Source organism: Limnohabitans parvus II-B4 (assembly GCF_003063455.1).
GTDB lineage: Bacteria > Pseudomonadota > Gammaproteobacteria > Burkholderiales > Burkholderiaceae_C > Limnohabitans_A > Limnohabitans_A parvus.
Window position 1 is genome coordinate 461374 of record NZ_NESN01000001.1, and the last position, 227387, is coordinate 688760.

The window sequence follows — 227387 nt, forward strand, 5'->3', positions numbered from 1 at the left end:
AAGTGCTCACGCAACCAAGGAATGATGGCGTCCACCACGCGGGGGTCGCAGGGGTTGGTGGCACCGTAGTCGAGGTAAATGGGGAAGTGTGGCGTGGTCATGGTCAGTACTTCTTTTTAATCAGGATTTCGCAAACACCGTGCCCAGCTCGAACACCGAGTTGGGGCCGGTCACGCGGATGGGCTTGACCACCGGCATGGGCGAAATGGCGCGCTTGATGTTGGGCTTGGATTCCACCACCAGGCCTTTGGCCAGCTGGTCGTCCACCAGCTTTTGCAGGGAAACGGAGTCAAGGAATTCAACCATTTTGGAATTGAGCGAAGCCCACAGGTCGTGCGTCATGCAGCGGCTGTCGCCGCCATGGCAGTTCTCCTTGCCTCCGCAGTGGGTGGCATCAATGGGCTCGTCGACCGACAAAATGATGTCGGCCACGGTGATGTCGGTGGATTTGCGGCCCAGTGTGTAACCGCCGCCGGGGCCACGGGTCGATTCGACCAGGTTGTGGCGGCGCAGCTTGCCAAACAGCTGCTCCAGATAGGACAGTGAAATCTGTTGGCGCTGGCTGATGGCGGCCAGGGTCACGGGGCCTGCGTCTTGACGCAAAGCCAAATCGATCATGGCGGTGACGGCAAAACGGCCTTTGGTGGTGAGACGCATGGCAGGCTCCTGAAGTGGGTGAACGCTCAGTCTTTGCCCTGCATGAGCAGGTTCCCGACTAAACGAGTCAAGTATAAACCAATCCCGATCAAATCGCTCAGGTTATAGGGGTATTCCACTCAGGTCATCCCCCACTTGATGAAATTTGTCACCCCCCACTTGATGAAATTTGTCACCCCCCACTTGATGAAATTTGTCATCCCGCACTTGATGCGGGATCCATCTGCAAATCACCGCCATGGACCCCGGATCAAGTCCGGGGTGACACAAGAAAAAAAACTGGTCCGGGGTGACACATGAAAAAAACTGGTCTGGGGTGAGACAAGAAAAAACTGGTCCGGGGTGACACAAAAAAATACAGGACGGAACGACGTGCAATTTCGCTCAAGCCCGGATCAAAGGCACGATGTTGTCGCCTCCCGTGGCACCAAACGCCTGCTCTTTCAAGATGGTCAGCTGGTCCCGTACCTGCGCGGCTTTTTCGAACTCCAGATTGCGGGCGTGTTCCATCATTTGTTTTTCGAGCTGCTTGATGGCGCGGGCGATGTCTTTCTCGCTCATGTCCTCGACCTTGGCTTTTTGCATGGCCGCTTGTTCCAGGCGCTCGGCCTCTTTGCCTGACTTTTCGCTGTACACGCCGTCGATCAGGTCCTTGACCTTTTTCACGATGCTCTTGGGCGTGATGCCCATGGCCTCGTTGTGCGCCAACTGCTTGATGCGGCGACGCTCGGTCTCGCCCATGGCTTTTTTCATCGACTCGGTGATGCGGTCAGCGTACAAAATCGCCCGGCCGTTCAGGTTTCGGGCTGCGCGACCAATGGTCTGGATCAGGCTGCGCTCGGCACGCAAGAAGCCTTCCTTGTCCGCATCCAAAATGGCGACCAGCGACACCTCGGGAATGTCCAGGCCCTCGCGCAACAGGTTGATGCCCACCAGCACATCAAAAGCACCGAGCCGCAAATCGCGCAAAATCTCGACCCGCTCCACCGTGTCCACGTCGCTGTGCAGGTAGCGCACTTTCACGCCGTTGTCGCTCAGGTAATCGGTCAGCTGCTCGGCCATGCGCTTGGTGAGCGTGGTGATCAGCACCCGCTCGTTCTTGTCCACCCGGATGCGGATTTCCTGCAGCACATCGTCCACCTGGTGGGTGGCTGGCCGCACTTCGACCTGCGGGTCGACCAGGCCCGTGGGGCGCACCACCTGTTCGACCACTTTGCCCGAATGCGTCTTTTCGTAGTCAGCGGGGGTGGCCGACACGAAGATGCACTGGCGCATGCGCTTTTCAAACTCTTCGAACTTGAGCGGTCGGTTGTCCAGCGCGCTGGGCAGGCGAAAGCCGTATTCCACCAGCGTGGTTTTGCGCGCCTTGTCGCCGTTGTACATGGCGTTGAGTTGGCCAATCATTTGGTGACTCTCGTCCAAAAACATGATGGCGTCGGGCGGCATGTAGTCGGTCAAAGTGCTGGGCGGGTCGCCCGGCGCTGCCCCCGACAAATGCCGGGTGTAGTTTTCAATGCCTTTGCAGTGGCCCACTTCGGACAGCATTTCCAGGTCAAACCGGGTGCGCTGCTCCAGGCGCTGGGCCTCCACCAGCTTGCCCATGCCCACCAGCTCTTTCAGGCGCTGGGCCAGCTCGACCTTGATGGTCTCCACCGCGGCCAGCACCTTGTCACGCGGCGTGACGTAATGGCTGGACGGATAGACCGTGAAGCGCGGGATCTTTTGGCGAATGCGACCCGTGAGCGGGTCAAAGAGCTGCAGGCTTTCGATTTCGTCGTCAAACAATTCGATGCGGATGGCCAGCTCGGAATGTTCTGCGGGGAAAACGTCGATGGTGTCGCCCCTGACCCGGAATTTGCCCCGTGAAAATTCCATGTCGTTGCGCTGGTACTGCATCCGGATCAGCTGCGCGATCACGTCGCGCTGGCCCAGCTTGTCGCCAGTGCGCAGCGTCATGATCATGCGGTGGTAGCTCTCGGGCTCGCCAATACCGTAAATGGCCGACACCGTGGCCACGATGACCACATCGCGCCGCTCCATGATGCTTTTGGTGCAAGACAAGCGCATCTGCTCGATGTGCTCATTGATGGCCGAGTCTTTCTCGATGAACAGGTCGCGCTGCGGCACATAGGCCTCGGGCTGGTAGTAGTCGTAGTAGCTGACGAAGTACTCCACCGCGTTTTTGGGGAAGAACTCGCGGAACTCGCTGTACAGCTGCGCGGCCAGCGTCTTGTTGGGCGCAAACACGATGGCTGGCCGCCCCAGCTGGGCGATCACATTGGCCATGGTGAAGGTCTTGCCCGACCCCGTCACACCCAGCAAGGTCTGGAACACCTCGCCGTCGTGCACCCCCTCGACCAACTGCTCAATGGCCACGGGCTGGTCTCCAGCAGGCGGATAGGGCTGAAACAGCTCAAACGGCGAGCCAGGGTAGCTCACGAATTGGCCTGCGGGGGGGGCGAAAGAAACTTCGGAGAGTTCGGTCATCGGGGAAGCCCGGCGGGCCGTTAAAATCAGAGACAACCCGAAAGCCTAACCGAGGAACGGGTTTCCTGCCACCACTGAACACAATCCAAGGACTTTCCATGTCTCTGTTTTCCGCCGTCGAAATGGCCCCCCGCGACCCGATCCTGGGTCTGAACGAGCAATACAACGCCGACACCAACCCCAACAAAGTGAACTTGGGCGTGGGCGTGTACTTCGACGACAACGGCAAACTGCCCCTGCTGCAATGTGTGCAAGCCGCCGAAAAAACCATGATGGCCACCCCCACTGCGCGTGGCTACCTGCCGATCGACGGCATCGTGGCCTATGACAACGCCGTCAAAGCACTGGTGTTTGGTGCTGAATCTGACGTGGTCAAGTCGGGCCGCGTCTCCACCGTGCAAGCCATCGGCGGCACGGGCGGCCTGAAGATCGGCGCCGACTTCCTGAAGAAAGTCAGCCCCAACGCCAAAGTCCTGATTTCTGACCCCAGCTGGGAAAACCACCGCGCCATTTTTGTTAACGCTGGTTTTGAAGTGAGCTCCTACGCTTATTACGACGCCGAAAAGCGCGGCGTCAACTTCGACGGCATGTTGGCCAGCCTGAACGCTGCTGCCGCAGGCACCATCGTCGTGCTGCACGCTTGCTGCCACAACCCTACGGGTTATGACATCACCGACGCCCAGTGGGACCAGGTCATTGCCGTCGTCAAGGCCAAGAGCCTCACGGCGTTCTTGGACATGGCTTACCAGGGCTTTGGCCACGGCATCGCCGAAGACGGCGCGGTGATCGGCAAGTTTGTGGCTGCAGGCCTGAACATCTTCGTGTCCACTTCTTTCTCCAAGAGCTTCAGCCTGTACGGCGAGCGCGTGGGCGCCCTGTCGGTGGTGGCTTCTGACAAAGAAGAAGCGTCCCGCGTGCTGTCGCAATTGAAGATCGCCATCCGCACCAACTACTCCAACCCGCCCATCCACGGCGGCGCGGTGGTGGCGGCTGTGCTGAACAACCCCGAGCTGCGCGCCCAGTGGGAGCAAGAACTGGCTGAAATGCGCGTGCGTATCAAGGCCATGCGCCAAAAGCTGGTGGACAGTCTCAAGGCTGCAGGCGTGAAGCAAGACATGAGCTTCATCACCACCCAGATCGGCATGTTCAGCTACTCGGGCCTCACCAAAGACCAGATGGTGCGTCTGCGCAGCGAGTTCGGCGTGTATGGCACCGACACCGGCCGCATGTGCGTGGCCGCGCTGAACAGCAAGAACATTGACTACGTTTGCGCATCGATCGCCAAAGTCATCTGAATTGACTGACGTCAAGCTTGCAACCGCCCCTGACGGGGCGGTTTCTTTTTGGGCGGTCCGGAAGGTGACTGCCGATTAGGGTTGTGCCTCCAAAAATAAACGCTTTCGTCCTGTAGTATTGCTGCACCGCACCATATTGTTGCACCCTAGGGAAACTGTCACATGCTTTACCAGATCTTCGAAACACAACGCTCGATCATGGAACCCTTTTCCGATCTGGCGCAGGCTGCGGCCAAGCTGTACAGCAACCCACTCAATCCGATGTCTCAGACGCCTCTGGCCCAACGGGCATCTGCAGGCTATGCCTTGATGCACCGTCTGGGCAAGGACTACGAAAAGCCAGAATTCGGCATCAAGACCATCAAGGTCAACAAGACCGATGTCGCCATCCATGAGCGCATCGAGATCGACAAACCCTTTTGCGAACTGCGCCGCTTCAAGCGTTTTTCAGACGACCCTGCGACCCTCACCCAGCTCAAGAGCCAACCCGTTGTGCTGATCGTGGCGCCCTTGTCAGGCCACTACGCCACCTTGCTGCGCGACACCGTGCGCACCATGCTGCAAGACCACAAGGTCTACATCACCGACTGGAAAAATGCCCGCTTGGTGCCCCTGTCTGAAGGTGAATTCCACCTGGACGACTACATCAACTACGTGCAGGAATTCATCCGTCACCTGCAATCCATCTATGGCAACTGCCACATCGTGAGCGTTTGCCAGCCCACCGTGCCGGTTTTGGCTGCCGTGTCGCTCATGGCCAGCCGTGGCGAGAAGACCCCGCTGACCATGACCATGATGGGCGGCCCGATCGATGCCCGCAAATCACCTACTTCGGTGAACAACCTGGCCACCAACAAGAGCTTTGAGTGGTTCGAGAACAACGTGATCTACCGCGTCCCGGCCAACTTCCCGGGTGCGGGTCGCCGTGTGTACCCTGGATTTTTGCAGTACACCGGCTTTGTGGCGATGAACCCCGACCGCCATGCCACCAGCCACTACGATTACTTCAAAGACTTGATCAAGGGTGACGACGCCAGCGCCGAAGCGCACCGCAAGTTTTATGACGAGTACAACGCCGTGCTCGACATGGATGCCGATTACTACCTGGAAACCATCGCCACCGTGTTCCAGGACTTCAAACTGGTCAACGGCACCTGGGACGTCAAAGGTGTGGATGGCAAAGTCGAACGCGTGCGGCCACAAGACATCAAGGGCACGGCCCTGATGACCGTTGAAGGCGAACTCGACGACATCTCCGGATCGGGCCAAACCCGCGCTGCGCAGGACATGTGCACCGGCGTGGCCGCCAATGACCGTCAGCACCTGGAAGTGCCAGGCGCAGGCCACTATGGCATTTTCAGCGGCAGCCGCTGGCGCTCTGTGGTCTACCCGCAAGTCGTCAAGTTCATCTTGAACCACACCAAATCGGCAAGCAAGCCGGCATCGGCGGCCCCCAAGGCAGCGTCTGCAGCCGTCAAGCCGGTCGCGGCCAAAACTGTCGCCAAACCTGCGGTGAAAACGCCCGCCAAAGTGACGCTCAAAGCCGTCGCCAAGCCCGCAAGCAACGTGGTCGCCAAAGCGACCAGCAAATCTACAGCGGCAGGCAAGACCAACACAGCGGTGAAAACCACTTGGGTTGACGCGAAGAAAAAAGCCTGAGGCCCATGCCCGCTTCGCACCCCACAGCGCCTGAGACCCAGGCGCTTTTTCTATGCCTGAACGATGCCCTGCCCCAAACGCAGTGCACACGTTGCGGCTTTCCGGATTGCGCCAGCTATGCACGCGCCATGGCCGAAGGGCAAGCGCTCATCAACCAATGTCCACCCGGTGGGCAAGCAGGCATTGAGCGCTTGGCCGCTCTGACAGGCCGGCCTGCGCTGCCCCTGAATCCTGAACACGGCACAGAAGGCCCCCGCCATGTGGCCATCATTGACGAGGCTTGGTGCATTGGTTGCACGCTGTGCATCAAGGCCTGCCCGACCGATGCCATTTTGGGGGCCAACAAGCTCATGCACACCGTGATCGAGCCCTGGTGCACGGGTTGCGAGCTTTGCATACCTGTGTGCCCGGTGGACTGCATTGCGCTGGAGAACGTGAGTGGCCAGCAAACCGGTTGGGCCGCTTGGTCGCCCTCACTGGCACAAACCGCCCGCCAGCGCTACGAAGCTCGCCAGACACGCCTTGTGCGCGAAGAACAGTTGCACCAAAAGCAATTACTGGCCAAAGCCGAACACAAATTGGCGGACCTTGAAATGCACACCAAGGGTAAAGAAAACGCGCCTGAAGCTGACCGCAAGCGCGCCATCATTGAAGCGGCACTGGCCAAAGCCAAAGCGCGGCAGCAAGGGGCTTGATGGGCTGCTCCGCTCAGTCAGCGCCGTCTTGCACCTCGTTACCCCCCGACATACCCCAGGCTGTCACCGCCGACTTGATCGGTGGTCCATGGCTTCGGCCACCATGGATACCCGCGTTCGCGGGTATGACAAATACTTGCCACACCCGACCCGAGCGGGAGGCCATGCCTTGAGCCCTCGACTGCCATGGATACCCGCGTTCGCGGGTATGACACCTCCTTGCGGGTATGACACCTCCTTGCGGGTATGACAACTCCTTGCGGGCATGACACATCATTGCGACACATCTTTGCAGGTCGGACCTTCAGCCCCGACACCGTTCAGTGCGCGTTGGCCGCCAAAGCCGCAAAGGCCTTGACCACTTCGGCAGGCGCCTGCACCAATTCGATCAGCACGCCCTCGCCGCCAATCGGGAACTCTTCGTTCGCCTTGGGGTGCAAAAACGTGATGTCAAAGCCAGCCGCACCCTTGCGGATGCCCCCTGGGGCAAAGCGCACGCCTTGCGAGGTGAGCCACTCCACGGCCACCGGCAAGTCGTCGATCCACAAACCAATGTGGTTGAGCGGCGTGGTGTGCACAGCGGGTTTTTTATCGGGGTCCAGCGGCTGCATCAGATCGACCTCGACCTTGAACGGGCCGGTGCCAATCGCACAGATGTCCTCGTCCACGTTCTCGCGTTCGCTTTTGAAGGTACCGGTCACCTCCAGACCGAACATGTCGACCCAGAGCTTTTGCAAGCGGCCCTTATCAGGCCCGCCGATGGCGATCTGCTGGACGCCCAGCACTTTGAAGGGGCGTGCCATTTATTCGAACTCCACGATCATCTGGTCCACCGTGAGCGATTCGCCCTTGGCGGCGACCACTTTCTTGACCACGCCGTCTTGCGCAGCAAAGAGCACGTTTTCCATCTTCATGGCTTCGATCACGGCCACGCGCTCACCGGCTTGCACTTTTTGGCCCACGGTGACGGCCACATCCACCAGCAAACCTGGCATAGGTGACAACACAAAGCGACTCAAGTCAGGCGGTGCCTTGTAGGGCATGAGCTTGTGCAGCTCGGCCATGCGGGGCGACATCACCAGCGCTTCGATGCGGGTGCCGTTGTGCTGCACTTGCAGGGCCAGCGGATTTTTCACGGTGCCGCGTTCGACTTGGGCCGTGAAGGGCTTGCCATTGCAAGTGCCTTCAATGCGGATGTCGTTCAAACGCGAGTTGCTTTCGATCGCATAGGTTTTGCCATCGACAGTGATTTGCGCCACGCCAGGTTTGCCCGTGAACTCGTCCACATGCACTTGCACGTAACGGTTTTTGCCGCCCTGCCCCAACTCCACCACGGCGTAGTCCTGGCCAATCTTGACGTCGTAGCCCGGCAACTGACCGCTGAGGTTGGCTGCGCGTTGGCGTGACTTGCGACGGACAAAGGCGGCCAGTGCGGCCAGAAAGTCGTGGTCGTCGTGCGGCACGTCTTCGGCGCGGAAACCTTGGCTGTACTGCTCGGCAATGAAGCCGGTGTTGAAGTCACCCGACACAAAGCGCGGGTGCGCCAACAAAGCGGCCTGGAATGGGATGTTGGAGCTGATGCCGCGAATCACAAAGCCGTTCAAGGCTTCGCGCATTTTGGCGATCGCGTCGTTGCGGTCTTTGCCATGCACGATGAGCTTGGCGATCATCGAGTCGTAGAACATCGGAATCTCGCCGCCGTCCTGCACGCCGGTGTCCACGCGCACGCCCAGCAGGTCGGCGGTGTTGGCTTGGAACATGGTTTGTTTAGGCGTTTGGAAACGCACCAAACGACCGGTGGATGGCAAGAAGTTGCGGAAGGGGTCTTCGGCGTTGATACGGCACTCGATGGCCCAGCCGTTGCGTTTCACATCGGCTTGGGTCAGCGTGAGTTTTTCACCCGCCGCGACGCGGATCATTTGCTCCACCAAGTCGAGGCCGGTGATCGCTTCGGTCACGGGGTGCTCCACCTGCAAGCGGTTGTTCATCTCCAGGAAGTAAAAGCTTTGGTCTTTGCCGACCACAAACTCCACCGTACCGGCCGACTGGTATTTCACCGCCTTGGCCAGTTGCACGGCTTGCTCGCCCATGGCTTTGCGCGTGGCTTCAGAGATGAAAGGCGATGGGGCCTCTTCGATCACTTTTTGGTGGCGGCGCTGGATCGAGCACTCGCGCTCGTTCAAATAAATCACGTTGCCGTGGCTGTCGCCCAGCACCTGGATTTCAATGTGGCGCGGTTCTTCGACAAACTTCTCGATGAACACGCGGTCATCGCCAAAGCTGTTGCGCGCCTCGTTGCGGCAAGACGTGAAGCCTTCCAGGGCTTCCTTGTCGTTGAAGGCCACACGCAAGCCCTTGCCACCGCCGCCAGCGGAGGCTTTGATCATGACGGGGTAGCCAATGCCCTTGGCAATCTCAACCGCTTTTTCGGCCGTTTCGATGGCGTCGTTCACACCAGGAATGCAGTTCACGCCCGCAGCGCCCGCCAGCTTTTTGGACTCGATCTTGTCGCCCATGGCGGCGATCGAGAAGTGACGTGGGCCGATGAAGGCGATGCCTTCGTCTTCGCAGCGCTTGGAGAACTCGGCGTTCTCGCTCAGGAAGCCATAACCGGGGTGAATGGCTTGTGCGCCTGTGGCTTTGGCAGCCGCGATGATTTTGTCGGCCACCAGGTACGACTCACGCGAAGCCGCAGGGCCAATCAACACGGCCTCATCGGCCAGCATCACATGACGGGCTTCTTTGTCGGCTTCGGAATAAACGGCCACGGTTTGGATGCCCATCTTTTGAGCGGTGGCGATGACGCGGCAGGCGATTTCGCCGCGGTTGGCAATCAGAATTTTCTTGAACATATGGAATCCTTTTATCTGTCATCCCGGGCTTGATCCGGGATCCATGGATGGCGGATCAAGTCCGCCATGACGGGGTACCGATCACAGTGGAATGTTCCCGTGCTTGCGCCATGGGTTTTCAATCTTCTTGTCTTTGAGCATGACCAGCGAGCGGCAAATGCGCTTGCGTGTCTCGTGCGGCTGGATCACGTCGTCGATGAAGCCGCGTGCGCCCGCCACAAACGGGTTGGCAAAACGGGCTTTGTATTCGGCTTCTTTGGCCGCCAGCTTTTCGGGGTCGCCCTTGTCTTCGCGGAAGATGATTTCCACCGCGCCTTTGGCACCCATCACCGCGATCTCGGCATTGGGCCAGGCAAAGTTCACGTCGCCGCGCAAGTGCTTGGAGGCCATCACGTCGTACGCGCCGCCGTAGGCTTTGCGGGTGATGACGGTGATTTTCGGCACCGTGCACTCGGCGTACGCGTAGAGCAGCTTGGCGCCGTGCTTGATGATGCCGCCAAACTCCTGGCTGGTGCCGGGCATGAAACCGGGCACATCCACAAAAGTGATGACGGGAATGTTGAACGCATCGCAGAAACGCACAAAACGTGCGGCCTTGATGGAGCTCTTGATGTCGAGGCATCCGGCCAGCACCAGCGGCTGGTTGGCCACGATGCCCACGGTCTGCCCTTCCATGCGGGCAAAGCCGATCAAGATGTTTTTGGCGTAGTCGGGTTGCAGCTCAAAAAAGTCGCCATCGTCCACGGTCTTGACGATGAGTTCCTTCATGTCATAGGCTTTGTTGGGGTTCTCGGGCACCAAGGTATCGAGGCTCATGTCCAAGCGGCCGGACGGGTCGCCGCTGGCACGCACAGGCGCTTTTTCGCGGTTGTTCAGCGGCAGATAGTTGTAGAGACGGCGCAGCATCAGCAACGCTTCCACATCGTTCTCAAACGCCATATCGGCCACACCGCTCTTGGTGGTGTGGGTCAACGCACCGCCCAGCTCTTCGGCCGTCACTTCTTCGTGGGTCACGGTCTTGACCACTTCGGGGCCAGTCACAAACATGTAAGACGTGTCTTTGACCATGAAAATGAAGTCGGTGAGCGCGGGCGAATAAACCGCACCACCTGCAGATGGGCCCATGATCATGCTGATCTGGGGCACAACACCGCTGGCCATGACGTTGCGCTGGAACACGTCGGCGTAACCGCCAAGCGAGGCGACGCCTTCTTGAATGCGGGCACCGCCCGAGTCGTTCAGGCCAATCACGGGCGCGCCGACCTTCATCGCCTGGTCCATGATTTTGCAAATCTTCTCGGCGTGCGTTTCAGACAGAGCGCCACCGTATACGGTGAAGTCCTGGCTGAACACAAACACCAAACGACCGTTGATCATGCCGTAGCCGGTGACCACGCCATCGCCAGGAATTTTGTTGTCTTCCATGCCGAAGTCGGTGCAACGGTGTTCGACGAACATGTCCCACTCTTCGAAGGTGCCTTCGTCGAGCAAGACTTCGATGCGCTCGCGGGCCGTGAGCTTGCCTTTGGCGTGCTGCGCGTCAATGCGCTTTTGCCCACCGCCCAAGCGGGCCGCAGCGCGCTTTTTTTCCAGTTGTTCAATGATGTCTTGCATGGTGGCTCTCTTTTCTCCAGGAAGATTTCAAATTAACCCTGCACTTGGTAAGCGCCGAGCAGTTGACGGGCAGCCGTCGACGCGGCCAATTGGCCCGTAGCGACTTGTTGGCTGAGTTGGGGCAGCAGCGTTTGCACACACGACTGAGCCCGGAAGGCTTGTTTGAGGCCTGCATCGATGCGTTCCCACATCCACGACAAGGCCTGGTGCTGGCGGCGCGAGGCCAAGCGGCCATTGCGGGTTTGCAAGCCCTTGAACTCGCTGACGGCCGTCCAGAAGGTGTCCACGCCCTGGCCCAGCAACGCGCTCAGCTGCACCACCTTGGGGTGCCACAGCGTGTCGTCAGCATGCGCGTGGCCCGAGCCGCCGTGCATGCCCAAGAGCTGCAAGGCGCTGGTGATCTGCAGCTGCGCACGGGTGGCAGCGATGGCGTCGATGTCGGCCTTGTTGATGACGACCAGATCGGCGATCTCCATCACGCCTTTTTTGATGGCCTGCAAATCGTCGCCGGCATTGGGCAACTGCATCAGCACAAACATGTCGGTCATGTTGGCCACAGCGGTCTCGGACTGCCCCACGCCCACGGTCTCGACGATCACCACGTCGTAGCCTGCGGCTTCGCACACCAGCATGGATTCGCGGGTTTTCTCGGCCACGCCACCCAAAGTGCCACTGCTGGGGCTGGGGCGAATGTAAGCGCGTTCGTGCACGCTGAGCAACTCCATGCGCGTCTTGTCGCCCAAGATGGAGCCACCCGACACGGTGCTCGACGGGTCCACCGCCAGCACCGCAACGCGGTGGCCTTGACCGATCAAGTACAAACCCAGCGCTTCAATGAAGGTGGACTTGCCCACACCCGGCACACCGCTGATGCCCAGACGGAACGCGTTGCCCGTGTGTGGCAGCATGGCCGTGAGCAGCTCGTCGGCCAGCGCGCGGTGGTCCGCACGCGTGGATTCCAGCAGCGTGATGGCTTTGGCCATGGCGCGGCGCTGCACGGCTGCGTTGCCGCGCAACAGACCTTCAAGCAACTGTGCAGGACTCACCCCACCGCCTTTTTGATGTGTTCCAGCACATCTTTGGCGCTGACAGGGATCGGGGTGCCAGGGCCGTAGATGCCCTTGACGCCCGCTTCGTACAGCATGTCGTAGTCTTGACGCGGGATCACGCCGCCCACGAACACGATGATGTCGTCGGCGCCTTGCTTTTTCAGCTCGGCAATGATGGCGGGCACCAGGGTTTTGTGCCCTGCAGCCAAAGTGGACACACCCACGGCATGCACGTCGTTTTCAATCGCCTGGCGGGCGCATTCTTCAGGCGTTTGAAACAGCGGCCCCATGTCCACGTCAAAGCCCAAGTCGGCAAAGGCGGTGGCGACCACTTTGGCGCCCCGGTCGTGTCCGTCTTGACCCAGCTTGGAAATCATCACGCGAGGACGGCGGCCTTGCGCGTCGGCAAAGGCGGCGATGTCGGCTTTGAGCTGGTTCCAGTATTCCATGGTGTCTCCCACGTTTTCACCGTCGTCGTAGGCTGCAGCGTAAACGCCCGTCACCTTTTGTGTATCGGCTCGGTGACGGCCAAACACTTTTTCGAGCGCATCGGACACCTCGCCCACGGTAGCGCGCAGGCGCACCGCCTGAATCGACAAGTCCAGCAAGTTGCCCTGGCCGGATTCGGCCGAAGCGGTCAAAGCGTCCAATGCGGCCTGCACCTTGGCGCTGTCGCGTGTGGCGCGAATGTGCTTGAGGCGCTCAATCTGACCATCGCGCACTTTGACGTTGTCAATCGACAAGCTGTCCACCGGGTCTTCTTTGGCGAGCTTGTATTTATTGACGCCGACGATCACGTCTTTGCCGGAGTCGATGCGGGCTTGCTTTTCGGCAGCAGCGGCTTCGATCTTGAGCTTGGCCCAGCCGCTGTCCACGGCTTTGGTCATGCCGCCCATGGCTTCGACTTCTTCGATGATCGCCCAGGCTTTGTCGGCCATCTCTTGCGTCAGGCTCTCCATCATGTAAGAACCGGCCCAAGGGTCGATCACGTTGGTGATGTGGGTTTCTTCCTGAATGATCAGCTGGGTGTTGCGGGCAATGCGTGAGCTGAATTCGGTGGGCAGCGCAATGGCTTCGTCCAGCGAGTTGGTGTGCAGCGACTGGGTGCCGCCAAACACGGCCGCCATCGCTTCGATGGTGGTGCGCACCACGTTGTTGTAGGGGTCTTGCTCGGTGAGCGACCAGCCAGACGTCTGGCTGTGCGTGCGCAGCATGAGGCTCTTGGGGTTCTTGGCGTCAAAGCCTTTCATGATGCGGCACCACAGCAAACGGGCGGCGCGCATCTTGGCAATTTCCAGGTAGAAGTTCATGCCCACCGCCCAGAAGAAGGACAGGCGGCCTGCAAAATCATCCACGTCCATGCCCTTGGCAATGGCGGTCTTCACATACTCTTTGCCGTCGGCCAGGGTAAAGGCCATCTCGAGCGCCTGGTTGGCACCGGCTTCTTGCATGTGGTAACCCGAGATCGAGATCGAGTTGAACTTCGGCATGTTCTTGGCCGTGTACTCGATGATGTCGCCGATGATCTTCATCGACGGCTCGGGCGGGTAGATGTAGGTGTTGCGCACCATGAACTCTTTCAGAATGTCGTTCTGAATCGTTCCGCTCAGTTTGTCTTGCGAGACGCCCTGCTCTTCGGCGGCCACCACATAGCCCGCCAGCACCGGCAGCACAGCGCCGTTCATGGTCATCGAGACCGAGACTTTGTCGAGCGGGATCTCGTTGAACAGGATCTTCATGTCCTCGACCGAGTCAATTGCGACCCCGGCCTTGCCCACATCGCCCTCGACACGGGGGTGGTCAGAGTCGTAACCGCGGTGGGTGGCCAGATCGAACGCGACCGACACGCCCTGCCCGCCTGCGGCCAGGGCCTTGCGGTAGAAGGCGTTGGACTCTTCGGCGGTGGAGAAACCGGCGTACTGGCGAATCGTCCAGGGGCGCACCGCATACATGGTGGCCTGTGGGCCGCGCAGGAAAGGCTCAAAGCCCGGCAGTGTGTTGGCGTAAGGCAAGTTGGCCGTGTCTTCGGCGGTGTAAAGGGGCTTGACGACGATGCCGTCTGGCGTCTTCCAGTTCAGGGCGTTCACATCGCCACCAGGGGCGGATTTGACCGCTGCTTTTTGCCAGGCTTCGAGGTTGGAAGCGTTGAATTCAAAGGATTTGGACGTCATGGCGCTGTGCTTTCGGGACAAAAGTGACTTGTTCGGATTTTGGCAGCTGCAGGCTGCCGACCGGCTTACAAGCACTGTGATTCATAATTATTGATGCAGAATATTTTAACCGGCTTACAATTCAGCATCTGAAACGCCCAAACAACCGCTGAGTCAGCGCCGCCCCATCACGCCATGTCTGCCTTGTCCCTCGCACCACGCGCTCTGTACGAAGAAGTTGCCGAACTCTTGCGGCAGCGGATTTTTGCGCGCGAACTCGAGCCCGGCAGCTGGATTGACGAGTTGCGCATTGCCGAGGCCCTGGGCATCAGCCGCACGCCTTTGCGTGAAGCCCTGAAGGTGCTGGCCGCCGAAGGCTTGGTGACCATGAAGGTGCGCCGGGGCGCTTATGTGACCGAGGTGAGCGAGAAAGACCTGCGCGATGTTTACCACCTGCTGGCTTTGCTCGAATCAGATGCCGCCCGCGTGGTAGCACAAAGCGCCAGCGCCGAACAAATGACCCAAATCAGCGGCCTGCACCAGGATCTGGAAAACGCCATCGCTGACCGGGACCGCTTTTTCGAGATCAACGAAGCCTTTCACATGCTGCTGCTGCAATTGGCCGACAACCGTTGGCGCGACCAGATGGTGGCCGATCTGCGCAAGGTGATGAAGCTCAACCGGCACAGCTCGCTGTTCAAAGAGGGGCGCATTGAACAATCCTTGGCCGAGCACCGGGCCATCGTTCAGGCGCTCACAGCGCGTCAACCCGAAATGGCCGCCGAGCGCATGTCGGCGCACTTCATGAACGGCTTGCAGGCGGCGCAGTAAATCAGTCCGTGATGACCGCACCTCGGGCCAGTGCCGCACGGGCCAAAGTCCAGACCTCACGCGGCGGCAAAGGCTTGAGCTTGTGGTCGCTCCAGACCTGACGCCACAAACGTCCACCGCGTTGGCCGTGGTACAGGCCCAGCATGTGACGGGCAATGGCGTACCAAGGGCAGCCGTCTTCGGCAAAGGCCCGCTCCATGTAGGCCACCATGGCCTCTTCCACCACTTCGCGGCTGGGCACTTCGTGGGCATCACCATAGAACAGTGCGTCCCAGCTGCCCAACAGCCAAGGGTTGTAATAGGCCTCACGCCCGACCATCACGCCGTCGGCGTGCTGCAGATGGCTGGCGATTTCTTCGTTGGTCTTGATGCCGCCGTTCACGGCGATGACCAAGCCCGGAAAGTCCTTTTTGAGCTGGTAGGCCAGCTCATAGCGCAACGGCGGGATTTCGCGGTTTTCTTTGGGGCTCAGGCCGTCGAGCCAGGCATTGCGGGCGTGCACGATGAAGACTTTGCAACCGGCATCGCTCACCGTGCCCACAAAGTCGCGCACAAAGTCGTAGCTTTCAATGCGGTCAATGCCAATGCGGTGCTTCACGGTCACGGGCACATCCACCACATCGAGCATGGCTTTGACACCATCGGCCACGGTGCGCGGCTCGTTCATCAAGCAGGCACCAAAGGCACCGCGCTGCACGCGGTCTGAGGGACAACCGCAATTGAGATTGATCTCGTCATAACCCCACTCTTGCCCCAGCTTGGCCGCGTGGGCCAGATCGGTCGCATCGCTGCCGCCCAGTTGCAGGGCCACGGGGTGCTCTTCGGCGTTGAAGCGCAGGTGGCGCTGCACACTGCCGTGGCGCAATGCGCCGGTGGTCACCATCTCGGTGTAAAGCAAGGTGTGCCGTGTCAGCAGGCGGTGGAAAAAACGGCAATGGCGGTCAGTCCAGTCCATCATGGGGGCCACGGACAGGCGCCAGCGTTGAATATCGGGAAATTGCATGGGCCTGATTATCCTTGCCCTGATGCGACCATCCGCGCTTGGACCTTTGACAAAAAGGTAGCATGCTGCATCGGAGCATCCAATTTGAAGGAGAACGCATGAACGACACAACGGTGTGGTGGCTGGTGACCGGGGTTCTGGTGGCCGCCGAACTGATGACCGGCACCTTTTATTTGCTGATGCTGGCCATCGGCGCTGTGGCGGCCGCGCTGGCTGCGCATTTGGGGGCAGGCCTGACCCCGCAACTGGTGAGCGCGGCCGTCGTGGGCGGTCTGGCCGTGGTGTTGTGGCGGCTAAAAAGCCTGCGCCGCGAAGCGCAAGTTCCCACTGAGCTTCACCTGGACATCGGCGAAACCGTGCAAGTGAGTTCTTGGGACGCTCAGGGCACAGCTCAGGTCAAACACCGGGGTGCCCACTGGACGGCGATTTGTCCGACTTCGCCCACGCCAGCCCCAGGCCCCCACCGCATACGCGCCATCGAGGGCAGCCGTCTGGTGCTCGAAAAAATCTGATCGTCATTTCAAAAAGGGAGTCTTCACATGGAAATCGCCATTCTTTTTCTGGTCATCGCCGTTCTGTTCGTCATCAAGACCGTCAAGGTCGTGCCACAACAGCATGCCTGGGTCGTTGAGCGGCTGGGCAAATACCACGCCAGTCTCACGCCGGGTCTGAACTTTGTGGTGCCTTTTGTGGACAACGTGATCCAGAAGCACAGCCTCAAGGAAATCCCGTTGGACGTGCCCAGCCAGATTTGCATCACGCGTGACAACACGCAGCTGCAGGTCGACGGCATCCTGTACTTTCAGGTGACCGACCCCAAGTTGGCCAGCTACGGCTCATCGAACTACATCACGGCGGTGACCCAGCTGGCGCAAACCAGCCTGCGCAGCGTGATCGGCAAGCTGGAGCTGGACAAGACCTTTGAAGAGCGCGACATCATCAACGCGCAGGTGGTGGCAGCCATCGACGAAGCGGCGCTCAACTGGGGCGTGAAGGTGCTGCGTTACGAAATCAAGGACCTGACACCACCCAACGAAATCCTGCATGCCATGCAGTCGCAGATCACGGCCGAGCGCGAAAAACGTGCCCTGATCGCCGCGTCCGAAGGTCGGCGTCAGGAACAGATCAACATCGCCACCGGTGAGCGTGAGGCCTTCATTGCACGATCCGAAGGTGAAAAACAAGCCGCCATCAACAAAGCACAAGGCGATGCAGCCGCCATCACCGAAATGGCCAACGCCACGGCGCAGGCCATCGAGCGCATTGCCGCCGCCATCCGCCAACCCGGCGGCGAGCAGGCGGTGCAACTCAAAGTGGCCGAACAAGCCGTGCAGGCCTACGGCAAGGTGGCGCAAGATGCCAAAACCACCCTCATCGTGCCGGGCAACATGACCGAGGTGTCAGGCCTGATCGCCTCGGCCATGCAGATGGTGGGCACGGGCAAGCAAGTCGGGAACTGACCGCGTTGACGCTTTGCCCGCGATCCATGCAGGCACAAAAAAACCCGCCGAGGCGGGTTTTTTTGTGGGCCATGTCCAGCAAGGTGCTGCCAAACGGCAAGGGCATCAGCCCATGTGCAAACCGCCGTTGACCGAGAAGTCAGCGCCGGTGGCATAACCGCCCTCTTCGCTGGCCAACCAGGCAATGATGGAAGCGATTTCGCTGGGCTTGCCCAGACGCTTGACGGGCACGGTGGCCACGATCTTTTCCAGCACATCAGGACGGATGGCGTTGACCATGTCGGTACCGATGTAACCAGGCGACACCGTGTTCACGGTCACACCTTTGGTGGCCATTTCCTGGGCCAAGGCCATCGAAAAACCGTGCATACCGGCCTTGGCAGCCGAGTAGTTGGTCTGGCCAGCCTGGCCTTTTTCACCGTTGACCGACGAAATGTTGATGATCCGGCCCCAGCCCTTTTCGACCATGTCGGCAACCACTTGCTTGGTCACGTTGAACATGGAGTCCAAGTTGGTGTTCATCACGGCATCCCAGTCGTCGCGGCTCATCTTCAGGAACATGCGGTCCTTGGTGATGCCGGCGTTGTTCACCAACACATCGATGCTGCCGTGCTCGGCTTTGGTTTTGCTGAAGGCTTCAACAGTGGAATCCCAGTCACCGACGTTGCCGACCGATGCGTAGAAAGTGAAGCCCAAAGCTTTTTGTTCGTCCAGCCATTTGGTGTAGTCACGGGTCGGGCCGCAACCGGCGATGACCTTGAAGCCCTCTTGGTGAAGGCGTTGGCAAATCGCGGTACCGATACCGCCCATACCACCTGTGACGTAAGCTACTTTTTGACTCATGGTTTGTCTCCTTGTTATGAGTGAAGTGAAATCAATGATGCCCGCTCAAGTGGCCATTGTTGGCTGCCCTTGTACGGTGGGCAGTGCGCCAACAAACGCTGCTTGAGCGCGCAGGTTTTTAAACGCGCTCGATGGCCAGCGACACGCCCATACCGCCGCCGATGCAAAGCGCGGCCAAGCCCTTTTGGGCATTGCTGCGCTGCATTTCGTGCAACAAAGTGACCAGAATGCGGCAACCGGACGCCCCAATCGGGTGACCGATCGCAATCGCACCGCCATTGACGTTGACTTTGGCGGGGTCGATGTCGAGTGCCTGGTTCACGGCGCAAGCTTGTGCGGCAAACGCTTCGTTGAGCTCAAACAAGTCCACGTCCTGGGCTTTCCAGCCGGCACGGGCCAGCGCTTTTTGCGACGCAGGTACGGGGCCCATGCCCATGTGGGCCGGGTCCAGACCACTGGTGCCAAAGGCGGCAATGCGCGCCAGGGGCTTGAGGCCCAAAGCAGCAGCCTTCTTGGCGCTCATGACCATCACGGCGGCTGCGCCGTCGTTGATGCCCGAAGCGTTGCCCGCCGTCACGCTGCCGGCCTTGTCAAAGGCCGGACGCAGGCCTGCCAACACTTCGGCGCTGGTTTTCTTGTTGATGAATTCGTCGGTGTTGAACACCAGCGCGTCGCCTTTGCGCTGAGGAATCAGCACGTCGACGATTTCGTCCTTGAATTTGCCTGCTTCTTGGGCAGCAGATGCCTTGCGCTGGCTGCCTGCAGCCAATGCATCTTGCATTTCACGGGTGATGCCGTGGGCTTTGGCCACGTTTTCGGCGGTGATGCCCATGTGGTACTGGTTGTAAACGTCCCACAGGCCGTCCACGATCATGGTATCGGTCATCTTCCAGTCGCCCATGCGCTGGCCATCGCGGCTGCCGTTCAGCACATGCGGGCTGGCGCTCATGTTTTCCTGCCCACCGGCGATCACGATTTCGCTGTCGCCCCAGGCCACGGCCTGCGCAGCCAACATCACGGCCTTCAGGCCCGAGCCGCAGACGGCGTTGATGGTGAGCGCTGGTGTTTCTTTGGCCACACCGGCTTTCATCATGGCTTGGCGGGCGGGGTTTTGGCCCACACCCGCGGCCAGCACTTGACCCATGATGACTTCGCCAATGGCGTCAACGGGCAAACCGCTGCGCTCCAGCAGGCCTTTGATGACGATGCTGCCCAGCTCGGTGGCGGGGGTTTTGGCAAGTGAGCCACCAAACTTGCCAACCGCAGTGCGGGCGGCTGCAACGATAACGATGTCTTCCATTTTCAAGTCTCCGTGGGATGAATAAAAATCAGGCTTTGGCCTTCACGTAGCGGCCAGGTGCCGCTTCGATGGCTTTGAATTTGCTGGCTTTGCCATAGGTTTTGGGCGCTGCAACTTGCTTGCCCGCATGGCCTTTGAGCCAATCGGACCAGTCGGTCCACCAGCTGCCGGGCATCTCTTTCGATCCGGCAATCCAGTCGTTCACATCGGCCGGAAACTTGCTGCTGTCACTCAACCAGTGGCTGCGCTTCTTGGCTGCGGGCGGGTTGATCACCCCCGCGATGTGGCCCGATGCGCCCATGACAAAACGCTTTTTGCCGGGCAGCACTTGGGTGCTGGCATAAGCGCCGCCAATGGGCACGATGTGGTCTTCACGCGAGCCGTAGATGTAGACCGGCATGTCGACCTTGCCCAGATCAATGGCCTCGCCACACACGGTGACCTTACCCGGCTTGACCAGGTTGTTTTCCAGGTAGGTGTTGCGCAGGTACCAGGCGTAAAAGGGCCCAGGCAGGTTGGTCGAATCGCTGTTCCAGTAGAGCAGGTCAAAGGGCGGTGGCGTCTCGCCCTTGAGGTAATTGCCAACCACGTAGTTCCAGACCAGATCGTTCGGGCGCAGAAAGCTGAAAGTCGATGCCAAGTCCTGCCCTTTGAGCAAACCGCCCTTGCCCATCTGCATCTCGCGGAACTTGACGAAGTTGTCGTCAATGAACACATCCAGAATACCGGTGTCGGTGAAGTTGATCAGCGTGGTCAGGAAGGTGGCACTGGCCACGGGCTTTTCGCCACGCGCCGCCAGCACGGCCAGGGCGGTCGACAAGATCGTGCCACCCACACAGAAGCCCAAAGCATTGACCTTGGGTGCGCCGGTGATGTCCTGCACGGTGTGGATGGCCTGGATGGCCGCCTGCTCGATGTAATCGTCCCAAGTCTTGTCCTTCATCGACTCATCTGGGTTGCGCCAGCTGACCACAAAAGTGCGGTGCCCCTGGCTGACCGCATAGCGGATGAGGGAGTTTTCAGGCTGCAGATCGAGGATGTAGAACTTGTTGATGCAAGGCGGGATCAACAGGAAAGGTTTTTCATAGACCTTGGCCGTCAGCGGCTTGTATTCGATGAGCTGGAAAAACTCGTTTTCGAACACCACGGCACCCTCGGTGGTGGCCACGTTTTTGCCGACCTCAAACAGGCTTTCGTCGGTCATGGAGACATGGCCTTGCTGCATGTCGTGCATCAGGTTCTGCACGCCTTTGGCAATGCTCTCACCCTTGGTTTCAACCGCTTTTTTCTGGGCTTCAGCGTTGAAGGCCAAAAAGTTGCTGGGCGCTGCTGCGGCCACCCACTGCTCAATGGCAAAACGAATGCGGGTGCGGGTTTTGTCATCGGCATCCACCGCATCGGCCAGGCCCATCAGGGTGCGGGCGTTGAGCAGGTAGGTGGCGGCATTGAAAGCGGCCACCGGGTTGGAAGCCCAGGCATCGCCCGAAAACCGGCGGTCTTTGACCTGCAAACTGTTGTGCAGGCTCTGGTTCCACAGCTCCGAGGCGTCTTTGAAGTACTGGCCTTGCAGGGTCTGGACCTTTTCAGGAGAGAATTTGAGCTGCGGAGCCGCCGAATCGGCACCGGGTTTGAGCCCACCCAGGTCGATGGTCTGAAAATGCTGCATGGCCTGTCCCCAGCTTTTGGACAGGTTCTGCTGGAACCCCTCACTCATTTGGGCCCAGAATTCTGGCGTGGAAGCGCTCATGCGTTGTCTCCTGATAAATTGTTTTTTTGATATCCGCTGCTGTCAGTATCTGTCAATTTGTTGTCACCTAAATTACAAAGACTAAAAAAATGTATTTGATCATTTTGGCTTGGCTCTACGTCACGCTGCTGATGGCCTTGGTCGAGGCCTTTAGTACGCAGGGGACGGTCATGGGCGCCATCATCACGTTCATGCTGTATGGCGCACTGCCCATGTCTTTGGTCGCATACTTGATGGGAACACCTTTGCGGCGCAAAGCCCAGCGACGGACAGAAGAAGCGTCCAGTGGTCAGCAACTGATGCCCGATTCAGTCAGCGAGCCAGATGCAGGCAGCCATGCGCCCGGATTGGCCAAGGACACGGCTGTCGCGGCGGTGCGAAAAGAACCTTGAATTCTGGGTGACAGTGCACCAAGCAGCGCCACTGTCATTGCCAAAGACACGTTGTACGCCCATGCGATGCAAGCGCAACCTGGCCAAGCCCGCCAAATCGGCCAAGCATTTTTCGTGTGCCACAGGCTTGAAAAACTGTGCGGCCTCGGCATCATCAGCACAAAAGGCCGCCATGACTTCCGGCCCCACCTCGAAAGCTTGGGGCCCGATACAAGGGCCGAGCCACACCAGAACGTCTTGACGCGCCGTGCCCGACAAAGGTGCTGAGTTCAGCAAGCTCTCCAGCACCCCTGCGCCATGGACACCTGCCAAACCGCGCCAACCTGCATGCGCAGCCGCCACCCAGTGCCCGGAGACATCGCACATCAACACGGGCAGACAATCCGCCACCATGATGGTGCAAGCAGCCTCTGTACCGGCGGTCACACACGCATCGGCCTCAGCGCCATCCTGACTGGACACATCCAGCACGATGGCGTCAACGCCGTGCACTTGCTTTAAAAAAACAGGCCGAACACCGATGGCATCCTGCAAGCGCTGTCGGTTGGTTTGAACGCTCTGCCTGCGGTCTCCCACATGGTCGCCCAAATTCATGCTGTCCCATGGGGCCAATGAGACACCGCCCACGCGGTCGGTCATGACAGCCTGCACGCGGGGTGGCGCTGGCCACTCTGGGCGCAACCAATTGTGGAAAAGAGGATTCATGGCGCGAACGCTGGCCTTTTAAAAACAAGCAAACAAGTTGGCCCGGGTGTCATGTGTTCGAGGATAAACCCAAAAAACCCACGACATGGACAGCCCGCCGCAAGTAAGGCGTACCTTTTATTGTGTAATGAAGCCATGCCACGTGCCCCCAAGATGCCTGACCTGATCTGGATTCAAGCTGACGAGCCCTTGCCCAGCACCCACTTGGCTTGGGATGCGCAATCCCCTGCGCCCGGCTTGTTGGCTGCCAGCCAAGACCTGTCTGCCGCTCGCCTCATCGAGTCCTACAGCCACGGTGTCTTTCCTTGGTTCAGTGCAGGCCAGCCTGTGTTGTGGTGGAGTCCAGACCCGCGCATGGTGTTGCATACCGCGCATTTCCGCTTTCACCGCTCTTTGCGCCAGGCCATCAAACGCTGGCTGCACCACCCTGGATTCTCACTGACCTTTGACAGGGACTTCAGCCAAGTCATGCGCCGCTGCAGTGCAGCCCCCAGAGCGGGACAAAGTGGCACCTGGATCGTGCCGGCCATGGTGACCGCTTACGAAGATCTGCACCGTGCAGGCCATGCGCACAGCGCTGAGGTTTGGCTCGATGGTGAATTGGTGGCAGGCCTTTATTTTGTGGCTCTGGGCCATGCCGTTTTTGGCGAATCCATGTTCACCACAGTGACCGATGGCTCCAAAATGGCCCTCGCCAGCTTGGTCAGTGTTTGCCTGAAGCACGGCATCACAAGCATCGATTGCCAGCAAAACACCCGCCATTTGGCTTCATTGGGGGCACAAGAAATACCCCGTGCCCAGTTTTTGACAGGTGTCCAGCAGGCACGCCTGATGCCGCCCGTACCTTGGGCTGAGCAAACTTTATACTGGGATGCATTGACGGCTTTGGACACCACGTCGTGACCCATCTTCAAGACCTTCCCATCCAAGCACTGCAGTTTTATGCCACCGCGCCCTATGAGTGCAGCTATCTGCCCAATCGCTCGGCACGCTCCCAGGTCGCCACGCCGAGCCACCTGATCCAGAACGAGGTCTACTCTGACCTGGTGGAGCAAGGATTTCGCCGCAGCGGCATGTTCACCTACCGCCCTTACTGCGACGGTTGCCACGCCTGCCAACCTCTGCGTGTCAAAGTCCAGGAGTTCAAGCCCGATCGCAGTCAACGCCGCGCCTGGCTCGCCCACAAAGACCTGGACGTCCGGGTACTTGACTTGCAATTCGACCCCGAGCATTACGCCCTGTATCTGCGTTACCAGACAACCCGCCACCCCGGCGGCGGCATGGACCATGACAGTGTGGACCAATACAACCAATTTTTGCTTCAAAGCCGAGTCAACTCCCGCATCGTCGAGTTTCGCTCGCCTGCTGCAAATGGCGATTTAGGAAAATTGAAAATGATCAGCATCGTGGATGTGCTGAACCACGGCTTGTCGGCGGTCTACACGTTTTATGAACCTGAAGACAAGGCAAGCTATGGCATTTACGGCGTGCTGTGGCAAATTCAACAAGCGGCCGACCTCCAGCTGCCTTATGTCTATTTGGGCTACTGGATCGAGAGCAGCCCCAAAATGAACTACAAATCGAAGTTCAGTCCGTGCGAAATACGGGTCCAAGGCCAGTGGCAGGCGTTGACTTGAAAAGCACAGTAGTTTTCACAGTGTAAAATTTACTGATTGCTCACGGACACCATGAAAAAAGACCCTGCACTCACGCCAACACCCACGATTCAGGTCATTGAGCGCATGTTCTCGCTGATTGACGTCCTCGCTTCTCGCGAGGAAGCAATTTCCCTCAAGGAGATCAGCGAAAAAACGGGCTTGCATCCCTCAACCGCGCACCGCATACTGAATGACTTGGCCACAGGCCGGTTTGTTGACCGCCCGGAAGCGGGCAATTACCGCTTGGGCATGCGACTGCTGGAGCTGGGCAATCTGGTCAAGGGTCGCTTGAACGTGCGCGATGCGGCCCTGACCCCCATGCGTGATTTGCACAAACTCATTCAGCAGCCTGTGAATCTGAGCATGCGACAAGGCGATGAAATCGTGTACATCGAACGCGCCTATAGCGAACGGTCAGGCATGCAAGTAGTGCGGGCCATTGGTGGAAGAGCACCTTTGCATTTGACCTCGGTGGGCAAACTTTTCTTGGCGGCAGATGATCCTCTGCGCGTTCGGTCCTATGCCACGCGCACGGGTTTGGTCGGTCAAACGCGCAACAGCATCACCCAGCTGCAGGTTCTCGAAAGAGAGCTGGCGCGCGTCAAGCAATACGGCATTGCCCGTGACAACGAAGAGCTGGAGTTGGGCGTGCGCTGCATCGCCGCTGGCATCTATGACGACCAAGGCAAATTGCTGGCCGGTTTGTCCATCTCGGCACCCGCCGACCGACTGGATGAAGGCTGGCTTCCCAAGCTGCAGGCCACGGCGCACGACATCTCCAGAACCTTGGGGCATCACGGAGATCACCAAGTCGCTTAAGACGTGAAAAAGGCCTCTGTTGAGGCCTTTTTCAATCCTGCGCAGTCTCTGCGCTCAACCAGGCAAACGATCAGGCAGTGCCAAATGCTTGTTTGCGGAGACAGCAGGCGACTTCTCGACCCAACGCCGGACGCGCTCAGCATCTGCAATGCGACTGAGTTTGCCGGCGGAGTCCAGAAAAACCATGATCAACTTGCGCCCAGCGACTTGCGCCTGCATGACCAAGCATTGACCGGCTTCAGAGATGTAACCTGTCTTTTGCAAGCCGATGTCCCACTGAGGGCTTTTCACCAGGCGGTTGGTGTTGTTGTATTGAAGAGTGCGGCTGCCCACTTCAATCTCACGACCGTGGGAAGTTGACAGCTCACGCAAAACGGGTTCTTTGTAAGCGGCCCCCACCAAAACAGCCAGATCGCTGGCACTGGACTGGTTGCGACTGGACAAGCCGGTTGGCTCGACATAGCGCGTATCGGACATGCCCAAGGCCTGGGCGCGGGCATTCATGCGGGCCACAAAGGTGTCCAAACCACCCGGGAAGGTGCGACCCAAAGCATGTGCAGCCCGGTTTTCACTGGACATCAGTGCCAGGTGCAACAAATCACCACGGCTCAGGACTGTGCCGACAGCCAAACGGGAAGAACTGCCCTTTTCGGTATCGACATCGGCCTGGGTGATGGCAATCATTTCCGACATGGGCAATTGGGCCTCGGAAATGACCAAGCCGGTCATCAATTTGGTCAAGGATGCAATGGGCAACACGGCATGGTCGTTCTTACGGAACAGGACTTCACGGGTGTCCTGATCAATGACCAGCGCCACGCTGGAGCGCAAGTCCAAAGGGTCCGAGGCGGCATGAAGACCCGCCATCTGACCGAAAGATGCACGCATCGGAACAGCCTTTTGAGCAAGCACAGACACGCGCTTGTTGGCTTTGCCTGTGCTCACTTTTGTCTTTTTAATGGACTTGGCAGCAGTGGCTACGGGTCGCTTTTTGGCAGATGACTTTGTATCCTGCGCTTGCACCGACATGGGCAGCACCAAAACAGCAGCCAATACAGCCGACGTCAAAGCACCAAGCAGCCCTTGCCCCCATAGACTGGAGGCTTGGTCTTTGAATACGGAAATGGATCGCATGAGGGGCATCTCGGGAAAAATAATATGAATATTGTGCCCGAGTGTACTCAAATAAAAAAAGTCACGCAAGAACAACAACTTGCGTGACTTTATTGAAGCCAAAAAGTATATCCAAAGGATGCTTTTTAACCTTGAGCGGCCACCCGATCGGCTTTGCTCTGCAATTTATTGAGCGCACTCAGATACGCCTTGGCTGACGCCACCACGATATCCGGGTCCGATCCGACCCCATTGACCACACGGCCACTGTTTTGCAAGCGCACGGTCACTTCACCCTGACTTTCGGTCGAGCCACTGATGGCATTGACTGAATAGAGCACCATTTCCGCACCACTTTTGACATGCGACTCAATGGCTTTCAAGGAAGCGTCGACAGGACCATTTCCGTCAGACTCCGCCCGCACCTCTTTGCCTTCGACTGTGAAGACCACCGCAGCATGAGGCCGCTCGCCTGTTTCGCTGTGTTGAGCCATGGATACAAAACCGTATTGCTCTTTTTCAACGGTGACACTCTCGTCGCCCACCAAGGCCAGAATGTCTTCATCAAAGATTTCACTCTTGCGGTCAGCCAACTCTTTGAACTTGGCAAAAGCGTTGTTGATTTCGGTTTCGCTGTCCAGTGTCACGCCCAAGTCCTGCAGGCGCTGTTTGAAGGCATTGCGGCCGCTGAGTTTGCCAAGAACGATCTTGTTGGTGGTCCAGCCCACATCTTCTGCACGCATGATCTCGTAAGTATCACGGGCCTTGAGCACACCATCTTGGTGAATGCCCGAGGCGTGTGCAAAAGCATTGGCGCCGACAACAGCCTTGTTGGGCTGAACCACAAAGCCGGTGGTCTGGCTGACCATGCGGCTGGCCGCCACGATGTGGCTCGTGTCGATGCCCACATCCAGACCAAAATAGTCACGGCGTGTTTTCACTGCCATGACCACCTCTTCCAGCGAACAATTGCCAGCACGTTCACCCAGTCCGTTGATGGTGCACTCCACCTGACGGGCACCGCCGATCTTGACGCCAGCCAAGGAGTTGGCCACCGCCATGCCCAAGTCGTTGTGGCAATGCACTGACCAGATGGCTTTGTCTGAATTGGGAATCCGCTCGCGCAAGGTCTTGATGAACTGACCATACAGCTCAGGCACCGCATAACCCACTGTGTCGGGAACGTTGATAGTTGTGGCCCCTTCTGCGATGACCGCCTCGAGAATACGGCACAAAAAGTCCATGTCACTGCGATAACCGTCTTCCGGGCTGAATTCCACATCGCCTACCAGGTTGCGGGCAAAGCGCACCGACTGCTTGGCTTGCTCAAACACCTGATCGGGTGTCATGCGCAGCTTCTTTTCCATGTGCAGTGGCGAAGTGGCAATGAAGGTGTGAATACGCCCGCTGTTGGCGCCCTTGAGAGCTTCGGCAGCGCGAGAAATGTCTCGGTCATTGGCGCGTGACAAAGAACAAATGGTGGAGTCCTTGATGGCATCCGCAATGGTTTTGACGGCCTCAAAGTCGCCGTTGGAGCTGGCGGCAAAACCGGCTTCGATCACGTCCACGCGCAGACGCTCCAGTTGACGTGCAATGCGCAACTTCTCATCGCGGGTCATGGAGGCACCGGGCGATTGCTCGCCGTCACGCAAGGTGGTGTCGAAAATAATCAGTTTGTCAGTCATGTCTACTCCTGGTCAGAAACCCGCAAGTCCAAGCAAAAATGCAAAAGGCCCGTTGCGGATGGCATACGGGCCTTTTGGGAAAATGTTTGCGTGCGCTACACATCCCGCCCGTTGGGCAGTAGCAGTAGTGCAAACAAGGAAAAATTCATAGAAACACTGTAGCACAGTTCAAAACAGGCTTTGTCGTGCGCATGACATCACTGGTGCAAGCCCCGCTCTTCGGGCTCGTCGGTGGATGTGCTGATCATGCTGGTCGGCTGACCTTTGGCCTTGCGCCAGACATAGATCACATAACCGCTCAAACCGTAGCCCACAAATATGACAAACAAAACCGTAGGCGGATCGATGTTGACCACCGCAATGCCCAAGGCCACCAGCACCAGCGTGGCAAAGGGCACGCTCTTTTTCATGTGCATGTCCTTGAAGCTGTAAAAAGGCACATTGGTCACCATGGTCAAACCAGCAAACAGGCACACGGCAAACATGCCCCAAGCCACTGTTTTGGCAGGCACGGCGTTTTCAAACATGATCCAGACAAAGCCCATCACCAAAGCCGCAGCGGCAGGCGATGGCAGGCCCTGAAAATAACGTTTATCGACCACGGCCGTGTTCACATTGAAGCGGGCCAAGCGCAAGGCTGCGCAAGCGCAATACACAAAAGCGGCAATCCAGCCCCAACGGCCCAATTCTTTCAGGGTCCAGACGTAAGCGATCAGCGCAGGTGCAGCACCAAAGGAGACCATGTCGGAGAGCGAATCCATCTGTTCGCCAAAAGCGCTCTGCGTGTTCGTCATGCGGGCCACGCGGCCGTCCAGGCTGTCCAGCACCATGGCACTGAAAATGCCCACCGTGGCCAGGTCAAAACGGCCATTGATGGCCATGACCACGGCATAAAAGCCAGCGAACAGCGCCGCCAACGTGATCATGTTGGGCAGCATGTAGATGCCCTTGGAGGGTTTGCGCACCGGTGCAGAGACTTCTGCGTCTTCTGCGGTGTCGTTGACTTTGTTCATCGTCCATTCCTGTAGCGGTTTTTCGGATCCATCCCGTGTCAGCTGAGTTTAAGCCAGACCGAGCGCCCAAGAAAAAGGCCACCGCAGTGGCCTTTTCACACTCGCCCAAAGGCAAGATCAGTTGCGGGTCTTGTCAACCAGCTTGTTTTTCGCAATCCAAGGCATCATGGCGCGCAATTGAGCGCCCACAACTTCAATGGAGTGCTCGGAAGTCAAGCGACGACGTGCGGTCATGCTTGGGTAGTTGGTCTTGCCTTCCAAGATGAACATCTTGGCGTATTCACCGGTCTGAATGCGCTTCAAGGCATTGCGCATGGCTTCACGGCTTTGGGCGTTGATGACTTCAGGACCTGTCACGTACTCGCCGTATTCGGCGTTGTTCGAGATCGAGTAGTTCATGTTGCCGATGCCACCTTCGTAGATCAGGTCAACGATCAGCTTCAACTCGTGCAAGCACTCGAAGTAAGCCATTTCAGGGGCGTAACCGGCTTCCACCAAGGTCTCGTAACCCATCTTGATCAGCTCGACCGCACCACCGCACAGAACAGCCTGCTCGCCGAACAAGTCGGTTTCGGTCTCTTCTTTGAAGTTGGTTTCGATGATGCCGGCTTTGCCGCCACCGTTGGCCATGGCGTAGCTCAGAGCCAAAGCGCGGGCCTTGCCGCTCTTGTCCTGGTGGATCGCAACCAAATGGGGCACGCCGCCGCCTTGGGTGTAGGTGTTGCGCACGGTGTGGCCAGGAGCCTTGGGGGCGACCATCCACACGTCCAGGTCTTCGCGTGGAACGACCTGGTTGTAGTGCACGTTGAAACCGTGGGCAAACGCCAGCGAAGCGCCTGCTTTGATGTTGGGGGCGACGTTGTTGTTGTACACATCGGCGATTTGCTCGTCGGGCAACAAGATCATGACCACGTCAGCGGCCTTGACGGCATCGTTGACTTCCATCACGGTCAAACCGGCTTTGCCGACTTTGTCCCACGATGCGCCGCCTTTGCGCAGACCGACCACCACTTTGACGCCGCTGTCGTTCAGGTTCTGGGCGTGTGCGTGGCCTTGCGAGCCGTAACCAATGATGGCAACGGTCTTGCCCTTGATGACGCTCAGATCACAATCTTTGTCGTAAAAAACTTTCACAGGGTTCTCCTTAGGAATAAACAGGTTCAAGAGTTAAGTTTAGACGCGCAGGATGCGCTCGCCGCGCCCGATACCGCACGCACCCGTGCGCACGGTCTCCAAGATGGCGCTGCGGTCGATCGCCTCCAAAAAGGCGTCGTTCTTGGACTGGTCACCGGTGAGCTCAATGGTGTAGCTCTTGTCGGTGACATCAATCACACGGCCGCGAAAGATGTCGGCCATGCGTTTCATTTCTTCGCGTTCCTTGCCCACGGCACGCACCTTCACCAGCATCAGCTCGCGTTCGGTGTAAGCGCCTTCGGTCAGGTCCACCACCTTGACCACCTCGATCAGGCGGTTCAGGTGCTTGGTGATCTGCTCGATCACATCGTCAGACCCGGCGGTCTGGATGGTCATGCGAGACAGGCTGGGGTCTTCGGTCGGGGCCACAGTCAAAGACTCGATGTTGTAGCCACGGGCCGAGAACAAGCCCACCACACGGGACAAAGCGCCCGCTTCGTTTTCGATCAATACAGCAATGATGTGTTTCATGATTACAGATCCTCCGAGCCCAGCAGCATCTCGGTGATGCCTTTGCCCGCCTTGACCATGGGGAACACGTTCTCCGTGGGGTCGGTGCGGATGTCCAGAAACACCGTGCGGTCCTTAAGTCTGCGTGCTTCACGCAACGCAGGCTCCACGTCCTCGGGTTTTTCAACCAGGATGCCGACGTGGCCATAGGCTTCGGCCAGCTTCACAAAATTGGGCAACGCATCCATGTAGCTGTGGCTGTAGCGACCCGAGTATTCGATCTCTTGCCACTGGCGTACCATGCCCAAATAACGGTTGTTCAGCGCCACGATCTTGATCGGGGTGTTGTATTGCAGGCAGGTGGACAGCTCTTGAATGCACATCTGCACCGAGCCTTCACCCGTCACACAAAACACTTCACTGTCGGGCTTGGCCAGCTTGATGCCCATGGCATACGGTATGCCCACGCCCATGGTGCCCAGACCGCCAGAGTTGATCCAGCGGCGAGGCTCATTGAACTTGTAATACTGGGCTGCCCACATCTGGTGCTGGCCCACATCGGAGGTGATGTACGCATCGGCGTCTTTGGTCATGTCCCACAAGGTCTCAATGACTTTTTGGGGCTTGATGACCAAGCTGTTGCTGTTGTCGTACTTCATGCAATCGCGGCTGCGCCAGCCTTCGATGGTTTCCCACCACTGGCCCAGTGCTTGGGCGTCCGGCTTGAGGCCGGACTCGCGGATCATGCCCATGAGTTCGGTCAGCACGTCTTTCACGTCGCCCACGATTGGCACATCCACCTTGACGCGCTTGGAAATGCTCGAAGGGTCGATGTCGATGTGGATGATTTTGCGGTCCACCGATGCAAAGTGTTTGGGGTTGCCGATCACGCGGTCGTCAAAACGGGCGCCGACAGCCAGCAGCACATCGCAGTTTTGCATGGCGTTGTTGGCTTCCAGCGTGCCGTGCATGCCCAGCATGCCCACAAAGCGGCGATCCGTGGCCGGAAATGCGCCCAAACCCATGAGCGTGTTGGTCACAGGGTAGTTGAGCATGTCCACCAGTTGTCGCAACTCGGCGCTGGCATTGCTCAGCAACACGCCGCCGCCTGTGTAAATGTAGGGGCGCTTGGCCGCCATCAACAACTGCAAAGCCTTGCGAATCTGCCCGCCGTGGCCTTTGCGCACGGGGTTGTAAGAGCGCATTTCAACCGACTCGGGATAGCCCGAATACAAGACTTTGTTGAAAGAAACGTCTTTCGGAATGTCCACCACCACAGGGCCAGGGCGGCCACTGCGCGCAATGTGGAATGCTTTCTTCATGACCTCGGCCATGTCTTTGGCGTCTTTGACCAGGAAGTTGTGCTTCACGATCGGGCGGGTGATGCCCACAGCATCACATTCCTGGAAAGCATCCAGCCCGATGGCCGCAGTAGGCACCTGCCCGCTGATGATGACCATGGGGATGCTGTCCATGTAGGCCGTTGCGATACCGGTCACGGCGTTGGTCAGACCTGGGCCCGAAGTGACGAGCGCCACGCCGACTTCGCCTGTAGCGCGGGCAAAACCATCTGCCGCATGCACAGCAGCTTGCTCGTGGCGCACCAAGACGTGCTGAATGGTGTTTTGCTTATAGAAAGCGTCGTAAATGTGAAGAACGGCACCGCCGGGGTATCCCCAGATGTACTGCACGTTTTCAGCTTGAAGCGCTTTGACGAGGATTTCTGCGCCGCGCAACTCTTGAGCGCCCGCAGGACCAGATGCCGATTCGGCTTTGTTCATTTCCATATTCAACCTTTGTGAATTTCTCTAACGAAAAACCTTGGGTGCCCCTGGGCTCGACTCTTGTGGAGTGGCTTTGGGACTTAAGACCACAGACATGGGCACCAAACTGTAAAAGTGCCGGACGGTGATCCGTTTGCTTTTTTTCAATTGCAATCGCGCATTATCGCATTTGTGAAAGCCCCCTTTCCAAACCCATGCAGCCGTGGTCATGTCGGTGCCATAATCCTCCCGGCCGGGCTGTTCACTGCGCGACTGGCAGATTCGCCCCTCTCTCTTTCCAAATACAGGCAAAAGCATCGCCTTCGCGAGCGCTGAAAAAAGTTGGCATCCGACTCCGAACTCTCAGAATTTCTGAAAAACGTGGAAAAAAAGGCGTTCAAACGCGCCTATTACCATGTGAGGAACGAAGATGCAGCCTTGGACATCCTGCAAGACAGCATGATCAAGCTGTGCACCAACTACGCAGACAAGCCTGTCGCCGAACTACCTCTGCTGTTCCAGCGCATCCTGTCCAACACCATGCTGGACTGGTTTCGTCGGCAAAAAACCCGAAATGCGCTGTTTGCCAACTTAAGTGACTTCAACTCCGGCGACGGAGATGGCGATTTTGACCTGCTGGAAGTCACCGCAAACACGTCAAACGAAGCCACATCGGAGAGCGCCGAGCAGTGGATTGGTCGCGTACAAACCCTTGAACACATCGAAACAGCCGTCATGGCATTGCCGGCACGTCAACGGGAAGCCTTTCTGATGCGTTACTGGGAGGAGCTGGATGTGGCAGAAACCGCTGCAGTGATGGGCTGCTCAGAAGGCAGCGTCAAAACCCATTGTTCTCGGGCCATTCAAGCCTTGAGCAAAACCTTGGGAACACAAGGAATCAGACCATGAAAACCCAAATAACACCAACCGAACAAGATGTTGACCGCTGGGGAGCGCACTTCTCGGGTCAACTCACCTTGGCGACCCCAGGCCTGCCGCATGACATCACCGAGCGCCTGCGCGTGGCGCGCCAAATGGCGCTGGCCCAGCGCAAGCCGCTCGTTCAATCACGGCTGGCCAAAAATGCACAAATGAACAACGACGGCAGTTTGACGGCGCCTGTTGACGAAGGTCTGACCCTTTGGAGCGTTCTGGCCTCTGGCCTGCCTTTGCTGGCCTTGGTGTTCGGCTTGATGGCCATTCAATGGGTGCAACAAGACAACGTCACCTCTGAAATCGCGGCCATCGACGCTGCCCTGCTCACGGATGAATTGCCTCCAGATGCCTATACCGATGCCGGTTTTGCACAGTTTTTAAAGCAAGGGCTCAGCACCAGCGCCTCGCATGACTGAAATGACAACTCACCTTCAGCAGAAACCGCAAACGGCCCTGAAAATGGGCTGGGGCTTGTTGCTGTCGGCCTGCTTGATGAGCGCGGGCGCTCAAACCAAGACACCAGAGGTGCCTAAGCCCGCCCAAACCAGCGCCAGCATCTCCGCGCAAGCGGCACCGGTATCTCAGGCTTGGCAACAACTGACGCCTCAGCAAAAACAGGCTCTGGCACCGCTGGGTGCGCAATGGGGTGCACTGACCGCGCAACAACAAAGCAAATGGATCGCCATTTCTCAAAATTTTGCTCAACTGTCCGTTACCGAGCAAATCACCATGCACGCCAGGATGACTGACTGGGTCGCCTTGAGCCCACAACAACGCACATTGGCCCGACTGAACTTCAACAAGCTGCAAAATCTGCCCAAAGAGGATAAAAAAGCCAAATGGGAAGCCTATCAAGCGCTTTCATCCGAAGAAAAACGGCTGCTGTCTGCGGGCTCAGCGACACCCATCAAGAGTGCGGCCCCTACAGCCAAACCGCTGGAAGCCCATCGCGTGGTTCAAACGCCAGCCAAAGCCGCTGGTTCTGAAAACCGTGCACCCGGCACCGAAATCAACCGAAAAACCCTGCTGCCACGGCCTCCTGCCTTGGCAGCACCAGCGACCATGACGCCTGCCCCGGCCACTGACACCACTCGACAAGCTACAGAAACCGCACCTTCATGATGCAACGCGGCGCGACCTCCTCCCTCACCCCAAACCTTTGTGCCCCGCCTTTGATTCGCCGCATGGCCTGCTGGCTGTACGAAGGCATGCTGCTGTTTGGCGTCATCGTGACCTCTGGCTTGGCCTATTTCATTGCGGCCTACTGGCTGACTGGCCTAGCCCCTGGGGAAATGAGCGCTCAACCCCAACTCAAATCGGGCCTGCAAGCCATCAGCTTTTTTGTTCTGGGCCTTTATTTCATTTGGTTTTGGCACCGTGGCCAGACTTTGGCTATGAAAACCTGGCGCATTGAAATCGTGGACGCCACGGGCGACCGATTGAGCCGCAAAACGGCATTGAAACGCTACATCGCCAGCTGGCTCTGGTTCATCCCGCCTGTTGCAGCGACGGCCCCTTTCCACTTGCCTGCCATCGAAGTCGGCCTGCTCACCGTGGGGTGGGTGCTTGTTTGGGCTTTGCTCAGCCGCTTCCACCCTGATCGACAGTTTTGGCACGATGCCTGGGCTGGAACCCGACTCATTTCAGTGGACTAAGCTGCGTCCACCCCGACCGATATGCCCCAAAACACGACATCTCCAACCCAAGAGGTCAACCCTCAAAAAGCACGCAAAGGCCTGAACCGCATCTTGCATGCGGGGGGCTATTCCATCCAGGGCCTTCGCGCTGGATGGGGCGAAACCGCCTTTCGCCAAGAAGCCATCCTGGCCATGCCCTTGGTGCCGCTGGCTTTCTGGCTGGGTCAAAGCTGGGTCGAAACCGCCCTGCTGGCCGGATCGGTTTTGCTGGTCATGATCGTGGAATTGCTCAACACCTGTGTGGAGTCGGCCATCGACCGCATCGGACCCGAATGGCATGACCTGTCCAAACGCGCCAAAGACATGGGCAGCGCCGCGGTCTTGCTCAGCTTGCTGCTGTGCGCCGGGGTGTGGCTGGGCGCACTTTGGCATCGATTCGCCTGACCCACATGACGACCATGACCACGCCTCAAACTTCTCCCGCGTTCTCGGTCTGCGTCTACTGCGGCTCCAAACCCGGCAACAAGCCTGAATTTGCGCAAATTGCGGTGCAAGTGGGCACCTGGATCGGCACGCATGGTGGTCAATTGGTCTATGGTGGCGGGCGCAACGGCCTGATGGGCTTGGTGGCCGAAGCCACGATGGCGGCTGGCGGCACGGTGGTCGGCATCATCCCGACCGCCTTGGTCGAAAAGGAATGGGCACACCACGGTTGCACCGAGCTGCATGTGGTGGACACCATGCACGAGCGCAAGCGCCTGATGGCCGACAAGGCCGATGCATTTTTGGCCCTGCCCGGCGGCATTGGCACGTTTGAAGAGTTGTTCGAAGTCTGGACCTGGCGCCAGCTGGGCTACCACGACAAACCCGTGGGCATTTTGAACAGCCTGGGCTATTACGACGGCCTGATGGGCTTCATTGGCCAGGTGGTACAAGACGGCTTCATGGCCGATTGGCAAACCGAACTGGTGACTCTGGGCACCGAGCCCGAAGCGTTGTTACAAGCATTGGTGCAAAAGGCTGGCTTTTCTCCCGGCGCCAAAGTCGAACTGCTCTGATCGACTGTGGGGGGGTGTGCCCCACAAGCCCTCGCCTCACATATTTGGTGCGGGCCCGCTTGTGGGGCCCTGCACCACTCCATTCAGATAGCTGTTTCGTCCTGCTCGCCCGTGCGGATGCGCACCACGCGCTCCACCGAGGTCACGAAAATCTTGCCATCACCAATTTTGCCGGTGCGTGCGGCCTTGACGATGGCATCGACACAAGCGTCCACATCGTCGTCCTTGACCACCACTTCCACCTTCACCTTAGGCAAAAAATCGACCACGTATTCGGCACCGCGGTACAGCTCAGTGTGGCCTTTTTGGCGGCCAAAGCCTTTGACTTCGGTCACCGTGAGACCGGTCACGCCACATTCGGCCAAGCCTTCACGGACTTCTTCCAGTTTGAATGGCTTGATGACGGCGGTGATCTGTTTCATGGGAAAAGTCCTCGAAAATGGGTGAGCCTGAACTCAGGCGCGAAACTTGTTAGTCATAGGATAACGCCAATCCTTGCCAAAACTGCGGTGCGTCACGCGAATCCCCACCGGAGATTGACGCCGTTTGTATTCGTTGAGCTTGATGAGGCGCGTGACCTTCTCCACATCGGCCCGCTCAAAGCCATCGGCAATCAGCGCTTCCACGCCCTCGTCGTTTTCCATGTAGCGCTGGATGATCGCGTCCAGCACCTCGTAAGCGGGCAGGCTGTCCTGGTCTTTCTGGTCGGGGCGCAGCTCGGCACTGGGTGGCCGGGTGATGATGCGCTCGGGGATGGGCTCGCTGCCCGTGCCATACGGGTCATTCAGGTTGCGCCAGCGGGCCAGGTCAAACACGCGGGTCTTGACCACGTCCTTGATGACCGCAAAACCGCCCGCCATGTCGCCATACAGCGTGCAGTAACCCGTGGCCATTTCGCTCTTGTTGCCGGTGGTCAGCACAATGGCCCCGGTCTTGTTGGACAAGGCCATGAGCAGCGTGCCGCGAATGCGGGCCTGGATGTTCTCTTCGGTCGTGTCTTCTTTCAGCCCTTCAAACTGCGACGACAAGGCCTGCTTGAAGCCGTCAAACAAGGGTGCAATCGAGATTTCGTCATAGCGCACATTCAGGCGCTTGACCATGTCGCGCGAGTCGATCCAGCTGATGTCGGCCGTGTAGGGCGAAGGCATCATCACCGCGTGAATCTTGTCGGCTCCGATCGCGTCCACCGCAATCGCCAGCACCAGCGCCGAATCGATGCCGCCCGACAGGCCCAAAATCGCACCCTTGAAACCGTTTTTGTCCAAATAGTCGCGCACGCCCAGCACCAGCGCGTCCCACAACTCGGCATCGGGCGTGGCCAAAGGCACCAGGGCATCGGCCCCGGCGGTCAAGTCCACACCCTGCGGGCTGCGCTCGGCTTGCACCGCCAAGTCGGACTCGCGAAAGCCTTCGGCCCGAGCCACCACTTGGCCTTGGGCATTCAGCGCAAACGAGCGCCCTTCAAAAATCACCTCGTCCTGGCCACCCACCAAATGCGCGTAAATCAAAGGCAAACCGCAATCGGCCACCCGCTCACGCATGCGCTGTTCGCGCTCGGCGCCCTTGCCCGCATGGAAAGGCGAGGCGTTCAGCACCGCCAGTACTTGCGCCCCAGCGTCACGCGCCAGGCGGGCAGGCTCGTCAAACCAAGCGTCTTCGCAAATCAGCAGGCCCACTTTGACGCCATCGACCTCGAACACCCCCACGCCTTGGCCGGGCGTGAAGTAACGGCGCTCGTCAAACACCTGGTAGTTGGGCAGCTCGCGCTTGTCGTAGTGCGCGACCACCTGGCCCTCGCACAGCACCGATGCGCGGTTGTGGCGGCGCGTCACCGCCACGCTGCGGGTGCGCAAGCCACCACCTTCGGGGTGACCCACCACCACATGCAAGCCTTTTAACCCGGCCAGTTCGCGGGCCACCGTTTTCAAGGCATCATCGCAGGCGTCAATGAAGGCCGGGCGAAGCAAGAGGTCTTCAGCGGCGTAGCCGCAAATCGACAACTCGGGCGTGACCAGCAAGCGTGCGCCATCGGCATAGGCACGATTGGCGGCGTCGATGATTTTGCGGGCATTGCCCGGCATGTCACCGACGACAAAGTTGAGCTGGGCCACACGAATTTGGAGAGTCATACAGGTGCTGGAAAATGTGAGCTTGAATTATGTCACCCGGGTGCAGGATGACTTGGGCGGCATCGAGCCCCGCGTCTGGGACGGCCTGCTCGCGAAGCAAGACGCACCAAGCCCCTTCATGCAGCATGCCTATTTGTCGGCCATGCAGACCAGTCAATCGGCCGCGCCCGAGACCGGCTGGACGCTGCAAGTCATCAGCCTGTGGCGCGGCACCCCGCAAGGCGATGTGTTGGCCGCTGCCTGCCCGCTCTACATCAAGGCCCATTCCCGCGGCGAATACGTCTTTGACCACGCCTGGGCCGATGCCTACGAACGTCACGGCCTGGCTTATTACCCCAAAGCGCTGGTCGCACCCCCCTTCACCCCCGTGCCCGGCAGCCGCTTGCTGGCCGAGTCCGACGCTGCCCGCCAAGCCCTGCTGGCGACCTTGTTGGAACTTTGCCAAACCAACGACATCCCGTCCCTGCACATTTTGTTTGCCAGCCCACAAGACCTGCAGGCCTGCGAACAGGCCGGTTTGCTGCAACGCGGCCAGGTGCAATTCCACTGGCAAAACCAGGGTTGGCGCGACTTCGATGAATTTTTGAGCAGCCTGAACCAAGAAAAGCGCAAAAAAATCCGTCAAGAGCGTCGCAAAGTGCACGAGGCGGGTGTGACGTTTCGCGCCGTGCGTGGCCCCGACATGACGGAAGGCGACTGGGCGCTGCTGCTGCGCTGCTACCAGCAAACCTATTGGGAACACGGCAACGCGCCCTATTTGACCCCGGCGTTTTTCGAAGCCATGCGCACCGACATGGCGGCAAACTGGTTGCTGTTTGTGGCCGAACACGAGGCACAAGCCATCGGCATCAGCCTGATCGGCCTGCACCTGAACGCCGAAGGCCAGCCCGAAGTGGCCTACGGGCGCTACTGGGGAGCTCTGGCGCGGGTGGACTGCCTGCACTTTGAGGCCTGCTACTACCAGCCAATCGAGTGGTGCATCGCCAATGGCGTCCAGCGTTTTGAAGGGGGCGCCCAAGGTGAGCACAAAATGGCCCGCGCCCTGCTGCCCACCCCCACCCACAGCGCCCACTGGCTGGCGCACCCGGCGTTTTCAGAGGCGGTGGCACGGTTTTTGGAGCGGGAAAAAGCGGGGGTGGAGAACTATCTGGAAGCGCTGCACCAGCACTCGCCCCTGAAAAAGCCGCTGTGAAGGAAGCCCCATGAAAACGCCTGCGCGGCGCAAACCGGGCAGGCGTTTTGGAGGGCAAGGGCTTGCAAGGCAAGCCCTTGAATCAGGCGATCAAGCCTTGTTGTAGTTGGCGATGCCGTCCATCAGTTCCTTGGCGGCAGACTCCACACCTTCCCAGCCTTTGACCTTGACCCACTTGCCTTTTTCGAGGTCTTTGTAGTGCTCAAAGAAGTGGGCGATTTGCTTGAGTTGCAGCTCATGGACATCGTCCAAGGACTTGATGTTGGCGTAAATAGGCAAGATTTTTTCAGTGGGAACGGCCAGCACTTTGCCGTCCATGCCGCCTTCGTCTTCCATCAGCAAGATGCCAATGGCGCGGCAAGGCACAACCACGCCGGGTGGCAATGGGAAAGGCGTCATCACCAAAACGTCGACCGGGTCGCCGTCACCCGCGATGGTTTGGGGCACATAACCGTAGTTGGTCGGGTAGTGCATGGCGGTGCCCATGAAGCGGTCCACAAACAAAGCGCCGGACTCTTTGTCCACTTCGTACTTGATCGGATCGGCGTTCATCGGGATTTCGATGATCACGTTGAAGGCTTCAGGCACTTTGCTGCCAGGGGTGACTTTGTTCAGTGACATGGTGTCTCGTTGGAAAAGTTGAGAAAAAACGGAAATCCTAGGGATTAACCCCGATTTTACTTTCACAGGGCTTGCGCCCAGTCCAGCTGGACCCCAGCTGACCCCTTTGAAGCTGTTTCTGGCGTGATTTCCAAATGCCGCCAGCGGATCACAATCCCCCTAGCAACTGAACTTCATCGCCAACCAATCCGCTCCAGCCCTGGCGGGGCAAACCATCGATGTGTTCGACCCGTCTGATGGGCAGGTGTTTGAGCAGATCCCGCGCAGTCAGGCGGCCGATATCGACCAGGCCGCACAAGCAGCACGCGCCGCCTTCAACGGACCGTGGGGCTTTGGCTGCTGGCAACGCCTGCGTGGTCAAACCCGCCGAAGACGCGTGCCTGAGCCCGATCCGCGTGGCGCAGGTGGCGGGGTGGAGTTGCCGTTTGGCGGCGTCAAGTCATCCGGCTACGGGCGCGAAAATGGCTTTGAGGCCCTGCTGGGCTCCACGACCCTCAAGACCGTGGCGATGGCCCACGGTTAAAAAAAGCAAAAGGCATGGATGCCCGATCAGGTCGGGCATGACACGGCCCCTTTTGATCCTGACAAACGGCCCCTTTTGCGCCTGACTCACGGCCCCTTTTGTCATACCCGCGAACGCGGGTATCCATACACGACCCCTTTTGTCATACCCGCGAACGCGGGTATCCATGGCAGTCGGAGGCCTGGCCCCCGATCAAGTCGGGCATGACAAAACCCGGGCGCGGCTGACATGGCCCTTGGCTTGACCCCTGCCCTCGCAGGGGGTGGGCAGTCGGGCACAATCAACCACCTATGTCTGAACGCGTCATTCCGCTGGTTGACCAGCGCCACCCCAGCTTGCCTTTGCCTACCGTGTCAGCGGAGCAAGACCTGAGCGATCTACCCTTGGATGGCCTGCGACGCCCCTTGACCGATTTGCGCATCAGCGTGACCGACCGCTGCAACTTCAGGTGCAGCTACTGCATGCCCAAGGAAGTCTTTGACAAGGACTACGCCTACCTACCCCACAGCCACCTGCTGAGTTTTGAGGAAATCACCCGCATTGCCAGCGTGTTTGTGGGCCGGGGCGTGCGCAAAATTCGCCTGACCGGGGGCGAGCCCCTGCTGCGCAAGAACATCGAGATCCTGATCGAACAGCTGGCTGCCTTGCGCACGCCCGACGGCCAGCCGCTGGATTTGACGTTGACCACCAACGGCTCCCTGCTGGCCCGCAAGGCGCAAAGCCTGAAAGACGCCGGGTTGCAACGCGTGACGGTGAGCCTGGACGGACTGGACGACGCCATTTTCCGAAAAATGAACGACGTGGACTTTCCGGTGGCCGATGTACTGGAAGGCATTGCGGCTGCGCAGGCAGCGGGCTTGGGGCCCATCAAGGTCAACATGGTGGTCAAGCGCGGCACCAACGAGCACGAAATCTTGCCCATGGCCCGGCATTTCCGGGGCACAGGCATTGTGCTGCGCTTCATCGAATACATGGACGTAGGCGCGACCAACGGCTGGTGCATGGACGAGGTGCTGCCCAGCGCCGACGTGGTGCGGCTGCTGCAAACCGAGCTGCCGCTGGTGCAGCTGGACCCGTCTGCCCCCGGCGAAACCGCCGAGCGCTGGGGTTACGCCAATGCCCAGGGCGAATACGACCCGGCATTGGGCGAAGTCGGCGTCATCAGCAGCGTGACGCAGGCCTTTTGCGGCGACTGCAACCGCGCCCGCCTGTCGACCGAAGGCCGCCTGTATTTGTGCCTGTTTGCCAGCCAGGGCTACGACCTGCGGCAGCTGCTGCGCGACACGGCCCAAAGCGACGCTGCGCTGGCCGCCACGGTGGACGCCATCTGGCGCGGGCGCACAGACCAATACTCGGTGCTGCGCAGCCTGCGCGGGCCAGACACCGCCAGCGGCCCCGGCCGCCGGGTGGAAATGAGCTACATCGGAGGCTGAACGCCATGAACGACAACACGCCAGGCATTACCGGCCTGATCCTCGCGGGCGGGCGCGGCTCGCGCATGGGCGGCACCGACAAAGGCCTGCAAAACTTCCACGGCCTGCCGCTGGCCTTGCAAACCCTGATGCGGCTGCAACTGCAAAGCACGCCACTGCAAGAAGTGCTGATCAACGCCAACCGCAACCTCGCCGCTTACGAATCGCTGGGCGTGCCTGTCTGGCCCGACAGCATCGACGGTTTCGCGGGGCCGCTGGCGGGCTTTCAGACGGGCTTGGAACGCTGCGAAACACCGCTCTTGCTGACCGTGCCGTGCGACACGCCCTTGTTTCCGCTCGATCTGGTCGAGCGACTGTACACGGCCATGAACGCGCAAGACGCCGACATCGCCATGGCCGCCGCGCCCGAGGCCGACGGCACGGTGCGCCCACAGCCTGTTTTTTGTCTGCTCAAAACAGACTTGCTCGAAAGTCTGGTCAAGTTCACCCAAGGCGGTGGCCGCAAGATCGACGCTTGGACGGGACAGCACCGCTGCGCCATCGTGCCCTTTGATTTGCCCGGCGACAACGCCCAAGCCTTTGCCAACGCGAACACGCTGGCCGAACTGCAGCAGCTCGAATCCCTCTGAAGCACGTTGTCCAGCAACGACCGTGCCGACCTGACCATGACCACCCCCCTTAGCCTGAACGACATTGCCGAGCGCCTGCAAGGCTACGACCCGCAAGCCCTGTCGGCCCGGCATGTGAACGACTTTTTGGCCCAACTGGTGCAACCCGTGCGCGAACAGGAGAGCGTGCCCCTGATGCAAGCACATGGTCGCATCTTGGCGCAAGACGTGGTCTCGCCCATCAGCGTGCCGCCACACGACAACTCGGCCATGGACGGTTACGCCTTTCGGGGCACGGAACTGCTGACGGACCGTCCCACCCGATTGACCGTGGTGGGCACCGCGTTTGCGGGCGCCGCCTGGCAAGGCACCGTGCAAAAAGGTGAATGCGTTCGCATCATGACCGGGGCCATCATGCCCGCAGGCTTGGACACCGTGGCCCCGCAAGAGCTGGTGAAGGTGGACGGCGACCAAGTGCAGATTCCGCCCGGCGTGCTGCAGGCGGGCGACAACCGCCGTCTGCTGGGCGAAGACCTGATGGCCGGGCAACCCGCCCTGCGAGCAGGCACGCGCCTCGCCCCCGCCGCCTGTGGGCTGCTGGCCAGTCTGGGTTTGCCCAGCGTCAGCGTGTGGCGCAGGCCCAAAGTGGCTTATTTTTCAACCGGTGACGAAATCCTGAGCCTGGGCGAAGCGCCCCGCGAAGGCGCGGTGTACGACAGCAACCGCTACACCGTGGCCGGCATGGTGCAGGCGCTGGGCTGCGAGTTGATCGACATGGGCGTGGTGCGCGACGAGCCTGCCGCGCTGGAGCAAGCTTTTGTAGATGCGGCTGCACAGGCCGACGCCATCATCACCAGCGGCGGCGTGAGCGTGGGCGAGGCCGACCACACCAAGGCCATGATGAAAAAACTGGGTGATGTGGCCTTTTGGCGCATCGCCATGCGCCCCGGCCGCCCCATGGCGGTGGGCCGCATCACGCAGGGGGAGCGCTCGGCTGTACTGTTTGGCTTGCCCGGCAACCCGGTGGCCGTCATGGTCACCTTTGCCGCTTTTGTGCGCCCCGCCTTGCAGCAGCTCATGGGCTGGCAAGCACCTGCCTTGCCCCTGCTCAAAGCCAAAAGCACCGAAGCGCTGCGCAAGAAGCCCGGCCGCACCGAATACCAGCGCGGCATCGTCAGCACCAACGCGGCGGGCGAATTGCAAGTGCGCATCACCGGCAACCAGGGCTCGGGCGTGCTCAGCTCCATGGTGCAAGCCAACGGCCTGATCGTGCTGGGCCATGCCCAAGGCAATGTGGCGGTGGGCGATGAGGTGGATGTGATGATGTTTGACGGGCACCTCTGAAGACTGCGGCGCTGCCTACATTCGGCCGCAGGGGCGGCCTCCCACAGGGTCAAAAAGCGTTCAGCCTTTGTGTGGGAAACATTCAAACCTTTTGGAAATTATTGAAACCTGGTGGGAGCGAGCCCCTGCTCGCGAATGCTCGCCCCACCCAAATTCAATGCCCGACCGAATGACCGTGCTCTGCAGGCGCGTCATGCGCCACGGCCTTGTTGGGCCCCGGCACCGTCTTGCGCGCCAGCAGCGAGTACATGGTGGGCACCACGAAGATGGCCAGCAAAGTACCCAGGCTCATACCCCCCACAATGACCCAGCCGATTTGCGTGCGGCTCTCGGCACCTGCGCCAGTGGCCAACGCCAAGGGCACCGCCCCCAGCACCATGGCACCGGTCGTCATCAAGATCGGGCGCAAACGCTGGGCAGACGCCTTGATCAGCGCCTCTTGCATGGCCATGCCCTGCTCACGCAACTGGTTGGTGAATTCCACAATCAAAATGCCGTGCTTGGTGATCAAGCCCACCAGCGTGATCAGGCCGATTTGTGAATACACGTTGAGCGAGCCGCCTGTGAACTTGAGCGCCAGCAGCGCCCCGATCATGGACAGCGGCACCGACAGCATGATCACAAACGGGTCAATGAAGCTCTCGAACTGGGCCGCCAACACCAAAAAGATGAAGAACAGCGCCAGCACAAAAACGATCACCAAGGCCCCTTGCGAATTTTTGAATTCGCGCGAAGTGCCGTTCAACTCGGTGGTGTAGCCCGGCTTCAACACCTTGGCAGCGGTTTCGTCCATGAACTTCAGGGCTTCACCCAGCGAATAGTCGGGGGCCAGGTTGGCCGTGATGGACACCGAGCGGCGTTGACCGAAGTGGTTCAGCTCGCGCGGTGACACGCTTTCGCGCACCTTGACCAAGCTTGACAGCGGGATCATGGCGTCGTTGCGGCCGCGCACCTGAATCACGTCGATGTCGTCCGGCGTGTTGCGGGCCGACGACAGGGTTTGCACGATCACATCGTATTGCTCGGCATCGCGCTTGTACCGCGTCACCACCCTGCCGCCCAGCATGGTCTCGATGGTCCGTGCCACCACGTCGATGCTCACGCCCAGCTCGGCGGCTTTGACGCGGTCCACCTCCACCCGCAACTCGGGCTTGTTCAAGCGCAAATCGACATCGGGCGACAAAATGCCCGGGTTCTTGGCCACCTCGTCCATCAGCTGGCGGGTCAGCAGGTTCAGGTTCTGGTAACTGTCCGACGTCTGGATCACAAAGTTCAAAGGCCGCTCACGGAAGCCTTGACCCAAAGAAGGTGGTGTGATCGGGAAGGCGTTCACACCCGGCAGGCTGTTGAACTTGGCCCCCAGTTCACGCGCGATTTCAAGCGTGGTGCGTTTGCGTTCATCCCAGTCCACCGCACGGTAAACCACCGAGCCCTGGCCTACGGTGGGGTTGCCCATGTTAGCAAAAATGCGGTCGAACTCGGGATAGGCTTGACCGAACTTCTCCAGCGAACGGGCATAGCGATCGGTGTACGCCAGGGTGGAGCCATCGGGCGCGTTGACGGTGGCCAAAATCGTGCCCCGGTCTTCCAGTGGCGCGAGTTCCTGCTTCATGGTCGGGTAAATCAGCGCGATGCCCACGCCCGAGCCGATCATGACCAGCACCACGGCCCAGCGGGCGCGGGTCAAAATCAGACGCAACAGGTTTTCATAGCCGTTCGACAACGCCGTGAGCCAACGCTCCATGTTGCGGTCAAACCAACTGGGATTGGGGTTGTGGCGCAGCAGCTTTGAACTGAGCATGGGGGCCAAAGTCAAGGCCACAAAGCCCGACACCACCACGGCCCCGGCCAGCGCCAGCGCAAACTCACCAAACAGCTTGCCCGTGCGCCCGGGCGTGAAGGCCAGAGGTGCAAAAACTGCCGCCAGCGTCATGGTCATGGCCACGACCGCAAAGCTGATTTCCCGCACCCCTTTGATGGCTGCAGAAAACGGGTCCAGCCCCTCTTCGATGTGCCGGTAAATGTTCTCCAGCACCACAATGGCATCGTCCACCACCAGCCCAATGGCCAGCACCAGCGCCAGCAAAGTCAGGGTGTTGATGGTGAACCCGGCCAAAGCCATCATGGCAAAGGCGCCAATCAGGCTGACCGGGATGGTGATGATGGGGATGATCGACGCACGAATGGTGCGCAAAAAGACAAAAATCACCAAAGCCACCAAAACCACCGCCTCCACGATGGTCTGGAACACGTTCTTGACCGAGCGGTCAATGAACACCGAGTTGTCGTTGGCCACATCGATCGAGATGTCGCCAGGCAAGTCGGCCTTCAAACGCGGAATCATCTCGCGCACGCCCTTGGACAATTCCAGCGGGTTGGCGGTCGCCTGACGGATCACGCCCGCAGAAATGGCCGGTTGACCATTCAAGCGCACCACACTCCGGTCGTTGGCGGCGTCTTCCTTGATCTGGGCGACATCACGCAGCTTGACCGGAAAACCATTGACGCTGCGAATCACGATGTCGCCAAACTGCCCAGGACGGACCAGATCGGTTTGGGACGACACACTGAACTCGCGGTTGGTCGACTCGATTCGGCCCGCGGGCAACTCCAGGTTGCTGCGCCGGATGGCGTCTTCGACATCTTGCGGCGTGAGCTTGAAAGACGACAGCCGGGCATGGTCCAGCGACACCAGCATGGCGTATTTGCGCTCACCGTAAATGCGCACATCGGCCACACCGGTCACCGTTTGCAACCTGGGCTTGACGATGCGGTTGACCAGATCGTTGATTTGCAAGGCATTCAACGTGTCGCTCGAAAAAGCCAGCCAGATCACCGGAAAGGCATCGGCCTCGACTTTGGCGATGACCGGCTCTTCGATGGCTTGCGGCAAACGGTTGCGCACCCGCGAAGTGCGGTCACGCACTTCAGCAGCCGCCGTGTCGGCGTCTTTTTCGAGGCGAAAGCGCACCGTGATCTGCGACTGCTCGGCACGGCTGATGGAGGTGATGACGTCCACCGCGTCAATGCCCGCAATCGAATCTTCCAGCGGCTTGGTGACCTGCGACTCGATCACCTCGGCCGAAGCACCCACATAGCGGGTCGTCACGGTCACCGTGGGTTCGTCGATCTTGGGGTACTCACGCAGTGACAGGCTTTTGAAGCTGACCGCACCAATGAGCAAGATCAGCAAAGACATCACGACGGCCAGAACTGGCCGCCGGATGGAGGTTTCAGCGAGCTGCATCGGCACCCCTCAGGCAAGGGTTGGGGCCGGTCAAAGCCACTTTGTTGGTTGGCGCTCCGGGCTTGCCCGTTGCGGCTGGTGCTACGGATGCAGAACTCTTGGTGCCTTGAGGCGCAGCACCGTTGGTCGATGCAGCTGCCGAAGCGCCCCCAGCGGGCGCACCCGCCTGCGCAGGACCGCCGGCTGGCTTGCCGCCACCGGGCTGAGACAGATCCACCACACGAACCGCTGTGCCGTCTTTTTGCAAGCGCTGGTGGCCTGCGGTGACCACCGTGTCACCCGCGGCCAGGCCTTCCACGATCTCGACCTTGCCCGGTTGACGCAAACCGACTTTGACGGCCACGCGCTCAGAAACCAGGGTATCGGGCTTCTCGCCCGCCACCACTTTGACCACAAAGGTCCGCCCACCCTGGGGGATGATGGCTTCTTCAGGAATCACCATCGCGTTTTCGCGCGAACCGAACACCGCGTTCACACGGGCAAACATGCCCGGGCGCAGTTGTTGCTGGCGGTTGTCGATGCAACCACGCACCCCCACCGAGCGGCCATTGGCCTCGATCAAGGGGTCCACGGCCTGCACGATGGCACTGAACGGACGTCCAGGCAAGGCATCGACGGTCAACTGCGCTTTTTGCCCGGCGCGGATTTTGGCCTGAAAACGCTCAGGCAAACGGAAGTCGAGCAACACGGCATCGATGTCTTCGACGTTGACCATGTCCGCGCCGTCTTTCAGATAGTCACCCACGTTGACCTGCTTGAGGCCCGTGATGCCATCAAAGGGTGCCAGCACCTTCAGGCGCTGCAAAGTGGCATCTGCCAGCGCCAGTTTGGCGCGAGAGACCTCGAGTGCCGCGCCGCTTTCGTCGAGCGAACGCTTGCTGATGAAGTTTTGCGTCACCAATTCCTGGTTGCGCTTGTGGTTCGCCTCGGCGATCGACAGCTCGGCCTTGGCCTGGGACAACTGGGCCACCTGAAGCTGGTCTTCAAACTGGACCATCACCTGGCCTTTGCGCACGCGTTGGCCGTCGTTGAAGAAGATGTGCTTGACGCGCCCACCCACCTCAGGGCGCAACATCACGCCTTGGCGAGAGCGCAAGCTGCCCACGGCCTGGGTTTCGTCCACCAAGGTCATGGTTTCCACCTTGGCCACCTCGACGGCGGGGGCTTTGGCAGGTCCTGCAGCAGCGCCTGAACCGGGTGCAGCAGAAACGGCAGGTTTGGCCGCATCGCCCGATGGTGCCGATTTGTTTTGAGCCCACCATGCCACACCCGATGCGGCGCAAACACCCACCAACGCCATGACGGCGTATTTCTTCTTGTAAGCCATTCAGAGATCTCTTTTAGGTTGAATTCACCAAGACTGCCAAAATGTAACAGCGCCACCTGATTTGCCCAATGGGACAAACCGCAATCCGCCCTGCATTTTGAAGGCGTTGCGCGCACTGACCGGCAAGACAAGCCTGGCCGGATACCCGGTCATCAACGGCCCAGTGCTTTGTCTACGCCCTGATTGGCCAGCGCATCGGCCCGTTCGTTGCCCGGGTCGCCGTTGTGGCCCTTCACCCAGCGCCAGTCAATCTGGTGTCCCGAAGTGGACACCACGGTGTCCAATTTTTGCCACAGATCGGCGTTTTTGACGGGCTGCTTGGCTGCTGTGCGCCAACCACGGGCCTTCCAGCCATGAATCCACTCGGTGATGCCTTTGCGCACGTATTCGCTGTCCAGGTACAACGTGACCTGACAGGGCCGCTTGAGGGCCAGCAGACCTTCAATGACAGCGGTCATCTCCATCCGGTTGTTGGTGGTGTTCAGCTCGCCACCAAACAGCTCTTGCACATGCTGGCCTGACTGCAAGCGAACGCCCCAGCCGCCGGGACCCGGATTGCCTTTACAGGCACCATCGGTATGGATTTCAACGTGGTTCAACAATGTCTTTCGGTGCCGCCTGGCGGCCAATGGAAGTGTCTGACCGGGCAATGGGCGCGGTCGCTGCAGCGGGCGATCGTACCGTGCGCCAGCGCCTGCCGTCGATCAAGCGTCCACCGGGCACCCTTTTTGTCGCCGTCAAGAGGTACACGCCCCCCAAAATAGGCCACCACCGCTCGCCAAGCGCATCCATCCAGTTCAGCCGTTGCATCCAGCGTTCACTGCCCAAGGCGGGGGTCCACCCACCGAACCGGCTGACCTGGACCTCAAAACCCAACAAACGCAACCAGTCACGCAAGCGCCGATAAGCGATCAATGACGGGTGCAAGTGGTCATGTGGCACCAGCCCCCGTTGACCACGCGATTGCCGCAAACCCCACCAACTCCAAGGGTTGAGCCCCGTGATCAAGACCTGCCCTTCCGGAATCAGCACCCGCTCGACCTCTCTCAAACAGGCGTGCGGGTCTGCCGAACGCTCCAGGGCATGAGGCAGCACCACCAGATCCAGACTGTCCGCAGGCCATGGCCAGGCCCGACTGTCCAGGCCAACATCCGACCAACTGCTTTGACCCGGGGCCGGCAAAGGCCCATCGGCCTCAAATTCGGCCTGGGCCATCCAGCGGTGAGGCATTCGGTTGCTGCGCAATGCCTGCAAATCGGGCCAACCCAATTGCACGGCGTGGTAGCCAAAGACATCGGCCAACAACTCATCGGCTTGCTGCTGCTCCCAGGCCAACAAGCGTGACGCTACCGGCTGACCCAAATCGGCCAACCAAGCCCCACATGAATGCTTGCTTTCTATAATCTGACTCTCCATGAAACTCATTGCACTGCCCGCCTTCTCCGACAACTACATCTGGTTGTTGCACGATGACCACCACGCGCTGGTGGTTGACCCCGGGGACAGTGCACCTGTATTGGCCTGGTTGCAGCAGCACCCAAGCTTGCAGCTGGACATGATTCTAGTCACGCACCACCATGCCGACCACACAGGCGGCCTGCCCGAGCTGGTTGCCAGCACCGGTGCGCGGGTCGTCGGTCCAGCGATGGAAAAAATGCCGGTCAATGCGCAGGGTTTGCAACAGGGGGACCATGTGGACTGGCATGGCCTTCGCTTTGAGGTCCACGAGGTGCCAGGTCACACACTGGGGCACATTGCTTTTTGGGCACACCCCACAGGACAAGCTCCGCTTCTTTTTTGTGGTGACACCTTGTTTTCTGGCGGCTGCGGTCGGCTGTTTGAGGGCACTCCGGCCCAAATGCTCGATTCACTGGACCGTTTGGCCGCCCTGCCCAATGACACCCGAATTTGCTGCGCCCACGAATACACCCTGTCGAATCTGAAATTTGCCCTGGCGGTCGACCCAGACAACCGCGAATTACACACTTATGCGCAGGCCTGCACAGCCTTGCGACAAGAAAACAAACCCACCCTGCCCGTCCCGCTGTCCACCGAGCGGGCGATCAACCCTTTTTTGCGCAGCCGCAGCAGCGCTGTGTCCAAGGCAGTCAGGCAGCACGATCCCCGTGCCCTGGACGACGTCACGACCTTTGCCGCACTTCGCACATGGAAAAACGAATTTTGATGAACACACTTGACCAGCATGGTGCGATGGACGCAGCCCCCTTTGACAGCACAGGTCGAGCCTGGACAGCCGCCATTTGTGTGGGCATGGCCTTGCTGTTGAGCGCTTGCGCCACCAGCCCGACTGCAACACCCAGCGCCCCCCTACCTGCGCGCACAACTTTGCCTGTAGCCGAGACTGCAGGCCCACAAACACCGGCCTCGGAACCCGTCGCATCCAGCACCGAAGAACGGCCTGTCACACTCAAACCGCGCAGCAACATGGGGCTCACGCCACCCACCGATGTGTGGGAGCGAATTCGGCGTGGTTTTGCCATGCCGGACCTGGACAATGACTTTGTGCGCAACCGGGAGCAATGGTATTCAAGCCGACCCGACTACATGCTGCGCATGACCGAGCGCTCACGGCCTTACCTGTTCCATGTGGTGGAGGAGCTGGAGCGCCGCAACATGCCGACCGAGTTGGCCTTGCTGCCTTTCATCGAGTCGGCCTTCAACCCTCAAGCGGTGTCCAGCGCCAAAGCGGCGGGCATGTGGCAATTCATGCCCGCCACCGGCAAGTTTTTTGACCTGAAACAAAACCTGTTCCGCGACGACCGCCGGGATGTGCTCGAATCCACCCGTGCTGCGCTGGATTACCTGCAAAAACTCTACGGCATGTTCGGTGATTGGCACCTGGCCTTGGCCGCCTACAACTGGGGCGAAGGCAGCGTGGGCCGCGCTCTGGCGCGCAACAAAGCCCAAGGCAAGCCGCTGACCTATAGCGACTTGAACATGCCCAACGAAACCCGCTACTACGTGCCCAAGCTGCAAGCGGTCAAAAACATCGTGGCGCAACCCGAGGCGTTCCGGACCCAACTGCCCTTGATTCAAAACCACCCCTATTTCAAAAGCGTGCCGATTGAGAGGGACATCGATGTGGCCGTGGCCGTCAAGTTAGCGGCCGTCAGCCTAGAGGACTTTAAGGCACTCAACCCGTCCATGAACCGCCCTGTGATCCTCGCGGCAGGCACGCCACAAATTTTGCTGCCTTGGGACAATGCCACGATTTTTGAGCGCAACTTGCAAGCCCATGCCAACCGGCCTTTGGCCACATGGACCGCCTGGCAGGCTCCCCGAACCATGAAGCCCGAAGAGGTGGCTCAACAACTGGACATGCCCGTTGAACAACTGCGCGCCGTCAACAACATCCCTCTTCGGATGATGATCACAGCAGGCTCTACTTTGCTGGTCCACCGCAAAGGACGCCTTGACAACGATGTCACCGAACACTTGGCAGACAACGGGCAACTGGGACTCGCGCCCGAGGTGGTGCTCAGAAGGATTGCAGTTCAGGCTCGTAAAAACGACTCCTTGGCCAGTTTGGCCGCAAGACACGGCGTCTCAGAAGCCAACATGGCCACTTGGAACAAGCTGAAAGCTGGTGCACGTTTGACGGCCGGTCAGACATTGACCATTTTGGTGCCCTCTCAAGGATCACACCGGGTCGCCCGGTCCACGCCGCCCAGCCACCCGGCAGCACCGAAAGTTGCGTCCACCCAGCGCAAAAAAGCCCCCAAGCCCAAACGCTGACCCGAGCGCAGCCCAGCCAACCGGAACAGGCACGATCAAGCGGCGAAACGGCTCTTGGATTTCGCGGCAAACGTGTTGGTGTAGGTTCGCTCCAATGGCAGACGTGCACTGCTCAATGAGTTGGGCAGACGGGTGTGGGCACGCCAGGCATTCAGCACAGCATCTCCTGCGATCAGGCCATCCAGCGCGTACGATTCACGCAACTTCGCGAATGCCCCGAGGTAAGTGGCCCGGTCACCCAACCAATGCTGGGCAGGCACGGTCTTCAAAATATCGGTCAACCCCGCCGTTTGCAACCACTTGAGGGCGTGCACAACGGCATCGGTTAACGCCTGTGCCACATCGGACTGCCGTTGCAAAAAATCAGTTCTTGCCAACAAACAGGCACCCGGCACCTGGCCGCCCATCAGCTTGCGGGTCGACATCAGCGTGCGCGCCTCACCCATCACCCGGATTTCATTTTTCTGTTCCAGCCAGTGCATCACAGGGTCAGGGTTGCACAAAGCATCGATCGTCCCATTGCGCAAAGCGTCCACCACGGCCGCAGACGAACCGACCTCGACAAAAACCACATCTTCGGGCAGCAGGCCGTTTTGCAAAAGCCATTGGCAGGCCATCCAATGGGTGCTGGAATCCAGCGACGTGATGCCCAACCGAGCCCCCTTGAGCCCCATCACCGAACGCAAATCCAGCCGCGACGCCACACCCAAGCTGACCTGCGGTGTTCGCCCCATTTGGACAAAGGCCTGGTAATTCAAGCCTTTGTGTTGCAAGCCAAACAAATGCTCAAACGCGCCGGCAACCACATCGGCCTGCCCCTGCAAAACACTGCCCAAGGCCTTGGCCCCCGACTCGTGGGCCAACCATTCCACAGAGATGCCGGCTTGCCGAAAATACCCCAAGTGCTCCGCCAAAGTCAGCGGCAAGTGGTAGAGGCTTTGTCTGGCCGCCAAAGCGATGGTGACGCGGGGTGCACCGCGCAAAGGGTCCACTGCAGCCAACGGCACCGACGGCTTGACCACAGCGGCCATTGCCGCCAGCAAAACTGAACGTCGCCGCCAAATGACGTGGGACACAAGCTGGCTCCAGTGCACATCGGAAATTCGATGCCTTAAGCATAGGCACAAGCAGGCCTTGGCGCATCGGGAATCATCCCGAGCGGGTTTTCACGTAATGGATTGCAGGTAGTTGACAGAACAAGGCCAGCATGAACCCTGAGTCGACAAACCCCTTGTGGTTTCAGCGTCGGTCGACCAAGGCGTGGGCGATGGTTCCCAAATCCACGTATTCCAACTCACTGCCTGCGGGCACGCCACGCGCCAAACGGGTCACTTTCAGGCCTTGCTGACGAATCATCTCCGAAATCACATGGGCCGTTGCCTCGCCCTCGGCGGTGAAGTTGGTCGCCAGAATCACTTCGGTCAACACGCCATCGGCCACCCGCTTCTTGAGTTTGGCCAACCCGATGTCGTGTGGGCCAATGCCGTCGAGCGGGCTGAGTTTGCCCATGAGCACAAAATACAGCCCCCGGTAAGTGCCTGTGCGTTCAATGGCCGACTGATCGGCCGGCGTCTCGATCACACACAGCAGCGTGCGGTCACGCGTCAAATCCAAGCAGGTGTCGCACAACTCGGCTTCGGTGAAGGTGTGGCAACACTCGCAATGCTGAATTTTCTCAACCGCATTTTGCAAAGCCGCGGCCAGCTGCCTGGCCGTGGCGCGGTCGTTTTGCAACAACTGAAACGCCATGCGTTGGGCCGACTTGATGCCCACCCCCGGCAAGCCCTTGAGGGCCTGGACCAAAGTGGCAAGTGCATGTGTGTCGGCCATGTTGGAAGATCAGTCGATCAGAAAGGCAATTTCATGCCTGGAGGCAAACCGGCGGTCAGCTTGCCCATTTTTTGTTGCGACACTTCTTCAGCCATGCGCACAGCGTCATTGAAGGCGGCCGCCACCAGGTCTTCCAGCATATCCTTGTCATCGGCCAGCAAGCTGGGGTCAATGGTGACGCGGCGCACGCTGTGCTTACAGGTCATCAATACCTTGACCATGCCCGAACCGGATTGGCCTTCCACCTCGACAAAAGCCAGTTCGTCTTGGGCTTTTTTGAGGTTGTCCTGCATGGCTTGAGCTTGTTTCATCAAGCCAGCGAGTTGTCCTTTGTTGAACATGGGGTTTCCTTTGAACGGGGATGAAATAGAAGGTAAAAATCAAATCAACTGGATGCTGCCAGGAACGATTCTGGCGCCGAAGTCTCGCACCATGGCCTGCACCAGCGGGTCGTTCTGAATCAACTCTTGGGCAGCCACCATTTTGGCTGCGGCCAGAACAGCCAAACGCTTGGCTGGGCTGTCGGTGACTTGGCCGATTTCAATGTGGAACTTGACATCGCCATGCCCTGCGGCCAGCAACGCGGCTTGCAGACGCTCACGGCTGGCTGGGTGATTCAAGGTCTCACGCTCTACGCGCAGTTGCCATTGGTCCCCATCGCGGGCCACCAATTGGGACTGCAAAGCCAGCTCTCGCACCAAGGCCGTGATGGCCTCTTGCGCCATCAAGCCTTGCACCACTTCCAGCCAGACATCGCCTTCGGGCGTTGCGTGCAAAGGTGTGCTGCTCTCTGGCTTGGGCACGTCGACCCGCACGGAGGGCTCGGAGGCCTCACGCACGGGTAAAGACCGCAATGCGGGTGCGTGAGACTCAGGGGGCCATGAAACCGAAGGCATGGGCTCTTGCTCGGCGTCATCGGTCGTGTCAGGCCAATCTTCCCATGGAGGCGGCTCCGACTGCACAGACTGAACTGAGGGCGCGGGCACCTGCACGGCTGCTGCTGACGCTGATTCAGGCGTCGGAGCCGGGGTCGGGGACAAGCTCGAAACGGCAACAGCTTGCATGGCACTTACCACCACCGCTGGCGTGGATGCAATGGCCGCTGCTGGCCCTGGGCGTGTTGCGGTCGGTCGAGGCTGCATGTCTGCAGGTGCCGGTGCGACAGCGGCAGGTGCAAGCGGTGTGCCGGCTGCCACAGAAGGGGCAGCGGTCTGCGTCAGTGGCTCAGGGCTGATTCGCGGGCTTTTTTTTTCAGCCATCCCCGCTTGGGGTTTGAAGGCCAGCAGGCGCAGCAACACCATGGTCAGCGCCGCATATTCGTCTGGGGCCAGACCCAACTCCGTGCGCCCATGCAGGCACAGGCTGTACAGCAGCTGGGTTTCTTCGGCTGGCATGGCCTGGGCCAGATCGGCCAAACCTTGGGTGTCGGGGTCATCGCCGTCTTGCGCCATGATCGGCACCATCTGCATCACGGCCATGCGCTGCAGCAACATGGCCATGTCTTCCAGCGTGGCTGCAGCCGACACGCCTTGCAAACGCAGGGCATTGACCTGGGCCACCACGGCAGCACCATCGCCGTCGGTCAGCGCACGGATCATTTGCAGCACATGGCTGCGGTCCACGCTGCCCAGCATCTGGCGCACACCGGTTTCTTGTACCAACCCATTGCCAAAGGCAATCGCCTGATCGGTCAGGCTCAGCGCATCACGCATGGAGCCACGGGCAGCCCGGGCCAGCAGGCGCAAAGCCAAGGGCTCGGCAGTGAGTTGCTCGGCCGCCAGCACCTGGGTCAGGTGTTCAAACACCGTTTCAGGGGCCATCGGGCGCAAATTGAATTGCAGGCAGCGGGACAGCACCGTCACGGGCACTTTTTGCGGGTCGGTCGTGGCCAGCACGAACTTGAGGTATTCGGGGGGTTCTTCCAGCGTCTTCAACATCGCATTGAAGGCGGTGTTGGTCAGCATGTGCACCTCGTCGATCATGAAGACCTTGAAGCGCCCTTGCACCGGCTTGTAAACCGCCTGCTCCAGCAGGCTTTGCACCTCGTCCACACCCCGGTTCGAGGCCGCGTCCAGCTCGGTGTAGTCCACAAAGCGCCCGGCATCGATGTCGCGGCAGGCCTGGCACACGCCACAGGGCTCGGCGGTGATGCCGCCCTGCCCGTCCACGCCCTGACAGTTGAGCGACTTGGCCAAAATGCGCGAAACGGTGGTTTTGCCCACCCCCCTGGTGCCGGTGAAGAGGTAGGCGTGGTGCAGGCGCTGCTGCACCAAAGCATTGGTCAGGGCCTGAACCACGTGCTCCTGCCCCACCATTTCGGTGAAATTGCGGGGGCGGTATTTGCGCGCGAGAACAAGGTAAGACATGGACCTGATTCTATCGGGCTCACGAGGCACTATTGAGGGCCTGTTGTCGCAAGTTGCATGAAGCGGTCAAGCCCACTGGCTGATCTTGTGGAAAACAGGAAAAAACAGCCCAGGACTGAAAAGCGCCATCAAGCTCGCCTACAATCGATCTTGACGGGCCTTCCCGCATGGTGAAGCGGCCAACCGGGTCAGGTGGGGAACCAAGCAGCCCTAACTGTGAATCCAGTGCCGGGGTCAAGGCTCGTCAACTTACATCAAGGCAGTGATTTCTGCGGCTTGCAGTCCCGCAAGCACCCAAAGTCACCCTGAACACCCTAAAGACAAATCAAGCCATTCGACGGCGCAGCGCTGGAAAAGGCAAGGATTTGACTTTGGTGGAACTCACCAACTGAGGCGCTGTTGGCGCGGCACGCAGCAACTCGGAGACCAGCGCATCGGCATTTTTGTGCGCCCCAGCCCGATGGGTCTCGAAGGCCAGCCGTGTTTGAGCGGCCATCTGGGCGACAAAATTTTGAGGGTAGTCACGCACGTTGAAACCACGCAAAGCCATCACTTTCATGAAGGCGTTGGCGGCCTCTTCAACGGCGCGTTGGTATTCTTGGGAAGCTTCTGGAGTCATGTCGACCTCGTTATGGATGAAGTTATTCACATGACAACAACGCAGCACATGACCCGCAGGAATACACCATTTGTAAAAAAATTGTTACAAATTTGCCAAAATACCTTTACCCGCACGCCAACCGCTGGCCAAACAAGCGGTCAGCAGATAGCCGCCCGTCGGGGCCTCCCAGTCCAGCATCTCACCAGCACAGTACACCCCGGAGCGCTTGGACAGCATCAAATCAGGGCTTAAGCCCTCCAAAGCGACGCCGCCAGCCGTGCTGATCGCCTCGTCCACAGGTCTGGGACTTTTGAGCGGTACAGACAAGTGCTTCAAGCTGGCCGCCAAGGCGTCCGGATTGGCCAGGGTGTCGGGCGAGCAAAGCTCATGCAAAAGCCCCATCTTGACGCCATCCACACCCAAACGGCTCTTCAAATGGCTGGACAAACTCCGGCTGCCCCGGGGCCAGCCCACCTCGGAACGCACCTGCTCCAGTGATTTGTCTGGCAACAAATCCAGCGTCAAGCAAGCCGCCCCTTGGGCCAAGTCATCTCGCAACCAAGCCGACGCGGCGTAAATCAGGCTGCCTTCCACCCCTGTATCGGTGATGACAAACTCACCTTTGCGATCAAAACGGACCTCACCAGCAAGCCCAGCCTGAACGCCGACACTGGCAGCCGTACCTGCAGCGACTTTCAGTGCCACCGACTTGAGCGGGTGGCCTGCATAGCGGCTGCGAAAGTGCTCGGTCCAACCTTGACCCTCTCGCCCCAGAACATCAAATCCGCAATTGGCGGGCTGGAGAGGCGCAATGCCAACCCCCTGATCGGCCAACAAGGGCACCCACGCGCCATCAGACCCCAAACGTGGCCAACTGGCCCCACCCAATGCCAGCAAGGTGGCACGAGCACGCACCCGCGTCACACCCGCATGGCCAGTGGGTTGAAAAACCAAATGGTCATCCGCCCAACCTTGCCAGCGGTGGCGCATGTGAAACTGCACCGGCACAGCTGAGGCTGGGTGCCTCAAACGGTGCAACCAAGCTCTGAGCAAAGGGGCCGCTTTCATTTCCTGAGGAAATACCCGGCCGGACGTGCCCACAAAAGTGTCGACCCCCAGGCCCTTGGCCCAATCCCGAACGGCTTGGGCATCCATCTGGTCAAGCCACTGCCCCACCTCGGTCTGCCGTTCGCCATAACGGGTACGGAACACATCGGGCGCCTCGGCATGGGTCAGGTTCAAGCCGCCCTTGCCGGCCAACAAAAATTTTCGGCCCACGGAAGGCATGGCATCGAACAAATGAACGGCGACACCGGCCTGCGACAGCACTTCTGCGGCCATCAGTCCTGCGGGGCCACCGCCCACAATGGCCACATCAACATCCAGCACAGGAGAATCGGAAAGAATTGAAGTGGGTGCAGATAAAGTCATGGATGGATGTGTTGGCAACGCAGACGCGACAGACGAGCGCGGTGGGATTCTGTCAAAATAGCCGTAACTTTAGCCGCATCTTCAATGTTCACAAGGAAAAGGCCATGGCCAGCGATCTGATCAAACACATTACCGACGCCACTTTCGAAGCCGACGTGCTCCAGTCGAGCCAACCGGTGGTGGTCGACTTCTGGGCCGAGTGGTGCGGCCCTTGCAAGATGATTGCCCCCATACTGGACGAAGTGGCTGGCACCTACGAAGGCAAGCTGCAGATCACCAAGATGAACGTGGACGACAACCGCGACATCCCTGCCAAGTTCGGCATCCGTGGCATCCCCACCTTGATGATCTTTAAGGGTGGTCAACTGGCAGCGACCAAAGTGGGTGCCATGAGCAAGTCACAACTGACCGCGTTCATCGACCAGCAGCTGGCTTGATGTCGGCTTTGGCCTGAACCACTCAGGCCACACCTCAAGAACCGGGCAGCAATGGCCCGGTTTTTTGTTTTCTGGCGCACTTCAAAACCTGTCATAATTTCCGCAAGGCAACCCGAACAGGGATCAGCGCCTTGATTGCCGGAAGCACCAGCCCCCAACCCCGGGCGGCAACCGGTTCTGAACATTTCCACCCGCTTATCTGAAAACGGTCCCTGACGGACCGATTCGCCACAGGCCAAATCCATGCATTTGAATGAACTCAAGGCACTTCATGTGTCCGAACTCCTGAAGCAAGCCGACACGCTCGAAATCGAGAACACCGGCCGCATGCGCAAACAGGAGCTGATGTTTGCCATCATCAAAAAGCGCGCCAAAGCGGGCGAACAGGTGTTTGCCGACGGCGTACTGGAAATCCTGCCTGACGGTTTTGGCTTCCTGCGCAGCCCCGACTCCAGCTACACGGCCAGCACCGACGACATCTACATCAGTCCCAGCCAGGTGCGCCGCTTCAACCTGCACACAGGCGACATGATCGAAGGCGAAGTACGCATTCCCAAAGATGGCGAGCGCTACTTTGCCCTGACCAAGCTCGACAAGGTCAACGACGACCTGCCCGAGAACAACAAACACAAGGTGATGTTCGAGAACTTGACGCCCCTGTTCCCCAAAGAGCAGATGCGTCTGGAGCGCGACATCAAGGGTGAAGAAAACATCACCGCCCGCGTGATCGACATCATTGCCCCGCTCGGCCGTGGCCAGCGCGCCCTGATCGTGGCGCAGCCCAAATCGGGCAAGACCGTGATGATGCAGCAGATTGCCCACGCCATCACCGCCAACTACCCCGATGTGCACCTGATGGTGCTGTTGGTGGACGAGCGCCCTGAAGAAGTGACCGAAATGCAGCGCAGCGTGCGCGGCGAAGTGATTTCTTCCACCTTTGACGAACCCGCTTCGCGTCACGTGCACGTGGCCGAAATGGTGATCGAGCGCGCCAAGCGCCTGGTCGAGTTGAAAAAAGACGTGGTGATCTTGCTGGACTCGATCACACGCCTGGCCCGCGCCTACAACAACGTGGTGCCTTCATCGGGCAAAGTGCTCTCGGGCGGTGTGGATGCCAACGCCCTGCAGCGCCCCAAGCGCTTCTTTGGCGCGGCCCGCAATGTGGAAGAAGGCGGCAGCCTCACCATCATCGCTACCGCCTTGGTCGACACCGGTAGCCGCATGGACGAAGTGATCTTTGAAGAATTCAAGGGCACGGGCAACTGCGAAATCCACCTGGAGCGCCGTTTGTACGAAAAGCGCGTGTTCCCGGCCATTAACCTCAACCGCAGCGGCACCCGCCGTGAAGAGTTGCTCTTGCAGCCCGAAGTGCTGCAAAAAACCCGCATCTTGCGCCAATTCATGTACAACATGGACGAAATCGAGGCGATGGAAATGGTCTTGAAGAGCATGAAAGCCACCAAGAACAACTCCGAGTTCTTCGACATGATGCGTCGCGGTGGTTGATGCTCTATAATCGTCAGGTTTTGCGGAAAGTGCACTCAGATAGGCTGAAGTGTGGCTACCGTAGCGAAAATAAAAGGATTTCCCCATGAAAGACGGCATTCACCCCAACTACCGTGAAATTTGCTTCCAAGACATGTCCAATGGTTTCAAGTTCGTGACACGCTCATGTGCTAACACCAAAGAAATGATCACCATGGAAGACGGCCGCGAGTTGCCGCTGTACAAGCTGGACACGACCAGCGAGTCGCACCCCTTCTACACCGGCACACAAAAGTCGGTCGACAACATGGGCGGCCGTGTGGAGAAATTCCGCAACCGTTTCGGCAAGACCACCACCATCGCCAAGTAATTCGCGAATTGGTGACCCCAAAAGGGCAGCCCGGGCAACCGGCCTGCCCTTTTTGCATGGGGCGGCCTCGCTGCAAGCTGCTGCACCCAACGCCCCGGAACTGATATCTTTTGAACCTGTGAACCACCCTACCCCCGCCATCGTTGCACAGAGTGCCGTGCGCAGACTGCCGCGCATGGCCCTGTTGTTGTTGTGCGCAGCCTATGTGCTGCCCGGTTTTTGGGGGCGAACCCTTTGGAAAGCGCAAGACATTGAAGCCTTCGGCTACATGTTGCAACTGGCCAAACCGGGGATGGGGGACATGGTCAGCTGGCTCAAACCCACACTGCTGGGCAGCCCAGACAGCAACTTGGCCTTGCTGCCTTATTGGCTGGGGGCCACTTTTATTCGGCTGGCCCCTTCCGGATTCGAAGACACCTTTGCCCGCTTGCCTTTCATCGCCATGCTGATCACCACGCTGGCAGCAACCTGGTACGGGGTCTATGCATTGACCCGCCACCCTGCCGCGCAGCCGGTGGCGTTTGCATTTGGTGGCGAAGCCAAACCTGCCGACTACGCACGTGCCATGGCCGATGGGGGCTTGCTGGCGCTGCTGGCCTGCCTGGGCTTGGCTCAGCTGTCACACGAAACCACGCCAGCCCTCAGCCAGTTGTGCTTCGCTGCCTTGTTGTTTTTTGGCTTGGCCACATTGACACGCCACCGCCTGCAAAGTGCAGTGGCCATCACCACAGGCATGTTGGGCCTGACCCTGTCAGGAGCCCCGACTTTGGCATTGTGGCTGGGCATCGGTGGCTCGGTCATTTGCGCCACAGCGCAAGCTGCCCCTGCGCAACGCCGCTTGAGCATGCTCGATTTGGGTCTTCTGGCACTCATCTGCCTGCTGTGCATCACCACAGCCGGCGCACTGGATTTGTGGCGCTGGCGCGTGGTGCCACACAGAATGGTCGACTTGCATGTTTTGGCCAAACTGATCGCCTGGTTCACATGGCCGGCTTGGCCATTGGCACTGTGGTCACTGTGGCGCTGGCGCGGGCAATTGTCACAAGGCTGGCGTTACCCCCACCTGGGTTTGCCGCTGTGGTTCGTGACGGTGACGGTCGGCGCAACTTGGTTCACGGGCCTGTCTGACCGTGCGCTTTTGACATCATTGCCGGCCATCGCCACTTTGGCCGCCTTGGCATTGCCCACACTCAAACGCAGCCTGGGGGCCTTGATCGACTGGTTCACCCTGCTGTTTTTCAGTGTTTGCGCACTCACCATTTGGGTGGTCTGGGTGGCCATGCAAACGGGCACACCTGCCAGGCCAGCGGCCAATGTTGCACGCCTGGCACCGGAGTTTGTACCGGCGTTTTCTGTCGGGGCTTTTGCTTTGGCACTGGCCGCCACGGTGGCATGGGCGGCACTGGTGAAGTGGCGCACGGGCTACCACCGTGCTGCCATTTGGAAAAGCCTGGTGTTGCCCGCAGGTGGCGCGGTGCTTTGCTGGCTGCTGCTGACCACCTTGTGGCTGCCATTGCTGGACTACGCCAGAAGCTATGCGCCCTTGGTCCAGAAAGTCACCCGCATCACAGGCCCCAGCGCTTGCCTTCAATACGCAGGGATCTCCAAAGCCCAAGGCGCTGCTTTGATGTACCACGCCCAAGCCAGGCTCGTGCCGATGCAGACACCGCAACCCGACTGCGCCTGGCTGCTCATGGACAACGTCAACCGGTCCTTGCTGTCAGCCAAAATCAAGTCGCTGGGCTGGGTTGAAGAAGCCGCCATCAAGCGCCCTACCGACAAATCCGAAACCCTGGTCATTTTCCGTCCAGCCACAAAGTCCGACACTTCTCCGGCTACACCTGCACGCTGAGCCATGTCCGAGCTGCGCACCATCGCCCGCCATGCCGGCACCGTTCTGGTGGGGCAGCTGGCCGTGATGTCCTTTGGCATCGCCGACACCTTGATCGCAGGCCGGTACAGCCCACAAGCGCTGGCGGTTTTGTCGCTGGCCTCTTCCATCTACATCAGTATTTATGTGGCCTTGAATGGGCTGCTGCAAGCTTTGCTGCCCGTTTGGGCGGAGCTGCACGGCGCAGGTCGTCAAGCAGAAGTTGGGCGCTCGGTCAGACAAGCGCTCTACATCGCAGCAGGCGCTGCCGTGATAGGCATCAGCGGCCTGTGGTTTCCTGACCTTTGGCTGTCCGCCACCGAAGTGCCACCGGATCTTTGGCCCGATGTGCGGGCCTATTTGCGCATCCTGGCGCTGGCCTTGGTGCCTTCGTTGTTGTTTCGGATGTACAGCACCCTGAACCAAAGTCTGGGACATCCACGCTTGGTCACCTGGTTGCAAGCTGGGGCCTTGCTGGTCAAAGTGCCTTTGTCTTTTGTCCTGACTTTTGGTGGGGCCGGTTTTGCGGGCATGGGGGTGGTGGGCTGCGCCTGGGCCACGCTCACGGTCAACACGCTCATGCTGCTGGCGGGTCTGTGGCTGTTGCGCACACAAGACATCTACCAAGCCTATCGTTTGTGGCAGCGTCCCGAAAAACCGGACTGGCCCGTGATCCGGCGTTTCCTGGCCTTGGGCGTGCCCGCCGGATTGTCCATCATGGTCGAGGTGACTTCGTTCACCTTGATGGCCTTGTTCATCGCACGGCTGGGCGCTGTGGCATTGGCCAGCCACCAAATCGCAGCCAGTCTGGCCGCCGTGCTGTACATGGTCCCTCTGGCTTTGGGCATTGCCAGCAGCGCACGCACAGGCTATTGGCTCGGCGCTGGCCAAGCACACAAGGCACGCCGCGCCGCCGGCATGGGGATTGGCTTGGCCATTGGCGCGGCATTGCTCGGCGCAATGCTCTTGTTCATGGGCCGCGAAGTCTTGGCCAACGCTTTCAGCACCGATCCCCGCGTGGTGCAAGCGGCCAGCGTGTGGCTGGCTTGGGTGGCGCTTTACCACCTGGCCGACGCCGTGCAAGCGGTTTGCGCTTACTTGCTGCGCTGCTACCGGATCACGATGCTCCCGCTGGTGGTCTACACCGCCTTGCTCTGGGGTGTCGGGCTGTATGGCGGTTATCGACTGGCATACCAAGGCCTGGATTGGGCGGGTTGGCCCATGCGCGCCAGCGTGGACACGTTCTGGATCACCAGCACAGCGGCGCTGGCACTGGTCTCGGTGCTTTTTGCTGCAATGGTCTGGCATGCCTCACGGCCCCGGCAAACCAGAGCCAGCACGGCATGAGCGATAGGGCGCAAGCTTCTTCTTCAGGCACCGAAATGCGTTAAGGTTGCGGGTCAACTCACTTTGATCTGAACCACACCATGATCCTCGAACTCGCCGACATCCGAATCCACCCCGGACAGCAAGCTGCATTTGAAAAAGCCATTGAACTCGGCTTGAACACCGTGGCTTGCAAAGCCAAGGGTTTTCAAGGCGGCAAGGTCAACCGCGGTATTGAAAGCCCCGAACGCTATGTGTTGCAAATTTTCTGGGACACCCTGGAAGACCACACCGTGGGGTTTCGCGAATCACCACTCTTCACTGAATGGCGCGCCATCGTGGGCCCGTTCTTCGCTGCACCGCCGCACGTGGAGCACTTCGAGCTGACGGCCAAATCAGCCTGAATCGGCATCCGAGCGCCACGTCAATCAACCGCCATCAAGACAGAGCGTGACCTGCCACCAACTGGTTGAGCAAGCGCATGAGCTGCGCCTGCTCTTGCGACGCCAGCGGCGACAAAATCTCCGACTGAACCGCCGCAACTGCAGACTGCATGCCCTGCAGGGCCTGCAAACCCTGAGGGGTCAGCACCAGCAACTTGCGCCGCCGATCCACTTCGTCAGCACGCCGCTCAACCCAGCCCTTGCTTTCCAATCGGCCAATCACCGAACCCGAGGTCGCCGGGTCAAAAGCCACATGTTTGGCCAGTGTGATTTGATCCACGCCCGGCGTGTCCAGCAAGGCATTCAAGATCGCGAACTGAACCGGCGTGACATCGGACGCGGACAGATGCTCGTTGAAAATCGCCACAGAAATTTGGTGCGCTCGCCGAATAAGATGTCCCGGCGCTGCGTTCAAATCAAAGCTGTGCGTCATTTCGGGGGCTCTCCATTAAAAGCAGGGTTATCACCAGTCGCTGTCCTGGTTCAGGCTCCTATAGTAAGCGCGCTTAGCAAAATTTTTAACCCACCTCTCACATCTTCCACTTTCGAAAGTGTTTCATGAGTTTTGTATTTCCACCAACGCCCACCGTCTCCGTACCCGTCCTGGGCCAGCCCGAACGCTTTCCGGTGCACCGCATTTATTGTGTAGGCCGCAACTACGAAGAACACGCCAAAGAAATGGGCTTCACAGGGCGTGAGCCTCCTTTCTTTTTCCTGAAACCGACCGACAGCTTGGTCGTGGTGGAAGCGGGACAAACCGGCCAAATGCCCTACCCCAGCCTGACTCAAAACCTGCACCACGAGATCGAACTGGTGGTGGCCATCGGCCAAGGCGGACGAAATATCAAAGCGGCAGATGCCGCCAAACACATCTACGGTTACGCCGTGGGCTTGGACATGACGCGCCGCGACCTGCAAAACGAGATGAAAAAGCAAGGCCGCCCCTGGTGCATCGGCAAAGCCTTTGACCATTCGGCACCCATCGGCCCGATCACGCCTATGGCACAAGCCGGTGATGTGAACAACGCCGAAATCAGCTTGCAAGTCAACGGTGCCGACCGGCAGCGCAGCAACGTGGCCAAGCTGATCTGGAATGTGGCAGAAACCATCGAGCACCTGTCTGCCGCTTGGGAACTCCAACCCGGCGATCTGATTTACACCGGCACACCGGAAGGGGTGGCGGCCGTGGTCGCCGGAGACACCTTGGTGGGCCAAGTGGCCGGCTTGGGCAGCCTTCAAGTCACTGTCAAATAATGAACAAAAGTGCAAGAAACACCAAACACATGGCGTTTACCCTTAGATGACCGACATTTTCTTGCAAGATAATTCACATTCATGGCCATTACCCGACCAATCGGTTGATTTATCATCCACTTTTGCATCTGTAAAGGAGACACTTTTATGACCCCATTTTTGAAACACACTGCCTTGGCCATTGGCCTGATGGCCGCAGGCTTGGGCGTACACGCCCAAACCATCACCTTGAAAGTGCACCACTTTTTAGGTCCACAAACCATCCAGCACACCACCATGCTGGGCGAGTGGTGCAAAAACATTGCACGCGATTCCAAGGACCGCCTGAAATGTGAAATTTTTCCCTCCATGCAATTGGGCGGAACACCGGTGCAACTGTATGAACAAGCCCGTGACGGCGTCGTGGACGTGGCCTGGACATTACAAGCCTACACACCCAAGCTGGCCAAGCTCGAAGTGTTCGAATTGCCGTTCATGATGACCAATGCAGAAGCCACCAGCCGCGCCGCCTGGGACTACGCTCAAAAGTTCGCCCAGGATGACTACAAAGACGTGAAGATGCTGGCCATCCACGTGCACGGCCCAGGCAACATTTACACCAAAACCAAAGCCGTGCAAACCATGGCCGACCTCAAGGGCATGAAAGTTCGTGCACCCACACGTCAGGTCAACAAAATGGTCGCGATGATGGGTGCAACCCCCGTGGCCATGCCTGTACCGCAAGTGCCTGAAGCCTTGTCCAAAGGTGTGATCGACGGTGCCGTGATTCCCTACGAGGTCGCACCTGGCCTGAAGGTCAACGAATTGACCAACTTCACAGCCGAAACCGACCGCAGCTACAACGCGCTCTACACCACCGTATTCGTGGTGCCGATGAACAAGGCCAAGTACGAGTCGCTGCCTGCGGACCTGAAAGCGGTGATCGACAAGAACTCTGGCCGTGAACTCTCGGCATTCATGGGCAAAACCCAAGCCGGCCACGACGTTCCTGGCAAAAAAGTGTTTGAAGCTTCGGCCAACCAGAAAATCAGCATCATCCCCAAAGCTGAACTGGAAAAATGGAAGAAAGCCACAGACGCGCTGGACGATGCTTGGGTTGCCGAGATGACCGGCAAGGGCATGGACGGCAAAGGCATGCTGCAAACAGCCACCGACCTGATCAAGCAGTACACCAAGTAATTGTCGCTTTGACGTTACCCAAGAGCAGGGACTTCCCTGCTCTTTTTTTGATGGACTGCGGGTGCGCGCCTCACCGTCGCAAGCACTCCATAAGATGTTTCACTTTTCCGCTCTGCGACCCCCACAATGATGTTCTCAAATCCCCTGGAGCGGATCGCCCGCTTCTGCAGCATATTGGGCGGGCTGGTCATGACCAGCCTGATGCTGATGACCTGTTACAGCCTGATCGGGCGTAACTTTTTCGACTCCGCACTGATTGGCGACTTTGAATTGACCGGCGTTGGCGCAGGTGCAGCGATTGCGCTGTTCATGCCCTTGTGCCAGCTCAAGCGTGAAAACATCATCGTTGACTTCTTCACAGCCAAATGCAGCGAAGCCACCAACTTCAAGCTCGACCGCTTGGGCGACTTGTTCATGACCTTGATCTTTTTTCTGCTGGCTTGGCGATGCGGCGCTGCGGCCATCAACGCCAAGGAAACACTGGGCGCATCCATGCTGTTGGGCTTTCCCGATTGGATCGTTTTCACCAGCATGTGCATTCCCTTTGGCATCACCGCCCTGATTGCCGCCATGCAAGCACTTTCTCAATTTGACAAAAACAACAAGGCTTCGTCATGACCCCGATCACTTTGGCTCTGCTGATTTTCGGCATCATGTTGATGCTCATGGTCGTGCGCGTCCCGATCGCGGGTGCCATGTTCCTGGCCGGTGCGGTGGGCTTCATCCTGCAGTCCGGTCTCTCGCCTTTCCTGAACTTCCTGAACAATCTGGCTTTTGCCCGACTCGCTAACTATGACCTGTCGGTCATCCCCCTGTTCATCTTGATGGGAAATTTCGCAACCCAAGGCGGTATCAGCAAAGCACTGTTCCAGTTCGCTGCTGCGGTCATGGGGCGATTCAAGGGCGGACTGGCCATGGGCGCGGTGCTGGCTTGCGGCGCATTCGGTGCCATTTGCGGCTCCTCTGTGGCCACAGCGGCCACCATCACGGGTGTCGCCTTGCCCGAGATGAAACGCCATGGCTACTCAGGCCGCCTGGCCACGGGCACCTTGGCCGCAGGTGGCACGCTGGGCATCTTGATCCCACCGTCTGTGCCGCTGGTGATTTATGCCATCCTGACCGAGCAAAACATCGCCAAGCTGTTTGCGGCAGCCATGATGCCGGGCATCATCGCCATGGTCGGCTACATGATCGCGATCGCGATTTACGTGCGCTTGGTCCCTGGCCAAGCCCCCGATCAGGAAGACCGTGAAAAGCTGACGTTCGAGTCGCTCAAAGGCATCTTACCGATTGCCTCCATCTTCGTGATTGTGTTTGGTGGTATCTACGCGGGCTTCTTCACACCAACAGAAGGTGCGGCAGTGGGGGCTGCATCCACGTTTTTGGCCGCTTTGCTCAAACGTGAATTGACCTGGGAAAAATTCCTGCACTGCTTCCACGCCACCGCCCTCAGCTCCGCCATGATTTTCATGATTTTCATGGGAGCGGACGTCATGAACGCCTCTTTGGCCCGCACCCAAGTGCCCGGCCAGCTGGCTGAACTGGTGGTGTCAATGAACCTGGCCCCGCTGATGGTGGTCTCGGGCATCTTGCTGCTGTATGTGGTACTCGGCGCGGTGATGGACGAGCTGTCCATGCTGCTGTTGACCATCCCGATCTTCTTCCCCATCATCATGAAGCTCGACTTCGGCATGACGCCTGAACACACCGCCATCTGGTTCGGCATCATGGTGCTGATGACCGTGGGCTTTGGCATGTTGGCGCCCCCGGTGGGCCTGAACGTGTATGTGGTCAACGGCATGGCCAAGGACGTGCCGTTGAGCGAAAGCTACAAAGGCATCATGCCTTTCCTGATCAGCGACACCATCCGTACCCTGCTGTTGCTGTTCTTCCCCGGCATCTCTTTGTTCCTGATCCAGTACCTCACCTGATCCGGTCCATGACCCGAAACGGCCTCCATGGTTCATGACCTTGGGGGCTTTTTTATGCGGACTGGTTAGACTTGCTGCGTTTACGCTTTTTCTGTTGATTCCTCACCTTGAGTTCCCTTCATGATGTTTGACCGCACCATTCGACACTGCCGACAATGCGGCGCACTGGTGGCGCGCCGCCTGCCGGACGATGGCGACACCCGCGAACGGGCCATTTGCACGGTTTGCCACACCGTCCATTATGAAAACCCGCTCAACGTGGTCGGCACCGTACCTGTTTGGGGCGAACAGGTGTTGCTGTGCAAACGCAACATCGAACCCCGCAAAGGAAAATGGACTTTGCCCGCAGGCTTCATGGAGTTGGGCGAATCCACCTCAGAGGGGGCTGCTCGGGAAACCACCGAGGAAGCCGGCGCGCAATTCATCATGGAAGACCTGTTCACCGTGATGAGTGTGCCCCGCGTGGGCCAAGTGCACTTGTATTACCGGGCCCGCCTGACCAGCGACGAATTTGACCCCGGCCATGAAACCATGGAAGCGCGACTGTTCAAGGAGGAAGAGATTCCTTGGGAGGAATTGGCGTTCAGAACCGTCAAGGAAACCTTGGAGCACTACTTTGCCGATCGGCGCGCAGGGCACTTTGGCACCCACGCATTTGACATTGCGTAAAAAAATCAACGGCACCGAGCCCAAAGGCGTCGACGCACTCTCATAATACGGATGCGTTTTCTTACTTTCACCAGATTTTCCAAAGGGTTAGCATGATCAAGTCCATCACAACCGTTCTGAGCAGCTTGCTCGCTGCCGCCGCCATGGCTCAAACGGCTGCACCAGCACCAGCGCCTGCCCCTGCGGCGGCCCCTGCTGTGACAGCCACCCCGGCCGTCGCCCCAGCTCCGGCTGCGGCCCCGAAAGCCGAAGCCCCGGCCAAGAAAAAGGCGGCCCACAAGGCCACCAAGAAAAGTAAAAAATCGAAGAAGAGCAAAGCCAAGTAATTGACTTGATCTCTGCATTTCTCGCCTGAAATATTTAGACCTGGAAAACAAAGGCCACCTTCGGGTGGCCTTTGTTTTGGGGCGACAGGATCACCAGGGCGCCAAGCGCGTCATCACGAATCACACATCAATGGCCTGGGCTGAGCCCGCCAATTTGCGCAACTCAAACTTCTGAATTTTGCCGGTACTGGTCTTGGGCAACTCGCCAAACACCACTGCACGCGGCACCTTGAAACCCGCCAGATGTTGCTTGCAGTGCGCCACGATCTGCTCGGGCGTGGTCTGCGCTCCGGCTTTGAGCTCCACAAAGGCGCAAGGTGTCTCACCCCAGCGCGCATCGGGCTTGGCCACCACGGCCGCCGCCAGCACATCGGGGTGGCGGTACAGCACGTCTTCAACCTCAATGGACGAGATGTTCTCGCCACCCGAGATGATGATGTCCTTGCTGCGGTCCTTGATCTTGATGTAGCCATCGGGATATTGCACGGCCAAATCACCACTGTGGAACCAGCCGCCTGCAAAGGCCTCCTGCGTCGCTTTAGGGTTCTTCAAATAGCCCTTCATCGCGATGTTCCCCTTGAACATGATTTCACCCATGGTCTCGCCGTCTTGCGGCACGGGCTGCATCGTTTCAGGGTCGAGCACACGCACATCGCGCTCCAAGTGGTAGCGCACGCCTTGGCGGGCGTTCAGGCGAGCACGCTCGCCAATATCCAATGCATTCCAGTCATCATGCTGGGCACAGACCGTGGCCGGGCCATAGACCTCCGTCAAGCCATACACATGGGTCAGATCAAATCCCATCTGCTCCATTCCTTCGATCATTGAGGCAGGCGGTGCAGCCCCCGCCACCATGGCCTTAACACCCGCGGGAACACCCGCTTTCATAGACTGCGGCGCGTTGACCAGCAAGCCATGCACGATGGGCGCTCCGCAGTAATGGGTCACACCATGTTGGCGGATCGCGTCAAAAATCGCCTGCGCATCGACCCGACGCAAACACACGTTGACGGCTGCGCGTGCGGCCAGCGTCCACGGAAAGCACCAGCCATTGCAATGAAACATGGGCAACGTCCACAAATACGCCGCGTGCTTGGGCATGTCCCACTCCAGAATGTTCGAGATCGCGTTCGTTGCAGCACCCCGGTGGTGATACACCACGCCCTTGGGGTTGCCCGTGGTGCCACTGGTGTAATTCAGTGCAATCGCATCCCACTCGTCGGCGGGCAAGCTCCAGGCAAACGCCGCATCACCACTGGCCACAAAAGCCTCATAAGTGCTTGCACCGATCTTTTCACTCGGTCCGTTGTACAGCGCGTCCTCCACATCCAACACCAATATCGGTGTGGAGGATTGACGCAAGGCCAGCGCATTTTTCATCACGCCCGAAAACTCCGGGTCCACGATCACCGCTTTGGCCTCGCCGTGGTCCAGCATGAAGGCGATGGTTTGCGGATCGAGACGGGTGTTGAGCGCATTGAGCACCGCACCGGCCATCGGGATGCCAAAGTGCGCCTCCACCATGGGCGGCGTGTTGGGCAACATCACCGCCACCGTGTCATTCTTGCCGATGCCCGCCTTGCTTAACGCGCTGGCCAGCTGACGACTGCGACGGTAGGTGGTCGCCCAGTCCTGGCGCAACTCACCGTGCACGATGGCCAAGCGCGTCGGGTAAACCTCGGCTGTGCGCTCAATGAAGCTCAATGGCGACATCGGTGCATGGTTGGCGGGTGTCTGGGGCAAATCTTGGTCAAAGATGCTGACTTTGGTATCGGTCATGAGGCATTCCGTTTCGGCTGTGGGTTCCATGTTCCACAGTTTGCCTAAGCCCCATCAAAAATCCATGCTGGTTTGCCCCGAAACAAGTCTCTCGGCCGCTGCAATGACTCGCCCTAATCGGCGAAAATAGCCCCTTATGGCCATCCCCCAGTCTTTCATCCAGGAGTTGCTGTCCCGCGTCGACGTGGTCGACATCGTGGGCAAGTACGTGCAGCTCAAGAAAGGCGGGGCCAATTTCATGGGGCTGTGCCCCTTCCACGGCGAAAAATCCCCCAGCTTCAGCGTCAGCCCCACCAAGCAGTTCTTCCACTGCTTTGGCTGCGGCAAAAACGGCAACGCCATCGGATTTTTGATGGAACACGCGGGCATGACCTTCATTGAGGCCGTGAAAGATCTGGCCCAACAAACGGGCATGGTGGTGCCCGAAGAGCAGCAGTCGCCCGAAGACCGCGCCAAAGCGGCCGCTGCAAAAGCCAAGCAAGACAGCCTGAGCGACGTGCTCGAAAAAGCCGGACAGGCCTACCGCGACGAACTCAAGACCACGCCCCGGGCCGTGGACTACCTCAAGGGCCGGGGATTGTCAGGCCAGATCGCCAAGCGCTTTGGCCTGGGCTACGCGCCCGAAGGCTGGCGCTCTCTCGCCAGCATCTTCCCCAAATACGACGATCCGCTGCTGGCCGAAAGTGGCTTGGTCATCGTGAATGAGGAAGACGACAAACGCTACGACCGCTTTCGGGACCGCATCATGTTCCCGATCCGCAACATCAAGGGCGAGTGCATCGGCTTTGGCGGACGGGTGATCGGCAGCGGCACCCCCAAATACCTCAACTCGCCCGAAACCCCAGTCTTTCACAAAGGCCGCGAGCTGTATGGCCTGTACGAAGCCCGCGAAGCCCTGCACAGCGCGGGCTTCGTGCTCGTGACCGAAGGCTATATGGACGTGGTGGCCCTGGCCCAACTGGGCTTTGCCAATTCGGTCGCCACCTTGGGCACGGCTTGCACGCCCGACCATGTGCAAAAGCTGTTCCGCTTCACCGACGCCGTGGTCTTCAGTTTTGACGGTGACGGTGCAGGCCGCCGCGCTGCCCGCAAGGCCCTCGACGGTGCCCTGCCCTACGCCACCGATGTGCGCAGCATCAAGTTTTTGTTTTTGCCCGCCGAGCACGACCCCGACAGCTACGTGCGCGAGTTTGGCCAAGACGCTTTTGCCGAGCAAATCAAACAAGCCATGCCCCTGTCGCGCTTTTTGATCGACGCGGCCAGCGCCGACTGCGACCTGCAAACCGCCGAAGGCCGCGCCCGCCTGTCCAGCCAGGCCCGCCCCTTGTGGCAGCTGCTGCCCGATGGGGCGCTTAAGCAGCAACTGCTGTCTGAGCTGGCGCAACTCATTCAGCTAGAAACGGCTGGACTCGAAAAACTGTGGGGTCAGCAAGCGGCCAGTGACCAACGCTTTGCGCCTCGCAACCCAGCCAACGCGGCAGCCCCATCCATGCAATCTGCCAACGCCGCTTTCCACCAAGCCAGCGCGGCCGCTGACGAACACCACACCTTCGAGCCGCACTACGGCGAGCCCCCCGCTTGGGCGGGTGAAAGCCCTTATGGCAGTGGCTCGAGTGCGCCCGCTTATGGCAGCGCTTACAACAACGCAGGCGGCAACGGATCGGGCAGCAACTGGCAGCGCAAAAACCCCAACTGGACGCCCAACAGCAAGTTTGGCAACAGCCGCTTCAAACGCGACCAGCCACCGGTTTTCACAGGCCCTCGCACCGTGCCCGCCAGTCGAGCCGACCACGCGGCACGCTTGCTGCTGGGCAATATGGCGCTCTGGGAAACACTGGCCGGAGAAGACCACGCCATGCTGTGCGCCCTGCCTGCACCACACGGGCCTTTGTTTGCCTGGCTTGAGTCACAGTTCCACGAACAAGGCGCTTTGGGCTGGTCAGCCCTGCAAACCGAAATGCAAGGCCAGGCTTTTGCCGAAGACGCGGTGCGCTGGATGGCTCAAGACAATCTGGGGGTCACACCCGGCAACGAAGACGCCACGCCACCCGACCCACAAGAAGCCCGCCAAGAGTTGCGTCGCCTGCTCAACATGTTGTTGATTGACCGCCTCAAGCAGCTCGAAACCGAAGCCTTGGCCCAAGCGGCCACAGGACAAGACCCCGAAGCCCAACAACGCTGGCGCAGCCTGCACGAACGCCGTAAAGAACTGATGGCCTCAGCGGCAGCAGCGTTACTGGCTTCGCAGTAATTACTGGCCAAACTTCAGGCGGCTATCACTTGTCGAGCAGCTGATTCAGCTTGTCGGCCTCGAAGGTTTCGCTGGTCGCCGCATCGCCGGGCACCTGCACCTGCTGCTGTGCACACAACTGCTCCAGCGCTTTCCAGATCATGGCGATCTGGTGTTCTTGCCCGGCGGCGTTGTCGATCAGACCGCGCAAAGCCTGACTCACCGGGTCATCGTCTTGCGTGATGCCATAAGCTGTGAATTTGCGGTCGGTACCCGACACATCGGCGCTCTCGCCCGCTTTGGAGGGAATGATGCGCGCCGGAATGCCCACCGCCGTGGCCCCGGCAGGCACCGGCTTGATCACCACCGCGTTGCTGCCGATCTTGGCGCCATCGCCGACCTCGAAGCCGCCGAGCACCTTGGCCCCGGCGCTCACCACCACGTCTTTGCCCAGCGTGGGGTGGCGTTTGGCGCCTTTGTACAGCGAGGTGCCGCCCAAAGTCACGCCTTGGTAAATCGTGCAACCATCGCCGATCTCAGCGGTTTCACCCACCACCACACCCATGGCGTGGTCAAAAAACACCCGCTCACCGATCTTGGCGCCGGGGTGGATTTCGATACCGGTCAGGCCACGCGACACATGCGAAATGAAGCGCCCCAGCCACTTGAAACCGTGGTTCCAGCACCAATGCGCACGGCGGTGCAGCACCAAAGCGTGCAAGCCCGGATAACAGGTCAGCACCTCCCAAGCGGTGCGGGCAGCGGGGTCCCGATCAAGGATGCATTGGATGTCGGAGCGAAGACGAGAAAACATAGGCGTTGAGTCTATCGCTTGCCGCTGGCGGTCTGGATCATGGCCTTGGCCACCCCGCGCAAAATGTGGATTTCCTCCGGGCTCAAATCAGCCCGGTTGAACAACTGGTTCAAGCGCGGCATCAGCTTTTTGGGCGCGGCCGGGTCCAAGAAACCGATATCGCTCAGCGCCTGCTCCCAGTGCGTGAGCATGCCCGCCACCTGCTGGGCATCGGCCTTGTCAACAGGTGCAATCGCATCCTGCACCGGAAAGCCCCCCAGCGCCTCTCGCCAATCGTAGGCAATCACTTGGATGGCCGAGCCCAGGTTGAGCGAACCGAACTTTGGATTCGTCGGAATCGACAGCGCCACATGACAGCGGTAAACGTCTTCGTTTTTCATGCCAAAGCGCTCGGAGCCAAACAAGAACGCCACGCTCTGCTCGGGTGCGCCGGGCTGGGTCAACTGCGCAAAGTGTTCGCGGGGCGACCGGGTCGGCGGCCCAAAGTCACGCGGCGTCATGGCCGTGGCACACAGGTGGGTCACGCCGTCCAGGGCCTCGTCCAGCGTCTCCACCACGCGGGCCTTGTCCAGCACATCGTTGGCACCGCTGGCACGCTGGATGGTTTCTTCCTTGCGCAGCACGTTCTGCCAGCGCGGCTTGACCAGCACCAACTCGTCAAAACCCATGACCTTCATGGCCCGGGCCGCTGCGCCCACATTGCCAGCGTGGCTGGTCTCTATCAGGATGAATCGCGTTTTCATGCCCCGATTGTCCATGCTGAAATGGCACGCAGACGACATGCAGATCCGGTTCATGACGCCAAAATGACGAATACACCCACTTTTCATGAGAAAATGCCCCCTTCGCCGCCGCGATCGTGCGTGGGCCAGACCCGTTCTTCACACAATTTATGTCGTCCAATCTCCACCCCATGCTCAACGTGGCCATCAAGGCTGCACGCGCCGCTGGCGCCATCATCAACCGTGCTGCGCTCGACGTTGAAGCGGTTCGCATCTCGCAAAAGCAAGTCAACGACTTCGTCACCGAGATCGACCATGCGAGTGAAAAAGTCATCATCGACACCCTGCTGACCGCCTATCCCGACCACGGCATCCTGGCCGAAGAGTCTGGCAGCCAGCACGGCAACCCGGCCGCTGACCACATCTGGATCATCGACCCCCTGGACGGCACCACCAACTTCATCCACGGCTTTCCTGTTTATTGCGTGAGCATTGCCCTGCAAGTGCGCGGCAAAATCGAGCAAGCCGTCATTTACGACCCCACCCGCAACGACCTGTTCACCGCCACCAAAGGCCGTGGCGCGTTCATGAACGACCGCCGCCTGCGCGTGAGCAAGCGCATCCGTTTGCAGGAATGCATCATTTCCACAGGCTTCCCTTTCCGCAAGGGCGACAACTTCAACCAGTACCTGCGCATGATGGGCGACGTGATGCAACGCACTGCCGGCCTGCGCCGCCCAGGTTCTGCCGCACTCGATCTGGCCTATGTGGCCGCAGGCTTCACCGATGGTTTCTTTGAAACTGGCCTCTCGGCCTGGGACGTCGCCGCAGGATCGCTGCTGGTCACCGAAGCCGGTGGCCTGATCGGCAACTTCACCGGCGAGTCCGACTTCCTGGAACAAAAAGAATGCCTGGCCGGTGCGCCGCGCATCTATGGCCAGCTGGTCACCATCTTGGGCAAGTACAGCAAATTTGCCAGCGCTGGCGACAAAGCGGCTGTGCGCACCGCCGTCGAAACCCTCAGCCGCGAACGCGCCTCAGACAGCGATGCATCTGACGCCGAGGTCGCGCCCGACGCTGCTGACGGCGCTGAACCCAAAGACGCCCCGTTTTAAGCCATGTCAGCGCTCGACCTGAGTGCCCACACCCCCATGATGGCCCAGTACTTGGGCATCAAGGCGGAGTTCCCTGACACGCTGGTGTTCTACCGCATGGGCGACTTTTACGAGTTGTTCTTTGCCGACGCCGAAAAAGCCGCCAGCCTGCTCGACATCACCCTGACGCGCCGTGGCCAGTCGGCCGGGCAGCCGGTGGTCATGGCGGGCGTGCCCTTCCATTCGGTTGAGACGTATCTGGCCCGGCTGATCAAGCTGGGGGAATCGGTCGCTCTGTGTGAACAGGTGGGCGACGTGGCCACGGCCAAAGGCCCGGTGGAGCGCAAAGTGGTGCGCGTGGTCACCCCCGGCACGCTCACCGACACCGAGCTGCTGCCCGACAAGAGCGAAGCCATCTTGTTGGCCGTGCACCAGGCCCCCAAAAACCGTTGCGGCCTGGCATGGCTGAGCGTCACGCAAGGTGTGGTGCACCTGGCTGAATGCGCTCAAGACGAGCTGGCCGACTGGGTCGACCGCATCAGCCCCAGCGAGTTGCTGGCCAGCGCGGGCATGACGCCCACCTTTGAACAAAAACTGCGAAGCCTCAAAACCACCGGGCGCGGCAGCTGGGCGCTGGCCCTGCGGCCCGACTTTCAGTTTGACGCAGGCTTGGGCCAACGCAAGCTGCTCGAACAACTGCAAGCCGCATCGCTTGCGGCCTGGAGCGCCGATGCGCTGGCCGACGCGCACGCCGCCGCTGCGGCGCTGTTGACTTACGCCGAACACACCCAAGGCCGCAGCCTGCCGCATGTGCAGCGGGTGCAGGTGCAGCGCTCTGACGCGCTGATTGACCTGCCCGCCAGCACCCGCCGCAACTTGGAGCTGACGCAAACCCTGCGCGGTGAAGATTCGCCCACCCTGTTTTCGCTGCTCGACACCTGCATGACCGGCATGGGCAGCCGCTTGCTCAAAAGTTGGTTGCTCAGCCCACCGCGTGACCGGCAAGCCGCCGTGGACCGCCTGCAAGCCCAAGCCGTGTTGCGCGGCGAGAGCGGCGCTGGCGCCTGGAGCGGCCTGCGTGAACAGCTCAAAGGCGCGAGCGACGTGGAGCGCATCACCGCCCGCACCGCCCTGCGCCAAGTGCGCCCACGCGAACTGGTGGCCCTGCGCCACGCGCTGGCGCGTGCGTCTTCGCTGTCCACACAACTGCAAGCCCTTCAGCCTGAGCCCGGCACCTTGCTGGCTGGCATGGCCCGCTGGCTGACTCCGCCCACGCATTGCGCCGAGCTGCTGCAAATGGCCCTGCTCGAAGAGCCGTCCGCCTTGGTGCGCGATGGTGGCGTGATCGCCGACGGGCTGGACGCCGAACTGGACGAGTTGCGCAACATCCAGACCAACTGCGATGCCTTCTTGCTCGACCTGGAAACCCGCGAAAAAGAGCGCACCGGCATTGCCAACCTGCGCGTGCAGTTCAACAAGGTGCACGGCTTCTACATCGAGGTCACGCAAGGGCAGCTCGACAAAGTGCCCGATGACTACCGCCGCCGCCAGACCCTGAAAAACGCCGAGCGTTTCATCACACCCGAGCTCAAAACCTTTGAAGACAAAGCCCTGTCGGCGCAAGAACGCGCCTTGGCCCGCGAGAAGTGGCTTTATGAAGGCCTGCTCGACCAGTTGCAGCCCTTTGTGCCCGCGCTCACCGCTTTGGCGCAAGCCATGGCCAGCCTGGACGTGCTGTGCGCACTGACCGAGCGCTCGCTCACCCTGAACTGGTGCGCCCCCGAATTCACCAAAGAGCCTTGCATCGAGATTCGACAAGGTCGGCACCCCGTGGTGGAGGCTCGACTGGCTGAAATGTCCGGTGCCAGCTTCATCGCCAACGACACGGTGCTGGGCAACAAGCAGCGCTTGCAGATCATCACCGGCCCCAACATGGGCGGTAAATCGACCTACATGCGCCAGGTGGCACTGATCGTGCTTCTGGCCAGCATCGGCAGCCATGTGCCCGCCAGCCGCTGCCGCCTCGGGCCGATTGACGCCATCCACACCCGGATCGGCGCGGCCGACGACCTGGCCAACGCCCAATCGACCTTCATGCTGGAGATGACCGAAGCCGCGCAAATCCTGCACAGCGCCACACCGCACAGCCTGGTGTTGATGGACGAGATCGGCCGTGGCACCTCGACTTTTGACGGCCTGGCGCTGGCCAGCGGCATCGCCACGCACCTGCACAACAAAACGCAGGCCTTTGCCTTGTTTGCCACGCACTACTTCGAGCTGACCGAGTTCCCGGCCACGCACACGGCGGCGGTGAATATGCATGTGAGCGCGGCCGAATCGGGCGCGTCCATCGTCTTCTTACACGAGCTGCAACCCGGCCCCGCCAGCAAGAGTTATGGCGTGCAAGTGGCCCGCTTGGCAGGCATGCCTGCGGCGGTGCTCAACCACGCACGGCACGCGCTCAGCGCATTGGAAGCCGGGGCTACTGAAAGCCGCCAGCAAGTGGACCTGTTTGCCGCGCCGCCCGAGGCCGAAGCCGCTGGCCCCAGCCCGATAGAAGCGGCGCTGGCCCAAATCAACCCCGACGCACTCAGCCCCCGCGAAGCGCTCGACGCCCTGTATGCCTTGCAGCGTTTGCTGCCCAAAAATTAACCCGAAGTTGACACATGACTTATTGCGTTGCCGTCAAAACCCGCGCCGGATTGGTGTTTTTGTCCGATTCCCGCACCAATGCGGGCCTGGACCAGATCAGCACCTTCCGCAAAATGATCGTCTACGAAAAAGCAGGCGACCGCTTCATGACGCTGTTGTCGGCGGGCAACCTGAGCATTTCGCAATCGGTGCGCGAAGTGCTGCAAATCGAAAAACTGGTGGAGCCCGGCCAGGACGAACCGCTGACCATCTGGAACGCCAAGAGCATGTTCGACGCCACCCGCGTGCTGGGTGCGGCCGTGCGCCGGGTGTACGAGCGCGATGCAGCCGCCCTCAAGGCTTCGGGCGTGGAATTCAACGTGTCCATGATTTTTGGTGGCCAAATCGGCGGCGAAGGCATGCGCCTGTTCCAGGTGTATTCGCCCGGCAACTTCATCGAAGCCACCGATGAGACGCCCTACTTCCAGATTGGCGAATCCAAATACGGCAAGCCCGTGCTCGACCGCGTCATCACCCCCGACACCCCGCTGGACGAAGCGGCCAAATGCGCCTTGGTGTCGATGGACTCCACCCTCAAATCCAACCTGTCTGTCGGCCTGCCGCTGGACATGGTGGTCTACAAAGCGGGTAGCCTGCAAACCGACCGCATCATGTGCATCGACGAGCACAACCCCTACTTCCAGATGCTGCGCTCCAGCTGGGGCGACAAACTGCGCCAGATGTTCGACAGCATCGAAGACCCCATGTGGAACGGCGGCGCGACCGACATCCCACTCATGGTGCCGCCCGTGCGCAACGCCCTGCTCAAAAAGATCACCACGCCGGATGAGAAGCTGATCTGATGACCCCTCGCATCATCTTCTCGCACGGCAACAGCTTTCCGGCCAGCACCTACAAGGTGATGCTCGACAACCTGCGCCAGCGCGGGTTCAAGGTCGACGCAGTGGAAAAGTATGGGCATGACCCGAAATACCCCGTCACCAACAACTGGCCCCATCTGGTCCAACAACTCGCTGACTTTGCCCAAGACAAACAAGGTGAGGGCGAACCCGCTTTTTTGGTGGGCCATTCGCTGGGCGGCATCCTGAGCCTGATGTGCGCCGCCCGCCACCCCGAGCTGGCGCGGGGCGTGTTGATGATCGACTCTCCTGTTTTGGGTGGCTGGCGTGCCACCACACTGGGCTTGGCTAAACGCACCTCGCTGGTGGGCAGCGTGTCACCCGGGCGCATCAGCCAAAAACGCCGCAACCACTGGCCCAGCCTGGAAGCCGCGCTCGATAACTTCAGCAACAAAAAAGCCTTTGCCAAGTGGGACCCACAAGTCCTGCGCGATTACATCGAACACGGCACACACGACGAAGACGGCCAGCGGGTTTTGAGTTTTGACCGCGATGTAGAGACCGCCATCTACAACAGCCTGCCGCACAAACTCGACAGTCTGCTCAAGCGCAAACCCCTCAAATGCCCAGTCGCCTTCATCGGTGGCACCCACTCGGCAGAGATGCGTCAAGCCGGAGCGGAGCTGACACACAAGGTGGTCAAGAGCCGCATCATGATGCTCGACGGCTCCCACCTTTTCCCCATGGAAAAGCCGCTGGCCACAGCAGCTGCCATCGAAGCCAGCTTGCGCAATCTAGGCGCTTGATTCTTGGGCCGACCTGGAACTGTCACACCCGGCTTGACCGGGTGTCCATTTGTGTGCACCAGCGGCGTCCGAAGCCAGCCGCGCCTGTCAACCACCATGGATGCCCGATCAAGTCGGGCATGACAGGAAGATACTTTCGGGTACGGTCAAAACATCCCTTGCGGTATGACAGGGCAACCTTTCGGGCATGACACAACCCGACAGTCTCAAGCCGCCCAGGTCACCTGCCCGCTGTAGCTGGTGCCCAGCACCACCACACCGAACACAATCCGGTACCAGGCAAACACCTCAAAACTGTGGGTTGAGATGAACTTGAGCAACCAGCGCACGCAGACCCAAGCGCTCAAAAACGAAAACAACAAACCCACCGCAAACATGGGCGCATCGGCCATGCTGAGCAACGCACGCTCTTTGTAGAGGCTGTAAGCCCCCGCGCCTATGAGCGTGGGAATCGCCAAATAAAACGAAAAGTCGGTCGCGGCCTTGCGCGACAACCCCAACAACATGCCACCAATGATGGTGGCACCGCTGCGGCTCGTGCCCGGGATCATGGCCAGACACTGCACCAGCCCCACCTTGAGCGCATCGCGACCACGCATGTCTTCCACCTCGTGGATGCGCACCGCACTGGCCGGACGTCGCTCGGCCCACAAAATGATGAGGCCCCCAATGATGAACGTGGTGGCCACCACCGCAGGCGTGAACAAGTTCGCCTTGATGGCTTTGCCAAACAACAAACCCAGGACGACTGCAGGCACAAAGGCAATGAAGACATTCAGCGCAAAGCGCTGGGCATCAGCACTGCGCGGCAAGGCGCGCATGGTCGAGCTGATCTTTTGCCAATACACAATGATCACGGCCAGAATCGCCCCTGTCTGGATGGCGATGTCAAACACCTTGGCTTTGTCATCGTCAAAACCCAGCAAGGCCCCGGCCAAGATCAAATGTCCGGTGGACGAAATCGGCAGAAACTCGGTCAAACCTTCCACCAGGCCCATCACAGCGGCCTTGAGCAACAAAACGGTATCCACACGCACTCCTGAAATCTGCCACCGATTATCGCCGCTGCGATGCACTGGCCTTGGCCACTCGCACGTCATCGCGGCATTTGCCATCAACGTCGCCAATCGTCGCGGTCGCCATGACCGCGACGGCCATCGCGACGCTCGTCACGGCGTTCACCCCGGCCGCCTTCATGGCGGTCATGGCCCCAGCGATGGTCATGCCCATAACCCCAACCCGGTCCCGGGCGGTACACCTGCGGCGCATAAATCACACGCGGCGGGGGCGGCGGAGCATAGATCATCCGGGGCGGCCCATAAATTACCGAGCCGGGCACACTCACCTGTGCATAAACAGGCGAATGGCCTATTTGCGATGAAAACACCACCGAAGGCTCCATCACCACCGGATGGGCGCAACCCGTTTGCACAACACCCAAGCCCAACAGGCCCAGCAGTGCCATGGCTCTTGAAAATGACGGTTTGAATGGATAACGCATGACAAAGTTCCTCTGATCACGTTGGCTTTTCTTGAAAGCAGGCTCCCTGCGCCTTTAGCGCGGCAGCCCGGCGTTTGGTGGACCGACAGCGCTTTACAGTGGTTTCCAGTCGTAACGGGGCCGGCAAGTCCGCATGCCAAACGCCCCGTCAATGGGCCCAGTGCCTTCACCATGATCATCAGAACCCCATCAATTAATTACAACTTTGTAATTCAATTGCAGGATTCCATCTTTACAATTTCCGGTTTCTACGGAACTCACTGACATGAAAAAACTCTTACTCGTTTCTTTGGCCACCCTGTCCCTGACCGCATGTGTGCAAGAAGAATCACGCACCCTGCCCATTCAGAAAGTGGAATCGGCTGCACGCCCGCACATGGGCGTTCGCGTGCCCGTGTCGGTGGGCAAATTTGACAACCGCTCGTCCTTCATGCGCGGCGTGTTCTCCAACAACGAAGACCGCATGGGCAGCCAGGCGCAAACCATCTTGGTCACGCACCTGCAACAAAGCCAGCGCTTCAACGTGCTCGACCGCACCGTGATGAGCGAGATCAAGCAAGAAGCCGAGTTCAAAAAACAAACCCAAAAGATCAAAGGTGCGGACTACGTGGTCACAGGTGACGTGACCGAGTTCGGCCGCAAAGACGTGGGTGACCGCCAACTGTTTGGCATCTTGGGCCGTGGCAAAACACAAATTGCTTACGCCAAAGTCAACCTCAACATCGTCAACACCCTCACCTCCGAGGTGGTCTACTCATCGCAGGGTGCGGGCGAATACAGCCTGTCCGAGCGCGAAGTCATTGGCTTTGGCAGCACTGCAAGCTATGACGCCACCTTGAACGGCAAGGTGCTCGACCTGGCCATCCGCGACGCCGTGAACAACCTGGTCAGCGGCATCGAAAACGGCGCATGGCGTCCAGCCCTGTGAGCCAAAGCATGAGCCACCGCACACACACCACGCCAAGCATGCCCGCTCGTATCAAAACCGTGGCCCTGCTGGCCACCGTGCTGGCCCTCGCGGGCTGCGCCAACAAGGCACCACCGCCGCTTTATGGCTGGAACGGGTACGAGAAAAACCTCGACACCTATTTCCGGGGCGACCGCGAAAGCCTGGACACCCAGGCCAAGCTGATGGAAGACGACTTGCAAAAAATGCGCGCCGCAGGCCAAGCCACACCACCGGGCTACCAAGCCCACCTGGGCTTGCTGCATGGCAAGCAAGGTGACTTGGGCCGTTTCCAGCAACACCTGCAAGCCGAAAAAGCCCAATTCCCAGAGTCTGAAACCTTTGTGAATTTCTTGCTGCGCAAATTCAAATCCAACTGAGTCCAGCCCCCGACATGAAAAACTTCCTCAAACTTGCGGCCGCTGCGTTGGCCGTACTGGTGCTCAGTGGTTGCGCCACCAAACCCCCGGTGCCCTACGACTACACCGAATACAAACTCAGCAACCCCAAGTCGATCTTGGTGCTTCCCCCTGTCAACAAAACCCCTGAAGTCCGTGCGCCCTACAGCATGCTGGCCCAGGTGACTCTCCCCTTGGCCGAATCGGGCTACTACGTGTTGCCCGTCTCGCTGGTCGATGAAACCCTGAAAGAAAACGGCGTCACCCAGGCCCAAGACGCTCACGAACTGCCCAGCGCCAAACTGCGCGAGATTTTTGGTGCCGATGCAGCGCTCTACATCACCATGACCAAATACGGCACGGTCTATCAGGTGCTGGACAGCAACACCACCGTCACGGCGCAAGCCCGTTTGGTTGACCTGAAAACCGACAAAGTACTGTGGACCGGCAGCGCCACGGCCAGCACCGCTGAGCAGCAAAACCAAAACCAAGGTGGCTTGGCGGGCATGCTGATCACGGCCATCGTCAAGCAAATCGTGGGCACCGTCACCGACCAAAGCCACCCCATGGCAGGTCTGACCAGTCGGCGCTTGCTGTCGGCTGGACGCTTCCAGGGCCTGCTTTTTGGTCCGCGCTCGCCGCACTACAACAAAGAGGCCGACAAACCTCGCTGATCCGATGACCCGAGTCGGCGCTGCGAAAGCGGTGCCGTTGCCCGGGTGGTCAGCCCCCGGTGGTGTGCAAAGCACTGCTGGGGGAAATCAGCCGACAAAACAGCCTCAACACGGCGTCTGCACCCCCTAAAATCAGACGCTATGACCTCCCCCACCGACAAAGCCTCCGATTCCGCCTCTGCTGAACACAAAGTCAGCAACTTCCTGCGCCAGATCATCGAAAAAGACCTGGAGCAAGGCACCTACGCCAGCCGCCGCTGGGCAGGCAGCCCGGGTGATGCCGCGCACCACGCTGCGGGCGAGCCCGACCCGGCCAAGATCCGCACCCGCTTTCCGCCAGAACCCAACGGCTATTTGCATGTGGGCCACGCCAAAAGCATCTGCATCAACTTCGGGCTGGCCAAGGAATACGGCGGCGTGTGCCACCTGCGCTTTGACGACACCAACCCCGAAAAAGAAGACACCGAATACGTCAACAGCATCATCGACGCCGTGAAATGGCTCGGCTTTGACTGGGCGCAACTGGGCCAAGCCGCTGGCAGCGCCGCGCCCTACCAAGCCAGCGACTACTTCGACTTCATGTACCGCGCTGCCGAGGCGCTGATTGAAGCCGGCCACGCCTATGTGGACGAACAAAGCGCCGAAGACATGCGCGCCAACCGGGGCGACTTTGGCAAGCCCGGCGTGGACAGCCCTTTCCGCAGCCGCACCGTGGCAGAAAACCTGACACGATTCCGCGAAATGAAGGGCGGCAAGTTGGCCGACGGCGCTGCCGTGCTGCGCGCCAAGATCGACATGGCCTCACCCAACATCAACATGCGCGACCCGGCCATCTACCGCATCCGCCGCGCCACCCACCACCACACGGGCGACACCTGGTGCATCTACCCGATGTACACCTTTGCCCACCCCATCGAAGACGCGCTGGAGCAGATCACCCACAGCATCTGCACGCTGGAGTTTGAAGACCAGCGCCCGTTTTACGACTGGCTGATGGAGCGCCTGTGCGAATGCAAGCTGCTGGCCGCGCCCGCGCCCAAGCAATACGAATTTGCCCGCCTGAACCTGACCTATGTGATCACCAGCAAACGCAAGCTTGCGCAACTGGTCAACGAAAGCAAAGTCAGCGGCTGGGACGACCCGCGCATGCCGACCATCGTGGGCCTGCGCCGCCGGGGCTACACGCCTGAGAGCCTGCGCCTGTTTGCCGACCGCATTGGCGTGACCAAGAGCGACAGCTGGATCGACTACAGCACGCTCGAGGGCTGCCTGCGCGAAGACCTGGAAAACAAAGCCCACCGCGGCATGGCCGTGCTTGACCCCGTCAAGCTCGTGCTGACCAACTGGGCCGAGGCTTTTGGCAGCGACGGCTACACAGAAGATTGCAGCCAACCCGCCCTGCCCCACTCGGCAATAGCCGAAGGCCAAACGCCCCCGGCCGACCGCACGTTCCTGATCGGCAAAGAAGTTTGGATCGAGCGCGAAGACTTTGAAGAAGTGCCGCCCAAGGGCTACAAGCGCTTGTTCCCGGGCAACGTGGTGCGCCTGAAAGGCGGCTACGTGATCGAGTGCACGGGCTGCGCACGCGACGCGGCGGGCAATGTGACCGAGGTGCACGCCAAAGTGATCCCCGGCACCAAAAGCGGCACGCCCGGCGCCGACAGCATCAAAGCCAAAGCCGCCATCACCTGGGTGAGCGTGGCCGACGGCGTGCCAGCCGAGGTTCGCCTGTACGACCGCCTGTTTGCCGAAGCGCACCCCGATGCGGGCGGCAAAGACTTCTTGCAGTCGCTGAACCCGGACAGCCTGAAAGTCGTCACCGCGTATATGGAGCCGTCATTGGCCGGGGCGCAGCCAGACCAGAAGTTCCAGTTTGAGCGGTTTGGGTACTTTGTGGCCGACCGCCTGGATCATGTGGCGGGAACGAAGCCGGTGTTTAACCGGGTGACGGGGTTAAAGGACAGTTGGGGTAAGTAAAGAATTTTTAATGATTTATTTTTCTAATTTATTAGAAAAATATTTCCAACCAAAAAATCAAAAATATGAATAACTACCCAGGCCGACCACCCCCGGAATGGTTCGGAATTTTGTTTGTTTTCTCTGCTATTTGCGGCGGCATTTACCTGCTTTTCACCGACTTTTGGTGGGGTGTTTGGACTGTTTTATTTATGTCAATGGGCTTATGGGGAGATGCTATCAAGTATGTCAAAAGTTTGCGCCAAAAACACTCAAAAGAGTGATTTACAAAATAAGTAATTACAAAAATTTATCTATTGCGTTGCCTATGAGGCCAATGCAACCCCACGCCATCCTCCACTTCTGGTTCACAGAGCTCACCCCCAAGGACCACTTCGCCAAAGACGCCGCCTTGGACGAAGCCATCCGCACCCGCTTCGGGGTGACGCTAGAAGCCGCGGCGCGGTGTGAGTTGTTTGCCTGGCGCGCCACGCCCGAGGGGCGCTTGGCCGAGGTCATGGTGCTCGAACAGTTCTCGCGCAACGTCTACCGCGACACGCCCCGCGCCTTTGCGCAAGACGCGCTGGCTTTGGCGCTGGCGCAAGAGCTGGTGGCCAGTGGGCAAGACAGCAGCCTGCCCTTGGCGCAGCGAAGCTTTGCCTACATGCCCTACATGCACAGCGAGTCCGCCCTGGTGCACGCCCAAGCCGTCACCCTGTTTGCGCAACCGGGCATGGAAGACACCCTGCGCTTTGAGCAACGCCACCAAACCATCATCGAGCGCTTCGGCCGATACCCTCACCGCAACGTCATCCTTGGCCGCGAGTCCACGCCCGAGGAACTGGCTTTTTTGAGTGAGCCGGGGTCGGGGTTTTAACGCTGCCGCATGGATATGGGCCGTGGCCATCCATCGCTTTAAGCCAGAATATCCATAGCTCGCCCTTACCAAATACCCAAAATGGGTATGAACCAACCTAATTTGGGTACATCGCCACACTTAAGCAACCCACCTATGGCTGCCCAACACATCACCACCCTCGAAGCCCTGCGCCAGCTCTACGGCCCCGCCAGTGAGCGTTCGCTGAAAAAAGAAATGCCGTCACTGGACTCGCATGCAATCCGCTTCATCGCGCTGTCGCCCTTTGTGGTCTTGGCCAGCAGCAATGCAGATGGGCACATGGACGCCTCACCTCGTGGGGGCGATGCGGGTTTCGTCAAGGTGCTGGACGCGCAGACGCTCTTGGTGCCCGACTCACCGGGCAACAACCGCTTGGACACGCTGGAGAACATTGTCAGCACCGGGCGCTTGGGTTTGCTCTTCATGGTGCCGGGGTTTGACGAGACTTTGCGCATCAACGGCCAAGCGGTTTTAAGCACCGACCCGGCCGACTTGGCCCTGTGTGCCGATGCGCGGCGCACGCCCGCGCTGGTGATCCGCCTGACGGTGGAGTCGGTTTACCTACATTGCGCCAAAGCCTTCATGCGTTCGCAGCTGTGGGATGCATCACGGCACCCTGAGCGCAGCCAACTGCCCACCATGGGTGAGATGCTGCGTGACCAGATTCAGGCCTTCAAGGGCGAGACGATTGAGATCGAATCGCAGGCCGAGATGGTGCAGCGTTACAAGCAGTCGTTGTGAGGTGCGGGTATGACAGTGAAAGGCAGCAATGACAAACATCTGTCACCCCGGACTTGATCCGGGGTCCATGCCTTCGGCTGCCGTGGATACCCGCATGCGCGGGTATGACAGTGAAAGGTGGGTATGACAGTGAAAGGTGGGTATGACAGTTAAAGGCGGCTATGACCTAGAACGGGGCATGACAGCGCGCGGGCTATCCAAACAGACAGGTGTGACGGGCTTATTTTTTCTGAACCGGGTTGGCCAGCAGCAAGTTGGCCGGATAGGCCCGCATGAACTCGCGGGCTTTGTCGAGCGGGGCGGTCAGCCAAGCGGACCAAGCGCCTTCGTTCAGGATGGCGGGCATGCGTTTTTCGTTGCCATTTTGGCCATAGCGGTTCATCAGCGCGTGGCTGTTGGCGTTGACCGTCAGCAAGGTGAAGCTGATGATTTCTTCGCCGTCTTGGGTCCAACGCTCCCACAGGCCCGCGACACCCATGGGTTTGCCGTCCACACGGGCAATGCGCGTAGGCACGGCTTTGCGGGTACGCCAGTCGTCTTCAAAAAAGGCTTGCATCGGGATGATGCAGCGTTGGGCTTTGAGCCAAGTCTCACGCGTGGGGGTGGCGGTGCTCATGGTTTCGTAGCGGGTGACCGCCAACTTGGTCGAGCGCAGTTTGGCGTCTGACGCCGACTTGACCCAGGTAGGCACCAGCCCGAACTGGCCTTGGGCCAGCTCCAGCACCAGTGTGCTGGCGGGGGCCGCAGGTGCTGCCGCCTCGCAAGCGGGTTCAGCGCTGGGTTCAGCACCGGGTTCAGCAAATGGCTCTGCGGCGGGCTGGCCGGGCACAAATGCTTTGCGGATGAACAAGCCTGGCTGGCGCGGCCAGACTTCTTTGCCGGGCAGTTTTTCGGGGGGGGCGACGCCAAAGGCCTCGGCATACAGGTCGGCGCTTTTCAGGCATTCATATTGGGTACTCATGCGGGGGATGCTAACCGACCTGCTACGCTCACGCCCATGCTGATCCGCTTCAACAAACCTTATGGCGTGCTGAGCCAGTTCACCCCCGAGGGGCGCTGGACTGGGCTGAAGGACCACATTGACCTGCCCGGCGTGTATGTGGCCGGGCGCCTGGACGCCGACAGCGAAGGTTTGCTGCTGCTGACCGACGATGGTCCGCTGCAAGCCCGCATTTCAGACCCCCGCTTCAAAATGGAGAAGACCTATCTGGTGCAGGTGGAGGGTATGGTGGACGACAAAGCCCTGACCGCTTTGTGCCGGGGCGTGACGCTGAACGACGGCCCCACCCTGCCCGCCCGCGCCCGCGCGGTGCAGCTGCCTGCCGACCTGTGGCCGCGCAACCCGCCGATCCGCGAGCGCAAGAATATCCCGACCTCGTGGCTGGAGCTGTCGATTCGCGAGGGGCGCAACCGCCAGGTGCGGCGCATGACCGCCGCAGTGGGTTTGCCCACGCTGCGGCTGATTCGCACCGCCGTGGGGCCTTACAACCTGAACGACTTGCCCGCAGGCACTTGGCAAGAAGTCCCCGCCTGAAGCCCTGCTTTGGCAAAGGCGACAGGCGCGTTGGCACACTTCGGCCACAATCGCCGCACACTTTCAATTAACCCCCTTTGGAATTTCACATGTCTGAATTGCTGAACAAACTCGAATGGCGCTATGCCTGCAAAAAAATGGACCCGACCAAGTCCGTGCCCCAAGACAAAGTGGACCGCATCGTCGAAGCCGCCCGTCTGGCCCCCACATCCAGCGGTTTGCAGCCTTTCGAAGTCATCGTGGTGACTAACGCCGCCGTGCGCGAGCAAATCAAGCCCAAGGCTTGGGGCCAAGCCCAAATCACCGACGGTTCGCACCTGCTGGTGTTTGCTGCTTGGGACAACTACACGGCCGACCGCATCAACATGATGTTTGACCTGACCAACGCACAACGCGGCGGCACCAACGAAGGCTGGGAAAACTACCGCCAGATGTTGCTCAAGAACTACCCTGCCCGCACCCCAGAAGTGAACTTCGAGCACGCCGCTCGCCAGGCCTACATTGGTTTGGGCGCTTCTTTGATCGCTGCGGCTTTTGAAGAAGTGGATGCCACGCCCATGGAAGGCTTTGACCCGAAAGCCGTGGACGACATCTTGGGCCTGAGCGCTCGCGGCTTGCGCAGCGTGGTGATCGTGCCCCTGGGTTACCGCGCCGCCGAAGGCGACTGGTTGGCGAACCTGAAAAAAGTGCGCCGCCCCACCGCCCAGTTCGTGACCGAAGTCAAATAACAAGCGCCAAAACCTGAGGCGCTTTCGGCGGCAGATTTTCTGCGGCCTGAGCCCCTCAGGTCACCCCACACAAAGCCGCAGATTCTGCGGCTTTGTGCTTTAACATCAAGCCTTCCCAAGTCGGGATGCAATCCAAGGAACCAACATGGCCAAAGGCGAACAACGCAGCAACAAAATGGCCAAGAAGCCAAAGAAAGACACGTCGCCCCCCAAGACGTTCACCTCAGACCGCCCGATGGCCCCGTCCACCTTTGTGGCGCCTCGCGGCAAAGTCAAAGACAAATAAAGCGCCCCAAGGCCTTGCCTGACCCAGTGCTGGGCCTCTCCTTCTTTCCATGTCCGCCCCTTTTCAGATCTTCACAGCCCGCGTGCTGCCCGCCAACTTGCAATTTGACGTGGAGGGTGACCTGACCCTGCTCGAAGCGGCCGACCTGGGCCGGGTGCAGTTGCCCAGCTCTTGCCGCAACGGCACTTGCCGCACCTGCATGTGCCAGCTGGTCAGTGGCGAGGTGACTTACACCGTGGAATGGCCCGGACTGTCCGCCGAAGAAAAAGCCGAAGGTCTGGTGCTGCCCTGTGTGGCCCGTCCCTTGACTGATGTGGTGCTGATGCAAGCCGCCGCTACCGCTGGCTGACCGATGCTGCCCCGCATGACCCCGATCTACGAAGACGAGCACCTGCTGGTGCTGGAAAAGCCCAGTGGCCTGCTGTCGGTGCCCGGACGCGGCCCCGACAAACAAGACTGCTTGGCCAGCCGCGTGCAGGCCGTTTACCCCGAAGCGCTGGTGGTGCACCGGCTCGACCAGGACACCTCGGGGCTGCTGGTCATGGCCCGTGGCATCGAGGCACAGCGCCGCATGAGCCGCCTGTTTGAAACCCGCCAGGTGCACAAGCGCTACATGGCGGTGGTGGCTGGCCAGCCCCTGCAAAGCCAACAAGCGGTGCCTGCCGACGAAGACGGCTGGCGCACGATTGACGGCCCCATCTTGCTCGATTGGGAGCGTCGCCCGATCCACATCGTGCACCCGGACGGCAAAGCCAGCCGCAGCCGCTGGCGCGCTCAGCAAAGCAGCGACACCGCCACCCTGGTGGAGCTGGAGCCTGTGACCGGGCGCACCCACCAGTTGCGCGTGCACCTGCAAAGCATTGGCCACCCCATGCTGGGCGACGCGCTGTATGCGCCCGCCCCGGTGCGGGCGCTCAGTCCGCGCCTGATGCTGCATGCGCAGTCGCTGGCTTTTCCGCACCCGTTCACCGATGCACCCATGGCGTTTGAAGTGCCAACCGACTGGTCAGCCCACGCACCTTACGGCCATTTCACGGAGGTTCCCACCATGAGTTTTGAAGCATTCAAGCAGCAAGCATTGGCCGAAGGTTTTGACGAAGTGCTGGAACGCACTTGGGAGCCCAACGTGGTGCTGGAGACGCACACGCACCCCTTTGCGGTCAAAGCGCGGGTGACGGCAGGCCAGCTGTGGCTGAGCTGCGCTGCGCCCGACGGCAGCCCACAAAAGCGCTACCTGACACCCGGCGACGAGTTCTCACTGAACCGCGACGAGCCTCATGCCGAGCAATATGGCCCCGAAGGCGCCACTTATTGGGTGGCCCGCAAGAACTGAGTTGCGCGCTCAGTCGTCGATGCCCAGCTCCTGGATCTTGCGGGTGATGGTGTTGCGGCCAATGCCCAACTTTTGGGCGGCCTCGATTCGGCGTCCCCTCGTGACCGCCAGCGCGGCCTGAATCAGGCTGGTTTCAAAGCGGCGGGTCAGCACATCCCACACATCGGTTCGGCCCGCGTTGAGCAAGGCCAGCGCTTCTTCTTCCAGACCCGACTCCCAGACTTTGGCCATGGGGTGCGACGCAGGCAGGCTGGCCACCGCGGCACCCAACTGAGGCACGACATCGGCCAACTCGGCTGTGTGGGCCGCAGGGGCACCCTCTGCGTCTGCTGGTGTCAAAGGCGCCCAAGCAGCCTGTGCAGCTTGCGCACCGGGGTGTGCCCCGGCTTCCAGCACTTCGGGCGGCAAGTCCTTGACTTCAATGACTTGCGCAGGGGCCATGACGGTCAGCCAGTGGCAAATGTTTTCCAGTTGGCGCACGTTGCCCGGAAACTGGAACTGGCTCAGGCGTTCCAGTGCGGCGTCGGCAATGCGCTTGGGCTCCACGCCCAATTGTTGTGCACTGCGCTGCAAAAAGTAGCGCGCCAGCATGGGCACGTCTTCGCGCCGCTCACGCAAGGCGGGCAGGCGCAGGCGGATCACGTTGAGGCGGTGGTACAAGTCTTCGCGGAACACGCCTTCCTTGACGCGCTGCTCCAGGTCCTGATGGGTGGCCGCGATCACGCGCACATTGGCTTTGACCGCGCTGTGCCCGCCCACCCGGTAGAAGTTGCCGTCCGACAAAACGCGCAGCAAGCGGGTTTGCAAATCAAAGGGCATGTCGCCGATTTCATCCAGAAACAGGGTGCCGCCATCGGCCTGCTCAAAACGCCCTCGGCGCGAGGCTTGTGCGCCCGTGAAGGCGCCACGCTCGTGACCAAAGAGTTCGCTCTCGAGCAGGTCTTTGGGGATGGCAGCGGTGTTGATGGCCACAAAGGGTTGGTTGGCACGCGGCGAGTGTTTGTGCAGCGCGTGCGCCACCAACTCTTTGCCGGAGCCCGACTCCCCCGTGATGAGCACGGTGACATGGCTTTGTGCCAGGCGGCCAATGCCGCGAAACACGTCTTGCATGGCCGGGGCTTGGCCCAGCATTTCGGGCGCATCGGTGACTTTTTCTTCGGCCACGTCCTCGCGCTGGCTCTCGCCCACAGCGCGGCGAATCAGCTCAACCGCTTTGGGCAAATCAAAGGGCTTGGGCAGGTATTCAAACGCGCCACTTTGAAAGGCCGACACGGCGCTGTCGAGGTCAGAGAACGCCGTCATGATGATGACGGGCAAACCCGGCATGCGTTGCTTGATGGCCGTCAGCAAATCCAAGCCCGAGCCGCCGGGCATGCGGATGTCGCTGACCAGCACCTGCGGGCCATCGCCGTCACCTTCTGCGTCCAGCGCCTTGAGCACCTCGCGCGGGTTGGTGAAGCTGCGGGTGGGCAAGCCTTCGCGCAAGAGTGCTTTTTCAAGCACAAAGCGAATGGATTGGTCATCGTCTACGATCCAGATCGGCTTCATCAACGTGGCACTTTCTGTGGTTCTCAAGGCAACGGAATCAAAATCTTGAAGTCCGTACGACCGGGCTCGCTGTCACATTCGATCATGCCGTGGTGTTGTTGCACAAAGGTTTGCGCCAATGTGAGCCCCAGGCCGGAGCCGCCTTCGCGCCCCGAAATCAACGGGTAGAAAATGCGGTCCTTGATCGAGTCTGGAACACCAGGCCCGTTGTCGATGACATGCAATTCCAATGCCAGGCGATAACGCTGCTTGCCAAACGTGACTTGTCTCAAGATGCGACTCTTGAGCGTGATCTGGCCATCGCCTTGCGCGATGCGCTCTTGCAGTGCTTGCGAGGCGTTGTGCGCGATGTTGAGCACCGCCTGAATGAGTTGCTCGCGGTCGCCCCGGAACTCGGGGATCGAGATGTCGTAATCGCGCACGACCTTGAGGCCCTTGGGAAACTCGGCCAGGATCAGCGTGCGCACGCGCTCGCACACTTCGTGGATGTTGACATCGCCCACCACATGCGGCCTGCGGTGCGGGGCCAGCAAGCGGTCTACCAGGGTTTGCAGGCGGTCGGCTTCGCGGATGATGACTTGCGTGTATTCGGTCAACTCCTTGTTGTCCAGCTCCAGCTCCAGCAACTGGGCCGAGCCACGGATACCGCCCAAGGGGTTTTTGATTTCGTGCGCCAGGTTACGGATCAGCTCCTTATTGGCCTGCGCTTGGTCGAGCAAGCGCTCTTCACGCTCTTGGCGGGTTTGTTGCTCGACGGGCAGCAACTCGACAATCACTTCGCCTTCCTGATCCGACGGTGCCACGATCACGTGCACGGGCAAGGGGTCTTCGTGGTGCAGGCGCCGCATTTGTGCTTCATAGCGCAGCGCCGCAAACTCGTTGGACTGCGCCCCCACCAAGGCGCTGATGAGCGGTTGGGGGTCAAGAAAATAATCGGGCATGTGGGTGTCAAACAGCGTGCGTCTGGACAAGCCCAAGGCGTCTTCCAGCGCCGCGTTGACAAAGCGCACACGGCCCTGCCCTTGCAACACCGCTACAGGTGTGGCCAACAAATCGAATGCCTGAAATCGGGAAACTGGCGCGGTCATGGTCTCACGTCTTTGCAAAAAAAAGGACGGCCAAGGCCGTCCTTTGTTTCTATTGCACGGGGATGTGCAATATGGCGCATACCGCTTACAGCGAGTAGTACATGTCGTATTCGACAGGCGACACTTCGACGCGGCTGCGGTTGACTTCTTGCATCTTCAAGTCGATGTAAGCGTCGATCCACGAGTCGGTGAACACGCCGCCTTTGGTCAAGAAGGCGCGGTCTGCGTTGAGGGCTTCCAGAGCTTGGTCCAGGCTGGAGCAAACGGTGGGGACCAACTTGTCTTCTTCTGGAGGCAGGTGGTACAGGTCTTTGGTCGCTGCTTCGCCGGGGTGGATCTTGTTTTCGATACCGTCCAAGCCAGCCATCAACAAGGCTGCGAAGCCGAGGTAAGGGTTGCACAATGGATCGGGGAAGCGGGCTTCCACACGGCGGCCCTTGTCGCTGGCGACGTTAGGGATGCGGATCGAAGCGGAGCGGTTCTTGGCCGAGTAAGCCAATTTCACAGGAGCTTCGTAGTGAGGAACCAAACGCTTGTAGCTGTTGGTGCCGGGGTTGGTGATCGCGTTCAGGGCACGGGCGTGCTTGATGATGCCGCCGATGTAGAACAAAGCGAATTCAGACAAACCAGCGTAGCCATTGCCTGCGAACAGGTTCTTGCCGTCTTTCCAGATGGACTGGTGAACGTGCATGCCGGAGCCGTTGTCGCCAGCGTAGGGCTTAGGCATGAAAGTGGCGGTTTTGCCGTAAGCGTTGGCCACGTTGTGGATCACGTACTTTTGCAGCAGTGTCCAGTCAGCGCGCTCGACCAGTGTGGAGAACTTGGTGCCGATTTCGCACTGACCTGCGCCCGCCACTTCGTGGTGGTGCACTTCGACCGGAATGCCCACGGATTCGAGGATCAGGGACATTTCGCTGCGCATGTCGTGCGTGCTGTCAACGGGAGGCACTGGGAAGTAGCCACCCTTGACACGGTTGCGGTGACCGCTGTTGCCGTTTTCCATCTTGGTGCCGCTGTTCCATGGGGCTTCAGCTTCGTCGATGGCGTAGAAGGTGTTGTTCGGCTCGGTGCTCCAGCGCACGTCGTCAAACAAGAAGAATTCTGGCTCGGGACCAAAGTAGGCGGTGTCGCCCATGCCCGATTGCTTGAGGTAAGTCTCAGCGCGCTTGGCGATGGAACGTGGGTCACGCTCGTAGGCCTTGCCGTCTGTGGGCTCGATCACGTCGCAGATCAGAACCAGGGTGACTTCTTCGAAGAAGGGGTCGATGATGGCGCTGCTTGGATCGGGGATCAACAGCATGTCGGAGGCTTCAATGCCTTTCCAGCCAGCAATGGAAGAGCCGTCAAACGCTTGACCGTCTTCGAACTTGCTTTCGTCGAACTGCGACACGGGCGCAGTGATGTGCTGCCATTTGCCACGGGTATCGGTGAAACGGAAGTCAACGAACTTGACTTCGTTCTCTTTCACCATCTTCATCACGTCTGCGACGGTCTTGGCCATCAAATTCTCCTGAATGGAAAGGGGTTAAAAAGCTTACGCTCGGGTATTGCAGTTTTTGTGCCAACTTGACTCAATAAACTGCGCCTGAACATCCCAAGATTGTGCCCTGAGGAGGCCCGATTGGCCGCCTGAGACGCAGAAAAAAAGAACACGTCGGGCAACTCACAGAGCGCCCCATCAGCTCGACACGGGATTTTCCGGTCATTGAACCCCATGCGCCCAAAGACGGGGCGAGTAGAGGTGCACCTTAATTGTGCAATTTTGCACCATTAAGGTGAATTTTACATCAACGCACCAATTCGGGGCCATATTCCAGATTGAAGGCCATCAGGCCCTGGCGCAAGTCCAAATAGGCCGACTCGGCGCTGCCGGGCTCACCTTTGACGCCCAGCTCAATGTGGCGACCCCATTGCGGGTGGTCCACGCTGGGCAAACTGAACACCTTGACACCGGGATGCCCCGACTCAATGGCCTCCATCAAAGGCGTCAACGTGGCTTCCATCGAGCCGAACACGATGACCGATTTTTCCAGCCATGCGTTTTGCTGGAAATGAGCGGCGTAGTGTGCGTCCAGCTCGGCTTCGATCATGGGCCAGGCCATGACCGGAAAGCCCGGCACAAAGTGCACCATGCCCCCGCCTGCGCCCTGACAACGGAAACCCGGAATCTTGTTGTACGGGTTACGGATGATGTTGGCCCCTTCGGGGAACACGCCCATGTTGAGGCGGTGCACGTTGTCGTCTCGCTCGGGCTCATAGGGCAGGCCCTGCTCTTTGGCGGTGTCTTGCATGCGCTCTTGAATGAGCCGCTTGGCTTCGGGGTGCAGCGCCAGCGGCACGCCCAGCGCCCGGCCAGCGCACTGGCGGGTGTGGTCGTCGGGGGTGGCCCCAATGCCGCCACAACTGAACACCACATCGCCCGATTCAAAAGCCCGCTTCAAGGTGGCGGTGATGCGCTCGGGCGAATCGCCCACGTACTCGGCCCAAGTCAGGGTCAGGCCGCGTGCAGACATCAACTCGATGACTTTGGGCATGTGCTTGTCCTGGCGTTTGCCGGACATGATTTCGTCACCGATGATGATCAGGCCAAATCTGGGGGTCATGGTCAAAGGGCTTTCTGCAAAGAATCAGTTCGCGCGCCGTGGTTCAACATCGGTCACATCAGCGGATGGGTCGTTGGGGTCCATGCCCAACTTGGCTGTGGCGTGGGGCGAAGGCGGTACGGCGGACAAAACTTCGTCCACCACGGCGTTCAAAGGCTCGGCACGCAGGGCCTGCAATGCAGCCAGCGCAAAGTGAGCGAACCACAGCGAAGAAAAGGCAAACACCAAGGTGTAAATCCAGATGGCCACCGGCACCAGAATCACAAAGGCGGCCGCAAACAAGGCCCCCGATGCCCACACCAGACTGGGCGCAGCGCCCATGAGGCCCGTGATCACACCCATGCCCAACAAGCTCATGCGGTGGCGGGCCATCAAAGTGTGCCGTTCGTCGGCGCTGGCAAACTCGGCCAGCACATCGAACGCCATGATGCGGTAGGTGAGCCAGCCCCAAATGAGCGCAGGCAGCAACATGGCCAAAGGCGGTACCAGCCACATGGGCAGCGTGAGCAACAAGGCCCCCAGCGCGAGCAGCAAAGACAAAAAGGTCCACCACAAACTGAACAGCAAACTGCCGCCGTGCTTGCGTTGCAGGCCCACAAAACGCCGATCGGCCACCAAGCGGGTGAGAGAAGGGGTCATCAAAAAAGACACCGCCAGCAAAGAGGCCACCACCACCAGCGGCGTGACCGAAAAAATCACCATCAAGGGCGCGACCACGGTCTTGAGGTCAGGCAAGCCAATGCCCTCCAACCAGCGCCACACCACTGTGAGCCAACTGGAGGCATCCAGCCAGGCCCGCACGCCTGTGACGGCGGTGTCCCAGTACAAATAGCCCAGCAACCAGGACAGGGCCACGATCAGCACCAGCGGCAAAACCGACAAGCCGATCACCCGGGGGTACAGGCAATACATGGCTGAACGCCAGAAGGAATCGATCAAGAGTTTCATGGGTACAAGCTTAGCAGTTGCGCAAGAAGCGCCAGTGCTGTGCGGATGTCAGGCCCGGCTCACCAGACGCAGCAAGCCACGCCATTGCTGCGCCCAAAATCCGCGCCCATAGTCACGGCCCTGCTCCACCTGATCGCGCACGCCGGTCGGATCGAACTTGAGCTGGAAGTCCGCTGTGCCAAACAGCATGTCCCACCAGGGCAGCAGCACGCCGAAGTTGCAGCCGCCCAGGACTTTGCGGCCCTGCACTTCAGACTCATGCCCGATGCCGATGCTGTGGTGCCTGCGGTGAAAGCGCGGGCTGACCCACAGGCGCTCGCCGATGCGGCCAAACCAGATGTGCACATTGGCGTGCTGGAAGCTCTCGCTCAGCTGGCTGATGGCCACCAGCGCCACAAACTGCCCAGGCCCCACGCCAATGAGCACCGCCACGGTCGACAAAATCAGGCTGGTCACCACGTCGTCCAGCAGGTGGTTGCGGTTGTCTGTCCACATGCTCATCTGCTGCTGCGAATGGTGCAGCGAGTGCAAAGCCCACCAGGTGTTGGATTGGTGCTGCGCCCGATGAACCCAGTAGTTCACGAAGTCAAACACCACCAGGTACAGCACAAAACTGGGCAGCGCCAAGTCGGTCACGCCGGGCCACAGACCATCCAAGTGCAGCGTGGGCCAACCCATGCTGCGCAACACGCCCCAGCCTTGCTCAAAAGCGTAGTCGAGCGTGAAGAACATGCCCAGCTTGAACAGGCCCAAGCGGTGAATCAAGGTGTAGAGCACATCGACGCGCACGGCCCGGGCGTCGTGCTGCGACTCGGCGGGCCACAGGCGTTGCAGTGGCCCGATGACGACAAGCAACACGGCGATCTGCAGCAAACCCACCACCAGCCAGCCTGTGCCTTCGTAGGCTTTTTCCAGCAGATGGCCCTGCCCTGCGGCAAAGGCAATGGGCTGCACCAACGCTTCGTAAAGCGTTTGCTGAAGCCAAGCAAAACCGTCGAGCAAAAAGTCCATGCGCTTATTGTCGCGAATCGGGCAAAGCCGCAAGCTGCAAGGGGTGCTGGCCAATCCAGTCGCGGTAGGACGGGTGCTCGCGCAGCGTGGCAAAGCACAGGCCTTTGGCTTTGAGCCCTTGGATCAGGGGTTCCAGCACCGCAGGGGCCCACGGGTCTTGGCGTGACCAGATGCCCAAATGCGCCATCAGGATGTCGCCCGCGCGGATGTTGCGCAACGCTTTTTGCAAGAGTTGGGCGTTCGGGTAAGCGCCGCTGGGCAACTCGTCACCCAGAAAACCGGCATCGGCCCAAGCCACGTGGGCAAAGCCGCACTGCTTGGCCGCTGCCAGCAATCGCGCCGAGGTTTTACCCCCCGGCGCACGGAACAAGGGCAAGGGAGCCTGGCCCGTCACGTCCTGCAGCCTTTGGGCGGCTTGGCGCAAGTTGTCGCAATAATTTTGGGCGGTCCAGACCAAGTCTTGGCCTGCTTGTGCACCGGCGCTGGGACGGATGCGGAACTTCTGGTCCTTGGCATCGTTCAGGTCGGCACGCCAGTAGGCGTGGTCCCAGGTGTGCGAGGCAAAGGCGTGGCCTTCGGCTGCGCGGGCTTTCCACCACGGGGCCCAGTGCTGGCCCAAAGTGCCGTCGCCTTGTTGGGTTTTTTCCTGGGCGGCAAAAAAGGTGACCTTGACCTGCTGGCGTTGCAGCACTTGCGCAATCAGCGGGGCCACGCCCATGTGCCCGGTGTCAAAAGTCAGGTAAACCGCTTGTGTGCATGGGCGCTGTGGGCTTTGAGCCAAGACGGGCAGTGCCATGGCCGCCAGGGCCAGCACGCCGGTTTTCAGGGTGTCAGTTGCGGCCCGCATGGTCGAGTGTCCACACACCGTGCGGCGACTTGCCCACGCTCACCTGTCGCACAACCTTGCGGCTGGGGATGTCGATCACCGTGAGTTTTTTGGCCCAGCGCGAAGCGAGCAGCAAGGTTTTGCCGTCTTTGCTCACGTCCATGCAGTCGGGGCCCGAGGGTCCGGGAAACTCGGCCACCACCTGCATGCTGGTGTAGTCGATTTGGCTGACGGTGTTGGCCACACGGTTGCTCACGAGCACATGCTTGCGGTCACCCAATGCACGAAAAGCGTGGGCTCCCTTGCCTGTGGAAATGGTTTTGACCAAGCGTGGCGTTCCGCTGCCCACGTCATAAACCTCGACGCCTTCGCCCCCGGTCAAACCCACCAGCAGGGTTTTGTCATCGGGCGTGCCAAACACGTCGGCAGGCATGGTGCCCGTGGGCACACGGCTTTTCAGGGTTTGCGTGGCCAAGTCGATGGTGACCAGCTCATTGCTGTCTTGCATGCTGGCCCACAAGGTGGTGCTTTTGCTGTCGATCCACAAATGGCTGGGCGTTTTGCCTGTGGCAATGCGCTTGACCAGCGTGGGTTTGTGGCCATCCCAGCGGTAAATATCCACATGGTTGAGGCGGTTGGCCACCGTGACAAACCACTTCATATCGGGTGAAAAGCGCAATTGATAAGGATCCAGAATGCCAGTGACTGTGCGCTGAACTTCGGCTGTCCGTGGATCGATGAAGGTCAGCGAATCGCTGAGCGCATTGGCCACAATGACGGATTTTTCATCGGGCGTCATGTACAGGTGGTGCGGCTCTTTGCCGGTGGGGATGCGCTTTTTTTCGGTCCAGCTGACCGGATCGATCACGCTGACCGTGCCATCAAGGGAATTGAGTACAAAAACCGGGGCCGGAGCCGATGCAGGGGCTTGCGCCGAAACACCGAAAAACTGAAGACCGAATACGGCCACCGCCAAAAATCGAAGAACAGGAAGCAAGGAAATCACAAAAACGCTTTCAAAATCACATTCAAGTGTAATCGGAGCACCAAAGGAACCCAGATGCACATGAAGCCCCCTACGAAAATCAACCTGCAAGGCGTCGCCTTGGAGGTCATGAAGATTCCCGCCGCCGTCAACAGCACCTGGCCCACCTTGGTTTTTTTGCATGAAGGCCTGGGCAGCGTGGCCATGTGGCGCGACTGGCCCGCGCAAATTTGCGAGCGGCTGGGCTGCGCGGGCTTGGTTTATTCACGCCGGGGCTACGGCCAATCGGACGCCTTGCCCGATGTGCGTGGCCCGTCCAGCGCATTGAACGGGAAGCGCATGGGGCGTCTGCTGCCCGATTACATGCACCACGAAGCGCTGGTGGTGTTGCCCAGCTTGCTGCAGGCCTTGGGCATTTCACGCCCCGTGTTGCTGGGCCATTCAGACGGCGGCACCATCGCCCTGCTCCATGCCAGCCGCTTTGAGGTAGCCGGCTGTGTGGTGATGGCGCCGCACGTCATGGTCGAAGACATCTCGGTGCAAGCCATCACGGCGGCCCGCAGCGCCTACGAAAACGGACCCCTGCGCCAGCGTCTGGCCCCCTACCACGCTGATGTGGACTGTGCCTTTTGGCAATGGAACGATGTGTGGCTGAGCGAGGCCTTCCGCACGTTTGACATCCGGCCTGAGCTGACCGGAATTTCAGCGCCCTTGCTCGCCATTCAGGGGGACGCCGACCCCTACGGCACGATGGCGCAGATCGATGACATTGCCGTGGCTGTGCCACAAGCCAAGCTGCTCAAACTGCCCGGCTGCGGGCACTCACCCCAACGAGATCAACCCGAAGCGGTGGGACAAGCGTTGCAGGCATTCATGAGCAGTCTGTAAGACCTGCCCCTCAAGCTCAGGGCTTGAGCAAAGCCAGGTCGGCATCGGTCAACCAACGCCACTGGCCGGGGGCCAAATCATCCAAGACCAAGCCACCGATTTGTGAGCGGTGCAGGGCCTCCACCCGGTTGCCCACGGCGGCCAGCATGCGCTTGACCTGGTGGTATTTGCCTTCGGTCAGGGTCAACCTCAAGTGCAACTCGCCCAATGCCTCGCAGGCGGCGGCCTTGACGGGTTTGGGGTCGTCGTCCAGCACCACGCCACTGAGCAACTTGTCCACCATGTCGGGCGTGATGGGGTGCTTGGTGGTCACTTCATAAACTTTGGGCACATGGTGTTTGGGCGAACTCATCTTGTGGATGAACTTGCCGTCGTCGGTCAGCAGCAGCAAACCCGTGGTGTCCTGGTCCAGTCGACCCACCGCCTGCACCCCCTGCACCGCCGCTTTTTGCGGACGCTGGCGCAAGGGTGCCGGCAGCAGTGTGTAAATGCTCGGCCAGGTCGATGGCTTTTGCGAACACTCGGTGCCTGCAGGCTTGTTCAGCAGCACGTAGGCGTGTTCCTTGAACGGCCATTCGGTGCCTTGCACGTTGAAGTGCAGGTCTTCGAGTTCGAAAAACTCACCCGAATCGGTGATGGTTTCGCCCTTGACTTGCACATAGCCTTGCTGGACCAGCCCGGCACACACCCGGCGGGTGCCAAAGCCCTGACTGAACAAGATGTCTTCCAGGCGCATGGGTTTGAGAGATTTGGCTTTCATGGGGCATGATTGTCGCCTCGAAACCCGCCCGCCCAAGCAGGCGTCCACCGCCCTTGCATCGAGCCTTGCAGGAGACCCATGGGCCATGAGCACCGACCTTGACACCTTGAGCCGCATGACCGCCGCGCTTGACGCCTGCACGCGAGGCGAATTGCGCCAAAACGACATGATCCAACTGTGGCGTCACGGCGCAGCGACGCTGCCCTTGCCCGAGAAGTTCGGCGTGGTGCTGGCCGACTTGCTCGACCGCATCGAGGCCAGCGCCCTGTTCAGCGGCGAAAGCTGCTCTTTCAGTCAACAAGGCTTGTTTGACAACCTGCAACTGTGGGCAGGCAAGGCACGGGACAAACTGACCACGCCCTGAGCGTTTTGCGGCACAGCGCGCGGGGTACGCCGCTGCAGCAACCCCAGCAACGACAACGGGCCCCGAAGGGCCCGTTGTGTTGTGCAAAGCGGCTGAATTACTTCAAAGCCTTGAAACGCACGCGCTTGGGCTTGGCGCCCTCTTCGCCCAGACGCTTTTTCTTGTCGGCTTCGTATTCCTGGTAGTTGCCGTCAAAGAACACCCACTGACTGTCGCCTTCGGCGGCCAGGATGTGGGTGGCAATACGGTCCAGGAACCAGCGGTCGTGGCTGATGACCATGACCGAACCGGCAAACTCCAGCAGCGCGTCTTCCAGCGCACGCAAGGTTTCCACGTCCAAGTCGTTCGAGGGTTCGTCCAGCAGCAGCACGTTGCCGCCTTCGATCAGCGTTTTGGCCAAGTGCAAACGTCCGCGCTCACCGCCCGACAGCATGCCGACCTTCTTTTGCTGGTCGCCCCCGTTGAAGTTGAAGCGGCCGCAATACGCACGGCTGGCCATCTGGAACTTGCCCACGTTGATGATGTCGAGGCCGCCCGAGACGTCTTCCCACACGGTTTTGTTGTTGTCCAGGTCGTCGCGGTTCTGGTCCACAAAGGCCATCTTCACGGTCTGGCCGATCTTGACTTCACCGCTGTCGGGCTGCTCGCGGCCCGAGATCAGCTTGAACAGGGTCGACTTACCGGCACCGTTGGGGCCGATGATGCCGACGATGGCGCCCGCAGGCACCTTGAAGCTCAGGTTGTCGATCAGCATGCGGTCGCCAAAGGACTTGCTGACGTTCGTGAACTCGAACACTTCATTGCCCAGACGCTCGGCCACAGGAATGAAAATTTCCTGGGTTTCGTTGCGCTGCTGGTATTCGTAGTCGCTCAGTTCTTCAAAGCGGGCCAGACGGGCCTTGCTCTTGGCCTGACGGCCCTTGGGGTTGGCGCGGGCCCACTCCAGTTCCTTCTTCATGGCCTTGGTGCGGGCGTCTTCGGTGCGCTGCTCCTGCTCCAGACGGGCTTCTTTTTGCTCTAGCCAAGTGGAGTAGTTGCCCTTGTAGGGGATGCCGTGACCACGGTCGAGTTCCAAAATCCACTCGGCAGCGTTGTCCAGGAAGTAGCGGTCGTGGGTGATGGCCACCACGGTGCCCGAGAAACGCGACAGGAACTGCTCCAGCCAGTCCACCGATTCGGCGTCCAAGTGGTTGGTGGGTTCGTCGAGCAGCAGCATGTCGGGGCGCGAGAGCAGCAAGCGGCACAGCGCCACACGGCGTTTTTCACCGCCCGACAGGTTGCCGATCACGGCGTCCCATGGGGGCAGGCGCAGCGCGTCGGCGGCGATTTCGAGTTGGTGGTCAGAAGCATCGCCTGCAGTGGCAATGATCGCTTCGAGTTGGGCCTGCTCAGCAGCCAGCGCGTCAAAGTCGGCGTCTTCTTCGGCATAGGCGGCATACACCTCTTCCAAGCGGGTTTGCGCGGCTTTGATCTCGCCCATGCCATTTTCAACCGACTGACGCACGGTTTCGGTGGGGTCGAGCTGAGGCTCTTGTGGCAGGTAGCCGATCTTCAGGCCCGCCATGGGGATGGCTTCGCCTTCGATCTCTTTGTCGATGCCGGCCATGATCTTGAGCAAAGTGGACTTGCCCGAGCCGTTGGTGCCCAGCACGCCGATCTTGGCACCGGGGAAGAAAGACAAGGAAATGTCTTTGAGAATCTGACGTTTGGGCGGCACGATCTTGCCGACCCGGTTCATCGAAAATACGTATTGAGCCATGTATCACCCTGAATAAAAGTAGGCAGAGACCTTGCACCCCAAGGGTGCCCGCTCTGCGCCGCAAGCCTGCTGATGGAATCAGGCGCGGCGTGTGCAACCCGGCATTATCCCAGCTTGTCGGACCGGGCCGGCAAAAATCAAACCGAACGCTCGCTCAAAGCGCCCGAACGGCTGGAAAACTGCACCCGGCTGTCCATCGCCTCCAGTTGCACCCGGGCGCTGCGCTGGCCATAGACCTCTGCACGCAGCCAAGCGCACTCGGCGTCCAGCAAAGCGTCAGAGCCCAAACTGCACCACCAAACCCGGCCTTCGCCGTCCCAACGGTAGCCGCGTGCCTTGAGCTTGTCTTTGGCTTCAAACGGTGCCCCTGTGGCACGCAACTTGTAGCGCGTCTGATCGGCCCCGGTCAGCAACCGTGCCAGCCCGCTTTGCCCATCGGCCAGCGGCGAAGCCAACACCTGCAAGAGCGCATGGCAGTCCACCTGCGCCCGGTGGGCGTCATAAAACCAGCCGCGCTCCGACGCCAAAAACTCCAGCTTGGCCGAGCCGCTGCCTTCTTTTTTCCAGTCGATGCCCTGAAACGAACAGCCCCAAGCCTTGCCCGCAAACACAGGCCAACGCGCCTCGACAAACGGCCGGTCAAACCCGGCGTTGTGCGCCACGACCAAATCGGCCTCTTGCACCAAGGCGTTCACGGCCGCGTCGTCGATGCGTTGGCCCTGCACCATGCTGTCGTCAATGCCGGTGATCTCGGTGATCTGCGCGGGAATCGGCTTACCCGGGTCTTCAAACGATTCGTAAATCGACACGGGCCCCACCGGCAAACCGGTGGCGGCATCCACCAGCACCGACAACATGGCCAGCTCGATGACTTTTTCGCTCTTGCTGTCCAGCCCGGTGGTCTCGGTGTCGAGCACGATCACGCGCTGGGTGGCCTGGCCCTGCAACCCGCCATAGTCCGTGACCGGCTGCAAACGGCGCAACACCCGAAAGTCGGGGTGTTGCGCCAGCACTTGGGCCATGGCCTCGGGGTCGCTGGCCTGCGCCACCAAGGGCGCAGCCACAGGCGCCACCGCAACGGCCTCGGCAGGCATCACCGCCGTGGATGGAGGGCTGGCAAGCTTTGAAGCTTTGGCGGGTTTGGCCGGTTTTTCGGCCGCTTCGGGCTCGAAGCCGAAAAAACTCATCTGGTCTGTTTTGCTCATAAGCCGAGATTAAACCGCGACTTCAGGGTCCGCAGACCCAGGATCAAACAAGAATGAGGCAGATGCCAAAGCGCAGGTTTCAGTCGAGCTTGATGCCCAAGTCCACCGCCAACTTGATCCACACGGGCACTTCGCCTTCCCAGTCTTTGCGGGTGCCAGCCAGGTTTTTGGGCTTGTTGGGGATGGCGAAGGTCTCGCGCAATTTGGCCGCTTTGTCGGTGTTGGACCAGGCCACGGCTTCATCGGCCAGGAGTTTGAGCACGGCTTCGGGTGTGCCAGACGGAGCCACCAGGGGCAAGCCACCTTCCAACGTGACGAGCTTGGCGGTGTCGCCTTGCTCCATGAGGGTGGGCACGTTGGGCAGTTTGGGGGAGCGGTAGCTGCCGGTCACGCCGATGGCACGCACGCCTCGGCTGGCCACGGCATTGAAGGCCAGGAAGCTGCCCACGGCAATTTGCGATTGGCCCGAAGCCACATCGAGCCACATGGGAGCTTCGCCCCGGTAATGCACCGACTGGATTTTGGTGCCGTGGATGCGGTTGGTTTGGTCGGCCACCATGTGCGGGTAAGAACCCGGCGCGTAAGTGCCCATCGAGGTCGGGTTTTTCTTGGCCCAGGCCACAAATTCGGCCATGTTGGTGGCCGGAATTTTGTCGTTGATGCCCACCACCAACGGCCCCGAAGGGAACACGGTGACCGGGGTCAGGTCTTTGTCGAGGTTGTAAGGCAGCTTGGAATACAGAATGCGGTTTTGCCAGAAGGTGCCTGAGGTGCTCATGACCAAGGTGTAACCATCGGCTGGCGATTTGGCCGCTGCGTCAATGCCGATGATGGCGCCAGCACCGGGCTTGTTGTCGATGACCACCGGCACACCCAGCTTGGCGGCGAGGTGGTCGCCGTAGCTGCGGGCCAAGGCGTCGGTCAGGCCGCCGGGCGGGAAAGCCACAATGATCCGGATGGGTTTGGCAGGCCACTTGGTTTGTGCCCAGACGCTGACCAGAGGGCTGCTGCTGGCCACGGTGGTGGCGGCCACTGCGGCAGTTTGAAGAAAGGAGCGACGGTCAGAAAAGCGTTTCATGGTCATGCGTGTGAGCGGTTTGTAGATGCCACGCAGTCTAGGGCTGCCATGTCTTTTGGGGCATTGGGGTTTGAACCCATGGGCTGACCTGTGCGGGACATCCGCAGGGCTTTTTCTGCTTTGTGCGACAATGCGTCTCGCTGAGGCCTCCAGTTGCCCCAGCATCAGCACTTCTGCTGGGGCCTGACCCAGGCAACGCTCAAAACAAGCGCCTGCGGTTTCCATGCCCACCTTAAGACCTATCGGCCCACACTGGTAACTGCCAACAGCAGTTGAATGAGCCGATACCCGCGCCGGACATGGCGCTCTGAAAAAATGAACTTTGAAGAATTGAACCTGGCTCCGGCCATCATGCAAGCGGTGCGTGAACTCGGCTACGAGAACCCCACGCCCATTCAGGCACAAGCCATCCCCGCCGTCCTGGCTGGGCAAGACTTGCTGGCTGGTGCACAAACCGGCACGGGCAAAACCGCCGCCTTCACCTTGCCTTTGCTGCACAAGCTGAGCCTGAGCGAAGCGGGCCAAAACCGTTTTGGCGGCAAAGCCATCCGCGCTTTGGTGCTCACCCCCACCCGCGAATTGGCCGCTCAGGTCGAAGAGTCGGTGCGCGATTACGGCAAATACCTCAAGCTCGACTCCACCGTGATCTTTGGTGGCGTGGGCATGAACCCGCAAATCAGCAAAATCAAAAAAGGCGTGGACATTCTGGTGGCCACGCCCGGCCGTCTGCTCGACTTGCAAGGCCAAGGCTTCCTGGACTTGTCCAGCATCGAAATTTTGGTGCTCGACGAAGCCGACCGCATGCTGGACATGGGCTTCATCCACGACGTGAAAAAAGTGCTGGCCTTGGTGCCCAAAGAAAAGCAGAGCTTGCTGTTCTCGGCCACCTTCAGCGACGAGATCCGCGAATTGGCGGGCAACCTGCTCAAGAATCCTCAGAGCATCCAGGTCACGCCCAGCAACACCACAGTGCAGCGCATCACGCAAGTGATCCACCCTGTGGGCCGCAGCAAGAAAAAAGACGTACTGCTGCACATCATCCAGAAACACGACTGGAGCCAAGTGCTGGTGTTCACCCGCACCAAGTTTGGCGCCAACAATGTGGCCGACTTCTTGACCAAAAATGGCGTCAAAGCCATGGCCCTGCACGGCAACAAGAGCCAAACCGCCCGCACACAAGCCTTGGCCGGCTTCAAGAGCGGCGAGATCCGCGCTTTGGTGGCCACCGACATTGCGGCACGCGGCATCGACATCGAAGACTTGCCACACGTCGTGAACTTTGAGATCCCGAACGTGTCGGAAGACTATGTGCACCGCATTGGCCGCACAGGACGCGCGGGTGCCAGCGGCGAGGCCGTGAGCCTGGTCTGTTTGGACGAAGAAGGCTTCATGATGGACATCGAGCGCTTCACCAAGCAAGAGATTCCAGTCCAATTGCTCGAAGGCTTTGGCCCCGAGCCAGGCGAAGTGGCCGAGCCCATCGCCATGGGTCGCCAGACCCTGTGGGGCGGTGCAGGCAAGCCGCCGAGCCGTGATGTGATGGCAGCAGCTGCCAAAGCCGCACGCCAGGACATGATGCAACGCATCCGTGACAACAAAGTCGCCGTCGGTGGCGGTGGCGGTGGCGGTGGTGGTGGTCCACGCCAAGCACGCGGCGAAGGTCAAGGCCCTGCCCGTCCATCGCGCAATGGCCCTCCTCCGTCACGCCGCAATGGCCCGCAGGGCGCACCGCGCTTTGAAGGCCAGGGCGATGGTCGCCGTGAAGGTGGCAACCGTGACGGCGGTCGCGGTCAAGAGCAACGCGGCGACCCGCGTTTTGACAACCGCGGTGATGGCCAAGGCCGTCCCGCACCGCGTGGTCCACGCCCAGAGGGCCGTGGTCCAGGCCGTGGTGGTCAAGGCGGTCAAGACCGCCGCCGCAACGATGGCGATGAATTGCCACGCCACATCGACCCTTTGAAGACCACACAGTTTGCGCGCTTGGACTTGCCCAACCGCAAGCCCGTGCGCACCAGCGGTCAACCTGACCCGACCCGCACCAGCATCGACAGCTTGGCCAGCGGCGGTCGCCGCCATGGCGGCGGCGGTGGCGGTGGTGGTTACGGCGGTGGCAACCGTGGCGGTAACGGCGGTGGTGGCCGAGGCTTCGGTCGCTGAACCCCACTGACGCACAAGGACAAGAGCCCGCACATGCGGGCTCTTTTTTTGTCTGCGCGAGTCTCAGTCGCGCACGAACAGGGTCACCAGTGGATCGGGGCCGACCTGTCGGCTCCAGTGCCCGTGCACAGCAGCGTCAAACGTGGCGCCTTCGGGCAAGGTGTCGGCCGAATAGAAAAACGCACCTGGCCCAAAGATGCGCGAGCTGCCGTCTTGCAAAAAGATCTCCATCTGCCCACCCAGCACAAACAGCCATTGCGGGTTGCTTGAGCAATGAAACGTGCTGCGAAAACCCACAGGGCTCTGGCGCAACTGGCAACCGGTTGCGGCCATCAGAGCGGACAACTGGCTTTGGGGCGTGCCTTCGGTCAAGGGCACAAACTCATCGCGAAAGCGTGCTCGGCCATCGGTGTCGGTGAAGAGAATGACTTTTTTCAGCTGCGTCATGGCCATGTGTCTCGCAAAAAAGAAGAATGCCCGATTGTCGCTGAGCTGTCGCAGGTGCCCAAAACCGCACGTCGCTTCTGGCATAGTGACGCGCAGATCAAACCAAACACACCAACACAACCGATTCGAGACAACATGACCATCGCCTCCATGAAAATCGTTTTCCACGGCCAGAACGCCGCCAATTTTCGCCAAGGCTTTGAACAGCTCGTCGCACCTGAGCACCAAATCCTCGACCTGAGCGATGCGCTCGACCAAGCGGGTGAGCGTGCGCATTACGAAACCGCCGACGTGGTGATCGGCATCAAACTGAACGACAGCATGCCTGTCCCGAGCCAAGCCCGGCTGTTTCACGCCCCTGCCGCAGGCACCGATGCGGTCAACACCACCTTGCTGCCAGCGCAGTGCACGCTGGCCAATTGCTTTGGCCACGAAAACGCCATCGCCGAATACGTGATCGCCGCACTGCTCATGCGCCATGTGCCGCTGGCACGCGCCGACCAGGACTTGCGCCGACAACGCTGGACTTACTGGGCTGGTCGCCCCACCGCCTTGCGCACCGAGCTGGGCTCCCAAACGATTGGCCTGCTGGGATTTGGGCACATTGCCCAAACCGTGGCACTGCGCGCCAAAGCCATGGGCATGCGGGTGCATGTGGCCAACCGCAGCCCCATTCAACACCCCACCGTTGACCAAAGCTGGACCCTCGACGCCCTGCACGAGTTCATGGGCTCGGCCGACGCCGTGGTGGTGAGCTTGCCGCTGACCGACAACACACAAGGCCTGGTGGATGCGCGCGCGATCGCCGCCATGCGAGCCGATGCGGTGCTGATGAACGTGGGGCGTGGTGCTGTGATCGAAGAAAAAGCGCTCTACGATGCGTTGGCTTCACGCCAAATTGGCGGCGCGGTCATCGACACCTGGTACCAATACCCCACACCCACGCAAGCCGAATGCGCACCATCGCAATACGACTTTGCGGCGCTGGACAACGTGCTGATGACACCGCACATGTCGGGCTGGACGTCTGGCACTGTGCGACGCCGTCAAGAAACATTGGCCGAAAACATCGGCCGTCTGAGCCGAGGTGAAGCACTGATCAACGTGTTGCACGGGCCGCGCTGAACACACATTCGCGAGCAGGGGCTCACTCGCACAGCATCAAGTGCTTTGACGCTGGACGATTTCAAAGCTCAGGTCAAGCTGAGGGCTGCTCGGCTCCTCGCCTCGCATGAGCGTCAGCAGCATTTGCGCTGCGGCCTCCCCAATCCGGGCGCGTGGCGTGCGCACCGAGGTCAGCGTGGGCAGCATCTGGTCACTGCCCGTTAAATCGTTGAAACCGGCAATGGCCACTTGGCTTGGCACCGCGATGCCGAGGCGCAAAGCGGCCATCAAAGCCCCTTGTGCCAAGTCGTCATTGCAAAAAAATATGGCATCCACAGAGGGGCTTTGCTGCATGATTTGCTCAAACAAAACACCGCCCAAAGCCAAAGACGATGGCGCAGGGTTGAGCCATTCGAGTGTCGGCTCGTACAGTCCGGCCTCTTGCAAGGCATTGCGCCAGCCATACAGACGCTGCATGACACGCGGGTCGAGTTGGGCGGCAGCGAACGCAATGCGCCGGTAACCCTTGGACAACAAGTGACGGGTCATGGCCGCACCCGCGTCGGTCTGGCGAAAGCCCACGCAATGGGCCTCGTCGTGTTGCCCGATTGCAGGCAAATCCATCAAGTGAACACAAGGCACCTGGCTGCTCGCCATCAACTTGCGGGTCGCCGGGTTATGGTCCAGCCCCGTGACCAACAAACCAGCCGGGCGGTGCAGCAATTGCTCACGCAGCAACTGCTCTTCTTCGCTGGCGTCGTAATGGGTCACGCCCATCAGGGTTTGGTACCCCGCAGCGCGCAAGGTGGTTTGCGCGGCATCCAGCAAGTCCACAAACAAGGCGTTGGACAGCAGTGGAATCAATATCGCCACGTGGTCACTGCGCTGCGAAGCCAGCGCCCGTGCAGCCGGATCTGGCACATAACCCAGCATGCGCGACACCGCTGTGACCCGCTCGATCAAGGCGGGATCCACCGCCCGTTCGCCACGCAAGGCACGCGACACGGTGCTGGGGCTAACGCCTGCGGCACGCGCCACGTCACTGAGCGTGACGCGACCCGTTGCACGGTGACTTTTGTTGGGCAAAGGCTGGATGGGCAAGGGTTAATCCGTAGAAAAATGGCCAATCGGCTCCGATAGGATAGCGCTATCCCAAAGTTGGGAACCAAGATGGTTCACTTGAAGGGTATTTTATAAATACGTTTTCATAATGACACCATCCGTGATTCTGTTTTTTTTAGCCCTCTTGGACAGCGCTATCCAAGAATACCCGTTCCAGGAGTTTTGATTTGTCCAAACCCGATGTCTTGGCCGTTGCCAAACTCCACCCTTTCTATCTGAAAGCCTTGGAGTCGGTTTACACCGTGCACGACCGCACCCACATCACCGACCCGGCGGCATTTGCCGCCTTGGCCCCCCGCATCGTGGGCGTGGCGGGCACGGGCGAGGCCAGCGTGCCGCGCAGCTTGCTGGCGCAAGTAAGCAACGCCAAAGTAGTGTCGGTGTTTGGTGTGGGCTATGACGGTGTGGATGTGGCCGCGGCCATCGAGCACGGCATTCCTGTCACCCACACCCCCGATGTGCTGACCGACGATGTGGCCGATCTGGCCATGGGCCTGGTGCTGTCGGTGGGCCGCACCATTCCCCAAGCGGACAAATTTGTGCGCGCAGGCCAATGGCCCTCAGGCCCCATGGCATTGGGCCGCAAAGTCTCAGGTGCCCGTCTGGGCATTGTGGGCTTGGGCCGCATTGGCAAGGCCATTGCCCAGCGCGCCAGCGGCTTTGGCATGTCGATCGCCTACACCGCCCGCTCCGAAAAAGCCGATTCGGGTTTCAAGTTCTTTCCATCGGCAGCCGAGTTGGCTGCGAATGTGGATTTTCTGGTGGTCATCACGCCCGGCGGCGCGGGCACCAAGCACCTGATCAACGCCGAGGTGCTCAAGGCGCTGGGCGCTCGTGGCTTTTTGATCAATGTGGCGCGTGGCAGTGTGGTCGATGAAGAGGCGCTGATCGCCGCCTTGCAAAGCGGCACCATCGCAGGCGCAGGCCTGGACGTGTTCGCCAACGAGCCCAACGTGCCCGAAGCGCTGTGGACACTGAGCAACGTGGTGCTGACGCCGCACATGGCCAGCGCCACCACCGAGACACGCCAAGCCATGGCCGACCTGGCTTTTGCCAACATGCAGGCGGGCACATCAGGTCAGCCCCTGCGCACGCCCGTGCCCGAGTGCGCGGCCTTGCTGAAGTGACAGCTTGCGAGCCCTCATGAACCCCTCGCCTTTGAGCCTCATCGTCATGGGTGTGTCCGGTTGCGGCAAGTCGACCATGGCTGCAGCGCTGGGCGAACGCCTGGGTTTGGACATGGTCGATGGCGATGACCTGCACCTGCCAGAGAGCGTGGCCAAAATGCGTTCAGGCATCGCCTTGCAAGACGCCGACCGTTGGCCCTGGCTGGACCGCATTGGCGAATACCTGTCGCAGCCTCATGCGCAAGGCCGCGTGGTGGCTTGCTCGGCGCTCAAGCGTGCTTACCGCGACCGCATCCGCGAACAAGCAGGCGATGTGTGTTTTGTCTTCCTCGACGGTGACTTTGAGCTGATTCAAAAACGCATGCACCAGCGCGTGGGCCACTACATGCAGCCCGGCTTGCTCGACAGCCAGTTTCGCACCCTCGAAAAACCCCAGGCTGATGAAACCGATGTCATCTGCTTGCCCATCACCGAACCGGTGCAGGACATGGTCGCGAAGGCGTTGGCTGCCTTGCAGGCAAGAACGTCTTCGCCTCTGCACCCTGCCCTCTGATTTTTTAGAAAGCTCCCTCATGTTCATCCGCTGTGCATTCTTCCAAGGCAACGTCAAACCCGGTATGGAAGACGCGTTCAACCGCTACATCCGCGAAAAACTCGTCCCTTTGTGGACACGCTTTCCCGGCGCGCAAGAGGTGCGCGTGCTGCGCCAAGTCGAGAGTGATGTGGCAGACCCGCACTTTGGCATGGTGCTGTCGGTGCGCTACCCCAGCCGCGAATCCATCGAAATCGCTTTGGCCTCGGCCGTGCGTATGGAAAGCCGCGAAGTATCCAAAGACCTGATCGCCATGTTCGATGGCAACGTGTTTCACACCGTCTTCAGCGCGGACGAATACGCGCTGCCCACCGATTGAGTTTTTTCGACAGACCTTTTTTAACCAGGAGACAACACCATGAAACTTTCCCGCATCCTTCTCGCCTGCCTCGTGGCTGCCGTCGGCTCCAGCGCTTACGCCGCCAAGTTCAACCTGAAAATGGGCCACGCGGTGAACACCACCGATGGCCAGCACGCCGCCGCCATGAAGCTGGCCGAGCTGGTCAAACAACGCACCAACGGCGATGTCGAAATCACCATCTTCCCGGCCAACCAGCTGGGCAATGACGCCGCCATGATCAACGGCACACGCGGCGGCACGATCGACATCGTCTCCAGCGGTGCGTCCAACTTCAACGGCATCGTGCCCAACACGGCCGCGATGGAATTGCCCTTTGTGTTTCGCAGTGCGCAGCACGCCTACAACGTGCTCGACGGTGCTGTGGGCACGGGCGTGCTCAACGAGTTGGCCCCACACGGCCTCAAAGGCCTGGCCTATTGGGAAAACGGCTGGCGCGCCTTCACCAACAACAAGCGCCCTGTCAACAAGCCTGACGATCTGAAGGGCTTGAAGATCCGTTCCACCCCCAACCCGTACCACATCCAAGCTTTCAAGCTGCTGGGCATGAACCCCTCGCCCATGCCGATTGCAGAGCTGTACACCGCCTTGGAAACCGGCACCTTTGACGCGCAAGAGCACCCGATCAACGTGACCTGGTCGTCCAAGTTCTACGAAGTGCAAAAACACCTGACGGTGAGCAACCACGTTTATTCGCCCCTGGTGGTGGCCATGAACAAGGCCAAGTTCGACACGCTGCCAGCCAACTACCAAAAAATCGTAGTGGATGCCGCGCGTGAAGCGGCCACCCACCAGCGCAATCTGAACGCGGCCAATGCGGGCAAGGTGATTGCCGAGCTGAAAAAGTCCGGCATGCAAGTGATCGAGAACGTGGACATGGCCCCGTTCCAGAAGATCGTTTCGGCCGAAATCGCCAAGACCTTTGGTGAGAAAAACGGCCCCGCACTGCTCAAGGCCATCGAAGACACCAAGTGATGGCTTGAGTGAGATCACGCCCCCTCTTCGGAGGGGGCTTTTTTTGATGAATGTATGAAAAAAATCAACGACCTTTTCTTTCGACTGGCGGAGTTCACGCTGGTCATCATGTTGTCGACCATGGTCATCATGGTGTTCGGTAACGTGGTTTTGCGCTACGGCTTCAACGACGGCATCATCAGTTCGGAAGAGTTGTCGCGATTTTTGTTCATCTGGATCACCTTCCTGGGCGCCATCGTCACGATGCGTGAAAACGGCCATCTGGGCCTGGACTCGATCGTGCGCAAACTCAGTCTGAGCGGTAAAAAAATAGCTTTTGCCGTGTCCAACGTGCTGATGCTCGGTTGCTGCGCACTGATGTTTTACGGCACCCTCAAACAATACAGCATCAACGCCAGCACGCGCTCGGCCGTGACCGAAATCCCCATGAGCTGGGTGTACGGCGTCGGCTACATCACCAGCGTGGCCATGGGCTTGATGATCATCGGCAAGCTGGTTCAGCTGGCCAAAGGCAACTTCAACGAGGCCGACCTGATCCAGGTTCAGGACTCTGAAGAAGTCGTCACAGCGCACACCGGCGAGGCCACCAAATGACCGTTCTTGTTTTCATCGTTTCCTTGCTGGGTGCCATGGCACTGGGCATGCCTCTGGCTTTTTCCCTGATCGTTTCAGGTGTGGCCCTGATGCTGCATCTGGACAACTTCGACACCCAAATCGTGTCGCAAAACCTGATCAATGGTGCCGACAACTTTCCGCTGATGGCCGTGCCCTTTTTCATGCTGGCGGGTGAACTGATGAACGCAGGCGGCATGAGCCGACGCATTGTCAATTCGGCCATGGTCTGGGTCGGTCACTTTCGCGGCGGCTTGGGCTATGTGGCGGTCTTTGCCGCCATCGTCATGGCCAGTTTGTCCGGCTCGGCTGTGGCCGACACCGCGGCGCTGGCGGCGGTGCTGATGCCCATGATGCGCGATGCGGGTTACCGCATGGACCGCTCTGCGGGTCTGATTGCAGCGGGCGGCATCATCGCGCCCGTGATTCCCCCCTCTATTGGTTTCATTTTGTTTGGTGTGATCGGCGGCGTGTCGATTTCCAAGCTCTTCATGGCCGGCATCTTCCCCGGCATTTTGATGGGACTGGCTTTGATCGTGACCTGGTGGGTCGTTGCACGCAAAGACAAAGTGGTGGTGGCTGAAAAGGTGCCGTTCAAAAAACGCATCACCGTGACCATCAACGCGTTCTGGTCTTATCTGCTGGCCATCACCATCATCGGTGGCATGAAGATGGGCATCTTCACGCCCACCGAGGCGGCCGTGGTGGCGGTGGTGTATTCACTGGTGGTGGGCTTGTTCATTTACCGCGAGATCAAGGTGAAAGACCTCTACGGGATCATTTTGGCGGCAGCCAAAACCTCTTCGGTAGTGATGTTCCTGGTGGCTGCGGCTTTGGTGTCGGCTTGGCTCATCACGGTGGCCAATATTCCGGCCCAAATCGTTGAAATCCTGCGCCCCTTCATCGACAACCAGACTTTGCTGATGGTCATGCTGATGCTGCTGGTGATGATCGTGGGCACGGCCCTCGACTTCGCGCCCACCGTGCTGATCCTCACGCCCGTGCTGATGCCCCTGGTGCGCGAAGCGGGCATTGACCCGGTTTACTTTGGCGTGTTGTTCATCATCAACAACGCCATCGGTTTGCTGACCCCGCCCGTGGGCACGGTGCTCAACGTGGTCTGCGGTGTGGGCCGCATCCCGATGCACGACGTCATCCGTGGCGTCATGCCTTTCCTGTTGTCCCAGGTGGTGGTCATGGGCGCGCTGATTGCGTTCCCAAGCCTGGTGATGATGCCCCTCAAATGGTTGCTGATGAAATGAACGTCCTCGACACTTTCCAACTCACGGGCCGCCGCGCCCTGATCACAGGCTCATCGGCAGGCATTGGCCTGGCTTTGGCCGAGGCGTTGGCGCAAGCGGGAGCCCATGTCATCCTGAATGGCCGCACGGCCAGCAAAGTGGATGCCGCCGCGCTGACACTGAAGTCGCAAGGCCTGTCCGTCAGCACCTCGGTGTTCGACGTGACCGATGCCGAGAGCGTGCGCGCAGCCGTGGAAAAAATCGAAACCGAAGGCCCGATTGACATCCTGATCAACAACGCAGGCATGCAGATTCGCGGTCCGCTGCACGAGTACCAGGACAGCGACTGGCACACCATCATGAAAACCAACCTGGACAGCGTGTATTTCGTGGGCCAGGCGGTGGCCAAAAAAATGATCCCGCGTGGGCGCGGCAAGATCATCAACATCTGCTCGGTGCAAAGCGAGCTGGGCCGCCCCGGCATTGCGCCCTACACCGCCACCAAAGGCGCGGTGAAGATGCTCACCAAAGGCATGGCGATCGACTGGGGCCAGTTCGGCATCAACGTCAACGGCATTGGCCCGGGCTACTTCAAGACCGAACTGAACCAGAAACTGGTGGACGACCCCACTTTCAGCAGCTGGCTGGTTGGCCGCACGCCCAGCCGCCGCTGGGGCGATGTTCAAGACCTGGGTGGTGCTGCGGTCTTTTTGGCCTCGGACGCTTCACGCTTTGTGAACGGCCATATCCTGTATGTCGATGGTGGCGTGACTGCCACGCTCTGAGCACCCTCTAAGATTTACCCCTTACTTTTCAAAGAAACCGCCATGAAATCCGTTGTCTGCCACTCGGCCAAAGACCTGCGTGTTGAAAACACCGAACTGCCCGCTTTGGGCGAACACCAGTTGCGTGTGAATGTGGCCTTTGGCGGCATTTGCGGCTCCGACCTGCATTACTACCAGCATGGCGGCTTTGGCACGGTGCGCATCAAACAACCCATCGCCCTGGGTCACGAGATTTCAGGTGTGGTGGATGGTTTCGGCGCTGCGGTGACCGGCGTCAAAAAAGGTCAGCGCATCGCCATCTCGCCCTCGCGCCCTTGCGGCCACTGCCGCTTTTGCCAGGCGGGGCAACACAACCACTGCCTGAACATGCGTTTTTACGGCAGCGCCATGCCCTTCCCGCACATCCAGGGCGCGTTCTCTGAACAATTGATCATCGAGGGCTACCAAGCCCACCCGATTGCCGACCACCTGAGCCTGTCTGAAGCCGCTTTGGCCGAGCCCCTGTCTGTCGGCCTGCACGCCATCCAGCGCGCAGGCAGCGTGTTGGGCAAGCAGGTGCTGGTGACCGGTTGCGGCCCGATTGGCTCGCTCTTGATCGGTGCCTTGCGCCGTGCCGGTGCTGCCCGCATCGTGGCGGCCGACATCGCCGACTTGCCCCTGAAATGCGCCAAAGAGATGGGCGCGGACGAGATCATCAACCTCAAGACCCAGGCCGAAGCACTGGATCAATACAAAGTGGACAAAGGCCAGTTTGACGCCGTCTTTGAAGCCTCGGGCAGCGAAGCGGCCTTGCGCGTAGGCCTGGACACCATCGCACCACGCGGTGTGCTGATCACGGTGGGCATGGGCGGCGACATCAGCCTGCCCATGACGCAGATCGTGGCCAAGGAAGTCGACATGCGCGGCACCTTCCGCTTCCATGCCGAATTTGCCACCGCCGTGCGCTTTTTGAACGAAGGTTTGGTCAACGGCAAACCGGTCATCACCGGCATCTTGCCTGTGGACCGCGCCATTGAAGCCTTCGATCTGGCGGCCGACAAGAGCCAGTCGCTCAAAGTGCAAATCGCCTTTGCCGACGCTGTGGCTTGATCAACCTTCACGCCTCTTCCGAATCCTGAAATCCTGAAAGACATCCTGATGAAAAAAGTTGCACTCGTCACAGGCGCAAGCTCCGGCATTGGCCAAGCCTGCGCACTCGGTTTGCTCCAAGAAGGCTGGCATGTGGTGCTGGTCGGCCGCCGTGCCGAAGCTTTGCAGGAAACCATCGCCAAAGCCGGTGCCAACGCGGCCAACGGCGTGGCCATGCCTGCCGACGTGTCCAACGAAGAACAGGTCAAGGCCCTGTTCGACAAGGTCCGCGCCGAGTTCGGTCGCCTCGATTTGCTGTTCAACAACGCGGGCATCTCGCTGCCCACCACCCTGCCCGGCGACGTGTCAGGTGATGACTGGCGCCGCATGGTGGACGTGAACCTGAACGGTGCCTTCTACTGCCTGTCGCACGCCTTCAAGCTGATGCAAGAGCAAAGCCCGCAAGGCGGCCGCATCATCAACAACGGCTCCATCTCGGCCCATGTGCCGCGCTACGGGTCCATCGCCTACACCGCCACCAAGCACGCCATTTCGGGCCTGACCCGTGCGGCCTCGCTGGACGGCCGGGCTTTCAGCATCGCTGTCGGCCAAATCGACATTGGCAACGTGGCTTCCGACATGACCGAAAAAATGGCCAAAGGTGTGCCCCAAGCCGATGGCACCATCAAGGCCGAACCGCGCATGGACATGTCGGCCGTGGTCGAGACTTTCCTGAGCATGTCTCGCTTACCACTGTCTGCCAACATCTTGTTCACCACCGTGATGGCCACCAACATGCCGTTTGTGGGTCGGGGATAAATCAGCCTATGCAGAAGATGGACATCGGCCTGGTGGGCCTGGGCGTCATGGGTGAAAACCTGGCGCTCAATCTGGAGCGCAATGGTTTTTCTGTCAGTGGCTTTGACCTGGATTCAGGCAAACGCGACAGCTTTGGCCAGCGCACACAAGGCCTGAATGCACAAGCAGTCCAGTCACTGGCCGAACTGGTGAACAGCCTGCAACAGCCGCGTTGCGTGTGGCTGATGGTGCCTGCAGGCGCTGCGGTCGATGCCGTGTTGGCCGAGTTGCGCCCACTGCTGAGCCCTGGCGACGTGGTGATGGACGGTGGCAACACGCTCTACACAGACACACAGCGCCGAATCCAGTCGCTGGAGGGCACCGGCATTTTGTTTGTGGGTGCGGGTGTCAGCGGTGGTGAAGAAGGTGCACTGCGCGGCCCTGCACTGATGCCGGGTGGGTCGACACAAGCGTGGCCGCTGCTCAAGCCCATGCTGCAAGCCATTTCAGCCCAAGCAGAAGACGGCCAGCCCTGCTGCGAATGGATGGGTCCCGGTGGCTCGGGCCACTTTGTGAAGATGGTGCACAACGGCATTGAATACGCCGACATGCAAACCATCTGTGAAGCCTATTGGCTGATGCATAACTTGCTGGGCATGAGCCCGGCCGAGATGAGTGCGGTGTTCCGCGAGTGGAACCAAGGCGAACTCAGCAGCTACCTGATGGGCATCACGGCCGACATCCTGGCGCACACCGACCCCGAAACGGGCGACGCACTGGTGAACCTGATCCTCGACACCGCCGAACAAAAAGGCACGGGCAAATGGGCCAGTCAGGTCGCACTCGACCTGGGCGTGACCGCGCCCACGATTGTCAATGCCGTGTTCGCACGCACCATCAGTGCCTTGCAGCCCGAACGCGTCAAAGCATCCAAGGTGTTGGCCGGGCCCATTGCCCCGACCGCGGGTGACCGGAAAACGGTGCTGGGCAGCATTCAGAAAGCCTTGCTGGCCGCCAAGATTTGCGCTTATGCCCAAGGCTTTAGCCTGCTCAAAGCCGCAGATCAAGAACACCAATGGGCACTGCCCATGGGCACAGTGGCATCGGTCTGGCGAGCAGGTTGCATCATTCGCGCGCACTTGCTTGAAGACATCCGAAGCGCGTACGAACGCTCGCCCCATTTGGACAACCTGTTGATGGACAGCCACTTTTCGGGCGTGATGGCACGCTGCCAACAAGACCTGAGAGAAGTCGTGGCGATGGGGGCCTTGCATGGCGTGGCGGTGCCCTCGTTCATGAGCGCCCTCTGCTACTACGACGCCTACCGCTCGGCCCGCTTGCCTGCCAACTTGCTGCAGGCGCAACGCGACTACTTTGGGGCTCACACTTACCAGCGGGTAGATCGCCCGGGGAAATTCCACACGCGCTGGATCGACTGAACGTCTGACGCCAGGTGTAGCCCAACAATCACCGGCTTCAGGGCGTTTGCAATGTCCCGTCCGCCAAGCGCGTCTGAGTCCAAGTCGTGACACCACTTTCACAAGGGTACAGCGCAGCCATGTGCTCGTCGATGTCGACACCCAGGCCGGGCAAGTCGTTGGCATACACATAGCCCTGCTTGAATTGCGGTAAACCGGGAAACACATCCAGCAGGGCCTCACGCGGCCCTTTGAGTTCCTGGATGACAAAGTTCGGCGGCTCGGTGCCCGACCATTCCTGCACCCCAAAGTTGCGCGACGCCAGATCGATGTGGATGTTGGCCGCATGGGCCAGTGGCGACATGTCGCCCGGACCGTGCCAGGCGGTGTGCACGCCATACTGCTCGGCAAACTGCTGCAGCTTGCGTGCGGGGGTGATGCCGCCCACCTGGCTCAGGTGCACGCGGATGAAATCGATCAGCCGCTCGGCGATCAGATTGCGCCATTCAAAGGGGTGGTTGAACAACTCACCCTGCGCCAATGGGATATTGGTCTTATCGCGCAACTGACGAATCCATTCACCTTCTTCGAGCGGAATGGCGTCTTCCAGAAAGAACAAATCAAACGGCTCCAGCGCCTGCGCAAAGCGAATCGCGTCGATGGGCTTGAGGCGTTCGTGCACGTCGTGGCACAGCTCCACATCAAAACCCACGCGGCTGCGGATGCCGTCAAACATCTTGACGGTTTCGCGCATGTACTTGCGCGCATCGAGGTACACCCCGTCCGGCGCATGGCTCGGAGCGTGGGCCGGTGCTGCACCGTAGCCACCACCGCCATAACCACCGCTTTGGCAGCGGATGTGCGTGATGCCCTGCTCACGGTACTTCTGGATGTTGTCGCACAGCTCGCTCAAATCCTTGCCGTCGGCGTGGCGGTAGATCGGCACGGCTTCGCGCACCTTGCCGCCCAACAGCTGGTACAGCGGCATGTTGGCCAGCTTGCCCTTGATGTCCCACAAGGCCATGTCGATGCCCGAGATCGCGTTGTTCTCGATGGGGCCGTTGCGCCAGTAAGCGTTCTGGTGCATCAGCTGCCAGATCTCTTCGATGGCATGCACATCGCGCCCCACGACCAGAGGCCGCAGGTACTCTTCAATCAGGCATTTGACCGCCAGATGACGGTAGGCAAATGTGCCGCAGCCCAAGCCATACAGGCCAGGCTGGTTGGTTTCGACTTTGACCACCAGCAGGTTGATGCCTTCAGGGGCGGTCAGGATGACTTTGACGTCGGTGATCAGGGTGCTCATGAAATCTGTCTGCGATGAAATGCGTTGCAAGGAAATCAGAGCACCGACAACCAGCCGCCATCGACATAGATGATCTGGCCATTGACATAGTTGGATGCGCCCGAAGCCAGGTAAATGGCGGTACCCACGAGTTCATCGGGGCGGCCCCAGCGCTGCGCCGGGTTGCTGCTTTTGACCCAGGCGTCAAACGAGGGGTTATTGACCAGCGCTTCGTTCATGTCGGTCAGGATGTAGCCGGGGCCAATCGAGTTGGCCTGGATGTTGTGCTGCGCCCACTCGGCCGCCATGGCTTTGGACAGCATCTTGATGCCCCCTTTGGCCACCGTATAGGGTGCCACCGTGGCGCGTGCGGCTTCGCTGGTGAGCGAGCCGATGTTGATGATCTTGCCGCCGGTGCCCTGGTCAATCATGCGGCGCGCCGCGGCACGCCCCACCAAAAAAGCTGCCGTGAGGTTGGTGTTGATGACACGGTTCCAATCGTCCAGCGAGACATCCAGCATGGGTTGGCGGTGCTGGATGCCCGCGTTGTTGATCAAGATGTCAATGACCAGGCCCGCACGGTCAAATCCTGCAAAAGCCGCTTCGACCGAAGCCTGATCGGCCACATCGAAGGCGGCGCCCTGCGCATTCAAGCCCAGCGCCTGCAGCTGGGCCACGGCCGCGTCCACAGCAGCGGTCTGACGGCTGTTGAGGATGACGCTTGCACCCGATTCGGCCAGACCTTGCGCCAGGGCCAGGCCAATGCCGCGTGTCGAGCCCGTGATCAGGGCAGTGCGACCACGGAGGTCAAACAAAGATGTGGCTTGGGCTTGTGTCATGGTGGATCAGACGTTTAAAGAAGAAGAAAAATCAATGCGGTTCACCGGCTCACGCGCACCACCGCATCGGCCCGCTTGTGCAAATCGGGCAGCAGCTCCAGGCCCAGGCCCGGCTTTTCGTTCAGGCTGATCATGCCGTTCTTCACCTGCGGCAATTCGGTCACCAGTTCCTTGTACCAGCCGGAGTAGAAGGCGCGCACGCTCTCCTGAATCAAGGCATTGGGCGCGTGCAGCGACAAGTGCGTGGACGCAGCCCAGACCACCGGCCCCGTGCAGTCGTGCGGGGCCACGGGCAATTGCCAGGCGTCGGCCATGGCCGCGATCTTGCGTGCTTCGGTCAGGCCCCCGCACCAGCTCAGATCCAGCATGGCCACGCCAGCCACGCCGGTTTGCAGGTAATCCTTGAAACCCCATTTGTAGCTGAGCGTTTCGCTCGCACAGATCAGCGCCTTGCAGTCCACGGCGTACTGCTTGAGCAGGTCCAGGCTGTCCATGCGGATCGCGTCTTCGTGCCAGAAAGTGTCGAACTCTTGCAAGGCGCGTGAAATCTTTTGCGCCATGGGCAGCCGCCACAGGCTGTGAAATTCGACCATGATGTCCATCTTGTCGCCCACCGCATTTCGGATCTTGCGAAAGGGCTCGAGTGCGGTGTTCAGGTCTTGCGGACTGATGTACTGGCCATGCGATTTTTCAGCGGCCATGTCAAAGGGCCAGATCTTCATGCCGGTAATGCCTTCAGACAGCAGCGACTCGGCCACCTCGTCGGCGCGGTGCAAAAAGCCTTGCAGATCTTCGTAAGGCCCGGCGCTGTTGCCCAGCCCCCAGTTGCTGCTGGTCTGGTTGACGTTGCTGCGGATATATTGGTAGCCCGCGCAGGTGTTGTAGACCCGGATCTCGTCGCGGCTCTTGCCGCCCAGCGCCGTATACACCGGCATGCCTGCGGCCTTGCCAAAAATGTCCCACAACGCAATGTCCACCGCCGAGTTGCCACGCGTTTCGACGCCGGACCCACGCCAGCCCAGATAACCCGTGATGTCGCGCAGACGAGACTCGATGGCGAGCGGGTCTTGGCCGATCAGCTTGGGGGCCACCCATTCGTGCAGATAGGCCTCGACCGCCTGCGCGCCCATGAAGGTTTCGCCCAGCCCCACCAGTCCTTCGTCGGTGTGCAATCGCACCCAGATGATGTTGGGAAATTCTTCCAGGCGGATGGTTTCGAGTTGCGTGATTTTCATGGCAAATCAAATTTCAGACATTAAAAAAGCCCCACAGCTTGTGACTGTGGGGCTTGACGCAAGGCATTAACCGCCGCGTGCTTTTTTCAGCTCGTCTTGCACGACCTTGATGGCGTCGGGACCGATCGAGTCCTTGTGCTTGTCATACACCGCGTTGACTTTGGCGCGAATGCGCGTTTGCTCTGCTGCGCTTACTTCGTTGATCTGCATGCCTTTGGCTTTCAGGGCTGCGAGCGACTTGTCGCTCATCGCACGGTTGGCGGCGCGCTGAACTTTCTGACCTTCCATGGCCGCTTCACGCAAGAGCGCTTGCTCTTGTGGGTTCAGTTGATCCCAGAGTTTTTTGCTGTACAGCACCACAAACGGGGTGTAAGCATGGCGCGTGACGCTCAGGTACTTTTGCACCTCATTGAACTTGGATGTTTCAATGGTCACGAAAGGGTTTTCCTGGCCGTCGATGGTTTTGGTTTCGAGTGCCGTGAAGACTTCCGGGAAAGCCATGGGCACAGCGTTGGAGCCCAAGGTCTTGAACGTGTCCAAGAAGATGTTGTTTTGCATGACGCGCACTTTCACGCCGTCAAAATCTTCCAGCTTGGCCACAGGGCGCTTGCTGTTGGTCAGGTTGCGAAAACCGTTTTCCCAATAAGACAAATTGACGAGACCTACCGCTTCGAGTTTGGCGTTGAAATACTTGCCCGCAGCACCGTCCAGAACCGCGTCGGCTTCTTTTTCATTGGCAAACAGGAAGGGCAAGTCAAAAACACCCAGTTCCTTGACGATGCCCACGATGGGTGAAGTCGAGGCGCAAACCATCTCCTGAGTGCCCGCACGCAAGGCTTGGATGGCTTGCATGTCGCCGCCAGCAGAGCCACCCCAGAAAGACGAGATTTTCATCTTGCCACCGGTTTTGGCCGCCAGAATTTCTTGCATCTTGCGAACGCCCACGCCGACGGGGTGGTCTTCGTTGATGCCGTTGGTGAATTTGATGTTGCGATCTGCAAACTGTGCCATGGCACCGGTTGCGACCATCAAAGTGCCGGCGATCAGTGTCACCAGATTTCTGCGTTTGAACATGGTTGTCTCCTTCATTGATAAAGCACAGGGTTGAAAATCAGCTCAGCATCCACTTGAGTGGGACCAAGACGATGGGGGGGAAAGCGATCAGCACTGCCAGTACAGCCAGCTGTGCCAGCAAGAAAGGCATGACGCCCTTGAATGCCGTGTCCATGTTGATGCGGGCCACGCCGCAAACCACATTGAGCACGGTGCCCACAGGCGGCGTGATGAGGCCAATGGCGTTGTTCATGATGAACAGCACACCGAAATACACCGGATCAATGCCCGCTTGCTTGACCAGCGGCATCAGCACAGGCGTGAGGATCAACACCGTGGGGGTAAAGTCCAGCGCCGTGCCCACCACGACCACCAACAACATCAGGATGACCATCAGCAACATCTTGTTGTCCATGAAGGGCTCCATGAGTTTGGCCACTTCAGCAGGAATGTTGGCCACGGTGATCAACCAGGCACTGACCATGGCCGCTGCCACCAGGAACATGATCACGGCCGTGGTCTTGCCTGCCATCAAGATCAAACCGTAAAGCTTGGTCCACTGCAATTCACGGTAAACAAATGCGCCGACAGCAAAGCTGTAGACCGCAGCCACCACAGCCGCCTCGGTAGGCGTGAACACGCCGAACTTCATGCCGCCAATGATGAACACGGGCAGGCCCAGTGCCAAAGTGCCTTCTCGGGTAGCGGTCCACCGTTCACGCATGTTCATGCGGGGGCCCGGTTTTACACCATCGCGTTTGGCCACCCACCACCAGGCCAGACCAATCGCGATGCCCATCATCACGCCGGGCACGATGCCTGCCAAGAACAACTTGGTGATCGAGACGTTGGCCGCCACACCAAAAATGATGAAGCCAATAGAAGGCGGAATCACCGGCGCGATGATGCCCCCTGCCGCGATCAGACCGGCTGAGCGGCCGACGTCGTAACCGGCCGCACGCATCATCGGAATCAACAAGGCCGCCAGAGCCGCGGTATCGGCCACCGCCGAACCCGACAAGGAGGCCATGATGATGGCTGCCATGACCGCGACATAACCCAAACCACCGCGAAAATGACCAACCCAGGCCATGGCCAGATTCACGATGCGACGGCTCAAGCCACCGGCATTCATGAATTCGCCTGCCAACAGGAAGAATGGCACCGCCAACAAGGGAAAGTTGTCTGCGCCATCGACAAAGCGCTGCGCCAGAATCTGGCTGTCAAAAGCCGGAAGCACACCGGTTCCGGCCAAATAAGCCATCAAGGACAAACCACACACCAACAAGGAATAGGCAATGGGCATGCCCAAGGCCATGGCTCCCAACAGACTGAATACAAAAATCGCGATGGTCATGCGTGGCTCCTGCTGTCAGGGGTCTTGGCGTTGAGGTCCACAACATCCTCGGACTCGACCACCATGATCAGATCCTCTTCTTTGAGCTGGCCCGTCAACAGTTTGTAAAGCTGGTTCACATTCATCACCGACATCACAAAACCGACGACATAGCCAATCCCGTAAACCCAGATCATGGAAATGCCCACGACCGTCGAGACATTGGTGACCTGCAGTTCATGCATTTTCCAGGTGCCCAGCAAGAACAAGAGATTGCAGCCCAACATCATCACTTCGCTCAGGAAATAGCACAGTTTCTTGCCATTCAAGGACAGGCGCAACACCAGGGTGTCAACACCCAAATGCCCCTTATCGCGCATGGCCACCATGGCACCGATGTAGGTCAACCAGATGAAGCAGTAACGTGACATTTCGTCTGAAATATCGATGCCCGAGTTGAACCCGTAACGCAGTACCACATTGCCAAACACCATGACCACCATGGCCACCAGGCAAGCCACCACCAGAAATTCGAGCAGTTTGAAAAAATAATCAATGAGTTTTTGCAAGTGACACTCCCTTTGTACGGACAGATAATTTGGACGTGGCTCTGGGCTTGGGCTGCGTCTTGATCGGCGTTGGACGCCCGGACACCACGGGCAGTTTTTTGCGCGACGCCAAAACCTGGTCAATGTCCTCGCTGGCCCCCTCGATCAAGACCATGATGGCGCGCTCTGCCTTGGCCGGCTCATGGGAAATCACCGCGTTGAGCACGGCACGGTGCAGTGGCAAGGAATTTTTGGTGCCATCCTTGATGCGCGTGGAAATTTCAAAACTGGTGCGCAACAAGGCATTGAGCGCCTTGCTCATCTGGATCAGCATGCGGTTGTGCGATGCCTGCAACAAGCCCTGGTGAAAGCGCATGTCGTAGGTGACGTAATCGCCCCCCTCTTCCACCGCCTTTTTCATCCCGGCGTAGGCTTCTTCAATCTGGGCAATGTCATCGGCTGTGGCCCGCTCAGCCGCCAAGCGTACCGCAGCGGGCTCCACCACACGGCGCAGCTCTTGCAGGTCTTTCAAAAACTCGGGTGTCAACCCGCACTGCGCCTGCCAGGCCACCACATCGGGGTCAAACCAGTTCCAATGGGCATCAGGCAAGACACGCGTGCCCACCTTGGGGCCGGTGAACAACAAGCCCTTGGCCACCAAAGACTTGATGGCCTCGCGCACCACCGTCCTGCTGACGCCGAATTCCTCGCACAGCAACGGTTCGGGCGGCAAACTGGCACCCACGGCATACCGCCCAGCCAAAATTGACTGACCGAGAATATCCAATGTATGACCGTGAACGTTTTTGACCATGTGACGAAAATTGAATTTCGGCAATCATATGATGAATGAACCCCTGTTCAGCCCTGCGGAAAACCCTGCATTTGCCTGTTTGGCGTTAAGGGTTTCCACGGGTGTCACAGGGTTTACATGGGGTATGAAATTTTTCAATCATCATATGATTGATATCTTCTGTAACCCGTTCATTCTTTCATTGCCATGTCTTCCAATTCACGCAAAAAACCCGAAGAACTCCGCAGCCAGCAATGGTTTGGCCGTCAAGACCGCGATGGCTTTGCCTACCGCAGCTGGGTCAAAGGCAAAGGCGTGCCGCACGACCAGTTCGATGGCCGCCCCGTCATCGGCATCTGCAACACCTTCAGTGAACTCACGCCCTGCAACTCGCATTTCCGCACCCTGGCCGAGCAGGTCAAGATCGGCGTGTACGAGGCCGGTGGCTTCCCGCTCGAATTCCCGGTCATGTCGCTGGGCGAAACCTTGCTGCGCCCCACCGCCATGCTCTACCGCAACCTGGCGTCCATGGACGTTGAAGAGTCCATCCGAGGCAACCCGATCGACGGCGTGGTACTGCTCATGGGCTGCGACAAGACCACCCCTTCCTTGCTGATGGGCGCGTCCAGCGCGGGCTTGCCCACCATTGGCGTGTCGGGCGGCCCCATGCTGAACGGCAAATGGCGCGGGCAAGAATTGGGCTCGGGCACTGGCGTGTGGAGCATGAGCGAGCAGGTCCGTGCTGGGACCTTGAAACTGCAAGACTTTTTTGAGGCCGAAAGCTGCATGCACCGCAGCCACGGCCACTGCATGACCATGGGCACGGCCAGCACCATGGCCAGCATGGTCGAAGCCCTGGGCATCGGCCTGCCGGGCAACGCCACTTATCCAGCGGTAGACGGTCGTCGCAATGTGTTGGCTCGCGAAGCGGGGCGTCGCATTGTGGAGATGGTCCACACCGACCAGACCATCAGCAAGGTGCTGACCCGCGAAGCCTTTGAAAACGCCATCCGCACGCTGGCGGCCATTGGCGGCTCGACCAACGCGGTGATTCACCTGATCGCCATTGCAGGTCGCTTGGGCCTCAAGCTCACCGTGGATGATTTCGAGCGCCTGGGCAGCGAGCTGCCTTGCCTCTTGAACTTGCAACCCTCCGGTGACCACCTGATGGAGGACTTCTGCTACGCCGGTGGCTTGCCTGTCATCATGAAAGAGATCGAGCACCTGCTGCATAAAGACATCATCACCGTGACCGGAAAAAGCGTGAGCGAGAACATCGCGGGCGCCGTGAATTACGATCCCCGCGTCATCAAAACATTCGAGGCCCCTTTCAAAGAAAAGGCCGGCATCGCCATCTTGCGCGGCAACCTGGCACCCCGTGGCGCGGTCATCAAACCCAGCGCGGCCACCCCTTCGCTGATGGTGCACACCGGTCGCGCCGTGGTGTTTGAAGACAGCACCGACTTCCACAAGCGCATCGACGACGAGAGCTTGGATGTGGACGAAAACTGCATTTTGGTTTTGAAGAACTGTGGCCCCAAGGGCTACCCCGGCATGGCCGAGGTGGGCAATATGCCGCTGCCGCCCAAGGTGCTGCGCAAAGGCATCACCGACATGGTGCGCATCTCGGACGCCCGCATGAGCGGCACGGCGTATGGCACGGTGGTGCTGCACACCACGCCCGAAGCGGCCGCCGGTGGCCCGCTGGCCGTGGTGCAAAACGGCGACATGATCGAACTGAACGTGCCCGAGCGCAAACTGCAACTGCTCATCAGCGACGAAGAGCTGGCCAAGCGCTTGTCCCTTTGGGAAAAGCCCGCACCCGCCATGAACTCGGGCTACTGGAAGCTCTACATCGACCATGTGTTGCAGGCGGACGAAGGCGCGGACATGGACTTCTTGGTCGGCCAGCGCGGCGCGGCCGTGCCCAAAGACAACCATTGAGATGGCCATCCAGGGGCGCGCTCAATTTGTCATCCCGGGCTCAACTTGTTTTGCCATGCCAGGCCCTGCTTGCTTTGTCATCCCGGGCTTGACCCGGGATCCATCTGTGCACCACCATGGATGCCGGATCAAGTCCGGCATGACAATCCGGTTGGGCTTCCGGATCAAGTCCAGCATGACAACCCGGTTGGGCTACCGAATCAAGTTCGTCATGACATCCGGGTTTTAAGAGACCCTATCTGTTACCTCATTCAGGAGATTTTCAATGCGCATTTTGATCACCGGCGGTGCCGGATTTGTCGGAGCCCGACTGGCCCGTGAAATTTTGAAACGTGGTCAATTGAACGGCCAAAGCGTGACCGAACTGGTCATCGCCGACCTGTTTCCGGCCCCCGCCGACTTGCTGGCCGATCCCCGCGTGAAAGGCCATGCAGGGCCCATGCTGGAACAAGGCGATTTGTTCAAGAGCGGCTTTGATGGCGTGTTCCATTTGGCGTCAGCCGTGTCGGGCGAGTGCGAGCTCGACTTTGACCTGGGCCTGCGCTCGAACGTGGACAGCAGCCGTTTGTTGCTCGACAGCATCCGCGCTTCCGGCAAAGCTTCGCGCATGGTGTTTGCCAGCTCGGTGGCGGTGTTCGGACCCGACGCGGCCAACCCCATGCCCGCGCTGGTGGCCGACGACGGCCTGCCCACGCCACAAACGTCTTACGGCACGCACAAGCTGATGATCGAATACATGGTGGCCGACTACACCCGCAAGGGCTACATCGACGGCCGCTCGGCCCGCCTGATGACCGTGGCGGTGCGCCCCGGCAAACCCAATGGCGCGGCCTCGTCGTTTTTCAGCGGCATCATCCGCGAGCCTCTGGCAGGCACGGACACCACCTGCCCGGTGGATGCCAGCGTCTCGCACCCTTTGTCATCGCCGGGCACCACCATCCATGGCCTGATCACGGTGTTTGAAGCCAGCAGAGAAGCCATTGGTGGCCGCATGGCACTGAACCTGCCAGGCCTCAATGTGACCGTGGGTCAAATGCTCGCCGCACTTGAAAAAGTGGCTGGCCCTGCGGTGCGAGCACGGGTGAAGTTTGAACGCGATGAACGCATCGCAGGCATCGTGGACAACTGGGCCAAAGGCTGCACCTTTGAACGCGCCCACGCGCTGGGCCTGCGTGCCGATGCCAGCTTCGAGGCCATCATCGAGCAATACATTGAGGATTGCAAAACCCGGCCCGGTTACCCTGCCGAAGCACTGAACGGTTTGGCGTGACAACCCGCATCAAAACGCTCGACATCGTCGCCCTGGGTGAAGCCATGGTTGAGTTCAACCAGACCAAGAACCAACCTCTTGACGAGCCCCCTCTGTACCTGCAAGGCTTTGGGGGCGACACCAGCAACGCCGCCATCGCAGCTGCCCGTGCGGGTGCGCGAGTGGGTTACCTGAGCCGCCTGGGTACAGACCGCTGGGGCGACCGCCTCATGGATTTGTGGCAGCGCGAAAACGTGGACACCACCACCGTGATGCGCGATGCCCAAGCACCCACCGGCATCTACTTTGTCAGCCATGATGCACAAGGCCACCACTTCAGCTATGCCCGAGCCGGATCGGCCGCCAGCCGAATGCAGCCGCAAGATGTGGTGCAGCATTGGGGCGAGGCCATTGCTCAAAGCCAATGGCTGCACCTGTCGGGCATTTCATTGGCCATTTCGGCATCGGCCTGCGACACGGCTTTTGCGGCCATGCAGCACGCCCGCACCGCGGGCACCCGAGTGGCACTCGACTCCAATCTGCGTTTGTCGCTGTGGCCACTGGCCCGGGCGCAAGCCTGCATACGTCACGCGGTCAGTCTGTGCGATCTGTTTTTGCCCAGCCTGGAGGACATGACAGCGCTCACCGGCCTCACGCAAGCGCAAGACATCATCGACTGGAGTCACACCCAAGGTGCAGCGCAAGTGGTGCTCAAGCTCGGGGCCGAAGGTGCCCTGGCCAGCGATGGTCATAGCCAGCGCCTGGTGCCCGGCCATGCGGTCCAGGCCGTAGACGCCACCGGTGCAGGCGATTGTTTTGCAGGCAATTTGCTGGCACGCCTGGCCGCAGGCGACAGCCTGTGGGACGCCACCGCTTATGCCAATGCCGCCGCGTCTTTGTCGGTGCAAGGCTACGGCGCGGTGGCACCACTGCCGCGACGTGATGCCGTGCTGAATGTGCTGACCACTCAAGCCACGGCAGCATGAGCATGCGGGCTTTGATCGCCATCGACTGGGGCACCTCGTCGTTGCGTGGCGCAAGGCTCAGCGTAACAGGCCAGGTGCTTGAATCGCGTGAGTTTGCACGCGGCATCCTGACCGTTCCACCGGGCCAATTTGAAGCCGTGTTCAACGAACTCTTTGGCGACTGGATGGCAGCACCCCATGCGCTGTGCCTGATTTCGGGCATGGCCGGCAGCCGTCAAGGCTGGCAAGAAGCGCCCTACTGCCCTTGCCCTGCAGGCTTTGCCGAACTGGGCCAGCACCTGCTCTGGCTGCAAGCCGATCGCATCGCTTTGGTACCAGGCCTGAGCTGCATGAACCCTGACACGCTGAACACCCCCGATGTGATGCGGGGCGAAGAGGTGCAGCTTTTTGGTGCGCTGCAACTGGCCGAGCGCAACACCGCCACACTGGTGCTGCCTGGCACGCACAGCAAATGGGTGCAAGTCGAGCACGGCCGCGTGACCCGCTTCAGCACCTTCATGACCGGCGAGGTCTATGCCCTGCTGAGCCAGCACTCGATTTTGGGCAAGACCCTGGATTTGAACGGCACCTTCGATGAAACTGCATTCTTGCAAGGCGTGGACCAAAGCCAGCAAGCTGGCAGCGTGCTCAACAAAGTATTTGCAGTGCGCACGCTGGGTTTGTTTGAGCGACTGAGCGCTGCAGTCCTGCCCAGCTATTTGTCGGGCCTGCTGATTGGCGAGGAGCTGCGCCACCAAAACGTGCCCCCAGCGCAAGGGCCGGTGATCCTGATTGGCAGCGACGCCCTCACGCTGCGTTACACCCTGGCCCTGCGACACCTGGGCATTGCCTGCCAAAGTCGGGGGGCCGAGGCCACTTGGGCGGGTCTGCATGCCCTGGCCACCAAGCTGACGAACAAACCATGAACACATTGAACGCCTCACCCACCCCAAAACAGGCCCTGGCCCAAGCCATGGCTCAACTGCCCCTGATCGCCATCTTGCGCGGCCTGACCCCGGCCGAAGCACCCGCCATCGGCCAGGCACTGGTGGACAGCGGCTTTGCCCTGATTGAAGTGCCGCTGAATTCACCTGAGCCTTTGGAAAGCATTGCAGCGCTCACCAAGCTTTTCCCGCAAGCCCTGATCGGTGCAGGCACCGTGCTCAACACGCAGCAAGTCAAAGATGTACACGCTGCCGGTGGCCGCCTGATCGTCTCGCCCAACTTCAACCTGGCGGTTGTCACTCAGGCGCTGGCACTGGGCATGGTGGTGCTGCCTGGTGTGGCCACGCCCAGCGAAGCCTTTGCAGCGCTCGATGCGGGTACACACGGCCTCAAGCTGTTCCCTGCCGAGATGATTTCACCAGCCACCGTCAAGGCCATGCGCGCGGTACTGCCCAAAGACACGGCTTTGATGCCGGTCGGCGGCATCACGCCCGACAACATGGCCGCTTACCGCGCCGCCGGGGCCAGCGGCTTTGGTTTGGGTTCGGCCTTGTACGCACCAGGGAAATCGGTGCAGGCGGTGCAACAACAGGCGCAGGCGTTTGTGCGAGCTTTCAAAAACCAAGGCATTGCGTTGGCCTGAACATCACAGACACCCATCAGCAAACCCTATGTCATGCCGGACTTGATCCCGCATCCGTGCTGAAGCCCATAGACCCCGGATCAAGTCCGAGGTGACAAATAAGCAGTTCAGGCCTTCTCTCCCAATCGTTCGTCCCTGAAATCTGCCAACGCTTGGTAGATCTCTTCCTTGGTGTTCATCACAAACGGTCCGTATTGCACGATGGGCTGCTTCAGGGGCTGGCCCGCCACCAGGATCAGTTTGGCATCGTCGTTGGCCTCGATCACCACACCATCGGTCTGCGGGGTGTTGGCCAAAATGGCCATGCGTTGAACAGGCACCGCCTGAGCGCCGATGCGGACTTCCCCCCGGTACACATAGATGAAGGCGTTGTGCCCCGCAGGCAGCGCCTGCTCAAAACGCGAGCGTTCAGGCATGTGCACATCCAGATAAATCGGCTGGGTGATGTCACGGGTCACGGCACCCTGCACACCATGGCTGGCGCCAGCGATCACCGTGACCTGTACGCCTTCGGGCGTTTGCAATTTGGGCAGTTGGTCGTTCTGAAAATCCCGGTACCAAGGGGTCTTCATTTTTTCGCTGCTGTGCAGGTTGAGCCACAGCTGAAAGCCCTCCATCACCCCCTCGTCCTGTTGCGGAATTTCAGAGTGGATCACGCCCTTGCCCGCGGTCATCCACTGCACGCCGCCGTTTTGCAGCAGGCCTTCGTGACCGGCACTGTCCCGGTGCAGCATGCGCCCGGCGATCATGTAGGTCACCGTTTCAAAGCCACGGTGTGGATGATCCGGAAAACCGGCAATGTAGTCATCCGGCTTGTCGCTGCCAAACGCATCGAGCATCAAAAACGGGTCCAGCCGCTGTTGCAGGTCTTGCGTGAGGATTCGGCTGAGCTTGACGCCCGCGCCGTCGGAAGTGGCTTGACCGATGACCAAGCGCTCAACATTGCGCGAGTTCAAAACGGCTGGGTGAGATGGGGTATGGGACACAACGATTTCCTTTCAACGACCGCAAAGGGTCAAACCCGATTCAATGCACTCAACTGTGAATGTGCAACACCTTGCCAATCGGGCGGCAGTTGGTGTTTGGCTTGCAGGTAATGGTGGGTGTACACCTGAAGCCAAGCCTCCAGCACGAGTCCAGCATGGGCTTCGCCCGCCAGAGCCAGGCACAGCGATGCGACCTCGCTGGTGCAAAAGTGGTCATCCCGGCGCGAACGACGCAGCTTGTAGCGCGAGACTTGATCGGGATTCAAGCTCAATACCGGCAAGGTGTTCAGGTAAGGGCTTTTGCGAAACATCTTGCGGGCTTCGGGCCAAGTGGCATCCAGAAAGATGAACAGTGGACGCTTCTCCTGATGAGTGAGCACCACTTCATGCACCACGCGTTCGGGCTCCACAAAATCGCCCGGAAACACCACATACGGTTGCCACTGCGGATCGGCCAGCAGCGCCAGCAAAGCAGGGTCGACCTCGGTGCGGGCCCAGCCAAAAGCAAAGGTGCTCTGCACCACATCGGCGATCAGCCAGCCGGTGTTGCTGGGTTTGAGCGGTTCAATGTCGGCCATGAGCAGACACATGCCCGATTGCGTGGGCACCTCGGGGCGCAGTGCGCACAGGCAATGGCTGGGCACCAGGCGGCAGCCCGGGCAGCGCTCGCCCTTGATGCCGCCACGCGCCAAAAAGGGTTTGGCGCTGCGGGCCAGGCGCTCGCTGCGCAGGCGCGAGACGGCGTGCGGCTGAATCAGTGAAGCTGGCTGGGTCACGGTGACAGTCATGTATGGCGCAGACAAAATGGCCAACCTCAAACCGACGTGGCCATGCGCAATCGGCGGGCCGCTTCTTCGTCGCGCGCATCGTCGATTTCGCGCAGCACGGCCTGCATGTCCACATCGGCAGTCGAACGCTCGAAGCGGCCGGTCAGCGGTGTCTCGTTGCTCAGCAAACCGGCTTGGTACAGGCTCCAGATTTCGGGGCCGTATTCAGTCTGTCGCAACACAGGCGCGAACTGCCCAAAGAAGTCACGCAGGTTGCCCACATCGCGCAGCAGCATGCGCTGTGCGTGGTTGTTGCCTGCAGCGTCTACCGCTTGCGGCAAGTCGATGATGACCGGCTCGTCCACACCGGGCAGATCGCCTTCGCCAGGCATGTGCGCCAGCAGAATATTGAACTCTGACAGATCGCCATGCACCACGCCCGCGCACAGCATGCGCACCACTTCGCCAATCAAGGTGGCGTGGTGTTGCAGGGCTTGCTCGGGCGTGAAGGCCACATCGTTCAGGCGCGGGGCGGCATCACCCTGCGCATCGGTGACCAGCTCCATGAGCAACACGCCGTCAAAAAAGTTAAAGGGCCGGGGCACGCGCACACCGGCTGCGGCCAGGCGGTACAGCGCATCGACCTCGGCACTTTGCCAGGCGGCTTCTTGTTCTTGACGGCCAAACTTGCTGCCCTTTGCCATGGCGCGGGCCGAGCGCGAGTTTTTGACCTTGCGGTTTTCGGTGTAATCCACCGCTTGCCGAAAACTGCGGTGCGTGGCCTCTTTGTAAATCTTGGCGCAGCGGGTCTCTTCCCCGCAGCGCACCACGAACACCATGGCCTCCTTGCCACTCATGAGTTGGCGCACCACGGTGTCGATCAGGCCCTCTTCAACCAGGGTCTGAAGTCTGGGAGGTGCCTTCATCCAGGACGGTGCAAGGCGCAAATTTTGTTGCCGTCGGGATCGCGCAAGTAAGCCAGGTACAGCTTGCCTGCAGGGGTTTCACGGAAACCAGGGGGGTCTTCGCAAGTGCTGCCGCCATTGGCCACACCCGCCGCATGGAAGGCATCACCCTGCTCTGCGGACTGCACCGTGAAACCGATCGTGCTGCCATTGCCATGGCATGCGGGTTCGCCGTTGATGGGCGTGGTGATGGCAAAGGTGCCGGTGGGGCTGCGGTAGAAATAACGGTTTTTGTTGGCCACCCCAGGGCCATAGCCCAAGGTGCCCAGCATGGCGTCGTAAAACTTTTTCGAAACCTCGAGGTCATTCACACCCAACATCACATGGCTGAACATGGCTTTCTCCGTTAGAACCCGGTATCGGGCGAATTGAATCCAAGCGATGTTACTTGAAGCACGGGCTGCAAAGGCCATGAACACCCACCCGCAAGTCGCCAATGTGGTTGCCATGGACGTCCGGCCTGCGGCAAGCTCATGATGACCGTGAGGGTCACGGTGAAATCATCACCCCGCGCAACGGCCGCAAAGCCCTGAAACCTGTTTTTTGATCTGGACACGACTTTGAACACACCTACCAAGCTGCTCGACACCTGGCTGGCGCAAGAGCAAGCCATACGAACCCGCCTCGATGCCGGTGCAGGCCCCGGCGTGGCCACACGCGAGCAAATCGCAGGCAAAACCGGCCTGGAGGTCATGCAAGGCCTGCTCAGCGGGGAGCTGCCCTACGCCAGCATCGCCAAAACCCTCGACTTTGTGCTGATTGAGGTCAGCCCGGGTCAGGCGATTTTTCAGGGCGCGCCTGGCTTGAACCACATGAACCCACTGGGCACGGTGCATGGCGGCTGGTTTGCCACCCTGCTCGACTCGGCGCTGGGCTGCGCTGTGCACACCATGATGCCGCCGGGACGCGGCTACACCACGGCCGATCTGAGCGTGAAACTGGTCAAAGCCCTCACGCCCAACGTGCAGCGCGTTCGGGCCATCGGCCAGGTGGTGCACTGCGGCCGCCAGCTGGCCACCGCCGAAGCGCGATTGGTCGGACCGGATGGCACACTCTATGCCCATGCGAGCACCGCCTGCCTGGTGTTTGACATGCCCACTTCAGCCACCACCGGAACCCGAACATGAGACTCCTCCACACCATGCTGCGCGTGGGCAACCTGCAACGCTCGATCGATTTTTATACCCAGGTGCTGGGCATGAAACTGCTGCGCACCTCTGAAAACCCCGAGTACAAATACTCGCTGGCCTTTGTGGGCTACGGCAGCAACCCGGACCATGCCGAAATCGAGCTGACCCACAACTGGGGCGTGGAAAGCTACGACATGGGCACGGCCTACGGCCACATTGCCTTGGGCGTGCCCGATGCGTATGCCGCTTGCGAGAAGATCAAAGCCGCTGGCGGCAACGTGACCCGCGAGCCCGGCCCGGTCAAGGGCGGCACCACGGTCATTGCCTTTGTGACCGACCCCGATGGCTACAAGATCGAATTGATCCAGCGGGCAGAGTTTGCGGGTGGGCAAGGGCTGCGCTGAACCCAGAACCCCAGTCACCCCCGGCCTGATCGGGGGTCCATGCCTTCGACCTCCGTGGATACCCGGTCAAGCCGGGTATGACAAACCCAAGGTGAGCGATCAAGGCAGTTATGACGAACCCCGACGTCCTCGGAGGAACGTCACCCCCGACCTGATCGGGGGTCCATGCCTTCGACCTCCGTGGATACCCGGTCAAGCCGGGTATGACAAACCCAAGGTGAGCGATCAAGGCAGTTATGACGAACACCGACGTTCTCGGAGGAGCGTCACCCCCGACTTGATCGGGGGTCCATGCCTTCGAGCGCCGTGGATACCCGGTCAAGCCGGGTATGACAAAACGAGAATCAGCGCGGCAGCTGGCTCGCCTCGCGGGCCAAGGCTTCGATGCGGGCCCAGTCGCCATTGGCCAGCGCATCGGCAGGCACCAACCAAGAGCCGCCGACACAGGCCACATTGGGCAAGCTCAGCAGATCGTTGGCGTTTTGTTGCGTGACGCCACCCGTGGGACAAAACTTCACATCAAAGAACGGACCGCTCCAGGCTTTGAGCATGGCGGGGCCACCCGCCTGCATGGCGGGGAAGAATTTGAGTTCGGTGTAGCCGTCTTCTTGGGCCATCATGATTTCGCTGCCGGTTGCCACGCCGGGTAAGAGCGACAAACCGAGGTCGCGGCAGGCCTGGCCCACAGCACGGGTGTAGCCGGGGCTGACCGCGAAACGGGCACCGGCCTTGGCCGCCGCTGCAGCGTCCGCCGGGCTGCGCACCGTACCGGCGCCGACCACCGCGCCAGGCACTTCTTTGGCGATCGCTTCCATGCAGGCCAGCGCCTGCGGGGTGCGCAGGGTCACCTCCAGCATGCGGATGCCGCCCGCCACCAAGGCGCGGGCCATGGGCACGGCGTGGGCCACGTCGTTCAAGACGATCACGGGGATCACGGGGGCGTCTTGCATGACTTGCAGGGCAGTCAGATTTCCATTCAGATTCACAGCCATGTGCAGGCTCCTTCTTCGGCTTTGAGCGCGTTGCGGCGCAGGTTGGCAAACAGTTCACGGCCCATGCCCACGCCGTTGGCGGCACGCAGCTCGGCAGGCATTTGGGCCAGCGGGCGGGCGGCCCATTCGGCCTCGCTCACCAGCACCTGCAGGGTGCCCGCCACGCCATCGAGGCGAATCAAATCACCGTCTTGCACCTTGGCCAGCGGTCCACCGGCTGCGGCTTCGGGCGACACATGGATGGCCGCAGGCACTTTGCCCGACGCGCCGCTCATGCGGCCATCGGTGACCAGCGCCACCTTGAAGCCCTTGCCTTGCAGCACGGCCAGCGGCGGGGTGAGTTTGTGCAGCTCGGGCATGCCATTGGCTTGCGGGCCTTGCCAGCGCACCACGCAGACCAGATCACGGTCCAGCTCGCCGGCCTTGAAAGCGGCGTGCAACTCGTCTTGCGAACTGAACACGCGGGCCGGGGCTTCGATCACATGCAATTCATCGGGCACCGCAGAAATCTTGATCACGCTGCGGCCCAGATTGCCTTGCAGCAATTTCAGGCCACCCGTGACGCTGAAAGGGCTGGTCGCGGGGCGCACCACGGTGTCGTCTTTGCTGGCCCCGGCCTCATGCCAGACCAGCTGGCCATTTTGTGCAGACGGAATGCGGGTGAATTCACGCAGACCACCCGGACGCACCGTCAGCACATCGGCGTGCATCAGACACGCATCGAGCAGTTCGCGGATCACATAGCCCGGGCCACCAGCGGCCTGGAACTGGTTCACATCGGCGCTGCCGTTGGGGTACACGCGGGTGAGCAGCGGCACCACATCCGACAAGGCAGAGAAGTCGTCCCAATCGATCACGATGCCCGCCGCACGCGCCACCGCCACCCAATGAATCAAATGGTTGGTCGAGCCGCCCGTGGCCAGCAAAGCGACCATGGCGTTGACGATGCAGCGCTCGTCGACCAAACGGCCAATGGGGGTGAAATTCTTGGCTTTGACCAAGTCCAGCACGGTGCGGGCAGCTTCGCGGGTCAGCTCTTGGCGTACGCCTTCGGCCGGGTTGATGAAAGCCGTGCCCGGCACATGCAGGCCCATGGCTTCGAGCAGCATTTGGTTGCTGTTGGCCGTGCCGTAAAAAGTGCAAGTGCCTTCGCCGTGGTAGGCCTTGGACTCGGCCTCCAGCAACTCGGGCCGCCCCACCAAGCCCAATGCGGCTTGTTCACGCACCTTGGATTTTTCGTTGTTGGACAGGCCGCTGGTCATGGGGCCTGCGGGCACAAACACGGTGGGCAAGTGGCCAAACTGCAAAGCACCAATCAACAAACCCGGCACGATCTTGTCGCACACGCCCAGCATCAGGGCCGCGTCAAACACATCGTGGCTGAGCGAGACCGCCGTGGCCATGGCGATCACGTCGCGGCTGAACAGGCTCAGCTCCATGCCCGGTGTGCCTTGGGTCACGCCGTCGCACATGGCGGGCACGCCCCCGGCCACTTGGGCGGTGGCACCCAGCTTGCGCGCTTCGTCCTTGATGAGGTCGGGGTAGTGTTGCAGCGGGGCGTGGGCCGAGAGCAGGTCGTTGTAGGCGTTGACGATGCCGATGTTGGGCGCACGCGGGGCGACCACTTTGATTTTGTCCAAGGCGGTGGCGTGGCTTTTGTCGCCCTCAGGCATGGCGGCAAAGGCGTGGGCCACGTTGGCGCAGCCCAGGCGCTGGGCACCGGGGTCGCGTTGGGCAGCGGCATCCACCTGCTGCAAATAAGCCTGGCGGGTCGGGCGGCTGCGCTCGGTGATGCGGGCGGTGACGGCGGCCAAAATCGGATGAAGTGTCATGTTTTGACGTCTGGGCAGACGTGGTAACTAAATTACATGACCGATGGTAACCGTGTTCCCCCGTTTTGGTGCGTTTGGGCGGTTACAGACTGGGTACAACTCGTAGGCATAAGCCAGCAGACGCAAAAAAACCCGCCGCAGCGGGTTTTCAGTGCGTTACACGCCGAATCACTTGGCAGCAGAAGCGTCAGCGGCTGGTGCACCAGCAGCAGCGCCAGCGGGTGCAGACGCATCAGCCATGGGTGCAGAGGCTTCGGCAGCGGGGGCCGCGACAGCAGCGGGGGCTGTAGGTGCGGCTTTTTTGCTCTTGGCAATGCCAAAACCGACGGCCAAGCCAATGGCCAGCACGATCACAGCCACCAGAACAGCCCAAACTACGGGTTGATTGTCATCTTGAGGGGTCGACATGTTTGTTTTCTCCGAAAATAGTGGCGAGATTGTAATAGGGCCTCTTTGCACATGACTGACAGCTTCACCCAAACAGAAAAGCGCCCTGCTTGCCCTGAGGAGGCCACGGCATTTCAAACCGACTTGCTGGAGCGCTTTCGCGCCCAATGCGCGAAGGGCCAAGACTTGTGGGTCTTTGGCTACGCCTCTTTGCTGTGGCGCCCAGAATTTGAGGCCGAAGAACAGCACACCACCAAAGTCTGGGGCTGGCATCGCGCACTCAAAATGTGGAGCCGTTTGAACCGGGGCAGTCCCGAATGCCCAGGGTTGGTGTTTGCCCTCTTGCCCGGCGGCAGCTGCCAGGGAGTGGTTTATCGCATCGCCAAAGACCAGACCGATGAAGTGCTGACACGGCTTTGGGCCCGAGAAATGCCCATGGACGTTTACACCCCCAACTGGCTGCCCTGCGCCACCCCCAATGGACCCGTTAAAGCATTGACCTTCACCTTGCCCCGCAGCAGTCCCAGCTTCACGGGTGACTTGCCAGCAGAGACTTACCAGCAAATCTTTCGCCAGGCCAGCGGACGCTTTGGCACCACGCTGGACTATGCCTTGCAGACCTACCGCAGTTTGCAGGCCCATGGCATCGAAGACCGGGCCCTGGCCAACTTGCTGCGCCATGCCGACTGACAAGCCCTGACGCTTTGCGGTCCTGAATGACCTCGCGCAATGCGGCGCCCAAGCCGCTGCCTATACTTGCAGCATGAACATCGCCGACCTGCGCAAGAGCTACGAAAAAGCCGAGCTCAACGAAAACGCCTCCCACGCCAACCCGCTCCAGCAATTTGAGCAATGGCTGCAAGAAGCCATTGCCGCCGAAGTGCCTGAGCCCAACGCCATGACGCTGGCCACCGTGGCCAGCAACCTGCGTCCCAGCACACGGGTGGTGCTGATCAAGGGCTATGACGAGCGCGGCATCGTTTGGTACACCAACTACGCCAGCCAAAAAGGCCAGGAGTTGGCAGGCAATCCCTTTGCGGCGCTGCAGTTTCACTGGGTCGAGCTGGAACGGGTGGTGCGCATTGAGGGCCGGGTTGAAAAAGTCAGCGACGAAGAAAGCGATACCTACTTCCACAGCCGCCCACTGGACTCGCGCATCGGCGCTTGGGCCTCACCCCAAAGCCAAGTGATCGACGGCCGCACCGTGCTGGTGACCAACGCCGCCAAATACGCCGCGCAGTTCATGCTGCAACCGCCTCGCCCGCCGCACTGGGGCGGCTACCGCTTGGTGCCCGACCAATGGCAATTCTGGCAAGGACGCAAGAGCCGCCTGCACGATCGCCTGCGTTACACGCAAGATGGCGGCCAGTGGTTGCGCGAGCGCCTGGCCCCCTGAACCAGCGACAACAGTCAGGCCGGCAACATAGGCAAGACCGCCATGACCGCCGTCACGCTCACCACGGCCATCGCGGTGGACACGGCCACGCCCGCAGTGACCGCGTCTTCTTCTTTGCGGTAGCGCTGCGAGAACAAAAAGACATTGGCCCCGATGGGCAAAGCCGCCGCCACCGTCATCACGGCCAAATGCAGCCCGCGCAAACCCAGCAACCAGCCCACCGCCAGCATGAGCGCAGGATGGACGACGGTTTTAACCAAAGACAATTTCAGGGCAGACATGAACTGTTTGCCGATCGGCGTTTGTGACAGCGTGATGCCCACCAGCACCAAAGCAATCGGACCAAAAGCACTGCCCAGCAAGGCCAAAGGTCGGTCCACCACCGGGTGCAAGCCCCAGCCGGTCTGGGCATAGACCAAACCCACCAGAATCGGCAAAGGCACGGGGTGAATGATGGCGTTGCGCACCGCAGACGCCACTGTGCGCCAAACAGCGCGGCGCTCGCCGGACAGAGCGGCGTGCTCGCTGGCGACTTGCAACTCCAGCACCAGCGTGGCCGCACTCAGCAAGACCAAGGCGTGCAATGAGATCAAGGTGAACAGCAACACCTGCCCCTCTTGCCCATAGGCCAAGCCGATCAAGGGCACGCCGATCATCAAGGTGTTGCTGAAAATACTGGCCAATGCCAGCACCGAAGCGCGGCTGTTACGACCATAGAGCCAGAGCATGGTGACAAACAAGGCCCCTGCCACCAGGAAATACTGCGCCACGGGTTTGAAATCCAGCTGCTCAATGCGCACGCTGCTCATGGTGCGAAATAAGAGCGCTTGGGTCAGCACCAAAAAAACCAGATTGGACAAGTCGCGCACCGACTCGCCGCGCACGAGCTTGGCCTTGCCCGCCACAAAGCCAATCAAGATCAGCAACACCACGGGCAGCAATGACGACAAAACGGGATGATCAAGGTTCATGCCCCGATTATCCCGTTGACTCAGCCGCTCAAATGGCGGAAACCACGTAGCGCCGCCGCCTAGGCGACGCCACGCAGGCCATCAAAACGTGGCCTGAACCCCCAGCTTGACGCTGCGGCCCGGCAAGGGCGACTTGCCAAACGCGGTGCTGGTCAGGATCGAGCTGGCGCTGTAAGCCAGTTGGTCGGTCAGGTTGTCTAAGCGGGCAAACCAATGCAGCACGGTGGTATCCAGCTTTTGACGGTAAGCCACACTGGCGTTGACCCAGGTGTAGGCACCCGTGGCCACACTGCCTTCGGGTACACGCTTTTGCGCGGCATGCCAGTCAGCGCTCATCTTGGCGCTCCAGGGGCCTTGGCCATACACCAGCGTGGCGCCTACACGCATGGGCGCAATGCGGGGCAATGGCTCGCCCGTGCTCGTGTTGGTGGCCCGCACGGTGTCGGCACGCCAGTCCAGGTCGAGCGTCGAGGTGTTTTGCCACAGACGCTGACGACCGCTGGCCTCCAAGCCTCTGAATTGGGCCTTGACGCCTTGGTAGCGCTGCACGGGCAAAACGCCCTCCACGTCCTGCGTGTTCATCAGGCCAATGTAGTTGGCAAACTGGTTGGCAAAGGCCGTCACATTCACACTGTCGGGGCCGGACTTCCACTGCACACCCGCATCCAGGCTCTTGGACTTTTCCAGGCCCAATGCTGCGCTGCCGATTTCCCAGGCGTGGGTGGCCAGGTGTGGGCCATTGGCAAACAATTCGTAGTCTTTGGGGGCACGCTGCGTCAAGGCAGCATTGCCGGTCAAAGACCATGCGGGCGAAAGCTTGAACACCGCCCCAGCGGCCACACTGAAGGGCGTGAATTTTTGGGCCCCGATGCCCTCGTCAAACCGCTCCAGCTCGGGGTTGCCCAAGGATTCCACCCGCACCGACTCCCAACGCGCTCCGGCCGTGACTTGGCCCCATGCGGTGGGCAGTTCTTCGTGAACAAAAAGAGCATGGCTGCGTGTGCGGCTGAAAGGGGCAAAGGCTTCGCTTCCCACCGCAGAAAAGCGGCTCGATTCGGTCTGCACACCCACCACGCCTTGCCACCCCGCCACCGGGCGGTGCCGCGCCTCGATGCGCAGGTCTTGGCCTTTGTTGGCAAACACGGTGCCCGCTTGGGTGCCCTCAAACTCGGTGTGCTGGTAGTCGGTGTGGCTCAGGCGGGCTTTGACGCTCTCAAACCAGCCCGGCAATTGGCGCACTTGGCCCTCCAGCGCGTAGCGGGTGGTCTTCATGCCAATCGCCACCTCGTCTTCGGCCACGGTCCCGTAGTCGCTTTGGTAGCTGTTGACCGATGCGCCCAAATAGCCGTGCGCCCAAAAGGTGCTGGCACCAAAAGCGCCACCCCGGGCGGTGCTGGCCGAGTTGCAGATGCGCCGGGCGTTGGCAGGTGCGCCGGGCTTTGTGCATTCGAGTGCCACCGGCACCCGCACATCGCCGGTGCGGCGGTCAAAACCGTCCAAATGCAGGGCATAACGTTCGTTGCCCGCCTCCACCAAACCAGCCACGCTGCGTTCGTCGTTGCCCGTGCCCGCTTGCAGCTGGGCTTTGCCCAGCACGCCCGAGACTGCTTCTCGCGGGATGCGGTTGTCGATCACATTGACCACACCGCCCACGGCGCTGCCACCATAAAGCAAGGCGGCCGGGCCGCGCAGCACTTCTACGCGGTCGGTGGACAAAACATCGAGTGGCACCGCATGGTCGTAGCTGAGTGCCGAAGCATCCAGGCTGGAGGCGCTGTTGTTCAGCACCCGGATGCGGTCGCCATCAAGCCCGCGAATGGTGGGGCGGCTGGCGTTGGGGCCAAAGTAGGTGCTGGACACGCCGGGCAAACCGTTAAGGGTTTCGCCCAAAGTGCTTTGCCCGCGTTCGAGCAGGTCGGCGCGGCCCAGGCTGCTCACAGGCACGGTGGTGCTGTCGCGGCCCAAGGGGTTGCCGGTGATGACGATTTCTGGGAGCGCACTGGGTGCGGCGTTTTGCGCCCAAGCGTTTGAAAAAGACAAAGTGGCCAAGCAGGCGCAAGCCAAGGCCGAAAGCTGAAAAGAATGGGTCATATCTGTGTGATTTGAAAAACAGGAACAGTCCAGCGCCTTCCGCTACAGACGGAAAGCCAGCCAGACAAGATCAGGGGTTCAAATCAACACAGGCGGCGCACGGGCTTGCGCCGGGGACCAGCGGTCCCGGTCTGAAGAAAAAGCAAGCCGAAAGATGGGGGGCGCGGTCGTCCCCATCGGGGCCAGGCCGCATGAGCACGATGCACTCAGCCGTTCGGCTTGGGACAGGTGATCCAGTACACGACACAGGTCAGAGTCGGCCTCATGTCCCAGGTCAGCCGAATGGCCTTCGTGTCGATTTTCATCTTGGACAGGCCCAGCAAGCACATGCCCCTCGTGCCGATCAACGGGGACCGAGAGCACCTGCCGGGTCCCGTGCGCAATGCCATGCCACTGACCCCAAAGCGGGGCCCACAACAAGGCGCCCAGCAGCAGGATATTCAGCCAGCGCGGCAGGCTTGAACGGGCAGAACTCATGGCAGGCGCGTGGTCAGCGGTGGATCAATGCGCGTGCTTCATGCCGCAATACTTGCCCAAGGCCAAGCCCTTGCAGGCTGTTTGCAACGCCTTGGTGCATTGATCGGGCTTCTTGCCGGACTCTAGGCATTTGGCCGCCGCCTCGTGGGCCTCGGCCATGGCACGGTGACGGGCAATGTCTTCCTGGACTTCCTTGGTGCTGTGCTGGGCTGCAGCCCCGAAGGACAAGGTCAAAGTGACTAAGCAAAAAACAATTTTGTTCATGGTCTGATTTTTGGCGATGTGATCAAGGAGTTTGACCATACCCTTCAAACTGGGCACAAGACAAGAATACTCGGACTTTGGTCACTCACGCACCAAGCGTGCAAACGTCTTTTTGAACTTGCTCACTTTGGGCGCTGCCACCGCCATGCAATAACCTTGATAGGGGTTGCGTTCAAAAAAGTCCTGGTGGTATGCCTCCGCTCCACTGTAATTGGCCAAAGCCAGCACCTCAGTCACGATAGGCTGGCCAAAGGCGTCGGCCGCGGTCAGCTCGGCGATCAGCGCCTGCGCCACTTGGGCTTGCTCGGCCGTCGTGAAGTAAATGCCGCTTCGGTACTGCGTGCCTGCATCGTTGCCCTGACGGTTGAGCGTGGTCGGGTCGTGGATGACAAAGAAAATTTCGAGCAGTTCGCGGATGCTGGTCTGCGAAGGGTCATATTCGAGCTTGACGACTTCGTTGTGTCCGGTGCGGCCGGTGCACACCTCTTCGTAAGTGGGATTGACTGTCTGGCCATTGCAGTAACCCGATTCCACATCGGTCACGCCGCGCACCTTGACATACACCGCCTCGGTGCACCAAAAGCACCCTCCACCCAACACCAATGTTTCTGTCATGTTTGTTCCTTTTACGATGTTGAAGATGGACCCCGGATCAAGTCCGGGGTGACAAATGCGCCCACCAAGCCCACCCCAGGCAATTTGGATTATCAGTCGCCCACAAGCCCCGCCTGCACCGCCTGCACAAAGTCCCCCAGCGCTGTCTGGTCTCGGTCGCTGCGCCAGAGGCAACGCGTGTCGTAACGCACATCCACCTCGCGCAGCGGCACGAACACCGCGCCCGCCAGCGCAGATTGCTGCAAGGCCTGCGGCACCAGCGCCACGCCCAAACCCTGGGAAACCAAAGACACCACACTCAGCCAATGGCGCAACTCGTGCACCACGGGAGGCATCCAGCCGGCTTGCTCGCACAACAGGAGGATGCGCTCGTGGTAATCGGGCGAGACAGTGCGGGACACCACCACCAAGTCTTGTCCTGACAGCGCATTCAAGCCCAGGCTGGCCGCACCCGCCAAAGGGTGGCTGGCGGGCAGGCAGGCCACCAAGGGTTGGCTGGCCACCAAAATATGCTCAAAGCCGGGTGGCACCCGGGGCGTGTGGACAAATCCAACGTCCAGGCGATCGCGCAACAGCTCGGACAGCTGCTCGGTCGAGCTCAACTCCCGCAAAACCAAACGCAAGCGCGGATGGCTGGCCTGGAAACGGCTCATGATTTGCGGCAAACCGCAATACAGCATGGTCCCGGCAAAGCCGATGTGCAGCTGACCCGACTGGCCTTCGGCCACGTCACGCGCTTCCCGGGCAGCAGCACCGGCTTGCGCCAGCAAGGCCCGTGCGGCAGGCACAAAGGCCAACCCCGCAGCCGTCAGTTGCACGCCACGGCTGTTGCGATTGAACAATTGCGCCCCCACAGAGGCCTCGAGCTGCTGGATGTTCAGACTCAAAGGCGGTTGCGAAATCGACAGGCGCTGCGCAGCCCGACCAAAATGCAACTCCTCGGCCAACATGAGGAAATAGCGCAGGTGACGAAATTCCATGTATTTAAAAAATGTATTAATGAATCGATAATTGATATTAGACAACTATTCATCTCACCCTGACAATCCACTTCAAGATTTTTAAACGGAGACCTCCAACATGGCCAACCCCAAAAACACTTTCAACTGGGAAGACCCCTTCAACCTCAGCGCCCAACTGACCGACGACGAGCGTCAGGTGCAAGAGGCCGCCCGCGCCTACTGCCAGGAAAAGCTGCTGCCCCGCGTGAAAGACGCATTCCTGAATGAAACCACCGACGTGGCCATCTTCCGCGAGATGGGTGAGCTGGGTCTGCTGGGCCCCACCATCCCCGAGCAGTACGGCGGCGCGGGCCTGAACTACGTTTGCTATGGCCTGGTGGCCCGCGAAGTCGAGCGCGTGGATTCGGGCTACCGCTCCATGATGAGCGTGCAGTCGTCCCTCGTGATGGTGCCGATCAACGACTTCGGCACCGAAGCACAAAAGCAGAAATACCTGCCCAAGCTCGCCCGTGGCGAGTGGATCGGCTGCTTTGGCCTGACCGAACCCAACCACGGCTCCGACCCCGGCAGCATGATCACCCGCGCCAAAAAGGTGGACGGCGGCTACAGCATCAGCGGTGCAAAGATGTGGATCACCAACAGCCCGATCGCCGATGTGTTCGTGGTCTGGGCCAAAGACGATGGCGGCCAGATCCGTGGCTTCATTTTGGAAAAAGGCTGGAAGGGTTTGAGCGCCCCCGCTGTGCACGGCAAGGTCGGCCTGCGTGCTTCGATCACCGGCGAGATCGTGATGGACGAGGTGTTCTGCCCCGAAGAAAACGCCTTCCCCGAAGTGCGCGGTTTGAAAGGCCCCTTCACTTGCCTGAACAGCGCACGCTACGGCATCGCCTGGGGTGCATTGGGCGCGGCCGAAGACTGCTACCTGCGCGCCCGCCAGTACGTGATGGACCGCCAGCAGTTTGGTCGCCCCTTGGCCGCCAACCAGCTGATCCAGAAGAAGCTGGCCGACATGCTGACCGAAATCAGCCTGGGCCTGCAGGGCTGTCTGGCTCTGGGCCGCATGAAGGACGCGGGCAACGCCCCGGTGGAAGTGACCAGCATCCTCAAGCGCAACAGCTGCGGCAAGGCGCTGGACATCGCCCGCATGGCACGCGACATGATGGGCGGCAACGGCATCAGCGCCGAATACGGCGTGGCCCGCCACCTGGTGAACCTGGAAGTGGTCAACACTTACGAAGGCACGCACGATGTGCACGCCCTGATCTTGGGCCGGGCGATCACCGGGATTCCGGCTTTCTCGAACTGAGTCGGAGCTTTCAAGCACAAGAGGGGCTGCCAAGGGGCAGCCTTTTTTGTTGGATGCTCAGGGTGCGCCACCACCTTGACGAAGCCCTGCGCAGGGCTTACATTACTAACCAGTCAGTCATTAACAAAACATCGTGAACCCCACCGACCTCCCCGTCCCGCACAAACGAGAGCGCCGCAAGCAAGACCGCCCCGGCGAGCTGCTTGATGCCGCGTTGGACTTGTTTGTCGAGAAAGGCTTTGCCGCGACACGGGTCGAAGAAGTGGCGGCACGCGCGGGCGTGTCCAAAGGCACCCTGTTTTTGTACTTTCCGAGCAAAGAAGACCTGTTCAAAGCCGTGGTGCGCGAGAACGTGGTCCATCCGGTGACCCAAGGCGCTGGCGAAATGGCGCACTTCAAGGGAACCTCCGGTGAATTGCTCGAATGGATGATGCTGCAATGGTGGCACCGCTATGGTGCCACCAAGGCTTCGGGCATTTCCAAACTGATCATGAGCGAGGCCACCAACTTCCCGGAGCTGGCGGCTTTTTACCGCCAGGAAGTCATCGAACCCGGCCAAGCCTTGGTGCGCACCGTGCTGCAACGTGCGATTGCCCAAGGCGAGTTTCGGCCGGTCGATGTCGAATTGGCTTTGCACTCGGTCATGGCACCCCTGCTTTTTCTGGTCATGTGGAAACACTCCATGGGCCCTTGTTGTCCAGTGTCGGAGCAAATCAAGCCCGAACAATTCATCACCCAACACGCCCAATTGCTGGTGCGTGGACTTTCTTTACCCCAAACACCATGAAACGTTCTACCCTCTGGATCCTCTCTGGCGTGGCTGCGGCCGCTTTGCTCGCTGGGGGTGCCCGATGGGCCAGCCTGCGCAAGACCGCGGTAGAAACCACCAAAACAAGTACACCCGTTGCCACCCAGATCGAGTTGAGCGCCAGCGATGTCGTCAAAGCCCAGAAAATGGACATGGTTTTGGGTCTGCCGGTTTCGGGCACGCTGAAAGCCAGCCAAAGCGCGATGGTCAAAGCACGTGTGACTGGCGAACTGATGGATTTGGTGGTGCGTGAAGGCGACTTGGTCAAAGCAGGCCAGACGATTGCCCGAATCGACCCCACTGAATACCAAGCGCGTGAACGTCAAGCCAAACAGCAAGCCGATGCGGCACAAGCCCAAGTCGAGATTGCACAAAAGCAGTTCGACAACAACAAAGCTTTGGTAGACCAAGGCTTTATCTCGCAAACCGCTTTGCAAAATTCAGCGGCCAGCCTGAATGGTGCCAAGGCCACGCACATGGCGGCGGTGGCTGCGCTCGACGTCACACGCAAGGCTTTGGACGATGCGATCATCCGCTCGCCCATCAGCGGCCAGATTGCCCAGCGACTGGCCCAACCCGGCGAGCGCATGGGGCTCGATGCCCGCATTGTGGAGGTGGTCAACCTCAGCCAACTTGAACTCGAAGCGGCTTTACCCGCCGCCGATGCCGGCTTGGTGCGCGCAGGCATGAAAGCGCAACTGAAGGTCGAAGGCATCGACGAGCCCGTCGCCGCCAAGGTCTTGCGCATCAACCCCGCAGCCCAAGCCGGCAGCCGCAGTGTGTTGGTCTATCTGGGCGTGGCGGGTCAAGATGGCTTGCGCCAGGGCTTGTTTGCCGAGGGCAGCTTGGGCACCCGAACCGTGCAAGCCTTGGCCGTGCCGCTGTCGAGTGTGCGCACCGACAAGCCTCAGCCTTATGTGCAGGTGGTCGATGGCGAGCAAGTGCGTCATGTGACCGTGCAAACCGGCACCCGTGCCGAGAAGACGTTGAAAAACATCACACTGACCTGGGTCGAGGTGCAAGGTCTTGCTGAAGGGGCTCAAGTGCTCACAGCCAGTGCAGGCGCGGTGCGCGAAGGCACGCTGGTGAAGTTCACCGCTGGCGTACGCTGAAAGGGATAGATCCATGTGGTTCACCCGCGTCAGCCTGAAAAACCCCGTCTTTGCCACCATGATCATGCTGGCCTTGGTGGTGCTGGGCCTGTTCTCTTACCAACGGCTCAAAGTCGACCAGTTCCCGAACATCGACTTCCCGGTGGTGGTGGTCAGCACCGAATACCCCGGCGCATCGCCCGAAATTGTTGAGAGCGAAGTCTCCAAAAAAATCGAAGAAGGCGTGAACTCTATCGCGGGCATCAGCGCCCTCACCTCTCGCAGCTACGAAAACCAGTCGGTGGTGGTGATCGAGTTCCAACTGAACATCAACGGCCGCAAGGCCGCCGAAGATGTGCGCGAAAAAGTGGCGGCCATCCGCCCCAGCCTGCGCACCGAAGTCAAAGAGCCCAAAGTGCTGCGGTTTGACCCGTCCGCCCGCGCCATCTGGTCGCTGGCCGTGGTGCCTGATGCAAGCACTGACAAGGCCACGGGCAAAGCCCCCAGTGCGGTGGAGTTGACCAACTGGTCCGAGCAGGTGCTCAAAAAGCGCCTGGAAAACGTGCGCGGCGTCGGCTCCGTCTCGTTGGTCGGTGGCACCCGACGCGAGATCAACCTGTACCTGCAACCTGCGGCCATGGAAGCACTGGGCGTCACGGCAGACCAAGTGGTCAGCGCGGTGCGCAACGAAAACCAAGACTTGCCTGTGGGGGCGATCCGCTCGCTGGAACAAGAGCGCATGGTTCAAATCGAATCGCGCATGAAGCGTCCCGAAGACTTTGAACGCATCATCGTGGTCCGCAAAGGCAGCACCTCGGTGCGCTTGTCTCAGGTGGCACGGGTGCAAGACGGTGCCCAAGAGCTTGACACGATGGCCTTGTACAACGGCCAACGCACCTTGTTGATGACGGTACAAAAAGCCCAGGACGAGAACACCATCGACGTGATCGACGGCCTTGTGCGGACCGTGGCCGAGATGAAAAGCCAGACGCCTGCAGGCATCCGACTGGAGCCCATCACGGACAGCTCGCGCCCCATCCGCGTGGCGGTCGACAACGTGCGCCGCACCCTGATCGAGGGGGCCATCCTGACAGTGCTGATCGTTTTTCTGTTCCTCAACTCCTGGCGCTCCACCGTCATCACCGGGCTGACCTTGCCGATCTCGCTGATCGGCACCTTCATGTTCATGCAGATGTTTGGCTTCACCATCAACATGGTCACGCTGATGGCCTTGTCGCTGTGCGTGGGCTTGTTGATTGACGACGCCATCGTGGTGCGTGAGAACATCGTTCGGCATGTGCAGATGGGCAAGAACGCGTTCAACGCGTCCATGGACGGCACCAGTGAAATTGGACTGGCCGTGCTGGCCACCACCCTGTCCATCGTGGCGGTGTTTTTGCCGATCGGTTTCATGGAAGGCATCATCGGCAAGTTCTTCCACGAGTTCGGCATCACCATCGTGGCGGCGGTGATGATCTCGATGTTTGTCAGCTTCACACTCGACCCGATGCTGTCCAGCATCTGGCACGACCCGAGCATCGAAGCGCATGGCAAGCACCATGCGCCCGTGACTTTCTATGACAAGACCATTGGCCGGGTGACCGGCTGGTTTGAGCGCAGCACCGACCAACTGGCCGAGGGTTATCAAACAATCCTGGCCTGGTCTCTGGTGCACAAGCGCAAAACCGTGCTGATGGCGGTGGGTGTGTTTGCGCTGAGCATTTTCATGATCCGCTTTGTGGGCACCGAGTTTGTTCCCAAAGCCGACTTTTCTGAAACCACTGTGAATTTCCAGACGCCTGTGGGCAGTTCATTAGAGGCGACCGAAGCCAAAGCCAGACAAGTCGAAGCCATCATCCGCGAGTTTCCAGAGGTGCGCTACACCCTGGCCACCCTCAACACAGGCAACGCCTTGGGCAAAAACAGCACCAGCATTTACATCCGCCTGATCGACCGCAAGGACCGCCAGCGCAATGTGGACGAGATGTCTGGCATCCTGCGCGATCGGCTCAACAAAATCCCCGGCGTCACCGTCACGCATGTGGGCTTGCTGGACTCGGTGGGCGGCAACAAGCAAGTGGAGTTCTCCTTGCAAGGCCCTGACCAGCGGGAGCTGGAGCGTTTGGCTTTGGGCGTGATGGACAAGGTGCGCAACATCCCCGGACTGGTGGACCTGGACTCCAGCGTCAAAGCCAACAAGCCCACCATCCGCGTAGAAGTGCTGCGCGACTCGGCCGCCGACTTGGGCCTGGGGACCGGGCAACTGGCCGGACCATTGCGGACCCTGGTCGCAGGCCAAACCGTGGGCAACTGGCGGGCACCCGACGACCAGACCTATGACGTGAACGTGCGCCTGTCACCGGAAAGCCGCAATGCCCCGCAAGATCTGGAACGACTGCCCTTTGCTGTGAGCGCAGGGCCAGACGGCAACCCGCGCGTGGTGCGCCTAGGCCAGGTGGCCAAAGTCAGCGAATCCACCGGCTCCAACCAGATCAACCGCCGCGACCTGACGCGCGAAGTGGCCATCAACGCCAACACCTACGGCCGGGCCGCTGGCGAAGTGTCGGCGGACATCCGCAAGGTCATGGAGGGTGTCAACCTGCCTCCGGGTTACCGCTTCCAGTTTGGCGGCTCCACCAAAAACATGGCCGAATCGTTTGGCTATGCCGTGTCGGCCTTGGCGATGGCGGTGATCTTCATTTACATGATTCTCGCCAGCCAATTCAAGAGCTTCCTGCAGCCCCTGGCCTTGATGACGGCATTGCCGCTCACGCTCATCGGTGTGGTCCTGGCCCTGATGGCTTTTCGCTCGACCTTGTCGATGTTCTCGATCATCGGCGTGATCATGTTGATGGGCCTGGTCACCAAAAATGCCATTTTGCTGGTGGACTTTGCCATCCGGGCCCGCGAGAACCAAACAGACAAGGACGGCCACGTCATCCCGGGCATGGAACGCAACGCAGCCCTCTTGATGGCCGCCAAAGTCCGCTTGCGCCCCATTTTGATGACCACTTTGGCCATGATTTTCGGCATGGTGCCGCTGGCTTTTGCCATGACCGAAGGCTCGGAGCAACGCGCCCCCATGGGCCAGGCCGTGATCGGCGGGGTCATCACCTCGTCCTTGCTGACCCTGGTGGTTGTGCCCGTGGTGTATTGCTACATGGATGACCTGGCGCAATGGATTCGCCGCAAAGCAGGCCTTGCCCCCAGCCGTCAGGGACATGACGCTCCCGCCCCTTAAAATCACCCTCATTTAGCGATAACCCCTTCAGGAGTAACCCATGGATCTGAATCAAGCCCGATTCAACATGATTGAACAGCAAATCCGCCCCTGGGAAGTGCTGGACCCGCAAGTGCTGGCCCTGCTCTCGGTCGTGCGCCGCGAAGACTTTGTGCCATTGGCGCACAAAGCCCTGGCCTTTGTCGACATGGAAATCCCTTTGGGCTCTGCGCCCAACCAGGTCATGCTGGCACCCCGGGTTCAGGCTCGTTTGCTGCAAGATCTGGCGGTGAAAAAAACCGACAAAGTGCTGGACATTGGCACCGGTTCGGGCTTCATGGCCGCCTTGCTGGCAAACCAAGCCGCGCACGTGCTGAGCCTGGAAATCGACGCCAATTTGGCAGCCCAAGCGCAAGCCAACCTGCAAAAAACAGGTGTGAGCAACGTGACTGTGCGCAACGCCGAGGGCAGCCAAGGCGCTGCTGCCGATGGCCCGTTTGACGTGATTTTGCTCAATGGCTCCGTGGCCGAAGTGCCTGCCGCCTTGTTGCAGCAACTCGCTGTGGGGGGCCGCCTGGCTGCCATCGTGGGTGACGAGCCCATGATGCGCGCGACGCTGATCACCCGCACCAGCGACAGCAGCTGGACCACCACCGAGCCTTGGGACTGCAATGCCGCACGCCTGAGCGGGTTCACCGAGCCCTCGCGCTTCCAGTTCTGACCGCGCAGCACGCCATGGAACAGATCACCCCCGCACAGCTCGCCGATTGGGCCAAAGGCCAGACACAACGGCCCATCCTGCTGGATGTGCGTGAAGGCTGGGAAGTGCAAACGGCCAGCGCCAAGATCGATGCGCTGGATCTCGTGCACATGCCCATGCAAACCATACCCGCCCGACTGGATGAGCTGGACAAATCCCGCCCCATCGCCTGCCTGTGCCACCACGGTGGCCGCAGCATGCAAGTGGCGGCTTTTTTGGCCCAACATGGCTTCCAGGTCGCCAACGTATCTGGCGGCATCCATGCCTGGTCCGTGCAAGTCGACCCCACCATTCCGGTTTATTGAATCGGCTGGTCACACTGAATTCTGAAAGTAACCCGATGAAACTGCGTCTCCTGCCCTTGACTCTTTCCCTGGCGGCTGTTTTGACAGGCACCGCCCACGCCCAAAGTCTGGTCCAACTTTACGAAGCTGCCAAGGGTTATGACGCTTCATTCAAAGCTGCACAGGCTCAATACCAAGCCAACTTGGCCAAAGCCGAACAGGCCAAAGCCTTGTTGCGTCCGACCGCTGGACTCGGGGCGACGGTGAGTGAGTCTGATTTCGACAACAAAACCAGCACCAATGCAGATGCACGGTATGGCACACGCACCACCACGCTCAGTGCCAGCCAACCGCTGTTCCGTCCCGCCAACCTGGCCGGCTACCGGCAAGGTCTTAAGCAGGTTGACGTCGCCCAGGCGCAGCTGAAAGCTGCAGAACAAGACCTCATCGTGCGCGTCAGTCAAGCTTATTTTGATGTTCTCACCGCGCAGGAAAGCCTGGCTTTTGTGAAAGCCCAAAAGTCTGCCGTTTCCGAGCAATTGGCTGCAGCCAAGCGCAACTTTGAAGTGGGCACATCCACCATCACCGACACCCGTGAAGCGCAAGCACGCTTTGACTTGGTGACGGCTCAAGAAATTGCAGCCGAAAACGATTTGCGGGTCAAAAAACTGGCACTCGACCAATCGGTGGGAACAAACAACGCACAGCCCCTGGCCCTCAAAGCGGGTGCAGCCCTCATTACGACTGCTGGCGCAGATGCAGAAACATGGGTCCAGCAAGCCACCGCGCAAAGCCCGGCCATTGAGCAAGCCCGCATCGGTTTGGAAGTGGCCCAACTCGAAACCGAAAAAGCCAAAGCCGGACACATGCCGACATTGGACTTGACCGCCTCGTATGGCGGCACGCGGTTCCGCGGTGACGCATCCCCGTCCAGGGTCAACAACAACACCGGCACCATCGGCTTGGCATTTAACCTGCCCTTGTATGCGGGTTATGCCACCCAAAACCGCATTCAGGAAACCGTCTCGCTGGAAGAAAAAGCCCGCAACGACCTCGACGGGGCGCAACGCACGGTCAGCCAAGCCACACGCACCGCTTTTTTTGGCGTGCAATCGGGTTTAGGACAGGTCAAAGCTCTGGAAGCCGCCGAAGCCTCCAGCCAAAGCGCCTTGGACGCCAACAAGTTGGGCTACCAGGTGGGCGTGCGCATCAACATCGATGTGCTCAACAGCCAAAGCCAACTCTTCCAAACCAAACGCGATCTGGCCAAAGCACGTTATGACGTGCTGCTGGGGCAGTTGAAGCTGCGTCAGGCGGCTGGGGTGTTGAAAGTCGAGGATGTACTCAACATCAGCAAGCTGCTGAAATAACTTGAGCGACATCCAGTTCTTGCAGGAAAGCGTGTTTCGCTCACGCCAAGCACTTTTCACCAAAATTGAATTGAATATGCCCTTTGAGGGCGCTCTTGAATACGAAGAACAAGAATGAATATTTTGGTGATTGGTGGTGCAGGCTACATAGGTTCTCACATGGTCAAACTGCTCGGCCGCATGGGCTGCGAAGTGACCACATTGGATAATTTGAGCAGCGGCCATCGTGATGCCGTGTTGTTCGGTGCGTTTGTAGAGGGCGATCTGGCCGACCGCACCTTGTTAGCTAAATTGTTGCAATCAGGCTGTTATGACGCTGTCATGCATTTTGCATCGTTTATCCAAGTTGGCGAGTCCGTGAAGAACCCGGCCAAATATTACGAAAACAATGTCTCAAACACGCTGAATTTGTTGGATGCGATGCGAACGGCGGATGTAAATCGGTTCATTTTCTCGTCAACTGCCGCTACTTTTGGCGCGCCACAGTACACGCCGATTGATGAAGTTCACACTCAGAATCCCATCAATCCTTATGGCCGCAGCAAGCTGATGATCGAACAGGTGCTGGAGGACTATGACCGGGCATACGGGTTGAAGTCCGTGTGTCTGCGCTACTTCAACGCAGCAGGGGCCGACCCTGACGGTGAACTGGGCGAGCGACATGAGCCCGAAACGCACCTGATCCCCCTGGTATTGCAAGCCGCATCGGGGCGGCGTACCCATATTGAGGTATTTGGCCGCGACTACGATACACCCGACGGCACATGCATCCGCGACTACATCCACATCAATGACCTCTGCACCGCGCACTGGCTGGGGCTGCAAAGCCTGATGAAAGGTGGTGATAGCCAGCGCTACAACTTGGGCAATGGCAGCGGATTTTCAGTTCAAGAAGTGATCGACACAGCCAATCGGGTGACGGGCCAACCGGTAACCGTTCGCGACGCACCTCGGCGCGATGGCGACCCGGAAAGACTGGTGGCGGACGCCACACTGGCGAGACAGCAACTGGGCTGGCAACCCCAATATACCGACCTTGAGACCATGGTGCGGCATGCATGGGTCTGGGAGAAAAAACGACGATGAGGACGCAAGCAAAAGCCTTCCCCGCTACGCTGTTTTTGTTTGCTTACAACCAAGCCGATACCATCGTGGAGGCGGCCATGAGCTGCTTGGGCCAAGTCTGTGAGCCCATCGAAATCGTCCTCAGCGACGATTGTTCCACCGACAACACTTTCGACCAGTTGTGCCAATTGGCTGACAAGTACGAGGGGCTGCACACCGTGTCGGTACGCCGCAACGAGACGAACCTTGGGATTGCGCGTCACTACAACCAGGCAGTTGCCTGCGCACAAAGCGATCTGATCATCGTGGCAGCGGGCGACGACTTGAGTGAACCCCATCGGGTGCAGTCTGTCTTGCAAGCATGGCGGGAGAGCCATGGTCAGCTCAACTTGATCGCCAGCTACGCCACGAGCATCGACAAATCTGGGCATGCATTGGGGCTTATTCAAATAGGCCACTTGGAACAATGGCCCGATGCGCAAACTTGGTGCAAAAAAAGACCTTACGTGATTGGTGCGACATTCGCCTTTCACAAGCGACTGTTTAAGGAATTCGGCCCACTGGCCTCCGGCGTGGATTACGAAGACCAGGTGCTCAGTTTGCGCGCCGCTGCTTTGGGTGGAGGCAGGACCATCCCGAAGCCATTGATCCAATACCGCCAAGGTGGTCTGTCGGCCCGCGTCCAAGGAGATCCTGAGTCACTCCTCATACACGCAAGCAATAAATACCGGCGTCAGCTGGCGGTTTACACACAAATCACCCAAGACTTGCACACAGCGGGAAAACCTCACTTGTGTCAAGGGAAGATCGCTAAATATATCCAAAAAAGCAAAACCGCATTGGCCTTGATTGCCCGAGCTCCGCACAATAGCACTACGTCTATGTTGCTGTTTGCACTGCGCAACCCCGACAGGCCAGGAGTCATATGGTCTTTGCTGAAACTGCTGTGGATCAAATGCCCTCGCATCGCGATCGCATTCAAACAAAAAATTTAAACTTATGAATTTATTTCTCAATACAGGACTGTTTCTGATGTCGGCCTTATCGCTAGGCTTTCGGCCTGTGCTGGCTTTGTTTGGCCTCTTGTTTGCATGTATAGGCATTTACAAGCTGGTGGCCCTTCCTCGTTCTGCGAACATGCAACGAGTACATTCACAAGAATGGCCCGTGTTGGTTGGTTTGTTGGTACTGGCCCTATGCCTCACAGCACTGAACCTTTTTCATGGCGAGCGTTGGGCGATTTACCACCTGCCAGTGGCCATCTTTTTGACTCTGCCGATTTTCTGGGCACTCAGCTCGTATGATGCCAATCCCCATGCCTTTTGGGCGGGGGCATCCGCAGGTGCGCTGATTGCCGCAGCCATTGCAGGCTACGAAGTTTTATTGTTGGGTGCTGAACGTGCTGGATATCTTGTACACAACCCCATTCCCTTCGGCTCCATAGCCATGTGCTTGGCCGCCGCCTCTGTCATTGGCTATGAGTCCAAACAACGCCTGAGGTCATGGCTCAATGTGTGGGCGCTGACGGGCTTAATGGCTGGGGTAATAGCCGCCGTTTTGAGCGGGAGCAAAGGCTGCTTGCTGGCGCTGCCGGTGTTGGCTTATTTGGTGTACATCAAGTGCATACGGCCACTGGCGATTGCACGTGTTTGGCTGCTGCTGAGCGTTCTATTGGCCTTGTCCGTGTTGACCTTCCTTGCTGCAGACAGTTATTTGGTGAGCCGCGTCCAAGATGCGGCACGGGGAGCCATGATCTGGTTGGACAATGGGCAGGTGGTGGAGGGCTCTGTTGGGCCGAGGCTGGAGCTGATCCGCTTTGCGTTTGATACCGCCATGATCAACCCACTGACCGGCATTGGCCGCGACAGTATGGTGTCGATGCTGCAAGCGTCGGCCACGAATGGCGCGTATGACCCCTTCATTGCCCAGCTACACACGGTACACAACGAACTCCTGAACATTTGGGTGACCAAGGGACTGCTGGGGCTGCTGGCCATGAGCTCCATGTATGGTTTGAGCCTGTGGTACTTCTGGCGTATCCGACACCACGCCGACACACACGTTCAAAACATCGGGCTCATGGGCATGAGCCTGTGCTTGATGTACCTGATCTTCGGTCTGAGCGAGGTCGCCTTGCAGCTGACCTTTTTCAGGAACTTCTTTTTGGTGACGCTCGTGTGCTTGTTGGGTATGGCACACGCGCACAAAAGCCAACACACAAACTCTTGAGAACAACGTCAAGCGCAGCAGGCTGAAGTGGACCTCGAATTTGGGACAGGTGTTTGAGTAGTCGCCTCTGAAAAATTCACTTTCTAGCCCCCGTCAAGGCCATTTATCCGGACTTGAGCGAGCTGCCAACACAGATCTGCCGCAATTGACGGTCAAGTTGCCCAAAACCACTGGCCCACAGCAGAGCCCAAAAAGGTCGATGCCCTTTTTAGCGATCATGCGCAGCAGCCAGCGGATGTTGAAGCCCGCAGCGCACAGCACTGCATGCAAACTGTCGCCCAGTGAGCCTTTGAGGTGGCACCTGTTCATCCGGGTGAAAAATGGTTTGATTTCTTACTCATAACACCATCTTCTCGAAGTGTGGAGTCTCCTCAAAACCGGGGAGATTCAAACCAGCTGCAGACAATTAGGACTTCATGGGCTCCATTCGAGCAATAGCACCCTCCATGTTGATGTTGTGTTGTGCGCTCATGGGTAGGCGGTTCATTTGGATAACCAATACTGTAAAACCGCATAAGAAAGACGAGAAAGCTCAGTCCGCAGCCGATACAAATGGGTTGGCCAACGTTTGCGTCCACGAAATTTCAAATTGGGGACCGATCCAGGAACAATGGTGGTTGCAACTGCTTCGTTGTGAATCACTGGAAAGGGGCTCACAGCCATAACCTTAATTTGGTATTTCCACCCAAGATCGAACTCGTGATCATAGGGAAGCGTCATCGGTAAAAGTTTCTCGCTGTAGGCTAGAGCGGCCGTGCGGTTGATCAAATACGCACTGGAGCAGGTGCATTTACTGAACATCACAGCCAAACCATATTTGGCGTTCAAATTGAACACGGAGACAGGTGTACCCGAATGTACGCCGGAGAGTTTGACCATGTCCCATTTTTGGGGATGCCGCATCAGTTCATGGACGGCGTCCACAAACCCCTCACCAAAGATTGCATCATCTTCCAAGATCAAAGCAAACGGTGCATCGGAATACAAAAAGGTTTGTATCGCCTTCACATGCGACAGATAGCAGCCCAGCTCGCCGGGCAGCGAAGGCTTACCGTGCTTTCTTTGATAGGTGTGCTCATCAATACAAGCCTTTTGCTCTGGACTGGCTTGTTTTCCATCGACGGCAGGAATTCGCATGAACGGCAAACCAAGCCCATCCAACTGATGGGTAATAGCATCCAATCGGTCTTTGGATCGATCCAAATTGATTACGTATGTCTGTAATTCGCTCATTGAAAAGGATTTTGGTAGTTGATGAGCCCGCGAAACCGCCCCACCATTCGGGCAATATGTTTGGGCGAAGGCAACAGAACGCGGATGCACAAGGCCAACGTTGTTACCCCAATAAGGCGATGACGCTTCTTGGAAGCTTCATGCCCACCAAAATGCTTCGCAACAAAAGTGATCTTGGACTGCGCATGGTGATAGCCGCGCCAGTACTCGCTGCGCCATGGCGACTTGCCTTTGACCGAGCCGCGCGAACGGTGCAAGGCCTGCACCTGCGGGACGATGACCATGGGCAAACCAGCTTGGAAGAAGCGCAGGCAGAGATCGTCGTCCTCGTAATACAAGAAAAACGTTTCATCAAAAAACCCTGTGGACCGGCAAGTACTCATGCGCAACAACATGGCCGCGCCGCACACAAAGCCCACGCTGGCCGGGCCGCTGGCTGCTGGCCCTTTGGAGACCCAGAGGGTGCTGGGCCAACGGTAGTTCACCTCGGGCTGGCCATGGGCATCGACCAACTGCGGGGCCAGCATGGCGGCTTCGGGGAACTGGTCGGCGGCGGCCAACAGCTGCTCCAACTGCGCCTCCGACATTTCACAGTCGGGGTTCAGCAGCAAAGCGAATGGCGTTTGCACTTGGGCCAAGGCGCGGTTATTCGCTGCCCCAAAACCGAGGTTCCGCTCGTGCGCCAGAACGGTGGCTTGCGGCCAGCGTGCTTGGGCTTGGGCGGCGGTGTCGTCGCCGCTGGCGTTGTCCGACACGATGAGGTGCGGGCAATGCTGCAAAAGCGGGTGCAGCGCGGCCAAACAATGGGCGCTGTTGTACGTGACCACAATGACAGTCACGGGGCTCAAAAGGGAGGGTGCGGAGGGGCTCATGGGTGTGTGGTGCTCAGCAGTAATTGTGCACAGGCACGGGCAGCGCCCTGCCCTTGGGCCAGCCACCGGCGTGCAGAGCCTTGGGCTGTTTGCGCTGTTTCAGGCTGGCTGACCCAGCACTGCGTGGCGGCCCAAGCCTCGGCCATGCTGTGTACGCAAATGGCTGCGCCATACTGCTCAGCTTGAATGGCGGCTTCGGCGAAGTTGAAAGTGTACGGTCCCATGACGATGGGGCAGCCACAGGCTGCGGCCTCGATCAGGTTTTGCCCACCCAGAGGCTCAAAGCTGCCGCCCAGCCAAGCCACGCTGGCCAGTTGGTAGTAAGCCTGCATCTCGCCCAGCGAGTCGCCCAGCCAGACGGTCTTGGGCTTGGCTGCGGGCACTGACTCGACGGGCCACTGGCTGCGGCGCTGCACCGACCAGCCAGCTGCTTCGATCAATTGAGCCACGGCGTTAAAACGTTGCGGGTGACGCGGCACCACCAGCCACTGTACCGACGCTTGCTCTTGGGGGCTAATCTGGTCCAGCAAGGCAAGCCACTGTGCCTCTTCGCCTTCGCGGCTGCTGGCGAACATCACCACCGGACGTTGGGTGCCGGCGCGCCACTGCTGACCCAAGGCAGCTTGGCTTGGGTCGATCTGGATGTCGTATTTGAGGTTGCCCATCACCGCCGTCACGGGTGCGCCCAGCTGGCACAAGCGCTGGGCATCGGCTTCGGTTTGCGCCAAGACGCCGGTCAAGCGGCCATAGGCGGGTAAAGCCAAGGCCCTTTGTCGCAGCGCTTTACGCAAGCTGCGCTCGCTCATGCGGGCGTTGACCAAGTGCACAGGCAAGCCTCGCTGCGCGCACGTGTGGATGAGTTGCGGCCAGACTTCGGTTTCCAGCAGCACACCCATGCACGGCTGAAAATGGTCCAAGAACCCTTGCACCGCGCTGGGCATATCCCAAGGTTGCCATGCTTGCACGTCACCCGCTTGCAAAAGCCCCAGCCCTTCGGCACGCCCCGTAGCAGTTCCGTGGGTGAGTAAGATGCGAACTCCGGGGGATTGCTGGCGCAAGGCCTTGATCAAAATGGCAGCTGCACGCGTTTCACCCAAAGAAACGGCGTGCACCCACACAGCGCCTTTGGAGGCTGGTATGCCGGGGTAGATCCCCCAGCGCTGCTCAATGTGCTTTAAATAGCCGGACTCTTGTGCCCCACGGCGGCGCAGCTTGCGTTTGAGCACAGGCACTAAGAGCCACATGGCCCAGCCATAGAGCCACAGGGATGCACGTTGCAGCAAGCTCAGGCGCATGCGGTGTCAAACAGTTGCTGGTACACGCGGCCAATGCCCTCGGCCTCTCGGGCCAGCGAAAAATGCTCAGTCACCCGGACACGCGCAGCCTCACCCATTTGGACCGCATGCTGCTGATCGCGCAGCACGGACAACACCGCCTGGGTCAGTCCTCGCACGTCGCCGGTGTCCACCATTTCACCGGTCTCGCCGGGTATGGCCAATTGGTCAAAAGCCCCTGTGCGTGAGCAGACCAGCGCACATCCCGTTGCCGCCGCCTCAAATGGCGTCAGGCCAAACGGTTCGTAGCGCGGGCAAGCCACGCAAAGCAAGCAACGCTGGTACCAACGGTGCACTTCGCCTGCAGGCACTTCGCCCAGAAAGACAATGCGATCGTGCAGGCCGGCTGCGTCGATCTGTTGCTGCAGGTCTTGTTGATAGGCCTGGTGCTGGGCTTGTGCCAAGCCCGCGATCACGGCCGTGGCACCCGGCAGCTGGGGCAAGGCCTGGATCATGGCCTGCACAAACACATCACTGCCTTTGTCAGGGCGCACCCGGCCAAACACGCCAATGCCGTACTGACCGGGCAAGCCCGAGTCGGCCCATGCTGTGAGTTTGTCCGGTGGCGGACTGAAACGAGACAGATCAATGCCGTGGGGCACCACCGCCGTGGTGTTGGGCACAAAGCTGGCAGCCAAGGGCGTGGTGGAGATGACCGCGTCCATTTTGGAAATCAGCCAGCGCGGAAAGCGGCCATGCAAATGCTGAGCGGCCGAGGTAAACACCAGTTTGATCGGCAGACGCAAAACATCACGGGCAAAAATAGCGGCCATCATTTCCGGGTCACGCCGCACATGCCAGATGCGAAAAGGCCGCCCTTTTGGCGGTTTGCGCGACAGGGCAATCGCCTGACCCAGCGTCATGCCATCGATGCCATTGGACATGCGCGTGCCACAAAAACCCAAGCGCCACTGCTTGGCTTGCAAGGGCACGAGCGCGTTGATGGTGGCTGAGACGCCGGTATAGCGTTGCTTGAGGTTGAACACGATGACCTCGGGGTCAGTGCTCAACAAAGAATCAGGTGTGTTCATGGATGGTTCTTTATGGACTGATCCGCTCAATGCGCCGAAGCCTGAATCTGCGCGTCAGGCTTGACCGAGCGCAACAGCGCCAGCATGTCACCCTCGATGCGGTGCAAGGCCGCTTCGGTTTGGCCTTCAAAGCGCAACACCAGCACCGGCGTGGTGTTGGAGGCGCGGATCAAGCCGAAGCCATCTGGCCAGTCCACACGCAGGCCGTCGATGGTGAAGACTTTGGCAGGGGCCTTGAAGGCATCGCCGGCCAGCACCTGCAAAGCGCTGGTCACGCTGTGCGGTTCGCCTTCGGCGCAAGCCACGTTCAGTTCGGGCGTGCTGAAGCTGGTGGGCAAGGCGTTCAGCACCACGTTGGCATCGGGTGATTGGCTGACGATTTCGAGCAAGCGGCAGCCTGCATAAGTGCCATCGTCAAAACCGTACCAACGCTCCTTGAAGAAGATGTGGCCGCTCATCTCGCCGCCCAAAGGGGCCTGGCCGCCTGCAGCCTCAATGGCCCGCATCTGGGCCTTGATGAGGGAGTGGCCTGTCTTGTACATCAGGGGCTTGCCCCCTGCGGCCTCGATGGCCGGAGCCAGGCGCTGCGAGCACTTCACGTCAAACAAAATGGTGCCACCCGGCACGCGACTCAACACGTCTTGTGCAAACAACTGCATCTGGCGGTCGGGGTAGATGTTGTTGCCGTCTGCGGTCACGATGCCCAAACGGTCGCCATCGCCGTCAAAAGCCAAGCCCAATTCAGCGCCAGTGGTTTTCAGGGCCTGCATCAGGTCTTGCAGGTTTTCGGGTTTGCTGGGGTCGGGGTGGTGGTTGGGGAACTCGCCGTCGACCTCGCTGAACAGCTCGATCACTTCGCAGCCCAGGGCTCGGAAGATGCCGGGAGCCGAAGCACCCGCGATGCCGTTGCCCGAGTCGATCACGATTTTCATGGGGCGAGACAACTGGATGTCGCCCACGATGCGCTGCGTGTAGTCGGCAAGCACATCCAGCTGACTGACGCTCCCGCCATCCTGCAGCTGCCAGGTTTCGGTTTCCATCATCTGGCGCAAGGCCTGAATCTCGTCGCCATAAATGGCGCGGCCGGCCAGCACCATCTTGAAGCCGTTGTAGTCCTTGGGGTTGTGGCTGCCGGTCACCTGGATGCCGCATTGGCAAGCGGTGTTGGCCGCAAAGTAGAGCATGGGCGTGGTGGCCATGCCGATGTCGATGACCTGGATGCCTGCGGCCACCAGGCCTCGGATCAGCGCGGCCGTCAAACTGGGGCCGCTCAGGCGGCCATCGCGACCCACGGCCACCGTGGTCTGGCCTTCGGCCTGCGCCTGGGTGCCAAAAGCCTTGCCCAGGCCCTCGGCCACGGCTTCATTCAGGGTCGACGGCACCACGCCACGGATGTCATAGGCTTTGAAAATCGAGGGGGTGACTTGCATGGGATGAACCAATAAAAAAGGCCACAGAGGCCGACCTTGGGGTTGCACCTGCATTGTAGGCGGCAAGCGGTTCAAAATCGGACCCTAAGCACCGACTTGAAACCCACCAAGCCACTCAACCATGGCCTGTATTTGTGGCTAACATGAACACTTTTCGCAGTTGCTAGCTGCCCCATTCGCCTTCACGCCGAAACGCCTGCCCATGAAACTCACCGACACCCTTCGCCTCGACAGCCCTTTGGGGCCGATGATTCTGACGGCCACGCCCCAGGGTGTGAGCGGTGCTTGGTTCGAAGGCCAGCGCCATGAGCCCAGCGAGGTGGACATGCAAAATTGGACGCCCAACGCCGCCAACCCCCTGTTGCAAGAGACTAAAAATCAATTACTGGCCTATTTCGCTGGCCAATTAAGCACGTTCGATTTGCCTCTGGATTTATCTGCCGGCACCCCGTTTCAGAAATCGGTTTGGCAGGCCTTGCTGTCCGTCCCGGCAAGCCAGACACGTAGCTATGGCGATCTGGCACGGCTTTTGGACAAGCCCAAGGCGGTGCGCGCCGTGGGCGCAGCCGTGGGTCGCAACCCGGTGAGTATCATCGTGCCCTGCCACCGCATTCTGGGTGCGGGCGGCCAACTCACAGGTTACGCTGGTGGGTTGTGGCGCAAAGAAGCGCTGCTGGAACTTGAAGGCCACAAGGCTGTCTGAAAACTCTCCCCAATGACCACTTCTCACGCCAAAGGCTGGCTGGCCGACTTCCTGATCCTGGCCGCCATCTGGGGCTCTTCTTTTTTGTTCATGCGTGTGGCGGCGCTGGAACTGGGCGCTTTGCCTACCGCCGCCATTCGGGTGGCCATTGCCTCGGTCTTCCTGCTGCCCCTGATGCTGGCCAAAGGCCATTGGGCCGAGCTGCGCCAACACTGGAAGCCCGTGCTGTTTGTGGGCGTGCTCAACAGCGGGATTCCCTTCGCGTTGTACTCGTTTGCCGTGATGCACATCACCACGGGTTTTTCATCCATCCTGAACGCCACCGTGCCCTTGTTTGGCGCGCTCGTCGCTTGGGTTTGGCTGGGTGACAAACCCAGCCTGTCGCGCACCGTGGGTCTGGCCATCGGCTTTGGCGGCGTGGTGCTGTTGGCGGGTGGGCAAGCCAGCTTCAAGCCCAACGCCTCGGGCATTGCCCCAGCCTGGGCCGTGCTGGCCTGCCTGGCGGCCACCACTTGCTATGCGCTGGCCGCGAGCTTCACCAAAAAACACATCCCCAGCCTGCCGCCATTGGTCACCGCCACCGGCAGCCAGATCGGCGCCACGCTGGCGTTGGCCTTGCCTGCGCTGTGGTTCCGCCCGGACCACTGGCCCAGCGCATCGGCCTGGGGGGCATTGCTGGTGGTGGGGGTGCTGTGCACAGGCGTGGCCTACATCCTGTATTTCAAGTTGATCGAGAACTCGGGGCCTGCGCGGGCGCTGACGGTCACCTTTTTGGTGCCGGTTTTTGCCATCGCTTATGGGGTGCTGTTTCTGGGTGAAACCGTGACCGCCTGGATGCTGCTGTGTGGTGCCGTGATTTTGGCAGGCACCGCCCTGTCCAGTGGGCTGGTCAAGCTGCCGGGGCGTTGAACAGAAAGACGTCGGACCTGAAGGTGCCGACCTACAGGACAGATTTGTAGGTCGCGGGCTTCAGCCCCGACATCAACATTTTCATGGGTTGCACGCGCTGCACATCCCGCGCCCTGAGCTGGCCACACCCACCATCGACATCCTGCCCCGCCGACTGGCGCAGCTTGGTGAGCACGCCACGCTGGTGCAGACTGCGGGCGATCTCGGCGGCGCGTTCCCAGCTGGGCCTGGCATAAGGCAAATCGGGCACCGCGTTGTAGGGGATCATGTTCATCAGCGCGTATTTGCCCTTGAGCAGGCGCACGATGCCGTCGATTTCTTCGGCGCTGTCGTTCACGCCCTCAATCAAGGTCCACTGATACTGGATCGGGTAGCCGGTGGCGCGGGCATAAACCTCGCCGGCTTCCACCAAATCTTGCGGGTCAAAGCGCGGGGCACGGGGCAACAGTTGCGCCCGCAGATCGGCACGCGTGGTGTGCAGCGACAAGGCCAGTGCCGGTTTGACGCGGCCTTGCGGCAAGCGCTCGAACACCCTGGCATCGCCCACGGTGGAAAACACGAGATTCTTGTGGCCGATGTTGCCCACCGTACCCAGCAGGTCAATGGCATCCATCACCGCGTCCAGGTTGTGCGAAGGCTCGCCCATGCCCATGAAGACGACTTTTTTAATGGGCCGCAGCGTGCGAGCCAAAGCCACCTGCGCGACGATCTCGGCACTGCCCACCTGGCGGATCAGGCCTTCACGCCCGGTCATGCAAAACACGCAGCCCACTGCGCAGCCCACCTGGGATGAAACGCACAGACCGTCGCGCGGCAACAGCACGCTTTCCACCGTCTGGCCGTCTTGCAGGCCCACCAGCAAACGGGCCGAACCGTCTTGCCCCGGGTGCTGCTCGCGCAGCGTGGCCAGGCCGCTCAGCATTTGGCTGAGCGCAGGCAGGGTCTCGCGCACGGCCGTGGGCATGAAACTCTCTAGTGGTCTGCGACCGCTGTCCTGCGGCTTGGCTTGCGCCCACAGGCGCAGCACGCGCTGTTCATGCCGTTCGTTGGCCCCCAGTGCACGCAGATGGTCGCGGATGTCCTGAATGCTGTGCATCGGCTTCAACAAGAGGGGTTAGTAGTGCGGCGGGATTTCGTCGCGCAAGTTACGCAGTTCGGCACCGCCGCCCGACTCGGGCAGGCGGTCGCGCATCTGGCGAAGTTCCTGAATGAGCGCGTCAATTTGCTGCTGTTGGCGGTACACCTGCGCGTTGAGCTGGTCCAGCAGGTCTTCGGTAAAACCGGCCTTGATCTCCAGGTCGACCAGGCGGTTTTCAATTGGGGTGGGTATGTCCATAGGCTGTATTGGACATGATTTTGGCGGGGCCTTTGCGATCTTTTATAATCCACGCATCGCCGAGTTAACTGAACTACTTGCAGGGCGATTCACAAATTCTGCTAAAGCGTTCGCCAGGCTCCGGGTTTTCAGGGTCGGCAACGCCGACAAACCGATGAAACTTTAGGAGCCTTTTTCATGTCCAACGACTACCTCTTCACCTCGGAGTCCGTCTCCGAAGGCCATCCCGACAAGGTCGCAGACCAGATCTCTGATGCGATTCTGGACGCGATCTTCGAGCAAGACCCGCTGAGCCGCGTGGCCGCCGAAACCCTGACCAACACCGGTCTGGTCGTGCTGGCCGGTGAGATCACCACGCAAGCCAATGTGGACTACATCCAGGTGGCCCGCGACACCATCAAGCGCATCGGCTACGACAACACCGAATACGGCATCGACTACAAAGGCTGCGCCGTGCTGGTGGCCTATGACAAGCAGTCCAACGACATCGCTCAGGGCGTGGACCACGCATCGGATGACTTTTTGAACATCGGCGCAGGTGACCAGGGCCTCATGTTTGGCTATGCCTGCAGCGAAACGCCCGAGCTGATGCCCGCCCCTATTTATTACGCACACCGCTTGGTCGAGCGCCAGGCCCAGCTGCGCAAAGACGGCCGTCTGCCTTTCTTGCGCCCCGACGCCAAGAGCCAGGTGACCATGCGCTATGTGGACGGCAAACCCCACAGCATCGACACCGTGGTGCTGTCCACCCAGCACAGCCCCGACCAGTCGGAAACCGCCACCAAGATGAAGGCCAGCTTCACCGAAGCCATCATCGAAGAGATCATCAAGCCCGTGCTGCCCAAAGAGTGGCTGCAAGACACCAAATACCTGATCAACCCCACTGGCCGTTTCGTCATCGGTGGTCCTCAGGGTGATTGCGGCCTGACGGGTCGCAAGATCATTGTGGACACCTACGGCGGCGCTTGCCCGCACGGTGGCGGCGCGTTCTCAGGCAAAGACCCGTCCAAGGTCGACCGCTCGGCCGCTTATGCTGCCCGCTATGTGGCCAAGAACATCGTGGCCGCAGGTCTGGCCACCCAGTGCCAGGTGCAGGTGGCTTACGCCATTGGCGTGGCCCGCCCGATGAACATCACCGTGAACACCGCAGGGACTGGCGTGATTTCGGACGACAAGTTGTCAGCCATGGTGGCCGAACACTTTGATTTGCGCCCCAAAGGCATCATCCAGATGCTGAACCTGCTGCGCCCGATCTACAGCAAGACCGCCGCTTATGGCCACTTTGGCCGTGACGAGCCCGACTTCACTTGGGAGCGCACCGACCGCGCTGCTGCACTGAAAGCAGCTGCAGGCCTGTAAGCCCCAGCGAACGACAAGCCCCCCCGACAAGCATGGGGGGGTAAAGCACAAGCCGCTCAGCATACGTTGAGCGGCTTTTTTTCATTCCGGTTGGGCAACCGGTATGCAAGCCACATCAGGGACCGCTTGTCGAGGGCCTGGTCTGTGGCACCCGACACAGACAGCCGATGCGGCTTGTTTTGACAATCCAGTCAAACCACGCCAACGGAACCCACCATGTTCAAAGACCGCCTTGATGCAGCCCACCAATTAACAAAAGCGCTGAACAAATACGAAGGCCAAAACCCTTTGGTGCTGGCGATCCCCCGTGGCGCTGTGCCCATGGGGGTGTGGATGGCGCAAGCCCTGCATGGGGAAATGGACGTGGTGCTGGTGCGCAAACTGAGTGCACCGTTTCAGCCCGAAGTGGCCATCGGCGCAGTGGACGAAACAGGGCTGGCCTATCTGTCCCCTTTCGCCGCCGCGATGGGCATTAACCCGCAATATGTGAAAGATGAAATCCAGCGGCAGATGAAAACCCTGAAGTCGCGGCGCCAGCAATACAGCCAAATTCGAGCACCCATTCCGGTTCAGGGGCGCGTGGTCATCGTGGTAGACGATGGCTTGGCCACAGGGGCCACCATGATGTCGGCACTCAAAGCCCTGCGCCAACACCACCCGCAGCGTTTGGTCTGCGCCATTCCGGTGGCCAGCCCGGAAGCTTTGGCCAAAATCCAACCCCTGGCTGACGAAACGGTCTGCCTGTCCGCCCCTGAAGACTTCATGGCTGTGGCGCAGTTTTACCAACAGTTCCCACAAGTGGACGACGCACAGGTGCTGGCGTTGCTACAACCGAAATTCAGTGCGTAGGCGTTTGTCCAACTCTGTCACGTTCAATGCCGTCAAATCCAGCACGTGTTTCGCCACAAGGGTGTGTTGCACAGACGCGTCCAGGTGCGACAGCAACTCCCCCATGAAAGGGTTAGAGGCGAACACGGCCAAGGCATTCACGCGGTGGTTCAAAACCGCCTCATGAAAATACTTCGCCAGCGTTTTTGCAAACTCGCTGCGATGCAGCTGTTTGAGGTCTGACCGGGGAGCCAGCCCCGCCCGACCCGCCGCTGAATGGCCCAACGGCGCCCGCTCGGTCTCGCTGGCGGCCATGCGGCTTTCAGGGTGAAGCCAATCGGTCAACTCCACCAAAGGCTCGGTGAACGATGTGCGCTCAAAAACCCTCGCATGCGACGCGTTGGCCACCAATATCCAATGTTTTTGAGCCATGCCACGATCCTTCTTTCAGTCTGAATGAAATTTCATTTTTCGGGATGGCCATGCACCGGTCAATTGACCTGTCGGTATAGGCCCTCTGGCTCAAGGCGCGCATTCATGCGAATGGATTGATCCGCATCAAGCCACGTCATCCAACGACATGCGCCAATGCATAACGTTCAAGACTTTCGCCAATGCACCCTCGTGATGTGATGCGCGGCCCAAACACAAGCCCAGCCCTGTCAGCCAGATGACCCAGCCCCCAAGTCCGCAATCGCACGAGTGCGTTTTCATTGCCCAGAACCTCACCAAGGTCTATGGCGAAGGGGCTGCTGCGGTTCAGGCTTTGCGCGGCATAGACCTGCGCATCACGCCCGGCGAGTTTGTGGTCTTGCTCGGAGCTTCGGGCAGCGGGAAATCGACCTTGCTCAACATTCTGGGGGGCTTGGACAACGCCACGGCAGGAACGGCCCAATGGGTCCATCAGGGCGAGGCACACGACCTGACCGGTGCCAGCGATGCCGAACTCACCCGCTACCGGCGCGAACATGTGGGCTTTGTGTTCCAGTTCTACAACCTGATCCCCAGCCTCACGGCACTGGAGAACGTGGCACTGGTCACCGACATTGCCCAAGACCCCATGCGACCTGAAGACGCTTTGGCTTTGGTGGGCCTGACGGACCGCATGAACCACTTTGTGTCGCAACTCTCCGGTGGTGAACAGCAACGCGTGGCCATTGCCCGGGCCATCGCCAAACGACCCCAGGTGCTGCTGTGTGACGAACCCACAGGTGCGCTCGACTGTGCCACCGGCATCGTGGTGTTGCAGGCCATCGAAAGAGTCAACCGCGAACTGGGCACGACCACGGTGGTCATCACCCACAACGCCCCCATTGCCGACATGGCTGACCGCGTGATGCGCATGGCCGATGGCCGCATTGTGGACATCCAGGTGAACCCCCACAAAGTGGCCGCCGCCACGCTGCAATGGTGATCTGACCATGACAGCACTGCACACCAAACTGTGGCGCGACCTGCAACGCTTGTGGGCGCAGGTGCTCACCATCGCTGTCGTGGTGTCCATTGGTGTGGCCGGTTTTGTGGGCATGTTCTCGGTGCACGAATCACTCAAAGGCTCGCGCGACAGTTTTTACCAAAACAACCGCTTGGCCGATGTGTTCATTCACCTCAAACGGGCGCCGGTGGTCTTGCGCGATCGTCTGGCTGCCATCGAAGGCGTGGCCGAAGTCCAGCTCAGTGTGGTGATGGACGCACAAATCGCCCTACCCGATGCACAAGCGCCCGTCACGGGTCGCTTCATCGGCCTCGACCTGGCACGGGTGCACGAACAACGGCAAGGCCTGAACGCTTTGAGCCTGCGCAGCGGTCGCTGGCCAGAGAGCGGGCATGCATTGGAGGCTGTGGTGAGCGACCGCTTCGCTGTCGCCAGACACCTCAAACCCGGCGACCGTGTGCAGGCCATCCTGAACGGTCGTCTGCACAACATTCATTTGGTGGGGACAGCCGTGTCACCCGAATACGTATTTGCCTCGCGCGGCGGTGCCCCCGATGACCGGACATTTGGCATCTGGTGGGTGGATCAGGAGCGCATGACCCAGGTGTTTGACATGCAAGGCGCGTTCAACCAGGCCTCATTGCGCCTGCACGATCTTGCGTGGCTGCAAGCGGTGATTGAGCAGACAGACCACATACTGAACGCCTATGGCACACGGGGTGCGGTAGGGCGCGACAAACAAATCTCTGCACGCATCGTCAGCGACGAACTCTCGCAACTGAAGGTCATGGGCACGGTACTGCCCTCGATTTTTTTGGCTGTCTCCATGTTCATCCTGAATGTGGTGGTGAGCCGACAGGTGGCGACGCAACGCAGCCAGATCGCGGCACTCAAGGCGCTGGGGTATGACGACCGCGCGATCGTCCGGCATTACCTGGGCTTGGCCATGGTCATCACTGGCCTCGGGCTGGTCGCGGGCTTGCTGCTCAGCCGCTGGATCGGCCTGCTCGTTCTGGACATGTACGACGCCATTTTTCGTTTCAACCAGTTGGCCTATGGCACCACACCCTGGCTGGTCATCGCAGCCGCAGGCGTCGCCCTGACAGCCGCCATCCTGGGCACTTGGGGGGCTATCCGCACCGTGGTGCGCCTGAAACCCGCCATGGCCATGCAAGCCCCATCGCCCCCGACTTACCAACAAACCCTGATCGAAAGACTGGGCTGGGGTCAACACGTCAGTGCAGGCACGCTCATGGTGGTGCGCAATTTCGAGCGACGCCCATGGCGTTCGGTGTTCACCATCACCGGCATTGCTTTGGCGGTCGCCTTGCAAATTTCGGGGGCTTTCTGGCTGGACGCCATTGCACACATCGTGGACATCCAGTTTCGTCAAACCCAACGCGGCAATGTGGTGGTCAACTTTCAACGCCCTGTAGACCCCTCGGTGGTGCAAGAGCTGAAACGCCTGCCAGGTGTGATCCACGCCGAACCCTACCGCAGCGAAGCCGTGCGCCTGCACTGGCGAGGCATGGCAGAAGACGGGAATCTGCTGGGGCTGGTGGGCACCACACGGCTGCTGCGGCCTGTAGACGAGCAGCGCGGGCCCATCCGGATCCCGCCTCAAGGCTTGGCCGTCTCATGGCTATGGGCCAAAAGACTGGGATTGCAGGTGGGCGACCAGGTCGAAGTGGAGTTCCGCATGTGGCACCAGGCCCGTGCCACAGTCGAGGTGGTGGAGATCGTGCACACCCTGATGGACAAGCAAGCCTTCATGGACTTTGCCACTCTGAACACCTTGTCGCGCGATGGCTCTGTCGCGAGTGAAGCCACCCTGCACGTCGACCCTTTGGCCATGGGTGCGTTTTGGCAAGCCGTCAAACAAGCCCCGCTCATCACCGCCGTGTTCGACAAAGCCGCCTCACTCGCCAGCTTCCAGGAAACCACCTCCAAAAGCATGGGCGTTTTCAGCAGCATTCTCACGCTGTTTGCCGTCGCCATGGCGGTGGGCATTGTCTACAACGCTGCCCGCATCAGCCTGTCAGAGCGCGCCTGGGAACTGGCCAGTCTGCGGGTTCTGGGCATGACACGCGCCGAAGTCTCGGTCTTGTTGCTGGGCCAACTGGCCACCGAACTCTTGCTGGCCCTGCCCCTCGGCGCAGCTGCAGGGTGGGGACTGGCGACCGTCCTGATGCGCTTGATGTCTTCCGACAACATCGATTTCCCCGTCATCATCGCGCCGTCCACTTATGCCTGGGCTGCGCTCATTGTCTTGGCGGCTGGCATGGTCAGTGCCTTGCTGGTGCGTCGAAAAATTGACCAGCTGGATCTGGTCGCCGTTTTGAAAGTACGCGAATGAACCCGAATACCTCACCTGGTTTTTTGAAGCGCTGGGGGCCTTGGAGCCTGGCCGGATTGGGCGTCATCGCCTTGGCGATCTGGGCACTGATGCCTCGCCCCTTGGTGGTGGAGGTCGGCACGGTCAGCACCGGGCGCTTTGAACAGGCCATTGACGAAGACGGTCAGTTGCGCGTGAAAAATCGTTATGTCATTTCAGCCCCCATGCCTGCCGAGCTGATCAGGCCCGCGCTCAAAGTCGGGGACTATGTGCGGGCTGGCGATGTGGTGGCCACCCTGGTGCCGCTGGCACCCAACATGATTGACGACCGTAACCGCTTGATTTTGCGACAACGTGTGGGCCGAGACGATGCGGCACGCATGGCCGCCGCAGCGCAACTTCAACGCCTGCAAACCACTTTGACGCAAACCGAACTGGAAGCGCAACGGGCCCAACAACTCGCCAAAGACAACTTCATTGCCGCTGCAGCGCTGGACCAGGCTTTGTTGGCCAGCCGTGCAGCAGCGCAGGCCTTGGCTGCGGGTCAAGCCCAATTGCAGGTTGCAGAATTCTCGCTGGCCGAATCTCAAGCGGCTTTGGCCAAGTCGCGACCTTCGAGCTTGACGCCCCAAAACACCTTGTCCCTCAAAAGCCCGGTCGATGGCCAAGTGGTCAAACTGCACCTGAGCAGCAATGCCCCGGTCGTGGCAGGGCAAGCTTTGCTGGAGATCGGTGACATCCGTGACATGGAGGCGGTCGTGGGTGTCCTGTCTTCCGACGCACGGCAGATGACAACGGGGACCACAGTGCTCATTTCGGCAGGCGTTGGCGCGCCGCCCATGTCTGGCCATGTCACCCGCATTGAACCAGTGGCCTTCACCAAAGTCTCTGCACTGGGAATCGAGGAACAACGGGTCAATGTGCTCATCGACTTGGCCCCCTTGCCGGACAGCACCCAGCGCCTGGGCGATGGGTTTCGTGTGGCCGCGCACATCACGCTGTTCGCACAAGAGAACGCCCTGCTGGTGCCCAGCGCTGCACTGCTGCGCGAAGGCACAGGCTGGCAAGTCCTGGTGATCCAAAACGGCCGTGCACACGCCAAAAGTGTGACGGTGAAAGAACGCAACGCCGACATGGCTTGGGTAATACCTGATCAAGGGGCCGGCGTGCGATCTGGTGATTCGGTGCTGCTCTACCCGGGCACCATCACGGATGGCCAGCGTGTGAAGGTCACAAGCCGTCTTGGGTCAAAAACAAGCCCTTGATGCCGCGCAAGGGGCAAGTTGACACGCCAGACTTAATCACGGCGCATGCGCTCTTGCTTGATGTCCGTTGCCTTGCGGCATGTCGGTGTCACAGCACACGTCATGGCAAGGCCTGGGTGAGTCAGGAAACAGACACACCGCCACGCGCACAGCAAGATGACAGCGTGGTCATCTGCGCCAGAGTCTGCTTTGGACGTACCCACACACCTTTCTGGTTCGTCATCAAGGACACGCACGCATGAACGCCGCTCAGCCCATCCCACTTCAAATTAACTTTCGTAACCTGGAGACCTCCGAAGCGGTCGAAGCCAAGGTGCGCGAAAAAGTCAACAAGCTCGGGCACTTCTACCCGACCATCAACAGCTGCCGCGTCGTGATCGAGCAGCGCCACCGCCACCACACCCAAGGCAACCACTTCCATGTCCGAATTGATTTGAAAGTCCCCGGACATGAACTGATTGCAGGTCGAGAGCCCGACCAGAACCATGCCTACACCGACGTGTATGTGGCGCTACGAGATGCTTTCGATGCCATGCGCCGTCAACTGGAAGACCTGGCGAGAAACCAACAAGGCCATGTGAAACGCCATGAAGAAAAGCGACACGGCCACATCACCGAAATCGCGCCCGACAAAACCTTCGGGCGGATTGAATCGGTGGATGGCCGCTGGCTTTACTTTCACCGCAACAGCCTGATTGGCGAAGACTTCGACAAGTTGCAGGTCGGCACCCCAGTGTATTACGTCGAAGACATGGGCGATGAAGGTCCGCAAGCGAGCAGCGTGTACCCGGTTGGAAAACACCACATTCTGGTGTGAGGGGTGAGGGCAAGCCCCACAGGAGAGGAGAGGCGATGCCTCACTTGGGCCGTAGCCCAAGCGGAGGCATCAGGCGATCTTGAGCAGATGGCTTTGGCCGTTGGGCTTTTTGGGCAAAGTCAGTTGCAACACGCCATTTTCGTATTTGGCAGAAGCCGCAGATTGGTCCACGCTCTCGTCTAATGTGAAGCTGCGAGAGACGCTGCCGTAATAGCGCTCACTGCGAATGACCTTGGCACCTTCTTTTTCCTGTTTTTCTTTTTTCACTTCGGCGCTCAAGGAGACCTGATTGCCCTCCACGGACACTTTGATGTCTTCTTTTTTGACACCTGGAATCTCGGCTTTGACAAAAAAGTTTTTATCGTCTTCCGTCAAGTCCAGTCGCATTTGTGGCTCGCCCTCCATGAGTCGGTACGTGGGGCGCATTGCAAACCCTTTGAAAAAGTCTTCATTGAAAGGGTCACGCAGTTCGCTGAAAGGGTTGAATCGTGTGAGGTTGCTCATGGTGTTTTCTCCAGACGTGAAAATGTGCGGCGCGGGTGCCGTATGACAATGAGGAGCGCGGTGGAATTACGCATCGCCCCGAGTGCTGTTTCGCAAAACAGCCTCAGTTCTCAATGTCAATTTTTCTGCACACGATGTCTGTTGACCATCTCACGAAACATGGTCATTCCAGCACCTGGCTTTTACCCAGTCCCCTACACACGGGTGATCGACAACACCTGGCTGCGCGATGTGATGTCGTGGATATTGCCTTCTCTGGTATTTTTTGGATTGTGGTTTTTCCTGATCCGCCGCGTGGTCGGTCAACAAGGCCCAGGCAGTTTCCTGAACATTGGCAAAAGCCAGGCCAAGGTCTATGTGATGCAACGAACCGGCGTGGCGGCTTTGATATAAGCGGGGGGTTTTCGCGGCCATGTGTAGCACCTGTGTGTAGCACTGTGCGAAAACTGCTTTTGATTTCAGAATGAAAAAACCGCTGCAAATCATAGACTTACAACGGTTTTTCATTTTTTGGCGGAGTGGACGGGAAAGCTTGCCAGCACTCCGCCAAGCCTTGCCCACTCTCAAAAAACCGTTTTTCCGTCTGTGCGGAAGGTTCCAAAACTGTGAGCCTCAAGTGTAGCACCCACGCAAAAAAGACGCAGACGCTTGACTTTTGACCCCAGAAGCGCAACAATGCCAACATGAACAAAGAAATTTCCTTTGACATTGCCGCCCAGTTTGAAGCCACTGGCTCTGGGCAAAAACTATCCTTGTACGTGCCGAACAAGGATAAGAACGGGCTCCATGTTGACCAGAGCGTTTGGGTCGATCAGACCATAAGGCTGTTCTCAAAACTGTTCGGCGGTGCTACCGTTTTTCCGAACATCCTTGGCGCATGGCTGAACAAAGAGACTGACCAGTTGATTGTTGAAGAACCTCAAATTGTCTACTCCTACATGACTGCTGATGCATTTATTAAAGCTGCTGATGAGTTGAAAACCTTCATGTACCGCATGGGCAATGAAACCAACCAAGGACAAATTGGCTTTGAATTCGACAGTACCTTTTATCTGTTGGACATTTAGGAGGCATATCATGGCTCGCATTGTGGATACATCAAAAATTGTGCGGATTCGAGATACCTCAAATCTGGGGGTAAAAGTACCTGCGGACTTTATTCAAAACACGTTCGGAGCACGCCCCGTTGCATCAACAACGCGGATGGATTTGCTACAGCTCCGTGACTTAATGAGTGAAATGTTGCAGTCCACGGGCGGTAGGCCGAGCTTGTCGCATTCCAGCGACCGAGTGAAACTGCCAAAGCTCGAATCGGACTGGGCAGCCATTGAGGAAATTTCCCAACGCTTGGCCCCTCAGTTGGTTTTCAAACCATCCCCCGCCCAAGTGGCAGCGGTCATGTTGCATTGGGCAGTTTCACACATGAATGAGGAAGACATCAAGCACGCAATGAAGGCTTGAAGTCACCTCGGCTTTGGTGCTCGTGAAATTTCGAAAGGTAAGGACGGGAAAGCTTGCCAGCACTCTGCAAAGCCTTGCCCACTCTCAAAAACCGTCTTCTCGCTCATGCTGAGGGTTCGAAAAGTGTTATGCCAAAGTGTAGCACCACTTTTCAAAAATCGCACCAAATTCAATTAACTAATCCCAAACTGAGCCGAGGTGAGAATCACACTTTCAAATTACACGTGGTTTGATATGTTTTTTGAAAATATCCCATAAAAACTTCCTATTGATTCCAAATGATTGAAATCGAGCTACTAGGCGATCATCGAGCAGGCAGTCTAGCTTTAAATAAGACTCATTATTTGAGTCGGCAAAATTTGAGTCTGATGCAGAAAAATCGTAGCGCGCCATTTTTTGACTGACGGAACACAAATCACCAGCAATTTTTCCATTACTGATATCAGCCTCAGCCCAATGATTATCACTAAATAGCCATAATTTATCGTATCGAATGTTTTTATCAGCGTCTTTTTGCTGATTTAGAAAACAATCTTTTAAATCAACAATAAGTTGATTGTCGCGATAAAAAGCAATAGTGGACAATGCCTTGCTTTTCGTCACCTCTGGCATTTGCAGAGCTTCAAAATAAGCTAGGATCTGATCATCATTCATGGTTTCTCTCTCTTACTTTCAGAATTTGCGCCTCTAGGTAATGAACAACATGACCCAGATAATTTGCATCGAACAATGGCGCCCTATAATCCCATTGCCAAACATCTTTTTCACTCTTCAATCTATCACTTTCATAAAAAGAGTGCAACAATTCTTTTACAACCTGCTTTAATTGCGTAGTAATTTGGAATTCGACATAAACCTTAGATTGGATATCAGTCCTCGACAAATCCTCAATCAAAAAATCAAATCCAATATCAACATGCCCAGCATAATATCCTTCTGGAGTTGCTTGGAGTTGATTTCGACACTCTAGACCATGCTTCTCAGCAAGGGAAACTAGCCTCTTTGCCAAAAACTGCACGCCATCAATATACCTAGTGGACAATGTTGTTCTAAGGATATCACCTATGGTATTAAACCACGTACCAGCAGAAACCCAATCACCATCAGGTGAATTAGGCCAATTAGGGTTTTTAAGGACGTTCTTTCTGTACGCCTTATTGTACGCTGAACTCCATGTCTTACAATTTAATTTAGCCTGTTGCTCAAAGCTCCCGCTAAAAAGAGCTTCTACATTTGGTGTCTCTTGTATATATAGAGCATCCCAATTTTGTATATTCGCTTTCAGTTCCACCCAAAAAGGATGACTCTGTAATTGCTCAGCGGCTCTCCGTGTGCAGCCTTCATAGTGATTTTTAAGAACTGATTGGGGCTTATTTTCGTTAGCTAGCAGAGCGCAGAAATGCACCTCGTAAGTCTCGAAACTTGGTCGGTTAGAGTTGTTGGCAGTTAAAATAGGCACGAAGTTTTACCTTAACAAAAATCAATTACTGCTGATTGATGGTTGCCGCGACAACTCGCATTGATACATTTTTACACTGATTGAACTCAAACATGAAGTGTAGCACGGTGCTAAGAACCTAGTTCGATCACACCATATGTCGCTTCGGCACTCTAGGTGTGTTGGTGGAGCTAGTCTTTACGTTCCGCCGCAGCACCTGACTGCTGGGCGTAAACGGTGCTTTCATAGCGGCCTTCAGCCGCATGTTCGCATCATGCAGCATCTGGTCTGCCTCCATCGCAATACGTGACGCCTCTTCTCCATACTGTACCGCCATTTCTAAATGGCGCAAGGTTTGTCGCTGAAGCTGCTCCTGTGTCTGTGGGACGTTGGAACTCACGGAAACGCTACGCACGCAAGGGAGAGTTTTCCCACGTTGTTGCGGTTGTGCGGTTGACCTCGATGATGGTGATGGTGTTGCCACCTTATGGCCTCTGCGTTCTTGCTCGATCTCGGCCTTGAGTGCATCAATTTTTTCATCGAGTTTTACCGCGATCCGCTCGCCCTTTCGTACGGTGTCAACTCGCTCGCTCATCGCCTCGCGCTGGTCGGTATAGCTAGGCTTGGCTCCTTTGAGCTTTGGCCCAATTTTGATCTCGCCACTGTTGGGGGGCACATAGTCAGGTGCCACGGTACGGACATGCATCAAATAGACAGCCTTGGCCTGCTTTAACCATGGCTTGGTGCTGATGGATCTATCCTTGGCATTCTGACGACTGAAAAAATCTTTGGGGGTCTTGCCCTCTTTCAAACCGCGCTCAGAAAAAACCACATGGGCATGAGGATTGCCGTCCCCCTTGTCATGGATCACCAAGCGATAAGCATGGCGGTCTTTCAGCAAGTCATCAACCAGCGATTGAGCCCATGCCAAAGCATTGGGGGCTTCCCTTGGAATCGCAATCACCAATGAGCGATAAGAACGCCCGTTCTGTCGCTCCAACTTGTCAGACAGGTCGAAGAAGTCCAAAGCATCGGCGGCGAAACTTGGAATATGTTTATCGACAATATGTTTCACTTCGGATTTATCCGAATAAGCGCCAATACCTGAAACATAGCTCATGTGTTTCAGTGCTCGCCCTTCGCATGCCAGGCCTGTTCTTGTTCTAAGATAAAAAGTCGCCATATCAATAACCTATATATTCAATATACGAAATTGAAATGACAAAAGCAAGACTTCAAACCCAAAGGGCAAAAAGGCAAAGCCGTTTTGGTGAAACCAAAACCAATGGGGTCAAGGGGGCACCCCTTGCGCAAGGAACGTTTGCTCGCGCAGCGAGAAACGTGTATTGCGCATAGTTGGATAACTATGCACCGCCGCACGAATCAAAACCCTTGTGGTTTTGTGAGTGCTAACCGCGAGCAGCGGTCAGCCATGCAAAAAATCAATAGACATAAAAATAAGTCATACGCCACGGCTTGCAAATGATGAAAGGATCGAATATATAAAAAGAAAGGAGATAATAAAATGGAAGACAAGATAAAGAAATTAGCAGAACTTGAAAAGAGACGCGAGCAAATCAGTAAGAAATTGGCGCTGGTTAAACGTTCGATGATCTTGAATGAAAGAAAGGCTGATGCACATATGAAAATTTGCATCGGTGTGTCGGCAATGGAATTAATCAAGGAATCTATGATTGGAAAAGACATCGCTGATTTAATGTATAAAAATGCACAGGATGCCATGAAATCAGATCACCCCGCATGGCAAAAACTGCAAGAACTACGCGAGGGTCTTATAATATTGAAACCGCAAAAGCGAGAACCTGAAACCTTTGATTTTGAAAGTCAAAATTGAAAAAGGCCCTTTCGGGCCTTTTCAGTTTGTTCTTTCCTCCATTCTTCGATAACTTTCTTCAAGCATGGCGCGGGTTTTTTTGTCTTGCGCATCGCCATCGTCATTGATGCTTTGATTCAGGATCTCCATCCATTTGGATAGCTCCTTTTCCGTGTGCTTGTTGTGCTGGAAACGGATCTGCCATTTTGGGTGTTCAACGTCTCTCACCTTGATGAAAAGGCCTGAGTCATTGACGTTTTGGCGATTGTTGGCCGCGAGAGCCGCAGCAGCGGCGACACCTGTTCCAACAACCACACCACCATTGGAAAAGTTGTAGCTCCACTCTCGCACATCCGCGAAATCGTAAACCTTGGAAACGCCTTCATCGTAGAGGTGAAGCTGGCGCAAAATCGGGCAAACGCCAATCCCCGTGTGCTTGAAGTGGTGGCTATATTTGGACGTTTTCACAGCATCCAAGAACGCCTGTAATTTGACATCGTTGGCATCTGATTCTTTTTTTTTGCCCATGAGCCAAAAAATCAGAATCACAGCGACAAGGAATCCGAGCAATTCCATGGTGGGCCTCCTTTTTGATCGTTGAGCTTAGAAGCGGTATTGCAAACCGACCGTGATCATGCGTGCGCTGGTGTCGGTGGCGTTGTCGCTGGTCTTGGTGATGTTGGGATAGAAATTCACATCAGCAGTGGCGGACAGGTTGGAGGTGAGTTTGTAGAGCCCTCCCAGCCCGTAGGTGGCGTGAACTTGGTTTTCCGAGCCCTCATAGGCAGGAGCGCCCACGCGTGCCACTTTGGTGCTGACCATGGCCACGCCTGCGCGGCCTGTCAGTGTCAGGGTGTCATTGACTGGGTAAAAGCCACGCAGTGCGATCACATTGGCCGTGTTCTTGACGGTCAAAACGCTTTGTTCACCTGAGCTGCCTCGTGTCAGGTCATAGGAAGGCGTACCAAAACGGGCTTGGGCGACTTCCATTCCGAAATACTGACCGAAGCGGTAGCCAAGCGCCAATTCTGTGCCCGTTTTGGTTGGCTTGTCTGCTGTGATGTAAGTGGCGTGAACCGTGTTGGCGGTGTCCAGGGTGGTGCGTGCCTGACCCAATGAGCCTTTGATATAGAAGCCTGAGACCTCTTCAGCGGCGTGGGAGGTTTGGGTCAGGCTTGCCAGAGTGGCAATGACAGCGATGAGTGCCGTTTTCATGATTGTTCCTTGTCTGTGATGGAGAAATTTCAATGTGCGGTATTGCACAGAAATCGATCCTACACGAAAAGGAAACTATATCCCGTGCGAAATTATTCCGTGAAGTCGAATCCCGTGGTGTTCTTCACAGCTTTACAAGAGGATGTAGCAATGCCACGAGTACAACGAAACAAAGAAAAGAACCCTGACTTGGTGGCCTTGGGCCTAGCCATTCGTCAGCGTCGCAAGGTCTTGGGCTACTCTCAAGAAGGCTTTGGCGATGCCTGCGGAATTGATCGCAGCTACATGGGTGGCATTGAGCGTGGTGAGCACAATTTGGCCATGGTCAACATCCTGAAAATTGTTCAGGCCTTGAAAGTCAACCCGTCCGAGTTCTTCCGCGATCTTGACCCTGATCGCAAGTTCGAACTGATCAATGGTGAAAAAGCGATCAAAGAGGCCAGTAGCCTCAAAAAATCTGTTGGGCTGAATGCCACTTCCAGCACAAAAAAACGTCCTACCCTTTGAGCTGTGTTTCCCCTTTCCCTACCCCCCTCAAAAGAAGAAAAATACGTTTGGCAAGGGCGTAAGCCCGCGCAGTGAGCGGATGCGAACGGAGTCAGAGAGCGAAAGCGACATAACGCGAACGAAGTGAGCCGACAGCCCCCTTGGGGGCGAAGCGAAGCGGTCGGAAGGGGGTCTAAAAAATTGCGAAGCGATTTTTCCTTGATATATCTTTGATATATCCTTGAAGGATATCTTGATATATCTTGTATGTGTTTTTGATAACACTGTAACCCAGTAACCATGCGGGTTAGCGAGGATCATAAAAATCCAAAACCGTAAAATGGTAGGGCTATCACCGTATTTTGGTAGGGTTATCGCCGTACTTTGGTAGGGTTTAAACCGTTGGATGGTAGTGCTATCACCGTACTTTGGTAGGGTTAGCACCGTATAAATTTTTAAAAATTATTTTTCTTACGGTTTAAAGTTCAAATACAGTAACCATGCGGGTTCTGCGATGTTTTTAAAAAAAATACCGTTTCCTTTAGATTTTTTCAAAAAAAGTACGGTTTAAAATTTGACATAAATTTTCCTTTCTGTATTCTAAAATAATTAGAAGGAAAAATATGAAGAAAAAAGAATCAACGTTAAAAAGTGAATTAATTGCCAAGAAAAGCTATGCATTGAATTCAACTTTATGGAAAGGCGATAACGTCATTGTCGCCAATGCTATTCAGTTGGGGGTTCAAAATTTACAAATCAATTCAAAGCGAATTGTATATCTTGGACTCTCCAAGATTGAAAAGCATCGAGCGGGTGAAGCCGAATTTGTAGCGCATGACGACAAGTCTAGATGGTCTGTAACGTTGACAGCCAAAGATTTTGCCGAAACATTTAACATGCATGAAAATAATGTTTATGACTTCATGAGGCTCGGAGTGGATCAATTGATGAAAAAAGATGTTCATTTTTCATACATTGATCAAAATACAGATCAAGTCAAAGAAGTGAAGGTTCCATGGGTTGTCTATGCTGAGTATTTGGAAAAAAGAGGGACAGTTCAAATAATTTTCAATGACTATTTGACCTCATACATTACCCGTATTGCTTCCAGTTTTGGAGGCTATACCATCCAAAAAATCAAACAATCTGGAGGTATTCGAACACTTCGAGGGTGGCGCTTGTTTGATTTATTGACAACACAGAGAGACACAGGCCTTTTCACTATCACGAAGGCAAAATTGTATGAGGTCTTGGAGGTGAAGGGGGATATTGAGTATTTTGAATTCAAGCGTTCAATTCTTGACCCAGCCATCAAAGACATTCGCGAGAATGCAAAAGTGGATACTATATATGACGAAAAGAAAACTGGACGCAGAATTACAAGTTTAATATTCAGATTCAAAGATGATGCAAATGCATTTGGCATCCAGAAAACGCCAAAATTATCGGTGAATCATGATTCTCCTTTTGCAGAAGTAGAAGAATATGAAAATGCAAATGATCTGGCGGATCGTCGAATAAAAGAAAACATTGCAGCCAAAATGGCCCAAGCCGAACTAAATCCTCCTACTGCATCCTATGGTATTAATAACTACGATCCATCGGAAGATGATGACATTCCATTTGAGAGAGTAGATTATAAAAATCCAGAAACCGTCAAAAGGTTGTTTGGATTGTATTCAGGCGCTTTACCCAAAATATCCCCCTCTGTAGGCTCAAATAAATGTTCATGATTTACATTGACTCTTAGCCGCATCCCTTCGCCGTGCGATTTGAAGTTCACGCGCCATCGCTGGAATGTCGCTCTTGTACTGAATCGCATCCCATTTGATTTCATCGAATTGAAGGTGTGGGATGACGCTTTCAAGCAGAAATTTGGGTGGGGTTTCGCCACCATAGGTGCGATTGTTCACGCTGTCATTCTCGTGGCCCAGGTACTGGCTGCGGAAATCTTCGGGAACCCCACGATCTTTCAATCGTTGGTTGGTAGTGTGGCGCAGCGAATAGAACACCTTCACATTGGGTTGATAGATGCCCAACTTTTTGAGCATCGCCATGAAGTTTTGAGATGGCACATCGGCATAGCCTTGCTCGTATTTGTTGAGCCACGGAAAAATCAGCGTTGCGGCATTGGTGTCGGGTAGGCTTCTCACATCCTCCAAGTAGCGAAGGAAACCCACTTTTTCAAGCAAGGGGTGAAGCGGTGCAATGCGATTGGTGGCTCTTGTCTTGGCGCTGTTGCCTTCAATGTAGTCGTGGTAATGGATGACCATCAGGCCATCGTCTCGCCGAATATCGCCCACCCTCAATTGGCAAATGGAGGCGGGGCGTGAACCAGTCAGCAAGCCCAAGATGGGCACAAAGAAATCGGCGGGATTCTTGACCGTTGCCAGTCGCTGCGGATCAAAAATGGCTTTGAGTTCATCAGGCGTGAAGGGCTTGCGGTTGGATTTCATCCGCTGCTTCTTGCCCACCAGTCGGCCTTCAATGGGATTGTCTGCCGTCTTCTTGATGACCTTTTTGTAAACGTTGCTGATGACGTTGGAATATTCGTCGATGCTGCGCGGCGTGATCGCTTTTCGGTCGGTCAAGGGGTCGTCCTTGGCCATCCATGTTTGAAAATTCAAGATGGTGTCAGGCGTGATCTCGTCCAAGGTGGCCGACTTTCCAACGAAGTCTTGAAACACTTTGAGCTTGGCGGCATAGCCTTTTTTGGTGCGCTCGGTGATGTCCGAATTTTGGATCAACGTGAGGTAAGCATCCACGTACTTGCTGAACAGTGGAGAGGCGGGTTTCTGGTTGACCTGCTGAAACAACTGAGCCTCACGCAGTCGCATGGCTTCGGCTTCTTTGCGTCGGAATTCGAGTTCTGTGTCGGCCAGTCGTTGGCGATCCACCTCGGCCATGTCGTGGGTTGATTTTGTAGCGTGCTCGGCAATGAACTCACGGGCAAAGGCCACTTCTTCGGGTTTGGCTGGGTCGAAGTCGATGCGGTGCCCTTCCCTGCTGGTGAAGCTGAGCGGGTTGGTGATTTCATCAACAAGGCTTTTGATGGACTTTTTGGGCATGGCATAGGTCTTTTCAATGGCAAATCTTAACGCCAATGCCTGCGCTGTTCGGCTGTCTTTGGTCTTTAGACTGCGCCAAACTTCCTTGGATTGTGGGTTGCTTCGTTCGCTTTCTGGCAGACAGACACGAAGGTAAAAAACCCCGTGTCGGCTTCTGTAAAGGCGTGGCGTTTTTGCGGGCATGTGTAGCACCTAGGTGTAGCACTTGCGTGAAAAACGGCATCTGAGGCCCAAATGAAAAAACCGTTGTGAGTCAATGACTTACAACGGTTTTTTGCTTTTTGGCGGAGTGGACGGGACTCGAACCCGCGACCCCCGGCGTGACAGGCCGGTATTCTAACCAACTGAACTACCACTCCTGGTAGCTGTAACTTTTGTCAGAGTGCTGATGCAAACTGACCAAGTGCTACAAAACTTGGCGACCCTACGGGGATTCGAACCCCGGTACTCACCGTGAAAGGGTGATGTCCTAGGCCTCTAGACGATAGGGTCATAACCTGGACTGATTCTTGCGAATCTTTTCGACACTTTGGTGGAGGTAAGCGGGATCGAACCGCTGACCTCTTGCATGCCATGCAAGCGCTCTCCCAGCTGAGCTATACCCCCTTTGGTACAACGTTGAGCATTGCTGCTTTTCGTTATGCCTCGTTGGTGTCGAGACTTGAATTATAGACAGAAATTTATGCGTTTTTGAGGCGCGCGATAATTTTTTCTCTCTGACTCAAAAATAGCACAGCGTCGAGCGATGGGGTCTGCGCCGTGCCCATGACCAGCACGCGCACGGGCATGGCCAACTGCGGCATCTTGAGACCGGTTTCGACCAAAGCTTCCTTGATGGCGGCTGCGATCGATGCCTTGTCCCATGCACAAGAGACCAACTTGTCAGCCAAAACGGCCAGCGCGGGCTTGACCGCATCGGTCACATGCTGGGCTTTTTCTTCTGCGTTGGGCACGACGTCCAAATAGAAGGCAGAGATCCAGTTGGCCAACACCACGAGGGTGTCACAACGGTCTTTGAACAAGCCACAAATGCTGGGCAAGCGCTCGTCGGCCACCACACCCAGTTTGGCGAGGAAAGGCTGAACGTGTTGGGCCAATTCAGCATCGCCCATGGCCTTGAGGTGCTGGGCATTGACCCACTTGAGCTTGGCTTCGTCAAACTGCGCGGCACTGCGGCCCAGGTGGTCTAAGTTGAACCACGCCAGAAACTGTGCACGGCTGAAAATCTCGTCGTCGCCGTGGCTCCAGCCCAGACGCGCCAGGTAGTTGACCATGGCATCGGGCAAATAGCCTTCGTCGCGGTAAGCCGTGACCGCCTTGGCACCGTTGCGCTTGCTCATCTTCTCGCCCTGCTCGTTCAGCACGGTGGGCAAGTGGGCATAGATAGGAGGCTCTTTACCCAAGGCCTTGAAGATGTTGATCTGGCGCGGCGTGTTGTTCACATGGTCGTCGCCACGGATCACATGCGTGATGGCCATGTCGATGTCGTCCACCACCACGCAAAAGTTGTAGGTGGGTGTGCCATCCGGGCGGGCAATCACCAGATCGTCCAGCTCGTCGTTGCTGATCTCGATGCAGCCTTTGACCTTGTCGTCCCAGGCCACCACGCCGCCGATCGGGTTCTTGAAGCGCAGCACGGGTTTCACACCTTCGGGAATCGCGGGCAAGGTTTTGCCCTCTGTCGGACGCCATGTGCCGTCGTAACGGGGTTTTTCCTTGTTGGCCATCTGGCGCTCGCGCAAAGCGTCCAAGGCTTCCATGCTCATGTAGCAGGGGTAAACATGACCTGCTGCAATCAAATCGGCCAGCACCGCTTTGTAGCGGTCCATGCGTTGCATTTGGTAGAACGGACCTTCGTCGTGGTCCAAGCCCAACCAGGCCATGCCTTCGATGATCACATCCACCGAGGCTTGCGTGGAGCGATCCAGATCGGTGTCTTCGATGCGCAAGATGAAGTCGCCACCGGTGGCACGGGCAAAAGCCCAAGGGTACAAAGCCGAGCGGATGTTGCCCAGGTGAATGAAGCCCGTGGGCGATGGGGCAAAACGGGTGCGCGTGCGTGCAGAAGAGCTTGAAAGGCTTTGTGTCATATCAAAGGGTGTCCAGACCACGGGAGAGGTCTTTTTGGATGTCTTGCGGGTATTCGAGGCCGACCGCCACACGGATCAGGCCTTGGCCAATGCCAGCAGCCAGGCGCTGAGCCTCGGTCAAGCGGCCATGGGAGGTGCTGGCGGGATGGGCCACCAAAGTTTTGGTGTCGCCCAGATTGGTGGACAGAGACAGCATTTGCATCGAATCGAGCACATGGAATGCGCGTGCGCGTGATTGCTCGGGGCCATCGGCTTTCACTTCAAAGGACAAAACCGCGCCGCCCAAACCTGACATTTGGCGCATGGCCAGATCGTGCTGGGGGTGGCTGGCCAAGCCGGGGTAGTAAACGCGCGCAACCGAGGGGTGTTTTTCCAGCCACTCGGCCAGAATGTGTGCACGGGCGGTCTGCGCACGCATGCGCAAGTCCAGTGTTTCCAGGCCCTTGAGGACCACCCAGGCGTTGAAGGGCGCCAGCGTCATGCCACCGCTCTTGAGCACAGGCAAAAACTTCTCGGTGATCATTTGCTGCGAGGCACACAAGGCCCCGGCCATGACACGGCCCTGGCCATCGAGGTACTTGGTGCCTGAATGCATGATGATGTCGGCCCCCATGGCGGCGGGGCGCTGCAAGGCGGGCGTGGCAAAGCAGTTGTCCACGGCAAACAAAGCGCCCGCGTTGTGGGCCATGTCGGCCAGCGCCTGGATGTCGCAGACTTCGGTCAACGGGTTGGTGGGCGTTTCGGCAAACAACAAACGTGTGTTGGGCCGCATGGCCGCTTGCCATTCTTTCAAGTCGGTCTGCGACACAAAGCTCGATTCCACGCCGAACTTAGCCAGGTCAGAGCCAATGAGTTTGATGGTCGAGCCGAACATGGAACGCGAACACACCACGTGGTCGCCCGCTTTGAGCAAGCCCATGCACATCATCAAGATGGCCGACATGCCAGAGGCCGTACCCATGGCGGCTTCTGTACCTTCCAGCGCGGCCAGTCGCATTTCCATGCTGCTGACGGTGGGGTTGCCGTAGCGGCCGTAGGTGTACCCTTCTTCGTCACCTGCAAAGCGGCGGGCGGCCGCTTCGGCTGTGGGCTGCACATAGCCGCTGGTCAGGTACAGCGCTTCAGAATTTTCGCCGTACTGGCTGCGCTCAACTGCGGCGCGCACCGCCAAGGTTTCGATGTGCAGATCGTCAAATCGGTTGGCTTCGGTCATGGCGGGGCTCACACGCTGGCGTTGGGCAGTGCCAAACGCGAATTGTCATCATCACCCTCCTCCACTTGGAGGCGGGTTTCATTCAAACGGCTGATGTCGTTGGCCGAAATATCACCCGTGACATAAATACCGTCAAAACAAGAGGCATCGAAGTCAGACAGCGCGCCAGCCGCGTTGACACGCGCCTGGGCCACCGCAGTTTTCATGGCGTCCACGTCTTGGTAAATCAGGGCATCGCAGCCAATGATTTGGCGGATTTCTTCGATGCTGCGGCCGTGCGCCACCAGCTCTTCTTTGGTCGGCATGTCGATGCCATAAACGTTAGGGTAGCGCACGGGCGGCGCCGCGCTGGCCATGTAAACCTTGCGGGCACCCGCATCACGTGCCATCTGAACGATCTCACGGCTGGTGGTGCCGCGCACGATGGAGTCATCCACCAGCAACACATTGCGCCCCTTGAATTCGCTCACGATGGTGTTGAGCTTTTGGCGCACCGACTTTTTGCGCACAGCCTGGCCGGGCATGATGAAGGTCCGACCCACGTAACGGTTTTTCACAAAACCTTCGCGGTAAGGGATGCCCAGCAAATGGGCCAACTGGGTGGCGCTGGGGCGGCTGGACTCGGGAATTGGAATGACCACATCGATGTCGCTGGGCGGCACCGTGGAGATGACGCGCTTGGCCAAGGTCTCGCCCAAGTTCAAGCGGGCCTGATAAACCGAGATACCGTCCATGGTGGAGTCTGGGCGGGCCAGGTACACGTATTCAAAGATACAAGGGCTCAGCTGCGACTTTTCAGAGCAATACTGGGTGTGCATCTGGCCTTCCAGATCGACAAAAATCGCCTCGCCCGGTGCCACATCGCGCTCAAACTGATGGGCTGTGCCGTCCAACGCCACGGACTCGCTGGCCAGCATGATGGAGCCATCTTCACCGCGCCCCATGCACAAGGGGCGAATACCATGCGGATCACGGAAAGCCACCAAACCATGGCCAGCAATCAAGGCAATCACAGCATAAGAGCCTTTGACGCGGCGGTTCACGCCGCGCACGGCCTCAAACACATCCATGGGCTTGAGGGGCAAGCCGCGTGTGGTTTTTTCGAGTTCGTGGGCCAGCACGTTGAGCAAGACTTCGGAGTCGCTCTCGGTGTTGATGTGGCGGTGGTCGTTGGAAAACAACTCGGCCTTCAAGGCGTGGGCATTGGTCAGGTTGCCGTTGTGCACCAGCACCAGGCCGAAAGGCGCGTTCACATAGAAAGGCTGGGCTTCTTCTTCGCTGAAAGCGTTACCCGCAGTGGGGTAACGCACCTGGCCCAGGCCGCAGTTGCCGGGCAAACTGCGCATATTACGGGTGCGAAACACGTCGCGCACCATGCCCTTGGCCTTGTGCATGAAAAATTTGCGGTCCAGCTGCGTGACGATGCCCGCAGCGTCCTGGCCGCGGTGTTGCAACAGCAACAAGGCGTCATAAATCAACTGATTGACCGGTGCGCTGCTGACAACGCCGACAATTCCACACATACTTTTTCCCGTTCAAAAATCGAATAACTCTGAGCAATTCAGGGCAAATATTCCACAAAGGTCTGAGGCAAAAGCGGTTTCAAGCCCGTCAGGACGACCTCGAGCCAGACCGGGCCTTGGGCCGTGGACCACCACGTATCTCGCGAAAGCCCTGTCAACTGGAAGACCACCGTCAAAGCGAGCAGCAAAACCACCCCACGCGCCAAACCAAAGACACCGCCCAAAGTGCGGTCTACCGGGCGCAAGCCTACGGTTTCCACCAGTTTCTTAATCAGCCAGGACACCAGGCCCGCCACAAATACGGTGACCACAAAGACCACGGCAAAAGCCACCGCGTATTGCACCGAAGCTGGCGCACCCTTGATGAAAGGCAGCCACCCGACCACATCAGGGGCCAGCCACTGTGCGACGACAAAAGCCGCGACCCAGCCTGCCAATGACAACACCTCATAAACCAGCCCACGCCAAAGTCCCACCACCATGGAGGCGAGCAAAACCCCCAACAAAATCCAATCGGTGAGGGCAATCGCCATGTCAGAGCTTCAAGATCGATGCCGGCAAGTCGAGCTTGCGGATGCGCGCGGCCACTTTGTCAGCCTCTTCCCGTGTTTCATAGGGGCCCACACGGATTCGGGTGGTGCTCTTGCCATCTTTTTCCACCACCTGGGTGTAGGTTTTCAGACCAGCTTGCTCCAGCTTCTGACGAACATCGCGCACTTTGGCCGCATCGCTGAACGCCCCCACCTGGATGACCGCGCGGCCGGCAGTGGCCTTGGCAGACTTGCCGTCCAGGAGCGCTTGGGCTTTGCCACCGTCGTCTTTGGGTTTGGCCGCCGCGGCAGGCTTTTCAGCCTTGGCGGGGGCGGCAGGCTCTTTTTTGGCCACAGTTTCTTTTTCTTTCACCTTGTCAGCAGGTAGCACCGCTTTGGGAGTGTCTGGCACTGGCGCAGCCACTGCGGGTGCTGCAGGCAAAACCACCTCTTCACGTGCGTCCAGGCTGGCTTGGGGTGGCACGGCCTCGGATGCGGGGAGCAAGGGCTTGGCAGGCGCTTGGGCTGCAGGCACAGGCGTACCGCTGGTCAAAGGCGACGTGCTTTGCCGGTCAGGGATCACGATGGGCGTATCGACCGCAACAGGGCGGGGCTGGGTGTCAAACAGCAGCGGAAAACCCACCACCGCAATCAACACCAGCACAACGGAGCCCATCAAACGATGGCGCGCACGGCGGCGAACAACTTCGATGTTTTCGTTGGGACCAGAACTCACCGCCTCGGCAGAAGCGGTTTGACCAGGAAATCGGAACTTGAAAAAGGCCATGGCGGGTGCTCACGGGCTGAGGTGTTTGGCTTGCAGACGCGGGATGCCGTCTTTCAAAACACCGCCCACGGTATAGAAGGAGCCAAAGACGACGATTCTATCAGCCGGGTCAGCCGCATCGATGGCCGCCTGCAGCGCCAGCATGGGGTCAACGTGAACACTGGATTGGGTATCGGTGCGGGTGTTTTGGGCTTGCCAGGCCTGCTGCAAATCGGCCGCTTTGGCCGCCCGGGGCAAGGGCAAATCGGTGAAATACCACTTGTCCACCATCGGATTGACGCGCTGCAGCATGGGCAAAAGGTCTTTGTCGGCCATGGCACCCAGCACCGCGTGGGTGGTCGGGTAAAAGCCCATCGCATCCAAATTAACCGCCAGAGCCGCCACCGAGTGCGGGTTGTGTGCCACATCCAGCACCAGCACAGGCTGGCCCGGCACGATCTGGAAACGCCCCGGCAGCTCCACCATGGCCAAGCCGTTGCGAACGGCCTGCGCGGTCACCGGGATGCGCTGACGCAAGGCATCCAGCGCCGCCAGCACGCCCGATGCATTGATCAACTGGTTTGCCCCGCGCAAAGCCGGATAAGCCATGCCGCTGTAACGGCGACCGCGCCCTGCCCAAGCCCATTGCAATTTGTCGCCCGAAAAATTGAAATCCTTGCCAAATTGCCACAGCTCAGCCCCGATGGCGGCCGCATGGTCGATCACGCTTTGCGGCGGCACGGGGTCGCTCACAATCACCGGACGCCCGCTGCGCATGATGCCCGCCTTCTCAAAACCAATGCTTTCGCGGTCTTTGCCCAAAATGGCCGTGTGATCGATGTCGATGCTGGTGATCACCGCGCAATCGGCGTCGATGATGTTGACGGCGTCCAGTCGTCCACCCAAACCCACCTCCAAAATGGCCACATCCAGGTTGGAACTGGCCATCAAATGCAAGATAGCCAGGGTGCTGAACTCGAAATAGGTGAGGCTCACATCGCCCCGCACCGCTTCCACAGCAGCAAAAGCCTCGGCAAATGCTTCAGCAGAGGCCGATTCGCCGTGCAAGCGGCAGCGCTCTTCAAAATGAACCAGGTGCGGCGAGGTGTAGACGCCTGTGCGGTAACCGGCCTGCAGCAACACAGCCTCCAGCATGGCGCAAGTCGAGCCCTTGCCATTGGTGCCCGCCACAGTGATCACCGGGCAGTCAAAGCGCAAAGCCATGCGGTCGGCCACGGTTTTCACGCGGTCCAAGCCCATGTCAATGGCCACGGGGTGTAGCTGCTCGCACCAGTCGAGCCATTCCTGTAGAGTCTTCATAGGCGGCGATTGTCGCCCAGTCTTGCCCCATTCACCTTCAGCAAACCCCATGCACCCCATTGTTTACGGCATTCCCAATTGCGACACCGTCAAAAAAGCCCGCACCTGGCTGGCTGACCACGAACTGGCAGCCACTTTTCATGACTTCAAAAAGCAAGGTGTGCCATCTGCCGAACTGGACGCCTGGCTGGCTGCGGTGGGCTGGGAAACCCTGCTCAACCGCAAAGGCACCACCTGGCGCAAGCTCGACGCCGCCTTGCAAGCCAGCGTGACCGACAGCGCCAGCGCCAAAAAAGTCATGCTCGAACATGCCAGCACCATCAAACGGCCTGTGATTGTCTGGCCCTCGGGCCAAATCACCGTGGGTTTCGCGCCAGACCAATGGCCCGCTTGAGCGGTGCGTCACAAAACTTTACCCAAGCACCACCGTTCAGACCGCCCACCCGGCATAAACTCATGAACAAGGTGAACGTAAGGAATGAACCCATGAAAAAACTGACCATGACCAGCCTCTTGTGCATTGCAGCAGCGGGTGCGCAAGCCCAAGAAGTGGGGCAAGTGATTTCGCGCACCGCCGTTTATCAGCAAGTGGCCGTGCCTCGCCAGACCTGCACACAAAACGCCCCCCAGCCTCCAACACAAACATCGGGCGGCGGTGCCATCGTTGGCGCGATCACCGGAGGCTTGATCGGCAGCCAATTGGGTGGCCGAGACAGCAAAGGCCTGACCGCCATGGCCGGGGTGATCGGTGGTGCCGTTTTGGGCAACAAGATCGAGAGCCAAAACAACCCGCCCCCACCCCAAACCACCTGCACCACGCAAACGGTCTACGAAAACCGCCTGATTGGCTACAACGTGGTCTATGAATACGCAGGCAAGCAATACAACGTGCAATTGCCCCAAGACCCAGGCCCCACCATCCCGCTGCAAGTGACGCCCATGAGTGCACCGCGCTCAGAAGTGCCCACAGGCGCCATCGTGAGTGCCATGGCCCCCGCCACCGTCGTCACCGAATCCCGCGTGGTCTATGTGCCCGCACCGGTTTACCGCAGCTACCCACCGGTCTACACCAGCGTCAATCTGGGCTGGGGCTGGGACGGCGGTCATCGACACGGCCACTGGCGCTGAAAGCACCGCGTCGCCGATCTCAGGGCCGACGGGCCGTCTGGCCTAAAATGCGGGCTTGATTTGACACAAAGGGCGTCTCAAGACGCCCTTTTCCATAGCCGCGGGCCCTGCCCGTCCCAGGAAACACCACCCATGACCACCGAAAAAATCGACGGCGTCTCCGTCAACACCCAAGCCAATGTTTACTTTGACGGCAAATGCGTCAGCCACGGCCTGACGCTGGCCGACGGCACCAAGCTGTCGGTGGGCGTGATCCTGCCTGCCACCCTGACCTTCAACACCGGCGCGCCTGAAATCATGGAATGCGTGGGCGGCTCCTGCGAATACAAGCTCGACGGCAGCAGCGAATGGGTCAAGTCCAGCGCAGGCGAAGAGTTCAGCATCCCCGGCAACTCCAAGTTCGAGATCCGCGTGACCGAGCCTTACCACTACATCTGCCACTTTGGTTGATCGGATTCAGAACATGAGCACCATCCTGCAAAACCTGCCCAAAGGGCAAAAAGTCGGTATCGCCTTCTCGGGCGGCCTGGACACCTCTGCCGCCCTGTTGTGGATGAAGCAAAAGGGCGCCCTGCCCTACGCCTACACCGCCAACCTGGGTCAGCCTGACGAGTCGGACTACAACGAGATTCCCCGCAAGGCGATGGAATACGGCGCCGAAAAAGCCCGCCTGGTCGACTGCCGCACCCAGCTGGCCCACGAAGGCATTGCCGCCATCCAGTGCGGCGCTTTCCACATCTCCACCGGTGGCATCACCTACTTCAACACCACCCCGCTGGGACGCGCCGTGACTGGCACCATGCTGGTGGCCGCCATGAAGGAAGACGACGTCAACATCTGGGGCGACGGCAGCACCTTCAAGGGCAACGACATCGAGCGCTTTTACCGCTACGGTCTGCTGACCAACCCGAGCCTGAAGATCTACAAGCCCTGGCTGGACCAGCTGTTCATCGACGAGCTGGGTGGCCGCGCCGAAATGAGCGCCTTCATGACCGCCAACGGCTTTGGCTACAAGATGAGCGCCGAAAAGGCCTACTCCACCGACAGCAACATGCTGGGCGCGACCCACGAAGCCAAAGACTTGGAAAGCCTGCAAAGCGGCATGAAGATCGTCAACCCCATCATGGGCGTGGCGTTCTGGAAGCCCGAAGTGGAAGTCAAGGCCGAAGAAGTGAGCGTGCGCTTTGAAGAAGGCATGCCCGTGGCCCTGAACGGTGTGGAATACGCCGACCCGGTCGAGCTGTTCCTCAAAGCCAACGAAATCGGTGGCCGCCACGGCCTGGGCATGAGCGACCAGATCGAGAACCGCATCATCGAAGCCAAGAGCCGTGGCATCTACGAAGCCCCCGGCATGGCGCTGTTGCACATCGCCTACGAGCGCCTGGTCACCGGCATCCACAACGAAGACACCATCGAGCAGTACCGCATCAACGGCCTGCGCTTGGGCCGCTTGTTGTACCAAGGCCGCTGGTTTGACCCCCAGTCCATCATGCTGCGCGAAACCGCCCAGCGCTGGGTGGCCCGCGCCGTGACCGGCACCGTGACGTTGGAGCTGCGCCGCGGCAACGACTACAGCATCCTGAACACCGACTCACCCAACCTGACTTACGCTCCCGAGCGTCTGTCGATGGAAAAAGTGGAAGACGCGCCGTTCAGCCCACTCGACCGCATTGGCCAACTCACCATGCGCAACCTCGACATCGTGGACACCCGCGCCAAGCTGGGCATTTACGCGCACGCTGGCCTGCTGTCGGTGGGCGAAGGCCCGCACATCTACAAGTTGGATGGCAGCGGTAAGAAGTGATGCTTTGATGCTTCAATGAAAAACGGCCTTTGGGCCGTTTTTTGTTGTCTTGTCTTGCTGTGTTGGTGTTTTACGCCTTGGCACGGTTGCCTGCCGGCTCACCTCATACTCGCTTCGCTCGCCAAATCGGCGAGTCCGGCAGGCACCCGTGCCAAGGCTGCGTCCGTTGAAACACAAACAGTTCTTGAGGTCTTTGGCAACGCAGCGCCGGGTTGGGGCCTGAGCGGATCGGCCGATTTGGCGAGCGAAGCGAGTTATGAGGTCGACCGCTCAGGTCCAAACCCGGCGCGACAAACGCCACCAAGGCTTAAATGACGACCGGCTCCGGCTCCAGCCGAATCCCAAACCGCTCGTACACACTGGTCTGAATGGCCTTGGCCAAGGTCATCACCTCGCCACCCGTGCAGGGGTTCTCGCGCCCGCCCCGGTTCACCAGCACCAGCGCCTGCTTTTCATAGACCCCAGCATGGCCCACAGACTTGCCTTTCCAGCCGCAGGCGTCGATCAGCCAGCCCGCAGCCAGCTTGATGCTGCCGTCGGGCATGGGGTAGTGCACCACTTTCGGGTCACGGGCGATGATGTCGGCGCACTGCTCGGGGGTGACGGTGGGGTTTTTGAAGAAGCTGCCCGCGTTGCCGATGACCTGCGGGTCGGGCAATTTGGCGCGGCGAATCGCCACCACCCAATCAAAAATTTGCCGCGCATCGGGGCTGTAGATGCCCGTTTCGGCCATCTTGCGCTCCAAATCCAGGTAGCCCAGCTCGGGCTTCCAGCGCTTGGGCAGCGCAAAGCGCACGCAGAGAATGACGGCACGGCCCGCCAAGCCCAGGCCCTCTGGGCCACCCGATGCGTGTTTGAACACCGAGTCCCGGTAGCTGAAGCCGCATTGCGCGGCGTTCAGGCTGAACAACTCACCCGTCAGCATGTCCATCGCATCGAGCGAGTCAAAGCGGTCTTGCAGCTCCACCCCATAGGCCCCAATGTTTTGCACGGGCGATGCCCCCACGGTGCCGGGGATCAGAGCCATGTTTTCCAAGCCCGGGTAGCCGTTGTCGAGCGTCCAGGCCACCAGGTCGTGCCAGTTCTCACCGGCACCGGCCTCGATCACCCAATGCTTGTTGGTCTCGCTCGCCAGGCGCAAGCCGGGCACCTCGACCTTGAGGACCAGCGCTTTGACATCGCCCGTCAAAACAATGTTGCTGCCGCCGCCCAGCACCTGCCGGGGCAAGGTGGCCAGTTGGGGGTCGGCCAGCACGGCCAACAGGTCAGCTTCGGAGCGCACCCGCACCAAAACTTGAGCCTTGGCGGCGATACCGAACGTGTTGTACGGCTGCAGGGGGACATTTTTCTCCAGGTTCATGGGAGAATTGTCGCATTCTCAACCTCGGATTTTTTCTGCCATGCCCTCGTTTGATACCGTTTGCGAACCCAACATGGTCGAAGTGCGCAATGCCGTTGACACTTCCGCCAAAGAAATCGGCACCCGATTTGACTTCAAAGGCACGTCTGCCAACATCGAACTCAAGGACAAAGAGATCACGATGTTCGGCGATGCCGAGTTTCAGCTCACGCAGGTCGAAGACATCCTTCGCAACAAACTGACCAAGCGCAACGTGGACGTGCGCTTTCTGGACATTGGCAAAGTCGAGAAAATCGGCGGCGACAAGGTCAAGCAGGTGATCAAGGTGAAAAACGGCATCGAGACCGAAGATGCCAAGAAGATCACCAAGCTGATCAAGGAAAGCAAAATCAAAGTCCAGGCGTCCATTCAGGGCGATGCGGTGCGCGTGACCGGCGCCAAGCGCGACGACCTGCAAGCCGCCATGGCCCTGCTGCGCAAGGACATGACCGAGCTGCCACTGTCGTTCGACAACTTTCGGGACTGATCCAACTGGGCCAAGCCATCGCTGGCTACCCGACTTGATTGAAGATCTTCGGCTTTGACCGTCATGGATACCCGGTCAAGCCAGGCATGACGAGCCCGAAAGCCCACAACTCAAGCAGGCTCGTCCAGGAAGCCGCCCGAGCGCAAAGTGACCACCAGGGTGTCGCGCCAACCGCCTTCTTGCTCTGGCTGGATCGGGGTGGTTTCGTGAATCACGCGGCTGTCGTCCAGCAACAGCAATGACCACGGCTCGGTCAAAGTAAAGCGCTGGCCCCGGGGGCTGTCCATGTCAAACACCCGGGTTTCGCCACCTTTGATGCCGTGGCGCCTCACCAAAAACACCGCCACCCAGTTCACGCCATCGCGGTGCGCGCCTTCGGGTGTAGGGCGGCCAATGCCGTCGGTGGTGTCGATGCGAAACTGGTGGGCTTCGGTGAACCAGGTCTGATCGCCCTGCGCGGCAGAGGCCACACGGGCCAGCCAACACAACACTTTTTGCCACGCCACTTGCTGCACCACTTCAGTGGCCATGGGGTCAAACCAGCGCTGCATGCCGCCATGCAAGGCGTTGTAGGACACGGGCTGCCAATGCGCGCGGTGTGGGGTGGCCATTGTTTGGTTGCCCGTCACCTCGAAACTGGCATGACGGCGGCGGCGGTAGCGCCCACCGTCCTTGAGGTACTGGTCGGGCGGCAAATCGTTCCAGCTGGATTCGAGCGCTTGCAAGGCCTCGATCGGGACGCCTGCCAAAGCGCAAACGCTGGCGGCACCGAGCACCGCGAAGCCTTGTTCCACCAAGGTGGCATTGAGCTGACCAGGCTCGGTCAAAGGGGGCTGCAGCGTTTGTTGGGGCATGAAAACGTCCAGTAGGAATCAAGCAAAGAGCGCAAGCATAACGCCGAGCTGTGCTGCTAGACCGAGGTGGCCATTTTTCAAAGCGCAAGCTGATGTGGATCAAGGCCCTGCGCAGGGCATGAGCTTAATCTGCATCCATCGCACAGGAGAGAAAATGAGCAGATTGCAATGGAGCGATGCGCTGTCACTGGACATGCCCGCGATGGACGCTGGCCTGAAAACTTTCGTGACCTTGCTGGACTTGGCGCATGAAGCGCCCGACACGTCTTTGGTCTCTCGCTGGCGTGACTTGGTTCTGCACACCGCACATGTATTTGAGCGGGAAGACCGTTGGATGCGCACCAGTTTGTTCCCTTCAGCCCACATCCACATCACGCAGCACAAGGTGGTACTCGATGTCATGCAAGAAGGCTTGAAGGCCGGGGAGTCGGGCGACTTGGCCTTGATCCGAAAAATGGCCGACGAACTGGGCCAGTGGTTCGCCAACCACTCACAATCAATGGACGCCGCTTTGGCCCTGCACTTGCGTAAAACCGGTTACGACCCTGCAACCGGTGTACTCAGCATGCCCGACGACATCGCTCTTGCGGCGTAACGTCAGGCATCTGATCAAACAAGACTTCAAGCGTAACGCTGGCTGGCCAGTTTGGCGCCTTCAGCCAGCGCCTTGAGCTTGGCCTCGGCCACCGCACGGCTCATGGGAGCCAAGCCGCAGTTGGTGCAGGCGATCAGCCGGTTTTTAGGCACGAACTGCAAGGCACGGCCAATGGTGTCGGCAATTTCCTCCGGCGTCTCGATGTCCGGATTGGCCACATCGATCACCCCCACCATCACGTCTTTGCCTTCCAGCAGCTTCATCATCTCCATGGGCACATGCGAGTGCATGCACTCCAGGCTGACTTGCTGAATGCTGCTCTTGGCCAGGGCCGGAAACACTTTTTCGTACTGACGCCACTCCTCGCCCAGCGTTTCTTTCCATTTGTTGTTGGCTTCGATGCCGTAGCCGTAGCAAATGTGGACGGCGGTGGTGCAGGTCAGACCGCGTGCGGCCACCTCCAGCGCTTTGACGCCCCAATCGGCGGCTTCGTCCATGTAGACGTTGAAGGCCGGTTCGTCGAACTGGATGATGTCCACGCCATCGGCTTGCAGCGCCAGCGCTTCTTGGTTCAACAACTCGGCAAAGGCCATGGCCATCTTGACCTTGTCACCATAAAAACGGTCGGCCACGGTGTCGACAATCGTCATCGGGCCGGGCAAGGTGAATTTGAGTTTTTTCTTGGTGTGGGCGCGTGCCAACTGGGCCTCGAAAGCGTGCACACGGCCTTTCAGGCGCAGTGACGCGATGACTTGAGGCACCTGCGCGTCGTAGCGGTTGTTGCGAATGCCCATGGTGACCTTGTTCACAAAGTCGATGCCCTCGACCTGCTCGACAAAGCCATGCACAAAGTGCTGACGCGCCTGTTCGCCGTCGCCGATCACGTCCAGACCCGCGTCCTCTTGCGCTTTGATCCACAGCAGCGTGGCGTCGGCCTTGGCTTGTTGCAGCTCGGGGCCTTGGGTGGTCCACTGGGGCCAGAGTTTCTCGGTCTCGGCCAGCCAGGCGGGTTTGGGCAAGCTGCCAGCGATCGCGGTGGTGAACATGTCAAAAATCCTTGGGGTTTAAAAATCAAAGCGGAGAGTTTGCCGTCAATGTGAATTCCTGGGCGAGCAACTCGTAAGAACGCATTTGAGCCGCAGGGTCATGCGTCCAGGTGATGACCACCAGTTCATCGACCTCCAGCCGTGCGGCCAGCTGGCGCAGCTTGGCGGCTACGGTGGCGGCCGAGCCGATCAGGGCCGATTCGCGCAGACGCTGCAGGGCGAACTGCTCGGCCGGGCTGTAGTCACGCGCAGCTTCTTCGGGCGGCAAGAGTGGCCCAATGCGGCCCAGGTTGCGGTCCATCTTCCAGCGGGCGCGGCTTTCGAACAGGCGCAGCGCCTCTTCGTCGGTGTCTGCGGCAAGAGCCCACACGCACAGCGCCGCAGATGGTTTTGGCAAGCCAGCGCTGGGGCGAAAGGTTTCGCGGTAAATCTGCAGCGCTTCGTCGGCGCCCTGCCCGTCGGTGATGAAGTAGGCAAACGCGTAAGGCAAGCCCAGGTGCGCGGCCAACTGGGCCCCGTAGTCTGAGCTGCCCAACATCCACACCGTGGGTGCAGTGCCCGACTGCGGGTAAGCGTAGACGTTGTGCCCGGGGTGTCCCGGCGGCAGGTTCTGCCCACTCACCCAGGCTTGCAACTCCATGACCTGCTGAGGAAAACGCTCGGAGGCGTTGCGGTCCGGGTTGAGCAGTTGCGCGGTGCGCCCATCGCTGCCGGGTGCGCGGCCCACACCCAAATCGATGCGGCCCGGAGCCAACGCATCAAGCACGCGGAACTGCTCAGCCACTTTGAGCGCCGCATAGTGCGGCAGCATCACGCCCGCACTGCCGATGCGGATGCGTTGCGTGCGGGCTGCAATGGCGGCCATCAAGACCTCAGGCGCACTGCCCACGATGCTGGGGTGACTGTGGTGCTCGCTCACCCAAAAGCGGTGGTAGCCCCAGGCCTCAGCCTGTTGGGCCAATGCCAGCGTCTGGCGGATCGTCTCGTCTTGCCCGCGCCCAGAGGCGGCAGCGGACTGGTCGAGGATGGACAGTTTCAGACTCATTGGGGTTGGGGTTTGGTTTCGGTGTCCAGGGCGGCCATTTCGGCCTCTTGCAATGCCCGCCACATGACCTTGCCGCTGCCGCTCTTGGGCAAGGCATCGACAAAACTCACGGCACGGGGCATTTTGTAAACCGCCATGTTCTCACGACACCAGTCGATGATGTCTTGCTCAGTAACTTTGCCCTTGTGGTCCTGCCGCAAAACCACCACCGCCTTGACCGACTCGCCCCGGTAGGCGTCGCGGGTGGCGATGATGCAAGCCTCCTGGATGGCCGGGTGGCGGAACATCAAAGCCTCGACCTCAGCAGGCCAAACCTTGAAGCCGCTGGCGTTGATCATGCGCTTGAGCCGATCGGTCATGAAAAAGTAGCCCTCTTCATCGACCCGCCCCATGTCGCCCGAGCGGAAAAAGCTTTTGCCATCGCGCTCAAAGAATGCGGCAGCCGTGGCCTCGGGCCGCTTCCAATACCCCTTGAACACCTGCGGTCCGCTGATCACGATTTCGCCCGACTCTCCGGGCGACAGCTCGGCCAGGGTCTCGGGGTCGACGATGTGCGAGGACACACTCATGAACGGGATGCCCAGACATTGTTTTTTGGGAGCATCCGGCGGGTTGGTGTGAGACGGTGCTGCAGTTTCGGTCAAACCATAACCCTCTACATAGCGCAGGCCGAACTGATCCAACAAGCGCTGGGCAACAGCCTCGGGCATGGCCGCACCACCGCCGCCAATGTAGACCAAGCTGTTCAAGTTGTAGCTGTCCATGTGCGGGCTGCCCAACAAGTCGATCACCATGGTGGGGATGTTGGTCCAGTGGGTCACGCGCCATTTGGAGATCAAATGCCCCGCCACATCGCGGTCCCAGCGCGGCATGATCACCAGACTCGCCCCCAGCAAGATGCTGGTGTGCATCACACTCACCATGCCAGTGATGTGGAACATGGGCACCACACACAGCGTCACGTTTTCGGGCGTTCCATTGCCCCACAGGCCGCTGGCCATGGCGTTGTGCATGAGGGTGCCGTGGGTGTGCATGCAGCCTTTGGGCAGACCCGTGGTGCCGCTGGTGTAGGGCAACACCGCCAGATCGTCCGGGCCAGCCTTGACTTCGGGCAAGTCTGCTGTTGTCCGTGCTGACATCAACTCACGCCAGGCATGGGCTTGGCCCGACACCATGACCGGCAGTGCGCGCACGGGCAGCAGCCAGGAGCGCCAGGCTTCAGGCAAATCCTCGGGGCCAACGGCGTCAGGATCAAACACATCGGTGAATTGCGTCACCACCAGATGCTGCAAACGCTGCTCAGGCGGCAGCGCATCACTGGCCTGGGCCAAATCGGGTGCCAAATCTGCGGTGGTCACAGCCACCCGGGTGTCCGGGTCGGTGATGTAGTGCTTCAACTCTTCAGCACGGTTCATCGGGTTAACCGGCACTACCACGGCATCCAGCCGCAGGATCGCGAAATGTGTGATCACCAACTGGGGGCAATTTTGCATGTCGAGCACCACACGGTCGCCCGGCTTCACACCGATTGCAGCCAACTGCCTGGCCATTTGTTCGGCACTCGACAGCAAGTCTTGAAACGTCCACGCACGCCCCATGAACACCAGTGCGGCTTTGTCCGGATAACGCAAGGCACTGATCGCCAGGTTCATCCAGAGTGAGGTCGCAGGCGGGGTGATCTTGGCTGGCAAACGCGCGGGCCAAACAGCAGCATGTGCGGGCATCAGCAGTCTCCTCAATTGATGTGTGTGCTGCATGTTAATCGCCCACTGTCTTAAAGCCAGGCATGACTTTGTCACCGTCGGGACCAAGTCATGCCGCTTGCAGCAAGGTCAAATGGATCGCTTTTTGTGTCAGATGGGGCTGGCCTGCCCCATCAATATGCAGGCCCATGGATGAACAAATATTCTTTTAAGAACTTATGCTTTCTCGAATTATTTAACAATCTTTAAAAATATTTATAGATTGATTTTTATACTTTTATTACTAAAATAAATCACCATGCAAACAAACACCACACCTGACACACCGGAAGACTACTGCGGCACGACCTATGCAGCCAAACTGCTCGGGTTGTCGGTCGGCACCATCCAGACCTTGGTCGAAAAAAACGAGCTGCAAGCTTGGAAAACGCAAGGAGGCCACCGTCGCATTTCGATGCCCTCCATCCGCGAATACCAACGCAAGCACAACATGCTCACCATACAGACAGAGCCTCGTGACAACAGGCTTCGTGTTTTGCTGGTGGAAGACGATGCTGTAACACGCGAGATGCTGCGCGGTTACTGCAACCGATCCAGCATGCCTGTGGACTGCACAGCCATGTCATCAGGCCTGGAGGCCTTGATCGACATCTCCAGTATCAAGCCCGATGTGCTGATCACCGATCTGGACATGCCGGGCGTTGACGGCTTTGAGTTGCTGCGCACACTCCGTCAGAACCCTCAATTCAATCGCATGACAACCTTGGTACTGTCCGCTCTGACCCCCGAAGAAATAGATGGTCGAGGCGGTCTGCCAGAAGGAACCATCTTCATGTCCAAACCCATCAACATGGATTGGTTCAACGGGTTCTTTACCGCGTTCCTGGCAGGTCGATACATCGAATTGCACACCAGCGATAACCAGAAAACATCGGCACAGGCAGCTTGATCACTCGGAGGGCCGTCATGACGGCCTGTGATCACGCCTATTCTTTGGCCTCAATGAACAAAGATGACACCCAGGCGCCACGGGTGAACGCCAAGGCGCGAACCCGCAGGGCGCGTTCCGCTTGAAGATGTATGCGGCAGTGGTAATCCAGCCCATCGGTTTGCCCTTGACAGCTGCTGAAAATAGGGCGTGACCATTGCTTGCGCCCATCAACTTCCAGATTCAACTCTTGCCATGCTTGAATCCCGTCCTCAGGGACCCAGACGATCAAAGTCTCGTCAATGTCGAAGTCACGGTGACGGGACAACGATGCGGGAATATCGAGGACCACCACAGAATCACCCGCACTGTCCGAGCGCCAATGTTCAGGTCGGCTCATGGCTAGCATCTAGCAACTTGCGGGCCTTGCCCACCACCAGATTCCCTGCCATGCAAACAACAACGGTGGGATGTTATCGAACGGCAAAAATGACTTGCTGAATCACATCAACATGGTTGTCGGCGATTTTTTGGAGGATAGCTGGATGGACAGCGTTTTCGCTGATCAAAAGACGAGGCATGGCGGGTCTCCTGTTTCATTAAAAATTCAGTTCTGAGTCATCAAAGAAAAAGGCATCCAGTGAATTTCACCGAATGCCTTTAAGGTTTTAAATGGTGGAGCTGGGGGGATTTGAACCCCCGTCCATAAGTCTTTTTCGTACAGTTCTACATGTGTAGTCGTCTGATTTGAGTCTCGCCAAATGAACCGCGCAGCGACACGCTGAACACCCAGCCAGTACCCTTTTTTCTCACACCACCTCAAGGTACCCGAGGTGATGCCAGCCCATATGTTTTACCTTGCAGCTAGGACTTTGAAAGGTTTAACCCCCTCATCACCCTAACCCAGCCTATCGGCCAACTGTTGCAAGGCTCACCGGATTAAGCGGCGAGTGCGAAACGTTCGTCGTTTGCAGTTAGTTTTTTTTCCGAAGTTTTACGAGGATCAGAACCTCGACATGCCCTGCCACGCGTCCGAACCCATGTCGAAACCAGTGCAGCCCCTCAAGACCTATTTTAGGCCTTGTTCAGGAAATTCAAGAGCGCCATGGGCGAATCAATGTGTAAATGGGCATTCCAGCGCGAAATATCGGTCTGTTGACCCAAATAACCGTAGGTGGCTGCCACGGTGCCCATGCCAGCGGCCAATCCCGCCACGATGTCGCGCTCGTCGTCGCCCACATAAACGCATCGGGCCGGATCGACCGACAAACGGCGAGCCGCTTCGAACAAAGGCTCAGGGTGGGGCTTGGCGTGTGGCGTGGTGTTGCCACTGACGATGGCACCCGCCGATGAGAACAAGGGCATGGCGGAGGTCAGAGGGTCGGTGAATCGGCTCGACTTGTTGGTCACCACTCCCCAAGGCAGGCCTTGCCCAACCAGCGCCGAAATCATCTCGACCACACCGTCAAAAATTCGGGTACGCTCGGTCATGCAGTTTTCGTAGTTGACGAAAAACTCTTCCTTCATCGCCTCAAACTCGGCGTGCTCGGGCGTCATGTCGAAAGCGATGCCCAACATGCCTCTGGCCCCCGCACCTGCCATGTGGCGGTAATGCTCTAGGGGGAAAGACGACAAGCCACGGTCCACCCGCATTTTGTCGACCGCCGCACCCAAATCCGGGGCACTGTCAATCAAGGTGCCGTCCAGGTCAAAAAGGACGGCTTGGATGTCTTTGAACATGATCAGGCTTTCCGGCAGGCCAGCAAGTAATTCACACTGGTGTCTTGGCTGAGCCAATAGCGTTTGGTGAAGGGGTTGTATTCCATGCCTTTGAAGCCTTGAGCGTCCAATCCAGCATCGCGTGCCCAGGTGGTCAACTCGCTCGGCTTGATCAGGCGAGCAAACTCATGCGTGCCTTTGGGCAACAACTTGAGGATGTATTCGGCCCCCACAATGGCAAACAAAAAAGACTTGGGGTTGCGATTGAGCGTGGAAAAGAACACCCAACCGCCAGGCTTGACCAATTGAGCACAGGCTTTGACCACCGAAGCAGGATCAGGCACGTGTTCGAGCATTTCCATGCAAGTGACCACATCAAACTGTGCAGCTTGTTCTGCAGCCAAGGTCTCAGCGCTGACTTCGCGGTATTGAACACCCACAGTCCCCGCTTCCAAAGCATGCAGCTGGGCAACTTTGAGTGATTTGGTGGCCAGGTCGACACCGAGAACCTGCGCACCTTTACGGGCCATGGCATCGGCCAAAATGCCCCCACCGCAACCCACATCCACGACTTTCAATCCCGTCAAGGGCACCAAGCCATTGATCCATTCGAGGCGCAAAGGGTTGATCTGGTGCAAAGGACGAAATTCGCTTTCTGTATCCCACCAGCGGTGGGCCAGATCAGAAAATTTGGCCAATTCGGCCGGATCGACATTGCTGGTTGATTGATTCATGGGTGAGATTGTCATGCAAGCTGCACGACACATGAGGAGCAGCCATAAAAAAAGCCCCATCGCTGGGGCTTTTGATGATCCTGAAGAGGATTACTTGTTGGCGCGTGTGCCCACCACTTCGATTTCCACACGGCGGTTCTTGGAACGGCCAGCAGAAGTCTTGTTGTCAGCAACTGGCTGCTTCTCGCCTTTGCCTTCGGTGTAAACGCGGTTTTTCTCGATGCCCTTAGACACCAAGTAAGCCTTCACAGCGTCAGAACGCTTGACAGACAGCTTCTGGTTGTAAGCATCCGAACCCACGGAGTCGGTGTGACCCACAGCAATGATGACTTCCAGGTTGATGCCCTTGACTTTGCCAACCAGGTCGTCCAGCTTGGCTTTGCCTTCAGCTTTCAACACAGCTTTGTCGAAGTCGAAGAATGCGTCAGCAGCGTAAGTCACTTTGGTGGCAGCAGCTGGAGCAGGTGCTGGAGCAGCAGCCTTCGGGGCAGGTGCTGGAGCGGCTTTCGGAGCAGGAGCTGCTGCTGGTGCTGCCTTAGGAGCAACGATCGCGCCATCGCAACCGGCAGCTGCAGTTGCAGGTGTCCAGTTGGCATCGCGCCAGCACAGTTCTTGTGTACCGTTTTTCCAGACGAGGTCGCCGGAGCCGTTGCGCCAGTTGTCAACAGATTGAGCGCCAGCGGCAGTTGCGAGAGCTGCGGAGGCAATCAACATCGCCACATTATTGAATTTCTTCATGGTCTTCCTTATGAGGGATAAAGCCGCAGACTCGCTGCGAAAAAAAATACGTTTCAGATGACCGTCACCTGAACCGTTGATAAATATTGTGCCATAGACGGAAGAGGGAATGCATAAATCATGTGTTGACAAACTAGGCCTCACTTGGAATGAATGACAAATGTTGCATATCCGCGACATCCGCTTGCACCTAAAATCGGGGTTTCACATTGCGTCCAATACCCCTCTATCTTTTATGACCCAGTTCGCCAAAGAAACACTGCCCATCAGTCTGGAAGAGGAAATGCGGCGCAGCTACCTCGATTACGCCATGAGCGTGATTGTGGGTCGCGCCCTGCCAGATGCACGCGATGGCCTGAAGCCGGTTCACCGCCGAGCCCTGTTCGCCATGCACGAGCTGAACAACGACTGGAACCGACCGTATAAAAAGTCTGCCCGTATCGTGGGTGACGTGATTGGTAAATACCACCCACACGGCGACCAATCGGTGTACGACACCATCGTGCGCATGGCGCAAGACTTTTCGATGCGGCACATGCTCGTTGATGGCCAAGGCAACTTCGGCTCGGTGGACGGCGACAACGCAGCGGCAATGCGGTACACCGAAATCCGTTTGGCCAAGATCGCCCACGAAATGTTGGGTGACATCGACAAAGAGACTGTCGACTTCGGCCCCAACTACGATGGCTCCGAAAAAGAGCCGCTGGTGCTGCCCTCGCGCCTGCCCAACTTGCTGATCAACGGCTCTGGCGGCATTGCGGTCGGTATGGCCACGAACATCCCACCACACAACCTGAACGAAGTGGTGGACGCCTGCCTGCATTTGCTGCGCAACCCCGAAGCGTCCATCGACGAGCTGATGGAAATCGTGCCCGCGCCTGACTTCCCCACCGGCGCCATCATTTACGGCATGACGGGCGTCAAAGACGGCTACCGCACAGGCCGCGGCCGTGTGGTCATGCGGGCCAAATGCCATTTTGAAGACATCGACAAAGGCCAGCGCCAGTGCATCGTGGTCGATGAGCTGCCCTACCAGGTCAACAAAAAGACCTTGCAAGAGCGCATGGCCGAGCTGGTGCACGAAAAGAAGATTGAGGACATCAGCCACATCCAGGACGAGTCAGACAAGTCGGGCATGCGCCTGGTGATCGAGCTCAAGCGCGGTGCGGTGCCCGAAGTGGTGCTGAACAACCTCTACAAGCAAACCCAGCTGCAAGACACCTTCGGCATGAACATGGTGGCCCTGATCGACGGCCAACCCAAGCTGTGCAACCTGAAAGACCTGATCCAGGTCTTCTTGCAGCACCGCCGCGAAGTGGTGACACGTCGCACGGTGTTCGAGCTGCGCAAAGCGCGCGACCGTGGCCATGTGCTGGAAGGCTTGGCTGTGGCTTTGGCCAACATTGATGACTTCATCGCCATCATTCGAAGCGCGCCCACACCGCCAGTTGCCAAGACCGAATTGATGACCCGCGCCTGGGACAGCCAGATGGTGCGCACCATGCTGACCCGTGCCCGCGATGACGGCTCGGTGGTCAACGCCGACGATTACCGCCCAGAAGGTCTGGAGCGCGAATACGGCTTGGGCCAGGACGGCCTGTACCGCCTGTCGGACACCCAGGCGCAAGAGATTTTGCAGATGCGTCTGCAGCGCCTGACCGGTCTGGAACAAGACAAGATCGTGGCCGAATACAAAGAGGTCATGTCCGAGATCGAAGACCTGCTGGACATCCTGGCCAAACCTGAGCGCGTCTCAACCATCATTGGCGACGAGCTGGGCACCGTGCGCCAGGAATTCGGTCAGACCAAGATTGGCGCACGTCGCAGCGAGATCGAGCACAGCGCCCAAGACCTGTCCACCGAAGACCTGATCACCCCCACCGACATGGTCGTGACCTTGTCGCACAGCGGTTACATCAAGAGCCAGCCGCTGAGTGAATACCGCTCGCAAAAACGCGGCGGACGTGGCAAGCAGGCTGCCGCCACCAAAGAAGACGACTGGATCGACCAGCTCTTCATCGCCAACACGCACGACTATTTGCTGTGCTTCTCCAACCGGGGCCGTTTGTATTGGCTCAAAGTCTGGGAAGTGCCTGCCGGTTCGCGCGGCTCGCGTGGCCGTCCGATCGTCAACATGTTCCCGCTGCAAGAAGGCGAAAAGATCAACGTGGTGCTGGCCTTGACTGGCGAAGCACGCACCTTCCCCGAAAACCAATATGTTTTCATGGCCACCTCCATGGGCACGGTCAAGAAGACCTCGCTCGACGAGTTCAGCAACCCACGAAAGGGCGGCATCATCGCCGTCAATCTGGACGAAGGTGACTTTTTGATCGGTGCAGCGCTCACCGATGGCCAGCACGACGTGATGCTGTTCAGCGACGGCGGCAAGGCCGTGCGATTTGACGAAAACGATGTGCGCCCACTGGGTCGGAGTGCACGCGGCGTGCGCGGCATGATGATCGAAGACCACCAAAGCGTGATCGCCATGCTGGTGTCGGAACAAGAAAACCCCGATGCCCCCGCCGACGAAGCCAAAGCCCGCGCCAGCGTGCTCACGGCCACTGAAAACGGCTACGGCAAACGCACCAGCATCGCCGAATACACCCGCCACGGCCGTGGCACCAAGGGCATGATCGCCATCCAGCAATCCGAGCGCAACGGCAAAGTGGTGGCCGCCACCTTGGTGCATGCCGATGACGAGATCATGCTCATCACCGACACCGGTGTTTTGGTGCGCACCCGCGTGTCCGAAATCCGCGAGCTGGGCCGCGCCACACAAGGCGTGACCTTGATCGGTTTGGACGAGGGCGCCAAGCTGTCGGGCCTGCAACGCATCGTGGAAAACGACGCGAATGCCGCAGAGGGCGATGCCGAAGTACCGACAGACGACAGCGCACCCGCAGCGGAATAAGTGATGGGGCGCGCTTTCAACTTCTCGGCGGGTCCCGCCGTCATGCCTGAGGCTGTGTTGCAGCAAGCCGCATCCGAGATGCTGGATTGGCACGGCTCAGGAATGAGCGTGATGGAGATGAGCCACCGCGGCAAGGAGTTCATCAGCATTTACGAGCAGGCCGAAGCGGACCTGCGCGAGCTGCTGGCCGTGCCCGCGCAATTCAAGATTTTGTTCATGCAAGGCGGCGGCCTGGCCGAAAACGCCATCGTGCCCTTGAACCTGTCTCAAGGCGGGGCCATGGACTTTGTGCTGACCGGCAGCTGGAGCCAAAAGTCACTCAAGGAAGCGGGCAAGTACGGGCAAGCCCGCGTGGCAGCCTCGGCGCAAACCGACAGCTTCAGCACCCTGCCCGCACCAGCCACTTGGCAGATTGGCGCTGACAGCCGCTACGTGCACATCTGCGGCAACGAAACCATCCACGGCGTGGAGTTCCATGAATTGCCAGACCTCAAGGCTTTAGGCTGCGACGCACCGCTGGTGGTGGATTTTTCCTCGCATGTGGCCTCCCGTCCAGTGGACTGGTCACGCGTGGGCCTGGCTTTTGGTGGTGCGCAAAAGAATTTGGGTCCCGCAGGTCTGACCTTGGTCATCGTGCGCGAAGACCTGATCGGCCATGCCTTGCCGCATTGCCCCAGCGCCTTTGACTACAAACTGGTGAGTGACAACCAGTCGATGTACAACACGCCGCCCACCTACAGCATCTACATTGCCGGTCTGGTGTTCCAGTGGCTCAAGAAAAATGGCGGCATCGCCGCCATGGAGCAACTCAACATCGCCAAGGCACAGCTGCTGTACGAGTTTCTCGACAGCTCCAGCCTGTTCGAAAACCGTGTCGCCCAAGACTGCCGCTCGCGCATGAACGTGCCTTTCTTCTTGCGCGATGAATCGCGCAACGAAGCCTTTTTGGCAGGCGCCAAAGCGGCCAACTTGTTGCAACTCAAGGGCCACAAATCGGTCGGGGGCATGCGGGCGAGCATTTACAACGCTATGCCAATCGAAGGCGTGCAGGCTTTGGTGGCCTTCATGCGCGAATTTGAAAAAACACAGGCCTGAACCCGGCCCTCTGAAAGACTTGCGGACATGAGCCAACAACCCATTCAGTCGGATGCCTTGGGCGCTTTGCGTGTGCAAATTGACGCACTGGACAAGCAACTGCTCAGCCTGCTGAACCAGCGTGCCCATGTGGCCGAGAAAGTCGGCGAGATCAAACGCGCCGAAGGCTCGCCCTTCTTCCGGCCTGATCGCGTGGCACAGGTCATCGACAAGATCACCAACGCCAACCCAGGACCTCTGAAAAACGAACACGTTGCATCCATCTGGCGCGAGATCATGTCGGCTTGCCTGGCGCTTGAAGCGCCACAACGCGTAGCCGTTCTCGGGCCCCAAGGCACATTTTGCGAGCAAGCAGCCATCGAGTTTTTTGGCAGTGCAGCCAACCTGATTTACTGCGCCAACTTCGACGAAGTCTTTCACGCCACCGCTGCGGGCACCGCCCAATATGGCGTAGTTGGCATGGAAAACTCCACCGAAGGCGTAGTGGCCCGATCGCTCGATTTGTTCTTGCGCTCGCCTGTGCATGTGGTGGGCGAAGTCAGCCTGCAGGTGCGTTTCAATTTATTGCGCCAACTCAATTCAGACGCGGGCATCGAGGTTGTGATGGCCCACCCCCAAGCGCTGGCCCAGTGCCAGGGCTGGTTGTCCAAGCACTTGCCGCATGTGGAGCGCCGCGCTGTGTCGAGTAACGCCGAAGGCGCTCGCTTGGCCGCCACCAACCCGGCTTGGGCGGCCTTGGCCAGCGAACGCGCCGCCAGCCAGTTTGGCCTGCACATCGTGCACCACGCCATCCAAGATGAGGCGCTCAACCGCACACGCTTTGCCGTCATCACATTACCCAAGACCCTGGCCACACCCCCAGCTTCGGGCAAAGACTGCACCAGCTTGGTGGTGTCGGTGCCCAACCGCCCCGGTGCCGTGCACGACTTGTTGGTGCCGCTCAAAAACAACGGCGTGTCCATGACGCGGTTTGAGTCCCGACCCGCCAAATCAGGCCAGTGGGAGTATTACTTCTACATCGACCTGCAAGGCCACATCAGCGAGCCGCATGTGGCCGCTGCTCTGCAAGAGTTGCAAGGCCTGTGCGCTTTCTACAAGGTGCTGGGTTCCTACCCCGTTCCCGAGTGAGTTCGCGGTGAAATTCGAACGCCTGGCCCTGATTGGCTGCGGCCTGATGGGCGGCTCGTTTGCGCTTGCGCTGCGCCAAGCGGGCCTGGTGCAGCACATCACCGGTTTCAGCGCCTCCGAAAAAACACGCCAACGCGCCCTTGAGCTGGGTGTCATCGACCAAGCTTGCAACAGCGTGACTGAGGCTGTGCAAGGCGCTGATTTGGTCCTACTGGCCGTGCCCGTGGGCGCCATGCACAGCAGCTTTGCAGCTTTGCGGGACACCCTGTCACCCAAAGCCTTGTTGATGGACGTGGGCTCCACCAAATGCGACGTGATCGCGGCGGCCCAGGCCGCCTTGGGCGAACGCCTGAATTGCTTGGTGCCTGCCCACCCGATTGCGGGCAAAGAGGTGGCCGGCATCGAGCACGCCGAAGGCACGCTCTACCAAGACAGACGCACCATCCTCACGCCTCTGCCGCAAAACAGCATCCGCCACATCCAAACAGCGAGCGAGGTCTGGACCGCCATCGGCAGCCACGTGAGCCACATGACCCCCGAGGCGCATGACGCCACTTTTGCAGCCGTCAGCCACTTGCCCCACCTGTTGACTTTTGCGGCAGTGAATGCGCTCACTGCTCAGCCGCAAGGCGCTGCGTTTTTGGAGATGGCGGGCCCTGGCTTTCGAGATTTTTCCCGCATCGCCGCATCGGATGCGTCGGTCTGGCGCGATATTTTGAGCGCCAACCGGTCTGAGGTGCTCACGCAAATGGCGCACTTTCGCGCGGCGCTTGATCAATTTGAAAACACCTTGAAGCAAGGCGACACCGCCGCGCTGCAGCAACTGATTCAACAAGCCAGCGATGTGCGCTCGGCTTGGACGCTGCAAGCGGGCAATGCTTGCAACAAAGCCTCTGAAGACTGACCCATGTTCTCCACCGCCTTTCTTGACCTCCCCGCGCTGCAAGGCGCGTCCGGCACCGTCACCCTGCCCGGCTCCAAAAGCATCTCGAACCGCGTGCTGCTGCTCTCGGCGCTGTGCCAGGGCACCACTGTGGTCCACGACCTGCTGGACTCGGACGACACCCGCGTCATGCTGGCCGCGCTGCGCCAGCTGGGCTGCGGGGTCGAGGTGGCAGGTACCACAGTGACCATCACGGGTTTGGGCGGCCGCGCATGGCCAACTGAGGCGATTGAATTTTTCATGGGCAATGCGGGCACGGCCATGCGCCCGCTCACCGCAGCGTTGGCGGTGCAAGGCGGCGACTTCACCCTCAAAGGCGTGCCCCGCATGCACGAGCGCCCGATTGGCGACCTGGTGGACGCGCTGCGCGAGCTGGGTTGCGCCATCGACTATCTTGGCAACGATGGCTACCCGCCCTTGCGCGTGCGCCAGCCTTCGCTGCAACTGGACAAACCCATTCCCGTGCGCGGCGATGTGTCCAGCCAGTTCCTCACGGCCCTGCTGATGGCCCTGCCATTGGCCACGCAGGACCGCGCCATCACCATCGAAGTGGTGGGCGAACTCATCAGCAAGCCTTACATCGAGATCACGCTCAACCTGCTGGCCCGCTACGGCATCGCTGTCGAGCGCCAAGGCTGGGAACGCTTTGTGATTCCGGAAGGCAGCCGCTACCAGTCACCCGGCACGATCCACGTCGAAGCCGACGCGTCTTCGGCCAGCTACTTCATCGCTTTAGGCGCGATCGCTGAGGGCAAAGGCATCCGCATCCAGGGTGTTGGCGCCGACTCCATCCAGGGCGACATCCGCTTCATGGACGCCGCTGAGCAGATGGGTGCCAAAATCACCAGTGGCCCCAACTGGCTTGAAATTCAGCGCGGCGCTTGGCCGCTCAAGGGCATCACGCTCGACTGCAACCACATTCCCGACGCTGCCATGACCTTGGCCGTGATGGCGCTGTATGCCGACGGCCCCACCACACTGCGCAACATCGCCAGCTGGCGCGTCAAAGAAACCGACCGCATTGCGGCCATGGCCAACGAAAGCCGCAAACTGGGCGCCACTGTCGAAGAAGGCCCGGACTGGATCACCATCCACGCCCTGCCTGCAGGCCAGTGGAAACGCGCCAGCATCCACACCTACGACGACCACCGCGTGGCCATGTGCTTCTCACTGGCGGCCTTCAATGCCGCCCAAGTCCCGGTGCGCATCGAAGACCCCAAGTGTGTGGCCAAGACCTTCCCCGACTACTTCGAGGCCCTGTTCTCGGTGGCGCACACAGCCGCACAAAACATTCCGGTGATCTGCATCGACGGACCCACGGCCTCGGGCAAAGGCACGCTGGCCAGCCGCGTGGCCGCTGCTTTGGGCTATCACTACCTCGACTCGGGCGCGCTCTACCGCGTGACCGCCCACGCAGCTTTGCAAGCGGGGCTGACGCTGGAAGCCATCGATGAAGCTGCGATTGCCAAATTGGCCCGCAGTCTGCCCGTGCGCTTTGAAGGCGATCAGGTCTTGCTGGACGGCGTGGACGTGACCGATGCGATCCGCAGCGAACAAGGCGGCATGAACGCCTCCAAAGTGTCCGTATTACCCGCCGTGCGAGACGCTTTGGTCGACCTGCAACACAGTTTCCAGCGCCTGCCAGGTCTGCTGGCAGACGGCCGCGACATGGGCACAGTGATCTTCCCCGAAGCCCCTTTGAAGGTGTTTTTGACCGCCAGCGCCGCCAAACGTGCTGAAAGACGTCATAAGCAATTGATTTCTAAGGGTTTTTCGGCTAATATCGACGCTCTTCGCGCTGACTTGGAAGCGCGTGATGCACGGGACATGTCCCGCAGCGTCGCGCCACTCAAGCCTGCACAAGATGCCTTGCAACTGGACAACTCGTCCTTGACCATCGAAGCCTCGGTGGAACAGGTGATGGTCTGGTGGCAAAGTCGGCAGGTTTTCGGTTCTCCAACCTGAAACGGCCACACCAGCCCACCCTGTGTGGGCTGTCCTGAAGTTCCACCCGGCTCTCATCGTGCAGCTTGCACACTGGCCAGGTGGTTTTTTAAAACCAACCGCGGCTCACGCCGCAAACCAATCGCCACTGTCAGCTCCTGGAAACGACGCATGTCGCGCTCGTCAGTCCTGAACTTGTGGATGAGGAAATACCATGTCTGAATCATTTGCCGCCCTATTCGAAGAATCACTGACGCGCACCGAAATGCGCCCAGGTGAAGTCATCACCGCTGAAGTCGTGCGCATCGAGCACAACTTCGTTGTGGTCAACGCCGGTCTCAAGTCCGAGTCGTATGTGCCCCTCGAAGAATTCAAGAACGACCAGGGTGAAGTCGAAGTCCAGGTCGGCGACTTTGTCTCGGTGGCCATCGGCTCCATCGAAAACGGCTACGGCGACACCATCTTGTCGCGCGACACCGCCAAGCGTCTGGCTTCCTGGATGTCTTTGGAAAAAGCCCTGGAATCCGGCGAGTTCGTCACTGGCGTGACCAGCGGCAAAGTCAAGGGTGGCCTGACCGTGTTGGTCAACGGCATCCGCGCTTTCTTGCCCGGCTCTTTGGTCGACACACGTCCTACCAAAGACCTGTCTCCCTATGAGAATAAGACCCTGGAATTCAAGGTCATCAAGCTCGACCGCAAGCGCAACAACGTTGTGCTGTCACGCCGCGCTGTGGTGGAAGCCTCCATGGGCGAAGAGCGCGCCAAGCTGATGGAAACATTGCGCGAAGGCTCCATCGTTCACGGCGTGGTCAAGAACATCACCGAATACGGTGCGTTCGTGGACTTGGGCGGCATCGACGGCTTGCTGCACATCACCGACATGGCATGGCGCCGTGTCCGTCACCCATCCGAAGTGGTCACTGCGGGTCAGGAAATCACTGCCAAGATCCTCAAGTTCGACACCGAGAAAAACCGCGTGTCTTTGGGTCTGAAGCAAATGGGCGACGACCCATGGATGGGCGTGAACCGCCGCTACCCACAAAGCACCCGCATGTTCGGCAAGATCACCAACATCGCCGACTACGGCGCGTTTGTGGAACTCGAGCCAGGCATCGAAGGCTTGGTGCACGTCTCCGAAATGGACTGGACCAACAAGAACGTGGCTCCTTCCAAGATCGTTGCTTTGGGTGACGAAGTCGAAGTCATGGTCCTCGAGATCGACGAAGACAAGCGCCGCATCAGCTTGGGCATGAAGCAGTGCCGTGCCAACCCATGGCAAGAGTTTGCTCAGAACACCAAGCGCGGCGACCGCGTGAAGGGCCCGATCAAGTCGATCACCGACTTCGGCGTGTTCGTGGGCTTGGCTGCCGGCATCGACGGCTTGGTGCACCTGTCTGACCTGTCTTGGAACGAAACCGGCGAAAACGCCGTGCGCGAATTCAAGAAGGGTCAAGAAGTTGAGGCTTTGGTCTTGGCTGTGGACGTGGACCGCGAGCGCATCAGCTTGGGCATTAAGCAGCTCGACTCCGATCCTTTCACCACTTTCGTGTCGATCAACGACAAAGGCCAGACCGTCACCGGTAAGGTCAAGACTGTGGATGCCAAGGGCGCCGAAATCGACCTGGGCGAAGACATCATCGGCTACCTGCGTGTGTCCGAAATCTCGCGTGACCGCGTGGAAGACGCCAGCCATGTGCTGAAAGTCGGCGACGAAGTGACCGCTGTGGTGGTGAACGTGGATCGCAAGACCCGCAACATCCAGTTGTCGATCAAAGCCAAAGACGCTGTGGACCAACAAGAAGCCATGGCTTCCTTGTCACAACAATCGAAGAGCGAAAACGCTGGCACCACCAGCTTGGGCGCTCTGTTGCGTGCCAAGTTGGACAACAACTGATCTTTTTGATCTGAAGACGCTTGCTGTCTGAAAAGCCTGCCCCTGTCATGGGGGCAGGCTTTTTTCAGACCGGTGCTGGACACCTGCAAGACACATGAACCACAAAGTGATCCCATGACACGCTCTGATCTGGTTGAAGAACTCGCTGCACGTTTTGCACAGCTCACCCACCGTGACGCCGAACTGGCCGTCAAAACGGTGCTCGACGCCATGAGCGATTCGCTGGCCAAAGGGCACCGCATCGAGATTCGCGGCTTTGGCAGCTTCTCCATCAACCGCCGCCCACCCCGTGTTGGCCGCAACCCCCGGTCTGGCGAAAGCGTTCAGATTCCGGAAAAACGGGTTCCCCATTTCAAACCCGGCAAAGCACTGCGCGAAGCCGTGGACGCTGGCACAGCCAGCCAAACATCGAGCCCTGCAAAAACCTGATCTGTTGCACAGACCACACGGTCTGCAGCATCGGTCCGTACCGACTAGACAAGGGCCTTAAGGACAGCAACTGGCCCGTTAGAATGAAGCCAGATTCCGAGGTCTTCCATGAAACGTCTGCTTCGGCTGCTTCAGTGGCTACTGAAAGCCGCTGTCTTTTTTACACTCTTCGCTTTTGCGCTGAATAACCAGCAAGAAACGCGCGTCAATTTCTTTTTTGGCACGTTTTGGCAGGCCCCCACAGTGCTCGTGGTGCTTTCTGCCTTCAGCATGGGTGTGATGGTGGGAGTGCTGGGCATGGTCCCTCGGTGGTGGCGTCATCGTCAAGCTGCTCGGCATCATCAAGCTGCGCCAACCGAACCAACCCCTGCACCTGAAGTGACTCATGGAACTTGATCTGACCTGGATTTTGCTGGGACTGCCCGCGGCTTTTGCACTGGGCTGGATCGCTTCGCGCCTTGATTTAAGGCAGATGCGCATCGCCAACCGGCAAGCCCCCCGTGCCTATTTCAAAGGCCTGAACTACCTGCTCAACGAGCAGCAAGACAAAGCCATTGACGCCTTCATTGAAGCAGTTCAAAACGACCCCGATACGTCTGAGTTGCACTTTGCACTGGGCAATTTGTTTCGACGCCGAGGCGAATACGACCGGGCTGTTCGTGTACACGAGCATCTGTTGTCACGCGCGGATTTGAGTGGCGCAGACCGCCAACGCGCACAGCATGGCTTGGCGCTCGATTTTCTGAAAGCTGGTTTACTGGACCGAGCCGAAGAGGCGCTGCGCAAGCTCGAGGGCACGGCCTATGAAGGCCAGGCTCGTTTGGCGCGTCTGGCTATCTACGAGCGCTCACGCGAGTGGCCAGAAGCCGCACAGGTTGCACGTCTGCTTGAAAACTCTGGCGAGGCCAACTTTGCCATCCGCATGGCCCACTACCAATGCGAGCAAGCCCGTGAAGCGGTTCAACAAGGCGATACGGCTTTAGCCGAGAAGATACTGACAGCGACCCTTCAAACCACACCCGATGCCCCCAGACCCCGCATCTTGCTGGGGCAGCTTCAATTGACACAAGGCCAAGCTGGGCAAGCATTCGACACTTTGTCTGTGCTGTTTGAACGTTCCGATTTGGCTGCACCACTGGCCGCCGCGAGCCTGGCCAAGGCCGCCCAAGCCGCCGCGTTGACGGCACCCGCCATGCAACTGCTTGAAACACATTACGCCAAGCAACCTTGCATCGATGTGCTTGAAGCCATCACCACGCTGGAAGCCCATACCCCAGAGGGCACGGCCGCATCACACCAACGCTACCTTGTTCATTTGGAAAAACAAGCTTCATTGATGGCCGCCACACGCTGGCTAACCGAAGAAAGCACCGAAGCACACCCCTTGCCTGCACCTGTTCAAAAAGCGCTAGAGCAAGCCATCAGGCCTTTGTCTCGCTACCGTTGCGCCGCCTGCGGATTTGAGGCCAAAGAACACTTTTGGCATTGCCCAGGCTGCCAAGCTTGGGACAGCTACCCCCCAAGGCGCGTTGAAGAACTCTGAGGCTTGACTTGAAACCGGTGGTTTCAAATGAAGCCCCCCCTTGCAGCTATTCTTCCTGATGGCCACAATGGCTTGCACTGCAGAGGCGCTGCAGTCACACCACGCAGGGAGAGGCTCAGATGATCACAAAGATGACAGCCGCCATCGCCACCATCTTGTTGACAGGCGTCGCCTGCGCACAAGTGGATTTGAACAAAGCCACAGAAATTGATCTCGATGGTTTGAACGGAGTCGGTCCAGCACTGACCCGCGAGCTCATGACCGAGCGCCAAAAAGCCCCATTCCAGGATTGGACAGATGTGATGCAGCGCGTCAAAGGCATAGGCCCCAAGAAAGCCGCCAGTTTGTCAGCGCAAGGCCTGCGGGTGCAGGGTCAGGGCTATGGCCCATCCCTCGGTACCCCATCAAAAAAACCCTGAAACTCAGGCCGACGCGGTGGGCTAGGGTTCGCCAAAACCGCCGCCGCCGGGCGTGTGGATTTCGAACACATCGCCCGTCTGCATCTCGACCTGACCAATGTGCGCCAGCTCCTGCACGCTGCCATCGGCACGCACGACGCGGTTGATACCTGCCAGGCCGCTGTGCCCACCCGCCATGCCAAAAGCTGGATGAATGCGTCCGTTGGACAAAATGCCCGCCGTCATCGGCTCCAAAAAACGCACCCGACGCACACCGCCATCGCCACCGCGCCAGCGCCCTGCGCCGCCCGAGCCTTGACGAATCGCGTAGCCTTCCAAGCGCACCGGAAAGCGGAACTCCAGCACCTCGGGGTCCGTGAGGCGTGAATTGGTCATATGGGTTTGCACCACCGAAGTGCCAGCAAAACCACCCACCAAGTCGCCTTGCGCGTCATAGCGCCCGCCTGCACCGCTGCCACCCGAAATCGTTTCGTAGTACTGCACCCGCGCATTGCCAAAGGTGAAGTTGTTCATGGTGGGCTGGCTGCCCGCCATCACACCCAAAGCGCCAAACAGCGCGTTGGTGATGCATGTGGAGGTTTCCACATTGCCCGCCACCACCGAAGCAGGCGGGTTGGGGTTGAGCATGGAGCCTTGTGGAATGATGACCTTGAGCGGCTTCAAGCACCCCGCGTTCAGCGGGATGTCATCCTGAACCAGGCTGCGGAACACGTACAGCACCGCCGCCATGCACACCGCCCGTGGGGCGTTGAAGTTGTTGGGCAGCTGGGCGCTGGTGCCGGTGAAATCAATTTCAGCCGTACGCTCGGTAGCATTCACGCGCACCGCCACCTGGATCTGCGCCCCATTGTCCAGCGGCAAGGTGAAGGCACCGTCTTTCAGGCGCGTGATGACGCGGCGCACGGACTCTTCGGCGTTGTCTTGTACATGGCGCATATAGGCCTGCACCACATCCAAGCCGAATTGATCGACCATGCGGCGCAGCTCTTGCACGCCTTTTTCGTTGGCGGCAATTTGCGCCTTCAGGTCGGCCATGTTTTGCGCCGGGTTGCGCGAAGGGTATTCGCCGCTTTGCAGCAGCGCCACCATCTCGACCTCGCGCAAGCGCCCGGCTTCGACCAATTTGAAGTTGTTGATCTGCACGCCCTCTTCTTCGATGCGCGTCGAGAACGGCGGCATGGAACCCGGCGTCAAGCCGCCCACATCAGCGTGGTGGCCGCGTGAGCCGACATAAAACACAGGGTCTGCGTGGCCGTCCAGGTACACCGGGGTGATCACGGTGATGTCGGGCAAATGCGTGCCGCCGTGGTACGGGTCGTTCAGCACAAACACATCGCCTGGCTGCATGCGCCCCTTGTTTTCTTGGATCACCGTCTGGATGCTCTCCCCCATCGAACCCAAATGCACCGGCATGTGCGGCGCGTTTGCGATCAAGTGACCTTCTGCGCTGAACAAGGCGCAAGAGAAGTCCAGCCGCTCCTTGATGTTGACCGAGTAGGCCGTGTTTTGCAGCTGCAAGCCCATTTGCTCGGCGATGTTCATGAACAGGTTGTTGAACACCTCCAGCAGCACCGGGTCGGCCTGCGTGCCTGCCGCGTGTTGCACCGCCCGCGCCTGCACCCGCACCAGCAGCAAATGGTCCAGCGCCGTCAGTCGCGCTTGCCAACCGGGTTCGACCACCGTGGTGGCGTTTTTCTCGGCAATGATGGCGGGGCCGTCGATCACATCGCCGGGGCGCATGTCTTCGCGCACCACCAGCGCAGCTTCCTGCCACTCGGCCACACCTTGTGCATTCGCGGCGTACACCCGCACCGTGTCGCGGCGCGGCACTTCGCGCTTGGGGTGCAGGGTGTGAGCGGCCTCTTCGGGCGCATCGCCAGGCAGCACGGCCTCGACCGACACGGCTTCGACCACCAGCGCCTTGCCCTGCATCAAGAAGGCAAAGCGCTGGCGATACGCCGCTTCAAAACCGGCCACCAATTGGGCCTGATCGCCCCAAGGCACGACCAGCGCCGAGTCGGTGCCTTCGTAACGCAAATGCACGCGTTGGCGCAGCTCAATGCGGTCAACATGGGTTGCGTCCCCACCCATTTGCGCCAGCAAGGCCAAGCGGGTGGATGTGCCCAAAACCTGCAAGCGCTCGGCCATCAGGGGCATGGCCGTTGCTTCCAGTCGTCGCTCCACCGATTCCTCGCGCATCACGTTCTGGTCGGCCAGGCCCATGCCGTAGGCCGAGAGCACACCCGCCAGCGGGTGCACCAGCACCTGCGACATGCCCAGAGCATCGGCCACCAAACACGCATGCTGCCCGCCCGCGCCACCAAAGCACTGCAAGGTGTAACGCGTCACGTCATAACCCCGCGCCACCGAGATTTTCTTGATCGCATTGGCCATCTGCTGCACGGCGATCTGGATGAAACCATGCGCAACGTCTTCTGCAGCGCGGCCGGTTTGTGTGGCCAGTTTTGCAAAATGCCCGCGCACCACCTCGGCGTCCAGCGGTTGGTTGGCTTCAGGCCCAAACACCGAGGGGAAAAACTGCGGTTGCACCTTGCCCACCATCACGTTCGCATCGGTCACGGCCAGCGGCCCGCCGCGGCGGTAACTGGCTGGGCCCGGGTTGGCCCCCGCGCTTTGCGGCCCTACCCTGAAACGCGCACCGTCGTAAGCCAGCAAAGACCCGCCACCTGCGGCCACCGTGTGGATGCTCATCATCGGCGCACGCATGCGCACACCCGCCACCTGGGTTTCAAACTCGCGCTCGAACTGCCCGGCAAAGTGCGACACATCGGTGGACGTGCCACCCATGTCAAAACCAATCACCTTGTCGTGTCCCGCCAACTGCGCCGTGCGGGCCATGCCCACAATGCCGCCCGCCGGGCCGCTCAAGATGGCATCCTTGCCCGCAAACACCTGGGCATCCGTCAAGCCGCCCGAAGACTGCATGAACATCAACTTCACACCCGGCATCTCGCTGGCCACTTGGTCCACATAGCGGCGCAAGATGGGCGACAAATAGGCATCGACCACCGTGGTGTCACCCCGGCTGACCAGCTTCATCATCGGGCTGGTTTGGTGCGAAGTGCTGACTTGGGTGAAGCCCACTTCACGCGCCAGCCGTGCCGCCGCCAACTCGTGCGCCGTGTGCCGCCAGCCGTGCATGAACACGATGGCCACTGAGCGCACACCTTGTGCATGCGAATTCACCAATTGGGTGCGCAAATGCACCTCGTCGAGCGGCTGTAACACATCGCCGTCCACCGCCACCCGCTCCTGTGCCTCCACCACCGCGCTGTAAAGCAACTCGGGCAACACGATCTGGCGGTCAAACAAACGCGGACGGTTTTGGTAGGCAATGCGCAGCGCGTCGCCAAAACCCTGTGTGGTCACCAGCAGCGTGGCTTCGCCCTTGCGCTCCAGCAGAGCGTTGGTGGCCACCGTGGTGCCCATCTTCACGCACTCGACCAGCTCGGGTGTGACCGGCTCGCCAGCTTTGAGGCCCAGCAAATGGCGGATGCCCGCCACCGCCGCGTCGCGGTATTGCTCGGGGTTTTCAGAGAGCAGTTTGTGCGTGACCAAAGTGCCGTCAGGCCGCTTGCCCACCACGTCGGTGAAGGTGCCGCCGCGGTCGATCCAGAATTGCCAGCGTTGTTGGCCAGAGAGTGTGCTGTTGGATTCAGTCATCGGTAGATCAACCATTCAAAGTTCACAAAGAAGCGGCCGCACGCGCCGCTTGGTCGTACATACCCGAGAGCACACGCAGCAATCGGGCCAGCTCGCCAATGTCGCGGTTCAGGCCATCGTCGGCCTTCAAAGCGTCGATCAGGCAGCTCTCACGGATCTCACGGTAACGCTGCACATAAGCGCGACCTTCGTCGGTCGCGGCATAGGTCACTTCCTTGCCGTTTTTCTGCGAGACCACCACACCCAAGCCTTGCAGCTTTTTCAGGGCGTAATTCACCAAATGCGTGTCCTCGATGTTCATGATGAAACAGATGTCGGCCAAGCGTTTGTCACGCGCACGGTGCGTGACGTGGTGCAGCACCAGCACATCCAAGGGCGTCAAATCCTTCAGGCCCGCGGCCGCCATGCAATGGATGATCCAGCGGTGAAAGGCATTGCCCGCCACGATCAGGCCGAACTCGAACTCGCTCATCTCCGCGCTGTCGGGCGAGACCAAATGGGCCGAAGACACGATGGGGCTGACGCTTTTGCTGGGGGCTGATTTTTGACTGGGCATGGGTACGCGCTGCAGTGGTCTATAGCGATAAAGTCTAGTCGCCATCATGACAATTTGCCAACAGTTTGTTGACATTAAGGGAAATCACCGATCCCAAGCCCGGACAACTTGCCTACAGTGACCTTCAGCCAAATGCACCGGCTGCGTGCGTCTTTCGGGCACAGCTTTTGCAATGTCCGATGGCTGATCACACACTTCACTGGAGCTTTCATGCAACGTCGCGCCCTTCACCTCAGCCTGCTGGCTGGCCTGCTCGCTGTTTCCGGCTTTGTGTCGGCCCAAACCAAATGGGACCTGCCCGCTGCTTACCCAGCCACCAACTTCCACTCGGTCAATATGACGCAATTTGCCGCCGATGTGGACAAAGCCACGGCGGGCAAACTCAAAATCACCGTGCACGCCAACGCGTCCCTCTTCAAGGCCCCCGAAATCAAACGCGCTGTGCAAGGCGGTCAAGCCCAGTTGGGCGAGATTTTGCTGGTCAACTTCCAAAACGAATGGCAGCCTTTTGGTGCAGATGGCCTGCCCTTTCTAGCCGACAGCTACGACGAGTCCATGAAGCTCTACAAAGCGCAAAAGCCACTGCTGGAAAAAAAGCTGGCTGAGCAAGGCATGATGCTCTTGTACTCGGTGGCTTGGCCCCCACAGGGTATCTACAGCAAAAAGCCGATCAACAGCGCCGCCGACCTCAAGGGCATCAAGTGGCGTGCTTACAGCCCCACCACCGCCAAGATCGCTGAACTGGTCGGCGCCCAGCCTGTGACCGTGCAGGCGGCCGAGTTCTCGCAGGCCTTGGCCACGGGTGTGGTCGAATCGACCATGACCTCGGGTGCCACGGGCGTGGACAGCAAGCTGTACGAGCACCTCAAGTACTACTACGACGTACAAGCCTGGTTGCCAAAAAACGCTGTGATTGCCAACAAAAAAGCCTTTGACGCGCTGGACAAGCCGACACAGGACGCTTTGCTCAAAGCCGCTGCCGAAGCCGAAACCCGGGGCTGGGCCGAGTCACGCAAAGTCAACACCACCACCATGGAAACGCTCAAGGCCAATGGCATGACCATTGCCGCGCCTTCTGCCCAACTCAAAGCCGACATGAAAAAAGTGGGTGACACCATCATGAAGGAATGGTTGGAAAAGTCCGGGGCTGAAGGCAAAGCCATTGTCGACGCCTTCAAGCGTTGAGCCGATGCGCCGACTGCTGAATGCCATTTATGCCAGCACCGCCGCCTTGGCGGCGCTGTGCATGTGCGGCCTGCTCTTCATGGTGCTGCTGTCGGTGCTGAGCCGACAGTTCCACTTCCATGTACCCGGCACAGACGCCTATGCCGGTTACCTCATGGCCGGGACGGGCTTTTTGGCGCTGGCCCACACCTTGAAGCGCGGTGAACACATCCGCGTGACCTTGGTGCTGGGCTTGTTCAAAGGGGCTGCACGCCGGGGCATGGAAGTGTTCAGCCTGTCGCTGGCCAGCCTGCTGGCTTGTTTGTTCGCCTTTTACAGCTGCCGCTTGGTGTGGCAATCCATCGAGTTTCATGACATCTCGACCGGCAACGACGCCACGCCTTTGTGGATACCGCAACTGGCCATGGCGCTGGGCACGGTGATTTTTGCGTTGGCCTTTGTGGATGAACTGGTGCTGGAAATTCGGGGCCAACGCGCCGCCCCCGAAAGCGGCGAAATGCTGCGCAACGAGTGATGGCCCATGAATGACTTGATGATCACAGGGCTGTTGGTCCTGACCTTGTTTCTGATTTTGGGCAGTGGCGTGTGGATTGGCCTCACCCTCTCGGGTGTGGCCTGGATCGGCATGCAAATGTTTTCTGCCAGACCCGCTGGGGACGCCATGGCGGTGACCATCTGGGGCTCGGCCTCAAGCTGGACACTCACTGCTCTGCCGCTGTTCATCTGGATGGGCGAAATTTTGTTTCGCACCCGGCTGAGCCAAGACATGTTCAAGGGTCTTGCTCCTTGGATGCAAGCCCTGCCCGGGCGCTTGCTGCACACCAATGTGGTGGGCTGCGCCATCTTTGCGGCCGTGTCGGGTTCGAGCGCAGCCACCTGCGCCACGATCGGCAAGATGACCTTGCCCGAGCTGCAAAAACGCGGCTACCCCGAAGACATGGTCATTGGCACCCTGTCTGGCTCTGGCACCTTGGGTCTGTTGATTCCGCCATCCATCATCATGATCGTGTACGGCGTGGCGGCCGATGTGTCGATTGCCCAGCTCTTCATTGCCGGGGTCTTGCCCGGCTTGCTGCTGGCAGGCTTGTTCTCGGGCTACATCATTTACTGGTCACTTCGCCACCCGGACCAGATCCCACCGCGTGACGCGCCCATGAGCTTCATGCAAAAGCTCGAAGCCTCCAGCAGCCTGATCCCGGTGGTCTTGCTGATTGCAGCGGTGCTGGGCTCCATTTACACCGGCTTTGCCACCGCCACCGAAGCCGCTGCCGTGGGCGTGGTGGGCGCGTTGGTGCTTTCTACACTGCAGGGCTCCATGAGCTGGTCCGTGTTCAAAGACGCCTTGATGGGGGCCACGCGCCTTTATTGCATGA

General features: G+C 59.2%; 224 protein-coding genes, 3 tRNA genes, 2 other RNA genes and 2 pseudogenes (2 of these 231 only partly in view). 120 read left to right on the top strand and 111 right to left on the bottom strand.

What is annotated here, in order from left to right; translation table 11 throughout:
- The 3 genes from B9Z37_RS02035 to uvrB all read right to left on the bottom strand — a co-directional run.
- On the bottom strand, positions 1-101 hold the 5' end (the start) of the coding sequence (locus tag B9Z37_RS02035) for an IscS subfamily cysteine desulfurase (protein WP_108311372.1). 1117 nt of this gene lie to the left of the window's left edge; only the first 101 of its 1218 coding nucleotides appear in the window; its start codon is at positions 99-101; its stop codon lies beyond the left edge, outside the window.
- A 19-nt stretch (positions 102-120) separates the two neighbouring features.
- The gene (iscR, locus tag B9Z37_RS02040) at positions 121-657 is read right to left on the bottom strand and encodes a Fe-S cluster assembly transcriptional regulator IscR (protein ID WP_108311373.1); all 537 of its coding nucleotides are present in this window, start codon (positions 655-657) and stop codon (positions 121-123) included.
- 384 nt (positions 658-1041) lie between these two features.
- Positions 1042-3144 carry an excinuclease ABC subunit UvrB gene (gene uvrB / locus B9Z37_RS02045; protein ID WP_108311374.1) on the bottom strand — a complete coding sequence of 701 codons (2103 nt, stop codon included), beginning with the start codon at positions 3142-3144 and terminating at the stop codon, positions 1042-1044.
- Positions 3145-3242: 98 nt separating this feature from the next.
- Between uvrB and B9Z37_RS02050 the strand changes: the two genes are divergently transcribed.
- The 3 genes from B9Z37_RS02050 (at position 3243) to rsxB (ending at position 6793) form a co-directional block, all read left to right on the top strand.
- Entirely contained in the window at positions 3243-4439 is a 1197-nt protein-coding gene (locus B9Z37_RS02050) for an amino acid aminotransferase (RefSeq protein WP_108311375.1), read from the top strand.
- Positions 4440-4601: 162 nt separating this feature from the next.
- Positions 4602-6098 (top strand): polyhydroxyalkanoate depolymerase, encoded by a 1497-nt coding sequence (locus tag B9Z37_RS02055; protein ID WP_108311376.1) that lies wholly within the window; start codon positions 4602-4604, stop codon positions 6096-6098.
- Positions 6099-6103: 5 nt separating this feature from the next.
- Positions 6104-6793, top strand: coding sequence for an electron transport complex subunit RsxB (rsxB, locus tag B9Z37_RS02060; protein WP_108311377.1), 690 nt, complete (start codon positions 6104-6106; stop codon positions 6791-6793).
- A 320-nt stretch (positions 6794-7113) separates the two neighbouring features.
- Here the strand turns inward: rsxB and B9Z37_RS02065 are convergent, their stop codons facing one another.
- The 5 genes from B9Z37_RS02065 to scpA all read right to left on the bottom strand — a co-directional run bounded on the left by B9Z37_RS02065 (position 7114) and on the right by scpA (position 14479).
- Positions 7114-7596, bottom strand: a complete 483-nt coding sequence (locus B9Z37_RS02065) for a VOC family protein (protein WP_108311378.1) — start codon at positions 7594-7596, stop codon at positions 7114-7116.
- Complete coding sequence (locus B9Z37_RS02070) at positions 7597-9645, bottom strand: acetyl-CoA carboxylase biotin carboxylase subunit (protein WP_108311379.1); 2049 nt, start codon at positions 9643-9645, stop codon at positions 7597-7599.
- 81 nt (positions 9646-9726) lie between these two features.
- Positions 9727-11259, bottom strand: a complete 1533-nt coding sequence (locus B9Z37_RS02075; protein ID WP_108286564.1) for an acyl-CoA carboxylase subunit beta — start codon at positions 11257-11259, stop codon at positions 9727-9729.
- 32 nt (positions 11260-11291) lie between these two features.
- Entirely contained in the window at positions 11292-12305 is a 1014-nt protein-coding gene (meaB, locus tag B9Z37_RS02080) for a methylmalonyl Co-A mutase-associated GTPase MeaB (protein ID WP_108311380.1), read from the bottom strand.
- Positions 12302-14479 carry a methylmalonyl-CoA mutase gene (scpA, locus tag B9Z37_RS02085; protein ID WP_205872526.1) on the bottom strand — a complete coding sequence of 726 codons (2178 nt, stop codon included), beginning with the start codon at positions 14477-14479 and terminating at the stop codon, positions 12302-12304. Before scpA ends, meaB begins: the two co-directional genes overlap by 4 nt.
- 174 nt (positions 14480-14653) lie before the next feature.
- Between scpA and B9Z37_RS02090 the strand changes: the two genes are divergently transcribed.
- Positions 14654-15289: a GntR family transcriptional regulator gene (locus B9Z37_RS02090; RefSeq protein WP_108311382.1), complete on the top strand. Its 636-nt coding sequence runs from the start codon at positions 14654-14656 to the stop codon at positions 15287-15289.
- 1 nt (position 15290) lies between these two features.
- On the opposite strand, the gene dusA is transcribed toward B9Z37_RS02090, so the two are convergent.
- Positions 15291-16292, bottom strand: coding sequence for a tRNA dihydrouridine(20/20a) synthase DusA (gene dusA / locus B9Z37_RS02095; protein ID WP_108311383.1), 1002 nt, complete (start codon positions 16290-16292; stop codon positions 15291-15293).
- A 98-nt stretch (positions 16293-16390) separates the two neighbouring features.
- Between dusA and B9Z37_RS02100 the strand changes: the two genes are divergently transcribed.
- Entirely contained in the window at positions 16391-16804 is a 414-nt protein-coding gene (locus B9Z37_RS02100) for an NfeD family protein (protein ID WP_108311857.1), read from the top strand.
- 27 nt (positions 16805-16831) lie between these two features.
- Positions 16832-17752 (top strand): SPFH domain-containing protein, encoded by a 921-nt coding sequence (locus tag B9Z37_RS02105; protein WP_108311384.1) that lies wholly within the window; start codon positions 16832-16834, stop codon positions 17750-17752.
- Positions 17753-17857: 105 nt separating this feature from the next.
- Here the strand turns inward: B9Z37_RS02105 and phbB are convergent, their stop codons facing one another.
- The 3 genes from phbB to B9Z37_RS02120 form a co-directional block, all read right to left on the bottom strand.
- Complete coding sequence (gene phbB, locus B9Z37_RS02110) at positions 17858-18595, bottom strand: acetoacetyl-CoA reductase (RefSeq protein ID WP_108311385.1); 738 nt, start codon at positions 18593-18595, stop codon at positions 17858-17860.
- Positions 18596-18713: 118 nt separating this feature from the next.
- Positions 18714-19895, bottom strand: a complete 1182-nt coding sequence (locus B9Z37_RS02115; protein ID WP_108311386.1) for an acetyl-CoA C-acetyltransferase — start codon at positions 19893-19895, stop codon at positions 18714-18716.
- Positions 19896-19923: 28 nt separating this feature from the next.
- Positions 19924-21642 carry a PHA/PHB synthase family protein gene (locus B9Z37_RS02120; protein WP_108311387.1) on the bottom strand — a complete coding sequence of 573 codons (1719 nt, stop codon included), beginning with the start codon at positions 21640-21642 and terminating at the stop codon, positions 19924-19926.
- Positions 21643-21731: 89 nt separating this feature from the next.
- Between B9Z37_RS02120 and B9Z37_RS02125 the strand changes: the two genes are divergently transcribed.
- The gene (locus B9Z37_RS02125; RefSeq protein WP_108311388.1) at positions 21732-22034 is read left to right on the top strand and encodes a hypothetical protein; all 303 of its coding nucleotides are present in this window, start codon (positions 21732-21734) and stop codon (positions 22032-22034) included.
- On the opposite strand, the gene pgeF is transcribed toward B9Z37_RS02125, so the two are convergent.
- Positions 21951-22739, bottom strand: a complete 789-nt coding sequence (gene pgeF, locus B9Z37_RS02130) for a peptidoglycan editing factor PgeF (RefSeq protein ID WP_108311389.1) — start codon at positions 22737-22739, stop codon at positions 21951-21953. The genes B9Z37_RS02125 and pgeF overlap by 84 nt on opposite strands.
- A gap of 135 nt (positions 22740-22874) precedes the next feature.
- On the opposite strand from pgeF, the gene aat reads away from it, so the two are divergent.
- Genes aat through B9Z37_RS02145 form a run of 3 tightly spaced genes read left to right on the top strand, consistent with a single transcriptional unit; the run spans position 22875 to position 25216 of the window.
- Positions 22875-23642: a leucyl/phenylalanyl-tRNA--protein transferase gene (gene aat / locus B9Z37_RS02135; protein WP_108311390.1), complete on the top strand. Its 768-nt coding sequence runs from the start codon at positions 22875-22877 to the stop codon at positions 23640-23642.
- Positions 23639-24376: an arginyltransferase gene (locus B9Z37_RS02140; protein ID WP_108311391.1), complete on the top strand. Its 738-nt coding sequence runs from the start codon at positions 23639-23641 to the stop codon at positions 24374-24376. The genes aat and B9Z37_RS02140 overlap by 4 nt, the downstream gene beginning before the upstream one ends.
- Positions 24377-24427: 51 nt before the next feature.
- On the top strand, positions 24428-25216 hold the full coding sequence (locus tag B9Z37_RS02145; RefSeq protein WP_108311392.1) for an IclR family transcriptional regulator: 789 nt from the start codon (positions 24428-24430) through the stop codon (positions 25214-25216).
- A 54-nt stretch (positions 25217-25270) separates the two neighbouring features.
- Here B9Z37_RS02145 and B9Z37_RS02150 read toward each other — a convergent pair whose 3' ends face one another.
- From B9Z37_RS02150 to B9Z37_RS02175, 6 genes are all read right to left on the bottom strand, one after another.
- Entirely contained in the window at positions 25271-26350 is a 1080-nt protein-coding gene (locus tag B9Z37_RS02150; RefSeq protein WP_205872527.1) for a serine hydrolase, read from the bottom strand.
- A gap of 125 nt (positions 26351-26475) precedes the next feature.
- Positions 26476-28014 carry a 2-isopropylmalate synthase gene (locus B9Z37_RS02155; RefSeq protein WP_108311394.1) on the bottom strand — a complete coding sequence of 513 codons (1539 nt, stop codon included), beginning with the start codon at positions 28012-28014 and terminating at the stop codon, positions 26476-26478.
- A gap of 197 nt (positions 28015-28211) precedes the next feature.
- The gene (gene pssA / locus B9Z37_RS02160) at positions 28212-29027 is read right to left on the bottom strand and encodes a CDP-diacylglycerol--serine O-phosphatidyltransferase (RefSeq protein WP_108311395.1); all 816 of its coding nucleotides are present in this window, start codon (positions 29025-29027) and stop codon (positions 28212-28214) included.
- Positions 29028-29144: 117 nt separating this feature from the next.
- Positions 29145-30161 carry a ketol-acid reductoisomerase gene (gene ilvC, locus B9Z37_RS02165; RefSeq protein ID WP_108311396.1) on the bottom strand — a complete coding sequence of 339 codons (1017 nt, stop codon included), beginning with the start codon at positions 30159-30161 and terminating at the stop codon, positions 29145-29147.
- Positions 30162-30200: 39 nt separating this feature from the next.
- Positions 30201-30692 carry an acetolactate synthase small subunit gene (ilvN, locus tag B9Z37_RS02170; protein WP_019429372.1) on the bottom strand — a complete coding sequence of 164 codons (492 nt, stop codon included), beginning with the start codon at positions 30690-30692 and terminating at the stop codon, positions 30201-30203.
- 2 nt (positions 30693-30694) lie between these two features.
- Positions 30695-32458: an acetolactate synthase 3 catalytic subunit gene (locus B9Z37_RS02175; protein ID WP_108311397.1), complete on the bottom strand. Its 1764-nt coding sequence runs from the start codon at positions 32456-32458 to the stop codon at positions 30695-30697.
- A gap of 318 nt (positions 32459-32776) precedes the next feature.
- On the opposite strand from B9Z37_RS02175, the gene B9Z37_RS02180 reads away from it, so the two are divergent.
- Genes B9Z37_RS02180 through B9Z37_RS02205 form a run of 6 tightly spaced genes read left to right on the top strand, consistent with a single transcriptional unit; the run spans position 32777 to position 36065 of the window.
- Positions 32777-33343 carry an RNA polymerase sigma factor gene (locus B9Z37_RS02180; protein WP_108311398.1) on the top strand — a complete coding sequence of 189 codons (567 nt, stop codon included), beginning with the start codon at positions 32777-32779 and terminating at the stop codon, positions 33341-33343.
- Positions 33340-33786 carry a DUF3619 family protein gene (locus B9Z37_RS02185; RefSeq protein WP_108311399.1) on the top strand — a complete coding sequence of 149 codons (447 nt, stop codon included), beginning with the start codon at positions 33340-33342 and terminating at the stop codon, positions 33784-33786. The genes B9Z37_RS02180 and B9Z37_RS02185 overlap by 4 nt, the downstream gene beginning before the upstream one ends.
- 1 nt (position 33787) lies before the next feature.
- On the top strand, positions 33788-34492 hold the full coding sequence (locus tag B9Z37_RS02190) for a DUF3106 domain-containing protein (RefSeq protein ID WP_167394298.1): 705 nt from the start codon (positions 33788-33790) through the stop codon (positions 34490-34492).
- The gene (locus B9Z37_RS02195) at positions 34492-35025 is read left to right on the top strand and encodes an RDD family protein (protein ID WP_276308852.1); all 534 of its coding nucleotides are present in this window, start codon (positions 34492-34494) and stop codon (positions 35023-35025) included. The genes B9Z37_RS02190 and B9Z37_RS02195 overlap by 1 nt, the downstream gene beginning before the upstream one ends.
- Before the next feature lie 21 nt (positions 35026-35046).
- Entirely contained in the window at positions 35047-35451 is a 405-nt protein-coding gene (locus B9Z37_RS02200) for a diacylglycerol kinase (RefSeq protein WP_108311402.1), read from the top strand.
- A gap of 14 nt (positions 35452-35465) precedes the next feature.
- A complete protein-coding gene (locus B9Z37_RS02205; protein ID WP_108311858.1) occupies positions 35466-36065 on the top strand; it encodes an LOG family protein in 600 nt (199 codons plus the stop codon).
- Between the two features lie 83 nt (positions 36066-36148).
- Here the strand turns inward: B9Z37_RS02205 and B9Z37_RS02210 are convergent, their stop codons facing one another.
- Positions 36149-36487, bottom strand: coding sequence for a P-II family nitrogen regulator (locus B9Z37_RS02210; RefSeq protein ID WP_108311403.1), 339 nt, complete (start codon positions 36485-36487; stop codon positions 36149-36151).
- Between the two features lie 33 nt (positions 36488-36520).
- Positions 36521-38194 (bottom strand): NAD+ synthase, encoded by a 1674-nt coding sequence (locus tag B9Z37_RS02215; protein WP_108311404.1) that lies wholly within the window; start codon positions 38192-38194, stop codon positions 36521-36523.
- 4 nt (positions 38195-38198) lie between these two features.
- Here B9Z37_RS02215 and B9Z37_RS02220 point away from each other — a divergent pair, with 4 nt between their 5' ends.
- Positions 38199-39386 carry a GNAT family N-acetyltransferase gene (locus tag B9Z37_RS02220; RefSeq protein ID WP_108311405.1) on the top strand — a complete coding sequence of 396 codons (1188 nt, stop codon included), beginning with the start codon at positions 38199-38201 and terminating at the stop codon, positions 39384-39386.
- A gap of 90 nt (positions 39387-39476) precedes the next feature.
- Here B9Z37_RS02220 and ppa read toward each other — a convergent pair whose 3' ends face one another.
- The gene (ppa, locus tag B9Z37_RS02225; RefSeq protein ID WP_108311406.1) at positions 39477-40007 is read right to left on the bottom strand and encodes an inorganic diphosphatase; all 531 of its coding nucleotides are present in this window, start codon (positions 40005-40007) and stop codon (positions 39477-39479) included.
- 214 nt (positions 40008-40221) lie between these two features.
- Here ppa and B9Z37_RS14760 point away from each other — a divergent pair, with 214 nt between their 5' ends.
- From B9Z37_RS14760 to moeA, 4 genes are all read left to right on the top strand, one after another.
- Entirely contained in the window at positions 40222-40530 is a 309-nt protein-coding gene (locus B9Z37_RS14760) for an aldehyde dehydrogenase family protein (RefSeq protein ID WP_407067216.1), read from the top strand.
- 290 nt (positions 40531-40820) lie between these two features.
- Positions 40821-41963 carry a GTP 3',8-cyclase MoaA gene (gene moaA, locus B9Z37_RS02235; protein ID WP_108311407.1) on the top strand — a complete coding sequence of 381 codons (1143 nt, stop codon included), beginning with the start codon at positions 40821-40823 and terminating at the stop codon, positions 41961-41963.
- Between the two features lie 5 nt (positions 41964-41968).
- On the top strand, positions 41969-42592 hold the full coding sequence (mobA, locus tag B9Z37_RS02240) for a molybdenum cofactor guanylyltransferase MobA (protein ID WP_108311408.1): 624 nt from the start codon (positions 41969-41971) through the stop codon (positions 42590-42592).
- Between the two features lie 36 nt (positions 42593-42628).
- On the top strand, positions 42629-43915 hold the full coding sequence (gene moeA, locus B9Z37_RS02245) for a molybdopterin molybdotransferase MoeA (protein WP_108311859.1): 1287 nt from the start codon (positions 42629-42631) through the stop codon (positions 43913-43915).
- Between the two features lie 154 nt (positions 43916-44069).
- Here the strand turns inward: moeA and B9Z37_RS02250 are convergent, their stop codons facing one another.
- From B9Z37_RS02250 to B9Z37_RS02265, 4 genes are all read right to left on the bottom strand, one after another.
- Complete coding sequence (locus B9Z37_RS02250; RefSeq protein WP_108311409.1) at positions 44070-47162, bottom strand: efflux RND transporter permease subunit; 3093 nt, start codon at positions 47160-47162, stop codon at positions 44070-44072.
- Entirely contained in the window at positions 47149-48489 is a 1341-nt protein-coding gene (locus tag B9Z37_RS02255; protein WP_108311410.1) for an efflux RND transporter periplasmic adaptor subunit, read from the bottom strand. The genes B9Z37_RS02250 and B9Z37_RS02255 overlap by 14 nt, the downstream gene beginning before the upstream one ends.
- 152 nt (positions 48490-48641) lie before the next feature.
- Positions 48642-49088, bottom strand: coding sequence for a ribonuclease HI (rnhA, locus tag B9Z37_RS02260; RefSeq protein ID WP_108311411.1), 447 nt, complete (start codon positions 49086-49088; stop codon positions 48642-48644).
- Complete coding sequence (locus B9Z37_RS02265; protein WP_108311412.1) at positions 49075-49905, bottom strand: class I SAM-dependent methyltransferase; 831 nt, start codon at positions 49903-49905, stop codon at positions 49075-49077. Before B9Z37_RS02265 ends, rnhA begins: the two co-directional genes overlap by 14 nt.
- Between B9Z37_RS02265 and gloB the strand changes: the two genes are divergently transcribed.
- Positions 49904-50674 carry a hydroxyacylglutathione hydrolase gene (gloB, locus tag B9Z37_RS02270; protein ID WP_108311413.1) on the top strand — a complete coding sequence of 257 codons (771 nt, stop codon included), beginning with the start codon at positions 49904-49906 and terminating at the stop codon, positions 50672-50674. The genes B9Z37_RS02265 and gloB overlap by 2 nt on opposite strands.
- A 26-nt stretch (positions 50675-50700) precedes the next feature.
- On the top strand, positions 50701-52245 hold the full coding sequence (locus B9Z37_RS02275) for a transglycosylase SLT domain-containing protein (RefSeq protein WP_167394321.1): 1545 nt from the start codon (positions 50701-50703) through the stop codon (positions 52243-52245).
- Positions 52246-52280: 35 nt separating this feature from the next.
- On the opposite strand, the gene B9Z37_RS02280 is transcribed toward B9Z37_RS02275, so the two are convergent.
- The 4 genes from B9Z37_RS02280 to dnaX form a co-directional block, all read right to left on the bottom strand.
- Positions 52281-53321 carry an ABC transporter substrate-binding protein gene (locus B9Z37_RS02280; protein ID WP_240606592.1) on the bottom strand — a complete coding sequence of 347 codons (1041 nt, stop codon included), beginning with the start codon at positions 53319-53321 and terminating at the stop codon, positions 52281-52283.
- 163 nt (positions 53322-53484) lie between these two features.
- Complete coding sequence (gene recR / locus B9Z37_RS02285; protein WP_108311416.1) at positions 53485-54075, bottom strand: recombination mediator RecR; 591 nt, start codon at positions 54073-54075, stop codon at positions 53485-53487.
- Between the two features lie 17 nt (positions 54076-54092).
- Entirely contained in the window at positions 54093-54416 is a 324-nt protein-coding gene (locus B9Z37_RS02290) for a YbaB/EbfC family nucleoid-associated protein (RefSeq protein WP_019429347.1), read from the bottom strand.
- Positions 54417-54455: 39 nt separating this feature from the next.
- Entirely contained in the window at positions 54456-56441 is a 1986-nt protein-coding gene (dnaX, locus tag B9Z37_RS02295; protein ID WP_108311417.1) for a DNA polymerase III subunit gamma/tau, read from the bottom strand.
- Between the two features lie 152 nt (positions 56442-56593).
- On the opposite strand from dnaX, the gene ffs reads away from it, so the two are divergent.
- Positions 56594-56690, top strand: an RNA gene (ffs, locus tag B9Z37_RS02300) — signal recognition particle sRNA small type.
- Between the two features lie 76 nt (positions 56691-56766).
- Here the strand turns inward: ffs and B9Z37_RS02305 are convergent.
- Both B9Z37_RS02305 and B9Z37_RS02310 read right to left on the bottom strand, forming a co-directional pair.
- On the bottom strand, positions 56767-57060 hold the full coding sequence (locus B9Z37_RS02305) for a hypothetical protein (RefSeq protein ID WP_108311418.1): 294 nt from the start codon (positions 57058-57060) through the stop codon (positions 56767-56769).
- Between the two features lie 84 nt (positions 57061-57144).
- Positions 57145-58473, bottom strand: coding sequence for a BaiN/RdsA family NAD(P)/FAD-dependent oxidoreductase (locus tag B9Z37_RS02310; protein ID WP_108311419.1), 1329 nt, complete (start codon positions 58471-58473; stop codon positions 57145-57147).
- A gap of 104 nt (positions 58474-58577) precedes the next feature.
- Between B9Z37_RS02310 and trxA the strand changes: the two genes are divergently transcribed.
- The 6 genes from trxA (at position 58578) to B9Z37_RS02340 (ending at position 64365) form a co-directional block, all read left to right on the top strand.
- Positions 58578-58910: a thioredoxin TrxA gene (trxA, locus tag B9Z37_RS02315; RefSeq protein ID WP_108311860.1), complete on the top strand. Its 333-nt coding sequence runs from the start codon at positions 58578-58580 to the stop codon at positions 58908-58910.
- A 243-nt stretch (positions 58911-59153) separates the two neighbouring features.
- Positions 59154-60416 (top strand): transcription termination factor Rho, encoded by a 1263-nt coding sequence (gene rho, locus B9Z37_RS02320; protein WP_062405887.1) that lies wholly within the window; start codon positions 59154-59156, stop codon positions 60414-60416.
- Positions 60417-60501: 85 nt separating this feature from the next.
- Complete coding sequence (locus tag B9Z37_RS02325) at positions 60502-60765, top strand: type B 50S ribosomal protein L31 (RefSeq protein ID WP_100117605.1); 264 nt, start codon at positions 60502-60504, stop codon at positions 60763-60765.
- A gap of 118 nt (positions 60766-60883) precedes the next feature.
- Positions 60884-62617, top strand: a complete 1734-nt coding sequence (locus B9Z37_RS02330; protein ID WP_205872528.1) for a hypothetical protein — start codon at positions 60884-60886, stop codon at positions 62615-62617.
- Between the two features lie 3 nt (positions 62618-62620).
- A complete protein-coding gene (locus B9Z37_RS02335; protein ID WP_108311420.1) occupies positions 62621-63982 on the top strand; it encodes an MATE family efflux transporter in 1362 nt (453 codons plus the stop codon).
- Positions 63983-64062: 80 nt separating this feature from the next.
- On the top strand, positions 64063-64365 hold the full coding sequence (locus B9Z37_RS02340; RefSeq protein ID WP_108311421.1) for an antibiotic biosynthesis monooxygenase family protein: 303 nt from the start codon (positions 64063-64065) through the stop codon (positions 64363-64365).
- A gap of 34 nt (positions 64366-64399) precedes the next feature.
- On the opposite strand, the gene B9Z37_RS02345 is transcribed toward B9Z37_RS02340, so the two are convergent.
- A complete protein-coding gene (locus tag B9Z37_RS02345) occupies positions 64400-64771 on the bottom strand; it encodes a MarR family winged helix-turn-helix transcriptional regulator (protein ID WP_338066578.1) in 372 nt (123 codons plus the stop codon).
- Positions 64772-64962: 191 nt separating this feature from the next.
- Between B9Z37_RS02345 and B9Z37_RS02350 the strand changes: the two genes are divergently transcribed.
- From B9Z37_RS02350 to B9Z37_RS14275, 6 genes are all read left to right on the top strand, one after another.
- Positions 64963-65658 (top strand): fumarylacetoacetate hydrolase family protein, encoded by a 696-nt coding sequence (locus B9Z37_RS02350; RefSeq protein ID WP_108311423.1) that lies wholly within the window; start codon positions 64963-64965, stop codon positions 65656-65658.
- 147 nt (positions 65659-65805) lie between these two features.
- Positions 65806-66837 (top strand): TRAP transporter substrate-binding protein, encoded by a 1032-nt coding sequence (locus B9Z37_RS02355; RefSeq protein WP_108311424.1) that lies wholly within the window; start codon positions 65806-65808, stop codon positions 66835-66837.
- A 129-nt stretch (positions 66838-66966) separates the two neighbouring features.
- On the top strand, positions 66967-67455 hold the full coding sequence (locus tag B9Z37_RS02360) for a TRAP transporter small permease (protein WP_240606593.1): 489 nt from the start codon (positions 66967-66969) through the stop codon (positions 67453-67455).
- A complete protein-coding gene (locus tag B9Z37_RS02365) occupies positions 67452-68768 on the top strand; it encodes a TRAP transporter large permease (protein WP_108311426.1) in 1317 nt (438 codons plus the stop codon). The genes B9Z37_RS02360 and B9Z37_RS02365 overlap by 4 nt, the downstream gene beginning before the upstream one ends.
- A gap of 120 nt (positions 68769-68888) precedes the next feature.
- Entirely contained in the window at positions 68889-69437 is a 549-nt protein-coding gene (locus B9Z37_RS02370) for an NUDIX hydrolase (protein ID WP_108311427.1), read from the top strand.
- Between the two features lie 92 nt (positions 69438-69529).
- Entirely contained in the window at positions 69530-69763 is a 234-nt protein-coding gene (locus B9Z37_RS14275; protein ID WP_146179686.1) for a hypothetical protein, read from the top strand.
- A 120-nt stretch (positions 69764-69883) separates the two neighbouring features.
- Here B9Z37_RS14275 and B9Z37_RS02375 read toward each other — a convergent pair whose 3' ends face one another.
- Entirely contained in the window at positions 69884-71542 is a 1659-nt protein-coding gene (locus B9Z37_RS02375) for an acyl-CoA synthetase (RefSeq protein WP_108311862.1), read from the bottom strand.
- 136 nt (positions 71543-71678) lie between these two features.
- Between B9Z37_RS02375 and dnaG the strand changes: the two genes are divergently transcribed.
- Positions 71679-73793: a DNA primase gene (dnaG, locus tag B9Z37_RS02380; RefSeq protein ID WP_108311428.1), complete on the top strand. Its 2115-nt coding sequence runs from the start codon at positions 71679-71681 to the stop codon at positions 73791-73793.
- Positions 73794-73818: 25 nt separating this feature from the next.
- On the opposite strand, the gene cysE is transcribed toward dnaG, so the two are convergent.
- Both cysE and B9Z37_RS02390 read right to left on the bottom strand, forming a co-directional pair.
- Positions 73819-74586: a serine O-acetyltransferase gene (gene cysE, locus B9Z37_RS02385; protein ID WP_108311429.1), complete on the bottom strand. Its 768-nt coding sequence runs from the start codon at positions 74584-74586 to the stop codon at positions 73819-73821.
- 11 nt (positions 74587-74597) lie between these two features.
- Positions 74598-75329, bottom strand: a complete 732-nt coding sequence (locus B9Z37_RS02390; RefSeq protein WP_108311430.1) for an RNA methyltransferase — start codon at positions 75327-75329, stop codon at positions 74598-74600.
- A 149-nt stretch (positions 75330-75478) separates the two neighbouring features.
- Here B9Z37_RS02390 and B9Z37_RS02395 point away from each other — a divergent pair, with 149 nt between their 5' ends.
- The 4 genes from B9Z37_RS02395 to B9Z37_RS02410 are packed head-to-tail and all read left to right on the top strand — an operon-like array spanning position 75479 to position 80699.
- Entirely contained in the window at positions 75479-76423 is a 945-nt protein-coding gene (locus tag B9Z37_RS02395) for an inositol monophosphatase family protein (RefSeq protein ID WP_108311431.1), read from the top strand.
- 3 nt (positions 76424-76426) lie between these two features.
- The gene (mutS, locus tag B9Z37_RS02400) at positions 76427-79054 is read left to right on the top strand and encodes a DNA mismatch repair protein MutS (RefSeq protein ID WP_108311432.1); all 2628 of its coding nucleotides are present in this window, start codon (positions 76427-76429) and stop codon (positions 79052-79054) included.
- 14 nt (positions 79055-79068) lie between these two features.
- Positions 79069-79896: a proteasome-type protease gene (locus tag B9Z37_RS02405; RefSeq protein WP_108311433.1), complete on the top strand. Its 828-nt coding sequence runs from the start codon at positions 79069-79071 to the stop codon at positions 79894-79896.
- Positions 79896-80699: an alpha/beta fold hydrolase gene (locus tag B9Z37_RS02410; RefSeq protein ID WP_108311434.1), complete on the top strand. Its 804-nt coding sequence runs from the start codon at positions 79896-79898 to the stop codon at positions 80697-80699. The genes B9Z37_RS02405 and B9Z37_RS02410 overlap by 1 nt, the downstream gene beginning before the upstream one ends.
- 206 nt (positions 80700-80905) lie before the next feature.
- Here the strand turns inward: B9Z37_RS02410 and B9Z37_RS02415 are convergent, their stop codons facing one another.
- Positions 80906-81730 (bottom strand): undecaprenyl-diphosphate phosphatase, encoded by an 825-nt coding sequence (locus tag B9Z37_RS02415; RefSeq protein WP_108311863.1) that lies wholly within the window; start codon positions 81728-81730, stop codon positions 80906-80908.
- Between the two features lie 83 nt (positions 81731-81813).
- Entirely contained in the window at positions 81814-82200 is a 387-nt protein-coding gene (locus B9Z37_RS02420; RefSeq protein WP_146179687.1) for a hypothetical protein, read from the bottom strand.
- A gap of 265 nt (positions 82201-82465) precedes the next feature.
- Between B9Z37_RS02420 and B9Z37_RS02425 the strand changes: the two genes are divergently transcribed.
- From B9Z37_RS02425 to B9Z37_RS02450, 7 genes are all read left to right on the top strand, one after another.
- Positions 82466-83128: a CsgG/HfaB family protein gene (locus B9Z37_RS02425; RefSeq protein ID WP_108311436.1), complete on the top strand. Its 663-nt coding sequence runs from the start codon at positions 82466-82468 to the stop codon at positions 83126-83128.
- Positions 83110-83526 (top strand): DUF4810 domain-containing protein, encoded by a 417-nt coding sequence (locus B9Z37_RS02430; protein ID WP_108311437.1) that lies wholly within the window; start codon positions 83110-83112, stop codon positions 83524-83526. Before B9Z37_RS02425 ends, B9Z37_RS02430 begins: the two co-directional genes overlap by 19 nt.
- Positions 83527-83540: 14 nt before the next feature.
- Positions 83541-84218 (top strand): DUF799 domain-containing protein, encoded by a 678-nt coding sequence (locus B9Z37_RS02435; RefSeq protein WP_108311438.1) that lies wholly within the window; start codon positions 83541-83543, stop codon positions 84216-84218.
- A 141-nt stretch (positions 84219-84359) separates the two neighbouring features.
- Positions 84360-86195, top strand: coding sequence for a glutamine--tRNA ligase/YqeY domain fusion protein (locus tag B9Z37_RS02440; protein WP_108311439.1), 1836 nt, complete (start codon positions 84360-84362; stop codon positions 86193-86195).
- A gap of 65 nt (positions 86196-86260) precedes the next feature.
- Entirely contained in the window at positions 86261-86458 is a 198-nt protein-coding gene (locus B9Z37_RS14280; RefSeq protein WP_146179688.1) for a hypothetical protein, read from the top strand.
- 53 nt (positions 86459-86511) lie between these two features.
- Positions 86512-87051: a DUF924 family protein gene (locus B9Z37_RS02445; RefSeq protein WP_108311440.1), complete on the top strand. Its 540-nt coding sequence runs from the start codon at positions 86512-86514 to the stop codon at positions 87049-87051.
- A gap of 135 nt (positions 87052-87186) precedes the next feature.
- Entirely contained in the window at positions 87187-87813 is a 627-nt protein-coding gene (locus tag B9Z37_RS02450; protein ID WP_108311441.1) for a pyridoxamine 5'-phosphate oxidase family protein, read from the top strand.
- A gap of 220 nt (positions 87814-88033) precedes the next feature.
- On the opposite strand, the gene B9Z37_RS02455 is transcribed toward B9Z37_RS02450, so the two are convergent.
- Positions 88034-88774 carry an SOS response-associated peptidase gene (locus B9Z37_RS02455; RefSeq protein ID WP_108311442.1) on the bottom strand — a complete coding sequence of 247 codons (741 nt, stop codon included), beginning with the start codon at positions 88772-88774 and terminating at the stop codon, positions 88034-88036.
- Positions 88775-88810: 36 nt separating this feature from the next.
- Here B9Z37_RS02455 and B9Z37_RS02460 point away from each other — a divergent pair, with 36 nt between their 5' ends.
- The 5 genes from B9Z37_RS02460 to B9Z37_RS14725 all read left to right on the top strand — a co-directional run bounded on the left by B9Z37_RS02460 (position 88811) and on the right by B9Z37_RS14725 (position 91694).
- Positions 88811-89347: a pseudouridine synthase gene (locus tag B9Z37_RS02460; protein ID WP_108311443.1), complete on the top strand. Its 537-nt coding sequence runs from the start codon at positions 88811-88813 to the stop codon at positions 89345-89347.
- Between the two features lie 89 nt (positions 89348-89436).
- Positions 89437-90075, top strand: coding sequence for an NAD(P)H-dependent oxidoreductase (locus tag B9Z37_RS02465; protein WP_108311444.1), 639 nt, complete (start codon positions 89437-89439; stop codon positions 90073-90075).
- Between the two features lie 145 nt (positions 90076-90220).
- Positions 90221-90361, top strand: a complete 141-nt coding sequence (locus B9Z37_RS14400; protein WP_019427071.1) for a hypothetical protein — start codon at positions 90221-90223, stop codon at positions 90359-90361.
- Positions 90362-90410: 49 nt separating this feature from the next.
- Positions 90411-90710 carry a 2Fe-2S iron-sulfur cluster-binding protein gene (locus tag B9Z37_RS02470; RefSeq protein WP_108311445.1) on the top strand — a complete coding sequence of 100 codons (300 nt, stop codon included), beginning with the start codon at positions 90411-90413 and terminating at the stop codon, positions 90708-90710.
- Positions 90711-90725: 15 nt separating this feature from the next.
- Positions 90726-91694 carry an RluA family pseudouridine synthase gene (locus B9Z37_RS14725; protein WP_108311864.1) on the top strand — a complete coding sequence of 323 codons (969 nt, stop codon included), beginning with the start codon at positions 90726-90728 and terminating at the stop codon, positions 91692-91694.
- 9 nt (positions 91695-91703) lie between these two features.
- Here B9Z37_RS14725 and ntrC read toward each other — a convergent pair whose 3' ends face one another.
- From ntrC to B9Z37_RS02515, 8 genes are all read right to left on the bottom strand, one after another.
- A complete protein-coding gene (gene ntrC, locus B9Z37_RS02480) occupies positions 91704-93242 on the bottom strand; it encodes a nitrogen regulation protein NR(I) (protein WP_108311446.1) in 1539 nt (512 codons plus the stop codon).
- Positions 93243-93265: 23 nt separating this feature from the next.
- Positions 93266-94330, bottom strand: a complete 1065-nt coding sequence (gene glnL, locus B9Z37_RS02485) for a nitrogen regulation protein NR(II) (protein ID WP_108311447.1) — start codon at positions 94328-94330, stop codon at positions 93266-93268.
- A gap of 85 nt (positions 94331-94415) precedes the next feature.
- Positions 94416-95831 carry a type I glutamate--ammonia ligase gene (glnA, locus tag B9Z37_RS02490; RefSeq protein ID WP_108311448.1) on the bottom strand — a complete coding sequence of 472 codons (1416 nt, stop codon included), beginning with the start codon at positions 95829-95831 and terminating at the stop codon, positions 94416-94418.
- A gap of 286 nt (positions 95832-96117) precedes the next feature.
- Positions 96118-96933 carry a competence/damage-inducible protein A gene (locus B9Z37_RS02495; RefSeq protein ID WP_108311449.1) on the bottom strand — a complete coding sequence of 272 codons (816 nt, stop codon included), beginning with the start codon at positions 96931-96933 and terminating at the stop codon, positions 96118-96120.
- Between the two features lie 24 nt (positions 96934-96957).
- Complete coding sequence (locus tag B9Z37_RS02500) at positions 96958-97881, bottom strand: EI24 domain-containing protein (protein ID WP_108311450.1); 924 nt, start codon at positions 97879-97881, stop codon at positions 96958-96960.
- Positions 97882-97929: 48 nt separating this feature from the next.
- Positions 97930-98892, bottom strand: coding sequence for a sterol desaturase family protein (locus B9Z37_RS02505; protein ID WP_108311451.1), 963 nt, complete (start codon positions 98890-98892; stop codon positions 97930-97932).
- A 4-nt stretch (positions 98893-98896) separates the two neighbouring features.
- The gene (locus B9Z37_RS02510; RefSeq protein WP_240606620.1) at positions 98897-99688 is read right to left on the bottom strand and encodes a polysaccharide deacetylase family protein; all 792 of its coding nucleotides are present in this window, start codon (positions 99686-99688) and stop codon (positions 98897-98899) included.
- Positions 99689-99722: 34 nt separating this feature from the next.
- Positions 99723-100694, bottom strand: coding sequence for a YVTN family beta-propeller repeat protein (locus B9Z37_RS02515; protein WP_407067217.1), 972 nt, complete (start codon positions 100692-100694; stop codon positions 99723-99725).
- A 90-nt stretch (positions 100695-100784) separates the two neighbouring features.
- On the opposite strand from B9Z37_RS02515, the gene B9Z37_RS02520 reads away from it, so the two are divergent.
- Positions 100785-101591: an alpha/beta fold hydrolase gene (locus B9Z37_RS02520; protein WP_240606594.1), complete on the top strand. Its 807-nt coding sequence runs from the start codon at positions 100785-100787 to the stop codon at positions 101589-101591.
- Positions 101592-101607: 16 nt separating this feature from the next.
- Here B9Z37_RS02520 and B9Z37_RS02525 read toward each other — a convergent pair whose 3' ends face one another.
- Entirely contained in the window at positions 101608-102327 is a 720-nt protein-coding gene (locus B9Z37_RS02525) for a pseudouridine synthase (protein ID WP_108311866.1), read from the bottom strand.
- 109 nt (positions 102328-102436) lie between these two features.
- Here B9Z37_RS02525 and B9Z37_RS02530 point away from each other — a divergent pair, with 109 nt between their 5' ends.
- On the top strand, positions 102437-102715 hold the full coding sequence (locus tag B9Z37_RS02530) for a hypothetical protein (RefSeq protein WP_108311867.1): 279 nt from the start codon (positions 102437-102439) through the stop codon (positions 102713-102715).
- Positions 102716-102812: 97 nt separating this feature from the next.
- On the opposite strand, the gene ettA is transcribed toward B9Z37_RS02530, so the two are convergent.
- From ettA to B9Z37_RS02545, 3 genes are all read right to left on the bottom strand, one after another.
- Positions 102813-104474 (bottom strand): energy-dependent translational throttle protein EttA, encoded by a 1662-nt coding sequence (gene ettA / locus B9Z37_RS02535; RefSeq protein ID WP_108311454.1) that lies wholly within the window; start codon positions 104472-104474, stop codon positions 102813-102815.
- 137 nt (positions 104475-104611) lie between these two features.
- Entirely contained in the window at positions 104612-105679 is a 1068-nt protein-coding gene (locus B9Z37_RS02540) for a 3'-5' exonuclease (RefSeq protein ID WP_240606595.1), read from the bottom strand.
- A gap of 79 nt (positions 105680-105758) precedes the next feature.
- Positions 105759-106757 carry a Bug family tripartite tricarboxylate transporter substrate binding protein gene (locus B9Z37_RS02545; protein WP_240606596.1) on the bottom strand — a complete coding sequence of 333 codons (999 nt, stop codon included), beginning with the start codon at positions 106755-106757 and terminating at the stop codon, positions 105759-105761.
- 315 nt (positions 106758-107072) lie between these two features.
- Here B9Z37_RS02545 and B9Z37_RS02550 point away from each other — a divergent pair, with 315 nt between their 5' ends.
- Positions 107073-108914, top strand: a complete 1842-nt coding sequence (locus B9Z37_RS02550) for a DEAD/DEAH box helicase (RefSeq protein ID WP_108311455.1) — start codon at positions 107073-107075, stop codon at positions 108912-108914.
- A 63-nt stretch (positions 108915-108977) separates the two neighbouring features.
- On the opposite strand, the gene B9Z37_RS02555 is transcribed toward B9Z37_RS02550, so the two are convergent.
- On the bottom strand, positions 108978-109361 hold the full coding sequence (locus tag B9Z37_RS02555) for a cupin domain-containing protein (protein WP_108311870.1): 384 nt from the start codon (positions 109359-109361) through the stop codon (positions 108978-108980).
- Between the two features lie 135 nt (positions 109362-109496).
- Between B9Z37_RS02555 and B9Z37_RS02560 the strand changes: the two genes are divergently transcribed.
- Positions 109497-110486, top strand: a complete 990-nt coding sequence (locus B9Z37_RS02560) for a 2-hydroxyacid dehydrogenase (RefSeq protein WP_167394299.1) — start codon at positions 109497-109499, stop codon at positions 110484-110486.
- Positions 110487-110522: 36 nt separating this feature from the next.
- On the opposite strand, the gene gntR is transcribed toward B9Z37_RS02560, so the two are convergent.
- On the bottom strand, positions 110523-111566 hold the full coding sequence (gene gntR / locus B9Z37_RS02565) for an HTH-type transcriptional regulator GntR (RefSeq protein WP_407067212.1): 1044 nt from the start codon (positions 111564-111566) through the stop codon (positions 110523-110525).
- A 188-nt stretch (positions 111567-111754) separates the two neighbouring features.
- On the opposite strand from gntR, the gene B9Z37_RS02570 reads away from it, so the two are divergent.
- The 10 genes from B9Z37_RS02570 to gndA are packed head-to-tail and all read left to right on the top strand — an operon-like array spanning position 111755 to position 120582.
- The gene (locus B9Z37_RS02570; RefSeq protein ID WP_108311456.1) at positions 111755-112714 is read left to right on the top strand and encodes a 2-hydroxyacid dehydrogenase; all 960 of its coding nucleotides are present in this window, start codon (positions 111755-111757) and stop codon (positions 112712-112714) included.
- Positions 112715-112730: 16 nt separating this feature from the next.
- Complete coding sequence (locus B9Z37_RS02575; RefSeq protein WP_108311457.1) at positions 112731-113267, top strand: gluconokinase; 537 nt, start codon at positions 112731-112733, stop codon at positions 113265-113267.
- A gap of 19 nt (positions 113268-113286) precedes the next feature.
- Positions 113287-113625 carry a hypothetical protein gene (locus B9Z37_RS02580; protein ID WP_108311458.1) on the top strand — a complete coding sequence of 113 codons (339 nt, stop codon included), beginning with the start codon at positions 113287-113289 and terminating at the stop codon, positions 113623-113625.
- A gap of 39 nt (positions 113626-113664) precedes the next feature.
- Entirely contained in the window at positions 113665-114639 is a 975-nt protein-coding gene (locus B9Z37_RS02585) for a TRAP transporter substrate-binding protein (protein ID WP_108311459.1), read from the top strand.
- Positions 114640-114693: 54 nt separating this feature from the next.
- Positions 114694-115233 carry a TRAP transporter small permease gene (locus tag B9Z37_RS02590; protein ID WP_108311460.1) on the top strand — a complete coding sequence of 180 codons (540 nt, stop codon included), beginning with the start codon at positions 114694-114696 and terminating at the stop codon, positions 115231-115233.
- Positions 115230-116513, top strand: a complete 1284-nt coding sequence (locus B9Z37_RS02595; protein ID WP_108311461.1) for a TRAP transporter large permease subunit — start codon at positions 115230-115232, stop codon at positions 116511-116513. The genes B9Z37_RS02590 and B9Z37_RS02595 overlap by 4 nt, the downstream gene beginning before the upstream one ends.
- Positions 116495-117277 carry an SDR family oxidoreductase gene (locus B9Z37_RS02600; RefSeq protein ID WP_108311462.1) on the top strand — a complete coding sequence of 261 codons (783 nt, stop codon included), beginning with the start codon at positions 116495-116497 and terminating at the stop codon, positions 117275-117277. The genes B9Z37_RS02595 and B9Z37_RS02600 overlap by 19 nt, the downstream gene beginning before the upstream one ends.
- Before the next feature lie 42 nt (positions 117278-117319).
- Positions 117320-118366 (top strand): L-idonate 5-dehydrogenase, encoded by a 1047-nt coding sequence (locus B9Z37_RS02605; RefSeq protein WP_108311463.1) that lies wholly within the window; start codon positions 117320-117322, stop codon positions 118364-118366.
- A 48-nt stretch (positions 118367-118414) separates the two neighbouring features.
- Positions 118415-119164 carry an SDR family oxidoreductase gene (locus B9Z37_RS02610; protein ID WP_108311464.1) on the top strand — a complete coding sequence of 250 codons (750 nt, stop codon included), beginning with the start codon at positions 118415-118417 and terminating at the stop codon, positions 119162-119164.
- An 8-nt stretch (positions 119165-119172) separates the two neighbouring features.
- The gene (gndA, locus tag B9Z37_RS02615) at positions 119173-120582 is read left to right on the top strand and encodes an NADP-dependent phosphogluconate dehydrogenase (RefSeq protein WP_108311465.1); all 1410 of its coding nucleotides are present in this window, start codon (positions 119173-119175) and stop codon (positions 120580-120582) included.
- A gap of 37 nt (positions 120583-120619) precedes the next feature.
- Here gndA and B9Z37_RS02620 read toward each other — a convergent pair whose 3' ends face one another.
- The 7 genes from B9Z37_RS02620 to B9Z37_RS02650 all read right to left on the bottom strand — a co-directional run bounded on the left by B9Z37_RS02620 (position 120620) and on the right by B9Z37_RS02650 (position 127671).
- The gene (locus B9Z37_RS02620) at positions 120620-121867 is read right to left on the bottom strand and encodes an enolase C-terminal domain-like protein (RefSeq protein ID WP_108311466.1); all 1248 of its coding nucleotides are present in this window, start codon (positions 121865-121867) and stop codon (positions 120620-120622) included.
- Positions 121868-121902: 35 nt separating this feature from the next.
- Entirely contained in the window at positions 121903-122685 is a 783-nt protein-coding gene (locus B9Z37_RS02625; RefSeq protein ID WP_108311467.1) for an SDR family oxidoreductase, read from the bottom strand.
- 41 nt (positions 122686-122726) lie between these two features.
- On the bottom strand, positions 122727-123920 hold the full coding sequence (locus B9Z37_RS02630) for a mandelate racemase/muconate lactonizing enzyme family protein (RefSeq protein WP_108311468.1): 1194 nt from the start codon (positions 123918-123920) through the stop codon (positions 122727-122729).
- Positions 123921-123986: 66 nt separating this feature from the next.
- Complete coding sequence (locus B9Z37_RS02635) at positions 123987-124994, bottom strand: TRAP transporter substrate-binding protein (protein WP_108311873.1); 1008 nt, start codon at positions 124992-124994, stop codon at positions 123987-123989.
- 37 nt (positions 124995-125031) lie between these two features.
- Positions 125032-126330 carry a TRAP transporter large permease subunit gene (locus tag B9Z37_RS02640; RefSeq protein WP_108311469.1) on the bottom strand — a complete coding sequence of 433 codons (1299 nt, stop codon included), beginning with the start codon at positions 126328-126330 and terminating at the stop codon, positions 125032-125034.
- On the bottom strand, positions 126327-126878 hold the full coding sequence (locus B9Z37_RS02645) for a TRAP transporter small permease (RefSeq protein WP_167394300.1): 552 nt from the start codon (positions 126876-126878) through the stop codon (positions 126327-126329). Before B9Z37_RS02645 ends, B9Z37_RS02640 begins: the two co-directional genes overlap by 4 nt.
- On the bottom strand, positions 126862-127671 hold the full coding sequence (locus B9Z37_RS02650; RefSeq protein WP_108311470.1) for a FadR/GntR family transcriptional regulator: 810 nt from the start codon (positions 127669-127671) through the stop codon (positions 126862-126864). Before B9Z37_RS02650 ends, B9Z37_RS02645 begins: the two co-directional genes overlap by 17 nt.
- 186 nt (positions 127672-127857) lie before the next feature.
- On the opposite strand from B9Z37_RS02650, the gene B9Z37_RS02655 reads away from it, so the two are divergent.
- The 5 genes from B9Z37_RS02655 to B9Z37_RS02680 all read left to right on the top strand — a co-directional run bounded on the left by B9Z37_RS02655 (position 127858) and on the right by B9Z37_RS02680 (position 133396).
- Complete coding sequence (locus tag B9Z37_RS02655; RefSeq protein WP_108311471.1) at positions 127858-129594, top strand: IlvD/Edd family dehydratase; 1737 nt, start codon at positions 127858-127860, stop codon at positions 129592-129594.
- A gap of 265 nt (positions 129595-129859) precedes the next feature.
- Positions 129860-130864 carry a D-erythronate dehydrogenase gene (gene denD, locus B9Z37_RS02665; RefSeq protein ID WP_108311473.1) on the top strand — a complete coding sequence of 335 codons (1005 nt, stop codon included), beginning with the start codon at positions 129860-129862 and terminating at the stop codon, positions 130862-130864.
- Positions 130861-131829, top strand: a complete 969-nt coding sequence (locus tag B9Z37_RS02670; RefSeq protein WP_108311474.1) for a sugar kinase — start codon at positions 130861-130863, stop codon at positions 131827-131829. Before denD ends, B9Z37_RS02670 begins: the two co-directional genes overlap by 4 nt.
- Positions 131830-131831: 2 nt before the next feature.
- Entirely contained in the window at positions 131832-132734 is a 903-nt protein-coding gene (locus B9Z37_RS02675; protein WP_108311875.1) for a 2-dehydro-3-deoxygalactonokinase, read from the top strand.
- Positions 132731-133396 carry a 2-dehydro-3-deoxy-6-phosphogalactonate aldolase gene (locus B9Z37_RS02680; RefSeq protein WP_108311475.1) on the top strand — a complete coding sequence of 222 codons (666 nt, stop codon included), beginning with the start codon at positions 132731-132733 and terminating at the stop codon, positions 133394-133396. The genes B9Z37_RS02675 and B9Z37_RS02680 overlap by 4 nt, the downstream gene beginning before the upstream one ends.
- A 107-nt stretch (positions 133397-133503) precedes the next feature.
- Here B9Z37_RS02680 and B9Z37_RS02685 read toward each other — a convergent pair whose 3' ends face one another.
- Genes B9Z37_RS02685 through B9Z37_RS02700 form a run of 4 tightly spaced genes read right to left on the bottom strand, consistent with a single transcriptional unit; the run spans position 133504 to position 136449 of the window.
- Entirely contained in the window at positions 133504-134382 is an 879-nt protein-coding gene (locus B9Z37_RS02685; protein ID WP_240606597.1) for a pirin family protein, read from the bottom strand.
- Between the two features lie 29 nt (positions 134383-134411).
- Positions 134412-135170, bottom strand: coding sequence for a tRNA-uridine aminocarboxypropyltransferase (locus B9Z37_RS02690; protein WP_108311876.1), 759 nt, complete (start codon positions 135168-135170; stop codon positions 134412-134414).
- A 26-nt stretch (positions 135171-135196) separates the two neighbouring features.
- A complete protein-coding gene (locus B9Z37_RS02695; protein ID WP_108311477.1) occupies positions 135197-136075 on the bottom strand; it encodes a PA4780 family RIO1-like protein kinase in 879 nt (292 codons plus the stop codon).
- Positions 136072-136449 carry a VOC family protein gene (locus B9Z37_RS02700; protein ID WP_108311478.1) on the bottom strand — a complete coding sequence of 126 codons (378 nt, stop codon included), beginning with the start codon at positions 136447-136449 and terminating at the stop codon, positions 136072-136074. Before B9Z37_RS02700 ends, B9Z37_RS02695 begins: the two co-directional genes overlap by 4 nt.
- Before the next feature lie 225 nt (positions 136450-136674).
- On the opposite strand from B9Z37_RS02700, the gene B9Z37_RS02705 reads away from it, so the two are divergent.
- Entirely contained in the window at positions 136675-137241 is a 567-nt protein-coding gene (locus tag B9Z37_RS02705) for a PaaI family thioesterase (RefSeq protein ID WP_108311479.1), read from the top strand.
- Positions 137238-137648: a lactoylglutathione lyase gene (gloA, locus tag B9Z37_RS02710; RefSeq protein WP_108311480.1), complete on the top strand. Its 411-nt coding sequence runs from the start codon at positions 137238-137240 to the stop codon at positions 137646-137648. The genes B9Z37_RS02705 and gloA overlap by 4 nt, the downstream gene beginning before the upstream one ends.
- A 344-nt stretch (positions 137649-137992) precedes the next feature.
- Here the strand turns inward: gloA and eda are convergent, their stop codons facing one another.
- From eda to B9Z37_RS02725, 3 genes are all read right to left on the bottom strand, one after another.
- Positions 137993-138640, bottom strand: a complete 648-nt coding sequence (gene eda, locus B9Z37_RS02715) for a bifunctional 4-hydroxy-2-oxoglutarate aldolase/2-dehydro-3-deoxy-phosphogluconate aldolase (protein ID WP_108311481.1) — start codon at positions 138638-138640, stop codon at positions 137993-137995.
- Positions 138631-140472, bottom strand: a complete 1842-nt coding sequence (gene edd / locus B9Z37_RS02720) for a phosphogluconate dehydratase (protein ID WP_108311482.1) — start codon at positions 140470-140472, stop codon at positions 138631-138633. The genes eda and edd overlap by 10 nt, the downstream gene beginning before the upstream one ends.
- 168 nt (positions 140473-140640) lie before the next feature.
- Positions 140641-140880 carry a hypothetical protein gene (locus B9Z37_RS02725; RefSeq protein WP_108311483.1) on the bottom strand — a complete coding sequence of 80 codons (240 nt, stop codon included), beginning with the start codon at positions 140878-140880 and terminating at the stop codon, positions 140641-140643.
- 123 nt (positions 140881-141003) lie between these two features.
- Between B9Z37_RS02725 and B9Z37_RS02730 the strand changes: the two genes are divergently transcribed.
- Positions 141004-141549 carry a gamma-glutamylcyclotransferase gene (locus B9Z37_RS02730; RefSeq protein WP_407067218.1) on the top strand — a complete coding sequence of 182 codons (546 nt, stop codon included), beginning with the start codon at positions 141004-141006 and terminating at the stop codon, positions 141547-141549.
- Positions 141550-141622: 73 nt separating this feature from the next.
- Entirely contained in the window at positions 141623-142255 is a 633-nt protein-coding gene (pdxH, locus tag B9Z37_RS02735) for a pyridoxamine 5'-phosphate oxidase (RefSeq protein ID WP_108311485.1), read from the top strand.
- A 14-nt stretch (positions 142256-142269) separates the two neighbouring features.
- Here pdxH and B9Z37_RS02740 read toward each other — a convergent pair whose 3' ends face one another.
- The 6 genes from B9Z37_RS02740 to B9Z37_RS02765 all read right to left on the bottom strand — a co-directional run bounded on the left by B9Z37_RS02740 (position 142270) and on the right by B9Z37_RS02765 (position 147653).
- Positions 142270-143226, bottom strand: a complete 957-nt coding sequence (locus B9Z37_RS02740) for an AEC family transporter (RefSeq protein ID WP_108311486.1) — start codon at positions 143224-143226, stop codon at positions 142270-142272.
- Between the two features lie 81 nt (positions 143227-143307).
- A complete protein-coding gene (locus B9Z37_RS02745; RefSeq protein ID WP_108311487.1) occupies positions 143308-145317 on the bottom strand; it encodes a TonB-dependent receptor in 2010 nt (669 codons plus the stop codon).
- Between the two features lie 78 nt (positions 145318-145395).
- Complete coding sequence (locus B9Z37_RS14765) at positions 145396-145794, bottom strand: DUF2946 family protein (protein ID WP_407067213.1); 399 nt, start codon at positions 145792-145794, stop codon at positions 145396-145398.
- Between the two features lie 24 nt (positions 145795-145818).
- Positions 145819-146058, bottom strand: a complete 240-nt coding sequence (locus B9Z37_RS02755) for a hypothetical protein (protein ID WP_108311877.1) — start codon at positions 146056-146058, stop codon at positions 145819-145821.
- 81 nt (positions 146059-146139) lie between these two features.
- Positions 146140-146673, bottom strand: a complete 534-nt coding sequence (gene msrA, locus B9Z37_RS02760; protein WP_108311489.1) for a peptide-methionine (S)-S-oxide reductase MsrA — start codon at positions 146671-146673, stop codon at positions 146140-146142.
- Positions 146674-146765: 92 nt separating this feature from the next.
- Positions 146766-147653 carry a LysR family transcriptional regulator gene (locus B9Z37_RS02765; protein ID WP_108286429.1) on the bottom strand — a complete coding sequence of 296 codons (888 nt, stop codon included), beginning with the start codon at positions 147651-147653 and terminating at the stop codon, positions 146766-146768.
- Between the two features lie 100 nt (positions 147654-147753).
- Between B9Z37_RS02765 and B9Z37_RS02770 the strand changes: the two genes are divergently transcribed.
- The 10 genes from B9Z37_RS02770 (at position 147754) to B9Z37_RS02815 (ending at position 159768) form a co-directional block, all read left to right on the top strand.
- The gene (locus tag B9Z37_RS02770) at positions 147754-148941 is read left to right on the top strand and encodes an acyl-CoA dehydrogenase (protein ID WP_108286428.1); all 1188 of its coding nucleotides are present in this window, start codon (positions 147754-147756) and stop codon (positions 148939-148941) included.
- A gap of 133 nt (positions 148942-149074) precedes the next feature.
- Positions 149075-149728, top strand: coding sequence for a TetR/AcrR family transcriptional regulator (locus B9Z37_RS02775; protein WP_108311490.1), 654 nt, complete (start codon positions 149075-149077; stop codon positions 149726-149728).
- Positions 149725-150861, top strand: a complete 1137-nt coding sequence (locus B9Z37_RS02780) for an efflux RND transporter periplasmic adaptor subunit (RefSeq protein ID WP_108311491.1) — start codon at positions 149725-149727, stop codon at positions 150859-150861. The genes B9Z37_RS02775 and B9Z37_RS02780 overlap by 4 nt, the downstream gene beginning before the upstream one ends.
- A 13-nt stretch (positions 150862-150874) precedes the next feature.
- The gene (locus B9Z37_RS02785) at positions 150875-154081 is read left to right on the top strand and encodes an efflux RND transporter permease subunit (protein ID WP_108311492.1); all 3207 of its coding nucleotides are present in this window, start codon (positions 150875-150877) and stop codon (positions 154079-154081) included.
- 40 nt (positions 154082-154121) lie between these two features.
- On the top strand, positions 154122-154781 hold the full coding sequence (locus tag B9Z37_RS02790; RefSeq protein WP_108311493.1) for a protein-L-isoaspartate O-methyltransferase family protein: 660 nt from the start codon (positions 154122-154124) through the stop codon (positions 154779-154781).
- Between the two features lie 14 nt (positions 154782-154795).
- Positions 154796-155125: a rhodanese-like domain-containing protein gene (locus B9Z37_RS02795; protein WP_108311494.1), complete on the top strand. Its 330-nt coding sequence runs from the start codon at positions 154796-154798 to the stop codon at positions 155123-155125.
- A 35-nt stretch (positions 155126-155160) separates the two neighbouring features.
- Entirely contained in the window at positions 155161-156474 is a 1314-nt protein-coding gene (locus B9Z37_RS02800) for a TolC family outer membrane protein (RefSeq protein ID WP_108311495.1), read from the top strand.
- 114 nt (positions 156475-156588) lie between these two features.
- Positions 156589-157560, top strand: coding sequence for a UDP-glucose 4-epimerase GalE (gene galE / locus B9Z37_RS02805; protein WP_108311496.1), 972 nt, complete (start codon positions 156589-156591; stop codon positions 157558-157560).
- A complete protein-coding gene (locus B9Z37_RS02810) occupies positions 157533-158534 on the top strand; it encodes a glycosyltransferase (protein ID WP_108311497.1) in 1002 nt (333 codons plus the stop codon). Before galE ends, B9Z37_RS02810 begins: the two co-directional genes overlap by 28 nt.
- A gap of 172 nt (positions 158535-158706) precedes the next feature.
- Complete coding sequence (locus B9Z37_RS02815) at positions 158707-159768, top strand: O-antigen ligase family protein (protein WP_205872529.1); 1062 nt, start codon at positions 158707-158709, stop codon at positions 159766-159768.
- A 93-nt stretch (positions 159769-159861) separates the two neighbouring features.
- Here the strand turns inward: B9Z37_RS02815 and B9Z37_RS14610 are convergent.
- From B9Z37_RS14610 to B9Z37_RS02845, 6 genes and pseudogenes are all read right to left on the bottom strand, one after another.
- Positions 159862-160080, bottom strand: a pseudogene (locus tag B9Z37_RS14610) (hypothetical protein); the annotation flags it as partial.
- 171 nt (positions 160081-160251) lie between these two features.
- On the bottom strand, positions 160252-161001 hold the full coding sequence (locus B9Z37_RS02825) for a glycosyltransferase family 25 protein (protein ID WP_108311500.1): 750 nt from the start codon (positions 160999-161001) through the stop codon (positions 160252-160254).
- Positions 160998-161873, bottom strand: a complete 876-nt coding sequence (locus tag B9Z37_RS02830) for a glycosyltransferase family 2 protein (RefSeq protein WP_108311501.1) — start codon at positions 161871-161873, stop codon at positions 160998-161000. The genes B9Z37_RS02825 and B9Z37_RS02830 overlap by 4 nt, the downstream gene beginning before the upstream one ends.
- Positions 161870-163168: a 3-deoxy-D-manno-octulosonic acid transferase gene (locus B9Z37_RS02835; RefSeq protein WP_240606599.1), complete on the bottom strand. Its 1299-nt coding sequence runs from the start codon at positions 163166-163168 to the stop codon at positions 161870-161872. The genes B9Z37_RS02830 and B9Z37_RS02835 overlap by 4 nt, the downstream gene beginning before the upstream one ends.
- A complete protein-coding gene (locus tag B9Z37_RS02840) occupies positions 163159-164238 on the bottom strand; it encodes a glycosyltransferase family 4 protein (RefSeq protein ID WP_108311502.1) in 1080 nt (359 codons plus the stop codon). Before B9Z37_RS02840 ends, B9Z37_RS02835 begins: the two co-directional genes overlap by 10 nt.
- A 26-nt stretch (positions 164239-164264) precedes the next feature.
- On the bottom strand, positions 164265-165668 hold the full coding sequence (locus B9Z37_RS02845; RefSeq protein ID WP_108311879.1) for a phosphomannomutase/phosphoglucomutase: 1404 nt from the start codon (positions 165666-165668) through the stop codon (positions 164265-164267).
- A 202-nt stretch (positions 165669-165870) separates the two neighbouring features.
- Here B9Z37_RS02845 and B9Z37_RS02850 point away from each other — a divergent pair, with 202 nt between their 5' ends.
- Together B9Z37_RS02850 and B9Z37_RS02855 are read left to right on the top strand one after the other, a co-directional pair.
- Positions 165871-166371 (top strand): methylated-DNA--[protein]-cysteine S-methyltransferase, encoded by a 501-nt coding sequence (locus tag B9Z37_RS02850; protein WP_108311503.1) that lies wholly within the window; start codon positions 165871-165873, stop codon positions 166369-166371.
- A 12-nt stretch (positions 166372-166383) separates the two neighbouring features.
- Positions 166384-167280: a DMT family transporter gene (locus B9Z37_RS02855; protein WP_108311504.1), complete on the top strand. Its 897-nt coding sequence runs from the start codon at positions 166384-166386 to the stop codon at positions 167278-167280.
- 31 nt (positions 167281-167311) lie between these two features.
- Here B9Z37_RS02855 and B9Z37_RS02860 read toward each other — a convergent pair whose 3' ends face one another.
- Entirely contained in the window at positions 167312-168376 is a 1065-nt protein-coding gene (locus B9Z37_RS02860; RefSeq protein ID WP_108311505.1) for an RNA methyltransferase, read from the bottom strand.
- Positions 168377-168394: 18 nt separating this feature from the next.
- Complete coding sequence (locus B9Z37_RS02865) at positions 168395-168616, bottom strand: SlyX family protein (RefSeq protein WP_108311506.1); 222 nt, start codon at positions 168614-168616, stop codon at positions 168395-168397.
- 177 nt (positions 168617-168793) lie between these two features.
- Between B9Z37_RS02865 and metK the strand changes: the two genes are divergently transcribed.
- Both metK and B9Z37_RS02875 read left to right on the top strand, forming a co-directional pair.
- The gene (gene metK, locus B9Z37_RS02870; protein WP_108311507.1) at positions 168794-169975 is read left to right on the top strand and encodes a methionine adenosyltransferase; all 1182 of its coding nucleotides are present in this window, start codon (positions 168794-168796) and stop codon (positions 169973-169975) included.
- 216 nt (positions 169976-170191) lie between these two features.
- Positions 170192-170824: a phosphoribosyltransferase gene (locus B9Z37_RS02875; protein ID WP_108311508.1), complete on the top strand. Its 633-nt coding sequence runs from the start codon at positions 170192-170194 to the stop codon at positions 170822-170824.
- Here B9Z37_RS02875 and B9Z37_RS02880 read toward each other — a convergent pair.
- Positions 170801-171235 (bottom strand): host attachment protein, encoded by a 435-nt coding sequence (locus tag B9Z37_RS02880; protein WP_108311509.1) that lies wholly within the window; start codon positions 171233-171235, stop codon positions 170801-170803. The two genes, B9Z37_RS02875 and B9Z37_RS02880, sit on opposite strands and share 24 nt — an antisense overlap.
- Before the next feature lie 238 nt (positions 171236-171473).
- On the opposite strand from B9Z37_RS02880, the gene B9Z37_RS02885 reads away from it, so the two are divergent.
- From B9Z37_RS02885 to B9Z37_RS02900, 4 genes are all read left to right on the top strand, one after another.
- On the top strand, positions 171474-172217 hold the full coding sequence (locus B9Z37_RS02885) for an ABC transporter ATP-binding protein (RefSeq protein ID WP_108311510.1): 744 nt from the start codon (positions 171474-171476) through the stop codon (positions 172215-172217).
- 7 nt (positions 172218-172224) lie between these two features.
- Positions 172225-174594: an ABC transporter permease gene (locus B9Z37_RS02890; protein ID WP_108311511.1), complete on the top strand. Its 2370-nt coding sequence runs from the start codon at positions 172225-172227 to the stop codon at positions 174592-174594.
- Positions 174591-175838: an efflux RND transporter periplasmic adaptor subunit gene (locus B9Z37_RS02895; RefSeq protein ID WP_108311512.1), complete on the top strand. Its 1248-nt coding sequence runs from the start codon at positions 174591-174593 to the stop codon at positions 175836-175838. Before B9Z37_RS02890 ends, B9Z37_RS02895 begins: the two co-directional genes overlap by 4 nt.
- A 238-nt stretch (positions 175839-176076) precedes the next feature.
- Complete coding sequence (locus B9Z37_RS02900; protein WP_108311513.1) at positions 176077-176655, top strand: HPF/RaiA family ribosome-associated protein; 579 nt, start codon at positions 176077-176079, stop codon at positions 176653-176655.
- Between the two features lie 69 nt (positions 176656-176724).
- Here the strand turns inward: B9Z37_RS02900 and B9Z37_RS02905 are convergent, their stop codons facing one another.
- Positions 176725-177159: an Hsp20/alpha crystallin family protein gene (locus B9Z37_RS02905; RefSeq protein WP_108311514.1), complete on the bottom strand. Its 435-nt coding sequence runs from the start codon at positions 177157-177159 to the stop codon at positions 176725-176727.
- A gap of 141 nt (positions 177160-177300) precedes the next feature.
- Between B9Z37_RS02905 and B9Z37_RS02910 the strand changes: the two genes are divergently transcribed.
- From B9Z37_RS02910 to B9Z37_RS02925, 3 genes are all read left to right on the top strand, one after another.
- The gene (locus B9Z37_RS02910; protein WP_146179689.1) at positions 177301-177552 is read left to right on the top strand and encodes a hypothetical protein; all 252 of its coding nucleotides are present in this window, start codon (positions 177301-177303) and stop codon (positions 177550-177552) included.
- Between the two features lie 290 nt (positions 177553-177842).
- Positions 177843-178226 (top strand): hypothetical protein, encoded by a 384-nt coding sequence (locus B9Z37_RS02920; RefSeq protein ID WP_108311517.1) that lies wholly within the window; start codon positions 177843-177845, stop codon positions 178224-178226.
- A gap of 10 nt (positions 178227-178236) precedes the next feature.
- Positions 178237-178620: a hypothetical protein gene (locus B9Z37_RS02925; protein WP_108311518.1), complete on the top strand. Its 384-nt coding sequence runs from the start codon at positions 178237-178239 to the stop codon at positions 178618-178620.
- 213 nt (positions 178621-178833) lie between these two features.
- Here B9Z37_RS02925 and B9Z37_RS02930 read toward each other — a convergent pair whose 3' ends face one another.
- From B9Z37_RS02930 to B9Z37_RS02935, 3 genes are all read right to left on the bottom strand, one after another.
- Complete coding sequence (locus B9Z37_RS02930) at positions 178834-179274, bottom strand: hypothetical protein (RefSeq protein ID WP_108311519.1); 441 nt, start codon at positions 179272-179274, stop codon at positions 178834-178836.
- Complete coding sequence (locus B9Z37_RS14285; protein ID WP_146179690.1) at positions 179267-180079, bottom strand: hypothetical protein; 813 nt, start codon at positions 180077-180079, stop codon at positions 179267-179269. Before B9Z37_RS14285 ends, B9Z37_RS02930 begins: the two co-directional genes overlap by 8 nt.
- 127 nt (positions 180080-180206) lie before the next feature.
- On the bottom strand, positions 180207-181178 hold the full coding sequence (locus B9Z37_RS02935; RefSeq protein WP_167394302.1) for a MobA/MobL family protein: 972 nt from the start codon (positions 181176-181178) through the stop codon (positions 180207-180209).
- Positions 181179-181583: 405 nt separating this feature from the next.
- On the opposite strand from B9Z37_RS02935, the gene B9Z37_RS02940 reads away from it, so the two are divergent.
- Positions 181584-181913, top strand: coding sequence for a hypothetical protein (locus B9Z37_RS02940; protein WP_108311521.1), 330 nt, complete (start codon positions 181584-181586; stop codon positions 181911-181913).
- Positions 181914-181934: 21 nt separating this feature from the next.
- Here B9Z37_RS02940 and B9Z37_RS02945 read toward each other — a convergent pair whose 3' ends face one another.
- The gene (locus B9Z37_RS02945) at positions 181935-182468 is read right to left on the bottom strand and encodes a DUF4755 domain-containing protein (protein ID WP_108311522.1); all 534 of its coding nucleotides are present in this window, start codon (positions 182466-182468) and stop codon (positions 181935-181937) included.
- A gap of 27 nt (positions 182469-182495) precedes the next feature.
- Positions 182496-183107, bottom strand: a complete 612-nt coding sequence (locus B9Z37_RS02950; RefSeq protein WP_108311523.1) for a porin family protein — start codon at positions 183105-183107, stop codon at positions 182496-182498.
- A gap of 99 nt (positions 183108-183206) precedes the next feature.
- On the opposite strand from B9Z37_RS02950, the gene B9Z37_RS14730 reads away from it, so the two are divergent.
- A complete protein-coding gene (locus B9Z37_RS14730) occupies positions 183207-183614 on the top strand; it encodes a helix-turn-helix domain-containing protein (protein WP_338066579.1) in 408 nt (135 codons plus the stop codon).
- Positions 183615-184216: 602 nt separating this feature from the next.
- Positions 184217-185326: a replication initiation protein gene (locus B9Z37_RS02960; protein WP_108311525.1), complete on the top strand. Its 1110-nt coding sequence runs from the start codon at positions 184217-184219 to the stop codon at positions 185324-185326.
- Here the strand turns inward: B9Z37_RS02960 and B9Z37_RS02965 are convergent.
- The 11 genes and pseudogenes from B9Z37_RS02965 to folC form a co-directional block, all read right to left on the bottom strand.
- A complete protein-coding gene (locus B9Z37_RS02965; protein ID WP_167394303.1) occupies positions 185321-186661 on the bottom strand; it encodes a site-specific integrase in 1341 nt (446 codons plus the stop codon). The two genes, B9Z37_RS02960 and B9Z37_RS02965, sit on opposite strands and share 6 nt — an antisense overlap.
- Before the next feature lie 30 nt (positions 186662-186691).
- Positions 186692-186844, bottom strand: a pseudogene (locus B9Z37_RS14770) (DUF6538 domain-containing protein); the annotation flags it as partial.
- Between the two features lie 99 nt (positions 186845-186943).
- Positions 186944-187020: transfer RNA gene (locus B9Z37_RS02970), tRNA-Asp, on the bottom strand.
- Between the two features lie 57 nt (positions 187021-187077).
- A tRNA-Glu gene (locus tag B9Z37_RS02975) sits at positions 187078-187153 on the bottom strand.
- Between the two features lie 38 nt (positions 187154-187191).
- Positions 187192-187267 (bottom strand) — tRNA-Ala (locus B9Z37_RS02980).
- Positions 187268-187341: 74 nt separating this feature from the next.
- Positions 187342-188751: a glutamate--tRNA ligase gene (gene gltX / locus B9Z37_RS02985; protein ID WP_108311527.1), complete on the bottom strand. Its 1410-nt coding sequence runs from the start codon at positions 188749-188751 to the stop codon at positions 187342-187344.
- 1 nt (position 188752) lies between these two features.
- Positions 188753-189964 (bottom strand): O-succinylhomoserine sulfhydrylase, encoded by a 1212-nt coding sequence (locus tag B9Z37_RS02990; protein ID WP_108311528.1) that lies wholly within the window; start codon positions 189962-189964, stop codon positions 188753-188755.
- A gap of 8 nt (positions 189965-189972) precedes the next feature.
- A complete protein-coding gene (purF, locus tag B9Z37_RS02995; RefSeq protein ID WP_108311529.1) occupies positions 189973-191487 on the bottom strand; it encodes an amidophosphoribosyltransferase in 1515 nt (504 codons plus the stop codon).
- 38 nt (positions 191488-191525) lie between these two features.
- Entirely contained in the window at positions 191526-192020 is a 495-nt protein-coding gene (locus B9Z37_RS03000) for a CvpA family protein (RefSeq protein WP_108311530.1), read from the bottom strand.
- 1 nt (position 192021) lies between these two features.
- Positions 192022-192804 (bottom strand): SPOR domain-containing protein, encoded by a 783-nt coding sequence (locus B9Z37_RS03005; protein ID WP_108311531.1) that lies wholly within the window; start codon positions 192802-192804, stop codon positions 192022-192024.
- Positions 192805-192813: 9 nt separating this feature from the next.
- A complete protein-coding gene (gene folC, locus B9Z37_RS03010; RefSeq protein ID WP_108311880.1) occupies positions 192814-194103 on the bottom strand; it encodes a bifunctional tetrahydrofolate synthase/dihydrofolate synthase in 1290 nt (429 codons plus the stop codon).
- Positions 194104-194152: 49 nt separating this feature from the next.
- Between folC and B9Z37_RS03015 the strand changes: the two genes are divergently transcribed.
- The 4 genes from B9Z37_RS03015 to argG all read left to right on the top strand — a co-directional run bounded on the left by B9Z37_RS03015 (position 194153) and on the right by argG (position 197035).
- A complete protein-coding gene (locus B9Z37_RS03015) occupies positions 194153-194497 on the top strand; it encodes an ArsC family reductase (RefSeq protein WP_108311532.1) in 345 nt (114 codons plus the stop codon).
- A gap of 92 nt (positions 194498-194589) precedes the next feature.
- Positions 194590-195231, top strand: coding sequence for a glycine zipper 2TM domain-containing protein (locus tag B9Z37_RS03020; protein ID WP_108311533.1), 642 nt, complete (start codon positions 194590-194592; stop codon positions 195229-195231).
- A gap of 132 nt (positions 195232-195363) precedes the next feature.
- Positions 195364-195681, top strand: a complete 318-nt coding sequence (gene ppnP / locus B9Z37_RS03025; protein WP_108311534.1) for a pyrimidine/purine nucleoside phosphorylase — start codon at positions 195364-195366, stop codon at positions 195679-195681.
- A gap of 13 nt (positions 195682-195694) precedes the next feature.
- Positions 195695-197035, top strand: a complete 1341-nt coding sequence (argG, locus tag B9Z37_RS03030) for an argininosuccinate synthase (RefSeq protein ID WP_108311535.1) — start codon at positions 195695-195697, stop codon at positions 197033-197035.
- 307 nt (positions 197036-197342) lie between these two features.
- Here argG and murB read toward each other — a convergent pair whose 3' ends face one another.
- A complete protein-coding gene (gene murB / locus B9Z37_RS03035; protein WP_108311536.1) occupies positions 197343-198395 on the bottom strand; it encodes a UDP-N-acetylmuramate dehydrogenase in 1053 nt (350 codons plus the stop codon).
- Between the two features lie 40 nt (positions 198396-198435).
- On the opposite strand from murB, the gene B9Z37_RS03040 reads away from it, so the two are divergent.
- The gene (locus B9Z37_RS03040) at positions 198436-198921 is read left to right on the top strand and encodes a YajQ family cyclic di-GMP-binding protein (protein ID WP_108311537.1); all 486 of its coding nucleotides are present in this window, start codon (positions 198436-198438) and stop codon (positions 198919-198921) included.
- A gap of 110 nt (positions 198922-199031) precedes the next feature.
- Here B9Z37_RS03040 and B9Z37_RS03045 read toward each other — a convergent pair whose 3' ends face one another.
- Positions 199032-199775, bottom strand: coding sequence for a 2OG-Fe dioxygenase family protein (locus tag B9Z37_RS03045; protein ID WP_108311538.1), 744 nt, complete (start codon positions 199773-199775; stop codon positions 199032-199034).
- A 154-nt stretch (positions 199776-199929) separates the two neighbouring features.
- On the opposite strand from B9Z37_RS03045, the gene B9Z37_RS03050 reads away from it, so the two are divergent.
- Positions 199930-200370 (top strand): hemerythrin domain-containing protein, encoded by a 441-nt coding sequence (locus B9Z37_RS03050; RefSeq protein WP_146179691.1) that lies wholly within the window; start codon positions 199930-199932, stop codon positions 200368-200370.
- Positions 200371-200396: 26 nt separating this feature from the next.
- Here B9Z37_RS03050 and B9Z37_RS03055 read toward each other — a convergent pair whose 3' ends face one another.
- The 3 genes from B9Z37_RS03055 to B9Z37_RS03065 are packed head-to-tail and all read right to left on the bottom strand — an operon-like array spanning position 200397 to position 204185.
- Entirely contained in the window at positions 200397-201416 is a 1020-nt protein-coding gene (locus tag B9Z37_RS03055) for a methionine synthase (RefSeq protein ID WP_108311540.1), read from the bottom strand.
- 25 nt (positions 201417-201441) lie between these two features.
- The gene (locus tag B9Z37_RS03060; protein ID WP_205872530.1) at positions 201442-202461 is read right to left on the bottom strand and encodes an LLM class flavin-dependent oxidoreductase; all 1020 of its coding nucleotides are present in this window, start codon (positions 202459-202461) and stop codon (positions 201442-201444) included.
- Positions 202458-204185, bottom strand: a complete 1728-nt coding sequence (locus B9Z37_RS03065; protein WP_108311541.1) for a long-chain fatty acid--CoA ligase — start codon at positions 204183-204185, stop codon at positions 202458-202460. The genes B9Z37_RS03060 and B9Z37_RS03065 overlap by 4 nt, the downstream gene beginning before the upstream one ends.
- A 277-nt stretch (positions 204186-204462) precedes the next feature.
- Here B9Z37_RS03065 and B9Z37_RS03070 point away from each other — a divergent pair, with 277 nt between their 5' ends.
- On the top strand, positions 204463-205113 hold the full coding sequence (locus B9Z37_RS03070; RefSeq protein ID WP_108311542.1) for a response regulator: 651 nt from the start codon (positions 204463-204465) through the stop codon (positions 205111-205113).
- Positions 205114-205150: 37 nt separating this feature from the next.
- On the opposite strand, the gene B9Z37_RS03075 is transcribed toward B9Z37_RS03070, so the two are convergent.
- From B9Z37_RS03075 to ompA, 5 genes are all read right to left on the bottom strand, one after another.
- A complete protein-coding gene (locus B9Z37_RS03075; RefSeq protein ID WP_240606600.1) occupies positions 205151-205492 on the bottom strand; it encodes a hypothetical protein in 342 nt (113 codons plus the stop codon).
- A 273-nt stretch (positions 205493-205765) separates the two neighbouring features.
- Positions 205766-206154: a transfer-messenger RNA gene (gene ssrA, locus B9Z37_RS03080) on the bottom strand.
- A 12-nt stretch (positions 206155-206166) separates the two neighbouring features.
- On the bottom strand, positions 206167-206832 hold the full coding sequence (locus tag B9Z37_RS03085; RefSeq protein WP_108311544.1) for an HAD-IA family hydrolase: 666 nt from the start codon (positions 206830-206832) through the stop codon (positions 206167-206169).
- Positions 206833-206834: 2 nt separating this feature from the next.
- Positions 206835-207545: a bifunctional 2-polyprenyl-6-hydroxyphenol methylase/3-demethylubiquinol 3-O-methyltransferase UbiG gene (ubiG, locus tag B9Z37_RS03090; RefSeq protein WP_108311882.1), complete on the bottom strand. Its 711-nt coding sequence runs from the start codon at positions 207543-207545 to the stop codon at positions 206835-206837.
- Between the two features lie 90 nt (positions 207546-207635).
- Positions 207636-208283, bottom strand: coding sequence for an outer membrane protein OmpA (ompA, locus tag B9Z37_RS03095; RefSeq protein WP_108311545.1), 648 nt, complete (start codon positions 208281-208283; stop codon positions 207636-207638).
- A gap of 235 nt (positions 208284-208518) precedes the next feature.
- Here ompA and gyrA point away from each other — a divergent pair, with 235 nt between their 5' ends.
- From gyrA to B9Z37_RS03145, 10 genes are all read left to right on the top strand, one after another.
- On the top strand, positions 208519-211194 hold the full coding sequence (gyrA, locus tag B9Z37_RS03100; RefSeq protein ID WP_108311546.1) for a DNA gyrase subunit A: 2676 nt from the start codon (positions 208519-208521) through the stop codon (positions 211192-211194).
- 3 nt (positions 211195-211197) lie between these two features.
- Positions 211198-212289, top strand: a complete 1092-nt coding sequence (serC, locus tag B9Z37_RS03105; protein WP_108311547.1) for a 3-phosphoserine/phosphohydroxythreonine transaminase — start codon at positions 211198-211200, stop codon at positions 212287-212289.
- A 27-nt stretch (positions 212290-212316) separates the two neighbouring features.
- The gene (pheA, locus tag B9Z37_RS03110; RefSeq protein ID WP_108311548.1) at positions 212317-213417 is read left to right on the top strand and encodes a prephenate dehydratase; all 1101 of its coding nucleotides are present in this window, start codon (positions 212317-212319) and stop codon (positions 213415-213417) included.
- 7 nt (positions 213418-213424) lie between these two features.
- Positions 213425-214321 (top strand): prephenate dehydrogenase, encoded by an 897-nt coding sequence (locus tag B9Z37_RS03115; protein ID WP_108311549.1) that lies wholly within the window; start codon positions 213425-213427, stop codon positions 214319-214321.
- A gap of 3 nt (positions 214322-214324) precedes the next feature.
- The gene (locus tag B9Z37_RS03120) at positions 214325-216325 is read left to right on the top strand and encodes a bifunctional 3-phosphoshikimate 1-carboxyvinyltransferase/cytidylate kinase (protein WP_108311550.1); all 2001 of its coding nucleotides are present in this window, start codon (positions 214325-214327) and stop codon (positions 216323-216325) included.
- A 193-nt stretch (positions 216326-216518) separates the two neighbouring features.
- On the top strand, positions 216519-218198 hold the full coding sequence (gene rpsA, locus B9Z37_RS03125) for a 30S ribosomal protein S1 (protein ID WP_100117747.1): 1680 nt from the start codon (positions 216519-216521) through the stop codon (positions 218196-218198).
- Positions 218199-218312: 114 nt separating this feature from the next.
- Complete coding sequence (locus tag B9Z37_RS03130) at positions 218313-218627, top strand: integration host factor subunit beta (protein WP_108311883.1); 315 nt, start codon at positions 218313-218315, stop codon at positions 218625-218627.
- Between the two features lie 108 nt (positions 218628-218735).
- Positions 218736-219023 (top strand): LapA family protein, encoded by a 288-nt coding sequence (locus tag B9Z37_RS03135; RefSeq protein ID WP_108311551.1) that lies wholly within the window; start codon positions 218736-218738, stop codon positions 219021-219023.
- Positions 219013-220170: a lipopolysaccharide assembly protein LapB gene (gene lapB / locus B9Z37_RS03140; protein ID WP_108311552.1), complete on the top strand. Its 1158-nt coding sequence runs from the start codon at positions 219013-219015 to the stop codon at positions 220168-220170. Before B9Z37_RS03135 ends, lapB begins: the two co-directional genes overlap by 11 nt.
- A 119-nt stretch (positions 220171-220289) precedes the next feature.
- Positions 220290-220589 carry a ComEA family DNA-binding protein gene (locus tag B9Z37_RS03145; protein ID WP_108311553.1) on the top strand — a complete coding sequence of 100 codons (300 nt, stop codon included), beginning with the start codon at positions 220290-220292 and terminating at the stop codon, positions 220587-220589.
- Between the two features lie 21 nt (positions 220590-220610).
- On the opposite strand, the gene B9Z37_RS03150 is transcribed toward B9Z37_RS03145, so the two are convergent.
- Positions 220611-224273: a hydantoinase B/oxoprolinase family protein gene (locus B9Z37_RS03150; RefSeq protein ID WP_108311554.1), complete on the bottom strand. Its 3663-nt coding sequence runs from the start codon at positions 224271-224273 to the stop codon at positions 220611-220613.
- Positions 224274-224295: 22 nt separating this feature from the next.
- Positions 224296-224829, bottom strand: a complete 534-nt coding sequence (locus B9Z37_RS03155; protein WP_108311555.1) for a winged helix DNA-binding protein — start codon at positions 224827-224829, stop codon at positions 224296-224298.
- A 210-nt stretch (positions 224830-225039) separates the two neighbouring features.
- On the opposite strand from B9Z37_RS03155, the gene B9Z37_RS03160 reads away from it, so the two are divergent.
- The 3 genes in view from B9Z37_RS03160 to B9Z37_RS03170 are tightly spaced (at most 6 nt apart) and all read left to right on the top strand, a layout consistent with a single transcriptional unit that may run on beyond the window.
- The gene (locus B9Z37_RS03160; RefSeq protein WP_108311884.1) at positions 225040-226014 is read left to right on the top strand and encodes a TRAP transporter substrate-binding protein; all 975 of its coding nucleotides are present in this window, start codon (positions 225040-225042) and stop codon (positions 226012-226014) included.
- Between the two features lie 4 nt (positions 226015-226018).
- Positions 226019-226528 carry a TRAP transporter small permease gene (locus B9Z37_RS03165; RefSeq protein ID WP_108311556.1) on the top strand — a complete coding sequence of 170 codons (510 nt, stop codon included), beginning with the start codon at positions 226019-226021 and terminating at the stop codon, positions 226526-226528.
- Positions 226529-226534: 6 nt separating this feature from the next.
- On the top strand, positions 226535-227387 hold the 5' portion of the coding sequence (locus B9Z37_RS03170; protein ID WP_108311557.1) for a TRAP transporter large permease. Its footprint extends 449 nt past the window's final position; the window shows 853 of its 1302 coding nt (coding positions 1-853); it begins with the start codon at positions 226535-226537; its stop codon lies off the right edge, out of view.

Coding starts and splice junctions, on each gene's coding strand:
- iscR (WP_108311373.1), bottom strand. CDS start 657: ATGCGTCTCACCACCAAAGGCCGTTTTGCCGTCACCGCCATGATCGAT.
- uvrB (WP_108311374.1), bottom strand. CDS start 3,144: ATGACCGAACTCTCCGAAGTTTCTTTCGCCCCCCCCGCAGGCCAATTC.
- B9Z37_RS02050 (WP_108311375.1), top strand. CDS start 3,243: ATGTCTCTGTTTTCCGCCGTCGAAATGGCCCCCCGCGACCCGATCCTG.
- B9Z37_RS02055 (WP_108311376.1), top strand. CDS start 4,602: ATGCTTTACCAGATCTTCGAAACACAACGCTCGATCATGGAACCCTTT.
- rsxB (WP_108311377.1), top strand. CDS start 6,104: ATGCCCGCTTCGCACCCCACAGCGCCTGAGACCCAGGCGCTTTTTCTA.
- B9Z37_RS02065 (WP_108311378.1), bottom strand. CDS start 7,596: ATGGCACGCCCCTTCAAAGTGCTGGGCGTCCAGCAGATCGCCATCGGC.
- B9Z37_RS02070 (WP_108311379.1), bottom strand. CDS start 9,645: ATGTTCAAGAAAATTCTGATTGCCAACCGCGGCGAAATCGCCTGCCGC.
- B9Z37_RS02075 (WP_108286564.1), bottom strand. CDS start 11,259: ATGCAAGACATCATTGAACAACTGGAAAAAAAGCGCGCTGCGGCCCGC.
- scpA (WP_205872526.1), bottom strand. CDS start 14,479: ATGACGTCCAAATCCTTTGAATTCAACGCTTCCAACCTCGAAGCCTGG.
- B9Z37_RS02090 (WP_108311382.1), top strand. CDS start 14,654: ATGTCTGCCTTGTCCCTCGCACCACGCGCTCTGTACGAAGAAGTTGCC.
- dusA (WP_108311383.1), bottom strand. CDS start 16,292: ATGCAATTTCCCGATATTCAACGCTGGCGCCTGTCCGTGGCCCCCATG.
- B9Z37_RS02100 (WP_108311857.1), top strand. CDS start 16,391: ATGAACGACACAACGGTGTGGTGGCTGGTGACCGGGGTTCTGGTGGCC.
- B9Z37_RS02105 (WP_108311384.1), top strand. CDS start 16,832: ATGGAAATCGCCATTCTTTTTCTGGTCATCGCCGTTCTGTTCGTCATC.
- phbB (WP_108311385.1), bottom strand. CDS start 18,595: ATGAGTCAAAAAGTAGCTTACGTCACAGGTGGTATGGGCGGTATCGGT.
- B9Z37_RS02115 (WP_108311386.1), bottom strand. CDS start 19,895: ATGGAAGACATCGTTATCGTTGCAGCCGCCCGCACTGCGGTTGGCAAG.
- B9Z37_RS02120 (WP_108311387.1), bottom strand. CDS start 21,642: ATGAGCGCTTCCACGCCAGAATTCTGGGCCCAAATGAGTGAGGGGTTC.
- B9Z37_RS02125 (WP_108311388.1), top strand. CDS start 21,732: ATGTATTTGATCATTTTGGCTTGGCTCTACGTCACGCTGCTGATGGCC.
- pgeF (WP_108311389.1), bottom strand. CDS start 22,739: ATGAATCCTCTTTTCCACAATTGGTTGCGCCCAGAGTGGCCAGCGCCA.
- aat (WP_108311390.1), top strand. CDS start 22,875: ATGCCACGTGCCCCCAAGATGCCTGACCTGATCTGGATTCAAGCTGAC.
- B9Z37_RS02145 (WP_108311392.1), top strand. CDS start 24,428: ATGAAAAAAGACCCTGCACTCACGCCAACACCCACGATTCAGGTCATT.
- B9Z37_RS02150 (WP_205872527.1), bottom strand. CDS start 26,350: ATGCGATCCATTTCCGTATTCAAAGACCAAGCCTCCAGTCTATGGGGG.
- B9Z37_RS02155 (WP_108311394.1), bottom strand. CDS start 28,014: ATGACTGACAAACTGATTATTTTCGACACCACCTTGCGTGACGGCGAG.
- pssA (WP_108311395.1), bottom strand. CDS start 29,027: ATGAACAAAGTCAACGACACCGCAGAAGACGCAGAAGTCTCTGCACCG.
- ilvN (WP_019429372.1), bottom strand. CDS start 30,692: ATGAAACACATCATTGCTGTATTGATCGAAAACGAAGCGGGCGCTTTG.
- B9Z37_RS02175 (WP_108311397.1), bottom strand. CDS start 32,458: ATGGAAATGAACAAAGCCGAATCGGCATCTGGTCCTGCGGGCGCTCAA.
- B9Z37_RS02185 (WP_108311399.1), top strand. CDS start 33,340: ATGAAAACCCAAATAACACCAACCGAACAAGATGTTGACCGCTGGGGA.
- B9Z37_RS02190 (WP_167394298.1), top strand. CDS start 33,788: ATGACAACTCACCTTCAGCAGAAACCGCAAACGGCCCTGAAAATGGGC.
- B9Z37_RS02195 (WP_276308852.1), top strand. CDS start 34,492: ATGCAACGCGGCGCGACCTCCTCCCTCACCCCAAACCTTTGTGCCCCG.
- B9Z37_RS02200 (WP_108311402.1), top strand. CDS start 35,047: ATGCCCCAAAACACGACATCTCCAACCCAAGAGGTCAACCCTCAAAAA.
- B9Z37_RS02205 (WP_108311858.1), top strand. CDS start 35,466: ATGACCACGCCTCAAACTTCTCCCGCGTTCTCGGTCTGCGTCTACTGC.
- B9Z37_RS02210 (WP_108311403.1), bottom strand. CDS start 36,487: ATGAAACAGATCACCGCCGTCATCAAGCCATTCAAACTGGAAGAAGTC.
- B9Z37_RS02215 (WP_108311404.1), bottom strand. CDS start 38,194: ATGACTCTCCAAATTCGTGTGGCCCAGCTCAACTTTGTCGTCGGTGAC.
- ppa (WP_108311406.1), bottom strand. CDS start 40,007: ATGTCACTGAACAAAGTCACCCCTGGCAGCAAAGTGCCTGAAGCCTTC.
- moaA (WP_108311407.1), top strand. CDS start 40,821: ATGTCTGAACGCGTCATTCCGCTGGTTGACCAGCGCCACCCCAGCTTG.
- mobA (WP_108311408.1), top strand. CDS start 41,969: ATGAACGACAACACGCCAGGCATTACCGGCCTGATCCTCGCGGGCGGG.
- moeA (WP_108311859.1), top strand. CDS start 42,629: ATGACCACCCCCCTTAGCCTGAACGACATTGCCGAGCGCCTGCAAGGC.
- B9Z37_RS02250 (WP_108311409.1), bottom strand. CDS start 47,162: ATGCAGCTCGCTGAAACCTCCATCCGGCGGCCAGTTCTGGCCGTCGTG.
- B9Z37_RS02255 (WP_108311410.1), bottom strand. CDS start 48,489: ATGGCTTACAAGAAGAAATACGCCGTCATGGCGTTGGTGGGTGTTTGC.
- gloB (WP_108311413.1), top strand. CDS start 49,904: ATGAAACTCATTGCACTGCCCGCCTTCTCCGACAACTACATCTGGTTG.
- B9Z37_RS02265 (WP_108311412.1), bottom strand. CDS start 49,905: ATGGAGAGTCAGATTATAGAAAGCAAGCATTCATGTGGGGCTTGGTTG.
- B9Z37_RS02275 (WP_167394321.1), top strand. CDS start 50,701: ATGGACGCAGCCCCCTTTGACAGCACAGGTCGAGCCTGGACAGCCGCC.
- recR (WP_108311416.1), bottom strand. CDS start 54,075: ATGGCCGACACACATGCACTTGCCACTTTGGTCCAGGCCCTCAAGGGC.
- B9Z37_RS02290 (WP_019429347.1), bottom strand. CDS start 54,416: ATGTTCAACAAAGGACAACTCGCTGGCTTGATGAAACAAGCTCAAGCC.
- dnaX (WP_108311417.1), bottom strand. CDS start 56,441: ATGTCTTACCTTGTTCTCGCGCGCAAATACCGCCCCCGCAATTTCACC.
- B9Z37_RS02305 (WP_108311418.1), bottom strand. CDS start 57,060: ATGACTCCAGAAGCTTCCCAAGAATACCAACGCGCCGTTGAAGAGGCC.
- B9Z37_RS02310 (WP_108311419.1), bottom strand. CDS start 58,473: ATGACTTTATCTGCACCCACTTCAATTCTTTCCGATTCTCCTGTGCTG.
- trxA (WP_108311860.1), top strand. CDS start 58,578: ATGGCCAGCGATCTGATCAAACACATTACCGACGCCACTTTCGAAGCC.
- rho (WP_062405887.1), top strand. CDS start 59,154: ATGCATTTGAATGAACTCAAGGCACTTCATGTGTCCGAACTCCTGAAG.
- B9Z37_RS02325 (WP_100117605.1), top strand. CDS start 60,502: ATGAAAGACGGCATTCACCCCAACTACCGTGAAATTTGCTTCCAAGAC.
- B9Z37_RS02335 (WP_108311420.1), top strand. CDS start 62,621: ATGTCCGAGCTGCGCACCATCGCCCGCCATGCCGGCACCGTTCTGGTG.
- B9Z37_RS02340 (WP_108311421.1), top strand. CDS start 64,063: ATGATCCTCGAACTCGCCGACATCCGAATCCACCCCGGACAGCAAGCT.
- B9Z37_RS02350 (WP_108311423.1), top strand. CDS start 64,963: ATGAGTTTTGTATTTCCACCAACGCCCACCGTCTCCGTACCCGTCCTG.
- B9Z37_RS02355 (WP_108311424.1), top strand. CDS start 65,806: ATGACCCCATTTTTGAAACACACTGCCTTGGCCATTGGCCTGATGGCC.
- B9Z37_RS02360 (WP_240606593.1), top strand. CDS start 66,967: ATGTTCTCAAATCCCCTGGAGCGGATCGCCCGCTTCTGCAGCATATTG.
- B9Z37_RS02365 (WP_108311426.1), top strand. CDS start 67,452: ATGACCCCGATCACTTTGGCTCTGCTGATTTTCGGCATCATGTTGATG.
- B9Z37_RS02370 (WP_108311427.1), top strand. CDS start 68,889: ATGATGTTTGACCGCACCATTCGACACTGCCGACAATGCGGCGCACTG.
- B9Z37_RS14275 (WP_146179686.1), top strand. CDS start 69,530: ATGATCAAGTCCATCACAACCGTTCTGAGCAGCTTGCTCGCTGCCGCC.
- B9Z37_RS02375 (WP_108311862.1), bottom strand. CDS start 71,542: ATGACCGATACCAAAGTCAGCATCTTTGACCAAGATTTGCCCCAGACA.
- dnaG (WP_108311428.1), top strand. CDS start 71,679: ATGGCCATCCCCCAGTCTTTCATCCAGGAGTTGCTGTCCCGCGTCGAC.
- cysE (WP_108311429.1), bottom strand. CDS start 74,586: ATGTTTTCTCGTCTTCGCTCCGACATCCAATGCATCCTTGATCGGGAC.
- B9Z37_RS02390 (WP_108311430.1), bottom strand. CDS start 75,329: ATGAAAACGCGATTCATCCTGATAGAGACCAGCCACGCTGGCAATGTG.
- B9Z37_RS02395 (WP_108311431.1), top strand. CDS start 75,479: ATGTCGTCCAATCTCCACCCCATGCTCAACGTGGCCATCAAGGCTGCA.
- mutS (WP_108311432.1), top strand. CDS start 76,427: ATGTCAGCGCTCGACCTGAGTGCCCACACCCCCATGATGGCCCAGTAC.
- B9Z37_RS02405 (WP_108311433.1), top strand. CDS start 79,069: ATGACTTATTGCGTTGCCGTCAAAACCCGCGCCGGATTGGTGTTTTTG.
- B9Z37_RS02410 (WP_108311434.1), top strand. CDS start 79,896: ATGACCCCTCGCATCATCTTCTCGCACGGCAACAGCTTTCCGGCCAGC.
- B9Z37_RS02420 (WP_146179687.1), bottom strand. CDS start 82,200: ATGCGTTATCCATTCAAACCGTCATTTTCAAGAGCCATGGCACTGCTG.
- B9Z37_RS02425 (WP_108311436.1), top strand. CDS start 82,466: ATGAAAAAACTCTTACTCGTTTCTTTGGCCACCCTGTCCCTGACCGCA.
- B9Z37_RS02430 (WP_108311437.1), top strand. CDS start 83,110: ATGGCGTCCAGCCCTGTGAGCCAAAGCATGAGCCACCGCACACACACC.
- B9Z37_RS02435 (WP_108311438.1), top strand. CDS start 83,541: ATGAAAAACTTCCTCAAACTTGCGGCCGCTGCGTTGGCCGTACTGGTG.
- B9Z37_RS02440 (WP_108311439.1), top strand. CDS start 84,360: ATGACCTCCCCCACCGACAAAGCCTCCGATTCCGCCTCTGCTGAACAC.
- B9Z37_RS14280 (WP_146179688.1), top strand. CDS start 86,261: ATGAATAACTACCCAGGCCGACCACCCCCGGAATGGTTCGGAATTTTG.
- B9Z37_RS02445 (WP_108311440.1), top strand. CDS start 86,512: ATGCAACCCCACGCCATCCTCCACTTCTGGTTCACAGAGCTCACCCCC.
- B9Z37_RS02450 (WP_108311441.1), top strand. CDS start 87,187: ATGGCTGCCCAACACATCACCACCCTCGAAGCCCTGCGCCAGCTCTAC.
- B9Z37_RS02455 (WP_108311442.1), bottom strand. CDS start 88,774: ATGAGTACCCAATATGAATGCCTGAAAAGCGCCGACCTGTATGCCGAG.
- B9Z37_RS02460 (WP_108311443.1), top strand. CDS start 88,811: ATGCTGATCCGCTTCAACAAACCTTATGGCGTGCTGAGCCAGTTCACC.
- B9Z37_RS02465 (WP_108311444.1), top strand. CDS start 89,437: ATGTCTGAATTGCTGAACAAACTCGAATGGCGCTATGCCTGCAAAAAA.
- B9Z37_RS14400 (WP_019427071.1), top strand. CDS start 90,221: ATGGCCAAAGGCGAACAACGCAGCAACAAAATGGCCAAGAAGCCAAAG.
- B9Z37_RS02470 (WP_108311445.1), top strand. CDS start 90,411: ATGTCCGCCCCTTTTCAGATCTTCACAGCCCGCGTGCTGCCCGCCAAC.
- B9Z37_RS14725 (WP_108311864.1), top strand. CDS start 90,726: ATGACCCCGATCTACGAAGACGAGCACCTGCTGGTGCTGGAAAAGCCC.
- ntrC (WP_108311446.1), bottom strand. CDS start 93,242: ATGAAGCCGATCTGGATCGTAGACGATGACCAATCCATTCGCTTTGTG.
- glnL (WP_108311447.1), bottom strand. CDS start 94,330: ATGACCGCGCCAGTTTCCCGATTTCAGGCATTCGATTTGTTGGCCACA.
- glnA (WP_108311448.1), bottom strand. CDS start 95,831: ATGGCCAAGACCGTCGCAGACGTGATGAAGATGGTGAAAGAGAACGAA.
- B9Z37_RS02495 (WP_108311449.1), bottom strand. CDS start 96,933: ATGACCCCCAGATTTGGCCTGATCATCATCGGTGACGAAATCATGTCC.
- B9Z37_RS02500 (WP_108311450.1), bottom strand. CDS start 97,881: ATGAAACTCTTGATCGATTCCTTCTGGCGTTCAGCCATGTATTGCCTG.
- B9Z37_RS02505 (WP_108311451.1), bottom strand. CDS start 98,892: ATGGACTTTTTGCTCGACGGTTTTGCTTGGCTTCAGCAAACGCTTTAC.
- B9Z37_RS02510 (WP_240606620.1), bottom strand. CDS start 99,688: ATGGCACTGCCCGTCTTGGCTCAAAGCCCACAGCGCCCATGCACACAA.
- B9Z37_RS02520 (WP_240606594.1), top strand. CDS start 100,785: ATGAAGCCCCCTACGAAAATCAACCTGCAAGGCGTCGCCTTGGAGGTC.
- B9Z37_RS02525 (WP_108311866.1), bottom strand. CDS start 102,327: ATGCGCCTGGAAGACATCTTGTTCAGTCAGGGCTTTGGCACCCGCCGG.
- B9Z37_RS02530 (WP_108311867.1), top strand. CDS start 102,437: ATGAGCACCGACCTTGACACCTTGAGCCGCATGACCGCCGCGCTTGAC.
- ettA (WP_108311454.1), bottom strand. CDS start 104,474: ATGGCTCAATACGTATTTTCGATGAACCGGGTCGGCAAGATCGTGCCG.
- B9Z37_RS02540 (WP_240606595.1), bottom strand. CDS start 105,679: ATGAGCAAAACAGACCAGATGAGTTTTTTCGGCTTCGAGCCCGAAGCG.
- B9Z37_RS02545 (WP_240606596.1), bottom strand. CDS start 106,757: ATGAAACGCTTTTCTGACCGTCGCTCCTTTCTTCAAACTGCCGCAGTG.
- B9Z37_RS02550 (WP_108311455.1), top strand. CDS start 107,073: ATGAACTTTGAAGAATTGAACCTGGCTCCGGCCATCATGCAAGCGGTG.
- B9Z37_RS02555 (WP_108311870.1), bottom strand. CDS start 109,361: ATGACGCAGCTGAAAAAAGTCATTCTCTTCACCGACACCGATGGCCGA.
- B9Z37_RS02560 (WP_167394299.1), top strand. CDS start 109,497: ATGACCATCGCCTCCATGAAAATCGTTTTCCACGGCCAGAACGCCGCC.
- B9Z37_RS02575 (WP_108311457.1), top strand. CDS start 112,731: ATGAACCCCTCGCCTTTGAGCCTCATCGTCATGGGTGTGTCCGGTTGC.
- B9Z37_RS02580 (WP_108311458.1), top strand. CDS start 113,287: ATGTTCATCCGCTGTGCATTCTTCCAAGGCAACGTCAAACCCGGTATG.
- B9Z37_RS02585 (WP_108311459.1), top strand. CDS start 113,665: ATGAAACTTTCCCGCATCCTTCTCGCCTGCCTCGTGGCTGCCGTCGGC.
- B9Z37_RS02590 (WP_108311460.1), top strand. CDS start 114,694: ATGAAAAAAATCAACGACCTTTTCTTTCGACTGGCGGAGTTCACGCTG.
- B9Z37_RS02595 (WP_108311461.1), top strand. CDS start 115,230: ATGACCGTTCTTGTTTTCATCGTTTCCTTGCTGGGTGCCATGGCACTG.
- B9Z37_RS02600 (WP_108311462.1), top strand. CDS start 116,495: ATGGTTGCTGATGAAATGAACGTCCTCGACACTTTCCAACTCACGGGC.
- B9Z37_RS02605 (WP_108311463.1), top strand. CDS start 117,320: ATGAAATCCGTTGTCTGCCACTCGGCCAAAGACCTGCGTGTTGAAAAC.
- B9Z37_RS02610 (WP_108311464.1), top strand. CDS start 118,415: ATGAAAAAAGTTGCACTCGTCACAGGCGCAAGCTCCGGCATTGGCCAA.
- gndA (WP_108311465.1), top strand. CDS start 119,173: ATGCAGAAGATGGACATCGGCCTGGTGGGCCTGGGCGTCATGGGTGAA.
- B9Z37_RS02620 (WP_108311466.1), bottom strand. CDS start 121,867: ATGAGCACCCTGATCACCGACGTCAAAGTCATCCTGACCGCCCCTGAA.
- B9Z37_RS02625 (WP_108311467.1), bottom strand. CDS start 122,685: ATGACACAAGCCCAAGCCACATCTTTGTTTGACCTCCGTGGTCGCACT.
- B9Z37_RS02630 (WP_108311468.1), bottom strand. CDS start 123,920: ATGAAAATCACGCAACTCGAAACCATCCGCCTGGAAGAATTTCCCAAC.
- B9Z37_RS02635 (WP_108311873.1), bottom strand. CDS start 124,994: ATGTTCAAACGCAGAAATCTGGTGACACTGATCGCCGGCACTTTGATG.
- B9Z37_RS02640 (WP_108311469.1), bottom strand. CDS start 126,330: ATGACCATCGCGATTTTTGTATTCAGTCTGTTGGGAGCCATGGCCTTG.
- B9Z37_RS02650 (WP_108311470.1), bottom strand. CDS start 127,671: ATGGTCAAAAACGTTCACGGTCATACATTGGATATTCTCGGTCAGTCA.
- B9Z37_RS02655 (WP_108311471.1), top strand. CDS start 127,858: ATGTCTTCCAATTCACGCAAAAAACCCGAAGAACTCCGCAGCCAGCAA.
- denD (WP_108311473.1), top strand. CDS start 129,860: ATGCGCATTTTGATCACCGGCGGTGCCGGATTTGTCGGAGCCCGACTG.
- B9Z37_RS02675 (WP_108311875.1), top strand. CDS start 131,832: ATGCGGGCTTTGATCGCCATCGACTGGGGCACCTCGTCGTTGCGTGGC.
- B9Z37_RS02680 (WP_108311475.1), top strand. CDS start 132,731: ATGAACACATTGAACGCCTCACCCACCCCAAAACAGGCCCTGGCCCAA.
- B9Z37_RS02690 (WP_108311876.1), bottom strand. CDS start 135,170: ATGACTGTCACCGTGACCCAGCCAGCTTCACTGATTCAGCCGCACGCC.
- B9Z37_RS02695 (WP_108311477.1), bottom strand. CDS start 136,075: ATGAAGGCACCTCCCAGACTTCAGACCCTGGTTGAAGAGGGCCTGATC.
- B9Z37_RS02700 (WP_108311478.1), bottom strand. CDS start 136,449: ATGTTCAGCCATGTGATGTTGGGTGTGAATGACCTCGAGGTTTCGAAA.
- gloA (WP_108311480.1), top strand. CDS start 137,238: ATGAGACTCCTCCACACCATGCTGCGCGTGGGCAACCTGCAACGCTCG.
- eda (WP_108311481.1), bottom strand. CDS start 138,640: ATGGCTGTGAATCTGAATGGAAATCTGACTGCCCTGCAAGTCATGCAA.
- edd (WP_108311482.1), bottom strand. CDS start 140,472: ATGACACTTCATCCGATTTTGGCCGCCGTCACCGCCCGCATCACCGAG.
- B9Z37_RS02725 (WP_108311483.1), bottom strand. CDS start 140,880: ATGTCGACCCCTCAAGATGACAATCAACCCGTAGTTTGGGCTGTTCTG.
- pdxH (WP_108311485.1), top strand. CDS start 141,623: ATGAACATCGCCGACCTGCGCAAGAGCTACGAAAAAGCCGAGCTCAAC.
- B9Z37_RS02740 (WP_108311486.1), bottom strand. CDS start 143,226: ATGAACCTTGATCATCCCGTTTTGTCGTCATTGCTGCCCGTGGTGTTG.
- B9Z37_RS02745 (WP_108311487.1), bottom strand. CDS start 145,317: ATGACCCATTCTTTTCAGCTTTCGGCCTTGGCTTGCGCCTGCTTGGCC.
- B9Z37_RS14765 (WP_407067213.1), bottom strand. CDS start 145,794: ATGAGTTCTGCCCGTTCAAGCCTGCCGCGCTGGCTGAATATCCTGCTG.
- B9Z37_RS02755 (WP_108311877.1), bottom strand. CDS start 146,058: ATGAACAAAATTGTTTTTTGCTTAGTCACTTTGACCTTGTCCTTCGGG.
- msrA (WP_108311489.1), bottom strand. CDS start 146,673: ATGACAGAAACATTGGTGTTGGGTGGAGGGTGCTTTTGGTGCACCGAG.
- B9Z37_RS02765 (WP_108286429.1), bottom strand. CDS start 147,653: ATGGAATTTCGTCACCTGCGCTATTTCCTCATGTTGGCCGAGGAGTTG.
- B9Z37_RS02770 (WP_108286428.1), top strand. CDS start 147,754: ATGGCCAACCCCAAAAACACTTTCAACTGGGAAGACCCCTTCAACCTC.
- B9Z37_RS02780 (WP_108311491.1), top strand. CDS start 149,725: ATGAAACGTTCTACCCTCTGGATCCTCTCTGGCGTGGCTGCGGCCGCT.
- B9Z37_RS02785 (WP_108311492.1), top strand. CDS start 150,875: ATGTGGTTCACCCGCGTCAGCCTGAAAAACCCCGTCTTTGCCACCATG.
- B9Z37_RS02790 (WP_108311493.1), top strand. CDS start 154,122: ATGGATCTGAATCAAGCCCGATTCAACATGATTGAACAGCAAATCCGC.
- B9Z37_RS02795 (WP_108311494.1), top strand. CDS start 154,796: ATGGAACAGATCACCCCCGCACAGCTCGCCGATTGGGCCAAAGGCCAG.
- B9Z37_RS02800 (WP_108311495.1), top strand. CDS start 155,161: ATGAAACTGCGTCTCCTGCCCTTGACTCTTTCCCTGGCGGCTGTTTTG.
- galE (WP_108311496.1), top strand. CDS start 156,589: ATGAATATTTTGGTGATTGGTGGTGCAGGCTACATAGGTTCTCACATG.
- B9Z37_RS02810 (WP_108311497.1), top strand. CDS start 157,533: ATGGGTCTGGGAGAAAAAACGACGATGAGGACGCAAGCAAAAGCCTTC.
- B9Z37_RS02825 (WP_108311500.1), bottom strand. CDS start 161,001: ATGAGCGAATTACAGACATACGTAATCAATTTGGATCGATCCAAAGAC.
- B9Z37_RS02830 (WP_108311501.1), bottom strand. CDS start 161,873: ATGAGCCCCTCCGCACCCTCCCTTTTGAGCCCCGTGACTGTCATTGTG.
- B9Z37_RS02835 (WP_240606599.1), bottom strand. CDS start 163,168: ATGCGCCTGAGCTTGCTGCAACGTGCATCCCTGTGGCTCTATGGCTGG.
- B9Z37_RS02840 (WP_108311502.1), bottom strand. CDS start 164,238: ATGAACACACCTGATTCTTTGTTGAGCACTGACCCCGAGGTCATCGTG.
- B9Z37_RS02845 (WP_108311879.1), bottom strand. CDS start 165,668: ATGCAAGTCACCCCCTCGATTTTCAAAGCCTATGACATCCGTGGCGTG.
- B9Z37_RS02850 (WP_108311503.1), top strand. CDS start 165,871: ATGAAACTCACCGACACCCTTCGCCTCGACAGCCCTTTGGGGCCGATG.
- B9Z37_RS02855 (WP_108311504.1), top strand. CDS start 166,384: ATGACCACTTCTCACGCCAAAGGCTGGCTGGCCGACTTCCTGATCCTG.
- B9Z37_RS02860 (WP_108311505.1), bottom strand. CDS start 168,376: ATGCACAGCATTCAGGACATCCGCGACCATCTGCGTGCACTGGGGGCC.
- B9Z37_RS02865 (WP_108311506.1), bottom strand. CDS start 168,616: ATGGACATACCCACCCCAATTGAAAACCGCCTGGTCGACCTGGAGATC.
- metK (WP_108311507.1), top strand. CDS start 168,794: ATGTCCAACGACTACCTCTTCACCTCGGAGTCCGTCTCCGAAGGCCAT.
- B9Z37_RS02875 (WP_108311508.1), top strand. CDS start 170,192: ATGTTCAAAGACCGCCTTGATGCAGCCCACCAATTAACAAAAGCGCTG.
- B9Z37_RS02880 (WP_108311509.1), bottom strand. CDS start 171,235: ATGGCTCAAAAACATTGGATATTGGTGGCCAACGCGTCGCATGCGAGG.
- B9Z37_RS02885 (WP_108311510.1), top strand. CDS start 171,474: ATGACCCAGCCCCCAAGTCCGCAATCGCACGAGTGCGTTTTCATTGCC.
- B9Z37_RS02890 (WP_108311511.1), top strand. CDS start 172,225: ATGACAGCACTGCACACCAAACTGTGGCGCGACCTGCAACGCTTGTGG.
- B9Z37_RS02895 (WP_108311512.1), top strand. CDS start 174,591: ATGAACCCGAATACCTCACCTGGTTTTTTGAAGCGCTGGGGGCCTTGG.
- B9Z37_RS02900 (WP_108311513.1), top strand. CDS start 176,077: ATGAACGCCGCTCAGCCCATCCCACTTCAAATTAACTTTCGTAACCTG.
- B9Z37_RS02905 (WP_108311514.1), bottom strand. CDS start 177,159: ATGAGCAACCTCACACGATTCAACCCTTTCAGCGAACTGCGTGACCCT.
- B9Z37_RS02920 (WP_108311517.1), top strand. CDS start 177,843: ATGAACAAAGAAATTTCCTTTGACATTGCCGCCCAGTTTGAAGCCACT.
- B9Z37_RS02925 (WP_108311518.1), top strand. CDS start 178,237: ATGGCTCGCATTGTGGATACATCAAAAATTGTGCGGATTCGAGATACC.
- B9Z37_RS02930 (WP_108311519.1), bottom strand. CDS start 179,274: ATGAATGATGATCAGATCCTAGCTTATTTTGAAGCTCTGCAAATGCCA.
- B9Z37_RS02935 (WP_167394302.1), bottom strand. CDS start 181,178: ATGAGCTATGTTTCAGGTATTGGCGCTTATTCGGATAAATCCGAAGTG.
- B9Z37_RS02940 (WP_108311521.1), top strand. CDS start 181,584: ATGGAAGACAAGATAAAGAAATTAGCAGAACTTGAAAAGAGACGCGAG.
- B9Z37_RS02945 (WP_108311522.1), bottom strand. CDS start 182,468: ATGGAATTGCTCGGATTCCTTGTCGCTGTGATTCTGATTTTTTGGCTC.
- B9Z37_RS02950 (WP_108311523.1), bottom strand. CDS start 183,107: ATGAAAACGGCACTCATCGCTGTCATTGCCACTCTGGCAAGCCTGACC.
- B9Z37_RS02960 (WP_108311525.1), top strand. CDS start 184,217: ATGAAGAAAAAAGAATCAACGTTAAAAAGTGAATTAATTGCCAAGAAA.
- B9Z37_RS02965 (WP_167394303.1), bottom strand. CDS start 186,661: ATGCCCAAAAAGTCCATCAAAAGCCTTGTTGATGAAATCACCAACCCG.
- gltX (WP_108311527.1), bottom strand. CDS start 188,751: ATGACACAAAGCCTTTCAAGCTCTTCTGCACGCACGCGCACCCGTTTT.
- B9Z37_RS02990 (WP_108311528.1), bottom strand. CDS start 189,964: ATGACCGAAGCCAACCGATTTGACGATCTGCACATCGAAACCTTGGCG.
- purF (WP_108311529.1), bottom strand. CDS start 191,487: ATGTGTGGAATTGTCGGCGTTGTCAGCAGCGCACCGGTCAATCAGTTG.
- B9Z37_RS03000 (WP_108311530.1), bottom strand. CDS start 192,020: ATGGCGATTGCCCTCACCGATTGGATTTTGTTGGGGGTTTTGCTCGCC.
- B9Z37_RS03005 (WP_108311531.1), bottom strand. CDS start 192,804: ATGGCCTTTTTCAAGTTCCGATTTCCTGGTCAAACCGCTTCTGCCGAG.
- folC (WP_108311880.1), bottom strand. CDS start 194,103: ATGAAGACTCTACAGGAATGGCTCGACTGGTGCGAGCAGCTACACCCC.
- B9Z37_RS03015 (WP_108311532.1), top strand. CDS start 194,153: ATGCACCCCATTGTTTACGGCATTCCCAATTGCGACACCGTCAAAAAA.
- B9Z37_RS03020 (WP_108311533.1), top strand. CDS start 194,590: ATGAAAAAACTGACCATGACCAGCCTCTTGTGCATTGCAGCAGCGGGT.
- ppnP (WP_108311534.1), top strand. CDS start 195,364: ATGACCACCGAAAAAATCGACGGCGTCTCCGTCAACACCCAAGCCAAT.
- argG (WP_108311535.1), top strand. CDS start 195,695: ATGAGCACCATCCTGCAAAACCTGCCCAAAGGGCAAAAAGTCGGTATC.
- murB (WP_108311536.1), bottom strand. CDS start 198,395: ATGAACCTGGAGAAAAATGTCCCCCTGCAGCCGTACAACACGTTCGGT.
- B9Z37_RS03040 (WP_108311537.1), top strand. CDS start 198,436: ATGCCCTCGTTTGATACCGTTTGCGAACCCAACATGGTCGAAGTGCGC.
- B9Z37_RS03045 (WP_108311538.1), bottom strand. CDS start 199,775: ATGCCCCAACAAACGCTGCAGCCCCCTTTGACCGAGCCTGGTCAGCTC.
- B9Z37_RS03050 (WP_146179691.1), top strand. CDS start 199,930: ATGAGCAGATTGCAATGGAGCGATGCGCTGTCACTGGACATGCCCGCG.
- B9Z37_RS03055 (WP_108311540.1), bottom strand. CDS start 201,416: ATGTTCACCACCGCGATCGCTGGCAGCTTGCCCAAACCCGCCTGGCTG.
- B9Z37_RS03060 (WP_205872530.1), bottom strand. CDS start 202,461: ATGAGTCTGAAACTGTCCATCCTCGACCAGTCCGCTGCCGCCTCTGGG.
- B9Z37_RS03065 (WP_108311541.1), bottom strand. CDS start 204,185: ATGCCCGCACATGCTGCTGTTTGGCCCGCGCGTTTGCCAGCCAAGATC.
- B9Z37_RS03070 (WP_108311542.1), top strand. CDS start 204,463: ATGCAAACAAACACCACACCTGACACACCGGAAGACTACTGCGGCACG.
- B9Z37_RS03075 (WP_240606600.1), bottom strand. CDS start 205,492: ATGAGCCGACCTGAACATTGGCGCTCGGACAGTGCGGGTGATTCTGTG.
- B9Z37_RS03085 (WP_108311544.1), bottom strand. CDS start 206,832: ATGTTCAAAGACATCCAAGCCGTCCTTTTTGACCTGGACGGCACCTTG.
- ubiG (WP_108311882.1), bottom strand. CDS start 207,545: ATGAATCAATCAACCAGCAATGTCGATCCGGCCGAATTGGCCAAATTT.
- ompA (WP_108311545.1), bottom strand. CDS start 208,283: ATGAAGAAATTCAATAATGTGGCGATGTTGATTGCCTCCGCAGCTCTC.
- gyrA (WP_108311546.1), top strand. CDS start 208,519: ATGACCCAGTTCGCCAAAGAAACACTGCCCATCAGTCTGGAAGAGGAA.
- serC (WP_108311547.1), top strand. CDS start 211,198: ATGGGGCGCGCTTTCAACTTCTCGGCGGGTCCCGCCGTCATGCCTGAG.
- pheA (WP_108311548.1), top strand. CDS start 212,317: ATGAGCCAACAACCCATTCAGTCGGATGCCTTGGGCGCTTTGCGTGTG.
- B9Z37_RS03120 (WP_108311550.1), top strand. CDS start 214,325: ATGTTCTCCACCGCCTTTCTTGACCTCCCCGCGCTGCAAGGCGCGTCC.
- rpsA (WP_100117747.1), top strand. CDS start 216,519: ATGTCTGAATCATTTGCCGCCCTATTCGAAGAATCACTGACGCGCACC.
- B9Z37_RS03130 (WP_108311883.1), top strand. CDS start 218,313: ATGACACGCTCTGATCTGGTTGAAGAACTCGCTGCACGTTTTGCACAG.
- B9Z37_RS03135 (WP_108311551.1), top strand. CDS start 218,736: ATGAAACGTCTGCTTCGGCTGCTTCAGTGGCTACTGAAAGCCGCTGTC.
- lapB (WP_108311552.1), top strand. CDS start 219,013: ATGGAACTTGATCTGACCTGGATTTTGCTGGGACTGCCCGCGGCTTTT.
- B9Z37_RS03145 (WP_108311553.1), top strand. CDS start 220,290: ATGATCACAAAGATGACAGCCGCCATCGCCACCATCTTGTTGACAGGC.
- B9Z37_RS03150 (WP_108311554.1), bottom strand. CDS start 224,273: ATGACTGAATCCAACAGCACACTCTCTGGCCAACAACGCTGGCAATTC.
- B9Z37_RS03155 (WP_108311555.1), bottom strand. CDS start 224,829: ATGCCCAGTCAAAAATCAGCCCCCAGCAAAAGCGTCAGCCCCATCGTG.
- B9Z37_RS03160 (WP_108311884.1), top strand. CDS start 225,040: ATGCAACGTCGCGCCCTTCACCTCAGCCTGCTGGCTGGCCTGCTCGCT.
- B9Z37_RS03165 (WP_108311556.1), top strand. CDS start 226,019: ATGCGCCGACTGCTGAATGCCATTTATGCCAGCACCGCCGCCTTGGCG.